This is a genomic window from Paraburkholderia largidicola, from assembly GCF_013426895.1.
Lineage (GTDB): Bacteria > Pseudomonadota > Gammaproteobacteria > Burkholderiales > Burkholderiaceae > Paraburkholderia > Paraburkholderia largidicola.
The window spans coordinates 859,031-1,088,679 of the sequence record NZ_AP023175.1 but is presented as its reverse complement, the minus strand read 5'-3'; the positions used below and the strand labels follow the sequence as shown (position 1 = coordinate 1,088,679).

Annotated in this window: 203 protein-coding genes and 2 pseudogenes (2 of these 205 running past the window's edge); 114 read left to right on the top strand and 91 right to left on the bottom strand. The window is 62.8% G+C overall.

Annotated features, from left to right (window positions below):
* The 3 genes from PPGU16_RS21460 to PPGU16_RS21450 form a co-directional block, all read left to right on the top strand.
* On the top strand, positions 1-1,272 hold the 3' portion of the coding sequence (locus PPGU16_RS21460; RefSeq protein WP_180724764.1) for an FAD-dependent oxidoreductase. It extends 21 nt beyond the left edge of the window; the window shows 1,272 of its 1,293 coding nt (coding positions 22-1,293); its start codon lies beyond the left edge, outside the window; the stop codon is at positions 1,270-1,272.
* Positions 1,273-1,430: 158 nt separating this feature from the next.
* Complete coding sequence (locus PPGU16_RS21455) at positions 1,431-2,216, top strand: AraC family transcriptional regulator (RefSeq protein ID WP_180724763.1); 786 nt, start codon at positions 1,431-1,433, stop codon at positions 2,214-2,216.
* A 106-nt stretch (positions 2,217-2,322) separates the two neighbouring features.
* Positions 2,323-2,658: a hypothetical protein gene (locus tag PPGU16_RS21450; RefSeq protein ID WP_007587508.1), complete on the top strand. Its 336-nt coding sequence runs from the start codon at positions 2,323-2,325 to the stop codon at positions 2,656-2,658.
* Positions 2,659-2,699: 41 nt separating this feature from the next.
* Here the strand turns inward: PPGU16_RS21450 and PPGU16_RS21445 are convergent, their stop codons facing one another.
* The 4 genes from PPGU16_RS21445 to PPGU16_RS21430 form a co-directional block, all read right to left on the bottom strand.
* The gene (locus tag PPGU16_RS21445) at positions 2,700-3,017 is read right to left on the bottom strand and encodes a hypothetical protein (protein WP_224028108.1); all 318 of its coding nucleotides are present in this window, start codon (positions 3,015-3,017) and stop codon (positions 2,700-2,702) included.
* Between the two features lie 138 nt (positions 3,018-3,155).
* The gene (locus PPGU16_RS21440) at positions 3,156-3,494 is read right to left on the bottom strand and encodes a hypothetical protein (protein ID WP_180724762.1); all 339 of its coding nucleotides are present in this window, start codon (positions 3,492-3,494) and stop codon (positions 3,156-3,158) included.
* A gap of 1,085 nt (positions 3,495-4,579) precedes the next feature.
* A complete protein-coding gene (locus tag PPGU16_RS21435; protein ID WP_180724761.1) occupies positions 4,580-5,263 on the bottom strand; it encodes a TetR/AcrR family transcriptional regulator in 684 nt (227 codons plus the stop codon).
* Positions 5,264-5,380: 117 nt separating this feature from the next.
* Positions 5,381-6,658 carry an NAD(P)/FAD-dependent oxidoreductase gene (locus PPGU16_RS21430; protein ID WP_180724760.1) on the bottom strand — a complete coding sequence of 426 codons (1,278 nt, stop codon included), beginning with the start codon at positions 6,656-6,658 and terminating at the stop codon, positions 5,381-5,383.
* Between the two features lie 367 nt (positions 6,659-7,025).
* Between PPGU16_RS21430 and PPGU16_RS21425 the strand changes: the two genes are divergently transcribed.
* The gene (locus PPGU16_RS21425; RefSeq protein WP_180724759.1) at positions 7,026-10,103 is read left to right on the top strand and encodes a transglycosylase domain-containing protein; all 3,078 of its coding nucleotides are present in this window, start codon (positions 7,026-7,028) and stop codon (positions 10,101-10,103) included.
* On the opposite strand, the gene PPGU16_RS21420 is transcribed toward PPGU16_RS21425, so the two are convergent.
* From PPGU16_RS21420 to PPGU16_RS21405, 4 genes are all read right to left on the bottom strand, one after another.
* Positions 10,097-11,320 carry an ROK family transcriptional regulator gene (locus tag PPGU16_RS21420; protein WP_180724758.1) on the bottom strand — a complete coding sequence of 408 codons (1,224 nt, stop codon included), beginning with the start codon at positions 11,318-11,320 and terminating at the stop codon, positions 10,097-10,099. The two genes, PPGU16_RS21425 and PPGU16_RS21420, sit on opposite strands and share 7 nt — an antisense overlap.
* A gap of 30 nt (positions 11,321-11,350) precedes the next feature.
* On the bottom strand, positions 11,351-12,151 hold the full coding sequence (locus PPGU16_RS21415) for an ATP-binding cassette domain-containing protein (protein ID WP_180724757.1): 801 nt from the start codon (positions 12,149-12,151) through the stop codon (positions 11,351-11,353).
* A 22-nt stretch (positions 12,152-12,173) separates the two neighbouring features.
* Complete coding sequence (locus tag PPGU16_RS21410; protein ID WP_180724756.1) at positions 12,174-13,163, bottom strand: ABC transporter permease; 990 nt, start codon at positions 13,161-13,163, stop codon at positions 12,174-12,176.
* A gap of 133 nt (positions 13,164-13,296) precedes the next feature.
* Positions 13,297-14,325 (bottom strand): sugar ABC transporter substrate-binding protein, encoded by a 1,029-nt coding sequence (locus PPGU16_RS21405; RefSeq protein WP_238271085.1) that lies wholly within the window; start codon positions 14,323-14,325, stop codon positions 13,297-13,299.
* 440 nt (positions 14,326-14,765) lie between these two features.
* On the opposite strand from PPGU16_RS21405, the gene PPGU16_RS21400 reads away from it, so the two are divergent.
* The 7 genes from PPGU16_RS21400 (at position 14,766) to PPGU16_RS21370 (ending at position 21,648) form a co-directional block, all read left to right on the top strand.
* The gene (locus tag PPGU16_RS21400; RefSeq protein WP_180724755.1) at positions 14,766-15,668 is read left to right on the top strand and encodes a YihY/virulence factor BrkB family protein; all 903 of its coding nucleotides are present in this window, start codon (positions 14,766-14,768) and stop codon (positions 15,666-15,668) included.
* Between the two features lie 245 nt (positions 15,669-15,913).
* Positions 15,914-18,304 carry an ATP-binding protein gene (locus PPGU16_RS21395; RefSeq protein ID WP_180724754.1) on the top strand — a complete coding sequence of 797 codons (2,391 nt, stop codon included), beginning with the start codon at positions 15,914-15,916 and terminating at the stop codon, positions 18,302-18,304.
* A 17-nt stretch (positions 18,305-18,321) separates the two neighbouring features.
* A complete protein-coding gene (locus PPGU16_RS21390; RefSeq protein ID WP_180724753.1) occupies positions 18,322-19,062 on the top strand; it encodes a methyl-accepting chemotaxis protein in 741 nt (246 codons plus the stop codon).
* The gene (locus tag PPGU16_RS21385) at positions 19,059-19,598 is read left to right on the top strand and encodes a hypothetical protein (RefSeq protein WP_180724752.1); all 540 of its coding nucleotides are present in this window, start codon (positions 19,059-19,061) and stop codon (positions 19,596-19,598) included. The genes PPGU16_RS21390 and PPGU16_RS21385 overlap by 4 nt, the downstream gene beginning before the upstream one ends.
* Before the next feature lie 72 nt (positions 19,599-19,670).
* Positions 19,671-20,036 (top strand): response regulator, encoded by a 366-nt coding sequence (locus PPGU16_RS21380; RefSeq protein WP_180724751.1) that lies wholly within the window; start codon positions 19,671-19,673, stop codon positions 20,034-20,036.
* A 199-nt stretch (positions 20,037-20,235) separates the two neighbouring features.
* The gene (locus tag PPGU16_RS21375; RefSeq protein WP_180724750.1) at positions 20,236-20,544 is read left to right on the top strand and encodes a DUF4148 domain-containing protein; all 309 of its coding nucleotides are present in this window, start codon (positions 20,236-20,238) and stop codon (positions 20,542-20,544) included.
* Between the two features lie 528 nt (positions 20,545-21,072).
* Positions 21,073-21,648 carry an H-NS family nucleoid-associated regulatory protein gene (locus PPGU16_RS21370; protein ID WP_180724749.1) on the top strand — a complete coding sequence of 192 codons (576 nt, stop codon included), beginning with the start codon at positions 21,073-21,075 and terminating at the stop codon, positions 21,646-21,648.
* A gap of 250 nt (positions 21,649-21,898) precedes the next feature.
* Here the strand turns inward: PPGU16_RS21370 and PPGU16_RS21365 are convergent, their stop codons facing one another.
* Both PPGU16_RS21365 and PPGU16_RS21360 read right to left on the bottom strand, forming a co-directional pair.
* Entirely contained in the window at positions 21,899-22,159 is a 261-nt protein-coding gene (locus PPGU16_RS21365; protein ID WP_180724748.1) for a DUF1488 family protein, read from the bottom strand.
* A 229-nt stretch (positions 22,160-22,388) separates the two neighbouring features.
* Positions 22,389-23,267 carry a LysR substrate-binding domain-containing protein gene (locus PPGU16_RS21360; protein WP_180724747.1) on the bottom strand — a complete coding sequence of 293 codons (879 nt, stop codon included), beginning with the start codon at positions 23,265-23,267 and terminating at the stop codon, positions 22,389-22,391.
* A gap of 124 nt (positions 23,268-23,391) precedes the next feature.
* Here PPGU16_RS21360 and PPGU16_RS21355 point away from each other — a divergent pair, with 124 nt between their 5' ends.
* The gene (locus PPGU16_RS21355) at positions 23,392-24,912 is read left to right on the top strand and encodes an MFS transporter (RefSeq protein ID WP_180724746.1); all 1,521 of its coding nucleotides are present in this window, start codon (positions 23,392-23,394) and stop codon (positions 24,910-24,912) included.
* 76 nt (positions 24,913-24,988) lie between these two features.
* Positions 24,989-26,404, top strand: a complete 1,416-nt coding sequence (locus PPGU16_RS21350; RefSeq protein WP_180724745.1) for an aminotransferase-like domain-containing protein — start codon at positions 24,989-24,991, stop codon at positions 26,402-26,404.
* Between the two features lie 15 nt (positions 26,405-26,419).
* Here PPGU16_RS21350 and PPGU16_RS21345 read toward each other — a convergent pair whose 3' ends face one another.
* Positions 26,420-26,608, bottom strand: coding sequence for a DUF2970 domain-containing protein (locus PPGU16_RS21345; protein WP_180724744.1), 189 nt, complete (start codon positions 26,606-26,608; stop codon positions 26,420-26,422).
* A 248-nt stretch (positions 26,609-26,856) separates the two neighbouring features.
* Between PPGU16_RS21345 and PPGU16_RS21340 the strand changes: the two genes are divergently transcribed.
* Positions 26,857-27,324, top strand: a complete 468-nt coding sequence (locus PPGU16_RS21340; RefSeq protein ID WP_180724743.1) for a PRC-barrel domain-containing protein — start codon at positions 26,857-26,859, stop codon at positions 27,322-27,324.
* Positions 27,325-27,414: 90 nt separating this feature from the next.
* Here the strand turns inward: PPGU16_RS21340 and PPGU16_RS21335 are convergent, their stop codons facing one another.
* Both PPGU16_RS21335 and PPGU16_RS21330 read right to left on the bottom strand, forming a co-directional pair.
* Positions 27,415-28,311: a fructose bisphosphate aldolase gene (locus PPGU16_RS21335; protein WP_180724742.1), complete on the bottom strand. Its 897-nt coding sequence runs from the start codon at positions 28,309-28,311 to the stop codon at positions 27,415-27,417.
* 163 nt (positions 28,312-28,474) lie between these two features.
* Complete coding sequence (locus tag PPGU16_RS21330) at positions 28,475-28,882, bottom strand: PPC domain-containing DNA-binding protein (RefSeq protein WP_180724741.1); 408 nt, start codon at positions 28,880-28,882, stop codon at positions 28,475-28,477.
* A 176-nt stretch (positions 28,883-29,058) separates the two neighbouring features.
* On the opposite strand from PPGU16_RS21330, the gene PPGU16_RS21325 reads away from it, so the two are divergent.
* The gene (locus tag PPGU16_RS21325; RefSeq protein ID WP_180724740.1) at positions 29,059-29,604 is read left to right on the top strand and encodes an SRPBCC family protein; all 546 of its coding nucleotides are present in this window, start codon (positions 29,059-29,061) and stop codon (positions 29,602-29,604) included.
* Between the two features lie 9 nt (positions 29,605-29,613).
* Here the strand turns inward: PPGU16_RS21325 and PPGU16_RS21320 are convergent, their stop codons facing one another.
* Positions 29,614-30,507 (bottom strand): DMT family transporter, encoded by an 894-nt coding sequence (locus PPGU16_RS21320; RefSeq protein ID WP_180724739.1) that lies wholly within the window; start codon positions 30,505-30,507, stop codon positions 29,614-29,616.
* 474 nt (positions 30,508-30,981) lie between these two features.
* On the opposite strand from PPGU16_RS21320, the gene PPGU16_RS21315 reads away from it, so the two are divergent.
* The 3 genes from PPGU16_RS21315 (at position 30,982) to PPGU16_RS21305 (ending at position 34,590) form a co-directional block, all read left to right on the top strand.
* Positions 30,982-31,251 carry a DUF1488 family protein gene (locus PPGU16_RS21315; RefSeq protein ID WP_007745560.1) on the top strand — a complete coding sequence of 90 codons (270 nt, stop codon included), beginning with the start codon at positions 30,982-30,984 and terminating at the stop codon, positions 31,249-31,251.
* Between the two features lie 306 nt (positions 31,252-31,557).
* Positions 31,558-33,057 (top strand): SulP family inorganic anion transporter, encoded by a 1,500-nt coding sequence (locus tag PPGU16_RS21310; protein WP_180724738.1) that lies wholly within the window; start codon positions 31,558-31,560, stop codon positions 33,055-33,057.
* 84 nt (positions 33,058-33,141) lie between these two features.
* Positions 33,142-34,590, top strand: a complete 1,449-nt coding sequence (locus PPGU16_RS21305; RefSeq protein ID WP_180724737.1) for an MFS transporter — start codon at positions 33,142-33,144, stop codon at positions 34,588-34,590.
* 114 nt (positions 34,591-34,704) lie between these two features.
* Here the strand turns inward: PPGU16_RS21305 and PPGU16_RS21300 are convergent, their stop codons facing one another.
* From PPGU16_RS21300 to PPGU16_RS42700, 12 genes are all read right to left on the bottom strand, one after another.
* On the bottom strand, positions 34,705-35,715 hold the full coding sequence (locus tag PPGU16_RS21300; RefSeq protein ID WP_180724736.1) for a DUF2891 domain-containing protein: 1,011 nt from the start codon (positions 35,713-35,715) through the stop codon (positions 34,705-34,707).
* 130 nt (positions 35,716-35,845) lie between these two features.
* Positions 35,846-37,150 carry an NAD(P)/FAD-dependent oxidoreductase gene (locus tag PPGU16_RS21295; protein ID WP_180724735.1) on the bottom strand — a complete coding sequence of 435 codons (1,305 nt, stop codon included), beginning with the start codon at positions 37,148-37,150 and terminating at the stop codon, positions 35,846-35,848.
* On the bottom strand, positions 37,150-38,445 hold the full coding sequence (locus tag PPGU16_RS21290) for an NAD(P)/FAD-dependent oxidoreductase (RefSeq protein ID WP_180725168.1): 1,296 nt from the start codon (positions 38,443-38,445) through the stop codon (positions 37,150-37,152). Before PPGU16_RS21290 ends, PPGU16_RS21295 begins: the two co-directional genes overlap by 1 nt.
* 919 nt (positions 38,446-39,364) lie before the next feature.
* Entirely contained in the window at positions 39,365-40,936 is a 1,572-nt protein-coding gene (locus PPGU16_RS21285; protein ID WP_180724734.1) for a DUF3138 family protein, read from the bottom strand.
* A gap of 38 nt (positions 40,937-40,974) precedes the next feature.
* Positions 40,975-41,886 (bottom strand): ABC transporter permease subunit, encoded by a 912-nt coding sequence (locus PPGU16_RS21280; protein ID WP_060605626.1) that lies wholly within the window; start codon positions 41,884-41,886, stop codon positions 40,975-40,977.
* The gene (locus tag PPGU16_RS21275; protein ID WP_180724733.1) at positions 41,883-42,860 is read right to left on the bottom strand and encodes an ABC transporter permease subunit; all 978 of its coding nucleotides are present in this window, start codon (positions 42,858-42,860) and stop codon (positions 41,883-41,885) included. Before PPGU16_RS21275 ends, PPGU16_RS21280 begins: the two co-directional genes overlap by 4 nt.
* Positions 42,857-44,002, bottom strand: a complete 1,146-nt coding sequence (locus PPGU16_RS21270; protein WP_224030974.1) for an ABC transporter ATP-binding protein — start codon at positions 44,000-44,002, stop codon at positions 42,857-42,859. Before PPGU16_RS21270 ends, PPGU16_RS21275 begins: the two co-directional genes overlap by 4 nt.
* Positions 44,003-44,224: 222 nt before the next feature.
* Complete coding sequence (locus PPGU16_RS21265; RefSeq protein WP_180724731.1) at positions 44,225-45,346, bottom strand: polyamine ABC transporter substrate-binding protein; 1,122 nt, start codon at positions 45,344-45,346, stop codon at positions 44,225-44,227.
* 89 nt (positions 45,347-45,435) lie between these two features.
* Complete coding sequence (locus tag PPGU16_RS21260) at positions 45,436-46,872, bottom strand: aspartate aminotransferase family protein (protein WP_180724730.1); 1,437 nt, start codon at positions 46,870-46,872, stop codon at positions 45,436-45,438.
* A gap of 34 nt (positions 46,873-46,906) precedes the next feature.
* Entirely contained in the window at positions 46,907-48,241 is a 1,335-nt protein-coding gene (locus PPGU16_RS21255; RefSeq protein WP_180724729.1) for a glutamine synthetase family protein, read from the bottom strand.
* A 35-nt stretch (positions 48,242-48,276) separates the two neighbouring features.
* Positions 48,277-49,065 carry a gamma-glutamyl-gamma-aminobutyrate hydrolase family protein gene (locus PPGU16_RS21250; protein ID WP_180724728.1) on the bottom strand — a complete coding sequence of 263 codons (789 nt, stop codon included), beginning with the start codon at positions 49,063-49,065 and terminating at the stop codon, positions 48,277-48,279.
* 306 nt (positions 49,066-49,371) lie between these two features.
* A complete protein-coding gene (locus tag PPGU16_RS42700) occupies positions 49,372-49,578 on the bottom strand; it encodes a hypothetical protein (protein ID WP_039901929.1) in 207 nt (68 codons plus the stop codon).
* Positions 49,579-50,037: 459 nt separating this feature from the next.
* On the opposite strand from PPGU16_RS42700, the gene PPGU16_RS21245 reads away from it, so the two are divergent.
* Entirely contained in the window at positions 50,038-50,589 is a 552-nt protein-coding gene (locus PPGU16_RS21245; protein ID WP_180724727.1) for a cupin domain-containing protein, read from the top strand.
* Between the two features lie 97 nt (positions 50,590-50,686).
* A complete protein-coding gene (locus PPGU16_RS21240; RefSeq protein ID WP_180724726.1) occupies positions 50,687-52,180 on the top strand; it encodes an aldehyde dehydrogenase in 1,494 nt (497 codons plus the stop codon).
* Positions 52,181-52,204: 24 nt separating this feature from the next.
* Here the strand turns inward: PPGU16_RS21240 and PPGU16_RS21235 are convergent, their stop codons facing one another.
* Positions 52,205-53,410: an MFS transporter gene (locus tag PPGU16_RS21235; protein WP_180724725.1), complete on the bottom strand. Its 1,206-nt coding sequence runs from the start codon at positions 53,408-53,410 to the stop codon at positions 52,205-52,207.
* Complete coding sequence (locus PPGU16_RS21230; RefSeq protein ID WP_180724724.1) at positions 53,407-53,940, bottom strand: MarR family winged helix-turn-helix transcriptional regulator; 534 nt, start codon at positions 53,938-53,940, stop codon at positions 53,407-53,409. The genes PPGU16_RS21235 and PPGU16_RS21230 overlap by 4 nt, the downstream gene beginning before the upstream one ends.
* Before the next feature lie 217 nt (positions 53,941-54,157).
* Here PPGU16_RS21230 and PPGU16_RS21225 point away from each other — a divergent pair, with 217 nt between their 5' ends.
* Positions 54,158-54,739 (top strand): glycine zipper family protein, encoded by a 582-nt coding sequence (locus PPGU16_RS21225; protein WP_180724723.1) that lies wholly within the window; start codon positions 54,158-54,160, stop codon positions 54,737-54,739.
* A 52-nt stretch (positions 54,740-54,791) separates the two neighbouring features.
* Here the strand turns inward: PPGU16_RS21225 and PPGU16_RS21220 are convergent, their stop codons facing one another.
* A complete protein-coding gene (locus PPGU16_RS21220) occupies positions 54,792-56,330 on the bottom strand; it encodes an MFS transporter (protein WP_180724722.1) in 1,539 nt (512 codons plus the stop codon).
* Positions 56,331-56,442: 112 nt separating this feature from the next.
* Between PPGU16_RS21220 and PPGU16_RS21215 the strand changes: the two genes are divergently transcribed.
* Positions 56,443-57,348: a LysR family transcriptional regulator gene (locus PPGU16_RS21215; protein WP_180724721.1), complete on the top strand. Its 906-nt coding sequence runs from the start codon at positions 56,443-56,445 to the stop codon at positions 57,346-57,348.
* 47 nt (positions 57,349-57,395) lie between these two features.
* Here the strand turns inward: PPGU16_RS21215 and PPGU16_RS21210 are convergent, their stop codons facing one another.
* From PPGU16_RS21210 to PPGU16_RS21200, 3 genes are all read right to left on the bottom strand, one after another.
* Positions 57,396-57,767 carry a PRC-barrel domain-containing protein gene (locus tag PPGU16_RS21210; protein WP_180725167.1) on the bottom strand — a complete coding sequence of 124 codons (372 nt, stop codon included), beginning with the start codon at positions 57,765-57,767 and terminating at the stop codon, positions 57,396-57,398.
* A gap of 80 nt (positions 57,768-57,847) precedes the next feature.
* Positions 57,848-58,003: a hypothetical protein gene (locus PPGU16_RS21205; RefSeq protein ID WP_180724720.1), complete on the bottom strand. Its 156-nt coding sequence runs from the start codon at positions 58,001-58,003 to the stop codon at positions 57,848-57,850.
* Positions 58,004-58,089: 86 nt separating this feature from the next.
* On the bottom strand, positions 58,090-58,884 hold the full coding sequence (locus PPGU16_RS21200) for a TetR/AcrR family transcriptional regulator (protein ID WP_180724719.1): 795 nt from the start codon (positions 58,882-58,884) through the stop codon (positions 58,090-58,092).
* Between the two features lie 310 nt (positions 58,885-59,194).
* Between PPGU16_RS21200 and PPGU16_RS21195 the strand changes: the two genes are divergently transcribed.
* The 4 genes from PPGU16_RS21195 to PPGU16_RS21180 are packed head-to-tail and all read left to right on the top strand — an operon-like array spanning position 59,195 to position 64,882.
* Positions 59,195-60,376 carry an isovaleryl-CoA dehydrogenase gene (locus tag PPGU16_RS21195; protein ID WP_180724718.1) on the top strand — a complete coding sequence of 394 codons (1,182 nt, stop codon included), beginning with the start codon at positions 59,195-59,197 and terminating at the stop codon, positions 60,374-60,376.
* Between the two features lie 18 nt (positions 60,377-60,394).
* On the top strand, positions 60,395-62,002 hold the full coding sequence (locus PPGU16_RS21190; protein WP_180724717.1) for a carboxyl transferase domain-containing protein: 1,608 nt from the start codon (positions 60,395-60,397) through the stop codon (positions 62,000-62,002).
* A gap of 28 nt (positions 62,003-62,030) precedes the next feature.
* Positions 62,031-62,816, top strand: coding sequence for an enoyl-CoA hydratase/isomerase family protein (locus PPGU16_RS21185; RefSeq protein ID WP_180724716.1), 786 nt, complete (start codon positions 62,031-62,033; stop codon positions 62,814-62,816).
* A 53-nt stretch (positions 62,817-62,869) separates the two neighbouring features.
* Positions 62,870-64,882: an acetyl/propionyl/methylcrotonyl-CoA carboxylase subunit alpha gene (locus PPGU16_RS21180; protein ID WP_180724715.1), complete on the top strand. Its 2,013-nt coding sequence runs from the start codon at positions 62,870-62,872 to the stop codon at positions 64,880-64,882.
* A gap of 21 nt (positions 64,883-64,903) precedes the next feature.
* Here PPGU16_RS21180 and PPGU16_RS21175 read toward each other — a convergent pair whose 3' ends face one another.
* The 9 genes from PPGU16_RS21175 to PPGU16_RS21135 form a co-directional block, all read right to left on the bottom strand.
* The gene (locus PPGU16_RS21175) at positions 64,904-65,692 is read right to left on the bottom strand and encodes a phosphate/phosphite/phosphonate ABC transporter substrate-binding protein (protein WP_180724714.1); all 789 of its coding nucleotides are present in this window, start codon (positions 65,690-65,692) and stop codon (positions 64,904-64,906) included.
* Between the two features lie 123 nt (positions 65,693-65,815).
* Positions 65,816-66,997 (bottom strand): glycosyltransferase family 9 protein, encoded by a 1,182-nt coding sequence (locus PPGU16_RS21170; RefSeq protein WP_180724713.1) that lies wholly within the window; start codon positions 66,995-66,997, stop codon positions 65,816-65,818.
* 884 nt (positions 66,998-67,881) lie between these two features.
* On the bottom strand, positions 67,882-68,946 hold the full coding sequence (locus PPGU16_RS21165; RefSeq protein WP_180724712.1) for a fatty acid desaturase: 1,065 nt from the start codon (positions 68,944-68,946) through the stop codon (positions 67,882-67,884).
* 138 nt (positions 68,947-69,084) lie between these two features.
* Positions 69,085-69,834, bottom strand: a complete 750-nt coding sequence (locus PPGU16_RS21160) for a CDP-diacylglycerol diphosphatase (protein WP_180724711.1) — start codon at positions 69,832-69,834, stop codon at positions 69,085-69,087.
* A 6-nt stretch (positions 69,835-69,840) separates the two neighbouring features.
* Entirely contained in the window at positions 69,841-71,295 is a 1,455-nt protein-coding gene (iaaH, locus tag PPGU16_RS21155) for an indoleacetamide hydrolase (protein ID WP_180724710.1), read from the bottom strand.
* Positions 71,296-71,385: 90 nt separating this feature from the next.
* A complete protein-coding gene (locus tag PPGU16_RS21150) occupies positions 71,386-72,291 on the bottom strand; it encodes a ferritin-like domain-containing protein (RefSeq protein ID WP_180724709.1) in 906 nt (301 codons plus the stop codon).
* 136 nt (positions 72,292-72,427) lie between these two features.
* Complete coding sequence (locus PPGU16_RS21145; protein ID WP_180725166.1) at positions 72,428-72,646, bottom strand: transcriptional regulator; 219 nt, start codon at positions 72,644-72,646, stop codon at positions 72,428-72,430.
* A 395-nt stretch (positions 72,647-73,041) separates the two neighbouring features.
* Positions 73,042-73,716 carry an NADPH-dependent FMN reductase gene (locus tag PPGU16_RS21140; protein WP_180725165.1) on the bottom strand — a complete coding sequence of 225 codons (675 nt, stop codon included), beginning with the start codon at positions 73,714-73,716 and terminating at the stop codon, positions 73,042-73,044.
* Between the two features lie 333 nt (positions 73,717-74,049).
* Entirely contained in the window at positions 74,050-75,084 is a 1,035-nt protein-coding gene (locus tag PPGU16_RS21135; protein ID WP_180724708.1) for a toll/interleukin-1 receptor domain-containing protein, read from the bottom strand.
* An 866-nt stretch (positions 75,085-75,950) separates the two neighbouring features.
* On the opposite strand from PPGU16_RS21135, the gene PPGU16_RS21130 reads away from it, so the two are divergent.
* The 5 genes from PPGU16_RS21130 (at position 75,951) to lra1 (ending at position 81,727) form a co-directional block, all read left to right on the top strand.
* Positions 75,951-77,090, top strand: a complete 1,140-nt coding sequence (locus PPGU16_RS21130; protein WP_180720102.1) for an IS481 family transposase — start codon at positions 75,951-75,953, stop codon at positions 77,088-77,090.
* 429 nt (positions 77,091-77,519) lie between these two features.
* Positions 77,520-78,272 (top strand): SDR family NAD(P)-dependent oxidoreductase, encoded by a 753-nt coding sequence (locus tag PPGU16_RS21125; protein ID WP_180724707.1) that lies wholly within the window; start codon positions 77,520-77,522, stop codon positions 78,270-78,272.
* A gap of 100 nt (positions 78,273-78,372) precedes the next feature.
* Positions 78,373-79,713 (top strand): MFS transporter, encoded by a 1,341-nt coding sequence (locus tag PPGU16_RS21120; protein ID WP_180724706.1) that lies wholly within the window; start codon positions 78,373-78,375, stop codon positions 79,711-79,713.
* A gap of 40 nt (positions 79,714-79,753) precedes the next feature.
* The gene (rhmD, locus tag PPGU16_RS21115) at positions 79,754-80,932 is read left to right on the top strand and encodes an L-rhamnonate dehydratase (RefSeq protein ID WP_180724705.1); all 1,179 of its coding nucleotides are present in this window, start codon (positions 79,754-79,756) and stop codon (positions 80,930-80,932) included.
* Positions 80,933-80,944: 12 nt separating this feature from the next.
* Entirely contained in the window at positions 80,945-81,727 is a 783-nt protein-coding gene (gene lra1 / locus PPGU16_RS21110; RefSeq protein WP_180724704.1) for an L-rhamnose 1-dehydrogenase Lra1, read from the top strand.
* A gap of 739 nt (positions 81,728-82,466) precedes the next feature.
* On the opposite strand, the gene PPGU16_RS21105 is transcribed toward lra1, so the two are convergent.
* Positions 82,467-83,435, bottom strand: a complete 969-nt coding sequence (locus PPGU16_RS21105) for a LysR family transcriptional regulator (RefSeq protein WP_180724703.1) — start codon at positions 83,433-83,435, stop codon at positions 82,467-82,469.
* Between the two features lie 149 nt (positions 83,436-83,584).
* Between PPGU16_RS21105 and PPGU16_RS21100 the strand changes: the two genes are divergently transcribed.
* The 6 genes from PPGU16_RS21100 to rhaS all read left to right on the top strand — a co-directional run bounded on the left by PPGU16_RS21100 (position 83,585) and on the right by rhaS (position 89,588).
* The gene (locus tag PPGU16_RS21100; RefSeq protein ID WP_180724702.1) at positions 83,585-83,911 is read left to right on the top strand and encodes an L-rhamnose mutarotase; all 327 of its coding nucleotides are present in this window, start codon (positions 83,585-83,587) and stop codon (positions 83,909-83,911) included.
* A 46-nt stretch (positions 83,912-83,957) separates the two neighbouring features.
* On the top strand, positions 83,958-84,851 hold the full coding sequence (locus PPGU16_RS21095) for an amidohydrolase family protein (protein WP_180724701.1): 894 nt from the start codon (positions 83,958-83,960) through the stop codon (positions 84,849-84,851).
* 41 nt (positions 84,852-84,892) lie between these two features.
* On the top strand, positions 84,893-86,422 hold the full coding sequence (locus PPGU16_RS21090) for a sugar ABC transporter ATP-binding protein (RefSeq protein ID WP_180724700.1): 1,530 nt from the start codon (positions 84,893-84,895) through the stop codon (positions 86,420-86,422).
* Positions 86,419-87,480, top strand: coding sequence for an ABC transporter permease (locus PPGU16_RS21085; protein WP_180724699.1), 1,062 nt, complete (start codon positions 86,419-86,421; stop codon positions 87,478-87,480). Before PPGU16_RS21090 ends, PPGU16_RS21085 begins: the two co-directional genes overlap by 4 nt.
* Positions 87,473-88,501 carry an ABC transporter permease gene (locus PPGU16_RS21080; RefSeq protein ID WP_114222464.1) on the top strand — a complete coding sequence of 343 codons (1,029 nt, stop codon included), beginning with the start codon at positions 87,473-87,475 and terminating at the stop codon, positions 88,499-88,501. Before PPGU16_RS21085 ends, PPGU16_RS21080 begins: the two co-directional genes overlap by 8 nt.
* A gap of 79 nt (positions 88,502-88,580) precedes the next feature.
* Positions 88,581-89,588 (top strand): rhamnose ABC transporter substrate-binding protein, encoded by a 1,008-nt coding sequence (rhaS, locus tag PPGU16_RS21075; protein ID WP_007749456.1) that lies wholly within the window; start codon positions 88,581-88,583, stop codon positions 89,586-89,588.
* A 102-nt stretch (positions 89,589-89,690) separates the two neighbouring features.
* Here rhaS and PPGU16_RS21070 read toward each other — a convergent pair whose 3' ends face one another.
* A complete protein-coding gene (locus PPGU16_RS21070) occupies positions 89,691-90,350 on the bottom strand; it encodes a response regulator transcription factor (protein WP_180724698.1) in 660 nt (219 codons plus the stop codon).
* A 242-nt stretch (positions 90,351-90,592) separates the two neighbouring features.
* Between PPGU16_RS21070 and PPGU16_RS21065 the strand changes: the two genes are divergently transcribed.
* From PPGU16_RS21065 to PPGU16_RS21035, 8 genes are all read left to right on the top strand, one after another.
* Positions 90,593-91,201: a hypothetical protein gene (locus PPGU16_RS21065; RefSeq protein ID WP_180724697.1), complete on the top strand. Its 609-nt coding sequence runs from the start codon at positions 90,593-90,595 to the stop codon at positions 91,199-91,201.
* A gap of 96 nt (positions 91,202-91,297) precedes the next feature.
* Positions 91,298-91,474: a hypothetical protein gene (locus PPGU16_RS21060; RefSeq protein WP_180724696.1), complete on the top strand. Its 177-nt coding sequence runs from the start codon at positions 91,298-91,300 to the stop codon at positions 91,472-91,474.
* A 134-nt stretch (positions 91,475-91,608) separates the two neighbouring features.
* Entirely contained in the window at positions 91,609-91,740 is a 132-nt protein-coding gene (locus PPGU16_RS43095; RefSeq protein ID WP_274599990.1) for a hypothetical protein, read from the top strand.
* A gap of 209 nt (positions 91,741-91,949) precedes the next feature.
* Positions 91,950-92,912, top strand: coding sequence for a lysophospholipid acyltransferase family protein (locus tag PPGU16_RS21055; RefSeq protein WP_243460651.1), 963 nt, complete (start codon positions 91,950-91,952; stop codon positions 92,910-92,912).
* Between the two features lie 51 nt (positions 92,913-92,963).
* Complete coding sequence (locus PPGU16_RS21050) at positions 92,964-94,166, top strand: HlyD family secretion protein (protein WP_180724695.1); 1,203 nt, start codon at positions 92,964-92,966, stop codon at positions 94,164-94,166.
* A gap of 5 nt (positions 94,167-94,171) precedes the next feature.
* The gene (locus tag PPGU16_RS21045) at positions 94,172-96,292 is read left to right on the top strand and encodes a peptidase domain-containing ABC transporter (protein ID WP_180724694.1); all 2,121 of its coding nucleotides are present in this window, start codon (positions 94,172-94,174) and stop codon (positions 96,290-96,292) included.
* Complete coding sequence (locus PPGU16_RS21040) at positions 96,285-97,583, top strand: TolC family outer membrane protein (RefSeq protein WP_180724693.1); 1,299 nt, start codon at positions 96,285-96,287, stop codon at positions 97,581-97,583. The genes PPGU16_RS21045 and PPGU16_RS21040 overlap by 8 nt, the downstream gene beginning before the upstream one ends.
* A 177-nt stretch (positions 97,584-97,760) precedes the next feature.
* Entirely contained in the window at positions 97,761-97,979 is a 219-nt protein-coding gene (locus PPGU16_RS21035; RefSeq protein WP_180724692.1) for a hypothetical protein, read from the top strand.
* A 67-nt stretch (positions 97,980-98,046) separates the two neighbouring features.
* On the opposite strand, the gene PPGU16_RS21030 is transcribed toward PPGU16_RS21035, so the two are convergent.
* Both PPGU16_RS21030 and PPGU16_RS21025 read right to left on the bottom strand, forming a co-directional pair.
* Positions 98,047-98,976, bottom strand: a complete 930-nt coding sequence (locus PPGU16_RS21030; RefSeq protein ID WP_243460650.1) for a dihydrodipicolinate synthase family protein — start codon at positions 98,974-98,976, stop codon at positions 98,047-98,049.
* A gap of 2 nt (positions 98,977-98,978) precedes the next feature.
* Positions 98,979-100,691 carry an IlvD/Edd family dehydratase gene (locus PPGU16_RS21025; protein ID WP_180724691.1) on the bottom strand — a complete coding sequence of 571 codons (1,713 nt, stop codon included), beginning with the start codon at positions 100,689-100,691 and terminating at the stop codon, positions 98,979-98,981.
* 331 nt (positions 100,692-101,022) lie between these two features.
* Here PPGU16_RS21025 and PPGU16_RS21020 point away from each other — a divergent pair.
* From PPGU16_RS21020 to PPGU16_RS21005, 4 genes and pseudogenes are all read left to right on the top strand, one after another.
* Positions 101,023-102,312 (top strand): annotated as a pseudogene (locus PPGU16_RS21020) (quaternary amine ABC transporter ATP-binding protein); the annotation flags it as partial.
* Complete coding sequence (choW, locus tag PPGU16_RS21015; protein ID WP_180724689.1) at positions 102,305-103,210, top strand: choline ABC transporter permease subunit; 906 nt, start codon at positions 102,305-102,307, stop codon at positions 103,208-103,210. The pseudogene PPGU16_RS21020 and the gene choW, both read left to right, overlap by 8 nt.
* A 133-nt stretch (positions 103,211-103,343) precedes the next feature.
* Positions 103,344-104,321: a GlxA family transcriptional regulator gene (locus tag PPGU16_RS21010; protein ID WP_238270705.1), complete on the top strand. Its 978-nt coding sequence runs from the start codon at positions 103,344-103,346 to the stop codon at positions 104,319-104,321.
* A gap of 40 nt (positions 104,322-104,361) precedes the next feature.
* The gene (locus PPGU16_RS21005) at positions 104,362-105,303 is read left to right on the top strand and encodes a choline ABC transporter substrate-binding protein (RefSeq protein ID WP_180724687.1); all 942 of its coding nucleotides are present in this window, start codon (positions 104,362-104,364) and stop codon (positions 105,301-105,303) included.
* Between the two features lie 779 nt (positions 105,304-106,082).
* Here the strand turns inward: PPGU16_RS21005 and PPGU16_RS21000 are convergent.
* From PPGU16_RS21000 to PPGU16_RS20990, 3 genes are all read right to left on the bottom strand, one after another.
* Positions 106,083-107,225, bottom strand: coding sequence for a CmpA/NrtA family ABC transporter substrate-binding protein (locus tag PPGU16_RS21000; RefSeq protein WP_180724686.1), 1,143 nt, complete (start codon positions 107,223-107,225; stop codon positions 106,083-106,085).
* Between the two features lie 10 nt (positions 107,226-107,235).
* Complete coding sequence (locus tag PPGU16_RS20995) at positions 107,236-107,811, bottom strand: ANTAR domain-containing response regulator (protein ID WP_180724685.1); 576 nt, start codon at positions 107,809-107,811, stop codon at positions 107,236-107,238.
* A 312-nt stretch (positions 107,812-108,123) separates the two neighbouring features.
* On the bottom strand, positions 108,124-109,383 hold the full coding sequence (locus PPGU16_RS20990) for a cyanate transporter (RefSeq protein WP_180724684.1): 1,260 nt from the start codon (positions 109,381-109,383) through the stop codon (positions 108,124-108,126).
* A 177-nt stretch (positions 109,384-109,560) separates the two neighbouring features.
* On the opposite strand from PPGU16_RS20990, the gene PPGU16_RS20985 reads away from it, so the two are divergent.
* Positions 109,561-110,268: a GntR family transcriptional regulator gene (locus tag PPGU16_RS20985; RefSeq protein WP_180724683.1), complete on the top strand. Its 708-nt coding sequence runs from the start codon at positions 109,561-109,563 to the stop codon at positions 110,266-110,268.
* 123 nt (positions 110,269-110,391) lie between these two features.
* Here the strand turns inward: PPGU16_RS20985 and infA are convergent, their stop codons facing one another.
* The 3 genes from infA to PPGU16_RS20970 all read right to left on the bottom strand — a co-directional run bounded on the left by infA (position 110,392) and on the right by PPGU16_RS20970 (position 111,803).
* Positions 110,392-110,655, bottom strand: a complete 264-nt coding sequence (gene infA / locus PPGU16_RS20980) for a translation initiation factor IF-1 (protein ID WP_007743365.1) — start codon at positions 110,653-110,655, stop codon at positions 110,392-110,394.
* Between the two features lie 127 nt (positions 110,656-110,782).
* Positions 110,783-111,070: a hypothetical protein gene (locus PPGU16_RS20975; protein ID WP_180724682.1), complete on the bottom strand. Its 288-nt coding sequence runs from the start codon at positions 111,068-111,070 to the stop codon at positions 110,783-110,785.
* A 514-nt stretch (positions 111,071-111,584) separates the two neighbouring features.
* The gene (locus tag PPGU16_RS20970) at positions 111,585-111,803 is read right to left on the bottom strand and encodes a hypothetical protein (protein ID WP_007743363.1); all 219 of its coding nucleotides are present in this window, start codon (positions 111,801-111,803) and stop codon (positions 111,585-111,587) included.
* Positions 111,804-112,007: 204 nt separating this feature from the next.
* Here PPGU16_RS20970 and PPGU16_RS20965 point away from each other — a divergent pair, with 204 nt between their 5' ends.
* Positions 112,008-112,418, top strand: a complete 411-nt coding sequence (locus PPGU16_RS20965; RefSeq protein ID WP_180724681.1) for a hypothetical protein — start codon at positions 112,008-112,010, stop codon at positions 112,416-112,418.
* Between the two features lie 25 nt (positions 112,419-112,443).
* Here PPGU16_RS20965 and PPGU16_RS20960 read toward each other — a convergent pair whose 3' ends face one another.
* Entirely contained in the window at positions 112,444-113,019 is a 576-nt protein-coding gene (locus PPGU16_RS20960; RefSeq protein ID WP_180724680.1) for a histidine phosphatase family protein, read from the bottom strand.
* A 235-nt stretch (positions 113,020-113,254) separates the two neighbouring features.
* Between PPGU16_RS20960 and PPGU16_RS20955 the strand changes: the two genes are divergently transcribed.
* Positions 113,255-113,479: a CbtB domain-containing protein gene (locus PPGU16_RS20955; protein ID WP_180724679.1), complete on the top strand. Its 225-nt coding sequence runs from the start codon at positions 113,255-113,257 to the stop codon at positions 113,477-113,479.
* A gap of 21 nt (positions 113,480-113,500) precedes the next feature.
* Complete coding sequence (locus tag PPGU16_RS20950; protein ID WP_180724678.1) at positions 113,501-114,271, top strand: CbtA family protein; 771 nt, start codon at positions 113,501-113,503, stop codon at positions 114,269-114,271.
* On the opposite strand, the gene PPGU16_RS20945 is transcribed toward PPGU16_RS20950, so the two are convergent.
* Positions 114,262-115,212: a LysR family transcriptional regulator gene (locus tag PPGU16_RS20945; protein WP_180724677.1), complete on the bottom strand. Its 951-nt coding sequence runs from the start codon at positions 115,210-115,212 to the stop codon at positions 114,262-114,264. The two genes, PPGU16_RS20950 and PPGU16_RS20945, sit on opposite strands and share 10 nt — an antisense overlap.
* A gap of 107 nt (positions 115,213-115,319) precedes the next feature.
* On the opposite strand from PPGU16_RS20945, the gene PPGU16_RS20940 reads away from it, so the two are divergent.
* Positions 115,320-116,270, top strand: coding sequence for an AEC family transporter (locus PPGU16_RS20940; protein WP_180724676.1), 951 nt, complete (start codon positions 115,320-115,322; stop codon positions 116,268-116,270).
* Positions 116,271-116,452: 182 nt separating this feature from the next.
* Positions 116,453-118,012 (top strand): methyl-accepting chemotaxis protein, encoded by a 1,560-nt coding sequence (locus PPGU16_RS20935; RefSeq protein WP_180724675.1) that lies wholly within the window; start codon positions 116,453-116,455, stop codon positions 118,010-118,012.
* 774 nt (positions 118,013-118,786) lie between these two features.
* Here the strand turns inward: PPGU16_RS20935 and PPGU16_RS20930 are convergent.
* Together PPGU16_RS20930 and PPGU16_RS20925 are read right to left on the bottom strand one after the other, a co-directional pair.
* Complete coding sequence (locus PPGU16_RS20930; protein WP_180724674.1) at positions 118,787-120,031, bottom strand: NAD(P)/FAD-dependent oxidoreductase; 1,245 nt, start codon at positions 120,029-120,031, stop codon at positions 118,787-118,789.
* A gap of 134 nt (positions 120,032-120,165) precedes the next feature.
* The gene (locus PPGU16_RS20925) at positions 120,166-120,945 is read right to left on the bottom strand and encodes an ABC transporter substrate-binding protein (protein ID WP_180724673.1); all 780 of its coding nucleotides are present in this window, start codon (positions 120,943-120,945) and stop codon (positions 120,166-120,168) included.
* A gap of 333 nt (positions 120,946-121,278) precedes the next feature.
* On the opposite strand from PPGU16_RS20925, the gene PPGU16_RS20920 reads away from it, so the two are divergent.
* The 3 genes from PPGU16_RS20920 to PPGU16_RS20910 all read left to right on the top strand — a co-directional run bounded on the left by PPGU16_RS20920 (position 121,279) and on the right by PPGU16_RS20910 (position 123,240).
* A complete protein-coding gene (locus PPGU16_RS20920) occupies positions 121,279-122,244 on the top strand; it encodes an ornithine cyclodeaminase family protein (RefSeq protein WP_180724672.1) in 966 nt (321 codons plus the stop codon).
* A 90-nt stretch (positions 122,245-122,334) separates the two neighbouring features.
* Positions 122,335-122,979 carry a helix-turn-helix transcriptional regulator gene (locus PPGU16_RS20915; RefSeq protein ID WP_180724671.1) on the top strand — a complete coding sequence of 215 codons (645 nt, stop codon included), beginning with the start codon at positions 122,335-122,337 and terminating at the stop codon, positions 122,977-122,979.
* 63 nt (positions 122,980-123,042) lie between these two features.
* Entirely contained in the window at positions 123,043-123,240 is a 198-nt protein-coding gene (locus PPGU16_RS20910; RefSeq protein WP_180724670.1) for a DUF1653 domain-containing protein, read from the top strand.
* Between the two features lie 9 nt (positions 123,241-123,249).
* Here the strand turns inward: PPGU16_RS20910 and PPGU16_RS20905 are convergent, their stop codons facing one another.
* The 3 genes from PPGU16_RS20905 to PPGU16_RS20895 all read right to left on the bottom strand — a co-directional run bounded on the left by PPGU16_RS20905 (position 123,250) and on the right by PPGU16_RS20895 (position 126,810).
* Entirely contained in the window at positions 123,250-123,624 is a 375-nt protein-coding gene (locus tag PPGU16_RS20905) for a 2Fe-2S iron-sulfur cluster-binding protein (protein ID WP_180724669.1), read from the bottom strand.
* Positions 123,625-123,629: 5 nt separating this feature from the next.
* Entirely contained in the window at positions 123,630-124,766 is a 1,137-nt protein-coding gene (locus PPGU16_RS20900) for a VIT1/CCC1 transporter family protein (protein ID WP_180724668.1), read from the bottom strand.
* A 97-nt stretch (positions 124,767-124,863) separates the two neighbouring features.
* A complete protein-coding gene (locus PPGU16_RS20895) occupies positions 124,864-126,810 on the bottom strand; it encodes a sigma-54-dependent Fis family transcriptional regulator (protein ID WP_180724667.1) in 1,947 nt (648 codons plus the stop codon).
* A 216-nt stretch (positions 126,811-127,026) separates the two neighbouring features.
* Between PPGU16_RS20895 and PPGU16_RS20890 the strand changes: the two genes are divergently transcribed.
* Both PPGU16_RS20890 and PPGU16_RS20885 read left to right on the top strand, forming a co-directional pair.
* Positions 127,027-127,383 (top strand): DUF2964 domain-containing protein, encoded by a 357-nt coding sequence (locus tag PPGU16_RS20890; RefSeq protein WP_243460649.1) that lies wholly within the window; start codon positions 127,027-127,029, stop codon positions 127,381-127,383.
* 308 nt (positions 127,384-127,691) lie between these two features.
* Positions 127,692-127,982, top strand: a complete 291-nt coding sequence (locus tag PPGU16_RS20885; protein WP_180724666.1) for a DUF1488 family protein — start codon at positions 127,692-127,694, stop codon at positions 127,980-127,982.
* Between the two features lie 890 nt (positions 127,983-128,872).
* Here the strand turns inward: PPGU16_RS20885 and PPGU16_RS20880 are convergent.
* The 5 genes from PPGU16_RS20880 to PPGU16_RS20860 form a co-directional block, all read right to left on the bottom strand.
* Entirely contained in the window at positions 128,873-130,174 is a 1,302-nt protein-coding gene (locus tag PPGU16_RS20880) for an NCS2 family permease (RefSeq protein WP_180724665.1), read from the bottom strand.
* Between the two features lie 466 nt (positions 130,175-130,640).
* The gene (locus tag PPGU16_RS20875) at positions 130,641-130,889 is read right to left on the bottom strand and encodes a DUF4148 domain-containing protein (RefSeq protein WP_180724664.1); all 249 of its coding nucleotides are present in this window, start codon (positions 130,887-130,889) and stop codon (positions 130,641-130,643) included.
* Positions 130,890-131,077: 188 nt separating this feature from the next.
* Entirely contained in the window at positions 131,078-131,857 is a 780-nt protein-coding gene (locus PPGU16_RS20870; protein WP_180724663.1) for a slipin family protein, read from the bottom strand.
* On the bottom strand, positions 131,854-133,509 hold the full coding sequence (locus PPGU16_RS20865) for an NfeD family protein (RefSeq protein ID WP_180725161.1): 1,656 nt from the start codon (positions 133,507-133,509) through the stop codon (positions 131,854-131,856). The genes PPGU16_RS20870 and PPGU16_RS20865 overlap by 4 nt, the downstream gene beginning before the upstream one ends.
* An 85-nt stretch (positions 133,510-133,594) precedes the next feature.
* Positions 133,595-134,671, bottom strand: a complete 1,077-nt coding sequence (locus PPGU16_RS20860) for an AraC family transcriptional regulator (protein ID WP_180724662.1) — start codon at positions 134,669-134,671, stop codon at positions 133,595-133,597.
* A 265-nt stretch (positions 134,672-134,936) separates the two neighbouring features.
* Between PPGU16_RS20860 and PPGU16_RS20855 the strand changes: the two genes are divergently transcribed.
* From PPGU16_RS20855 to PPGU16_RS20830, 6 genes are all read left to right on the top strand, one after another.
* Positions 134,937-136,070: an acyl-CoA dehydrogenase gene (locus tag PPGU16_RS20855; protein WP_180724661.1), complete on the top strand. Its 1,134-nt coding sequence runs from the start codon at positions 134,937-134,939 to the stop codon at positions 136,068-136,070.
* A 68-nt stretch (positions 136,071-136,138) separates the two neighbouring features.
* On the top strand, positions 136,139-137,845 hold the full coding sequence (locus PPGU16_RS20850; protein WP_180724660.1) for an AMP-binding protein: 1,707 nt from the start codon (positions 136,139-136,141) through the stop codon (positions 137,843-137,845).
* A gap of 54 nt (positions 137,846-137,899) precedes the next feature.
* Entirely contained in the window at positions 137,900-139,429 is a 1,530-nt protein-coding gene (locus tag PPGU16_RS20845) for a CoA-acylating methylmalonate-semialdehyde dehydrogenase (RefSeq protein ID WP_180724659.1), read from the top strand.
* A gap of 762 nt (positions 139,430-140,191) precedes the next feature.
* The gene (gene mmsB, locus PPGU16_RS20840) at positions 140,192-141,085 is read left to right on the top strand and encodes a 3-hydroxyisobutyrate dehydrogenase (RefSeq protein ID WP_180724658.1); all 894 of its coding nucleotides are present in this window, start codon (positions 140,192-140,194) and stop codon (positions 141,083-141,085) included.
* The gene (locus PPGU16_RS20835; protein WP_180724657.1) at positions 141,085-141,882 is read left to right on the top strand and encodes an enoyl-CoA hydratase; all 798 of its coding nucleotides are present in this window, start codon (positions 141,085-141,087) and stop codon (positions 141,880-141,882) included. Before mmsB ends, PPGU16_RS20835 begins: the two co-directional genes overlap by 1 nt.
* On the top strand, positions 141,879-143,033 hold the full coding sequence (locus PPGU16_RS20830; RefSeq protein ID WP_180724656.1) for an enoyl-CoA hydratase/isomerase family protein: 1,155 nt from the start codon (positions 141,879-141,881) through the stop codon (positions 143,031-143,033). The genes PPGU16_RS20835 and PPGU16_RS20830 overlap by 4 nt, the downstream gene beginning before the upstream one ends.
* Before the next feature lie 13 nt (positions 143,034-143,046).
* Here PPGU16_RS20830 and PPGU16_RS20825 read toward each other — a convergent pair whose 3' ends face one another.
* Complete coding sequence (locus PPGU16_RS20825; RefSeq protein WP_180725160.1) at positions 143,047-144,042, bottom strand: hypothetical protein; 996 nt, start codon at positions 144,040-144,042, stop codon at positions 143,047-143,049.
* Positions 144,043-144,424: 382 nt separating this feature from the next.
* Here PPGU16_RS20825 and PPGU16_RS20820 point away from each other — a divergent pair, with 382 nt between their 5' ends.
* The 3 genes and pseudogenes from PPGU16_RS20820 (at position 144,425) to PPGU16_RS20810 (ending at position 148,244) form a co-directional block, all read left to right on the top strand.
* Positions 144,425-144,976: a (2Fe-2S)-binding protein gene (locus PPGU16_RS20820; protein ID WP_180724655.1), complete on the top strand. Its 552-nt coding sequence runs from the start codon at positions 144,425-144,427 to the stop codon at positions 144,974-144,976.
* 9 nt (positions 144,977-144,985) lie between these two features.
* Positions 144,986-145,987 carry an FAD binding domain-containing protein gene (locus PPGU16_RS20815; RefSeq protein ID WP_274599989.1) on the top strand — a complete coding sequence of 334 codons (1,002 nt, stop codon included), beginning with the start codon at positions 144,986-144,988 and terminating at the stop codon, positions 145,985-145,987.
* A gap of 23 nt (positions 145,988-146,010) precedes the next feature.
* Positions 146,011-148,244, top strand: a pseudogene (locus PPGU16_RS20810) (xanthine dehydrogenase family protein molybdopterin-binding subunit).
* A gap of 207 nt (positions 148,245-148,451) precedes the next feature.
* On the opposite strand, the gene PPGU16_RS20805 reads toward PPGU16_RS20810, so the two are convergent.
* The 3 genes from PPGU16_RS20805 to PPGU16_RS20795 are packed head-to-tail and all read right to left on the bottom strand — an operon-like array spanning position 148,452 to position 151,382.
* Positions 148,452-149,717: an MFS transporter gene (locus tag PPGU16_RS20805; protein WP_180724654.1), complete on the bottom strand. Its 1,266-nt coding sequence runs from the start codon at positions 149,715-149,717 to the stop codon at positions 148,452-148,454.
* A 25-nt stretch (positions 149,718-149,742) separates the two neighbouring features.
* Complete coding sequence (locus tag PPGU16_RS20800) at positions 149,743-150,561, bottom strand: siderophore-interacting protein (RefSeq protein ID WP_180724653.1); 819 nt, start codon at positions 150,559-150,561, stop codon at positions 149,743-149,745.
* 35 nt (positions 150,562-150,596) lie between these two features.
* Entirely contained in the window at positions 150,597-151,382 is a 786-nt protein-coding gene (locus tag PPGU16_RS20795) for a PadR family transcriptional regulator (RefSeq protein ID WP_180724652.1), read from the bottom strand.
* 227 nt (positions 151,383-151,609) lie between these two features.
* Here PPGU16_RS20795 and PPGU16_RS20790 point away from each other — a divergent pair, with 227 nt between their 5' ends.
* Both PPGU16_RS20790 and PPGU16_RS20785 read left to right on the top strand, forming a co-directional pair.
* Entirely contained in the window at positions 151,610-151,894 is a 285-nt protein-coding gene (locus tag PPGU16_RS20790; protein ID WP_180724651.1) for a hypothetical protein, read from the top strand.
* A 393-nt stretch (positions 151,895-152,287) separates the two neighbouring features.
* Positions 152,288-153,043: an AraC family transcriptional regulator gene (locus PPGU16_RS20785; RefSeq protein ID WP_180724650.1), complete on the top strand. Its 756-nt coding sequence runs from the start codon at positions 152,288-152,290 to the stop codon at positions 153,041-153,043.
* Between the two features lie 44 nt (positions 153,044-153,087).
* Here the strand turns inward: PPGU16_RS20785 and PPGU16_RS20780 are convergent, their stop codons facing one another.
* Positions 153,088-154,692 carry a DHA2 family efflux MFS transporter permease subunit gene (locus PPGU16_RS20780; RefSeq protein ID WP_180724649.1) on the bottom strand — a complete coding sequence of 535 codons (1,605 nt, stop codon included), beginning with the start codon at positions 154,690-154,692 and terminating at the stop codon, positions 153,088-153,090.
* Between the two features lie 318 nt (positions 154,693-155,010).
* Here PPGU16_RS20780 and PPGU16_RS20775 point away from each other — a divergent pair, with 318 nt between their 5' ends.
* From PPGU16_RS20775 to PPGU16_RS20765, 3 genes are all read left to right on the top strand, one after another.
* Entirely contained in the window at positions 155,011-155,670 is a 660-nt protein-coding gene (locus PPGU16_RS20775) for an alpha/beta hydrolase (protein ID WP_180724648.1), read from the top strand.
* 224 nt (positions 155,671-155,894) lie between these two features.
* Positions 155,895-156,947: a rod shape-determining protein gene (locus tag PPGU16_RS20770; protein ID WP_180724647.1), complete on the top strand. Its 1,053-nt coding sequence runs from the start codon at positions 155,895-155,897 to the stop codon at positions 156,945-156,947.
* A 184-nt stretch (positions 156,948-157,131) separates the two neighbouring features.
* Complete coding sequence (locus PPGU16_RS20765) at positions 157,132-157,914, top strand: alpha/beta fold hydrolase (RefSeq protein WP_180725158.1); 783 nt, start codon at positions 157,132-157,134, stop codon at positions 157,912-157,914.
* A 15-nt stretch (positions 157,915-157,929) separates the two neighbouring features.
* Here PPGU16_RS20765 and PPGU16_RS20760 read toward each other — a convergent pair whose 3' ends face one another.
* The gene (locus PPGU16_RS20760; protein WP_180724646.1) at positions 157,930-158,331 is read right to left on the bottom strand and encodes a hypothetical protein; all 402 of its coding nucleotides are present in this window, start codon (positions 158,329-158,331) and stop codon (positions 157,930-157,932) included.
* Positions 158,332-158,753: 422 nt separating this feature from the next.
* Here PPGU16_RS20760 and gltA point away from each other — a divergent pair, with 422 nt between their 5' ends.
* The 6 genes from gltA (at position 158,754) to PPGU16_RS20730 (ending at position 167,722) form a co-directional block, all read left to right on the top strand.
* Positions 158,754-160,055, top strand: a complete 1,302-nt coding sequence (gene gltA, locus PPGU16_RS20755; protein WP_180724645.1) for a citrate synthase — start codon at positions 158,754-158,756, stop codon at positions 160,053-160,055.
* A gap of 1,090 nt (positions 160,056-161,145) precedes the next feature.
* Positions 161,146-163,425: an amylo-alpha-1,6-glucosidase gene (locus PPGU16_RS20750; protein WP_180724644.1), complete on the top strand. Its 2,280-nt coding sequence runs from the start codon at positions 161,146-161,148 to the stop codon at positions 163,423-163,425.
* Between the two features lie 37 nt (positions 163,426-163,462).
* Positions 163,463-164,206 carry a DUF2278 family protein gene (locus PPGU16_RS20745; protein ID WP_180724643.1) on the top strand — a complete coding sequence of 248 codons (744 nt, stop codon included), beginning with the start codon at positions 163,463-163,465 and terminating at the stop codon, positions 164,204-164,206.
* Between the two features lie 244 nt (positions 164,207-164,450).
* On the top strand, positions 164,451-166,034 hold the full coding sequence (locus PPGU16_RS20740) for a class I adenylate-forming enzyme family protein (protein ID WP_180724642.1): 1,584 nt from the start codon (positions 164,451-164,453) through the stop codon (positions 166,032-166,034).
* Between the two features lie 318 nt (positions 166,035-166,352).
* Positions 166,353-166,886 carry a TetR/AcrR family transcriptional regulator gene (locus tag PPGU16_RS20735; protein ID WP_238269359.1) on the top strand — a complete coding sequence of 178 codons (534 nt, stop codon included), beginning with the start codon at positions 166,353-166,355 and terminating at the stop codon, positions 166,884-166,886.
* 107 nt (positions 166,887-166,993) lie between these two features.
* Positions 166,994-167,722, top strand: a complete 729-nt coding sequence (locus tag PPGU16_RS20730) for a cysteine hydrolase family protein (RefSeq protein ID WP_180724640.1) — start codon at positions 166,994-166,996, stop codon at positions 167,720-167,722.
* 80 nt (positions 167,723-167,802) lie between these two features.
* Here PPGU16_RS20730 and PPGU16_RS20725 read toward each other — a convergent pair whose 3' ends face one another.
* Positions 167,803-168,597 (bottom strand): MetQ/NlpA family ABC transporter substrate-binding protein, encoded by a 795-nt coding sequence (locus PPGU16_RS20725; protein ID WP_434064432.1) that lies wholly within the window; start codon positions 168,595-168,597, stop codon positions 167,803-167,805.
* Between the two features lie 341 nt (positions 168,598-168,938).
* On the opposite strand from PPGU16_RS20725, the gene PPGU16_RS20720 reads away from it, so the two are divergent.
* From PPGU16_RS20720 to PPGU16_RS20705, 4 genes are all read left to right on the top strand, one after another.
* Entirely contained in the window at positions 168,939-170,162 is a 1,224-nt protein-coding gene (locus tag PPGU16_RS20720) for an acyl-CoA dehydrogenase family protein (RefSeq protein WP_180724638.1), read from the top strand.
* Positions 170,163-170,313: 151 nt separating this feature from the next.
* Positions 170,314-171,663, top strand: coding sequence for an LLM class flavin-dependent oxidoreductase (locus PPGU16_RS20715; RefSeq protein WP_180724637.1), 1,350 nt, complete (start codon positions 170,314-170,316; stop codon positions 171,661-171,663).
* A 33-nt stretch (positions 171,664-171,696) separates the two neighbouring features.
* Positions 171,697-173,055 carry an LLM class flavin-dependent oxidoreductase gene (locus PPGU16_RS20710; protein WP_180724636.1) on the top strand — a complete coding sequence of 453 codons (1,359 nt, stop codon included), beginning with the start codon at positions 171,697-171,699 and terminating at the stop codon, positions 173,053-173,055.
* Positions 173,056-173,076: 21 nt separating this feature from the next.
* Positions 173,077-174,522, top strand: coding sequence for an NAD(P)-binding domain-containing protein (locus PPGU16_RS20705; RefSeq protein WP_180724635.1), 1,446 nt, complete (start codon positions 173,077-173,079; stop codon positions 174,520-174,522).
* Between the two features lie 50 nt (positions 174,523-174,572).
* Here the strand turns inward: PPGU16_RS20705 and PPGU16_RS20700 are convergent, their stop codons facing one another.
* Positions 174,573-175,763: a porin gene (locus PPGU16_RS20700; RefSeq protein WP_180724634.1), complete on the bottom strand. Its 1,191-nt coding sequence runs from the start codon at positions 175,761-175,763 to the stop codon at positions 174,573-174,575.
* Between the two features lie 223 nt (positions 175,764-175,986).
* Between PPGU16_RS20700 and PPGU16_RS20695 the strand changes: the two genes are divergently transcribed.
* The 4 genes from PPGU16_RS20695 to PPGU16_RS20680 all read left to right on the top strand — a co-directional run bounded on the left by PPGU16_RS20695 (position 175,987) and on the right by PPGU16_RS20680 (position 178,268).
* On the top strand, positions 175,987-176,604 hold the full coding sequence (locus PPGU16_RS20695) for a LysE family translocator (protein WP_180724633.1): 618 nt from the start codon (positions 175,987-175,989) through the stop codon (positions 176,602-176,604).
* Between the two features lie 207 nt (positions 176,605-176,811).
* Positions 176,812-177,156 (top strand): hypothetical protein, encoded by a 345-nt coding sequence (locus PPGU16_RS20690; protein WP_054935140.1) that lies wholly within the window; start codon positions 176,812-176,814, stop codon positions 177,154-177,156.
* Positions 177,157-177,387: 231 nt separating this feature from the next.
* On the top strand, positions 177,388-177,687 hold the full coding sequence (locus tag PPGU16_RS20685; RefSeq protein WP_243460648.1) for a hypothetical protein: 300 nt from the start codon (positions 177,388-177,390) through the stop codon (positions 177,685-177,687).
* A gap of 200 nt (positions 177,688-177,887) precedes the next feature.
* Positions 177,888-178,268 carry a hypothetical protein gene (locus PPGU16_RS20680; RefSeq protein ID WP_180724631.1) on the top strand — a complete coding sequence of 127 codons (381 nt, stop codon included), beginning with the start codon at positions 177,888-177,890 and terminating at the stop codon, positions 178,266-178,268.
* 33 nt (positions 178,269-178,301) lie between these two features.
* Here PPGU16_RS20680 and PPGU16_RS20675 read toward each other — a convergent pair whose 3' ends face one another.
* Entirely contained in the window at positions 178,302-179,180 is an 879-nt protein-coding gene (locus PPGU16_RS20675) for a LysR family transcriptional regulator (RefSeq protein WP_180724630.1), read from the bottom strand.
* Positions 179,181-179,406: 226 nt separating this feature from the next.
* Here PPGU16_RS20675 and PPGU16_RS20670 point away from each other — a divergent pair, with 226 nt between their 5' ends.
* Both PPGU16_RS20670 and PPGU16_RS20665 read left to right on the top strand, forming a co-directional pair.
* The gene (locus tag PPGU16_RS20670) at positions 179,407-179,805 is read left to right on the top strand and encodes a tautomerase family protein (protein WP_180724629.1); all 399 of its coding nucleotides are present in this window, start codon (positions 179,407-179,409) and stop codon (positions 179,803-179,805) included.
* 48 nt (positions 179,806-179,853) lie between these two features.
* Positions 179,854-180,666, top strand: a complete 813-nt coding sequence (locus tag PPGU16_RS20665) for an acetoacetate decarboxylase family protein (RefSeq protein ID WP_180724628.1) — start codon at positions 179,854-179,856, stop codon at positions 180,664-180,666.
* A gap of 105 nt (positions 180,667-180,771) precedes the next feature.
* Here the strand turns inward: PPGU16_RS20665 and PPGU16_RS20660 are convergent, their stop codons facing one another.
* The gene (locus PPGU16_RS20660; protein ID WP_180724627.1) at positions 180,772-181,413 is read right to left on the bottom strand and encodes a glutathione S-transferase family protein; all 642 of its coding nucleotides are present in this window, start codon (positions 181,411-181,413) and stop codon (positions 180,772-180,774) included.
* Positions 181,414-181,727: 314 nt separating this feature from the next.
* Between PPGU16_RS20660 and PPGU16_RS20655 the strand changes: the two genes are divergently transcribed.
* Positions 181,728-183,302: an MFS transporter gene (locus PPGU16_RS20655; protein WP_180724626.1), complete on the top strand. Its 1,575-nt coding sequence runs from the start codon at positions 181,728-181,730 to the stop codon at positions 183,300-183,302.
* A gap of 87 nt (positions 183,303-183,389) precedes the next feature.
* Positions 183,390-184,301, top strand: coding sequence for a LysR family transcriptional regulator (locus PPGU16_RS20650; protein ID WP_180724625.1), 912 nt, complete (start codon positions 183,390-183,392; stop codon positions 184,299-184,301).
* Positions 184,302-184,826: 525 nt separating this feature from the next.
* Here the strand turns inward: PPGU16_RS20650 and PPGU16_RS20645 are convergent.
* From PPGU16_RS20645 to PPGU16_RS20620, 6 genes are all read right to left on the bottom strand, one after another.
* Positions 184,827-186,371, bottom strand: a complete 1,545-nt coding sequence (locus PPGU16_RS20645; protein ID WP_180724624.1) for an efflux transporter outer membrane subunit — start codon at positions 186,369-186,371, stop codon at positions 184,827-184,829.
* Between the two features lie 11 nt (positions 186,372-186,382).
* Complete coding sequence (locus PPGU16_RS20640; protein WP_180724623.1) at positions 186,383-189,640, bottom strand: efflux RND transporter permease subunit; 3,258 nt, start codon at positions 189,638-189,640, stop codon at positions 186,383-186,385.
* Positions 189,641-189,658: 18 nt separating this feature from the next.
* Positions 189,659-190,834, bottom strand: coding sequence for an efflux RND transporter periplasmic adaptor subunit (locus PPGU16_RS20635; RefSeq protein ID WP_180724622.1), 1,176 nt, complete (start codon positions 190,832-190,834; stop codon positions 189,659-189,661).
* A 195-nt stretch (positions 190,835-191,029) separates the two neighbouring features.
* On the bottom strand, positions 191,030-192,007 hold the full coding sequence (locus tag PPGU16_RS20630; RefSeq protein WP_180724621.1) for a LysR family transcriptional regulator: 978 nt from the start codon (positions 192,005-192,007) through the stop codon (positions 191,030-191,032).
* A 28-nt stretch (positions 192,008-192,035) separates the two neighbouring features.
* A complete protein-coding gene (locus tag PPGU16_RS20625; protein WP_180724620.1) occupies positions 192,036-192,728 on the bottom strand; it encodes a gamma-glutamylcyclotransferase in 693 nt (230 codons plus the stop codon).
* 182 nt (positions 192,729-192,910) lie between these two features.
* Positions 192,911-193,702 (bottom strand): phytanoyl-CoA dioxygenase family protein, encoded by a 792-nt coding sequence (locus PPGU16_RS20620; RefSeq protein WP_180724619.1) that lies wholly within the window; start codon positions 193,700-193,702, stop codon positions 192,911-192,913.
* Between the two features lie 123 nt (positions 193,703-193,825).
* Here PPGU16_RS20620 and PPGU16_RS20615 point away from each other — a divergent pair, with 123 nt between their 5' ends.
* The gene (locus PPGU16_RS20615) at positions 193,826-194,194 is read left to right on the top strand and encodes a hypothetical protein (protein ID WP_243460647.1); all 369 of its coding nucleotides are present in this window, start codon (positions 193,826-193,828) and stop codon (positions 194,192-194,194) included.
* A gap of 88 nt (positions 194,195-194,282) precedes the next feature.
* Here PPGU16_RS20615 and PPGU16_RS20610 read toward each other — a convergent pair whose 3' ends face one another.
* The 3 genes from PPGU16_RS20610 to PPGU16_RS20600 all read right to left on the bottom strand — a co-directional run bounded on the left by PPGU16_RS20610 (position 194,283) and on the right by PPGU16_RS20600 (position 197,324).
* Positions 194,283-194,519, bottom strand: a complete 237-nt coding sequence (locus PPGU16_RS20610; RefSeq protein ID WP_180724617.1) for a hypothetical protein — start codon at positions 194,517-194,519, stop codon at positions 194,283-194,285.
* Between the two features lie 421 nt (positions 194,520-194,940).
* Positions 194,941-196,737 carry an acyl-CoA synthetase gene (locus tag PPGU16_RS20605; protein ID WP_197986850.1) on the bottom strand — a complete coding sequence of 599 codons (1,797 nt, stop codon included), beginning with the start codon at positions 196,735-196,737 and terminating at the stop codon, positions 194,941-194,943.
* 53 nt (positions 196,738-196,790) lie between these two features.
* A complete protein-coding gene (locus PPGU16_RS20600) occupies positions 196,791-197,324 on the bottom strand; it encodes a hypothetical protein (protein WP_180724616.1) in 534 nt (177 codons plus the stop codon).
* A 234-nt stretch (positions 197,325-197,558) separates the two neighbouring features.
* Between PPGU16_RS20600 and PPGU16_RS20595 the strand changes: the two genes are divergently transcribed.
* From PPGU16_RS20595 to PPGU16_RS20580, 4 genes are all read left to right on the top strand, one after another.
* Positions 197,559-198,419: a MurR/RpiR family transcriptional regulator gene (locus PPGU16_RS20595; RefSeq protein WP_054935105.1), complete on the top strand. Its 861-nt coding sequence runs from the start codon at positions 197,559-197,561 to the stop codon at positions 198,417-198,419.
* 126 nt (positions 198,420-198,545) lie between these two features.
* Positions 198,546-199,586: a C45 family autoproteolytic acyltransferase/hydrolase gene (locus PPGU16_RS20590; protein ID WP_180724615.1), complete on the top strand. Its 1,041-nt coding sequence runs from the start codon at positions 198,546-198,548 to the stop codon at positions 199,584-199,586.
* 34 nt (positions 199,587-199,620) lie between these two features.
* The gene (locus PPGU16_RS20585; RefSeq protein WP_180724614.1) at positions 199,621-200,958 is read left to right on the top strand and encodes an aspartate aminotransferase family protein; all 1,338 of its coding nucleotides are present in this window, start codon (positions 199,621-199,623) and stop codon (positions 200,956-200,958) included.
* 32 nt (positions 200,959-200,990) lie between these two features.
* On the top strand, positions 200,991-201,545 hold the full coding sequence (locus tag PPGU16_RS20580; RefSeq protein WP_180724613.1) for a carboxymuconolactone decarboxylase family protein: 555 nt from the start codon (positions 200,991-200,993) through the stop codon (positions 201,543-201,545).
* A gap of 149 nt (positions 201,546-201,694) precedes the next feature.
* On the opposite strand, the gene PPGU16_RS20575 is transcribed toward PPGU16_RS20580, so the two are convergent.
* Positions 201,695-201,988, bottom strand: a complete 294-nt coding sequence (locus PPGU16_RS20575; protein ID WP_180724612.1) for a DUF4148 domain-containing protein — start codon at positions 201,986-201,988, stop codon at positions 201,695-201,697.
* A gap of 326 nt (positions 201,989-202,314) precedes the next feature.
* Here PPGU16_RS20575 and PPGU16_RS20570 point away from each other — a divergent pair, with 326 nt between their 5' ends.
* Complete coding sequence (locus PPGU16_RS20570; RefSeq protein WP_180724611.1) at positions 202,315-202,740, top strand: OsmC family protein; 426 nt, start codon at positions 202,315-202,317, stop codon at positions 202,738-202,740.
* A 123-nt stretch (positions 202,741-202,863) separates the two neighbouring features.
* Entirely contained in the window at positions 202,864-203,703 is an 840-nt protein-coding gene (locus PPGU16_RS20565; protein ID WP_180724610.1) for an isocitrate lyase/PEP mutase family protein, read from the top strand.
* A gap of 16 nt (positions 203,704-203,719) precedes the next feature.
* On the opposite strand, the gene PPGU16_RS20560 is transcribed toward PPGU16_RS20565, so the two are convergent.
* A complete protein-coding gene (locus PPGU16_RS20560) occupies positions 203,720-205,222 on the bottom strand; it encodes an HdeD family acid-resistance protein (RefSeq protein ID WP_180724609.1) in 1,503 nt (500 codons plus the stop codon).
* A gap of 228 nt (positions 205,223-205,450) precedes the next feature.
* On the opposite strand from PPGU16_RS20560, the gene PPGU16_RS20555 reads away from it, so the two are divergent.
* The 5 genes from PPGU16_RS20555 to PPGU16_RS20535 all read left to right on the top strand — a co-directional run bounded on the left by PPGU16_RS20555 (position 205,451) and on the right by PPGU16_RS20535 (position 208,844).
* Entirely contained in the window at positions 205,451-206,038 is a 588-nt protein-coding gene (locus PPGU16_RS20555) for an RNA polymerase sigma factor (RefSeq protein WP_180725157.1), read from the top strand.
* 15 nt (positions 206,039-206,053) lie between these two features.
* On the top strand, positions 206,054-206,368 hold the full coding sequence (locus PPGU16_RS20550; protein ID WP_180724608.1) for a hypothetical protein: 315 nt from the start codon (positions 206,054-206,056) through the stop codon (positions 206,366-206,368).
* Positions 206,365-206,661, top strand: coding sequence for a 4Fe-4S dicluster domain-containing protein (locus PPGU16_RS20545; protein ID WP_180724607.1), 297 nt, complete (start codon positions 206,365-206,367; stop codon positions 206,659-206,661). Before PPGU16_RS20550 ends, PPGU16_RS20545 begins: the two co-directional genes overlap by 4 nt.
* Before the next feature lie 32 nt (positions 206,662-206,693).
* Positions 206,694-206,939: a hypothetical protein gene (locus PPGU16_RS20540; protein ID WP_180724606.1), complete on the top strand. Its 246-nt coding sequence runs from the start codon at positions 206,694-206,696 to the stop codon at positions 206,937-206,939.
* Positions 206,940-207,032: 93 nt separating this feature from the next.
* Positions 207,033-208,844 carry an ABC transporter transmembrane domain-containing protein gene (locus tag PPGU16_RS20535; protein ID WP_180724605.1) on the top strand — a complete coding sequence of 604 codons (1,812 nt, stop codon included), beginning with the start codon at positions 207,033-207,035 and terminating at the stop codon, positions 208,842-208,844.
* 24 nt (positions 208,845-208,868) lie between these two features.
* On the opposite strand, the gene phaC is transcribed toward PPGU16_RS20535, so the two are convergent.
* The 3 genes from phaC to PPGU16_RS20520 form a co-directional block, all read right to left on the bottom strand.
* Positions 208,869-210,611, bottom strand: coding sequence for a class I poly(R)-hydroxyalkanoic acid synthase (phaC, locus tag PPGU16_RS20530; protein ID WP_180724604.1), 1,743 nt, complete (start codon positions 210,609-210,611; stop codon positions 208,869-208,871).
* A 15-nt stretch (positions 210,612-210,626) separates the two neighbouring features.
* The gene (locus PPGU16_RS20525; protein ID WP_180724603.1) at positions 210,627-211,097 is read right to left on the bottom strand and encodes a MaoC family dehydratase; all 471 of its coding nucleotides are present in this window, start codon (positions 211,095-211,097) and stop codon (positions 210,627-210,629) included.
* Positions 211,098-211,375: 278 nt separating this feature from the next.
* Positions 211,376-212,377 (bottom strand): AraC family transcriptional regulator, encoded by a 1,002-nt coding sequence (locus PPGU16_RS20520; RefSeq protein WP_180724602.1) that lies wholly within the window; start codon positions 212,375-212,377, stop codon positions 211,376-211,378.
* Positions 212,378-212,584: 207 nt separating this feature from the next.
* Between PPGU16_RS20520 and PPGU16_RS20515 the strand changes: the two genes are divergently transcribed.
* From PPGU16_RS20515 to PPGU16_RS20475, 9 genes are all read left to right on the top strand, one after another.
* The gene (locus tag PPGU16_RS20515) at positions 212,585-213,640 is read left to right on the top strand and encodes a beta-keto acid cleavage family enzyme (RefSeq protein WP_042308908.1); all 1,056 of its coding nucleotides are present in this window, start codon (positions 212,585-212,587) and stop codon (positions 213,638-213,640) included.
* Positions 213,641-213,790: 150 nt separating this feature from the next.
* Positions 213,791-215,113 carry an MFS transporter gene (locus PPGU16_RS20510; protein ID WP_180724601.1) on the top strand — a complete coding sequence of 441 codons (1,323 nt, stop codon included), beginning with the start codon at positions 213,791-213,793 and terminating at the stop codon, positions 215,111-215,113.
* A gap of 77 nt (positions 215,114-215,190) precedes the next feature.
* Complete coding sequence (locus PPGU16_RS20505) at positions 215,191-216,171, top strand: quinone oxidoreductase family protein (RefSeq protein WP_180724600.1); 981 nt, start codon at positions 215,191-215,193, stop codon at positions 216,169-216,171.
* Positions 216,172-216,181: 10 nt separating this feature from the next.
* Positions 216,182-217,030, top strand: a complete 849-nt coding sequence (locus PPGU16_RS20500; protein WP_180724599.1) for a TauD/TfdA dioxygenase family protein — start codon at positions 216,182-216,184, stop codon at positions 217,028-217,030.
* A gap of 19 nt (positions 217,031-217,049) precedes the next feature.
* The gene (locus PPGU16_RS20495) at positions 217,050-217,610 is read left to right on the top strand and encodes an RBBP9/YdeN family alpha/beta hydrolase (RefSeq protein WP_180724598.1); all 561 of its coding nucleotides are present in this window, start codon (positions 217,050-217,052) and stop codon (positions 217,608-217,610) included.
* A 39-nt stretch (positions 217,611-217,649) separates the two neighbouring features.
* Complete coding sequence (locus tag PPGU16_RS20490) at positions 217,650-218,045, top strand: Rieske (2Fe-2S) protein (protein WP_180724597.1); 396 nt, start codon at positions 217,650-217,652, stop codon at positions 218,043-218,045.
* Between the two features lie 2 nt (positions 218,046-218,047).
* Positions 218,048-219,676: a 3-(methylthio)propionyl-CoA ligase gene (locus PPGU16_RS20485; RefSeq protein ID WP_180724596.1), complete on the top strand. Its 1,629-nt coding sequence runs from the start codon at positions 218,048-218,050 to the stop codon at positions 219,674-219,676.
* Positions 219,677-219,764: 88 nt separating this feature from the next.
* Positions 219,765-220,910, top strand: a complete 1,146-nt coding sequence (locus PPGU16_RS20480; RefSeq protein WP_180724595.1) for a porin — start codon at positions 219,765-219,767, stop codon at positions 220,908-220,910.
* Between the two features lie 30 nt (positions 220,911-220,940).
* A complete protein-coding gene (locus PPGU16_RS20475) occupies positions 220,941-221,330 on the top strand; it encodes a BON domain-containing protein (RefSeq protein ID WP_180724594.1) in 390 nt (129 codons plus the stop codon).
* 141 nt (positions 221,331-221,471) lie between these two features.
* Here PPGU16_RS20475 and PPGU16_RS20470 read toward each other — a convergent pair whose 3' ends face one another.
* The gene (locus PPGU16_RS20470) at positions 221,472-223,322 is read right to left on the bottom strand and encodes a sensor domain-containing diguanylate cyclase (protein WP_180724593.1); all 1,851 of its coding nucleotides are present in this window, start codon (positions 223,320-223,322) and stop codon (positions 221,472-221,474) included.
* 36 nt (positions 223,323-223,358) lie between these two features.
* Positions 223,359-225,101 carry an EAL domain-containing protein gene (locus PPGU16_RS20465; RefSeq protein ID WP_243460661.1) on the bottom strand — a complete coding sequence of 581 codons (1,743 nt, stop codon included), beginning with the start codon at positions 225,099-225,101 and terminating at the stop codon, positions 223,359-223,361.
* Between the two features lie 153 nt (positions 225,102-225,254).
* Between PPGU16_RS20465 and PPGU16_RS20460 the strand changes: the two genes are divergently transcribed.
* Positions 225,255-225,668 (top strand): YajG family lipoprotein, encoded by a 414-nt coding sequence (locus tag PPGU16_RS20460; RefSeq protein ID WP_224032628.1) that lies wholly within the window; start codon positions 225,255-225,257, stop codon positions 225,666-225,668.
* A 51-nt stretch (positions 225,669-225,719) separates the two neighbouring features.
* On the opposite strand, the gene PPGU16_RS20455 is transcribed toward PPGU16_RS20460, so the two are convergent.
* On the bottom strand, positions 225,720-228,035 hold the full coding sequence (locus PPGU16_RS20455; protein WP_180724592.1) for an Orn/Lys/Arg family decarboxylase: 2,316 nt from the start codon (positions 228,033-228,035) through the stop codon (positions 225,720-225,722).
* A gap of 31 nt (positions 228,036-228,066) precedes the next feature.
* On the bottom strand, positions 228,067-229,649 hold the 3' portion of the coding sequence (potE, locus tag PPGU16_RS20450; protein WP_180724591.1) for a putrescine-ornithine antiporter. The gene runs 667 nt beyond the window's last position; the window shows 1,583 of its 2,250 coding nt (coding positions 668-2,250); the start codon falls outside the window, past its right edge — the gene reads right to left on this strand; the stop codon is at positions 228,067-228,069.

Here is a 229,649-nt window from a genome sequence, read left to right as displayed (position 1 = left end):
GTCGTCGTCGTCGGGGCGGGACCGGCGGGCCTCGCGGCCGCTTGCGAGGCGGCGAAAGGGGACGCTCGCGTCGCCATGCTCGACGACAATCCTCGTGCGGGCGGTCAGGTATGGCGCAATGGCCCCGCGCATCCGCCATCGGATGACTTGGCTGCGCTTCTGCATGAGATCCAGACGAAGGGCAACGTGACGCTCACGTCTGCGACACGCGTTATTGCGCCGCTCGACAAAGGGCGTCTGCTGGTCGAGTCAGCGGAACCGGGCGGCGCGTGCATTGGCTACGACCGCCTGATTCTCGCCACGGGCGCGCGTGAGCTGCTGTTGCCGTTCGACGGCTGGACGTTGCCCGGTGTAACGGGCGCGGGCGGCTTGCAGGCGTTGATCAAGGGCGGCGTGCCTGTGCGCGGCGAGCGCATCGTGATCGCGGGCAGCGGTCCGTTGCTGCTCGCGTCGCTCGCGACCGCGCGCGCCGCGGGCGCGCGGGTCGTGGCCGTGGTCGAGCAGGCGTCGTTGGCGTCGGTGGCGCGCTTCGGCGTGTCGCTTGCGGCAACGCCCGCGAAGCTCGCGCAGGCGTTTCAATTGACGCACGGCTTTGCAGGACTCCGTTATCTGACATCGAGCGTAGTGCGCGCGGCACAGGGTAGTGGACGCGTCGAGCGCGCGATCGTCGAACGCGCGGGTGGACGCAGGGAGACGATCGATTGCGACCGCATCGCTTGTGGCTACGGCCTCGTACCGAATACGACACTCGCGCGCGCGTTGGGCTGCGCAACGCGCGCCGACGGTGCAATCGCTATCGACGAAGCGCAGCGCACGTCCGTCGCTAACGTCTTCGCAGCGGGCGAGTGTGTGGGCGTCGGCGGGATGGAGCTTGCGCGGGTAGAGGGGCGGATTGCGGGCCTTGCCGCCGTGGGCGTCGAGCAGGGCGACTGCGTCGTGCAACTGCAACGGGAACGCGCGCGCTGGCAGCGTTTCGCGGCGCGCGTCGAGTCGGCATTCGCGTTGCGCGACCACGCGCGCCAACTGCCCGCCGACGATACCTTGCTCTGCCGTTGCGAAGACGTATCGGTCGGCGAGGTCCGCGCGCATGCAAGCTGGCGCGACGCGAAGCTGCATACGCGTTGTGGAATGGGCGCGTGCCAGGGGCGCATCTGCGGCGGTGCGGTGGAGGCGTTGTTTGGCTGGGATGTGACGCAGATGCGGCCGCCTGTCCACCCGGCTCAAATCGCCACGCTGATGCTTGCAGCCGATGAGGATACGGCCGCGCGTTGACCCGCCGGTCCGCGAGAAAGATAACAGGACCCGCGCATCTGACGCACTCACGCAGTTTTATTTCACCCGCCACGCGCCGCCCTATAATCGATCAGCCCCGCGAAACGCGCGCCGCGGCAATCTTCACGTCCTCGCAGCCCATGCACGGAATCCTCACGATGAATACGTTCGCTTCTACGCTCGATGCCCTCGACGCGCTCGATTCGGGTGAGGCGTCGCTGGCCGGGATGCTTTCGCATTTCGCGCTGCTCGAGCCCGTCTTCGATGCGATGCCCGATATCGTGTTCTTCGTGAAGGACGCGCAGGCGCGCTACGCGCTCGTCAATCGGACGCTGGTGTCGCGCTGCGGATTCAAGGAGAAGGAAAAGCTGCTTGGCAAGACGGCGGAAGACGTGTTTCCGAGCCGCTTCGGCCGCATCTACACCGCGCAGGACAAGGCGGTGATTCACGTCGGCAATCAGATGGTCGATCAGCTCGAACTGCATCTGTATCCGGGCCGGCAGCCCGGCTGGTGCCTGACCTGCAAGCAGCCGTTGCGCGACGCAGCGGGGCGCGTGGTCGGGCTGGCGGGCATTTCTCGCGATCTGCGCGCCGATGAAAGCAGCCACCCGGCTTATAGTCGGCTCGCGACGGTCGTGCAGTATCTGCAAGAGAACTATGTGCAGCCGCTCAACCTCAAGCAGCTTGCCGCGATGGCCGACATGTCGGTTGCGCAGCTCGAACGGTATTTTCACAAGGTGTTTCATCTGACGCCGCGCCAGGTGTTGCTGAAGACCCGGCTCGATGCGGCCACGGCACTACTCGTATCGCACGACAAGGTCACCGATGTCGCCGCGCTGTGCGGCTATACGGATCACAGCGCGTTCACGCGGCAGTTCAAGGCCACCGTTGGCGTGACGCCGACCGAATACCGGATGCTGTTGCACGGTACCTCGCGCAACTAACTGTCAATCCCGCCCCGCGACATTGAGTAAAAGCAAAACCTGCGATTAGCCGCGCCTGCGGTCAGAAGCTAGTCGAAAACAATCAAACATCAGCAGCCAGAGAACGATGCCCGCCCGCCGCGCAAAGCTTCGCTATTACGTGTACGTGGTCGCGCTCGACGATACGGTCTGGAACGAGGCACGCTTTCGACGCGCGAATCCCGACTACCGGTTCGAACGGCCGTGCGTGTATGTGGGTATGACCGGGCTGGATCCGGACTTGCGTTTCGACCGGCACAAAGCGGGCATACAGTCGAATCGCTATGTGCGCGACTATGGTTTGCGGCTGATGCCGGAACTATACGAAGTCTTCAATCCGCTGCCGTATGACGGCGCACGCGACATGGAAGTCGAACTGGCGATCGGCTTGCGGGAAGCGGGGTATGGCGTGTGGCAGGCGTAATGTCGAGCGCGAGGTGCGACAAAGCGCGCGAAGTGTTCGGCTTATTTGCTGACGCCGAGTCCGCGCAGAATCGCGTTGCCTTCGGGCGTCAGGCGAATGTGGGATTCGCCTGCATCCGAGCCGATGGTTTCGACGAGCCCGGCTTCCTGCAGTGTCGGAATCTCCGGCTTGGCGAACGCAGCCATGGGCGCGTGCAGCAACAGCAGCAGCGTCGCGAGTTCATGCGGGCTCAGGAGCCGGCGGAGAATGGTCGTCTTTTTAGGCGGCGCTGCTTTCGCGGCGGCGGCTTGCGCGGGTGCGGCCGGAGTATCGGTCGCGATGCGCTTCGTCGGGTCGTTGCGGTCTTTGTAGTAATCCATCCTGGCACCTGGGTGGAACGCGGGTCAGTGTGAAGGACGAATACTGGCAGCGCAGACTTAAACGATTCTTAAACCATCCGCCTTCGAGGGGCGGATAAGTTGTTACATCCAGTTACGCCGCCGCGCTCGCGAGCGGCCTCAAGGCGCGCATTCTTTGCTCGCGCTTTCGATCCACAGGTTCGACGTATTGCGCTTTCCCGCGTAGTAGCGGAACGTCGTGGCGCCGTTGTCGGCGCGGATCTTGACGATGTTGGACTCGCCGAAATCGAGCATCTGGCCTTGCGGGATGGGGGTGGTCTTGACGGGCGTGTCGTGCTTTGCCGCGGCCTGGGTCATGCACTGGATGACGTCGTTGACGGGGCGATTCGTCATGTTGTCTTTCATCGGATCGCCGGCATCCGGGTTGTGAGAGGCCTGATATTGCGCGCAGGCGGCAAGCAGGAACGGGATGGACAGGGTGACGGCTAGCTTCTTCATGAGTCTCCTTCTGGTTGGCGGTGGGCGCCGCGCGAGGCGTCGGATGATGGACGTGCTCGTCGATGCGGAACCGCAAAACGTTCGGGAAATTATATCGGTGCAAGCGGTGTGCCTGATTTTTTGCAGGCAGTCGATGGGGGTTCTTTTGCCGCCGGCGGTTTGGGTGGGTATTTTTTTAATATCCGAATAGTACTAACTGGATGGTATGAATGTAGTTAAACGCCAAAGACCAGGATTGTGGTGAGGTGGGTGTTGGGCAAGCGGTTTGGTTTTTTGGCTTTTGCGCTGCATCCGCGGTTTGCTTCTGGTTCGCAAGTGTTGCCCCTGTGCGGGGCGGCACCTACTTGTGGGTTGTCTGCGACGCTGGTGGGTTTGCTTTGGTTTGCGGTGGCATCCGCGATTTGTTAGCTTGCTTCGAGCGTTGCCCCTGTGCGGGGCGGCACCTACTTTTCTTTGCCGCCGCAAAGAAAAGTAGGCAAAAGAAAGCGGCTAACACCGCCAGCACTTGTTTCTATCCACGGGCCCCCAACGTCCCCACGCTTCACTCGGCAGTGCCCTGGTTGGTGCTCGTTGCCAACGCTTCGAATAAACGCTTCACCCACTTCGAATACCCGTGCTCAGGCCAGCGTCAGCGAATGGTATATGCCGCCCAGGTGGCAAACTGTGTGCAGGTTGTCGCACCGCATAGGTTAGTGCTCTTACCAGAAACACCAATCTTGCTACCCAGTCCGGAGTGATGCGCGTATGGCGCGAAAGCCTACACACAGTTTGCCACTGGGCGGCGGAGGACTATCTGGCACGGCGTGCTGTAACGCGGGAACAGGAAGCGGGTGAGGCGTACAGAGAGAACGTTGGCAACGGACGCGAACTGGCGCGTTGCCGTGTGAAGCGTAAGAACCTTTGGGGGCCCTCAGGCAGGAACAAGGATTGGCGGTGTGAGCCGCTTTCTTTTGCCTACTTTTCTTTGCGGCGGCAAAGAAAAGTAGGTGCTGCCCCGCACAGGGGCAACGCTTGCGAACCAATAACATCACGCGGATGCCACCGCAAAGCACAAGCAAACCCAAACCGGGCCGCAGGCAAGAACGCTACCGCTTAACAAACCTCAACGTAGCATCAACAATCATCGCGCGATGCCGCGCCCTGAGCCTTGAATGAGAAGGGTCCCGCCCAAACGCATTCCCAAACGTATGCCGATTGGCAATCCGATGAAAGCACAACGAACTGATCAACAGATGCAGATCAATCGGATCGATATCGTCACGAAAATCCCCTGAAGCAACGCCTCTCGCAAGCAGATCTTCAATCGTGTGAATGACAGTCGCATTACGATTCTTAAAGGTCTTGACCTGCTCGATATATTTAGCGCCGTGAATATTCTCGATCGTCACGAGTCGCACGAAATCGCGATGTTTATCATGATAGTCAAACGTAAACTCAACGAGACTACGCAGCCCGTCAACAGGGCTCATATCGCTGACCTTCAGATCCTGCTCGAGCGCGCGAATATCGCCATACACTTTCTCGAGCACGGCCTCGTACAACCCTTCCTTGCTGCCGAAGTAGTAGTACAGCATGCGCTTCGTGGTGTTGGTGCGCTCCGCAATCGCGTCGACCCGCGCACCCGTGAGTCCCATCGACGAAAACTCCTGCGTGGCCACCTCGAGGATGTTGCGCTTCGTCTCTTCGGGATCGTATTTGCGCCGTGGTTCGGAGGATTCTTTCGGGGTCTCGTTATGCTCGGGCGCGATAGCTCGGCTTCCCTTTTTCATTGTGTATTCCGGCGGCGATGACGTTTCATTCTAGCATGCCGAAATCACCAGCCGGCGTGGCCTGGCGGCATGTCCAGCATCCCTGCGCGCCCCTTGCGCACGCGCTGCCGGAAGCACTCAGCCTGCGCGCCGCGGACGGTCCGCGAGCGCATCGCGCGTCTGCATCGCCGTGTAGGTCAGTTGCGCCGCAGCGAGGCCCAGCGCGCCGAAGGTGTGCGTGAGACCGAAGGCCGCGAACGCTTCGGGCACGGGTCGCTCGCCCGCGATCGCCGCCGCAAGCAATTCGCCCGATACCGTCGTCGGCGCCATCCCATGTCCGCCGAAACCTACCGCGTACCAGACGCCGTCCGGGCTCTGGCCGATCTGCGGCATCTTGTGCCGCGCGTAGCTCATCAGGCCGCCCCACGCATGATCGATGCGCACGTCGCGCAACTGCGGATACACCTTCAGCAGATCGCGGCGCAGCAACCGCGCAATCGCCTCGGGCTCCCGCTCCAGGATCGAGATGCGTCCGCCCCATAAAATGCGCGAGTCGGGCAACGGCCGGTAGTAGTCGAACGCGAAGCGCGTGTCGTAGACGGCGCAACGGCAGTCGATCGCGTCGGCGAGCCGCGCGCCGAGCGGCTCGGTCGCCATGACGTAGGTCGCGATCGGCAGGACGGCGCGCTCGACGCGCCGGTACACGTTGCGCGCATAGCCGCCGCCCGCCATCACGACATGCCGGGCGTCGATCGATCCTTGAGCCGTCCCGACCACATACCCGGCGCCTTGCCTGCGCAGCGACGCGACAGGCGACTGCTCGACGATCCGCACGCCGGCCGCCTCCGCCGCGCGCGCGACTCCGAGCACGTACTTCAGCGGATGAAAGTGAAACGCATTGCGCTCGAACAGGCCGCCGTGATAACGCGTGGTCTTCAGCCGCGCACCGAGTTCGGCGGCGTCGAGCGGCTCCCATTCGACGCCGAACGTGTCCTTCATCAGACGGCGCTGGCCGTCGAGGCGTGATGGGTCGTCGAACCAGTTTGCGAGGATCGCGCCCGCGTCCGTCGCGTCGCAGGCGATCGCGTAGCGCTGGATGCGCGCGCGCATCAGGTCGACGGCGTCGATCGTCAGCGCGTACAGTTCGCGCGCCCGCGCCGGGCCGAGAATCTTCAGCAGGTCCGCGCAGTCGAGACTGTAGCCGCCGAACACGAATCCGCCGTTGCGACCCGACGCGCCATAGCCGACCTGGTTCGCTTCGACCACGACGACGTCGCGCACCCCGCGCTCGGCCAGTCCGAGCGCCGTCGACAGGCCCGCCAGCCCGCCGCCGACGATGCAGACGTTCGCGCTCAGGTTGCCAGCCGGTGCGGGGCGCACGGGCCGTTCGACAGTCGCTTCGTAGTAGCTTTGCATAGGTTCAGGAGGCTGGGTCGTCGCCCGGAATCCAGCGGGCGCGGAATGCTCGAAAAGTGCGCGGCTATGTTACTCAACTTCGCCCGGTCGTCGTATTCGGTATTCCAGGGAGGCCGCGCTCGCGCAAGCGCCGCGCGTAGGTTGCATCGGCATCGAAAAAGCGGCTGTCGTTCATTTCATCTGGCCGGAAAACGCTGCGCCATGCGGCAAAAGATGCCGTCTTGCCGTGCGCGCCTGACGGTTGTGTTGCGTGCCGTACTCACCCGATCAAGTCGTTGCGTCACCTGGCCCTCACAACGGGCGGTTACGCGTTAGACTGACATCAGTCGAGGTTAATGTGGTCAGGCATCTGCAAGGAGACGCCGCCATGAATCGGCCACTACGGTTTCCGCTACGCGCAATCGGCACCACATCCGCCTGGAAGTGGTTCAAGTGGCTCCTTTTCGCCTCGTTTCTCGTAGCCGTCGCGCTCGGCGTGCGCTTTGTCCAGATCGAAATGGACACGTCGCGGTTCCAGGCGCGCTACCTGTCCGAACTCACGCGTGACGTCGGGTTTACCGTATCCGAAGGCCCGAGCGACAGCATCCGCTTTCCAACCGACGGCCCGTACGACATCCGCCTCGGCTACGCGCTGCTCCCCGCATTCGAACGCCGTTTGAAAGAGCGCGGTTTCTCGGTCGCGTCGCAGGCGCGCGATTCGGAACGCATGGCGTCGCTTTCCGACGACGGCCTGTTCATTCCCTACGAAGAAAAGGACCAGGCGGGACTGATGCTGTATGACTCGACGGGCACGCGCCTGTTCGGCTCGCAGTATCCCGCGCGCGTATATGACGATTTCGAGTCAGTGCCGCCGCTAGTGGTGTCGGCGCTGCTGTTCATCGAAGACCGCCATCTGCTCGACCCCGACCAGCCGAACCGCAATCCCGCCATCGACTGGGGGCGCTTCAGCCGCGCGCTGATGGATCAGGGCTTGCGGGTCTTCAACCACAACCAGGCGCAGCCCGGCGGCAGCACGCTCGCCACGCAGATCGAGAAATTCCGCCATTCGCCCGGCGGCCGCACGGCGACGCCGAAGGAAAAGCTGCGGCAGATCGCGTCGGCGTCGGTGCGCGCGTATCTCGACGGCCCGCGCACGATGCCCGCGCGCGAGCAGATCGTCGTGCGCTATCTGAACTCGGTGCCGCTTGCCGCGCAACCCGGCATCGGCGAGATCAACGGTATCGGCGACGGGCTCGCGGCGTGGTACGGCCGCGATTTCGCCGAAGTCAACCGCGTGCTGAAAGCGCCGGCTACGCCCGACGATCTCGCCGAACAGGGGCTCGCGTTCCGCCAGGTGCTGTCGCTGATGATCGCGCAGCGCGGGCCGTCGCATTTCCTGCTGCGCAAGAACGACGATCTCAATGCTCTGACGGAAAGCTATCTGCGCCTGTTTGCCGCGAATGGCGTGATCACGCCGCAACTGCGCGACGCCGCGCTCTCGCAGCAACTCGTGCTGACGCGCGCGAAGCTCACGCCGCCAGAAGGCTCGTTCATCGAACGCAAGGCGGTGACGTCGCTGCGCACGCATCTGCTGTCGTCGCTGGGCGTGTCGACGCTGTACGACCTCGACCGGCTCGACTTGCGCGTCACGTCGACGATGAACAACAAGGTCCAGCAGGACATCAGCGACCGGCTCGCCGCCGCAACCACGAAAGATGGCGCGCAGGCGGCCGGCCTCTACGGCTTCAACATGCTGCAACCGAAGGACGATCCGTCGAAAATCGCCTTCAGCTTCACGCTGTTCGAAAAGCGCGACGGCGCGAATCTGCTGCGCGTGCAGACGGACAGCGTGAACCGTCCGTTCGATATCAACTCCGGCGCGCGCCTGAATCTCGGCTCGACCGCGAAGCTGCGCACGATCATCACGTATCTGCAGATCATGCAGGACCTGCATGCGCGCTATGGGCAAATGAGCGTGGAAGAACTGCGCGCCGTGAAGCCCGAGCGCGAAGACGCATTGACACGCTGGGCTGTCGATTACTTCATGCACACGAAGGACCCTTCGCTCAGCGCGATGCTCGATGCGTCGGTGGAGCGCAAGTATTCGGCCAATGCGGGTGAAACTTTCTACACGGGCGGCGGCGCGCAAACCTTCACGAACTTCGAGGCCGACGAGAACTCGCGCATTCTCACCGTGCATCAGGCTTTCCAGCACTCGGTGAATCTCGTGTTCGTGCGGATGATGCGCGACATCGTTCACTATGAAACGATCAGGACGTCCGGCCCGTCATCGCAATGGCTCGACGATCCCGCCACGCGCAACATGTATCTGACGCGCTTCGCCGATCAGGAAAGCCGCGTGTACATGAACCGCTTCTACACGAAGTATCACGGCAAGACGCAGGACGAGATGCTCGCGATCCTGCTGCGCACCGTGCGCAAGTCGCCGCCGAAAGTCGCGACCGTGTTGCGCAGCGTGCGGCCCGATGCATCGCAAGCCTGGTTCAACGACCAGATGCGCGCCGCGCTGAAGAACACGCCGAAAGCCAATCCACCCGACGACGCGCTCGCGAACCTCTACGAGAAGTACGGCATCGACAAGTTCAATCTGAACGACCGCGCGTACATTTCGAGCGTGCATCCGCTGGAACTGTGGCTCGTCGACTATCTGCGCGAACATCCTGATGCGACCGCGAATCAGGTCATGGACGCGAGCCGCGACGTGCGCGCGGATTCGTACAAGTGGCTCTTCAAGACGCGCTACCACGCAACGCAGGACCGCCGCATTCGCCGCATGGTCGAGCAGCATGCCTACGATGCGATCGGCAAGTCGTGGCAGGCGCTCGGCTATCCGTTCTCGCATCTGACGCCGTCGTATGCGGCCGCGATCGGCGCGTCGGGCGACCGGCCGGCGGCGCTCGCGCAGCTGATCGGCGTGATCGCGAACAAGGGCAATCAGGCACCGACCCAAAGCCTCTCCGAACTCGAGTTCGCCAAGGGCACGCCGTATGAAACGCGCTTCGTCCGCGCGACGCCGCAGCCCACGGAAGCCATCTCGCCGGAGATCGCTCGGGTCGCGCAGACCCTGTTGCGAGACGTCGTTGCGGGCGGCACGGCGAGGCGTCTCGCGGGCGGCATCACGTTCCCGAACGGCAAGACGCTGGAGGTCTACGGCAAGACGGGGACGGGCGATCAGCGGCTGAATATCTACGCGAAAGGGCGCAGGCTGATCGAGTCGCGCAAGGTGAATCGCACGGCGACCTTCGTATTCGCGATCGGCGACCGCTTCTTCGGCACGCTGACGGCTGTCGTGCATGAACCGTACGCGAAGCGCTACGACTTTACGAGCGCGCTGGCCGTGCAGTTGCTGAAATCGATGGCGCCCGAGTTGCAGGCGCTGCTCGACGAACCTGCCTCGAAAGACACGCCGAAAGTGGCTGCCAGCACGGAGCCGAAGGTTCAGTAGCCGACTTCGGTTGCAGGCTTCAGGAAGAGTTCATGCATCGGCGCGAAGTGCGCGTAGAGGGGCAGAATCGCGCCGCCCATCGCGCGCGCGTCGGAGCCGATCGTGCCTTCCAGCAATTGCGGGCGCACGATGCCTTCCCACTCGAATTTATCGAGCACGCGCTCCGTGCGGCGAATGATCTCGCGCACCAGTTGCCGGTCCACTTCGCCGTCTATCACCACCGCTTCGAGATCGAGCAGCGCCGCCGCGTTCGTCAATGCGCCCGCAATCGCGGGGCACGCGGTGTCGAGCCATTGCTCCGTGAGCCGCCACAGGTCCGGTGACAACGCGCGATGGTCGTGCGCCGCAGTGGCAGGCGCGCCCGCGTCGACGAACAGCTTTTCGAGCACGAAGCCCGATGCCGCGTGCAGCAGCTGTTGCGCAGGCTGACGCGCGTTACCGCTCATGATGGGTATCGAGCCGACCGCGCCTGCGTTGTCGTGCGGCCCGCCATGCAGACGGCCGTCGATCACCAGCCCGCCGCCAATGAACGTGCCGACGAACAGATACAAGAAATTATGGATGCCGCGCCCCTGGCCCATCACCAGTTCGGCAGCACACGCGGCCGTCGTGTCTTTGGCGAACTCGACGGGCAGGCCCGTCATCGACGCGATGCGCGCGCGGATGTCGATGTCGTTCCAGGCATCGAGCGCTTCACGCGGCGCGCCGAGAAAATCGCGCCAGCCGCCGAGCCACAGCGGCGCCGCCACACCGACCCCAACCACTTTCTCACGCCGCGCGCCGAGCGCCTCGTTGATGCGCGCGAGCTTGCTCTCGAGCGCGGGGAACAGCGTGCGCGGATCGGGGTACGCATACTCCTGCACTTCGCGGCAGCATACGCGCCCGAGAAAATCCATGGCGAGCACATCGAGGCTGCGCCGCCCGACCTTCACGCCGATCGTATAGGCGCCTTCCGCGCGCAACGCGATGGGTACGGAAGGCTGTCCGATGCGCCCGCGCACGCGCGCCTGTTTTTCGAGCAGACCATCGTCGATCAATCGCTCGACGATCATCGACACGGTCTGCATCGACAGACGCGTGAGCCGTCCCACGTCGGCTTTCGGCAGCGCCCCATGCAAACGGATCGCCTGCAGCACGATGCGTTCGTTGAACTGCCGCATGCCGACCTGGTTCGAGCCAACGGTGCGTTTGAGCGGTGAGCGGGTGCCCGTATCCATCGGCGGTGTCCGGTTACTTGAGTCGGTTCGTCACGCGATGGCCCGCACATCGGCCTGTTTCGCGCCCGTCATGATCGCGACAGCATCCGACATGTGGATGTCGTTCTTGTTGACGAGCGCCGCACGCCGTCCGAGCCGCTGAATGTGGATGCGGTCAGCGATCTCGAACACATGCGGCATGTTGTGACTGATCAGGATCACGGGAAGGCCCCGATCGCGCACGCGCCGGATCAGTTCCAGCACCATGTTGCCTTCCTTCACGCCGAGCGCCGCCGTCGGTTCGTCGAGAATCACCACGTGCCGCGCGAAGGCCGCGCTGCGGGCCACCGCGACGCCCTGGCGCTGGCCGCCCGAGAGCGTCTCGACGGCCTGGCGCATCGAGCGGATGCCGATCTGCAGGTCTTTCATCGCGTTGGTCGCTTCCTCGAGCATGCGGCGTTTGTCGATGATCTTGAAGATCTTGCCGCGCCAGCCCGGCTTCACCAGCTCACGCGCGAGAAACAGGTTCTCCGCGATGCTCATGGCGGGCGCCACGGCGAGATCCTGATAGACCGTTTCGATGCCTTGCTGGCGCGCGTCGAGCGGACTGCGGAACTTGACGGACTTGCCGTCGAGCAGCAGGTCGCCTTCGTCGGGCACGAGCGCGCCCGAGAGCGCCTTGATGAGCGATGACTTGCCGGCGCCGTTATCGCCGATCACGGCCATGATTTCGCCGGGCATCACTTCGAAGTCGCAGCCGTCGAGCGCGGTGACCTGGCCGTAGCGCTTGATGAGACCGCGCGCTTGCAGAACGGGCGTCGTGCCGTTGGTGGAAGAGGGGGTTGTCGACATCACAGGCTCCTTCGAATAACGATCAACGTGCGCCGCGGCGCGACAGCTTGTCGGCGGCCACTGCGAGAATCACGAGAATGCCGGTGATCAACACCTGGTACACCGACGACACACCCATCAAGGTCAAGCCATTGCGGAACACGCCGACAATCAATGCGCCCAGCAGCGTGCCCGCAATCGAGCCGCGTCCGCCGAACAGACTCGTGCCACCCAGCACGACGGCCGTGATGCTGTCGAGGTTCTCGGTTTGTCCCGCTTGCGGATCGCCGACGCCCGTGCGCGACACGGAGAGCAGCGCAGCGATGCCGTAGAGCGCGCCCGCCAGGGTGTACACGGTGATCAGGATGCGTTGCGCGGAAAGGCCCATCAGGCGCGCGGCTTCCGGGTTGTTGCCGAGCGCGTAGAGGTGACGGCCGGGCACCGTGTCGCGCAATACGAACCACGTGCCGAGATACATCAGCAGTGTGAGCACGGTGCCGTAGGTGACGGCGGCCGGCCCGAGATTGAACGTGTTGCCGAAGAACATCATCGCGTCGGGCAGATTCGACACGCTCTCCGCGTTCGAATAGAGCTGCGTGGCCGCGAAGGCGATATTCAAGGTGCCGAGCGTGACGATGAACGCGGGCAGCTTGATGCGTGTGATCAGCACGCCGTTGAGCAGGCCGAACAGCATGCTCGCGGCGACGCCGCAAGCGATCGCGATGACGGGCGGCACGCCCATCACGACGGCGAATTTCGTCATCACGATCGAGCCGAACGCCATCAACATCCCGCACGACAGATCGATGCCACCCGTTAGCACGATCAGGGTTTGACCGATGGCGATGACGGCGACCACCATCGTCTGCTGCATGATCAGCGACAGGTTCTGGAACGACAGAAAGCGGTCGCTCTGCGAGATGAAAAAGATGCACGCGAGCAGGAGCGCGACGAGCGGGCCCGCTTCGGCAAGCGTTGGCAGATGATCCGCAAACCGGCGATGGTTGTGAGCGGGGGCGGTAGGAGTCGACATGATGTGTTTCCTTCGAAGCAATGCGTGGCCTGCGCGCGGTACACGTACGCCACGCTCACGCTGGAGAACTTGCGGAAGACGCGCGTCGTGCGCGTCCCCGTGACTGCTCAGTTAGTGCTCGGTTACTGCGTGATTACTTATTGCCCCAACAGTTGTCGAGGCCGAACTTCGTGTCCTTGCTATCGACACCACCTTGCGGCTTGTCGGTAATCAGCGTGACACCCGTGTCGTGATAGCCGGAGACCTTCTTGCCCGTCTTCGCGTACTCGACGCCTGCCTGCACGCCGAGCTCGGCCATCTTCAGCGGGTACTGTTGCGACGTGGCAGCGATCGCGCCCGCCTTCACGTTGCGCACGCCTTCACAGCCGCCGTCGATCGACACGATCATCACGCTTTTGTCCTTGCCGGCAGCCTTCAGCGCGCGATACGCACCCGCTGCGGCCGGTTCGTTGATCGTGTAGACGACGTTGATATCGGGTGACTTCTGCAGGCAGTTTTCCATTGCCGTCTGGCCCTTCGACTGGTCGCCGCGCGTGTCCTGGCTGCAGACGATCGACGGGTCGCCTTCCTTCACGCCGAAGCCCTGCAAAAAGCCGTTGTGTCGCAACACGCCGACGGACACGCCGGGGGCGAGATCGAGCGTCGCGATCTTCGCGGGCTTGCCACCGAGCGCGGCCTTCGCGTACTGGCCGATCAGCACGCCTGCCTTGAAGTTGTCGGTGGCGAAGAGGGCGTCGGTCGCGTCCTGCGGGTCGGTCGGCGTATCGAGCGCGATCACGAGCGCGCCAGCCGCACGCGCCTTCTTGATGCTCGGCACGATGGCCTTCGTGTCGCTCGGCGTGATGAGGATCGCCTTTGCGCCCGCCGTGATCATGTTCTCGATGGCCGTGACCTGCGCTGCGTTGTCGCCGTCGAACTTGCCGGCAGCCGTCAGCAGCTTCGCGCCGTCTTTCTGCGCGGCGGATTCCGCGCCTTGTTTCATCTTGACGAAGAACGGGTTGGTGTCGGTCTTCGTGATCAGGCCGACGACGGGCTGATCGGCGGCGAGACTGGCGCTCGCGCACCACAGCGCAGACGCGGCGACGCACGCAGCGGCGATGCCCTTGACGACGGGTTGCGTACGGGACGCGCGGCGCAGTTGCCTGCGGGAAATCGGGTTCATGGGGACGCTCCTCCGGATGATTGACAACGACGTTGTGATCAGCGGTCGATTCAGCGGTTGGCTGTGCGCTGATCGCGCCTTCTTGTGCGTTCGCCGGACTTTGGATTTGCCGGTGACGCGGCCTTACTAAATCAAGTTGTTTTAGTTAGTACAGCAGTGACCGTCCGGAAAATCAAGGAAGGGTTTTGCTGCGGCGCGGCTTGGGGAAGCTGGCTCAGTACCCGGAAAGCCTTATGTGGAAAGGCTTACGGCGAATTGAGGGGGCGTGCGGCGGGGGAGCGGGATTGGGGTAAATCAGGAGTGAGCATACCCGTCGATTAAGTTCTTTTGTTCACTCGATGGGCATATGCTCGAAAGATGTGGATTTAGTTGCGTTCCAGGACCGCCACTTGCTCCGTTGATGCCATGGACCGGCCGCAACAACGCGAGCGGAGGTGGAAGTGAACAGGACGCACAATCGCGCACTGCATTTCGTCGCGACGCATCCCGCGCGCTTCGCGTTGCAGGTGGTCAAGGCGTTCCGCAAGAACCAGGGGCTGCTGCTCGCGGGTGCCATCGCCTATTACGCGCTGCTGTCCATCGTGCCTCTGCTGATTCTGGTCGCCATCGCGTTCAGTCATTTTGTCGGCGAAAAGCTGCTGCTCGATACGCTCGCGCGCTTGCTGGAATGGCTGGTGCCGGGACAGTCGCGCGCGATCGTCCGGGAGCTTGCCAACTTTCTCGCGCACCGCACGGTGATCGGCTGGTTTCTGGTCGTCACGATGATCTTCTTCAGTTCGCTTGCTTTCACCGTGCTCGAAAATGCGTTGTCGATTATCTTCGTCCATCGCGTGGCGATCCGGCGCAGGCATTTTCTGCTGTCGGCGATCTTGCCTTATCTGTTCAGTCTTTCGCTGGGTATCGGCGTGCTGCTCGTGACCTTGGTGTCGAGCAGTCTTCAGGCGGTTGCGAGCGATAGCGTCATGCTGTTCGGTCACGCCATATCGCTGACGGGCGCCACGCGCATCGTGCTGTATCTGGCCGGTCTTGCCGGCGAGATTTTCGTGCTGACGGCAATCTATCTGGTGATACCCGCGGGACGCACGACGCTTTGGCACGCGCTATTCGGCGCGGTCGCGGCCGCGGTGCTGTGGGAAGTCACGCGGCGCGTGCTGGTGTGGTACTTCGCGACGCTATCGCAGGTGAGCGTCGTCTATGGATCGCTGACGACGGCCATCATCGTGCTGTTCAGCCTCGAAGCGCTGGCGACGCTGATGCTGTTCGGCGCGCAACTGATCGCCGAATACGAGCGACTCAATGCCGGTCCGATAGAGCCTGTCGCGCAGCCATTCGTCACGAGCTAAAGATGAAGTCGGGAAGCAGGTTGCGGCTGCATCGAAATCGGAGTGACGCGGTTAACGGCAGCCAATGCGAGAACTTTAGAATCATTTGACTCCATGTTCTATTGCGTCTTTTAATCCCCAGAAGAATGCGCGGCGGTCACAGCTTCGTCACGACCCGCCGACGATAATCCCGTCGCCCGTCAAATTGACAAATTCAGAGCGGGCAGCACTGCCACCTAGCAGTGACAGACCACGGGGAATACCACATGACCATCCGTCACCGCATCACTTTACTGGTGGTGTTGATGCTGGTCGCCTTATCGGCGATCGGCGGATACGCTGTCTATCAGACTCGCGGCAGTGCCGCCGACGTCCGGCAGGTGACGCAGGGCGTCGTGCCGAGCGCGCTGGCTTCCGCCGATCTTGTCTCTCAAGTCAAGGACGTGCAACTCGCGACGATGACACTCGTCTATTCGCCCGACGCGAATATGGTCGAGCAGGCGCAAAAAGAACTCGCGGCGAAAGAGAAATCGCTGCGCGAAGCACTCGACGTGCAGGCGAAAGCCGCGGCGAGCCACGCGCAGGAAGGGCTCGTCACGCAGGCGCGCGACAGTCTCGCCAATTACTTCGCGGCGATCAACGACACCGCGAAAATGAAGGCCGAAGGCAAGAACGACCTCGCCCAGGCCTATCTGTTTGCGAACGTCGCGCAGTACCGCGACGAACTCGAAGGCATCGTCGAAACGCTGCGCATCGAAAAGAACCGCCAGAAAGACGACGCCATCGACGCACTGAATACAGGACTCGCGACGACCACGACGGCAATTGGCAGCGCATCGGGCGCGGCGATTCTGGTGCTGATCGCGATTGGCCTGCTGCTATACCGGCAGATTACGCGACCGCTTTCGCGCATGCAGGAGATGATGAGCGAGATCGCATCGAGCCAGGACTTCACGCGCCGCGTGCCCGTTGGCCGGATGGATGAAATCGGTCATTCGATCGTCGCGTTCAACGGCATGATCGAGAAGATCCAGCAAAGCTCCGCGCAACTGAAACAGAAGACCGCCGATATTCAGGCGATGTTGCAGAACATGCAGCAGGGCATTCTGACGGTTGTCGAAGGCGCGATGATTCACTCGGAGTACTCGGCCTATCTGGAAGCAATCTTCGAAACGAAGGATATCGCCGGGCGTGCGCTGATGGACCTCGTCTTCGCCGACAGCGACCTGGGTTCGGATACCGTGTCGCAAGTCGAAGCAGCCGTGCTGGCGTGTATCGGCGAAGACAGCATCAACTTCGAGTTCAACCAGCATCTGCTCGTCAACGAACTGACGCGCAAGATGCCCGACGGTCGCGTGAAGACGCTCGATCTGAGCTGGTCCGCAATCACTGACGAAAGCGACACGGTCATGCGCCTGATGCTGTGCGTGCGTGACGTGACCGAATTGCGCCAGCTTGCCGCCGAAGCGGGCGAGCAGAAGCGCCGCCTCGAAATGATCGGCGAAATTCTCTCGGTGAGCGAGGAGAAGTTCCACCATTTCGTCGAGAGTGCCACGGGCTTCATCAACGAGAACGAGCGCATCATCCGTCAGCATGCACAGGTCAGCGAGCCGGCTGTCGCCGAACTGTTCCGCAATATGCATACGATCAAGGGCAATGCGCGGACCTATAGCCTCCAGCATCTGACCAGCATCGTGCACGAAACCGAGCAGCGTTACGACGCGCTGCGCCAACCGGAGGCGGCGCACGAATGGGATCAGGAACAACTCATTGCCGAACTGGCGCGCGTCAAGGAAGCGTTGCAGCACTACGCGACGATCAACGAAGTGAGCCTCGGCCGACGCAAGGCGGGCCGTGTCGGCAGCGCTGAACGTTATCTGATGGTGGATCGCGAGCATATTCAGGAAAGCCTGCGTCTGCTCGATGCGGCAAATCCGGCTGACATGCTCGATCTGCTGGCAGCGCGCGATTCGGTACGCAGAACATTGCGCCTGCTCGGTACGGAGAAAGTGGAAGAAGCGCTGGCCGGCGTGCTGCACTCGTTGCCTTCGCTGGCCGCCGAGCTTGGCAAGGCCGTGCCCGCCGTGCGGATCGACGACAACGGTTATCGCGTTCGCACGCAGGCGGGCAGCATGCTCAAGAACGTGTTCATGCATCTGCTGCGCAATTCCGTCGATCACGGCATCGAGCCTGCCGCACAGCGAGTTGCGCTCGGCAAGCCGGAAGCGGGCGTCATCGATATCGAAGTGGGTGTCGCCGAAGGCGCATTGCAGATCACGTTGAGCGACGATGGACGCGGTCTTGCGTTGTCGCGTATTCGCGGCATCGCCGCCGATCGCGGCTGGCTTCAGCCTGATTCGCAATTGAGCGACGAAGCCGTGGCGGAGTTCATTTTCCGTGCGGGATTCTCGACTGCGCAGAACGTGACGGAAGTGTCGGGCCGCGGCGTCGGCATGGATGCGGTGCGCGACTTCATTCGTCGCGAAGGCGGACGCATCGAATTGCGCTTCACGGACGATCAGGTGGGCGCCGACTTCCGCCAGTTTCAGACGATCGTCTATCTGCCGGAGAACTGCGCTGTCGATAGCGTCGGCACGTCGATGCATGATGCCGCGCAAACAGTGAGTTCGATTCAGGCGAATGCACATTTCGAATAGCACGACGGGGACAGGCTGTGGTTGATCAGTATGTGATTGCGGCGGCCTTGGCGGGCGTCGCGTGGGGCGCGCTGGCAGGTTTGTTCGCGCATCGGTGGTGGTACAGGAAGCGGGCCGCTACGCAAACGCAGTCGGCGCTCGCGTCGCAGAACACTGCACTCGCGCAGGCCGAGGCGCGCCACACTGCCGAGGTCCGGCAGCATGAGCAGCAGGCGCACGAACTGCACGCGCTCGTCGATACGCTACGTGACGATCTCGCGCAGCAGTCGGTGTCGGCGGACGACGCACGCGAGGCGTTGAATGCGCTGCATCTGCAAAAGGACGAGTGGCTGCAGCAGGCGACGCGCCTTTCAACGGAAGCAGGGCGTCTGCGGCATCTGTCCGCCACGTTCGAGCGCTGGCATGAGCAGATGATCTCGCTGATGGCGCAGAACCACGACATGCACGCGAAGAACAATGAACTTTCGTCGATCGTGCGTCACGTGCTGATCGTGTCGTTGAATGCATCAATTGAAGCGGCGCGCGCGGGCGCGGCGGGCCGCGGCTTCTCGATCGTCGCAAGCGAAGTGCGCGCGCTGGCGGCACGCTCGCAGGAACTGTCGAAGAGCTATCACGACAGCCTGAACCGCAATGACCTGATCACGACGGCCACGTTTCAGGACATTCAGGCGGGCGGCAAGATGATTGCTGCGTCGCTGGCGAGCGTCGAGGCGCTTGCCGGTCAGATTCAATCCCGGTTAGAGCAGGCGACGACGTGATCAGTCAGCAAGCGAAAGACAGTATCGAGCGGATCTTTTTGCATTCCGCGCGCACGCGTTTGCCTGTCGATTCCAGCGACGCATGTGAAATCACGGCGCTCGACTCGCAGCAGGCCAATACCGCGCTTGCGAGCCATATCGTGGTTCTGACCATTTCATCGATCGCATTCCGTTTTCTGCTCGTGCTGCATTTCAACGATGACAAGGCAACCCGCGACTACTTTCTGCGCGACTCGGAAGAGCGCTCGTTGGCGGAAGCATTGATGGAAGTCGGCAATCTGTGTTGTGGCGCGATCAATCAGCAATTGGTCGAGTTCTTCCCGGATCTCGGGATGTCGACGCCATATCAGCTGAACGGCGCGTGCGTGCCTTATCTGACGGAGTTGAAGCCCGGCTATCTCGCGGCTTTTCGCGTGAGCATCGGCGCAAACGTACAACTGGGCGCGACGCTGTGCATGTGCGCGAGTTCGCCCGTTGATTTCGTCGCGCATGTGAACGAGGCCGAGGAGAGCACGGGCGAGCTCGAACTCTTCTAAATGCTTCTGCGCGTCACGCAGAGAGCACATTTTCAATCAATGCGCCGTATGAAAGGCGCGACGGGGTGAGCAATGGCGAAGGTTCTGGTAGTGGACGATTCGAGCACGGTGCGCGATGAAGTCGCGGGTTTTCTGAGGAAGAACGGTCTCGATGTCGATACGGCAGTGGACGGCAAGGATGGTCTCGCGAAGCTGAAGGCATCGCCGGGCATCCGTCTGGTGGTCAGCGACGTGAACATGCCGAATATGGACGGTCTGACGATGGCCGAAAAGATTCGCGGCGAACTCGCCAATGCGAGCGTCAACATCATCATGCTGACGACGGAAAGCAGTCCCGCAATGAAGGAGCGCGGCAAGGCGGCAGGCGTGAAGGGCTGGATCGTGAAGCCGTTCAAGGGCGACGCGGTGCTCGAAACGTTCCGTAAGCTGGCCGGCTGACGGCTTTGCGCGGCATGACGGGCCGTCGCGTCGGGGGGCGCGGCGGCCCAATCATGATGTGCGGATTGTAGCAATTCCCTGAAAGATCTATTCGAGCCTCACGTATTTATCGGCGGCGGCCACGCCTCTACACTCGGTTCAACGGTTGCAGAACATCCGTTCTCGCGCAACCCGACAGACAGATCCGGAGGTAGTTGCCATGAAATCGCTCGGTCAATTCGTTATCGTCGCCGCTCTCGTCAGCGCGCCTCTCTCTGCATTCGCGCAGAGCAATCAACCTGTGACGCGAGCTCAGGTGCGCGAAGAACTCGTGCAATTGCATAACACCGGTTACAGCCCGCTCGACGATCGCAATAGTTATCCCACGCATATTCAGGCTGCCGAAGCGCGTCTGGCCGCGCAACAGGCGGCGTCGACGCAGCAAAGCGGAGTCGGCGGCGCAGCGAATGGCGTGTCGCAAGCTGGCGTGCGTGCCGATGCGAATGGCATCACGTTCTCGCATCATTAATCGTTGTATTCGGGGCGGCGCATGCCGATTCGCTGACTGCAGTCAGTTCTGAGTTGAACCAAAAGGCCGGAGCCTGTGATGACAGGCTCCGGCCTTTTTGCATTCGCGCATCGTGCATAGCATTGAGGCAAATTAGGAAAAAGAAGTAGTAAACGTGAATTTATTGCGTACGCAATTGGATGTAGTTATCGCGGTGACGGCAGTTTGCACAGAGAGTCACGCTCTCGAGGGCCGATTTTGTCAGTAGAAGGACAACGCGCTTATTCCGATTGGTGTGTCAGCGCTTTCGGACGTGGAATTTTAAAAGTCTTATGGATAGCATGAGTAATTGGACAGTCAACATCGAGCAAGCCAATTGACATTTGTCGTACACCAGATAAATCCTGGCAATTGGGGCTTCGTTTGAGCAATGGGAGTCACTCACGCAGTACAACGGCGCGCGCGTGTCTTTTCATGTAATAGATGAACTCTAGCCATATATGACCGGTCCATGGCATAGTGCCGATATCTTCAATCAGGAGTTTCAATATGGCTACACTCGAGGCACTTCAGGCAAAGATAAAAAAGCTTCAGGCCCAGGCGGAAGCCATTGCGTCGAAAAAGTCGACGGCTGCGCTCGAAGGCATTCGCGCACTGATGGCAAAGCACAATCTGACTACGGCTGATATCGATGCGCATCTCGGCCGCAAAAAGCGTGGCCGTCCTTCGCTGAAGTCGGCAGGCGTGCAAACCAAGGGCGTAGCCAAATACTCCGATCCTAAAACGGGTGCAACATGGACGGGGCATGGCCGTGCGCCTGCATGGATCGCCGCGGTCAAAGACCGTTCGAAGTACCTGGTGGCGGGCGCGTCCGCTCCGGCTGCCACGCGTGTCGCCGTGAAGCACGGCACGGGCAATGGCCAACCGAAGGGACCGCAACCGGCGAAGTATCGCCACCCCGAAACGGGTGCGACGTGGAGTGGCCGTGGTCCTGCACCCGCATGGCTGGCAGGCGAAAAAGACCGTAGCAAGTTCCTGGTCGCCGGAGCAAAAGCCGCGGGCATGAATGGCGTTGCGAGAAAGAAGATTGGAGCAAAAAAGGCAGGAAGAAAGCCGCGCGCGTAAGAATGGCGAAAAGAATCGGGAAGGGGTGAGACTGCGTTCTCGCCTCTTTCCGGCCAAAAGCATCTTTGCCTGGTGGCGAAGCCAGCACGCTTTTGCCGAACATCTTGGGCAATGCGTCAGGCCGCGGTGACCGTGTTTTTATGCGTGAGTCATTTCGCCTTTATGGCTCTTTGCGATGCGTGCCGCCCAATTTCGGCGGCACTGCACGCGCCGTCCTTGCTTTCCGGCGCGTGCTCTCCTTCAAATTGGCCTAGTGAAAGTCGAGCGTTTCCAGCTCAACCGACTGTCCCCCATTTCGCTGCAGCACGCGGCGCGCTGCATCCTCGATCGTCTTGCGATTACCCTCGAACGTCGTGATCAGATCATGCGACGACGTCCCTGTATTGCCGAAATGGTTATTCAGGGCGTCGATTGATACGCTGCACCATACCTCTTTTCCTTCGACGGTCGCTTCAAATGCGACTCGCGATGCGGCCACGACGTGCCGGCGGCTGGTGAATTCGATGGTCATTTGATTTCTCCGTGAGTGCCAGATGAAATTCACGAACGCTCGCTGGCGCCGGCTTCCGGGCGATGTCTTCGCGGTCCAGGGCCAGGCGGCGCGGTGTAGGGCGCTCGCTTCGTTGCTGCGCAGCAAGGAACGATCCAGTCCAACTTGTGCGAAACCGTGGAGGCGAGGGACGCCGGGTATCGGGATCGTTCTCCCATGATAGGTCGCGAACGGCGCAAAAGCCGGGAAACTACTGATCCGGCGCGCCTGTCATCTGGGCGATGAGCTTTTTCGTCGCGGGCGAATGCTCGAACTTGCGGAAGACAGCCGCGACTTCCGATGCGATCGGCTCGCCTGCCAGCGTCTTGAAGACGACATTGGGCAGATTGACGACCCGCGTCAGCACATTGGGCACGATGGCGACGCCCACGCCGACGGAAACCTGAGTCAACACGGCCAGCAGCGTGCCGGGCGCGCTGACGATGCGCGGGTTGAACCGGCCGCGCCGCGCAATCTCCCGGGTGCCCAGTTCCTGTTCGGGCACGACGAAGCTTTCGCCCGCCAGCGCGCGCGCCTTGATCGGCCCGGTGGCCGCCGCCAGCGGATGCTCGGCAGGCAGCGCCGCGCAGAATGCGTCGCGCGCCAGCACGTGTGCGCGCAGCGACGGCGGCAAGTCTACGGGCATACGCACGAACGCGACGTCGATGCGGCCTTCCTCCAATAGCGCGGGCAGCTCGCCCATCGGGTGCTCGGTGACCTGCACGAGCACGTGCGGCCGCGCCTTACGGAACGCGCGCAACTGTTTCTGCAAGATGCCGGAAAACGCCGCCGAGCCGACATACCCGATATGAATACGCCCCAGCTCGCCGCGCCCGGCGCGCTGGCCGACGTGCAACGTCCGCTCGAACTGCGCGATGGTCTCGCGCGCTTCGGCGAGAAACGCTTCGCCGGCGGGCGTCAGCGCAACCGAACGCCGCGTGCGGCGAAACAGCTGTGTCTGCAGCGCGCGCTCCATCTCCTGGATCTGCACCGTGAGCGTAGGCGGCGCAATGCCGAGCGCTTCCGCAGCCTGCGCGAAATGCAGCCGCTCGGCGACGGCGATGAAGTAACGCAGATGCCTCAGCTCCATGACGCGACCATTCCGGCTATTAGGTAGAAACTAATTATATTGAACATAACCGGCAATGAACGGAATAGAGAAAACTGGTGAAATACAGGCTTCCTTTCCGCAGGTTTCCCGCCGGGTCCGTCCGATGAGTTCGATTACCGCTTCCCGCTCCGTTTCTCGCGGCACGCCGCTGCTACTCATCGCCTCGATGGGTTGCGCGATGACGGTGCTCGACACCAACGTGGTCGGCATCGTCCTGCCCACCATCGCGCGCGATCTCAACGCGTCTTTCGCCGATATCGAATGGGTGATCAGCGCCTATGTGTTGTGCTTCGCCGCGCTGCTGTTGCCCGCTGGCTCGCTTGCCGACCGCTATGGGCGCAAGCGCGTGTTTCTGACGGGCATTGCGTTGTTCGCGGCCGCTTCCTTTTTATGCGGCGTTGCGCCGACGGCCGAGCTGCTTTACGTCGCGCGCGCTGCGCAAGGCGTCGGCGCGGCCTTCCTGCTTGCGCCGGCATTGGCCATCATCGGCCACGCGTTTCATGATGAGCGCGAACGCGCGCGAGCCTGGGCGGTGTGGGGCGGCATTATGGGGCTGACGATGGTCCTCTCGCCGCTGATAGGCGGCGTCATCAATGCGTGGCTCGGCTGGCGCTGGGCGTTTGCGATCAACGTGCCGATCTGCGCGCTGCTGGCAACGGGCGTCGTGCGAATCGTCGACGAATCGCGCGATCCGACGCCGCGCTCGCTCGATCTGCCCGGTATTGCACTTTTCGCCTCTGCGATGTTCTCGCTGACGTGGGCGCTGATTCTTGGACCCGACCGAGGATGGCTGAGCACGCAGGCGCTGTCCCGCGCATGCGCCGGCGTGATCCTTTTCGCCCTGTTCGTGTGGGTGGAAAGCCGGCGCGCGCATCCGATGCTCGATCTTGCGCTGTTCCGCTCGCTACCTTTCGTCGGCGCGATCGTGGCGATGTTTGCTTATGCGTCGTCGGCGCAGGTGATGGCCTCGTTGTTGCCGTTGTTTTTACAAAACGCGCGTGGCGAAAGCGCGCTTGTCGCGGGCGCGGGCATGTTGCCTTTCGCGCTGGCCATGCTGATCTTGCCGCAGCTAGGACGCAAGCTCGCAGCGTATATGGACTCGCGGCAGATTCTCACGCTCGGTCTCGCGGTGGTCGCATGCGGCAATCTCGCGATGATGGTCGCCGCGCGCAGCACGAGTCAGGCGTGGCTGATCGTCGCCATGGCGCTGCTCGGCAGCGGCGGCGGCCTGCTGAACGGCGAGACGCAGAAGGCGATCATGAGCACGGTGCCGCGCGAACGCGCGGGCATGGCATCGGGCATCAGCACGACCTCGCGATTCACGGGCATTCTGCTCGGTTTCTCCGGGCTGGGCGCCGTGCTGGCTGAAGGCGTGCGCTCCGCGCTGACGGCACAGATGACGCAGACACATCTCCCCGTCGTGCAAGGCTTTGCCGAGCGTGTGATGGCGGGAGATTTTATGCGTGCGTTCGCGCTGTACCCGCCGGCATCGCTGGATGCACTCGTTCATATCGCGCGGTCGAGTTACGGCGAAGGCTTTGCGCGTGCATTCGCGGGCGCGTCGATTGTGGCGGCCGTGTCCGCGTCGATCGTATTTCTGTCGATGCGGCACAAGAAGCGTTGATGTCAGTTGATTGCGCAGGCGTGTACCGATTAGTATAAAAAGCTCTGTGTCATGAGCGTCCCGCCACGCGCAATCAATGAACCGATATGAAGCACTCGCCAATACGATGGCGGCCGAAATACGCTCGGGCAGTCTTGCCGTCGGCGCGCGCATGCCTTCGCTGCGGCAGGTCATTGCGCAACATGGCGTGAGTCAATCGACTGCGTTTCGTGCGTACTATCTGCTGGAAGAGTGGGGCCTCATTCGGGCGCAGGAGCGCTCCGGCTATTACGTCGCGCCGGGCGCAGCCGTCCGCGACACGCGGGAAGCGACCGCGAAGCGTGCGCTCACGGAGTCCGCAAAGGTCGATATCAGCGAACTCGTCTTCAGCGTGCTCGAGGCGGCAAAGCATACGAGTGTCGTGCCGTTAGGCTCGGCCTTTCCTTCACCGATGCTATTTCCGCTGCAACGTCTTTCCAGATCGCTCGCACAAACATCGCGGACCATGAACCCGTGGAGTACCGTCGTCGATTTGCCGCCGGGCAACGAGGCTTTGCGTCAGCAGATTGCGCTGCGCTATCTCGGCATGGGCCTGTCGCAACCGCTCGATGAAATCGTCGTCACGAACGGCGCGCTCGAAGCACTGAATCTTTGCCTGATGGCCGTGACGCGTCCCGGCGACGTCGTGGCCGTCGAATCGCCTGGCTTTTATGCGGCGCTGCAGGCTATTGAAAGACTCGATCTACGCGCAGTCGAAATACCCGTCGATCCGCAAACGGGCCTCGACCTCGAAGCGCTTGCGCAAGCGCTGGAGAAAGAGCCTATTCGCGCGTGCTGGTTCATGACGAATTACCAGAACCCGACGGGCGCGACGATGCCGCTCGAAAAGAAAAAAGCGCTCGTCGAACTGCTCGCGCGTTATGAAGTGCCGCTAATCGAAGACGACGTCTATGGCGAACTGCATTTTCAGGCGGATTACCCATTGCCGGCTATCGCCTTTGACCGGAAAGGACTCGTCATGCATTGCAGTTCTTTCTCGAAGACGCTTGCGCCGGGATACCGGATTGGCTGGACCGCTGCGGGAAAGTTTGCGGAGAAAGTACAGCGCGCCAAACTGATGACGACGCTATCGGCGAGCATTCCCGTGCAGGCGGGCATTGCTGATTATCTTCAACATGGCGGATACGACAGGCATCTGCGAAAACTGCGTGCCGCGTTGCGCGCGCAACTCGATGCCATGAATCTCGCGCTGCGCCGTGCGATGCCGAAAGGCGTGAGGTGGACGTGTCCTTCAGGCGGCTATTTCGTCTGGCTCGAATTGCCCGAGCACGTCGATGCATTGACGTTGCATAGACAGGCGATCGAACAGGGCGTGAGCCTGGCGCCTGGACCTATCTTTTCCGCGTCGCGCAACTTTCGCCATTGCGTGCGGCTGAACTTCGGGCATCCGTGGAATGCCGATATCGAACGCGCCGTGCAGGTGCTCGGTCAACTGATCACGCAGGCGACCTGAGCGTACAGCCAGGCGTCAATGCGCAACCGTAACGGCGATTCTGGCGAATGCAAAGAGAAGGCCGCCGAAGCACAGCGCGAGCACGACAGCCATGACAGGCAGCAACGGCAGATTGACGCTCGCGAGATCGGCTTCGTGCGCAGCGCCACGCCGCACGCCGAAGAAACTCCACAACACCATCCGCATCATATTGAGCAAAGCCATTTCAGTTCTCCCGCCGGTTGCGTAAGTCACGCGTTTTGATGCGTCAATCGTAGGCGGCCGAGCGGGGCGGCGTAAGAAGCAGTTGACTGCATTTTCAGCGCAGCAGTGGTGCGGCAGGCTGTCGCACCGGGAGACTGCTTTCGGGAAATATGACGCATCGCTTGCTGAAAGAGGTAAAGCTTTCAGTCGAATTGCAGCAGGAACGGCCATTGCGCGCCTTCATGCGCTCACTTTCATAGGAGGCAAACATGGGCTCAATCAATCCGCAATCGCGCAGAACGGGTGGTGCCGGGATTGTCGGCGGCGGCGTCGGTGAAGGTCCGGGGCCGGAGGTGATGGCGGCGGCGACGCTCGATGGAACGAAGGTGTATTCGTCCGATGCAGAACATGTCGGCAAGATTTCCGACATCATGCTCGACGTGCGCAGCGGACGCATCGCGTATGCCGTCCTGTCCGAGGGCGGTTTTCTCGGTATGGGCGCCACGTTGCACGCCATTCCGTGGAGCGCACTCACGCTCGATACCGACCAGAAGTGCTTCCACGTCGATATCACCGCGCAGCTTCTGAAAGACGAACCGGGCTTCGACAAGGACCACTGGCCGAGCATGGCCGATTCCAAATGGGGCGAATCGCTGCATACGTATTACAACCGCGATCCCTACTGGGTTTCGCGCAGCGACTATGTCGACCCCGACGTCCCACCGACCGCGCATTGACGTGACGCGCGCTAATCACGATAAGGCAAGGTAAAGCAAAGCCGCGCATGCCCGGATGCGCGGCTTCATCAGAAACACCGCAAATATCGCTCAGACCTTGACGGCGGAAGCTTCGTAAATCTCGTCGATGGCTTCGGCCAACTTCGCGTCGAACTCACTGTCGCTCATCTGCTTTTTCAGGTCATTGATGAGTGCCCGCGAAAAGCTCGCGATCATGCCGTGATTCTTTTCAAGCAGTTTGCATGCTTCAGTCCGCGTATAACCGCCCGATAGCGCCACGACACGCAACACCCGCGGATGATCGATCAGCGGCTGGTAGAAATCGGCGACGTCGGGAATGGTCAGCTTGAGCATGACCTGCTTGTCGGCGGGCAGCGCGTCGAGGCCTTTGATGATCTCGTCGCGCAGCGTCTTCTCGGCGCCGGCCTTGTCGGGTGTCTTGATCGACACTTCGGGTTCGAGGATCGGCATGAGGCCGCCCGCATCGATTTGCGCGCCGTACTCGAACTGCTGCTTGACGACGGCCGCAATGCCCGCAGGCGAATTCTGCTCGATGACCGAGCGCATCTTGGTGCCGAAGATGCCCAGCTTGCCCGCGCACGCGATCAATGCGTCGAGTCCGGGGATCGGCTTCATCAGACGCACGCCGTCTTTCTCCGCTTCGAGCCCCTTGTCGACCTTGAGGAACGGCACGACGCCGCGGTCCTCCCAGAGAAACGAAGGTACTGGCTTGCCTTGCGCCTGCCCGTCCATCGTGGCTTCGAAGAGAATCGCCGCGATGACCTTGTCGCCCGTGAATGCGGGGGCGGTGATGATGCGCACGCGCATGTCGTGGATCAGTTTGAACATTTCGGCATCGCCGTTATAGGCGTTCTCTTCGATGCCGTACTGCCGCAATGCGCCAGGCGTTGAGCCGCCGCTCTGGTCGAGCGCGGCGATGAAGCCCGCCTTATCAGAAATCTGCGCCAACATTTTTTCATTTGCCACGGACGTTTCCCTCCTTGAACAACTGATTAGTGACCATGTGTTTCCGACCCGACAAGTGTAAGGCATTGCGGCGCACGCTCCTACACTGTGGGGACGGTGACCCATCGAACAGACAAGCGAAGAACGTTCCAGGCGTGCTGGCGGGCCCGTGTGGCTCTCGCCGCTACCCGCCGCGCGGCCGGTCACGGATGAACAACTCCATGAAACCCGTCTGCGGGTCGGTTTCGCGCGAGAACGCATGATCGGGAAGCAGCGCGAGCAAAATTTCAACGGTCGTTCGTACGATGCAGCCACGCGCCACATGTCCGCCGAACACGCGGCCCTCGGCGTCGGAGACCGACATGTGCAGATGCGCGCCGTCGGGGGCGACGGAACCGGCCAGCGTCAGGATTTCCAGGTCGGCGCGCAGTTCGTTCGGCTGGTCGATGCCGGCGAAGCGCAACTGCGCGACGCTCAGGCTGCCGATGCCCTGAACGACGAACGCAGCCGTCGCGCCGAGCTGACGCACCGTGTTTTCCAGCGTGTCGCGCAGGTCCTGGCCGGGCACAAGGCGGAGAGGATGGGCTTGCATCGGTCGTATCCATTTGACGTTGCGACAGGTCGAGGGCGCGCGTCGATCCTCATTGGCGCGGCCACGCCGCTAACATACAGTACCAGTAAGAACGGCAGCGAAGCCGCAATCCCGTACGCGGCTGCGAAGGAAACCACCTCATCATTCGGACGAGCGCCCGCAAGGCGCGAACTGCAATGAAAGCGCTACTGCGAGCAATCGTCATGGTGGCCTGCTTGGCGGCCGCGATCGGCGTGCTGTTCATTCCGCTGCCGCGCGCATTCGATCTGTCGACGCGCATCGTCACCGTGATGCCTATCGAGCGGGACAACACGGCTGTTTTCGACTACGTGACCACGCCGGCGCATTGGCCCGCATGGCATCCGTCGTCGCTGTCCGTGTCGGGCGCGACCGATCATTCGCTGGGTATCGGCGAGCAGACCACGGAAGAATTTCGCGTCGCCGGGCGGCGTGGCGAGGTCGTGTGGACGGTCGTCGAACGCAAACGCCCCGAGAAATGGACGATCGACGGCACGATAGCAGGCCGCCCAGCCGGCACGGTCAGCTACGCGCTGACTTCCAATACGAACGGCAAGGACGGCACGCAGTTCGAGCGCACCTTCACGTACCGTTCGCCAACGCTCTGGTTCGCCTTGCTGAACGCGGCGCTGCTGCGCGCGAAGATCCAGGCCGAGTCGGACGAAGCTGTCGAGCGGCTCAAGGACGTTCTCGAAAAGCCATAGCGTCAGTCGTCATTCGGGTTCTGTCAGCGGCGCCTTGCGCCGCAGCGCCAGCGCGACGCCGCTCAACGTGAGCGCCATCGCCAGGGCTTCTTTCCAGCCAAGCGGCTCGCCGAGCGCGAGCGCCGCCGCGACGATGCCCATGATCGGCACCAGCAGCATGCCGATCGACGCGATCTGCGGCGGCAGATGTCGCAAGGTCGCGAACCACGCGAGATAGCACACGCCCATCGGCACGAGCGTCATATAGATCAGCACGGCCCAGCCGTCCGCGTGCAGCGACGCGAGTTGCGGGCGCTCGATCAGCAGCCCCGCGACGATCATCGGCACGCAGCCGAGTCCGACCTGCCACGCGACGAGGCTGATGGGCGGGACGGGAATCGGCGTGCGGGCAATCACGGTGCCGAGCGCGAATAGCACGGCCGCCAGCAGCGCGAACGCGATGCCCGCAATCTTGCCCGCGTCGAACGCAACGCCGCGCCCGCCGAGCAACACGACGACGCCCGCGAGCCCGAGCAGCAGCGCGAGAAATTCCACGCTCGACGGCCTGCGCGACAGGACCGGCCACGCGAGCAGCATGGCCCAGATGGGCATCGTGTAGACGAGCAGCGCGCCTTCGCTGACGCTCAGCCATTTCATCGACAGTGTGGAAAAGCCCATCCACGCGAACACATTCGTGCCCGCCGCGAGCAGCAGGCGCGGCACGTACTCGCGCGGCACGCGTGGCCGCTCTCCCACACACACGGCGACTACGGCGAGCAGAACCGACGCCGTCACGCCAGCGACACCGCGCGAAAACAGCGGCGGCCACTCGCGCAGCAGAACTTTCATGGCGGGCCAGTTGAGCGCCCATCCCGTTGCCGTGACCAGCAGATAGACAAGTCCCGTCCAGCGCGGATGCTTCATCGACTATTCGTATGAGTTCTTTTGAGAGCCTCGATCATACGAGTTTCTGCGATCGCATGGATTGCTCTATTAGATGCAACGTGACATATGGCGCAAACGATTGCGATGTATGCTTGACGAAGCGGGCACGCGTTGCGCCGATTCGTTCGCGCGCAAAGTTTTCGTCAGACGGAAACGCTGCGATACGCGTCGTGAAGTTCGCACGAAACTGCTTGCGAAAGCGGCTGTCTGACAGCAGGGGTCAACTGCACGATGGCCTTCAAAATGCGAACATGTCGCACGTTTTTTAATGGTTGCGTGTTGCGAACGCCACGCGCGCCGGCCGCACAAACGTTTGCCTTGGGATGCTTCGAGGGTTCGCCCGAACTGATCGATGCCGAACGGAATGAGATAGTTTGAGTGCGGGAATATTGTCGCCTGGTTCATGAAAGCAACACGAAACACAGGTATATCGCAGTTCACGAGAGGCTGAACATGGAACAGTCCTTAAGCAACTTTGCGCTTTCGACTAACGGCCAGGCCGTGACTTTCGATATCGTCGTGCAAAAGCGTGCGATAGGGTGCGCGATTACGCGCGATGCGCTCGAGCAGCATTTCTGGCTGGAACGCGGGGCAGACGAATCGCATCTGACGAAAGCGTTCGGCAACGGCCTGCGCCGTATCGCCGCCGTCGCCGAGCGCAAGGCGCTCGCGAAGGGCGCGACGCACGTGCTGATTACCGCAGACGATTTCGAATACCGCTAAACGGCCGGCCACCTTCGCCGCGTGCCACTGCGTGTGAGCCGCTGACCATGTAAAATCGCGTGCGCTGCGCGAGAGCCGCGCACATCAGGTGTCCGGCGCGGCCTTGCCGCCACGAGCCTGTCGCCTTTCCATCCCGTCCAACTTTGTGCCCATCCGCACGCCATCTGGCTTGCGGACCGGTCGACGACGCGGCGTCCGTGTACGCCATGTCCGTCATGCACAAGCAGGGTGCATCGCAATCCGTTCACCTGTGCTCCCGCAATTAATCGTTGCGCGAGCGCGCACCCGATTCATTCATACAACAAGATGCAAGATCGCAGTTTCAACGTTTCCCGTCTTTCCTCGCTTCGCGGCGACGTGCTCGCCGGCCTGACTTCATCGTTTGCGCTCGTGCCCGAATGCATCGCGTTCGCGCTCGTCGCGCACCTCAATCCGCTGATGGGCCTGTATGGCGCGTTCTTCATCTGCACGATCACCGCGCTGTTCGGCGGCCGCCCGGGCATGATCTCGGGCGCGGCGGGGTCGATGGCCGTGGTGATCGTCGCGCTCGTCGTGCAGCATGGTCCACAGTATCTGTTTGCGACCGTCGTGCTGGGCGGACTGCTGATGATGCTGTTCGGCGCGCTGCGTCTGGGCAAGCTGATCCGGATGGTGCCGCATCCCGTGATGCTCGGCTTCGTCAATGGCCTCGCGATCATCATTGCAATGGCGCAGTTCGAGCACTTCAGGCAGGCCTCGCCGCAAGGCAACGTATGGCTGCACGGTCAAGCGCTGTGGTTGATGGCCGGACTCGTCGCATTGACGATGGCAATCGTGTACGGCTTGCCGCGCCTGACGAGAGCGGTGCCGCCTGCGCTTGCGGCGATTGTCGGTGTGGGTGTACTGAGCCAGTTGCTGCATCTGCCGACGCGCACGCTCGGTGACATGGCGCACATTGCAGGCGGCTTGCCCGAATTCAGCATGCCAGGCGTGCCGCTCGATCTCGACACGCTGCGCATCATCTTTCCGTACGCCGCGCTGATGTCGATGGTCGGCTTGCTCGAAACGCTGCTCACGCTCAATCTCACCGACGAACTCACGGAATCTCGCGGCCAGCCGAATCGCGAATGCATTGCGCTCGGCGCCGCAAATATCGTGTCGGGCCTGTTCGGTGCGATGGGCGGCTGCGCGATGATCGGCCAGACCGTCATCAACCTCGGCTCAGGCGGGCGCTCGCGGGTGTCGGGCGTGACGAGCGGCGTGATGATCCTGCTCTTCATCCTGTTTCTCTCGCCGCTGATCGAACGCATTCCGCTCGCGGCGCTGGTCGGCGTGATGTTCGTCGTCGCGCAGCAGACGTTCTCGTGGAGCTCGTTGCGCGCGCTGAAGAAGGTGCCGCGCAGCGACGCGCTCGTGATCGTCGCCGTGACGGTCATCACGGTGTTCACCGATCTCGCGACGGCCGTGTTGTGCGGCATCGTCATTTCGGCGCTGAACTTCGCGTGGCAGCACGCGAGCGAGATTCGCAGCGAAACGCTCGACGACGCATCGGGCGAAACGACCCACGCGCCACGCGGCACGCTGTTCTTCGCATCGACCGCGCATTTTCATGCACTGTTCGAGCCGCATAACGATCCTGCCAACGTGACGCTCGATTGCCGCCATCTGCATTGTGCGGATCATTCCGCGATTGCGGCACTGGAAGCCCTGCACGCGCGCTACGCGAAGCTTGGCAAGCGCCTGCGCCTGACCAATCTCTCGGTACGCAGCCGGCGTCTGTTGCAGCGGGCCGGTGCAGGCGTGGTGATGCTGCAGGAAGGCAACTAAGGCCTGCCAGCCGATGCGCGGCTACAATGCGAGCCTGGCCTGCATCCGGAATCGCGGCGGGCCATCGACACAGGAGACAGAACAATGACAACGCAAGACCAGGCGGGCATCCCGCAGCCTGGGACCACGCAGGCAAATGCGCCCGCAGCGTCACACGCCGCCATCGACGCCGGCACCATCAGCGCGCGGCTCGACCGCTTGCCCGCGACGCGCTCGGTATGGAAGCTCGTCGTGATGCTGAGCCTCGGCTTTTTCTTCGAGCTTTACGATCTGCTCTATACGGGTTACGTTGCGCCCGGCATCGTCAAGAGCGGCATTCTCACGTCGACCACGCAGGGGCTGTTCGGCACGACGGGCATCGCGAGCTTCATCGCGACGCTGTTTCTCGGGCTGTTCATCGGCACGATCGCATGTGGCTTTCTCGCGGACCGTTTCGGCCGCCGCGCGATCTTCACGTATTCGCTGCTGTGGTACACGGTCGCCAATGTCATCATGGCGTTTCAGGAAACAGCCACGGGGCTAAACTTCTGGCGCTTCATGGCGGGCCTTGGCATAGGCGTCGAGCTGGTGACGATCGGCACATACATCTCGGAGCTGGTCCCGAAGCATATTCGCGGCCGTGCATTCGCATGCGAACAGGCGGTGGGCTTCATGGCCGTGCCCGTCGTCGCGTTTCTTGCCTGGATGCTGGTGCCGCGCGCGCCGCTCGGGCTCGATGGCTGGCGCTGGGTCGTGCTGATCGGCGCGCACGGCGCGCTGTTCGTCTGGTGGATCCGGCGCAATCTGCCCGAAAGCCCGCGCTGGCTCGCGCAACAAGGGCGCGTCGACGAAGCGGACCGCGTGATGCGGGCACTCGAAGCGAAGGTCGAGGCCGAGTACGGCAGGCCGCTGCCGCCCGCTGCGCCGCCCGTTCCCGTGCCTCCGAGCGGACGCTTCAGCGACATGTGGGTGCCGCCCTATCGCAGCCGCACGCTGATGCTGAGCATCTTCAACATCTTCCAGACAGTCGGCTTCTATGGCTTCGCGAACTGGGTGCCGACGCTGCTGATCAAGCAGGGCATTACGGTGACGACGAGCCTTGCCTATTCGAGCGTCATCGCGCTCGCGGCGCCCGTGGGTCCTATCATCGGGCTCTTCATCGCGGACAAGTACGAGCGCAAGAGCGTGATCGTCGCGATGGCGGCGCTCATCATCGTGTGCGGACTGTGGTTCAGCCAGACGACGGCGGCCGCGATGCTGATCTGTCTCGGCGTCGGGCTGACGCTGGGCAGCAATATCATGTCGTATAGCTATCACGCCTATCAGGCAGAGCTGTTTCCGACCAGCATCCGTGCGCGTGCAGTGGGCTTCGTCTATTCATGGAGCCGCTTCTCGGCGATTTTCACCGCGTTCTTTATTGCGTCGGTACTCAAGTACTTCGGCTCGACGGGCGTGTTCGTGTTCATTGCGGGCGCGATGGCGATCGTGATGCTGGTGATCGGCGTGATGGGGCCGCGCACGCGCGGTGTTGCGCTCGAAGAGATCTCCCGCTGATCGGCAACGCGCTTGTTTTACGGGTTAAAAAACGGAATGGCCAGTGTCTTTGCAGACACTGGCCATTTTTCATTGCGCGGCGGGTTGGTAGCGAACGCCAGGTTCGTATGTTCGCTACGCTTCGAGCGCGAGCGTTGCGAACGTGGCGAGCCAGTGCTCGCCCATGTAATCGCCCGCGACATGTTGCAACGCGCTTTCCAGATGAATGTCGGCGGCTTCGAACAGTGTGGCGCGGCGCGGATCGTCATTCGACAGCGCGCGCGCCAGCGAGCGCTGGCACCACGCGCGGCTCAGGTTCAGCCCGTCGAGATGTGCGATCTTGCCGTCGCTGCGATCCGTGACCGTGGCGGGGACGAACAGCGTTGCGGGTTGACGTTGCGCGAGATCGGGCAGGAAGCGCTCGAACCATCCCGCAAATTCGGCAGGCGGCAGCACGCGGCGCATCAACTCCGCTTCCATCAGCGACGGCGAAAGAAACTCGTCGCCCGACGGCTCCCACGCCTGGCATCCGGCATCGTTCAGATACCAGCGCTTCGCCGTATCGACAACGAGGCGCGCAAGCGAATCGCGTTGTGTGCGATGCGCGAAGTCGAGCGTGAGCGCCAGCGCGAAGGCCGTGTTGAAATGCGTGCCGACACGCAGCGGATACGTCGCCTTCGGCAAAAACTCTTCGAAGCGTTCGACGAAAGCCGACGTCAGCGGCTCGATGGTCTGCGTCCAGCGATTGGCTTGCGGCAGCTTCAGTGAGGCGACCTGACCCGACAGCGCAAGCAGCCACGCCCAGCCATACGGGCGCTCGAACCCGCGGTTATGCGGCAGGTCGAGATAGGCGCGCTCACCTGCGACGTTCTGTGCGGTGAAGTGCTCGTCGACGACGGCGACGATGCGCGGCGCTTCGGGCAGATCGGGAAAGCGCTCGATCAGATGCAACAGCAACCAGTAGCCGTGCACGCACGAGTGCCAGTCATAGCTGCCGTAGAAGATGGGGTGAAGCTCGCGCGGATCTTGCACGTCCTGCGGCCCGGCGAGCGAATGCGTGAGCTTGTTCGGATACTCGCGCGTGAGGTGAGCCAGCGCGAGGCCCGCGAATTTCGATGCGATTTCAGAAGTGAGTACGGCAGTCATCGACGCCTCGTCGTAACGGGTTGTGGGTTACGGTAAGCCTTCAATGCGGGTGTGCCGCATCGAGGGTGAGGTGCACATTCTGCCTTTAGTGAACCCGGTCTGTCATGTGCAAGCCGTGCTGCAATGCGATTCAGAACAGCTCGCGAATCCGGTGATAGAGCATCCCCAGTTCCAGCGCCGGCCCGCGCAGCGCCGGGCCGCCCGGAAAGCGCGCGTGCCGGATGCGCGAGAACAGGTCGAACGCCGCCATGTCGCCTGACATGGCCATTGCAATGACGCGCCCCGCAATGCCCGTCAGCGCCACGCCGTGACCCGAAAAACCTTGCACATAGAAGTAGTTCGGATCGATCGCGCCAAAATCGGGCGCGCGATTACGGGTGATATCGACGAAGCCGCCCCACGCAAATTCGATCTTCGTATCCGCGAGTTGCGGAAAAACGGCGAGCATGCGCTTGCGGATATCGCCTGTCAGTTGCGAAGGCGATGCGCCCGTCGAGCTTGCGCGTCCGCCGAACAGCACGCGGTGATCCGCCGACACGCGAAAGTAGTCGAGAAAAAAGTTGTTGTCGCAGATCGCGGGGCGGTTCTTGATCAGGGCATCGGCGCGCGCTTTGCCGAGCGATTCCGTCGCGACGATATACGATGCAATGGGCGCGATGCGCGCGGCGATTGCAGCGGGCAACACATTGCCGAGCGTCGCGTTGCCGCACGCCGAGACGAAGCGGCAGCGCACTTCGCCCGTCGCGGTGCGCACCACGGGCCGTGCGCCGCGCACGACTTCGAGCACGGGTGAGTGCGCGAAGAGTTGCGCGCCTTCGCGGCGCGCCGCATCGGCGAGACCGAGGCAATACTTGAGTGGATGCAGATGGCCGGATAACGCATCGTAGACGCCTGCCAGATAACGTTCCGACGCGATGCGCTCGCGCATTTCACTGGCATCCACCCACGACAGATGCGCATGACCCCAGCGGTTCGTCGCGGCATCCATCCACGCGCGCAGATCGGGGACGCGCTTCGCTTTGGTCGCGACCGTCATGAAGCCCGGCGTGAAATCGCATTCGATTCCATAGCGCCCGATCCTATCGTGCACCAGCTTGACGGCATCGATCGACAACGCCCACGCAGCGCGCGCGCCTTCGAGTCCGAGTTGCTTTTCGATGATCTCGTCTTTTGCAAAACCGGCGAGCATCTGTCCTCCGTTGCGTCCCGAGGCGCCCCAGCCGGGGCGATGCGCATCGAGCACGACGACGGAAAGCCCGCGTGCGCGGCATTCGAGTGCCACCGACAATCCGGAGAAGCCCGCGCCGATCACGCAGACGTCGACGTCGAGCGAGCCTTCCAGCATCGGGTCGTCCGCGAGCGGGCGCGACACGGTGGCTTCATAGTACGAGTTGCGGATCAGCGCGTCCGCGCGGCGGTCGAGTGTTTCCGTCATCAGAGCCAGTCCTTCATTCGATACCAGGCCATTGCAAGTACGAGTGCGGGGGTGCGCAGCATTGCGCCGCCGGGAAAGTCGCGATGGCGGATTTTACCGAACAGATCGAATCGCGACGCCTGGCCATGAATGGCTTCTGCGATCAGCTTGCCGGCGAGCCCGGTTGTGTTGACGCCATGTCCCGAGAAGCCTTGCGCAAAGTAGACGGTCGGCGCGAGGCGGCCGAAATGCGGTGCGCGGTTCATCGTGATGTCGACGAAGCCGCCCCATGCGTAGTCCACTTTGACATCGGCGAGTTGCGGGAAGGTCTTTAGCATGTCGCGGCGCATGGCTTCGCCGAGATTGCGTGGCTCGAAAGTCGAATAGCTGACCTTGCCGCCCCACAGCAGACGGTTGTCGGGAGCGGGGCGGAAATAGTCGAGCACGAAACGGCTGTCGCAGACGGCGGCGCGCGCGGGCATCAACGCGGCAGCGCGGGCGGGGTCGAGCGGTTCCGTGGCGATGACATAGGTGCCGACGGGCATGATCTTACGGGACACTTGTGGTGCGAGCGCGCCGAGCCATGTATTGCAGGCTAGCACGACGTATTTGGCGCGCACTGTTCCTTGTGCTGTTTCTATTACGTGGGTGCCGTTTTCTGTGCGTATTGTCGTGACGCAACTGTTTTCGTAGATGCGGGCGCCGTTTTCGACGGCTGCGCGGGCGAGGCCTAATGTGTAGTTGAGGGGATGCAGGTGGCCACTGTCCGGGTCGAAAAGGCCGCCGAGATAGCGGGACGATTGCACGTACTGGTCCATGTGCGCGCGTTCGATATACCGATAGCGGTCGTGGTTGAAGCGTGTTTTTGCGTCATCGCGGAAGGTGCGTAGGGCGTCTACGTGTTTGGGTTTGTTGGCGGCCGTGAGGTAGCCCATCGTCAGATCGCAGTCGATGTGGTGCTTCGCTACGCGGTCTTTCACTATGTCTAGCGTTTCCTGGCCCATTTCCCATATGCGGTGGACGTCGGCGTCGGGCATGTACTTCGCGAATGTGTCGATGTCGCAGGCGAAACCGCCGATCAGTTGGCCGCCGTTGCGGCCGCTTGCTGCCCAGCCTACTTTTGATGCTTCCAGCACCGCTACGTTGTGGCCGCGTTCGGCGAGGTTCAATGCGGTGGATATGCCGGTCAGGCCGGCGCCTATTATGCAGACGTCGACGGTCAGGTTTTCATCCAGACGTGGATGGTGCGTTTGGTCGTTGGTCGTTGCTGCGTACCAGGATGCGGTGTGAGGTTGGTTTGTGAGTTTTTCTGGCATTTGGTTTTTTTTGCTGCGCATATGGGTTGGTTTTTATGGCTTTGCGTTGGCATCCGTGGTTTGCTCTTTTACGGGCATCCGCGATTTGCCTACGTGCTTCAAGCGTTGCCCCTGTGCGGGGCGGCACCTACTTTTCTTTGCCGCCGCAAAGAAAAGTAGGCAAAAGAAAGCGGCTCACACCGCCAGCCCGTGTTCCTGCCTGAGGGCCCCCACAGGTTCTTACACTTCACACGGCAACGCGCCTATTCAAGTTTGTTGCCAACGTTCTCTCTATACACCTCACCCGCTTCACGCGCCCGCATTACAGCATGCCGTACCAGTTAGCCCACCGCCGCCCAGGTGGCAAACTGTGTGTAGGCCAAAGTACTCCAAACGCCTCACTTCGGACCGCTAGCGCATGAGCTCCACCCTGTAAGAGCGCTAACTTATACGACGCGACAACCTACACACAGTTTGCCACCTTGGCGGCACAATCCATTCGCTGCCGCTCGCCCGTATGCGGGTGTCTGAAGCGGGTGAGGCTTCCATTCAAAGCGTTGGCAACGAGCGCGAACAGAAGCGTCGCCGTACGAAGCATAAGACCGGTTGGGGGCCCTCAGGCAGGAACACGAACTGGCGGTGTGAGCCGCTTTCTTTTGCCTACTTTTCTTTGCGGCGGCAAAGAAAAGTAGGTGCCGCCCCGCACAGGGGCGACGCCTGAAGCACGCTAACAAAACGCGGATGCCATCGAAAAGCCCCAAAAAACCAAACCAACCAAACCAAACCAACCAAACCAAACCAAACCAAACCAACCGTCGCAGACAAAGCACATACGGCCCCGCACAGGGGCAACGCTCGCGAACCAATAACATCACGCGGATGCCCGCAACGCTCCCTGCGGACCAAGAACAAAAAAGCGTCGCAGACATCAAAAGCACCCTCAGAAAGAGTAAATAAACTGCGTCGCCAGCAAATCATTCGACTTGCTATACGACCCATCATTCCTCAAGAACACCTTCTGATTCGCCCAGTCATGGCGATATTCCACCTTGACGGTGATCTGCTGCGTCGGGAAGAACAACAGATCGAGCGCGACATCCTGACGGTTAGCCCCCTTGCACTCAAACCCAAGCCCACCATTGGCCTGCGAATTGGCCAGGCAGTCAGCGCCGATACCAAAGCCATTATTCACATCCATACCATTGGAATTCAAAGCAATCCCACCACCGCCGCCACCATTCTTGCTATTGACGAGCAAGTCATACCGCACAGTCGCACCCATCCGACCCACCACCGGCAAATTGAACTTGCGATGCGCGAGCAGCGACAGACCATACCACTGCGCCTGGCCGCCGTTATATGCCGCATTCTGCTGCTGGCCATAGTCGAGCTCGGCGTTGTACTGCACGTCCGCAAGCGTATAAGTCGCATCGACTTCGCCAAAGAAGAACGTCCCGCCCGAGCTAGGCGCCTGGCCGCCCACGCCGTAAGTCACGTTGCCCGTCGTCGGATCCACGGCACTCGGTAGCGTCTGACGGCCAATGTTGAACGAGCCGCCAATATCGAGCGCACTCGACCACGTATAGTCGGCGCGTGCGGTAAACGTCGGAATCTTGTTGCTCGTCGTGATCGGGTCGCCCAACGCATTCGTGCCCGTCTGCGTGACGGCACCGTACGTGCGGTACTGCTCGTTGCCGACAAAGAATTTCCACGCCCAGTTGCCCGCCGTATAGTTCGCGCCGACGCCGACGTAGCTGCCCGGATCGGAGAAGTCATACAGCAGGTTGTGCGTGAGCGTAAGCATCTGGTTCGACTGCTGCACTTCATAACCGCCAAAGCTCGGAATCAAACCCGCGACGAAGGTCGTCGAGCCCGTCAGCGGCACATTGACGACAGCCGTGTTCAGGATGTTGTTGCCAATGTCGCCATGCGAGTTCTGCAGCAGCGTGATGCCGTTGCCGCGGTTCGGCATCAACGTGATTTCCGCCGACGGCGCCATCGGCCCGACGCCGAACGTCTTCTTGATGTCGAGATACAGATCGCCGAACGTGCTGTTGTAGTAGTTGTACGCGCTCTCGTGGTTCGCGAACAGGAACGACGACGAACTCTGCGCGCGGTTATAGATGTATGTCGGGTCGATATAGCCCGTCACCGAAAGACCTGCGATCGGCCCCGTCTGCGCCGCGTCTTCCAGCGAGTCGACCTTCAACTGCTGATTCGCGATCTGCTGCTTGATCGTGGTCAGGTCGTCGTTGCTGATATTCGCGGGCGCCCGGCCGTAATCGGGCGACGTGATATCGACAGGGGCGGCGGCCAGTGCGGGCGCCGTGGCCGTGCCCACAGCAGGCTTCGCCGCGGGCGTCGAGGCCACTTGCGCGCGCAGTTCCTTCACTTCCTTTTGCAACGCGTTGAGTTGTTGCTGAAGCGCCTTGATCTGTGCGCTGGTCGAGTCCGCAAACGCGGCACCCGGCAGAGCCCCCGCTACCAGCAGACAGATAAGTTTCTTTCTCATGCAATTTTCTCCTTGTTTGTCGTATTGCGAAGAACTTCTTATGCGTTGGCCGTATCGAGCGTGTTGGTCGCCACGGCAGGGCGTGTGGTTGTCGAAGGGGCATCGGCGGCATCGGCTATCGCGAAGGCCATCTGCATGTCGCGCGTGCGCTTGCGGTCGCGCATCAGCATCCATTGATTGACGACGATCACGCCGATCGTCACCGCCGTGATGAAGAGCGTGGCGAGTGCATTCATTTCCGGGTTCAGGCCGAGGCGCACGCGCGAGAACACGACAAGCGGCAGCGTCGTCGAGCCTGGACCGGACAGGAATGCGGAAAGCACGAGATCGTCGATGGAAAGCGTGAACGACAGCAGCCAGCCGGACAGCAAGGCTTGTGAGATCAGCGGCAGCGTGATGACGAAGAACACCTTGAACGGCGTCGCGCCGAGATCGAGTGCCGCTTCTTCGAGAGACCTGTTCAGTTCCTTGATGCGTGACTGCACGATGATCGCGACATACGAAACACACAGCATCACGTGGCCGATCCACATCGTCAGCACGCCGCGTCCCTTGGGCCAGCCGATCATCTGCTCCAGCGCAACGAAGAGCAGCAGCAGCGAAATGCCCTGGATCACTTCGGGAATCACCAGCGGTGCGTTGATCATGCCCGCGAAGAACGTGAAGCCGCGAAAGCGCCCGAAGCGCGCGAGTACGAAACCCGCCCACGTGCCGATCACGACGGACGCGCACGCCGTCATCAAACCGATCTTCAACGACAGCCACGCGGCCGTGAGCAGTTCGTCGTCATGCAGCAGCGCGCCATACCATTTCAGCGAAAAGCCGGACCAGACAGTGACGAGCTTCGACTCATTGAACGAGAACACGACGAGGCTGATGATCGGGATATACAGGAAGAGAAATCCGAGCGTCAGCACCGTGGCGGACAAAGGCTTGTTCGGCTTGATCATTTCGCACCCTCCAGTTCCTTGACCTGGTAGTACTGGAATACGGCCATCGGCACGAGCAACAGCAGCACCATCGCCACCGTCACCGCGGATGCCATCGGCCAGTCCATATCGTTGAAGAATTCATCCCACATCACGCGGCCGATCATCAGCGTGTCTGCACCGCCGAGCAGTTCCGGTATCACGTACTCGCCGACCGCCGGAATGAACACGAGCAGCGACCCCGCGATAATCCCGTTCTTCGACAGCGGCAACGTGATGCGCGTGAACGCCGTCCACGGTTTCGCGCCGAGGTCATAGGCGGCTTCGAGCAGCGTCAGGTCCATCTTCACGAGATGCGCATAGAGCGGCATCACCATGAACGGCAAGTACGAATAGACCATGCCGATATAGACGCCGATATCCGTGTGATAGAGGCGAAAGGGCGTGTGAATCACGCCGAGCGCGATCAGCGTGTGATTGAGCAAACCGTCGTCTTTCAGAATGCCGATCCACGCGTACACGCGAATCAGGAACGACGTCCAGAAGGGCAACATCACGCCCATCATCAGCAGATTGCGCGTGGCGGGGGCCGAACGGGCGATGTAGTACGCAATCGGATAGCCGATCAGCAGGCAGCAGACGGTCGAAACCGCGGCCATCTTCAGCGAGCTGAGATAGGTTGCGACGTACAGGCTGTCCTGCAACAGGAACGCGTAGTGGCTCAATTGCAGCGCGAAATGCACGACGCCATCTTTGACGCTGACGAGTTCCGTATAAGGCGGAATGCCAAGACGCAAATCGGCGAAGCTGATCTTCAGCACCAGCACGAACGGCAAGGCGAAGAACACCGCGAGCCAGATGAACGGAATGCCGATCACGGTGCTGCGGCCCGAAGGCAGGAGCTTCGCGAGGCTCTGTTTGAACGATGCGAGCGCAGGGCTTGCATTCGAGGCGGCGCCCAGCTGCGCCGCGGAGGTTTGGGCGGGATTTCTCATTGCGTCAGCACCACGCCGCTCGCAGGCGACCAGGAGACGAACACGTCGTCGTTGTAGACGGGCGCACCTTCGCTCATCAGGTGCGAACTGGAGAGATTCGACATGACGGTCTTGCCGCTCGGCAGCCGCACGTGGTACAGCGAATAGCTGCCCATGTATGCGACATCCGTCACGACACCGCGCGCCCAGTTGTGCGCCGCGCCGGGTTTCTCGCGCGTCACGCGCACGCGCTCGGGGCGCACCGAAATGCCGACAGGCATGCCGAGCGGTCCCGTTACGCCGTGACTCACGTACATGCGTGCTTCCAGGTCTTCGCTTTCGACGAAGATGTGATCGGGTTCGTCTTCGACGACCACGCCTTCGAACAGATTGGTCGAGCCGATGAACTCGGCGGAAAAGCGGCTATTCGGGAACTCGTAGACCTGCGAAGGCGAGCCGATCTGCACGATGCGGCCTTCGCTCATGACGGCGAGGCGGCTCGCCATCGTCATCGCTTCTTCCTGATCGTGCGTGACCATCACACAGGTGACATCGACTTTCTCGATGATGTTCACGAGTTCGAGTTGAGTCTTCTGCCGGATCTTCTTGTCGAGCGCGGACATCGGCTCGTCGAGCAGCAAAAGCTTCGGGCGTTTGACGAGCGAGCGCGCCAGTGCGACACGCTGCTGCTGGCCGCCCGACAACTGATGCGGCTTGCGCCTGGCGTACTTCGTCATCTGCACGAGATTCAACGCATCGGCGACGCGCTCCCTGATCTCGTTCTTCGGCGTGCCTTCCTGCCTGAGGCCGAACGCGACATTCGATTCGACCGTCATATGCGGGAAGAGCGCATACGACTGGAACATCATGTTCACGGGGCGTCGATAGGGCGGCAAGGTCGCGAGATCTTCTCCGTCGACAAAGATCTTGCCGGACGTGGCCGTCTCCAGGCCCGCCAGCATGCGCAACAGCGTGGACTTGCCGCAGCCCGAACTGCCGAGCAGCGCGAACAGCTCGTTCTTCGCGATGCTCAGGTTGACGTTGTCGACAGCCGTGCTGTCGCCGAACTTCTTCACGACGTTCTCGATGCGGACGAACTCGTCCGTTTTCGTCTTCGTCGTTGCGGGCTGCGTGGCCGCTTTCGCTGCTTGCGTGGTGTGCATCGTATTCATATCTGACCGTTCTTTGCGGATCGCAGGCACGAACGGGCCCTGGCGAGGCGCGCGAAGCGCTCGCAGAGGTCGTGCTGCAATCGGGGAAACATGGGGCTGCGCGCAAGACGCAGACTGACTGCGCTACTGCTCTACGAAGAGGGATCGAGCGATCCCTCTTCGCTTCATTCAGTTCCCTTTCATGTCCCTGAAAACCGGCGTTGGCTCACACGTTCAATGACCGGTTTTCAGTTGTGCCCACAGGCGGTTTTCGAGCCGCAGAATTTCCGTCGGCATCGGTTTCATCAGCGTCATCTTTGCGATCACGTCGTCGGCCGGATAGACCGTCTGATCCTGCGCGACAGCCGGGGTGACGAACTGGCGCGCGGCGCGATTGGCGGTGGGGTAGAACACTTCGTTGGTAATGGCTGCATTGTTCTTCGCGTCCGAAATGAAGTTGATCCACTTCATCGCGGCTTCGGGATGCGGCGCATCCTTCGGCACGACCATCACGTCGAACCACAGCAGGCCGCCTTCCTTCACGTTCGAGAACTTGACTTCATACGAGCGCTTCGCTTCCTGCGTGCGGCGTCGGGCGATGCCGACGTCGCCCGACCAGCCGACCACCACGCACACATCGTTGTTCGCGAGGTCGTTGATGTAGCCCGACGAATTGAACTGCGTGATGTACGGGCGGACTTTCTTCAGCACTTCAAAGGCGGCCTGATAGTCGCCGGGATTCGTGCTGTTCGGGTCCTTGTGCATGTATTGCAGCGTCGCGGCGAATACGTCGACGGCCTGATCGAGGAACGACACACCGCAACTCTTGAGCTTCGACATGTTGGCGGGATCGAACACGAGCGCCCAGCTGTCGACGGGCGCATTCGCGCCGAGTACCTTCTGCACGGCCTGCACGTTGTAGCCAATGCCGTCCGTGCCGTACGCCCACGGCACGCCGTACTGGTTGCCCGGGTCGGCGTCGGAAATCATCTTCATCAGCGTCGGATCGAGATTCTTCAGATTCGGCATCTGCGATTTGTCGAGCTTCTGATAGACGCCGGCCTGAATCTGCTTGGCCATATAGTTCGACGTCGGCACGACGATGTCGTAGCCCGAGCTGCCTGCGAGCAGTTTGGCCTGCAACGTGTCGTCGCTGTCGTAGTTGTCGTACTTGACCTTGATGCCCGTCTGTTTCTCGAAGTTCGGAATCGTGTCCTTCGCGATGTAGTCGGACCAGTTATAGACGTTCAGTTCGGTATCGGCCGCCTGCGCTGCCGTTCCCGACAGCGCGGCAATGCCCGTCACGACTACCAGCGCGGCCCCCGCGACCGCATGACGAAGATGACAAACGCTCATGTTGATTTCCCTTGAAGGTAAAAGTCCGGCATGAGCGTGTGTCGCGTTGTCGATGCGTCACGGCGCCCGCGCCGGTGGTCTGACTGCCGTTACGAAAGCCCTAGCTGTTGTGCAGTTGCGTCGATGGCTTTTTTCGCCTTCGCGACGATCTCGTCGATTTCGTTCTTCGTGACGACGAGAGGCGGCGAGAGCAGCATGCGGTCGCCCGTGGCGCGCATGATCAGGTTGCCGTTGAAGCAGAAGTCGCGGCAAATCGTGCCGACGTCGCCGCCATTCTCGAAGCGCTTTCTGGTCTTCGGGTTCTGCGCGAGCTGAATGCCCGCAACGAGACCCGCGCCCGCGATTTCACCGACGATGGGATGATTCGCGAATGTCTCGCGCAGCGACTGCTGGAAATACGGGCCCGTTTCATTCTTCACGCGCTCGACGATCTTCTCGTCGCGCAACAGCCGCAGATTCGCGACGGCGACAACGGCGGCCACGGGATGGCCGGAATAGGTGAGCCCGTGATTGAACTCGCCGTTCTCGATGATCGCTTTGGCGATTCGGTCATGCAGGCCGACGGCGCCCATCGGGATATAACCGCTCGTCAGGCCCTTCGCCATCGTGATGAGGTCCGGTTCGAAGCCGAAATGCTGATGCGCGAACCATTCGCCCGTGCGGCCGAAGCCGCCGATCACTTCATCGGCGACGAGCAGCACGTCGTACTTGCGGCAGATGCGCTGGATTTCCGGCCAGTAGGTGGAAGGCGGGAAGATCACGCCGCCCGCTCCCTGGAAAGGCTCACCGATAAACGCAGCGACATTCTCCGGTCCAAGTTCGAGAATTTCCGTTTCGAGCTGGCGCGCGCGCTCGAGGCCGAATGCTTCCGGCGTCATGTCGCCGCCTTCACCGAACCAGTACGGCTGGTCGATATGTACGATGTGCTCGACCTGCGAAGGCATCTGCTCGTGCATATAGCCCATGCCGCCCAGCGTGCCGCCCGCGATCGTCGAACCGTGATAGCCGTTCTTGCGCGAAATGACGAACTTCTTCAGCTTCTGTCCTTGCGTCGCCCAGTACTGGTGAACGATACGCAGCACCGTGTCGTTGCCTTCCGATCCGCTATTGCAATAGAAGAAGTGGTTGAACGGCGCAGGCGTCAATTCGGCGAGCAAAGCCGACAGTTCGATCACGGGCGGATGCGTGGTCTTGAAGAACGTGTTGTAGAAGGGCAGTTCCTGCAACTGCCTGTACGCTGCGTCCGCGAGTTCTTTGCGACCATAGCCGACGTTTACGCACCACAGTCCCGCCATGCCGTCGATGATCTTGTTGCCATCGGAGTCCCACAGATAGACGCCTTCCGCCTTGACGATCACGCGGCTGCCGGCGCGATTGAGCGCGCCCATATCGGAGAACGGATGGATATGATGCGCGGCGTCGAGCGCGCGGTATTCGGCCGTGCTGCGCTGCTGTTGTGAAGTACTTGCCTTCGCGGCCGGTTGCGCGGGCTGCACGTAAGCGATTTCTTCTGTTCTGAAACTCATGTTGCCTCCAGTTGTTCTGCAGATGACGCCGGACTCAGACGTGCAGCAGCAAATGCTTGCGTTCCCACGAACTGATCACGCGGAAAAACGCTTGGTATTCGGTTTCCTTCAGCGCGAGATACGCCTTGATGAACTGTTCGCCCATGATTTCTGACAGCGGCTCGCACGCGCCCATCAACGTGAGTCCTTCTTCGAGATTGCGCGGCAACTGGTATGGCAATTCATAACCGTCGCTGGTGAGGGGCTCCGTCGGCGTGAGTCGCTGGGTCATGCCGAGATAGCCGGCCGCGAGCGTGCCCGCAATCGCGAGATACGGATTGCAGTCCACACCCGGAATGCGGTTTTCGATGCGCCGCGCCTGCGGGCCCGAATGCGGAATGCGGAAGCCGACCGTACGATTGTCGTAACCCCATTGCACGTTGATCGGCGCGGCCATGAAGCGCGACAGCCGCCGATACGAATTGATGTAAGGCGCGAAGATCGGCATCAGCGCGGGCGTGTACTTCTGCAGGCCGGCGATGTACTGATTGAAGAGATCCGTCGGCTTGCCGTCGCTGCCCGTGAACAGGTTCTGGCCCGTCTCTTCATCGACGAGGCTTTGGTGCACGTGCATCGCGGAACCGGGTTCGTTCTCCATCGGCTTCGCCATGAACGTCGCGTACATGTGGTGGCGCAACGCCGCTTCGCGCACCGTGCGCTTGAAGAGAAACACCTGGTCAGCGAGCTTGAGCGGATCGCCGTGCAGGAAGTTGATCTCCATCTGCGCGGCGCCGACTTCGTGAATCAGCGTGTCGACTTCGAGTTCCTGGATGTCGCAGTACTCGTAGATATCTTCGAAGAGCGGATCGAATTCGTTCACGGCTTCGATCGAATACGCCTGGCGTCCTGTTTCGGGACGGCCCGTGCGGCCGACGGGCGGTTGCAAGGGCAGGTCCGGGTCCTTGTTCATGTCGACCAGATAGAACTCCAGCTCCGGCGCGATGACGGGCTTCCAGCCCTTGGCCTTGTACAGATCGAGCACGTGACGCAGCACGCGGCGCGGCGAGATCGCGACGGGCGTGCCGTCGAAATGCACGCAGTCGTGAATCACCTGCGCGGTGGGATCGACGGCCCAAGGAATGATGCGGATCGTCGACGGATCGGGTACGCACACCATATCGGGGTCGGTGACGCCCGTGAGCGAGCCGTCTTCGGGATATTCGCCCGTCACCGTCTGGATCATCACGGCTTGCGGCAGGCGCATGGATTCGCCGGATTCGAACTTGCTGCGCGGAATGATCTTGCCGCGCGCAATCCCCGCCATATCGGGAATGATCGCTTCGATTTCGGTGATGTGATGCTTCTTCAGAAACTCGTCAATGTCTTGCATGATCGTTCTCTCTGTTTTTTTGCGCAGAACGGGGATCAGACATGTGCGCTTGCAGCCGCTGCCGAACCCGTCCTCATGCGCATTCGATCGCGGCACGCCGCGCCGAACGCATGGAAGATCGCTGTCGATAGCGCGTCGCTCGCGTGCTTCCATTCCGGGTGCCATTGCACACCCAGCATGAAGGCGCGCGCATTCGTCACGCTGATCGCTTCGATCAAACCGTCCGGCGCGTGGGCTTCGACCGTGAGGCCGTCGCCGAGCCGCTCGACGCCCTGGCCGTGCAGTGAGTTCACGCGCACTTCGCTTGCGCCGCCGGCGAGCTTCTGCAACAGCCCGCCTTGCAGTAGATGCAGCGCATGCGAAGGCCCGTACTGCACGTCGAGGGCGTCTTCCTTGTTCTCACGGTGGTCGTCGTAACCTTCCACCGTTTGAACGCTTTGATGCAGCGTTCCACCGAATACGACATTCATTTCCTGAAAGCCACGGCAAATAGCAAGCACCGGGATGCCTGCGTCGATGGCGGCGCGCATCAGCGGCAGCGTCGTCGCGTCGCGTGCGGCGTCGTGCAGCGTGCCGGGTGCGCTCGCGTGACCGCCATAACGATGCGGCTCGACATTCGAATAGCTGCCCGTAAACAACAGGCCATCGATATGCGCGAACAGATCTTCCGGCGCCTGTCTGTCGCCTAACGCGGGCAGCAGCATCGCAAGCGCTTGCGCGCCGTCGACAATGGCCGCGATGTACTTCTCGCCGGCCACATGCGAAGGATGCAGACCCATCATCGTTCTGTCGGCCGTGACGCCGACTAAAGGTTTCGTTTGCATGACTAACTGGTATTCGTCGTTGACTGCGGGAACGCGGCAAATCGTGGTGTGCGTACGCGCGGCACGATGCCGCAGCCATGCGCAGAGCGCAAAGCTACTGGAAGCGTGCTTGCGTGGCAGCGTCGTCAGCGGATCGCGCCGCGCGTAGCAAACAGATACGCTGTCTGGTTCGCTCCGCTGCGTCCAATCGCAGGCGTGCAACGGCGCGTGTCCAGCTTAGGGACGAGCGCGACCGAACACGCGGCGCGATAACGCGCGCGAAGCATCGACCCGCAAGCGGGCCAGACAGCGGCAGATGGAAAGGCGCTAGGGCAAGAGCGATGCGACTTCATCGGTATGAACCGCGATGAAGGCACGCGCTGAAATGGAGTTGTGACGACGGACGGAACGGCGCGACAGGATCGTGAAGACGGACAGAAAGCGGCGAAACGCAAGCCTGCCGTTGCTGCCGTCGGCGATGGCGTTGTCAGCGCGAAGACACCTCGCGAACTGACTACGATCCCACCTAACCAAAGGGCCTCGGACTCTCACGATTACACTCGACTGGCACGTTGAAAGTATTGAACGCCTTGTTCAAAAAAACGCAGGAGGCGTTTAAAGAAACGGGACGTCAGGTTGTTATTCGAATCGCATCGAAACGGGATTCTTCACTCGCCACATCCGGTTGAATCGAACGATTGCAGCGAGAAATCTATCCAATGCGAATCAGGAAACATCAACCTGTAGTTCAGGATATACGAGTCAAAAAGGCCGTCAAAGTCTTTTTACGAATCTTTGATGAGGGCTTACCCTGAGCTATCTATGCGCAATAAAGTCAACTTTGAAGCCCATAGATGCGTAAAAATTTCGTTTCGCTTTCAGGGTTTTCCCCAGAAGCGGTCAATTTAAAGTGATTAGAATATTCAACACACGCGCGTGCTATTCGTATGCGGCTCTTTTCGTGAAGTGCTACCCGTTTCCATGAGTGAATCGATGTCAATTGAAGTGGCAACCCGTCTGCAGTACATCCGTAAAAAGCACGGTCTCTCGCAGCGGGAACTGGCGAAACGGGCGGGCGTGACGAACGGCACGATTTCGCTGATCGAGCAGAACCGCGTCAGTCCTTCTGTCGGCTCGCTGAAGAAGTTGCTCGAATGCATACCAATGAGTCTCGCTGAATTCTTCACATTTGAAATCGAGGCCGACCGCACCGTGGTGTCGCGGCGCGCGGAGATGCCGAACCTCGGCAACGAGCAGATCGAGTTCTATCTGGCGGGCGCGAGTGTGAAGGATCGCAACATGGGCATCATGCGCGAGGTGTATCAACCACTCGCGGATACGGGCCCGGAAATGCTGCAGCACGCAGGGCACGAGGGCGGCGTCGTGGTCAGCGGTCAACTCGAATTGACCGTCGACAACACGACGTGGCTGCTCGACCCCGGCGACAGCTATTACTTCGAAAGCCGTTTACCACATCGTTTTCGCAATCCCAGCGCGCAGCAGGTGTGCGAAGTCGTGTCGGCCAACTCGCCGCCCACTTTCTGATTTTTTCGCACGCCGCTTCGCGTCAACGCGTTTCGCGCAGCATCGCATCGCGCATGCCGGATGCGCTGCGCTGGACGCATAACATTGAGGCATCCTGATGGACAAGACGACATTGGCTTACTGGCAGGAAAAGGCAGCGACGCTCGCAATCGAAGGGCGCGCGTTTATCGACGGCGAGTATCGGACGGCGGAAAGCGGGCGCACGTTCGATTGCGTGAGTCCTATCGACGGCAAGGTACTGGTGAAAGTCGCCGATTGCGGCGAGGCCGACGTGAATGCAGCCGTACGCGCCGCGCGGCATGCATTCGACAAAGGCGTATGGTCCGGCCTCAATCCGCGTCAGCGTAAAGCGAAGCTGCTCAAATGGGCGGCGCTGATGCGTGAGCATCTCGACGAACTCGCGCTGCTCGAAACACTCGACGCGGGCAAGCCGATCGGCGATACGACGAGCGTTGACGTACCGGGCGCGGCGTATTGCGTCGAATGGTTTGCGGAAGCGATCGACAAGGTGGGCGGCGAAGTCGTTCCCGCCGATCATCACCTGGTCGGTCTTGTGACGCGCGAGCCGCTCGGCGTCGTCGCTGCCGTGGTGCCGTGGAATTTTCCGATCCTGATGGCATCGTGGAAATTCGGCCCCGCGCTCGCGGCGGGCAATAGCGTCGTGCTCAAGCCTTCGGAGAAGTCGCCGCTGACGGCGATACGCGTTGCGCAACTCGCACATGAAGCGGGCATTCCTGCAGGCGTGTTCAATGTGGTGCCGGGCGGCGGCGAGCCGGGCAAGCTGCTCGCACTGCATCATGATGTGGACTGTCTCGCGTTCACGGGTTCGACGAATGTCGGCAAGCTCATCATGCAATACGCGGGGCAATCGAACCTGAAGCGCGTGTGGCTGGAACTGGGCGGCAAATCGCCGAACATCGTGCTGCCTGATTGCCCGGACCTGGATCGCGCGGCAAAGACGGCAGCGGGGGCGATCTTCTACAACATGGGCGAGATGTGCACGGCGGGTTCGCGTCTGCTCGTGCATCGCGACATCAAGGACGTGTTTCTCGACAAGCTGGTCGCGGCGGCGCGCAGCTATGCACCGGGAAATCCGCTCGACCCGAAGACGTCGATGGGCGCGATCGTCGATCAGGTGCAACTCGATCGCGTGCTCGGTTATATCGAAGCAGGGCGCGCCGAAGCGAAGCTCGTGCACGGCGGCACGCGCGTACAGCAGGAAAGCGGCGGCTTCTATATCGAACCGACGGTTTTCGATGTGTCGACGCCCGATGCAAAGATCGCGCGTGAAGAGATCTTCGGGCCGGTGCTGTCGGTGATCACCTTCGATACGATCGACGAAGCCGTGAAGATCGCCAACGACAGCGATTACGGTCTCGCCGCCGCCGTGTGGACAGCCAACCTGACCACCGCGCATGAAGTGTCGCGGCGTCTGCGCGCGGGCACCGTGTGGGTCAACTGCTATGACGAAGGCGGCGACATGAACTTCCCGTTCGGCGGCTACAAGCAGTCGGGCAATGGACGCGACAAGTCGCTGCATGCGCTCGAAAAGTATACGGAGCTGAAGTCGACGCTGGTGCGCTTGCGCTGAGCGGAATGCGGCGCGCGTCGCCGGTTACGAGGATGAGGCCGAAGGCGCGCGCTGTCGCGCCTGCCGGTGCCCTTCACGCATGCCGAGCGTGTAGATCATGAGCGCGCCGCTCATGATGGCGAGTTGCCACATCAACAGGTCGTTGCCGAGGGCTTTCATGGCCGCCCCTGCAAACAGCGGCCCGGCAATCGAGCATGCGGTGAACGCGAGCGACAGCACGCGCATATTGCGGGTGATGGCCTGCTTGTCGCTGCACGCGGCCGCATACATGCCGAGCGTGATGTACGCGCTGTTCATGCCGCCGAGCAGCAGCGCGGCTCCAACATAAACAGGTGAACCAGACGGCGCGAGAGAAAACGCGACGATCGCCGCCGTGCTCACCAGCGCGCAGACGATCACCGTTGCCGCGAGACCGGCGCGATCCGCGAGCCATCCAACGGGGAACTGCAGCACCATGCCGCCGATACCGAAGCACGCGAGCATCGTCGCGGTTTGCGCGGCCGTGAGCCCGCGGCTGTCGGCGAAGAGCGGGAACAGTCCGTAGAGCGCACCGTCACCGATGCCGCCGACGGCAATCGTGGCGAGTCCGAGGCAAACAATTGGCCCCAGTTCGAGGCGCTTGCGATGCGTGACTCGCGGCTCCTCGATGACGGGTTGCGGCGAGGACGAACGCGTGAGCCACAACGGAACAGCGGCAGCAAGCGTCAGCAGCGAACCCGACACGAACACCAATGTCCCGCTCACGCCGCCATAGACCGCGAGCGCCGGCGCAAGCACGCCCGCTGATGCAATCAAGGTTTCGTGCACGCCCACCACTTTGCCGCTCTTGTCGGCGGGCACGAGACTGTAGAGCCAGGTTTCATTGGCGATCCAGCGCAGGCCGATGCCGAGTCCCGTCAGCATGCCGGGCAACATCCACGCAGGCCACGCCAGGGCACCGAACGATGCATACGCGACCAGCGACGCGGCGAGCCCCAGCGACACCGTCAGCTTCGATCCGATGCGTTCGATCAGACGCGGCGCAAACAGCAGTCCGATGAACATGCCCGTCCATTGCGCTGCGGCGAAGAGTCCGGCGCGCGGCGCGTCGAGTCCCTGATGCGCGAGCCACACGGGCAGGACCATAAAGCCGATGCCGAACTGGCCGATCTGCGAGAGCGTCGAGACAGCCGTCAGCGCGGCCACTGCGCGCCAGCGCACGGGCGGGGCGTTGATATCGGCGGCGTTCACGATGCGCTCCGCTCCGGCATCGGCAGTCCCTGCTCGCGGCATTCGACGGGGCAGCCCGCTTTCAGGCATGGCTTGTCGTCGCAGAAACGGCACAACTGCATCGCGTGGGGCGAGTCGCGGGTTTCGTTCCAGAGAATCTTGATGAGCAGACTTTCGAACACGTCGCGCTCGCTTTCATCGAGCCTCGCGACGATGCGTTCGAGCATGCGCCCACGCGCGGCGCGCAACCGGTTCGCTTCGCGGCGCCCGGTAGTCGTGAGGGCCAGCGCGACCGAGCGCTTGTCGCTGCCCGCCTTCTTTTCGACGAGGCCCGCGTCGACGAGTCCCGCGACCGCGCGCACGGCGGCAGGGTGCGAGAGGTCCACGGCTTCGCGCAGCAGTTCGATCGACGAGTCGGGGTACTGGCCGATCGCGTTGAGCATCGCGCGCGCAGTCGAACCGGCCAGCGCGGGAATGCTGGGTTGTGCGTTCAGTTCGTCCGTCACCAGAAGGGCGAGCACGCCAAGCAGGTTTTCCATGCGCCGTGTCATCGCGTCACCTCGATGTGTGCACTATGCATATGTGCATGATGCACATATCAGGCTATGATTTCAAGGTGAATTCCGCTGACCCTTTTTTACTTTTTGCGCGTTGCGCCAGGTCAAAGTGCAGAAATATCCAGTAACGCATTCGTAACTCACGCCTAAGTCTGTTGGACTATTGTTCTTCTATTGGACATTGGCATTTTTCATTGGCAGGTCGACGAACATGAACAAGACTCAGGTCACAAGAAAGGTCGCAATGCCGACGATCCTCGTCGGGGTGTTGCTCGCAATGGGCGGCTGTGCCGTCATCCCGCCGAGCGGTCCGAGCGTGGTGGCGCTGCCGCGCAAGGGCGAGCCGCTCGAGCAGTTCCAGCAGGACGACTACGCGTGTCGTGACTATGCGTACCGCAGCACGGACGCGAATGGTGCATCGCAGGCGGCCACCAACAACGCCGTCGGCAGTGCGGCTGTGGGCACGCTGGGCGGCGCGGCCGTCGGCGCGCTGATCGGTGCGGCAGCGGGCAATCCGGGCGCCGGCGCGGCGATCGGTGCGGGGAGCGGTTTGCTGGTCGGCGGCGCGACGGGCGCGAACGGCGCGTCGTACTCGGCTTATGGCCTGCAGGCTCGCTACGACGCGGCTTACGCGCAGTGCATGACGTCGAAGGGCAACACGATCTCGCAACCGCCCGCGCCCGTGTACGCGACACCGCCTGCATACTATGCGCCGGGACCTGTCTATTACGCGCCGCGTCCTTACTACTATGCCCCGCCGGGCGCCGTTTACGCGCCGTATCCTTATTACTGATCTGCACGCCAGGAAAGCGTGAGCGCGTCATCCGCGCTCACGCTTTTTTGTATCAATCCGTGCGTTGCGCAGATGTCGTCGCGCGTGCCTCTAGCAGCTTCGAACGGGTCGGGTTCGTCACGCCGAACGTCACGAAGCTCGCCGCCGCAAGCAGCCACGCGCCGACGCCGCCATACAGCATCACCCAGCCGAAGCCGTGCACGAGCGCATCGTGCGCGATCCTGCCGTCGAGCGCGACGACGTGGCCCGCCGCAATCGCAGCGCCAGCCGCGTGAATCTGCGCGGCGTCCTGCGCGGCTGGCCACACGCGCCACAGAGACGCTTCGACGCCCGCCACCAGCACGAACCCCATCAACGCGATGTTGATCGCGAGCGCGATCATCCGCGCGCTCATGTCGATGCCCGAGGCCATGCCCGCGCGTGCCGTCGATACGGCGCCCGTCGTCGTATTCGTCACGGTCGTGTTGGTCAGGCCGAGTCCGACGCCGGCAATCACGCAGCCGGGCAGCATCGTGAGCCAGCTGGCGTGCTCCGCACCGCTGCCGATGCGCATCAGCATGAAGCCGAGGCCGATCGTGAACAGCCCGCCGGGAATCACGAAGCCCGGCTGATAACGATGCGCGAGACGTTCCGCGACGGGCGGCACGACCAGCGTCGGCAGCGTATAGGCGAGCAGCGCGAGCCCCGCATGCAGATCGTCATAGCCGAGCGCGTTATGAAAGTACACGGGCAGATAGATCATGAAAGGCCAGAAGCTGAAATTCATCGCCGCCGATCCGATCAGCGCGCCCGAGAACTTGCGGATGTGAAACACGGAGAAGTCGAACATCGGATGCGCGTTCATGTTTTCGGCGACGAAGAACGCGACCAGGCACAGCGCGCTGGCGGCGAGGATGCCTAGCGCGGGCAGGCTCGCGAAGCCGAGGTCCGCGCCCTGCGTGATGTAGAAAGCGACGCCGAACACGGCGAGCGACAAGGTCACGACGCCCGCGATATCGAGCGTCTGCGCATGCGGATCACGCGATTCGCTCACGCCGCTGACAGCGAGCGCGATCGTCGCGAGCGCGAGCGGCGCGTGCACGAGAAACACCCATTGCCAGCCGGTCAACGCGACCGTCGCGCTGCCGATGATCGGCCCGAACCCCAGCCCGATCCCGAAAATGATGCCCCACGCGGCGAACGCCTTGACGCGCTCGTGTCCCTGCTGGAACTGGTGCGACAGCACGGCGACCTGGCAGATCAGCATGGCGCCGCCGCTCGCGCCTTGCAGGAAGCGTCCCGCGATCAGCACGGCCATGTTCGACGCCAGCCCGCACAGCAGCGACGTGATGCCGAACAGCGCAATGCTGACGACGAACACGCGCTTGCGGCCGAAGCGGTCGGCGAGCGTGCCCGTCGCCATCAGGACGGTCGTGCAAGCAATCGTGTACGCGTTCATGACCCACTGCATGTCCTTGAAGTCGCCGCGCAGCAGATGTTCGAGCGTCGGCAGGATGGCGGGGACGCTGGAAATCTCGAGACCGAACATCAACGATGAAAGGCAGGCGGCGAGCAGCGCAAGCGTGTTCCTGCGCGGATGAAGAGGCTGCATGACGGGAACCCCGTTGCTATGAATGAACGGCTAATATATCGGGAACATTGGTCCCGATTGACGAGGTGAATTCCCATGAATGTGGCCATAGAGGAACCAATCGGGCGGCGCGATGACTGACCGGCTGGATGGCGTGGCGACTTTCGTGCAGGTCGTCGAGGCAGGCAGTTTTGCGCTGGCGGCCGAACGGCTGAACCTGACGCGGTCGGCCGTCGGCAAGGTGATTGCGCGCCTGGAGACGCGGCTCGGCGTGCGTCTGATCCATCGGACGACGCGCAGTCAAAGCCTCACGGAAGACGGCCAGGCGTACTACGAGCGGTGCGTGCGCGCGCTCGGCGAACTGGAAGCCGCCGAGGCGGAACTCGAAGGCGGACGGCGCGCGCCGCGCGGCCGGCTGCGCGTGAGCTTGCCGCTCGCGTTCGGCCAGTTGTGCGTCGCGCCCGTGCTGATGAATCTGGCGCGCCGGCATCCGAAGCTGCAGATCGACATGTCGTTCAGCGACCGCATGGTCGATCTCGTCGAAGAAGGCTTCGATCTCGCCGTGCGGATCGGCGAGTTGCGCGACAGCACGAGTCTCGCCGCACGGCGCCTCGGCGTGCAGTACATCTGCGTCGGCGCGGCGCCGTCGTATCTTGCGCGGCACGGCATGCCCGCATCGCTCGATGCTATGCACGGGCGCGACGGCATCGTGTATGCGCGGGGCGGGGCGCTTGCACCATGGGATTTCCAGGACGACGAAGGCCGGCCAAAGCGCGTCAACATCAACCCGTATCTGAGCATGGACGATGTGCAGGCGATCGCCGCGGCCGCGATCGCGGGCTATGGACTTGCGCGCCTGCCGTCATGGCTGCTCGCGCGCTATGTGAAGTCGGGCGAACTCGCGCTGGTCAAAGGGCGTTGCAGTTTGCCGCCGCTGGAGATCAACGTCGTGTGGCCGCAAACGCGCTATATGGCGTCGAAGGTGCGTTGCGCAATCGATGCGCTCGTCGCCGAGATTCCCGCGCTGATCGACGAATGAAGGCGGCCGCTTCACATCGGCATGCGAAGCGGCCAAAGGTTGCTATGTCAGTCCGGCGCGTACTTGAACTCGGGCAGCGCTTCGAGCGACGTCTTGGTCGCCTCCGGCATCGTCACCTGCTTGGCGGTGATCTGCAGATCGCTGAACGGCACGGCGACGTAGTGCTTGCCCATGCCGAGAAAGCCGCCCACCGACAGAATCGCGAACGCGCTGTGATCGGACGGCGAGAGGATCAGATCGTCGATGGTGCCGATCTTGTCCTTGTCGCGGTTATACACGCTGGTTCCCGCGAGCTTCGATGCGCGAAAGCCGCTGCCCGTCTGCAAGACTTCCGTGCGGCGCTCGGTGACGGATTGCGGCGCGCCTTGCGCGAGCGCTGAAGTCGAGATGAGCGCGACGAGCAGGCTCGCGACGCCCATCTGGCATGTTCTGTTGAATAGGTGTTGCACGATGATCCTCCCTCCCTGGCATTCGATGTTGTCGACGAACGGCACCTGTTCTAGGGCTTGTCGTCCTCGTAATCGGGATTGACGTCGGGATCGAGCGGCGGTGCGTCCGGATCCTGCGACGGACCGATGTCGGGCAGATCCGTCTGCACGACATCGGACTGATCGGGGCGGATCGGATTGTCGCCTTCGTTGGGCGTGGTTGACATGGCCGGGCCTCCTTGGGCTTCGTTGCTGGCATCGATATCGTCAGCAAGTTGCGCACCCGGCCGGGCGCTTGATGCGACGCGCGGGCTTACGCGTCTTCGCCCGAATTGATACGCCCGATGCGCTCGCCGCGTTCGGGCGACGCCTGCTTCGCATTCTGCTGATGCGCGGCTTCCGCCTCGGCCAGGCGGCGCGCCGCTTCGCCCACTTCCTGGCGGAACTGCACGAGCGCGCTGAGCGACGCGTCGGGCGGCTGCAACGCGGACCACAGCACGTCGATCAGGCGGTCCGCCGTGGCGTCGATATCGGTGCGGCGATTGCCGAGCGTCGCATCCCACAGCACGTGTTCCATCGGGCCGAACACGAGCGAGCGCAGCAGGCGCAGCGGCACGTCCGAACGGATCTGGCCCGTCTGCTGTCCCTGCGACAGCACGCGCATCAGCGGCGCGGTATAGCGCCGTTGCAGCCCGGTCAGTTCTTCGCTGAGTTCGTGCTGACGCGTGCGACCTTCCGACAGCACGAGCGCGCACAGCCCCGTGCCGTTGACCAGCATCAGCCGCAAATGCGTGCGCACGATGAACGCGAACTGCTGGCGGATGCTGCCGTCGCGCGGCAGACCCGACTCGATGGCTTCGATGATCTCGTCGTACCAGTCGCCGATCACGCGCGCGCACAGCTCGCGCTTGCCGCGAAAGTAGCTGAACACCGTGGCTTCGGAAATGCCGAGCCGTTGCGCGATTTCGGCGGTGGTCGCGCGTTCGTAGCCCTTTTCGGAGAAGACGTCGCGGCCCGCCTGAAGAATCTCCTTCACGCGTTGCTGCGACTTGCGCCCCGCCGGCTGGCGGCGCGATCCCGATACCTCGGCCCTTGCTACGCCCATCATATGAGTCCAGTTCAGATTTTGGAGCGGAAAGGCTCCGTTGCGGCCGATACTATCACGCTGGCAGGCCATTCAGCGTGTACTTCACGATTTTTGAGTGATACTCAAAAATATCAATTGACGCTTACGTAAATCTGGAGTGAAATGCGCTCTGTGCTGCCGCGCAGCCGCACATGTCGAATGAATGACGATCTACGCAGGCTGCGCGGCCGACCAGCCGGCTGAGTCCGGCTCAGAAAAATTGCCTGATGCGAGGCGGCGCTGCGCGGCACGACACGCGTGACCCGCCTGCCACGAACTCCTGGAGACACACATGAGCAACTTGCCCGGTTTGCAGTTCCCGCTTGGTGAAGAGATCGAGATGCTGCGCGACAGCCTCGCGTCGTTTGCGGCGAAGGAGATCGCGCCGCGTGCGGGCGAGATCGACCACACCGACCAGTTCCCGATGGACCTGTGGAAGAAGTTTGGCGATCTGGGCGTGCTCGGCATGACGGTGTCCGAGGAGTACGGCGGCGCGAACATGGGTTACACCGCGCACATGGTCGCAATGGAAGAGATTTCGCGTGCGTCGGCATCGGTGGGTCTCTCATACGGCGCGCACTCGAACCTGTGCGTGAACCAGATCCATCGCAACGGCACCGCGGCGCAAAAAGAGAAGTACCTGCCGAAGCTGGTGTCGGGCGACCACATCGGCGCGCTGGCGATGAGCGAGCCGAACGCGGGTTCCGACGTGGTCAGCATGAAGCTGCGCGCCGAGAAGAAGGGCGACCGCTACGTGCTGAACGGCACGAAGATGTGGATCACGAACGGCCCGGACTGCGACACGCTCGTCGTCTACGCGAAGACGGATATCGAAGCCGGCCCGCGCGGCATCACGGCGTTCATCGTCGAGAAGGGCATGAAGGGCTTTTCCGTCGCGCAGAAGCTCGACAAGCTCGGCATGCGCGGCTCGCACACGGGCGAACTGGTGTTCGAGAACGTCGAAGTGCCCGAAGAGAACATCCTCGGTGAACTGAACGGCGGCGTGAAGGTGCTGATGAGTGGCCTCGACTACGAACGCGCTGTGCTCGCGGGCGGCCCGACGGGCATCATGATGGCGGTGATGGATGCCGTCGTGCCGTATATCCACGACCGCAAGCAGTTCGGCCAGTCGATCGGCGAATTCCAGCTGATCCAAGGCAAGGTCGCCGATCTGTACACGACGCTGCAGGCGTGCCGCGCGTATCTGTACGCGGTGGGTCGTCAGCTCGACACGATCGGTACGGCGCACGTGCGCCAGGTGCGCAAAGACTGCGCGGGCGTGATTCTCTACACGGCGGAAAAGGCGACGTGGATGGCAGGCGAGGCGATCCAGATTCTCGGCGGCAATGGTTATATCAACGAGTATCCCGTGGGACGTCTGTGGCGCGACGCGAAGCTCTATGAAATCGGCGCGGGCACGAGCGAAATCCGCCGCATGCTGATCGGCCGCGAACTGTTCGCGGAAACGATGTAATTCTCTTCGAGATATCACATGCCGATCATCGAATCAAAGTTGAACCCGCGTTCCGACGAATTCCGCACCAACGCGGCCGCGCTCGAAGCGCTCGTCGAAGACCTGAAGACGAAGATCAGCAAGCTCGCGCTGGGCGGCGGTCCCGCCGCGCGCGACAAGCACGTGTCGCGCGGCAAGCTGCTGCCGCGCGACCGCATCGCGCAACTGCTCGATCCGGGCACGCCGTTTCTCGAACTGTCGCAACTCGCGGCATTCGGCATGTATCACGACGACGCGCCGGGCGCGGGCGTGATTACGGGCATCGGGCGCATTGCGGGCCAGGAGTGCGTGATCGTCTGCAACGACGCAACGGTGAAGGGCGGCACGTACTACCCTGTGACCGTGAAGAAGCACGTGCGCGCACAGGAAATCGCCGAAGAAAACCGCTTGCCGTGCGTGTATCTCGTCGATTCGGGCGGCGCGAACCTGCCGAACCAGGACGAAGTGTTTCCCGATCGCGATCACTTCGGCCGCATCTTCTACAACCAGGCGAACCTGTCGGCGCAAGGCATTCCGCAGATCGCCGTCGTGATGGGCTCATGCACGGCGGGCGGCGCGTATGTGCCCGCAATGAGCGATGAGTCGATCATCGTCAAGAATCAAGGCACGATCTTTCTGGGCGGCCCGCCTCTCGTCAAGGCGGCGACGGGCGAAGAGGTCAGCGCGGAAGATCTGGGCGGCGGCGATGTGCACACGCGTCTGTCGGGCGTCGTCGATCATCTCGCGCAAAACGATGCGCATGCGTTGTCGATTGCGCGCAGCATCGTCGGCAATCTGAACCGGCGCAAGGACGTGCCCGTCACGATGCAGGAACCGAAGCCGCCGCGCTACGACGTGAAGAGCATCTACGGCGTGATTCCCGTCGATACGCGCAAGCCCTTCGATATCCGCGAAGTGATCGCGCGCATCGTCGACGATTCCGCATTTGATGAGTTCAAGGCGCGCTACGGCACGACGCTCGTATGCGGCTTCGCGCATATCTGGGGGCATCCCGTCGGCATCGTCGCGAACAACGGCATTCTGTTTTCCGAGTCGGCGTTGAAGGGCGCGCACTTCATCGAACTGTGCGCGCAGCGCAAGATTCCGCTCGTGTTCCTGCAGAACATCACGGGCTTCATGGTGGGCCGCAAGTACGAGAACGAAGGCATCGCGCGCAACGGCGCGAAGATGGTGACGGCCGTTGCTACTGCGAAGGTGCCGAAGTTCACGGTGATCATCGGCGGCTCGTTTGGTGCGGGCAATTACGGCATGTGCGGGCGCGCGTATTCGCCGCGCTTCCTGTGGATGTGGCCGAACGCACGCATCTCGGTGATGGGCGGCGAGCAGGCGGCTTCCGTGCTCGCCACTGTCAAGCGCGACGGCATCGAAGGAAAGGGCGGCACGTGGACGGCCGAACAGGAAGAAGCCTTCAAGCAGCCGATTCGCGAGCAATACGAGCATCAGGGCCATCCGTATTACGCCAGCGCGCGCTTGTGGGACGACGGCGTGATCGATCCCGCACAGACGCGCGACGTGCTGGGCCTCGGCTTGTCGGCGGCGATGAACGCGCCGATCGAAGACACGCGCTTCGGCGTGTTCCGCATGTAACGACGGCGCAGCGAAAGGAGCTTCGGCCATGCAATACGACAACCTGACCGTCACGTTTGACCAGCAGGTCGCCACCGTCACGCTCAATCGCCCGGACGTGCGCAACGCGTTCAACGAAGCGATGATCGCGGAACTCACGTCGGCGTTTCGCACGCTCGATGAACGCGACGACGTGCGCGCCGTCGTGCTCGCGGCGAACGGCAAGGCGTTCTGCGCGGGCGCAGACCTGAACTGGATGAAGAAGATGGCCGGTTACTCGGACGACGAGAACCGTGCCGACGCCATGCGTCTCGCCGACATGCTCGCGTCGATCTATCGCTGCAACAAGCCGGTGATCGCGCGCGTGAACGGCGACGCGTACGCGGGCGGCATGGGCCTGATCTCGGCGTGCGATATCGTCGTCGCCGTCGACAGCGCGAAGTTCTGCCTGTCCGAAGCACGCCTCGGCCTGATCCCCGCGACGATCGCGCCGTACGTGATCCGCGCGCTCGGCGAGCAGGCATCGCGCCGTTACTTCATGACAGCGGAAGCCTTTGATTGCGCGACGGCACAACGTCTCGGCTTCGTCGCCGAATGCGTGAGCGCGGACAAGCTCGACGAAACCGTGCAGCAACTCGCAGCTACGTTGTGCGCAAATGGCCCGCAAGCCGTGAAGGCGTGCAAGCAGCTCGTGCACGATATCGCGGGCCGCGAAATCAGCGCGGCGTTGATCGAAGACACGGCCGCGCGTATTGCGAAGACGCGCGCGGGCGCGGAAGGGCGCGAAGGCGTCGCGTCGTTTCTCGAGAAGCGCTCGCCTTCGTGGCGGGTTTGAAAGAGGCGCCTGACCGCTGCCACCGCACAGAACAACATCCATCGAGACACCTCATGTTCAACAAGATCCTGATTGCGAACCGGGGCGAAATTGCCTGCCGCGTCGCCGCGACCTGCAAGCGGCTCGGCATTACGAGCGTCGCGGTCTACTCCGACGCCGACGCGAACGCCAAGCACGTCGCCGCGTGCGACGAAGCCGTGCATATCGGCGGATCGACGGCGGCCGAAAGCTATCTGCGCGTCGAACGCATCATCGAGGCCGCGATCGCGACGGGCGCACAAGCCGTGCACCCCGGCTACGGCTTTTTGTCGGAGAACGAGGATTTCGCGCACGCTTGCGAGAAGGCGGGCATTGCGTTCATCGGGCCGCCCGTCGAAGCGATTGCCGCGATGGGCTCGAAGGCTGCGGCAAAGGCGCTGATGCACTCGGCTGCCGTGCCGCTCGTGCCGGGTTATCACGGCGACGATCAGAACGCCGACCTGCTGCATCGCCAGGCCGATGAGATCGGCTACCCCGTGCTGCTGAAGGCGAGCGCGGGCGGCGGCGGCAAGGGCATGCGCGTGGTGACGCGCACCGAGGAGTTCGACGCCGCGCTGGCATCATGCAAGCGCGAGGCCGCGAGCAGCTTCGGCAACGACCGTGTGCTGATCGAAAAGTATCTGACGCGTCCGCGTCACGTCGAAGTGCAGGTGTTCGCGGACAAGCATGGCGGAGCCGTTTATCTGTTCGACCGCGACTGCTCGGTGCAGCGCCGCCATCAGAAAGTACTCGAAGAAGCGCCCGCGCCCGGTCTTCAACCGCACGTGCGGCGTGCGATGGGCGAGGCCGCTGTCGCGGCGGCGCGCGCGGTGAATTACGTCGGCGCGGGCACGGTCGAATTCATCATGACGGAAGGTGGCGAGTTCTACTTCATGGAGATGAACACGCGTCTGCAGGTCGAGCACCCCGTCACGGAGATGGTGACGGGACTCGATCTCGTCGAATGGCAGTTGCGCGTGGCCGCAAACGAGCCGCTGCCGCTCGCGCAGGATCAACTGAAGATCGAAGGTCATGCGATCGAGGCGCGCATCTATGCCGAGCATCCGGCGCGCGGCTTCCTGCCGTCGACGGGTACGTTGAAGCATCTGCGCATGCCGGAAGGCGTGGAGTTTTCGATCGGCGTGGGCGGCGAGCGTGCACCCGTGCGTATCGACAGCGGCGTGCGCGAGGGCGATACGATCACGCCGTTCTACGATCCGATGATCGCGAAGCTGATCGTGCATGGCGCGAGCCGTGAAGAAGCGTTGAAGCGCATGAGCCAGGCGTTGCGTGGCTGCGAAGTGGTCGGCCCGCATACGAACGTCGAGTTCCTGCAGCGTATCGTCGCGAGCGTGCCGTTTTCGACGGGCGATCTCGATACGGGGTTGATCGAGCGTCATCACGATGCGTTGTTTGCGCCCGTCGAAAAGCCGTTCATCGAAGCGCTGGCGCTCGCTTGTGGTGCGCTGCTGACGCGAGAAGGCGGTGTTGAGCACGGCGCGTCGCCGTGGGATGCACTGTCCCACTGGCGCCTGAACGGTGGCTATACGCAGGCGCTCAACTGGCGCGACGTCGAGAAAGAGGCTGCGTTTACGGTGGTTTTCTCGCGCGACGGTGAGACGCGGACGCTCACGCACGATGGCCGCACCGAGCCGTTCAAGTGGTGGACGGGCGCGGGCAAGCACGAATATGGCGCGACGATCGGCGACGCGCATGTGACGGGCCGCGTGTTTGTCGATGGCGATACGTTCCATGTGTTCTGCCGGGGCGAGGCGCTTGCGTTCGAATGGCAGAACCTGCTTGCGCATGCAGCCGATGCCGAGCATGGCGAAGGCCGTCTCACTGCGCCGATGCCGGGCAAGGTGATCGCCGTGCTGGTCGAGCAGGGCGCAGTGGTGGAGAAAGGGCAGCCGCTGATCGTGATGGAAGCGATGAAAATGGAGCACACGATCGGTGCGCCCACAGCGGGCAAGGTGGCGGAGGTGCTGTATGCAGTCGGCGATCAGGTCGCCGACGGCGCGCAGCTGTTGGTGCTGGACGTCGAATAAGGCGCTGGTTGTCGAAAGGCGTCATGCGAGGCGCGCGTAGTTCGCTACGCGCGCCTCGTTTTCCATTTGGCGAATGCTTTCGTATGCTTCGGGCGGCAGGCGCGAAAAGCCTTTGAGCTTCAGTCGCCGCGCGCGTTCGGGTTGCGTTGCGACCGCTTCGTCGAGCGCGTCGCGCAGTGCGTCGGCCTGTTCAGGCGCGACATGCGTCGACGCAATCAACGGCAATCCCGGCGATGAGCGCGTGTAGCCGATTTCTCGCAGGCGGCCCGTCAGTTCGGGATACGCGTCGCGCACGAAGGCCATCGTGATGCAATCGATCGCGGCCACGTCCGCGCGATTCTCGGCAATCGCGCGCAGCGAGCCGAGATGCGATCCCGTCTCCAGTGATGCGCCGAAGAACCGGCCGTTTTTCGCATGCGGCGCAATGGTGTGCCGCAATGCGTTGTAGCCGCTGTTCGAATCGGTGGAATTGAAGGCGGCGCGCGTGCCTCGAAACGCTTCGATCGAATCGAACGGCGCGTCGCTACGCGTGACGAGCACGCTCGAATAGTTCGCGCCTTCGCAGCCGGGCGCATCGAATCGCGGCGTCGCGATCAGTTGCACGTCGTCGTGCAGCCCAAGCACGTAGGGATAACCGCAGGTCTGCGACAGCAGCAAATCGGGGCGCCGCCAGAATGCGTGCAGATCGTCCGGTTCGACGATCGTGGCGCGAGGCTCGACATTGCGCAGTACGTCTGTGAGCAGCGCGTGCCAGTCGGCGGCGAGCGCGGGCGAGACGTTGTACATCGGCAGGGCGGCGATCTTGTTCATGCAGACGATTCTAAACGCGGATCGGTCCGCGGGCCGCGTGGTTCAGCAAGCGATCACCGTGTCACGGTCGCCGTGACGGTACGCACGCTGAACAACGTCGTCGATGAAATAGCGCGCGCGGTCTCAGGCCGCTGCATCGAGGCTCGTGCGCGGCTCGTCCACCGTTGCGACGGACTGCAAGACCGCTTGCACCACACGTCCGACGTCCGGCCAATCCTGCAACCGCTGTCCGTCCGCGGACTTCTCCGGCGTGACGCTCAGATAGGGCGGCGGATAACCCCATATCGCGTCGTGAACTTCCGGTCTCGTGATGCTGCCGCCGAGCACGGCCACCGTTGGACGACGGAATGCCGCTGCGACGTGCATCAGCATCGTCGAGTTCGTCAGCACGACGTCCGCCTGCTCGACGAGTGCGAACATGACGCGCATCGGCGCCTCGCCCGCAACGGAGCGGACGGACACGCCCGGACCGGCTGCGGCGATGGCCTCGGTCGCGCGTGCCTGATCCGCCGCGCTGCCGACGATCACGACTTCGCATGCGTGGCCTTGCTGTTCCAGCGCTTGCGCGATCTGCGCGAGTGCCGCGCCCACCTCCCGCGCGGGCCATGCCTTGGTCGGTACGCCGGCACCGACGCCGGCGACGAGGCGCACCGTGCGCCGGCCCTGCGCGGCATTCGCCGTCCAGAGTTGTGCCGCGCGGGCGCGCTCGTCGCCCGTCAGAAAGAGTTGGGGGCGCACTTCCGGCAGCGCCGTCGCGCCGAGCAGTTCGCCTTGCGCGAGCGCCGCGCGTCCGGCCTGCCGTCTCGCGTAGACGACGTGCGCCTGGCAGCCGCTCCAGCCGCCGCGATAGCCGCGCACGCCGATGCGGTAGCGCGCGCCGAGCCGCATCATCAGCAGGGCGCCCATGTAACTGCCGAGCACATCGATCGCGACATCGAAACCGCCACGCGCGCGCAGCGCGTCGATCTGCGGGGATTTCCACAGGAAGCGCAGGACGTTCTTGTGCGAGCGATCCGCGACGATCTTGTTGTTCCAGGGCGCGTCGAGTTCGACGATTTCGTCGATATAGGGGTTGTTTTCGAGGATCGGGCGGCCCCAGCTGCCGATGCCGGCGATCAGGCGCGTCGTCGGAAACTGCTTGCGCAGCGATTCGAAGAGCGGGGTGGTGGAGAGTAGCTCGCCGAAATCGTTGGGGCGCAGCACGAGGATTTCGCGTGGCGTGTCGCGGCGCGGGTTGAAACGCGATGGATGGAAGCGGGCCATCAGCCAGACGGGCGTTTCGATTAGCAGGTTTTTCCAGTCCATGAGTTGTTCCTTTTATCGCGTGTGACGCCGCCCAATATGCGTTCGATTGTGCCGGGTTGCGGCTGTGCGGAAGCGCCGAGGTTCCGGTGTTTTCGGTCAGATCGGGGTGGTTTTTTGCTTTTTGCTTTTTGCTTTTGGCGCCTGGGCGGCGCGGGCGGTTTGGTTTGGTTGTTCTGGCCTTTGCGCTGGCATCCGCGTGATGTTATTGGTTCGCAAGCGTCGCCCCTGTGCGGGGCGGCACCTACTTTTCTTTGCCGTCGCAAAGAAAAGTAGGCAAAAGAAAGCGGCTCACACCGCCAATCCTTGACGTTAGCTTGCGGGCCCCCAACGGCCCCGTCCTTCACGCGGCACCTTGCTGCCGTGTGCCCGTTGCCAACGCTTCGAACGGATGCCTCACCCGCTTCAGACACCCGCACAAGGGTGAGTGACAGCGAGCGGTTCATGCCGCCCAGGTGGCAAACTGTGTGTAGGCATTCGCGCCATAGGCGCATTACTCCGGACTGTGTAGCAGGATTGGTGTTTCTGGTAAGCGCGCTAACCTGTACCGTGCGACAACCTACACACAGTTTGCCACCTGGGCGGCGGCGGGCTATCTGGCACGGGGTGCTGTGATGCGGGTGCGTGAAGTGGGTGAGGCGTACGGAGGGAACGTTGGCAACGAACGCGAACCAGGGTGTTGCCGTTTGAAGCGTAAGACCCGTTGGGGGCCCTCAGGCAAATACAAGAACTGGCGGTGTGAGCCGCTTTCTTTTGCCTACTTTTCTTTGCGGCGGCAAAGAAAAGTAGGGGCCGCCCCGCACAGGGGCAACGCTTGCGAACCAATAACATCACGCGGATGCCAGCACAAAGGCCAGAACAACCAAAACCGACCGCGCCACCGGGAATCAAAACCTCCCGCCCCTCGAAGCCCCGCGCTCGGCCCCAACGGACACACGAACCTCCCGCGCCTGCAGCCCGCCTGCAAACGTCTTACCCGCAGCACCAGGCCGACCCAACCGCGTACCGCGAAACAACTCCCCATGCACGGGCCGCACGGCCACACCAAACGCGTACTGCCTGGCCCACTCGCCATACCCCTTAACCAGAAACCCGCCCGACCGCTCGACATATTGCCCGCGGGACGCGACATAAACCTTGCGCAAAGCAAACCACGGCACATGCGGTAAATCATGATGCACAAGATGAAAATTATTATTCAAAAATAGCAACCGCCAATACCAGGCAGCCTCATTGATCACCGACCGCTGCTCATGCAATTCCGCATCGCGATGCTCCTGAAACGACCGCACCGAACTCAACGCCAGCGCCGGATACCCGACCCCTGCAATAAACAGCCAAGGCGCGATCCCACACTGACGATCAAGCCAGAACACCAACCCGGCAAGCGCCACACAATGCGCGATCCACGCAGGCACATCAGCCCAATCGCCACGCGCAACCTTCCGCAACGCCTGAGTCGAAGTCGCAGCAATCGAAAACGCCGGCCCGAGCAGCAGCCGCCCAACAAAAGTATTCCGCGCGATCAGCAGCGCGCGCGTCAGCATTCCAGCCTGCCGCCACGCCTCACGGCTGACGAAATAACTCTCAGGATCGACTTCGGGATGCGTGAGATGCGGATCATCGTGATGCTGCAAATGCAGATCGCGATAGACTCGATACGGAAACCACACCGCGAGCGGCGCAAAGCCGATGAGCCCGTTGACGAACGCCGAGCGCGTCGGATGCCCGTGCAGCAGTTCATGCTGAAGCGACATATACCAGGCGCTGAACACGGCGAGGAGCGGAATTGCCACGCCCAGCCCGAACCCACGCGCATGACTCGCGATAAAAAACCATCCGCCGTAGATCGCGCCGATCAGCAGCCACGTCGGCCATTCGGTACGCCATGTGAAGCTGTTGCGGCGCTGCGTGAGCGCGTGGCGTTGTGCGTCGTCGAGATAGAAAGACATCGGCGGATCGGTCGTATTGCAGTTCACCGATCCTAAAGGCGCGTCCGCCGCCGCCGAACCAATTTGTTCGGCAAAGCTTCTGAGTAAAGCGGATTTGGCGCCGGTTATACGTGCGAATTGAACAAATGCTCGGCGCTTTTACTGATGCATGCCGATTCTGCACGCGTGATCGAGCATGCCTTCCGCCGTGCCGCTGCCGTCGTCGAGTTCCAGCCCACTGTTGACGACGAGCCAGCCGTCGCTGTCTTTCGGCCCCGCGCCCGTCACGAGAATGGTCTGCTGCGCCATCAAGTCGCTACCCTGGCGGTCGCGCGCGACGATCCGGAACGGGTCGTTGTCGCCCGTCAGCGACAGCACGCGCATCACGCGGTACGCGCTGCCGTCGAGCTTCGTCCAGTGCCATTGGCCCGGCTCGACGGTGCGATAGCGCGCGAGGTCCTTGATGATGTCCTCCTGCATGCAGTCCATATGGATATGCAGCTGATTCTGCGTGCGGCGGAACTGCGAGTTGATCTCGAGACCTAGCTGATTGGGCGGGAACGTCAGGCCGATGCGCGAGCCGACGTACTGCCGCGCGGCCCACGCGTCGGCCCAGTAGTCGGGCGTATCGGCGGCGAGCACGCCCGGGCTTTCGATACCCGCCACACGATCGGTCGGAATCAGCAGATATTGCGTGTTGCCGTTGATGTCCTTGAGGATCGCGTAGTGTCCGGGCAGATTGACGGCCGTGCAGAAGCCCGCGCCGCCCGACGCGCGCGCGGCGGGCACGCACTGATGGTCGACGATATTCCAGAGCGCGTTGGGATCGGCGGCGGCGATGAGCGCACAGCCGGACGTGCACAGCGCGACGGCAAGCGTCGCGAGGCGCCTGATGCGTGGTCGGATCATGAGGTGTCAGATAGTCGGAGCGGGGACCGTGCCGAGCAGCGCTTCGAATGCAATGCCGATGGCGAGCAGCCGGCGGTCGCTGCCAAGCGGTCCATCCAGTTCGATGCCCACGGGCAAGCCATCCTGCGTCAGGCCCGCGGGCAGCGAGAGGCCCGGAATGCCGGCGTTGCTGGCGGGATCGGTATTGCGCAGATAGGCGGTCATTTCGTCGATAGCGGGCGCGCCGTCGATCGACACGACGGACGAGCCGTTCACTTCGTCGATCGGCACGGCGACGAGGCGCGTGGTCGGAAAAAGCAGGGCGTCGAGACGCCCTGCCGCGAACGTGTCGGCATAGTGCTGCTGCAATTGCGGACGCCAGATATTCATCGCGTCCGAATAGTGCTGGGCCAGCGCGCCTGCCAGCACGACGTCGTAGATATTGCGCACGTCCGGGCTGGCGATGCGCGCGGCGAGCTCGCCGACCGTCCGGACGGGCGCATCGTTCGCGACGAGGTAGTCGCGCACGTCGTCGAGCGCTTCGTGGATCGCGATCGGGCCGCCCGTCTGCTCGTTCAACTGCAGCAGTTCGGGCATTGCGACGGGCACGAACGTGACGCCCGCCGCTTCGAGCGTCGTCAGCGCGGCGCGAGCAACATCTTCCGTCGCGCGTTCCAGGTCGGCCCACAGCGGCTCGGGCAAGCCGATGCGCAGCGTCGACAGCGGCACGTCGGGCAGCGCGGCGTCGCCGGTAATCACGCCGTCTAGCAACGCAACGTCCGCGGCCGTTCGCGCCATCGGCCCGACGGTATCGCGCGTGTGGCTGATCGGGACGACGGCCTGCGGGTCGTGATAGCGGCGCTCGGCGCCGCCGTTGCCCACCGACGGGCGGAAGCCCGCAATCCCCGTGAGCGCGGCGGGAATGCGCGTCGAGCCGCCCGTGTCGCTCCCCAGGCCGGCGGGCGCCACGCGTGCGGCGACGGCGACGGCCGTGCCGCCCGACGAGCCGCCCGCGATCAGCGACGGGTCATAAGGATTGCGCACGACGCCCGCATGCGGGGACAGATTCGCGCTCGTGATGCCGAACGCGAGTTCGTGCATGTTGGTCTTGCCGAGCACGATCGCGCCCGCGTCGATCAGTTTGCGCACGGAGGGCGCGTCCGTCTTCGGCTTGAAGCCGTCGAGCGCGGGCGTGCCCGCCGAGGTCAGCAGACCCGCCGTATTGATGTTGTCCTTGATGACGACGGGCAGGCCCGCGAGCGGAAGCCGGGCTTTTTCGTCGGGTGGGAGCGCGTCGATGCGTTTCGCGGCGGCGAGCGCACCTTCCATGTCGATCGCGGTGAATGCGTTGAGGCTGTCGAGCGCGGCGGCGCGCGCGAGCAGGGTCGCGACATAGTCGCGCGCGTCGAGCCGCCCGGACTGGATGGCGGCGACGGCCTGCGATGCGGTCAGCGCGAGTTGCTCATCGACGGTCCATTGCATGTGGTCTGTCTCCCTCGATTGGTACGTGTCGCGAAAGCGCCTGCGAGCGCAGGCGCGCGGCACGTGAATGGGCGTGCGTGTGTGCGCGGACTACTTGCGCATCAGGCGCAGTGCGAGCCGCGCGAGCGCAGGAACGAGCGCCGGACGGACGAGCCGTTTGTCGTATCCGGCCATCCGTTGGTCGTTTTCCTGGAGACAGAGTTCGATCAGTTGACGCGTCGAGAGTGCCTGGCCGATCGTCGCGCTGTTGGCGGGCAGGAAGTTCGAGTCGTGCGCGACACCGTTCGAGTCGATGCCCTTCGCAATCGCGACGCGGTCCCAGATCAGCTTGACCCAGATCGCGCCGACGCGCAGCGAATGCCACGGACGGCGCCACCACGGCATCGTGCGGCGATACCACGCGACCCAGTTGACGAAAAAGAGAATGTGGCGCGCTTCTTCCTGGATCACAGGCTCGAACGTTTCGACGAGTTCTTCCGGGAAATAGCCCGACAGCTGCGCGGAGCGGAACAGCCCGAACGAGAAGAAACTGTCGATGCACTCGCTGTAGCCGGTGAACATCCACGCCCATTCGGCGTCGCGGGGCGCGGGATACTCGGGCTCGGGCGCAAGCTCGATGCCGTAGGCGGCGACCAGGCGCGACAAAACGTGCTTGTGACGCGCTTCTTCTGCTGCGTCCATTTCGATCGCTTCGCGCACCAGCGGGTCTGGTACCTGCGCGGCGTAGGTGGCGACGCGAATCGACGCACGGCCTTCCGTCTGCACGGCGATGTCCCAGATAGGTAGGGACGTGATGCGCTTCAACGCATCGGGCGGCAACTGCGGCCAGTCGATAACGGCCGGTTTGTAAGGGTTATGCGTTTCGAGAAGCATCCGGCAGAACATCTGTTTGTGTTCGTCGGAGCCGACCCGCATGCGTGCGTGGCCATCGAAGGTCCAGTTGCGCAGTGCATGATCGTGAGCGGCCTCTGCTTCTGTTACCAGGGTGTCAGACATGTCAGGCGGAAACTTGGCTAGTTATTCCGCCTATTCTGTCATAACCCGTCAATTTGTGGCGTCGAGCGGGCATGCGCCGTGCTGCCGCACGCATTTTGCGCTGCGGGGCGCAAAAAATTGCAAAGAGCCGGACTGTTTACTGATGGCTGTCGACCCACAGGCGGCCCCAACGGAACGCATACGCAAGGGCGTGTTCTTCGTCGAAGAAATAGTCGAGCGCGTCGAACGAATAGGCGTGTCCGCCGCTGGCGGCCGTGGCTTTTTCGATGGTGAGGTTCGCGGCGAAGAGCCCGTTGGGCAGGCGCTGTGCAGCGGGGGCCACCTCATAGCCTTTGTAGCGGATATGTCTGTTCATCTGTTTCATGTTCGATCGCCTCCCCGCGACGGATTGCGCGCAGCACGGCGATCAGTTAATCGAAGCGGGCAGGGACTAGCGTAGGCTGGGCCGTGGAGCGCGTGAACCAATCATTCGTCGCAAGCAAATCACGGGCGGCCAGGGAACGGTCTGCGGGGATCTGGATGAGGCGTTATCGCGTGCGTTGTCGCGATGATGCGGCGGCGAAGGCTGCCGGGTCTGTTGTTTGGACCACGATCGCGGCGTCGTGCATGTTGGCCAGCGCACGCAGCGAGGCGATGCGGCAGTTGATGCCGTTGTGGGAACGGTGAAGGCGTATTAGCGCAAACGCGCAATGCCACGCGCCGCTTCGATGCGGTGCATGGCAGTGCGCCAAGGGAAGAGGAAGCGGCGAATCAGTTCGCCAGTGCGAGAACGCGCCTGGGGCGCGTGTCGTCGGCGTCACTCGCCGGAACTGCGGATGCCGCGGATGCGCCGTCCGCCTGATGCGAGCGGAACGCGAGCGCGAATTGCGAGGCCTGCTGGCCGACTATCGACAGTTGTTCGACTACCTTCGGATCGGAGCAGGTATCCGCGGATTCGAAACGTGTTTCGAGCGTGTTGATGCCTGCGCCGAACGGCGTCGGCCAGCCGCGCAACGCGTGCACGATCGAGCGCAGCGAGGTCAGCACGGAGCCCGCCGCCTGCCATCCATACGCAGTGACGATGCAGCCGACCGCGCGGCCGTCGAGATAGGGGCGTTCGTCGGCACGCAGTTCTTCGAGCGTGTCGAGCGCATTTTTCACGAGGCCCGACACGCCGCCGTGATAACCGGGTGTGGCGATGATGAGGGCATCCGCGTGACGGACGGCCTCGATCAATTCGATCTGTTCGTCGGTGCGTTGGGTGCTTTCAGGCGCGTAGTGCGGCAGGCTGTGCAGGAACGTGCCGCCAAACAGACGCGTGCGTGCGCCGGCCTGTTCGGCGCCGCGCAGCGCAAAGCCGAGCGCGCGTTCAGTGGACGATGCAGCGCGCGTGGTGCCGCCGATGCCGATCACGAGCGGGCGGCGGTTCTGGTCGAAACGGGTCAACTTCATGCTCCTTGCTGCAGTGGCGGCCGGCCGGATGCATGTTCGACGCCTGCGGCGCGTCCCATGCGATTGGGCCTCTGGACCTGAACCGCCATGTTAGTGACCGATCGTACCAGCGGGAAACGACTTTTTGTTCTAACGATATAACGGCGAAAGGGTTATCGGCTGCGCGCGGCGGCGTGGATTGCTTGTGCAAAAGGCTTCGTTGGAGCGGGGACGGGCGGGCGCTAAGATGAAATCGTCTCCTCCATGAGAACTCCTTGACATGGGATTGGCCCCGGATTCGCAAGAATCCGGGGCTTTTTTTGCGCTTGAGGAAACGGGACTTGGGTGTTACTGCGGCGGCAGCGGCACGATTCGCCGTGCGCCGAGCGCATTGTCGTCGGCCGTCAACTGACGGGCTTCGGGCGTCACGCAGACGGTGTCGCCTTCGAAGGCTTCGCGCCAGACGAAGCCGTTCTTGCAGGTGTTCGGTCCATACGCACCGCCGTTCGGCGAGCGGTTGTCGGAGGCGGCCTGGTTTTCGGCGATGATGCGCAGTTGCGTTTCGGGCGTGACGCACACTTTGTCGCGAGGTTGCGCCTGGCGCCAGACGAATGGCCTGACGCATGCGCCGCGATCGTGCGCGGCCCGCTGCAAAGCTTTCTTCGACACCATCTGATCGCCTTTGCCTGGCTGATTTCCAGGCGCGCTCGCCAGAGTCGGAACGGGTTCCGATGCAACGATGGTCGTGTCCGCTTTGGCCTCGTGTCCGGCCCCCGACATCTTCATGACGACCGCGCCCATCAGCGCGACGGCCGCGACCGCGCCGCCAATCGTCCACATTCGCGTGTGTTTTTTGCCGCCGTTCGCGTTCGAAGTGAGTCTGTCGTGCGGCGTGTCGGCGGGCGCGCTATCGCCCGATTCGTCGCCTGCGTGCGTGCGCAGCGCCTTGATCAGCAGTTGCACGTCGCTGTCCCAGCGGGCGTGCGTCAACTCGAATGCATTGCGGTACGCGAGGTCCTTGATATCGGTGGGCAGATCGGCTTCCTGCGGCATCGTCGCGCCTTGCACCAGCACGGGTATCACGGTCACGTCGCGCTTGAGGGCCGATGACGTTTCGAGCCGCACGAAGTCGCTCGGATTGTCGATGCGCCGTTTGCCTTCGCGATCCGTGACGGTGAGCCAGGTCCGTCCGATCAGCGCGAGCAGCACCGCGCATTTGTCGATGTTCGTCTCGATCGCGCGGCGAAAGTCGGCGCCGGGCTCGATCGTGGCGACGTCCATGAAGACCGTGTGTTCGCCGAACACTTCGCGCAGCGATTCGAACAGGCGACCTGCCTGGCCTTCCGTATCTTCGCGCCGGTAACTGATGAAAATGGGCCGCATCGAACGATTCCTCCCTCATCGGGTTGAACGGCGAGCCGATCCTGGAATTCAAACGCTCTTTTATTAAAGCAGAGCGGGCAATGGTCGGTTAGGCCTGCGTGGCAGGTGGATGTGTTTGAATGTGTGGAGGCCAACTGACTGGCGGTGCTGTTCGGGGTTCGGGGTTCGGTGTTCGGGGTTTTGGGTTTTGGGCTTTTCGCTGGCATCCGCGTTATGTTTTCGGTTCGCATGCGTTGCCCCTGTGCGGGGCGGCACCTACTTTTCTTTGCCGCCGCAAAGAAAAGTAGGCAAAAGAAAGCGGCTCACACCGCCAGTTCTAGTATTTGCCTGAGGGCCCCCAAAGGTTCTTACACTTCACACGGCAACCACGTGACCCACGTTCGTTGCCAGCGCTCTTGCGGTGCGCCTCACCCGCTTCACGCTCCCGCGTTACAGCATGCCGTGCCAGATAATCCGCCGCCGCCCAGGTGGCAAACTGTGTGTAGGCCACAGTACCTCACACGCCTCACTCCGGACCGATAGCGCAAGCGTCCCACCCTGTAAGAGCGCCAGGCTATACGACGCGACAACCTGCACACAGTTTGCCACCTGGGCGGCACGTACCATCCGGCGCCGCTTGCCTTGGTGCGGGTGCCTGAAGCGGGTGAGGCTTCTATTCAAAGCGTTGGCAACGAGCGTGAACAGAAATGCTGCCATGTGAAGTGTGGGGACGTTGGGGGCCCGTGGATAGGCACACGTGCTGGCGGTGTTAGCCGCTTTCTTTTGCCTACTTTTCTTTGCGGCGGTGTACAGACTGGAGACATCGCTGACAGGTGTACAGGGACATGACTGACACTTTCGGGTAATCAAACGCCCGGATTCCAACCATGCCCTGGGATGTAAAAGACACCATGAATCGTCGCGAAGACTTCGTCTGCGAGGCCGCCACACAGGCGCTCCCGTTCAGCGAGCTATGCCGTAAATTCAAGATCACCCGCCAGACCGGCTACAAGTGGCTCGCCCGCCACAAGTCTGAGGGTAGCAAGGGGCTGGCCGACCGCTCCCGGCGCCCGCATCACAGCCCCACACGCTCACCGGAGCACATCGAGGCACTGGTGCTGGACCTGCGCCGCGAGCATGGCTGGGGCGGACGCAAGATCGCACGGCGCCTGCGCGATCTGGGCCAGATTGAGGTTCCCGCGCCCGCCACCATCACCGAGATCCTGCGACGCCACGGGCTCATTGACGAGCAGGCGTCCCGCCAGCGCCAGCACTGGCAACGCTTCGAGCACGAGCATCCGAACTCGTTGTGGCAGATGGACTTCAAGGGCGACTTCCCGACGCTGGAGAGCGGGCGCTGCGCGCCGCTGACGGTCATCGATGACCACTCGCGCTACAACATCGTGCTGAGCGCCTGCGCGCGCACCACCACCGGGATCGTGCAGGCAGAGCTTGAGCGGGCGTTTCGCTGCTACGGGCTGCCATCGCGCATCAACACCGACAACGGCGCGCCGTGGGGCTCGCCCAGTGCGCCGGGGCAGCTCACCGAGCTCGCGGTCTGGCTGATCCGGCTGGGCATCCAGGTGAGCTATAGCCGCCCGTATCACCCGCAGACCAATGGCAAGGATGAACGGTTTCACCGCTCGCTGAAGGCCGAAGTGCTGGAGCGGCACACGTTCACCACGCACGCGCACGTGCAGCAGGTACTGGATCGCTGGCGGCAGGTGTACAACACCGAGCGTCCGCATGAGGCACTGGACATGGCGGTGCCGGTCACCCGCTACGCGTGCAGCCTGCGCAGGATGCCGGAGCGGCTGCCCGAGCCCGAATACGGTTGCGGCGATGAAGTGCTACAGGTCAATGCAAGCGGCGTGGTGCGCGTGCGAGGCGAGAAAGTGAAGCTCTCGATTGCGCTCAAGGGGCTGCAGGTGGCAGCCCGCCCGAGCGAAAACGAAGACGGAGTGATCGAGCTCTGGTTTGCCCATCAGCGAGTCGCAAAACTTGACCTGAAGACAGTAAAACCCTGACCATCATGTGTCAGCGATGTCCCTGTACATGTGTCAACCATGTCTCCAGTCTGTACACGGCGGCAAAGAAAAGTAGGTGCCGCCCCGCACAGGGGCGACGCTTGAAGCACGTAGGCAAAACGCGGATGCCAGCGCTAAGCAAACCGCCAACGCAAAGGCAAACCGCCAACGCAAAGGCAAACCGCAGATGCCCGCGCAAAGCCAAGAGCAAGAAAACCCCAACCCCATCCGCGCCGCCCAGGCGCCCCTCGATTCACTTTTGTTATCACCCCATCCAACAGTCGGATTGTTCCCGTATCGGCCGCCGCTTTATATTGCGTACACGGGCGGCCCATAACCCAACCCCAACCGCAACCCCAAACCCGGCCCCCAACAACGACAAATGCGCGAGCACCATCCCGCATCAGGAGCAAAACAAGGAGCGCAGCAATGAATCAGATCGATCTGGAGGGCCGTGTCGTCGTCGTTACAGGCGGCGCGCGGGGAATCGGCTACGCGGTCGCGCAGCGCGCGCTGCGCTCGGGCGCGGCCGTGGCGCTCTGGGACGTCGACAGCGAGCGGCTCGAGCGCAGTGCGAAAGAGCTCAGCGAACTCGGCAAGGTCGCAGCCGTCACCGTCGATCAAACCAAAGAAGCCGAGATCGACGCCGCCGTCAGCAAGACACTCGCCGCCCACGGCGCGATCGACGTGCTGATCAACTGCGCCGGCATCACAGGCGGCAACGGCACGACATGGGAACTCGAACCGGACATGTGGCGCCGCGTCATCGATGTGAATCTGATCGGCCCATATCTCGCATGCCGCGCAGTCGTGCCGCAGATGCTGAAGCAGGGCTACGGGCGCATCGTCAATATTGCTTCCGTGGCGGGCAAGGAAGGCAATCCGAACGCATCGCACTACAGCGCCTCGAAAGCCGGACTGATCGGCCTGACCAAATCGCTCGGCAAGGAACTCGCGACGAAGAACATCCTCGTCAATGCCGTCACGCCCGCTGCCGCGAAAACCGAAATCTTCGATTCGATGAAGCAGGAGCACATCGACTACATGCTGTCGAAGATTCCGATGAACCGCTTCCTGCTGCCGGACGAAGCGGCATCGCTGATCCTGTGGCTCGCGTCGGAAGACTGCGCGTTCAGCACGGGCGCCGTGTTCGATCTGTCGGGCGGCCGCGCGACGTATTAGACCCGTCGCACCCGACGCGATAGCAAACATAAGCGAAAGCGACGCACGAAAGCGGCACACGCATGCCGCTCGCGCCTTCGCACGAAGGCGACACGGAGACATGATGAACGGGACCTCGTCCGAAACGCGCGACACCCTCGACGGCATCGTCAGCCAGGTCATGCGGCGGTTGTTGCCGTTCCTGCTGCTGATGTACGTGCTCGCGTTCCTCGACCGCGCGAACATTGGTTTTGCACAAAAGGCTTTGCAGCACGACACGGGCATTTCGAACGCCGCGTTCGCATTCGGCGCGGGCGTGTTCTTCGTCGGCTATGCGCTGTTCGAAGTGCCGAGCAATCTGCTGCTGCATCGCGTCGGCGCCCGGCTTTGGATGTGCCGGATCATGGTCACGTGGGGCATCGTGTCGGCGGCAATGAGTCTTGCGCACACGGCCACGACCTTTTATGCGCTGCGCTTTCTGCTCGGCGTCGCTGAAGCAGGCTTCTTTCCGGGCGTCATCTATTACCTGACGCGCTGGTTTCCGCAATCGGCGCGTGCGCGTGCGGTCGGCGTGTTCTATTTCGGCGCGCCGCTTGCCTTCATGTTCGGCAGTCCGCTGTCGGGCTTTCTGCTCGATCTGCACGGCGCGATGAATCTCGCGGGCTGGCAGTGGCTGTTTCTGATCGAAGGCGGGCTGGCGTCGGTGGTCGGCGTGTGGGCGTTCTTCTATCTCGACGATCGGCCCGACGACGCGCGCTGGCTCACGCCGCAAGCGCGCAAGACCTTGAGCGCGGCACTCGACGACGATGCGCGCGCCGCGTCCGCGCACGGCCCGCGCAACCTGCTGGCGGCGCTCGTCGATAAACGCGTGCTGCTGTTCTCCGCGATCTATCTGCTGATCCAGATGAGCGTGTACGGCGTGATCTTCTATCTGCCGCAGCAGGTCGCGGCGCTGATGGGCGAGTCGGTCGGCTTGCGCGTCGGCATGGTGGCGGCCGTGCCGTGGATCTGCGCGCTCGCGCTGACGTGGTTCGTGCCGCGCCGCGCCGACGCGACGGGCACGCACCGGCGCTGGGCGGTCGCGCTGCTGGTGCTTGCCGGATGCGGGATCGGCATATCGGGCGCGACGCACAGTCCGCTCGTGGCAATGATCGCGCTGTGCTGCGCGGCAAGCGGCTTCATCGCCGCACAGCCGCTCTTCTGGACCTTTCCGACGCGCTACCTGACGGGCGCGGCGGCCGCAGGTGGCATCGCGTTGATCAACTCGCTCGGCAGCCTTGGCGGGTTCATCGCACCGACGCTGCGCACGAGCGCCGAGCATGCGTTCCAGTCGACCTCGGCGGGCTTGCTGCTGCTCGGCGCAGCGAGTTTGCTGGCCGCGCTGCTGATCGGCACGCTGGTGCGCCGCGACACGGCGCGCGACGCACCCGCTTTCCCGCAACCCATTCATCGCGCCCGCTGACACGCGAGGCGCTCCCAACCCACGAACGGAGCTCTAGAACATGGCGATGCCCACTATCCGGCACGTGCGTGCCTTCGTCGTCCGCGGCGGCGGCGCGGACTATCACGATCAGGCCGACGGACACTGGATCGACGATCACATCTCGACGCCGATGGCGCGTTATCCGCAGTACCGGCAAAGCCGGCGGTCGTTCGGCATCAACGTGCTGGGGACGCTGGTCGTCGAAATCGAGGCGAGCGACGGCACGGTCGGCTTCGCGGTGACGACGGGCGGCGAGATCGGCGCGTTCATCGTCGAGAAGCATCTGGCGCGCTTCCTCGAAGGACAACTGGTGACGGACATCGAGAAGATGTGGGATCAGATGTACTTCTCGACGCTCTATTACGGACGCAAGGGCGTCGTGCTCAACACGATTTCGGGCGTCGATCTCGCGCTGTGGGATCTGCTCGCGAAAGTGCGCAAGGAGCCGGTGTACCAGCTATTGGGCGGCCCGGTGCGCGACGAGTTGCAGTTCTACGCGACGGGTGCGCGGCCCGACCTTGCGAAGGAAATGGGCTTTATCGGCGGCAAGCTGCCTTTGCAGCACAATCCGGCAGAAGGTGAGGAGGGGCTCAGAAAGAACATCGACAAGCTCGCGGAAATGCGCAGCCGCGTTGGCGACGACTTCTGGCTGATGTACGACTGCTGGATGAGCCTCGACGTCCCGTATGCGACGAAGCTCGCGAAAGCCGCGCACGAATATGGCCTGAAGTGGATCGAAGAAGCGCTGTCGCCTGACGACTACTGGGGTTACGCCGAACTGCGCCGCAACGTGCCGCGCGGCATGATGGTATCGACGGGCGAGCACGAGGCGACGCGCTGGGGCTTCAGGATGCTGCTCGAAATGAACTGCTGCGATCTGATCCAGCCGGACGTGGGCTGGTGCGGCGGCATTACCGAACTGATCAAGATTTCCGCACTCGCCGACGCGCACAACGTGATGGTCGTGCCGCATGGGTCGTCGGTGTACAGCTATCACTTCGTCGTCACGCGTCACAACTCGCCGTTCGCCGAGTTTCTGATGATGGCGCCGAAGGCCGACCAGGTGGTGCCGATGTTCACGCCGTTGCTGCTCGACGAGCCGGTCCCTGTCAACGGCCGCATGAAGGTACCGGACACGCCGGGCTTCGGCGTGCGGCTGAATCCCGAGTGCACGCTCGAGCGGCCTTACCAACATTGAACGGAGAAGCATGTGCTGCTGAAAGACAAGGCGGTGATCGTTACGGGTGGCTCGCGCGGTATTGGGCGGGCGATTGCCGTGGCGTGTGCGAAAGAGGGCGCCGATGTTGCGATCAACTACTGGGGCGATAACGATGCATCGTATAACCGGCGCTCCGCGGTCGAAGAGGTGGTCGGCGAGATCGAGTCGCTGGGGCGGCGGGTGATTGCCGTCGAGGGCAATGTCGCGTTGAAGGAGACGGGGGCTGAGCTTGTGCGGCGCACGGTCGTGGCATTTGGCAAGGTCGATGTGCTGGCCAGCAATGCGGGCATCTGTCCGTTTCATGCGTTTCTCGACATGCCTGCCGATGTGCTGGAGACGACCGTTGCCGTCAATCTCAACGGCGCGTTCTTTGTCACGCAGGCTGCTGCGCAGCAGATGAAGGCGCAGGGCACGGGCGGTGCGATTGTCGCGACGAGTTCGATCAGTGCGCTCGTTGGTGGGGGGATGCAGACGCATTACACGCCGACTAAAGCGGGTGTGCATTCGCTGATGCAGTCTTGCGCGATTGCGCTTGGGCCTTATGGGATACGGTGTAATTCTGTTATGCCTGGCACGATTGCCACGGATCTGAATGCCGAGGATCTCGGCGATGAGGCGAAGAAGGCTTACTTCGAGAAGCGGATTCCGCTTGGGCGGCTGGGGCAGCCGGAGGATGTGGCGGATTGTGTGGTGTTTCTTGCTTCTGATCGGGCCAGGTATGTTACTGGCGCTGCTTTGTTGGTCGACGGTGGGTTGTTCGTGAATTTGCAGTAGGGGTTTTTTTGGTGTCTGCGACGCTGGGTGGTTTGCTTGTGTTAGCGCTGGCATCCGCGATTTGTTAGCGTGCTTCAAGCGTCGCCCCTGTGCGGGGCGGCACCTACTTTTCTTTGCCGCCGCAAAGAAAAGTAGGCAAAAGAAAGCGGCTCACACCGCCAGCCCGTGTTCCTATCCACGGGCCCCCAACGTCCCCATCCTTCACACGGCAGTGCCCTCGCCGGTGCTCGTTGCCAACGCTTCGAATGAACGCCTCACCCGCTTCAAATACCCGTACTCGTGCAAACGGCAACGAATGGTATGTGCCGCCCAGGTGGCAAACTGTGTGTAGGTTGTCGTGTCGTATGGCGTGGCGCTCCTACAGGTGGGACGCGTGCGCTATCGGTTCGGAGTGAGGCGTGCGGAGCACCAGGGGCCTACACACAGTTTGCCACCTGGGCGGCCGTGGACTGTCTGGCACAGCGGGTTGTAGTGCAGGTGCGTGAAGTGGGTGAGGCGTACAGAGAGAACGTTGGCAACGGACCCGAACCAGGGCGTTGCCGTGTGAAGCGTAAGACCCTTCGGGGGCCCTCAGGCAGGAACAAGGATTGGCGGTGTGAGCCGCTTTCTTTTGCCTACTTTTCTTTGCGGCGGCAAAGAAAAGTAGGTGCCGCCCCGCACAGGGGCGACGCTAGCGGACCAATAACATCACGCGGATGCCAGCGCAAAAGCCCCAAAAAACCCGAACAACGAAAAACCCTCAAACCCCAACCGCCAGGTTATCCACCCCCGCAAGGCGCTGCGAATGCACCCGAAGCAAATCAACAAACCGCTGCGCCGGCTCAGCCAGAGCCTCCTCTTTACGAGTAAGAATCCCAAACCCCGCAAGGCTCTTGCCAATCTCCACAGGCAACGCAACGAGCAACTTGCCGCGCACATGATCGCGCACCACGGACTCCGGCAACATCGCCACCGCATCATAGTTCTCGAGCAACTGCAGCGTGGCGAATATGGAAGCGCACTCGGTGAGATTGGCAGGCGTCCCAAGCCCCGCCCGGGCAAGTTCTTCTTCGAACAGAATACGGGCCGGACTCGTAACTGGCTGCGCCACCCACGGCCACTCCATCAACTCGCGCAGCGAAACAGCACCCCGCCCGGCAACGGGATGCACGGCCCGCACGACGAGCACCAACGTCTCCCGCGCCAGCGGCTCGAAACTGAAATCGTTATGCTGCAACGGATTCGTCAAGCGCCCCAGCGCGAGATCGACCTCGCGGCGATGCAGCAATTGCACCACCTGATCGCTGGTTTCTCCGAGAATGCACACATGCAACAACGGCCGTTCGGTTTTCAGCGCGGCGACGGCCATCGCCAGCAGATCGGGCGCGGCGCCCATGATCGCGCCAACCGTCAATTGCCCATGCCCGCCCTTGCGCTTCGCGTCCAGGTCCTCGGCAAAACGCGTGAGATCCGCCAGCGCGCGACGCGCATAGGCAAGCGTGACGACGCCGAGCGGCGTAGGCTGCATACCCCGTGCGTTGCGCTCGAACAGCAAAAAGCCGAGCGCCTCTTCGATGTCGCCCAGCATGCGGCTCGCGCTCGGCTGCGCGACGTTGATGGCATCGGCGGCCTGATGGACGTTGCGTGCGTCGTCGAGCGCGACGAGCAGCGCAAGATGCTTGAACTTGAGCCGGTTGACGAGGGGAATGCTGGCAGCGTTCTGGCTCATGGAGGATCAGCGGTGCGATTCGGTTTGAGTATCGCCCAATCCCAACAACGGATTGAGATGCTATCGACGCCCGAATTATAGTCGCATCAAGACGCTACCTTAGAGAGCGGCAAGAACAAGTGATCAAAGACACTGGAGACAAGCCCGGCATGGAGACAATCGCTTTCCGGATGGTGCTGAACCCCGGCATGCGCGACGAGTACGAGCGCCGGCATCGGGCAATCTGGCCGGAACTCGTCGACGCACTGCACAACGCAGGCGTGCGCGATTACCGGATCTTTCTCGACGAAGACACGCACCATCTGTTCGCGATACTGACGCGCGACGCCGATCATTCGATGGAGCGTCTGCCCGAACTCGCCGTGATGCGCAAATGGTGGGATTACATGGCCGACATCATGCAGACGGCGCCCGACCATACACCGCTCCAGCAAGTGCTGGTTCCAGTATTTGAACTGCAGCACCCCTTCCACTGATTCGCGACGCTCGCGGCGCACGCGCGCCGGCGACGAAGGACGCGCCATGAAAGTTGTCGACCCGCACATTCACCTGTGGGATCTGGAGACGCATCATTACCCGTGGCTCGCCAATCCCGGCGTGTCGTTCGTGGGCGATGCGCGCGTGCTCAAGCATGACTACCTGATCGCCGATCTGCTGAAAGACGCGGGCGACATCGAATTGCTCAAGTGCGTGCACGTCGAGGCGAATCACGATCCGAAAGATCCCGTCGAAGAGACGCGCTGGCTGCAATCGGTGGCGGATGCTGCGGGCTCCCGCTCGATGCCGAATGGAATCGTCGCCGCAGTCGATCTCGCTGCCGATAACGCCGCCGAAGTGCTCGAAGCGCATGCAGCATTCGCCAACACGCGCGGCGTGCGGCAAATCCTCAACGTGCATCACGACAAGCTGTATGACTACGTCGGCCGCCACTTCATGCGCGAGGCGGCGTGGCGCGAGAACGTCCGCTTGTTGCGCAGGCACGGCATGTCGTTCGACATGCAGCTCTATCCGTCGCAGATGGAAGACGCCGCCGAACTCGCGAACGCACATCGCGATACACAGTTCATCGTCAATCACACGGGCATGTTCGTCGATCGCAACAGCGTCGCAGGATATCGCGCGTGGCGCGAAGGAATGAAGACGCTCGCGCAATGTCCGAACGTCGCCGTGAAGATCAGCGGTCTGGCGATGTTCGATCACAAGTGGACAACCGAAAGCCTGCGGCCTTACGTGCTCGAAACGATCGACACATTCGGCGTCGATCGCGCGATGTTCGCCTCGAACTTTCCGGTGGACAGGCAGTTCGGCTCGTATGGCGATTTGTGGCGCGCCTATGCGTCGATCGTCGGCGACGCGAGCGATGCGGAGAAAGACGCGCTCTTCGCGCGCAATGCCGAACGGCTGTATCGCATTTGAAGCATCAGATAACACGCAGTCGCAGCATCAAGGAGGAGAGCGTGCAACAACATACTCAGGATGTGCCGCGGCTGGAACTGCGGCATGCCAGCAAAACGTTCGGGCGCGTGCGCGCGCTACTGGACGGCGAACTGATGCTCTGGCCCGGCGAAGTGCATGCGCTGCTCGGCGAGAATGGCGCGGGCAAATCGACGCTCGTGAAGATACTTGCAGGCGTGCATCAGCCCGATACGGGCGAGCTTCGCATCGACGGCGTCGAGCGCCGTTTCGCGACACCCGCCGAAGCGCGCGACGCGGGTCTTGCCGTCATCTATCAGGAACCGACGCTGTTCTTCGATCTGTCGATTGCCGAGAACATCTTCATGGGACGGCAGCCCGTCGATCGCTTCGGCCGCATTCAGCATGACGCGATGCGCCGCGAAGTCGATGGGCTGCTGGCGTCGCTCGGCGTCGATCTGCGCGCGGATCGTCTCGTGCGGGGTCTGTCGATCGCCGATCAGCAGGTGATCGAGATTGCCAAGGCGCTGTCGCTGAACGCGAACGTGCTCATCATGGACGAGCCGACGGCGGCGCTGTCGCTGCCGGAAGTCGAGCGGCTGTTCACGATCGTGCGCAAGCTGCGCGAGCGTGACGTTGCGATCCTGTTCATCACACACCGGCTCGACGAAGTGTTTGCGTTGACGCAGCACGTCACGATCATGCGCGACGGCGCGAAGGTGTTCGATGCGCCGACCTCGGAGATGACGACGGAATCCGTGGTCGCGAAGATGGTCGGGCGCGATCTGGAAACGTTCTATCCGAAAGCCGATGTGAAGCCTGGCGACGTGCGTCTGTCGGTGCGCAACCTGACGCGGGTCGGCGTGTTCAAGGACGTGTCGTTCGACGTGCGCGCAGGCGAAATCGTCGCGCTCGCGGGTCTGGTCGGCGCGGGCCGCAGCGAAGTGGCGCGCGCGATTTTCGGCATCGATCCGATCGATTCGGGCGAAGTGCAGATCGCGGGCAAGCGTCTAAAGACGGGCAGTCCCGCCGCAGCCGTGCGTGCAGGCCTCGCGCTCGTGCCCGAAGATCGTCGCCAGCAAGGTCTGGCGCTGGAGTTGAGCATCGCGCGCAATGCGTCGATGACGGTGCTCGGACGCCTCGTGCGCCACGGCCTGATCTCGACGCGCAGCGAGACGCAACTCGCGACGCGTTGGGGTACGCGCCTCCGCCTGAAGGCCAGCGATCCCTCAGCGCCCGTCGGCACACTGTCGGGCGGCAACCAGCAGAAGGTAGTGCTCGGCAAATGGCTCGCGACAGGCCCGAAAGTCCTGATCATCGACGAGCCGACGCGCGGCATCGACGTCGGCGCGAAAGCCGAAGTGTACGGCGCGCTCTCCGAACTCGTGCAGGAAGGCATGGCCGTGCTGATGATTTCGAGCGAACTGCCCGAAGTGCTCGGCATGGCCGACCGCGTGCTCGTGATGCACGAAGGCCGCATCAGTGCAGAGATTTCACGCGCCGATGCGAGCGAAGAGCGCATCATGAGCGCGGCACTCGGGCAATCGGCGGCATTACTGGGGCGCGCAGCATGATCCGGCATTCGACTCATTCACACGCGGCGTCGATCGAACACACGCCGATGCAACGCACGCGCTCGGGACCCGGCGGTATCGTCGGGACGATCGCGAAGAGCCGCGAGACCACGCTCTTCGTCGTGCTGATTCTGCTGATACTCGGTACGTCGCTCGCGCGGCCGCAGTTTCTGAATCTGCAGAATCTGCGCGACGTGCTGCTCAACGTGTCGATCGTCAGCTTGCTGACGGCGGGCATGACGGTCGTCATCCTGATGCGGCACATCGATCTGTCGATTGGCTCGACGGTCGGCATCAGCGCGTATGCCGTCGGCAGTCTGTATGTGGCGTTTCCGCATATGCCCGTGCTGGTCGCGCTGGTGGCGGGCGTCGCGATCGGGCTCGTCGCGGGCGGCATCAATGCGCTGCTGATCGCGGTAGGGCGCGTACCGTCGCTGGTGGCGACACTATCGACGCTCTACATTTTCCGAGGTGCCGATTACGCGTGGGTCCACGGCGGCCAGATCAACGCGACGAGCCTGCCCGAAGCGTACTCGCGTCTAGCGACGGGCACCGTGCTCGGCATTCCGACGCTCGCGCTGATCGCCGCCGCCGTGCTGCTCGCGCTGTCGTTCTATCTGAAGCATTTCCGCGCGGGCCGCGAGCATTACGCGATCGGCTCGAACCCGGAAGCGGCGCGTCTTGCTGGCGTCAACGTCGAACGGCGCGTGATGTCGGGCTTCCTGCTGTCAGGCGCGATAGCGGGCTTTGCGGGCGCGTTGTGGCTGGCGCGCTTCGGCACCGTCGACGCGAGCACCGCGAAAGGCATCGAACTGCAGGTGGTGGCGGCGGCCGTGGTCGGCAGTGTCGCGATCACGGGCGGTGTCGGCACGATACTCGGCGCGACGCTCGGCGCGCTCGTGCTCGGCGTCATCAGCATCGCGCTCGTCGTGCTGCACGTGTCGCCGTTCTGGGAGCAGGCTATCGAAGGCGCGCTGATCGTCGCGGCGATTGCCGCCGATACGCTGCTGGCCCGCTCCGTCGCCAAACGCATGATGAGGAAACGCGATCATGGCTAAACCCGATTCCGCGCTGCTCACGCGCAAGCGCGAAACGCCGCTGCGCTGGGAAACCTTGCTGGTCGTCGTACTGATACTTTCGCTCGGGTTGGGGCGCGTGCTGTCGCCCGTGTTCCTGACGGGCGCGAATCTCAGCAACGTACTCGCCGACCTCACCGAGATCGCGTTGATGGCGTTGCCGATGACGCTGATCATCGTCGCGGCGGAAATCGACCTCTCCGTAGCGTCGGTGCTCGGCGCGTCGAGCGCGCTGATGGGTGTTCTGTGGCACATGGGTTTGCCGATGCCCGTCGTGATCGTGCTCGTGTTGCTGTTCGGCGTGATCGCGGGGCTGTTCAACGGGCTCGTGATCGTGAAGCTGAATCTGCCATCGCTCGCCGTCACGATCGGCACGCTCGCGCTGTTTCGCGGGCTGTCCTACGTGCTGCTCGGCGATCAGGCCGTCGCGGATTTTCCGGCGGGCTACACGGCGTTCGGCATGGACACGCTGTTCGGCACGTTCATTCCGCTGCCGTTCGTGATCGTCATCGTTTGCGCGGTGTTGTTCACCGTGCTGTTGCAGGCGACGGCGTTCGGCCGCAGCCTCTATGCGATCGGCGCGAACTCGACGGCAGCCGCGTTCTCCGGCATCGAGGTCGCGAAAGTGCGGATGCGTCTCTTCATGCTGTCGGGCTTCATGAGCGCGCTGGCGGGCATCGTCTACACGCTGCGCTTCACGAGCGCGCGTGGCGACAATGGCGAAGGCTTCGAGCTGTCGGTGATCGCGGCTGTGCTGTTCGGCGGTGTGAGCATTTTCGGCGGACGCGGGTCGATGGTCGGCGTGCTGCTGTCGCTGCTCATCATCGGCGTGCTGAAGAATGCGCTCACGCTCGACGATGTTTCGAGCGAGACGCTGACCATCGTGACGGGCGCGCTGCTGCTCGCATCGGTGCTGATTCCGAATCTGGTCGCGCGCTGGCGTGCGATGCGCGACCGCAAGCTGATCGCCGCTCAGACGTTGACAAAGCCGAGTGCTTCGTAAGTCGTCAACACCTGCCGTACGTGATGCCGTTTAATTCAACCGGACACCAAAAGTCCGATCCACCACCAGGAGACAACAGATGAACAAACCACTGCGTCACGCGGGAGCGATGATGCTCTGCGCGGCCATGCTGGGCGTGAGCGTTGCCGCGTCGGCGGCCGGCATCAAGCCGGACCTGAAGATCGCGTTCGTGCCCAAGCAGATCAACAACCCATACGAGGTCATCGCCGACGACGGCGGCATGGCCGCGATCAAGGAGTTCAAGGGGCAGGGCAAGGTGGTGGGTCCGTCGGATGCGGGCGCATCGTCGCAGGTGTCGTACATCAACACGCTGACGACGCAGCGTCAGGATGCCATTGTCATCGCGGCGAACGACGCGAATGCGCTCGTGCCGTATCTGAAGAAAGCGATGTCGCAAGGCATCAAGGTCGTGACGTTCGACTCCGACACGGCGCCCGATGGCCGTCAGCTGTTCGTGAATCAGGCCAACGCGGAGAGTATCGGGCGCGGGCAGATCCAGCTCGTGTCGAAGCTGATGGGCGGCGAGGGCGAGTTCGCGATCCTGTCGGCCACCCCGAACGCGACGAACCAGAACACGTGGATCAAGTGGATGCAGGAAGAGCTGAAGAAGCCCGAGTATTCGAAGTTGAAGCTCGTGAAGATCGCGTACGGCAACGACGATGACCAGAAGTCGTTCGTCGAGACGCAAGGGCTTTTGCAGGCGTATCCGAACCTGAAGGCGATCGTGGCACCCACTTCGGTTGGCATTGCGGCGGCGGCGCGCTATATCTCGACCTCGTCGAGCAAGGGCAAGGTCGCAGTGACGGGTCTCGGCACGCCTAACCAGATGCGCGCGTTCGTGAAGAACGGCACCGTGAAAGCGTTCCAGTTGTGGGACCCGGGTCAGTTGGGCTATCTCGCGGCGTATGCGGCAGCAAGTCTTGCGTCGGGCGCGATCACGGGCAAGGAAGGCGAATCGTTCGACGCGGGCAAACTCGGCAAGCGCACGATCGGCGCGCAAGGCGAAATCATTCTTGGACCGCCGACGACTTTCGACGCGAGCAATATCGATAACTTCAACTTCTGACACATCCTGCATCTGCTGAGAAAACAGGGCCGCGCGCATCATGCGGGCGGCCCTTTCTTTTTTTCATTACACGCGGTTCTCCTGCGCACGGCGATGTTGGCCTCAGATCAGCCCGTTCTCCTGCGCATATTTGACCAGGTCGGCGTTCGTCTGGAGACCGAGCTTTTTCATGGCAGCGCTCTTTTGGGTCGCAACGGTCGAGATGGACCGGTTGACCCGTTGTGCGATCTGCGTCAACGCTACGCCCGCAGCGAAGTACCGTATCACGTCCAGTTCTTTCTTCGTCAGCGTGTGTGCGCCGCCTTGCGAGACGGCATGGCTGCAACGTAGCCGCAGGCGAGAACGGATTCTTTCCGAAAAGAATGGTCGCTGATGATTTACCACTTGCAGAATCGCCGATTGAAACTCCGCGATCCCTTCACACTTGTCCACAATGCCGGCGACGCCCGACCGGGATAGCCTCAGCAGCACGTCGTCATTGTTGAGCATCGTGAACACGATGACCGGCACGGATGGATGCCTTTTACACAAACTCGCGACCAGATTGAGCCCGTCGGTTTCGCTGCGCGTGCTCTGCATCGACAGGTCCGTGACAATCAGATCCCAGCTTCCCTCGGTGAGTCGGTCGAGCAGTTCCTGGCCGGAGTGTGCATTCGCGCCCACAGCGAAACCCGGCAGGTTTTCGATCGCGTTGACGACTGCTTGTCGAATGACGGGATGGTCGTCGGCGATGGCAACCCTGAACTCGCGATTGTTGTTCATGTTCTGAAGCAAAGCGGTCTCGGATACAAAGCGGCTGCGATGAAGAGGCGTGGGGCGAGGAGCCGCAATTGTCGAAGTGAGTAGCCTCTCAGGTCGGACGATTCTATCCTGCGATTCGGCTACGGATCAAATCTTCTAAGAGAATGAAATGTGAGCAAGTTGCAAATTGGAACGATTCTTCAATGTATTCGCGTAGTCCTACGAAATATCGAAGAAATCTGATTACCGAATTGAGGATCGGTATGGATAATCTGGTCCTCGTATCGGGTATCAACCAGTGTCCTGGAAAGAAAGTCGAAATCGAAAATGGCAGTGCCGACCAGATTAACTTTGTGCTTTGCGATGCTCGGTCTGGCCGTGGGTATGACGAGTACAAACGTGAGCGCGAGAGCGAATCGGCTTGCTGCCACATGTTCGTCATCCAGAGAGGTTCGGGATATCAGAGTGAAGACCGCATGCAGATCCGCTGCATTTCATTGCCAGCATTGCCTGCGCAGTTGCAGCAGATATCGGTGGCGCCATTCGGTGATGCATGTCGTGCGAACAAAACATCACGCGCATCGCGCTTCGGCCACCCGGATCCGGCCGGCGGTCAGTGCAGTGACGCAAATCGTCGAACCTGCGAGCGGCGTCGCGTCATTCGAGTACTTTCGAGCAATAAACCCGGACAGTTGGTCCGCGACGGATGGTGCACCGGTCGTCGTGAGAGCGAGAGCATATTCGGTCGAACAGAACATTGCATCGAACGTCGCGATTGCGGACCAGACAGATGGCGCGGCCAGGCTGATGTTAATGAGCGCGGCAGCACCGCCGCCGGTGTCGATAACCGGATGGTATGCATCGCCGCGTGAAAGTGAAGACGTTGCAATCGTGAAGTACTGACAGAGTGTTCCGGGCGGTTTTGTAGGAATGCGTTGACTTTGTCTCATCTTTGGAAGGAGGTGGCGGTGCAGAAAATCGAGCGTAATGAATTGGCGCAGGTGAAACTGGCTGGCGGTTACAGCGTTTCCAGCAGTTCGAGCAGCTTCAGTTCGAGTTCCAGCTCGAACACGATCACAGTCGTGATCGTTTCGGGCAATCGTTCATCTGGTGGAGGCGGAAACGGCCGCCCTCCGGTGCCGTGAACTGGCGTCGCCGTTAGCGATGCCGGATGCCGGAGTGAAATACCGAGGCGTGATGCAAGCTTGAAGTGGTGACGGGATCGACCCGTCAGTTGTGCAGTAAGGCAGTTCCTTTATAACCCTACGAGGAAAATGAAATGCAGAAAGTAGAGCGCAGTGTTCTGGAAAAGGCGACGTTGGCTGGCGGCTGCTGCAAGTCGAGCGCTACGAGCACCAGCACGAGCACCAGTTCGAGCACCAACACGATCACGGTCGTCGTCAAGCGCTGATCGCGGCCAGTGTTCGCCGACGGGACGCTGTGGTGAGCTGGCGTTGCGGTGGCGGATAGTAGCGGCGTGATGTCAGACGAACCCCACGCGCCAGCGTGGGGTTTTGCGCTTCGCGACGCAAGTGGTCGTCTATCTGCATGTCCGTGTGCATTCGAGTGCGCCTGCGCCAAAGGCAGTAACGAACTGCCGAAACTCAAAACAATAAAGCTATGAATCTGGTGTCGTGGCGGCAGGAATGGTCGCGTGCGCGAGGTGTGCTTGGCCGCGCAGTGCGGCGCGCGCGGCTTGCCGCGCTGCGTGTCGTGGCGTCTCGTGTTCCCCTTGCCGCGCTGGAGCCGATTGCCGTTGGATCCGCATTGCTGGGAGCGTCGGTCGACGTGAACCGCCGCGCACTTGCGCGCGAACGGGCCGATTTCGCACGCGAAGTAATGAACATCGCCCCACCGCGCTGCAGCCGCCTGCTCGCCGCGGGCGCGCTGGAGAAATTGATCGACCAGCGCTTGCACTTCGGACGCCAACGCCGGTTCGATGAGGCCTGGCCCGATCTTCAGCGTATTGCCGGCGAGCTTGCGCAAACCATCGCGCAGCTCAGGCGCGAGTCGCCGGGCAGTCCGTTCATCGTGTCGCCGTTTCACTTCGTATCGCAGTACGCAAACATCTATGTGATCGACGATTTACGCGCGAAGCTTGGACTCGCGAGGATCGGCGTGGTCTCTGGCGTGCCGCGCGACATCTACGGCAGTGACGATGCGATGATTCCCAGCCTCGATGTGCTGTACACCTACGATCAGGACAACCGCTCCGGCCTCGGCTTGCAGGTGGCGCGCTCGCTCAGGCGCAACGGCGTGGTCGTCATCTTCGCCGACGTGCCGCCGTTCACGCTGCATCGCTATCCAATGGAAACGGTCGGCGTGTCGATGTTCGGCCGCGCTGCGCGGATTCACAACGGCGTGTTTCGCATGGGCGGGCCGCTGGGTGCGATCCTCCTGCCGTTCTATCTGCGCTTCGAGCACGGCCGGTTCGCTGGCACTTTGCTCGAGCCCATACGGCTCGGCGAGCCCGATGCGTCGCTGCGCGTTGCGCGCGAAATCGAGCAGGCGCTCATAGGCAACTTCGAGCGCTCGCTCGTCGCAGGTCATCCCTCGCTGTATGCGTTTGCGCCCGCCAAATAAGAACGCAGCGCGCCATCTCCGGCGCGAGCATGACTCATAGGGCAGATCAAAATGGAACCAACCAGCCTTCCGCAGTTCAAGGATGTGCCGTGGCGATGGATCGCGTACGGCGCCTCTGGCATCGTCGTGGTGGCCGTTGCCTTCGGTTTCCTGCATGAGGTCGAGTTGAAGCAGGACGTGCAGTGCGAGATTGTTTCGCCGTCCGATGTCAAGGTGCAGGGACTGAGCGGACTCGTGTCGTCCGTCTATGTGCATGCCGGCGAACGCGTCACGCCGGGCATGCCGCTTTTTCGCGTGCAGCGTGACCTGTCGCTGGCAAGCGATGGCCGTCAGCGCGCAGCGTTCGACGAGCAGATGCGTGATGAGCAGATCCGTGCCACTGACGCGCAGTATCAGCAGCGCAAGGCGCAACTCGAGGCGCAACTCGGCGCATCGAACGCGACGATCGGCAACCGCCGCGCTGAAGTCGTGGCGCTCGACGAACAGATCGCGCAAAGCCGGCAACTCGTCGGCGAGGCCGAGCACAAACTGAACCGGCTGCAATCCGTATCCGATTACGTGACGGCCGACCGGATAGAACAGGCGAGCGCCGATACGCATCAGATGAAAATTTCGGTCGCGCAAGGCGTCGCGCGGCGGCAGCAACTCAATGGCGAGATTGCGACGCTGCACAGCACGCAAGGCAATCTGACGGCGCAATTGAAGGAAAACGACGCGCGTCATGCTCGGGACATTCAGGACATCCGGATGCGCTTTGAGCAGTCGCGTCAGGATTCGACGATTTCCGCGCCGAAGCCGGGCGTCGTCATGTTTTCGAGCCTTGTGCCGGGCCGCTCGCTCGAGCCCGCCGATGTCGCGCTCGTGATCTCCACCGAAGACAAAAGCGCGTTACGTGCCGCGCTGCGTATTCCATCGCGCCGGCGTGGCTTTGTGCAGATGGGGCAGATCGTACGTCTTAAGTTCGACGCGTTTCCGTACGTGAAATTCGGCACATATGAAGCGCGTATCGATGCGATCTCGCAAACGACGGTGCAATCGCCCATGTCGCTGCCACCCGTGACGCCGACCTCGCCAAAGGACACAGGCGATGGCGACTTCATGGCATGGGCCACATTGCGCGGTCGGACATTCGATTACGGTAATCAGCACTTCGACATCCTGCCCGGCATGCGCGCGACGGCGAGCATCGTGGTCGAACGCCGGACGATTGCCGAGTGGGTGCTCGAACCGCTGTTTCGCACGATAAGAGGCTGATCCCGATGCGCGTCATCTACCAGAACGAGGTCGCGGAATGCGGCTATGCCTGCCTTGCCATGGTGCTCACGCATCTGGGCCGCGCAACCGGGGTACGGGAGTTGTCCACCTATCGGCCTATCTCCGCGAACGGTCTTTCCGTGATGGACCTGTACGACATGGCCACCGAGTTTGGATTGGCGGTGCAGGCCTATCGCTTCGGAATCGAAGACGTACCGACTATCCGGCACGGCTCGATCCTGCATTTCGGCGGCGCGCATTTCGTGGTGTTCGAAAAATGCGGGCGCGGCTACGTGCAGATTCTCGATCCCGCAACCGGGCGGCGGCGCATTTCGATGGACACCTTCGCGTCAGCGGTATCGGGCTTTCTTCTGGAGTGCTCGCCGACACCCGGGATGCCGCGCATTCGCGCAAAGTTCCAGGTGCCGAAAGCGCTCGCACGCGTGCGGGCGCTGAACGCGGACTTGCGGCGTCATCTCGCCAAAGTCATGTTCGTCATGGTCGGCAGTCAGTTCGCGATTCTCGCTGCGCCTTACCTCGGCAATCTGACGCTCGACTACGTCGTCGCAGCGGACAACGTCAATCTGCTGAACGTGCTCGTGTTGACGTTCACGGGCATTTTCGCAGTCGGCGCGCTGAGCCAGTATGTCGAGGCGCGGCTCCTCGAATTGCTGCACCAGCGCGTGAGGGTGACCGCGACGGAAGGGCTGCTGGGGCATTTGCTGCGCAATCCCATTTCATGGTTCGAGAAGCGGCATGTCGGCGATGTGTTTGCGCGCGTCAAGGCGCATGACGAAATCAGCCTGCAGGCGACGCGCACATTCACGCAGATGTGTGTCGATACGACGGTCGGTTTGCTGGCGCTCGCGCTCATGTTGATCCAGAGCCGGATGCTCACGGCCGTGGCTCTCGGGATGTTCGCCATCTATCTGTCGATTGCGGTCGGCATGTTCGCGAGCATGCGCGACAACCACGCGCTCGTGCTGGAGACCTCGGCGCGTTGCGACGACGCCCTGATAGAAACCATTCGCGCTGCTTCGCTGATCAAGCTCGCGCAGGGCGAAACGCGGCGCACGGCAATCTTCCTGACGAAATATCGCGAGTACGTGGCGGCGTTGCTGATGGGCAACCGTCTGACGAGCGCGCGCGATGCCTTCCTGAAGGCCGTGCAATATGCGGACACTATCGCGGTCACGTGGGTGGCGGCGCGGCTGATGCTCGGCGGAAAGATTTCGGTTGGCGTGTTTTATTCGTTTCTGATCTACAAGTCGCTGATGTCGGACCGTTTCGCACATACCGTCAACGGCGTGTTCTCATATTTCATGCTGAGCGTGCCTGTTGCTCGCGTGGATGACATCGTCGAATGCGAGGGCGAACGCTATACGCCTGCTGCCGACACCCAGCGCGCGACGGAAGTCCGTACGTTCGAGCGTATCGACATTCGCGACGTCACGTTCAGCTACGGCGTGTCGGATCAGCCGGTGCTGAACAATGCCAGCATTGCCATTCGCGCAGGCGACAAGATTGCGATCACGGGCCCATCGGGAGCGGGCAAATCGACGCTTTTCAAGTTGATTTCGGCAGCCGAGCCGCTTCAGCATGGACACATGTCGCTGAACGGCATCGCATGGCCGAACCTCACCGTCGACGAGATCCGTCGACATGCCGCGCATATGCGGCAAGGCGATCTGATCCTGCATGGTTCGATCGCGGACAACGTGTCGCTGTTTTCGGCAAGCGTCGATGAAACCCGCCTGCAAGCGGTGCTCGAAGACGTGGGTCTATGGAACGATGTGATGCATCTGCCGATGCGCACCCGCACGATCATCAGCGACACCATCGCCAACATCTCGGCAGGCCAGCGGCAGCGTTTATTGCTTGCCCGTGCGCTTTATCAGGGCCGTAGCCTGCTGTTGCTCGACGAGCCCACGTCGAATCTCGATCCCGTTTCCGTCAGGCGCATCGGCGAACTGCTGCAACGACTCAATTGCACGGTCGTCGTCATCACGCATGACATGTCGCTCGCGTCGACGTTCGAGCATCGTTACCGGCTCGTCGATGGCGCGCTGGTGCGCGAGTCGTACAGTCCCGATCACTCCGCTGCAGCCGAGCCGTCACATGCGTAGATTCAGAGCTTGTCTCGTTTCGGCGGCGCTAGGCGTGACGAGCATCGGCGCGCATGCTGCCGATCTCGTGACCGTCGTTCAGCAATCGCTCGGCTACGACGCCGATCTTGCGCAGGCGCGCGCCGCGTATGAAGCGGCGAAAGAGGCCGTGCCACAGGCGCGCGCGGGATTGTTGCCGCAAGTGTCGGGCGGCTGGGGGCGTAGCTACAACAGCATCGCGACGCAAGGCTTCCCGAGGACGTCGTACTGGCAGAACGGCTGGACGGTCTCGCTGACACAGCCGTTGTTCGACTGGACTAAATTGTCGGCCTACCGTCAGGCGGACTTCGTTGAAGCGCGCGGCGCCGTCGATGTCGACCTTGCTCAGCAAAGCGTGCTATTGCGCGGGGTGCGCGCGTATTTCGACGAGCTCGCGGCGGAGGACGAGATCAGGCGGGCGGCCGGCTACGCTGCCGCTGTCGATGCGCATATGCAGATCCTGCAGCGCAATCGCGCGGCGGGCGAGGCGACCATCGTCGATCTGCGCGAGGCCATGACGACCCGTGAGCAAGTCGCGCTGCAACAGACCGACGCGCAAAGCGCGTTGCAGGCGAAGCGCCGCGCGCTCGAACAGATGACAGGCGTGCCGTTCGACGCGCTTGCTGGACTTCCCGACGCGCTCGCGTTGCCGCGCCTCGTGCCGGAAGATAGCGACGCCTGGGCGACACAGGCGAAGGAGACTGGCTACGCTGTGCAGCAACGAAAACTCGATTGGGAGATTGCGAAGCTCGACGTCAGCAAGGCCGAAGGCGCGCACTATCCCACTGTTTATGCGACGGGCAGTTACACGCCTGCGGGCGCCGCATCCGGCTACGCGCGGCCGACCACGACCGCGACGGGCATGCTCTCCATCTCGATTCCGCTGTTTGCGGGTGGCGCGATGCAGTCGAAGGTGCGTGAAACGCAGGCGCTGCAGGACAAGGCCCGCGATGCGCTAGCGGCGGCAGCGCGTGCCGCTTATGCGTCGGCGCGCGACAACTACGCGCGCTATCAACAGGGGCGAGCGCGGGTGGAAATGCTGACGCATCTGCTCGTGTCGTGTCGCGAGACGCTGGCGGCAACGCGCGTGGGTTACAAGGTCGGCACGCGTACGAGCACCGACGTGTTGCGCGCCATCGACATGCTCTACGCCACGCAACGCGACCTGTCGGCCGCGCGATACGACGCTCTCGTCGCGTTGATCCAGCTGAAGGCGGACGCGTCGATGCTGAGCCTCTCGGATGTCGTGCAAATCAACGCGGTACTGCATTGAAAAATGCACGGATTTGAAGCGCAATGAGCGGCTCTCGTAAAGAACTGTCAAGAATGCAGAAGGCAGCAGAAAGCGCGTCAACGCTTCATCGGCCTGCGCGTTTAGAGCGATGACCACTATCCGGTCAGACGGCCACCGAGCCGTCAGTCAACAACCCAAGGTTTGAGGATTCAAGCAATGAACAAGCACATCATCGCCGCCGCTCTGGCAGGTCTGTTCTCGATCGCCGCATTCGCGCAGGCATCGGCTCCCGCAGCAACGGAAGAAGCGCCCGCAGCAGCATCGGCACCCGCTGCCAAGCATCATGCCAGGAAGCATCACGCGAAGAAGCACGCGCACAAGAAGGCAGCGCCCGCCAAGGCAGCCAGCGATGAAGCAGCATCGGCAGCACAGTAAGGCTTAGCGCTCCGCGCTGATGTCGAAGGAGGAAGCGCGGTTGTGAACCGCCTTCCTCTTTTTTGCTTCAACGGGCCGTGTTGCGCTGATCGGCAAACGGACCCAGCGCCGCGGCAAAACGGCGTGCGCATGACAGACCAAATGCAGTCGGACGCATGCCCCGGTCGTGCGCGACATCGAAACCCATGCGCCACGCCGCGATCCGTTTGCCGTAGCAGGTCAACGCATCGAGCGATTGCATCACGAAGACGATGGACGGCAGAATACGTTCGTAAAGCGCTTGCGCGTTGGTCTGATCGCCGGCTATGAAAGCGCTGTGAATCGCGGCTTGCCAGTCGAACGAATCAGGCGCGACGATCAGCCCCGCGCAACCGGCGCGCAGATTGTCGATCAGTTCCTGGCCTCCGCGCCCATTGAACACAGGGAACGGACTACCACGCTCGCGCAGCCGTTCGATCGTCGAATGAATGATCGTGGCCGGCCCTTCGCCCTTGAGCCACTGAAACTGCCCGCATTGCGCGGCGAGCGTGACAAGCGATTCAACCGACAACCCGACGCCCAGATATTCGGGCGCATTCTGGATGCCGACCGGCACGCGCACGCGCTGCATGACTTCGGCGAAAAAATCGAAGTAGAACGATTCGGGCTTGTCGCGAACGGATGGCGGTTGCAGGATCAGCGACGACGCGCCGTGGTCCGCTGCGTAATCCGCCAATGCGAGTTGCGCATCGGCAGTGTCGCCCGTGATCGTGACGGCGAACGGCACGCGTCCGGCGATGTGCGCGCCCGTCCATTCGATAAAGCGCTGCTTCTCGTCGAGCGTCAAACGGTTCACTTCCGTCGCAAGACCGAGAATCACGATGCCGCTTGCGCCCGCATCGATCGTCGCGTCGATCTGTGTGTCGATCGCTCGCCGGTCGAGCACATTGTTCGCGTCGAAGTAGGCGTAGAGCACGGGCCACATGCCGCGTGGCGAGAACGGGGCGGGGCGCGTCATGATCAATGCGAATCGCGCGGCACGTGGGCGCCGCTCGCGCCCACCAGGAAGTCGAGATCGGCGCCCTGATCGGCCTGCAACACATGCTCGACATAGAGCCGGTAATAGCCGCGCGCCGGCAGTTCTGGCGCACGCCATGCGGCGCGGCGCCGTTCCAGTTCTTCGTCGGATACGTCCAGATGCAGGCGCCGCGCGGCGACGTCGAGTTCGATCATGTCGCCCGTCTGCACGAGCGCGAGCGGGCCGCCTGCCGCCGCTTCGGGCGAGACGTGCAGCACGACGGCGCCATAGGCCGTGCCGCTCATGCGGCCATCGGAGATGCGCACCATGTCGGTAATGCCTTTTTGCAGGACCTTTTTCGGCAGCGGCATGTTGCCGACCTCGGCGAAACCGGGATAGCCCTTTGGCCCCGCGCCCTTGAGCACCATCACGCAATGCTCGTCGATATCGAGCGATTCGTCGTCGACCTTCGCGTGCAGTTCTTCGACGTTCTCGAACACGACGGCACGCCCGCGATGCTTCAACAGCGAAGCCGTCGCCGCCGAGGGCTTGATGACGGCGCCATTCGGCGCGAGATTGCCGCGCAGCACGGCGATGCCCGCGTGCGGCTTGAACGGCTCGGCGAAAGTCGTGATCACCTTCTGATCGTAGTTGGGCGCATCGCAGACGTTGTCCCAGATGGTTTTGCCGTTGACGGTCAGCGCATCGCGATGCAGCAGCCCCTGCTCGCCGAGTTGCTTCAACACGGCAGGCAGGCCGCCTGCGTAGTAGAAATCTTCCATCAGGTACTCGCCCGATGGCTGCAGGTTGACGAGGCACGGCACATCCGAGCCGAGTTCCCAGTCGTCGAGCGCGAGATCGACGCCGATGCGCCGCGCGAGCGCGATCAGATGCACGACGGCATTCGTCGATCCGCCGATCGCGGCGTTCGTGCGGATCGCGTTTTCGAAGGCCTGGCGCGTGAGGATCTTGTCCATCGTCACATCGTCGCGGACCATCTCGACGATGCGCCGGCCAGCGAGATGCGCAAGCACCTGGCGGCGCGCATCGACAGCGGGAATCGCCGCGTTGTGCGGCAGACCGATGCCGAGCGATTCGACCATCGACGCCATCGTCGATGCCGTACCCATCGTCATGCAATGACCGCGCGAGCGGTTCATGCACGATTCGGCATCGATGAACTCCTGCTGGCTCATCGTGCCCGCGCGCACTTCCTCGGACATCTGCCATACGCCCGTACCCGAACCGATCGTGCGGCCGCGGAAGCGGCCATTGAGCATCGGGCCGCCCGACACGGCGAGCGCGGGCAGATTGCATGACGCCGCGCCCATCAGGAGCGCCGGCGTAGTCTTGTCGCAGCCGACGAGCAGGATCACGCCGTCGAGCGGATTGCCGCGTATCGACTCCTCGACATCCATCGAAGCCAGATTGCGAAACAGCATCGCCGTGGGCCGCAGGTTCGATTCGCCGAGCGACATCACGGGGAATTCGAGCGGCAGGCCACCCGCTTCACGCACGCCGCGTTTCACGTACTCGGCGAGTTCGCGAAAGTGAGCGTTGCAGGGCGTCAGCTCCGACCACGTATTGCAAATGCCGACGACAGGACGGCCGTCGAATTCATCGTGCGGAATGCCCTGGTTTTTCATCCACGAACGATGGATGAAGCCGTCCTTGTCGTTGCGGCCGAACCAGCTTTGCGAGCGGAGTTTGCGCATGGGGTCTCCTGTTTTGGCTTCGTTCTTCGTGCGTCCGTTGTCGATCAGCTTAGCCCATTCGTCGCATGAGATGGCGTTCGTTGCAAGGGCTGCGAAGGGCGCGACGCATTGCGGTTGCAGCGCAACAGAAGCGATGAAAGGCAGCGTTTGCGCCGCAGGGCAGGGAGAACCCTTGACGGGGCATGTCGCTACGCGCCGCAAATGCGTCATTCCGCGGACGCCGACCTTCCAATAAGCGACACGCGCGACCACTCATCACGCATTGCAACATCCTCGCGAATCCTTGCTGCACAAGGGTTACACGCATCCGCTAACGTCCGTTCGTTTTTCATCGTGTCGCATTTCCGCAAGCGTCTGTCGCAATTAGTCGGCTAGTCGGGGTTTTTTCTGGCAACTATGTAGTCACACATGTGCAGGCCGGCGCCTGCACCACGAGGAGATGGACTCAATGAAATCCCCAAAGGTCGTGGTCGAAGGATTATGTAAGGTATTCGGGCCTAACCCGAAGTTGGCGCAGGACATGCTCTCGCGAGGCGCGTCGAAGGACGAAGTATTCGCCAAGACGGGGCACGTGGTCGGCGTCCACAACGTCTCCTTCGACGTGCAGGAAGGCGAGATTTTCGTGCTGATGGGCCTGTCGGGTTCCGGCAAGTCCACGCTGATCCGTCTCATCAATCGGCTGGTCGAACCGACGGCCGGGAAGGTGATCATCGATGGCCGCGATGTTGCCGCCATCAAGCGCTCGGAGCTGACCTCGCTGCGTCGCACCGACATGAGCATGGTGTTCCAGTCGTTCGCGCTGATGCCGCAACGCACGGTGCTGTCGAATGCGGCGTTCGGCCTCGAAGTCGGCGGCATGGGACGCAAGCAACGTGAGAAGCGCGCGCTCGAAGTGCTCGAACAGGTGGGCCTCGCGACCTTCGCCGGCAAGCTGCCGTCGGAATTGTCGGGCGGCATGCAGCAGCGCGTCGGTCTCGCGCGTGCGCTGGCGGTGAACCCCTCGCTGATGATCATGGATGAAGCGTTCTCCGCGCTCGACCCGCTCAAGCGCAAGGAAATGCAGAACGTGCTGCTGGAATTGCAGAAGAACCAGCAGCGCACGATCCTGTTCGTGTCCCACGATCTGGAAGAGGCGCTGCGCATCGGCACGCGCATCGCGATCATGGAAGGGGGGCGAGTCGTGCAGATCGGCACGCCGCAGGACATCATCGCGAACCCGGCGGACGACTACGTGCGCGCGTTCTTCGAAGGCGTCGATACGAGCCGCTATCTGACGGCGGGTGATCTGATGCAGGCGAACGGCGTGCCGCTGGTGCGCAATCTGGATCAGTCCAGCGTTGCCGAGTCGCTCAACGGCAGCGCGGAATACGCGTTCGTGCTGGATGCCGAGCGCCGTATCCGCGGCTTCGTCACACGCGATGCGATCGGCAATGCGTCGCCGTCGCTGAACAAGGTCGAATGCATTTCGCGCGGCGCGCCGCTCGAACATGTCGTGTCGCGCGTGTGCGCGAGCACGACGGCTCTGCCCGTGGTCGACGACGAAGACCGCTATTGCGGTTCCGTCGATCAGGCCGCGGTCCTCAAGGTGATTACGCGCAACAGAGGTGGTGCCCATGTCTGAGATGATTCCACTCGGCCGTTGGGTCGACCAGTCCGTTCACTATCTGCTCGATCACGACGCGAGCACCTTCGATTCGATCGGCAAGGCAATCGAGAGCTTCGCCGCGCTGATCGAGCATGGCTTGCAGGCCATTCCGATGTGGGCGCTGATGGCGTTCTTCATCGGCATCGGCCTGTGGCGCGTGGGCTGGCGTTTTGCAATTTTCGCCACGGCTTCGCTACTGCTGATTTACGCAACCGGCTTCTGGGACCAGACGGTCATCACGCTGGGCCTCACGCTGTCGTCGACGTTGATCAGTCTCGTGTTCGGCATTCCGCTCGGCATCTGGACCGCGAAGAACAAGCATGTGCAGATGATCGTGCGCCCGATTCTCGACCTGATGCAGACGATGCCCGCATTCGTCTACCTGATTCCCGCGGCGATGCTGTTCGGTCTTGGCCGCGTGCCGGGGATTCTCTCTACCGTGATCTTCGCGATGCCGCCTGCCGTGCGTCTGACGAGTCTCGGCATCAGGCATGTGAACCGCGAGATCGTCGAAGCGGGGCAGGCATTCGGTTGCACGCCGTGGCAGTTGCTGTACAAGGTGCAATTCCCGAACGCCTTGCCGTCGATTATGCAGGGCGTGAACCAGACCATCATGATGGCGCTGTCGATGGTGATCATCGCGTCGATGGTGGGCGCGGGCGGTCTCGGCAACGATGTGCTCGCGAGTATTCAGCGGCTCGATATCGGGCTGGGTTTCGAAAGCGGTCTTTCCGTCGTGTTGCTGGCGATCATTCTGGACCGTATCACCGAGAGCTTTGGCCGCTCGCCTGGCTCGGCCACTGCGCCGCGCTTCGCAGGCCTGCGCAACGTGATGCGCGTGCGCCGCGAACAGCCGGCCGTCGCGCAAAGCTAAGTCTTTGTCGTATTCGATCAAGCGCTGACTTTCTGGCGCGTCTGCAATAGAACCAATAGTGGTCGTCCCGCGAGAGCCTTCGGGCTTTCGCGGTGGCCAAACACATTCTTCTTTGTGCATCACGGAGCGCGACGTGACGTCTATCAGGGCTGAAACGCCGTTGTCGAATCTTGCGCATGTGGGCTTTCTGACTTTGCCCAGTTTTTCGATGATCGCGTTCACGAGCGCGGTCGAAGTGCTGCGCATGGCGAATTACGTTTCGCGCGCGCAGCACTATCGCTGGTCTGTGATTACGACCGACGGCGTGCCCGTGCGGGCGAGCAATGGCCTGACGGTCAAGCCGACGCGCACGCTCGAAGAGGCGGGCATGCCGGATGTGCTGATCGTGTGCGGCGGCACGCAGATACGCAATGCCGTCGATACCAACGTGAAGACACTGCTCGCGGATGCCGCATCGCAGGGCGTGCCGTTGGGCGGCGTTTGCACGGGCGCTTATGCGTTGATGGCGGCGGGGCTGCTCGACGGTTATCGCTGTTCGGTGCATTGGGAAGACCTGTCGGCGCTGCACAAGGAATATCCGCATGTGCAATTCGCCGACGAGCTGTTCGTGATCGATCGCGATCGCCTGACCTGCACGGGCGGCACGGCGCCGCTCGATCTGATGCTCGATCTGGTCAGTTCCCGCTTCGGGCAGACCCTTGCGGCGCAAGTGTCCGAGCAGTTCATTCTCGAGCGCATCCGCAGCGCGAGCGATCCGCAGCCGATTCCCGTCGATGCGCGCGTCGGTTTCTCGCGTGCCGAACTGATCGAAGTGGTGCGGCTGATGGAAGCGAATATCGAAGAGCCTTTGTCGCTCGAAGAACTCGCGCGGCTCGTGCAATTGTCGCAACGCCATTTACAGCGCATGTTCAAGGTTTATCTGAGTGTGTCGCCGACGCATTACTACCTGTCGCTGCGTTTGCGGCGCGCGCGCGATCTGCTGCGCACGACGGACGCATCGATTGCGCGCGTGACGACCGTGTGCGGATTTCATTCACCGTGTCATTTCAGCAAGGCTTATCGCGCGCAGTTCGGTCATGCGCCGAGCGTCGAGCGCCGCCACGCGAGCTAGGCCGTCGAGCGGCAAGCAAAATTATTCCGAGGAGAATCTGATGAAACGCAAGCTGATGATGGCGGCCGCGCTGTGCGCGACGGCTGCCGGGACCGCGCACGCCGCCGATCCCGCCGTGTGCCGCAACGTCCGTTTCGCCGATGTCGGCTGGACCGATATTGCCGCGACGACGGGCCTCGCATCGACGATCTTCCAGGGGCTCGGCTACAACCCGACGAAGACGATTGCTTCAGTGCCGATTACGTTCGCAGGCATCAAGAGCAAGCAGATCGACGTGTTTCTCGGCTATTGGGCACCGACGATGGACCCGATCATCCAGCCGTTCGTGAAGGCCGGCACGATCAAGGTGCTGGCGACGCCGAACCTGACGGGCGCGAAATATACGCTTGCTGTGCCGGATTATGTGTACAACGGCGGGCTGAAGAACTTCAGCGATATTGCAAAGTATGCGGACAAGCTTGATGGGAAGGTTTATGGCATCGAGCCCGGTAATGACGGCAACGCGTTGATCAAGAAGATGATCGACGGCAATCAGTTCGGGCTTGGCAAGTTCAAGCTGGTGGAGTCGAGCGAGGCGGGGATGCTGGTCGAGGTGAACCGTGCGGTTCGTGACAAGAAGTGGATCGTGTTTCTGGGCTGGGAGCCGCATCCCATGAATGTGCAGATGAAGATCGATTATCTGTCTGGTGGGGATGATGTGTTCGGGCCTAACTATGGCGAGGCGAAGGTGTTTACGGCGACGCCGCCCGATTACGCTGCGCGTTGCCCGAATGCGGCGAAGTTTGTTTCTAATCTGCAGTTCACGACGGCTATCGAGAATCATGTGATGGTGCCTATCATGAACAAGGAAGATGCAAATAAGGCTGCGCTGGCCTGGTTGAAGGCTAATCCTCAGGCTTTGGATAAGTGGCTGGCGGGAGTGCAGACGATTGATGGTAAAGATGGTCTGCCGGCTGTTAAGGCTTATATTGCGGCGCATTGAGGGCGGGTTTTTTTGTTTGCGAGGCTGTTCGGGTTTTTTGGGGGGCTTTGCGCTGGCATCCGCGTGATGTTATTGGTTCGCAAGCGTTGCCCCTGTGCGGGGCGGCACCTACTTTTCTTTGCCGCCGCAAAGAAAAGTAGGCAAAAGAAAGCGGCTCACACCGCCAGCCCGTGTCCCTATCCACGGGCCCCCAACGTCCCCGCGCTTCACACGGCAACGTCCTTGTTTGCGAGCGTTGCCAGCGCTTCGAACAGATGCCTCACCCGCTCCAGACACCTGCACAAGGGCCAGCGGCAGCGAATTATATGCGCCGCCCAGGTGGCAAACTGTGTGTAGGTTTTCGCGTCGCATAACCTGGCGCTCCTACAGGGTGGAACGCATGCGCTATCGGTCCGAAGTGAGGCGGGTGGAGTACTTCGGCCTACACACTGTTTACCACCTGGGCGGCGGTGGACTATCTTGTGCGGCATGCGGTAATTCGGGCGCGCGAAGCGGGTGAGGCGTACAGAGAGAACGTTGGCAACGCACGCGAACACGCGCGTTGCCGTGTGAAGCGTAAGACCCTTTTGGGGCCCTCAGGCGAACACAAGAACTGGCGGTGTGAGCCGCTTTCTTTTGCCTACTTTTCTTTGCGGCGGCAAAGAAAAGTAGGTGCCGCCCCGCACAGGGGCAACGCTTGAAGCACGTAGGCATAGCGCGGATGCCAGTGAAAACAAAAAAAACACCAAACGGCAACGCCTGAGCAAAAGCCAACCACCGTCGCAGACAAAAAACGCCCGTCAGGCCCGGATCGAAAACCCCTGCATATAAGCCAGATCAGCCTTCCCATCCCAAACCCGCCCATCAACGAGCACCGCCGACGGCGAATCGGCACACACGCTCACACCAACATTAGCAGCAGCCTCGCAATAGAGCTCAACCTGATTAACCTCACTCGCAATGCGTGCAAAATCATCCCGCCACTCAGCCATCCCCCACCGCGCGTACTGCGCAAAAAACCAAACCCCCTCCGCGGGATGCGGATAATTCACGACACCGTCTGCAAAAAACTTCACAGCCCGTCGCTTCTCATCAGAACCCGCAGCAATCAACCGTGGCGCAATCAACCCGGCGGGCACGCCAACAAACTCATCCGCAGCGAGCCGACGCGAAATCTCCACCCGATGCACATCATCATCGAGCCATCGACACGCCTCAAGCATCGTCTGCACGAGCGCCCGCGCAGTATTCGGATACCGCGTCACAAAATCGCGCCGACTCGCCAGCACCTTCTCGGGATGATCGGGCCACACCTCGCTCGAATACGCAATCGTTCTGCCAACACCGCGCTCCTGCGCAACAGCATTCCACGGCTCTCCAACACACAGCCCATCGAGCCGGTCCTGCGCGAGCGCATCGACCATCTGCGGCGGGGGAATCACCACGCCCTCGATATCGCGCAAAGGATGCACACCCTGCGAAGCGAGCCAGTAATACAGCCACATCGCATGCGTGCCCGTCGGGAAAGTCTGCGCGAACACGGGCTTGCGGCCGAGCGTCGCGAGCGCGGCGGGCAGCGTCTTGTGCTCGTCGAGCGCAGCGGCGAGACGGTTCGACACGGTGATCGCCTGGCCATTGCGGTTCAGCACCATCAGCACGGCCATATCCGTTTGCGGACCGCCGATGCCGAGCTGCACGCCATACACGAGGCCGTAAAGCGAATGCGCGGCGTCGAGATCGCCCGACAACAGCTTGTCGCGTATCGCAGCCCACGATGGCTGCTTCAGCAGTTCGATCGTCAGTCCGTGCGCATGGCCGAATTCGAGCAGCTTCGCGGCCACCAGCGGCGCGGCATCGCTGAGTGCGACGAACCCGAGGCGCAAGTGCGTCTTCTCGAGCTTGCCGGATGGGTCGGAGGATGAGGTGTAGGCAGGTGAGTTCATGAGCGGCGCATCAATCTGGCAAGTCGGCTGCGGCGACGATCTGGCGCGCGACTTCGGCGAGCTTCACGCCCTGGTTCATCGCGCGCTTGCGCATCGTCGCGTAGGCGGCATGTTCGGTCATCTTTTGCGAATCCATCAGCATGCGCTTCGCGCGGTCGATCAGCTTGCGCTCGGCCAGTTCGTTCTCGGCCTGCGCGAGCCGCTCGCGCAGTTGCGATTCCTGCGCGAAGCGCGCCAGCGCCACTTCGAGAATCGGCGCGAGGCGTTCCGTCGCCAGACCTTCGACGAGATACGCCGTCACGCCCGCGCCGACGGCATCGCGTATCAGTTGCTGGTTCGCGTCGTTGCTGAACATCAGCACCGGGCGCGGCGCGGTCGCGTTCATCACGGCGAGCTGTTCGAGCGTATCGCGCGAAGGCGATTCCGTGTCGACGATGATCACGTCGGGCCGTTCGCTTTCGACAGCTTTGTGCAGCGCTTGCGGCGAGGCCGTGGCGGCGAGCATGTAGTAGCCGAGCCGCGCAAGCGTATCGCGCAACTCGCCGATGGGCTTGTCGGTATCGGTTACGAGCAAAACACGCAGCATGGATTGCCCGGTATGGAGTAGGGGGAGTTACGCAGCTTCATTCGTTGGATTGCGGGTTCTGCATGACGCTTCGCGCCGGGTGACGGCAGCAGTCGCGTTCTGCCGTGACCCGCGCGGAGGCGTGCAGTATTACTGCAACTTGTGTGCCATCGAATGGGAATCGCCCTGACGTTTGCTGCGCACAGCTTCGAGCCCTCAAGGCGGCATGCCGCCGGTGCACCGCGACAGTGCGTGCCCGAATATGCTGCACCTGTTTGGCGCGAAGAAGTGACTGCAGCGCCGGCAGTGAACGGTCGGCTTGCGCGAAGCGTTTTACCGCGTGCCGGGCCAGCGCGCGTAACTGCGCGGCGAGAAAGCGAAGGTCAACGCGATCATCGCGGCGATGCAAGCCGCGAGCATGATCCACGCGGCCGTGAAGCTGCCCGTCAGATCGCGCAAACGTCCCGCGACGATGGGCGAAATCGCCGCCACGATGAAACCGACGCCCTGCACGAATGCAACGAGCCTTCCAGCGAGGCGATGATCGTCGGCATGATCGAGTGCCGTGACGAGCGTCAGCGAAAATGTCCCGCCGAGTCCCGCGCCTGCAATCCCGACCCACGCGAGCGGCAGCGCATCCGGCAACGCGAGCAGTCCGACGATCCCGATGAGTTGCGCGGACAGCCCTGCGACGAGCCATGGCCGGCGGTCGCGGAACGACGCTGCCGCGAGCGGCAGCAGCAACGCCGAAGCCGCCTGGAAGACGGTCATCGCCGCGAGCAGCGAGCCGCTGTGCGCGACGCTCGCGCCGCGCTGCTGGTAATACGCGGGCAGCCACGCAACCAGCGTCGTGTAGCCGCCATTGACGAGACCGAAGTGCAGACCCAACGCCCACGCGCGCCGCTTCTTCCAGATCGCCACATGCGGGTGCGCCGGGCTCGCGGCAACGTGCGCTGCGGCTCTTCCATCGAAAGCCGATGCGCGGCGTTGCAGCGCGAGCCAGCACACACACGCGAGCGCCGCAGGCACGGCCCACATCGCGAGGCCCGCGTGCCACGAACCGGATGCTTTCGCGACATAGGGGCTAAGGCTCGCGCCGAGCCCGCCGCCGCCCATGATCGACGCGGAGAACAGGCCCATCGCAAGCGGCACGCGTGCATGAAAGCGCTGCTTCATCACACCCGGCAGCAGCGCCTGAATGACGGCCACGCCGATGCCCGCCACGAGCGCCGTCGTCAGCAACGCCGTGCCGCTCGACGCGGCCAGACGCGCGCTGCACGCAACGGCTATCGCCAGCAGCCCCAGCGCGACGCCGCGCGTTTCGCCGACCGCGCGTGTCAGCAAGCCCGCGCCGAACGCGCCGATTCCCATCGCGACGACGGGCAAGCTCGTCAGCAGCGAAGCGCCCGAGAAACTGAGGCCCGTGGCCGCGCGGATCGTCGCCATCAATGGGCTCACGGACGTCAGCAGCGGCCGCAGATTGATGCCGATCGCGACGATGACTGAGAGCCAGAGCCCGTCCTGCCATGACAGGGCCGAGGTCGTCGTGCGACGCGAAATGCGCGGGGTATCGATGCCGGGAGTCTGGTTCACGGGGTATCCTGCGGATGAGTCGAATGCGTTTGGTTAACCATAATATCGTAAAATGGTTAACCATTCGGTGCCGATCCGCTATCGCCGGTATTTGGCGGATAGTGTCGACGCTTCATGCGTGCAAGGCCGCGCGCCGCTAAAATACGGCCGCCGCCGCAACCTTCCCAATCGCACAACATGGCCACACGCCCGAACACACCGCCGCCTGCCGCGGATGAAGACAACGTCGAGGACCGCATCTACGCATCGATCACCACGGCGCTGCTCGAAGGCCGACTGCGGCCGGGCGCGCAACTCGTCGAGCGCGATCTCGCGGCCGCGTTCAACTGCACGCGCGGCGCGCTGCGCAAGGTGCTGGCGCGGCTCGGCTTCGAAGGCAAGCTGGTGCTGGAAGCGAATCGCGGCGCGTTCGTGCCGGCGCCGTCGGAAGAGGATGTGCGGCAGGTCTACCGCGCGCGGCAGATCGTCGAGGCGGGGATCGTCACCGCGCTATGCGGCGCGCTGTCGTCACAGGACCGGCGGGTGCTGAAGGCGCATATCGCCGGCGAAAAAAAGGCGCTGAAGGAAGGGCGTGTCGATGAGCAGGTGCGGCTCGCGGGGCACTTTCATGTGCTGCTGACGCAGATTGCGGGGAGCGCGGAATTGCAGGGTTTCGTCGCGCAACTCGTCGCGAAGACGGAACTGTACAAGGCGCTTTACGATCCGTCGAAGGGCACGACATGCTCCGCCGACGAACACGCGCAACTCATCGAGGCTCTGTATGGGGGAGACTTGAACGCGGCGCTCGGAGCGATGCGCGCGCATCTCGCGGAACTGGAAGAACGCGTCGTGACGCGTATGCAGTCCAGTGCGAGTGACGATCCGCGTACGGTCTTTCGCGGATGAGTCGATCGGCATGCATTGCACATGCCGCATCTTTTGCTGTGATCGACGACTGCCCGGTACGTCGATTCACGATTGCGTCGCGCCGGTTTCGAGCGCGGGACGCTTCAGTGGTTTGCCGCTACGTTAGCGGCGGCGCATCGGTGCGCTACGCGGGCCGCTGCTGCGTTCGTCCTTGTGACGGAAGTTGATGCGGCCTTTGGTCAGGTCATAGACCGACAGTTCCAGCGTGACGCGGTCGCCCGCGAGGATACGGATGTGATTCTTGCGCATGCGTCCCGACGCGTACGCGCCCACGACCACGCCGTTATCCAGCGTGACGCGGTAGCGGCTATCGGGCAGCACTTCGTCGACGATGCCGTCCAGTTCAAGCAGTTCTTCTTTCGCCATGCATTACTCCTGGTCGATGAGGGAAGGGTGCCGCGCGCGGCGCGCAGCTTAACTTGCGCGGCAGCACGAAGGCTGCCGCGGCGATGCGGTGAGACAGTGATACGCGCCTTTTGCGGCGCGCGTGTGATCAGAGATCGGAAACGGTCTGTCCGTCGATCCGGCCATCGATCACTTGTGCTGCATGTTCCATGCAGGCCATGCGTGCCTTGCCCGCGCCTTCGAACGGCCGGAAATACGACAGGCGGAACACGCGGCCGTCGGCAGCGGCGTTCGCGCCGACACGGCAGATGCGAACCGACGCGTCGTAGCCGCTGTCGATCGAATTGCGGTGCGCCACGCCGTTCGCCGTGCGGCGCGGATAGATCAGCGGATGAATCTCGTAGCCCTTGTAGGTCTTGATGCTTTGAGTCGTCATATACAAAGTCCTGTGATACGGCTGCCGGCGCGCGTCACTGCAACGTGCAGGCGCGGCGAATAGGCAGCGGGCGGCGCAGCGCCATCGGGCGCGCCGCAATGGAAAAAGTCTCGCGCGAGCCGTATGCGCTGGCTCGAACGCAACCGCGATCAACGCGGAACGGATGGAGAAAAATACGCTGATGCCGCGCGGGCAACGAACGTAGCGAATGTCACCCCGTCGGGTTCAGGCGTGCAGCGCGTGGCCGGAGTGACGGATACCGCCGGGTTGCCGCTGCATGATGTTGCGCGATAACGGGACGGCTGGGATGCAATGCAATCAGTGCAACGCGGCGAAGACGAGAAGACGTTGACGCGTTACGGTGAAGAAGTTGACGGGTGATGCGGGCAGAGCGCTGCGTTAAATATATTATGCCCTAAAAACAGGGCTTTGGGTAGCAGAAACTTTCCCTTGACCGCTTTCGTGGAGCATGCCCGTCTGGCGCGCGGCGGCTGCGCGCGCCCGCTCCGCTTGCTCAGTCCGTGGTCTGCGTCAGGCGTTTTTGCAGTTCGCGGCTGGCCGCGAGCGGTATGCGCGCGTCGTCCCACTTCGCGAGCCATTCGACTTCCTTCGACGTGAAAACCTGGCCGTGATTGCGCAGCGCGTACTGCAGCGAATCGATGATGTGATTGCGGATGATCTCGGGCGTGCGTGCATCGTCGAGCACGGTACGAAACGCTTCGAGCGTAGCCATCGGTTGCCTCTTTTCGGTGAACGCTAGTGAAAGATCTGACTCTTGAGTCTTACCTTTTATCGCACATCAAAAAGCGCGGTGCCATGCGGTCAAAATTCACGTCGCTTCCTATCCGTGTGCCGTGCTGGGTATGCGCTTTGCGACGCGCAGAAGGCTTGACGTGGCTCGCCATTCCAGACGATTCCAGACGACACGAGGTTCTCCATGACACTCAGAACGATCGCGCCGCTCGCGCTATGGACCGTCGCCCAGCTGGCGATCGCAGCATCGGCCGATGCATCCTGCGGCGTACTGTCTGGCGCAGGTGGCGGCGCGGAGGCGTCGGGCGCATCGAGCGTGTCGGCGGCAAGCGGCTTCGCGTTGCGCGACGGCGAGCCCGTCGATTTCATCGCGGGCGGCAAGACGGTGCGCGGCACGCTCCATGTGCTGAAGGATGGCGGCGTCTATCGCGCGTACTGGCAGCCGCAAGGCCGCCCCGAGCGCTACGTGCTCGCGAATGCGGGTACGGATGCCGTGCGCCTGATCGCGACGCCGGCCCAAGGCACGCCCGCCACCGACGGCATGCCGGGCACGACCCTCAATCCGCAGCAGGTGCTGTCGTGTCCGACGCTGTGAGCGCCCGTGGGCGTCGGCGGGTGTCTCAGGCGCGATGCTCGGGCGCAGGCCACCACGCCCAGCCGCGCTCGTTGCGTTGCAGTTCGACGACGGAAAGGGGCGGAACCTCGATGCGCGCGAATGTCGCGGACGGCGCTTGCAGCACATGCATGAGCGCCGCGCGGATCACGCTCGCATGCGTGACGGCGATGACCGTGCCGTGATGCTGGAACGCGTCGAGCCAGCCGCCGACGCGCAAGTTCAGCGCATCGAACGATTCGCCCCCATGCGGCGCGGATGACGGATCGCGCGTCCACGTATCGAGCGCGTCTGTTTCCTCATTGGCCACGTCGAGCAGACGGCGGCCACGCCAGCGGCCGAAATCGGCATCGGCGAGATCCGGCACGGTCTTCGCCACGAGCCCGAGCGCCTGCGCCGTTTCCCGCGCGCACGCAGCGGGGCTGCTGAGCGCCACATCGGCGTTCAACAATCCGGCGTGCGATGCGCGAAACGCCGTGGCTTCTTCGACCGCGCGCGCATCGAGGGGGTCGTCTGCGGGAAACGTGCCCTTGCGCTGCGCGGCTGTCGCCGGGTGGCTGATCAACAACAGGCGTGTTTGCATCGACGGCCCTGGGTTGGGGAAATGGGAAGAAAGAGGAGAGCGTTCCGCAGTTTAGCCGTAGAATAGTTGCCACTCGAAGCGCGGAAGCCGGTGCAAGCCCGGCGCGGTCGCGCCACTGTAATCGGCAGTCAATGCGTACACAAACATGCTGTACACAAGCCGGAAGCCAGACCCAAGCTTCGACTTCCCTCATCATTCGACTATCGGGGCGCGTATCCCCCAGGAGATGTCCGTCATGAACGACGCCGTTATCGACCACGCCCGTCAGGCCGATCAACCCGCCATCACCCCCATTCCGCTGCGCGAACTGCTGCCGTGGGTCGTCTTCGGCGGCCTGCTGATGCTGCTTGCGCTGTATTTCGTCGGCGCCGAACAGGGCGCGACATCGCTGTTTTCCGGCATGTACGTGCATGAGTTCGTGCACGACGGCCGCCACCTGCTCGGCTTTCCTTGCCACTGATCGCGTAAGGGAGTCATCACCATGGTTGGCAAGTTGTTGATGCGAGGGATGCTCGCAGGCATCGTCGCGGGTCTGCTCACGTTCGCGTTCGCGCGGGTCGCAGGCGAGCCGCTCGTCGATACGGCGATCTCGTTCGAAGAAAAGATGCAAGCCGCGCACGATCACGGCGACGCGAGCGGCGGTCACGATCACGAAGAAGAACTCGTGAGCCGCGGCACGCAGGCGGGCCTCGGACTGCTGACGGGCGTCGTCGCGTATGGGATGGCGTTCGGCGGGCTGTTCTCGCTGACCTTCGCGTATCTGCACGGACGCGTCGGCCGGCTCAGCGCGCGCGCGTTGTCCGCGTGGCTCGCCGTGGGCGCCTACGTCGCCGTCGTGCTGGTGCCGACCATCAAGTACCCGGCGAATCCGCCTTCCGTCGGCGACCCGGATACGATCGGCATGCGCACCGGGCTGTTCTTTCTGATGATCGTCACGTCGCTCGTCGTGTCGGTGTTCGCGATGAAAGTCCGCAAGCATCTGGTGCCGCGCCTCGGGCTGTGGAACGCGTCGATCGTGGGCGGGATCGTGTTCGTCGCGATCATCGCCGCGATCCAGATCGCGCTGCCGACGGTCAACGAAGTGCCTGATGCGTTCCCGGCCGTCGTGCTGTGGAAGTTCCGCTTCACTGCGCTCGGCATGCAGGCAATCATGTGGGCGACGATCGGCCTGCTGTTCGGCGCGCTGGTCGAGCGCAGCGAACGCATCGCGCGCGCGTCGGCTGCGGCGGCGCGCAACTCGGCTTATCTGTAACGCTGCTTTCCCGCGCCTGCACCCGAATGGGCAGGCGCGCGGCTCGCTTCTTCATCTCGTGCGGTTCGCCGCTTCCCGGCAATGTCCAGAAACCGCGCCAGGCACGGATTGCGGTTCGACGGCGACCAGACGAGCATCTGCGAAATCGTCGGCGCGCCGGCGAGCGGCCTGAACACGACGCCCGCCAGTTGCGCCTTGCGCATCGACTCCGGCACCAGCGCGATTCCCACGCCTTCGTTCACGAGACTCAACACCGTCTGCTGCAACTGCACTTCGAACCGTACATCGGGCGCGAAGCCGCCTTGCGCGCAATGATCGACGATGGTCGCGCGCAGGCTCGGCGACACGGCTTCCGACGCCATCACGAACGGCTCGTGCGCGAGCTGGGCGATCGACAGTTGACGCGCATCGGCGAGCGGATGCGCGCGCGACAGCGCGACGCATAGCGGCTCGGTGAAGATCGCGCGGGTGTCGAGGTCCTTGCTTTGCGCGCCCGGAAACATGATCGCAGCGTCGATCTGCCCGCTCAGCACCTGCGAGGCCAGATCGTTCGATACGACCTCGCGCAGGTTCAGCGTCACGTCGGGCCAGGCGTCGCCGTACGCGCGCGCATAGGCGGGCAGCACGCTGTAAGCGGCGCACATCGTGAAGCCGATGGTCAAGTGGCCGCTGTCGCCGACGGATGCCGCGCGCGCATTTTTCGCCGCCTGCTCGATCGACGCGAGAATCGCCTTCGCATCCTCATAGAAACGTTCGCCCGCTGCCGTGAGCGCGACGCTGCGCGGACTGCGCTCGATCAGCGTGACGCCGAGCGATGCTTCGAGCGCGGCCAGTTGCCGGCTCAGTGGCGGCTGCGACAGGTTCAGCCGCGCGGCCGCGCGCCCGAAATGGCGCGTTTCGGCGAGCGCGACGAAATAGCGAAGCGGCTTGACGTCGAGCATGATGCGAAAAAGGTATCGTCACAGGTTTGATTCGGCATTGGATTGTATAGGTGTAAACGCTTACCCTTGCGCGTTTCTGTCCTCCTTCTCTTCGTTGCCGCAACTTCATGCTGTCTACGCTCGAAATCCTGCTGCCTGTCTTTGCGCTGATCTTCGCGGGCTTTTTCTGCCGCCGGCGCAATCTGCTCGGCCCCACGGCCGCTTCCGAACTGAACCGCTTCGTCGTGTGGCTCGCGCTGCCCGCGCTGCTGTTCGACACGATGGCCCATTCGACCTGGCGTCAGCTCGATCAGCCAGCCTTTATCGCGACGTTTTCGATTGCCTGCGCGGGGGTGTTTCTGGTCGTGCTGCTGGCTCGCCTCGCGAGCGGCCGGCATCTCGCCGATGCCAGCGTCGACGCGATTGCGGCGTCGTATCCGAACACGGGCTATATCGGCTTTCCGCTCGGGCTGCTCGCGTTCGGCAAGGCGAGTCTCACGCCGACCACCATCGCGACGATCATCGTCGCCTGCGTGCTGTTCGCGCTGGCGATCGTGCTCATCGAGATCGGCTTGCAGACCGAACGCACGCCGCACAAGCTCGGCGCGAAAGTGGTGTGGCGACTGCTGAGAAATCCGTTGATCGCGTCGCCGATCCTCGGTGTGCTGGCAGCGAGCGCCGACGTCACGCTGCCGCACAGCGTCGAAACGTTCCTGAAGCTGCTGAGTGGCGCGGCTAGCCCGTGCGCACTGGTGAGTCTGGGGCTCTTTCTCGCGGAAAAGCGCACGCCTGCCGAGGAAGCGGCCGAACCGGTCACGTCGTTCGTGCTGACGGCGATCAAGCTGATCGCACAGCCTGCGCTCGCATGGTGGATCGCCGCGCGCGTGTTCGCGCTGCCCGCGCCGATGGTCGATATGGCCGTGCTGCTCGCCGCGCTGCCGACGGGCACAGGCCCTTACATGCTCGCCGAGTTCTATGAACGCGAGGCGCACATCACGTCGCAGACCATTCTGCTGTCGACGCTGGGGTCGCTGGTTTCGCTGTCGCTGCTGCTGTTCTATATGCACGCGCCGGGGTGATCGCGTGCGGTTGATCCGTTGTCGCGGCCTCGCAACGCGCGTCGAATGAGCAGTGGTCTGCTCATTTTTTTCGCCTTACACTCGGCATAAGTTCCATATAAGGACACATGTTTTATATATGGAACAAAAAGACGACCGATTTATCTCGGCGAAAACAGGCAGACAGCGAGAGACCAGACAATATGAAGAGCTTGACCATCAACGCCCGGATCGCGACGACGATCGCTTTCCTTGGCGTGCTGCTGATCGCGACGGGCGCGCTCGGCATCTTCGGCATGGCGAAGAGCAACCGGGCGCAGCGGGAGGCATACGAGGTCAACTTTGCATCGGTGGTCGCGCTTGGGCGCTCGGGGACGGCGATGTCGCGGGCGCGCTTCGGCCTCGACTGGGCGATGAGCAATCCGCATTCGCCGCAGCTCGGCGAGCAGTTGAACCGGGCGAAGCGTCTGCTCGGCGACGCCGACAAGGCATGGAGCGACTTCCGCGCGCTGCCGAAGACGCCCGAACTGCAACGCCTCACCGACGATCTCGATGTCAAACGCACGGCTGTCCTGCGCGACGGCATCGACCAGTTGATCCAGGCGATCGGCAGCGGCGACACCAGCTGGATGGACGAGAGCCGTGCGAATCATCTGATCGGACTGTATTCGGCGATGAACGCGAGCCAGGGCGCGCTGGAAAAGTATCTCGACGACGCTGCGCAGGCCGCCGCCGAGCATTCGTCCGCGACGTTCAAAACACTGCTGACGGCGTGCATCGCGAGCATCGCCGTCGGGCTGGGCGTCGCGTTTCTCAGCTGGCGGGCGCTGCGCCGCGCGATCATGTCGCCGATGCGCGATGCGCTTGGGCAGTTCGACGCGATTGCATCGGGCGAACTGCGCACGCGCGTCGAGATCCGTTCCGAGGACGAAATGGGCACGCTGCTCCACGGCCTCGCGACGATGCAGGACAAGCTCGGCGCGACGATCACGACGGTGCGCAAGGGTTCCGATTCGATTGCAGCCGCGACGCAGCAGATCGCGGCGGGCAACCTCGATTTGTCGCAGCGCACGGAGGAGCAGGCCGCGTCGCTCGAACAGACGGCTGCCGCGATGGACGAACTGACGTCGACCGTGCAGTTGAACGCCGAGAACGCGCAGCACGCGAGCAAGCTCGCCGAAGATGCATCGTCGATGACGGCGCACGGGCGCGAAGCCGTCGGCAGCCTGGTCGAGACGATGCATGCCATCGACGCCGGCTCGTCGAAGATGACGGGCATCATCACGGCAATCGAAGGGATTGCGTTTCAGACGAATATTCTGGCGCTGAACGCGGCCGTCGAGGCGGCGCGCGCGGGCGAGGAAGGGCGCGGCTTTGCCGTCGTCGCGGGTGAGGTGCGCAGTCTTGCGCAACGTTCGGCTGCGGCGGCGAAGGAGATCGGCGTGCTGATCGCGGATTCGACGTCGCGGGTCGCGCAGGGCGCGCAGATTGCGACGGGTGCGGGCGATACGATTCGCGATATCGAGAGTGCTATTTCGCGTGTCGCGAAGATTGTGGGTGAGATTGCGACCGCGTCGCGGCAGCAAAGCGACGGCATCAAGGAAGTGAGCCTCGCCGTCACGCAGATGGATGAGGTGACGCAGCAGAACGCGGCGCTGGTCGAGGAGAATGCGGCGACGGCGGCCGCGCTGGCCGATGAGGCTAAACGGTTGAGTGAGTTGACGGCGGCGTTCAGGGTGGGGGTGGAAGGTTTGGGTGTATAGGTGGTTTGCTGGTGCTTTTCGCTGGCATCCGCGTGATGTTATTGGTTCGCAAGCGTTGCCCCTGTGCGGGGCGGCACCTACTTTTCTTTGCCGCCGCAAAGAAAAGTAGGCAAAAGAAAGCGGCTCACACCGCCAGCTCTTGTGTCTGCCTGAGGGCCCCCAACGGGTCTTATGCTTCACACGGCAACGTCTCTGCTGGCGCTCGTTGCCAACGCTTCGAACAGATGCCTCACCCGCTTCGAATACCCGTACTCGGGCCAGCGGCAGCGAACGGCTTGTGCCGCCCAGGTGGCAAACTGTGTGCAGGTTGTCGCGTCGTATAGCCTGGCGCTCTTACAGGGTGGAACGCGTGCGCTATCGGTCCGGAGTGAGGCGTGCGGCGCACCAGGGGCCTACACACAGTTTGCCACCTGGGCGGCCGTGGACTGTCTGGCACAGCGGGCTGTAGTGCAGGTGCGTGAAGTGGGTGAGGCGTACAGAGAGAACGTTGGCAACGGACCCGAACCAGGGCGTTGCCGTGTGAAGCGTAAGACCCTGTGAGGGCCCTCAGGCAAACACAAGGATTGGCGGTGTGAGCCGCTTTCTTTTGCCTACTTTTCTTTGCGGCGGCAAAGAAAAGTAGGTGCCGCCCCGCACAGGGGCAACGCTAGCGGACCAATAAAATCACGCGGATGCCAGCGAAAAGACCAAAACACCGAACGGCAACGCCTGAGGCACGAAGGCAAAACGCGGATGCCAGCGCAAAGCCGAAACACCCCTAACGAACAACACCGTTCACCCAAACCTCTCCACCCGAAACGGCCTCGAATCGGCAAACGGCGTCTCCCCCGTCATCATCTCCGCAAGCAGCCGCCCGGTAACGGGCCCAAGCGTGAGCCCGTGATGGTTATGCCCAAACGCGAACCACAACCCGCGATGCCGCGGCGCCGGCCCGATCACGGGCCGCATGTCCGGCGTGCAGGGCCGCATGCCGAGCCACGGCTTCTCATCGACGCGCTCGCCGAGACCAAAAGTCACACGCGCGAGCGGCTCGACGCGCTCTAGCTGAATGCCCGTCGGCGGCGCGCCGCGCTCCGCGATCTCGACGCCCGTCGTCAGCCGCAGGCGATTGCCTTCCATCGGCGCAATCACATACCCGCGTTCCGTATCGACGATCGGCACGGACAACATCTGCCGCCCCGGCCGATAGTGCATGTGATAACCGCGCTTCGCGCGCAACGGAATCCGATAGCCGAGCGGCCCGAACACGGTATCGGACCAGGGCCCGAGCGCGAGCACGACTTCTTTCGCGCTCAGCGTGCCTTGTTGTGTTTCTACCGTCCACACATCGCCCGATGAACGCAAGGTCGTCGCATCGCCAGTGACGAACGTGCCCCCGTTCGCTTCGAACAGCCGCGCATAGCCTTTCACCAGCGCGCCTGGATTGAGCACGCTCATCGGGTCCTTCCAGTGAATCGCGCCGCAGATGCCTTCGCCCACCGACGCTTCCTGCGCACGCAGCGCTGCTGCATCGAGCACGCTCACATGCAACCCATGCTCGCGGATCGCGTCTTCCGATGCTTTCGCTTCGCGCTCGAAAGCCTCACGCGTGCGAAACGCCTCGATCCAGCCGCCGTCGTGCACGAGCTGGCCGACGCCCGCGCGCGCGATCAGCTTGTCGTGCTCGTCGACGCATGCGGCGATCAACGGCATCAGGTCGCGCGCCGCGGCCGCGAGCCGCTGCGGCGATGATTCCCACCAGAAGCGCGCGAGCCACCCCGCGTACGCGGGCAGCGCCTTGTAGTCCCAGTAGAGATCGGTCGACTGGTTGCGCGCGTAGCGCAGCAGCGTGCCGAGCTTGCGCGGAAAGCCGTACGGCACGAGCGACGAGCGCTCGATCAGCCCCGCGTTGCCGAAGCTCGTCTCCTCGCCGGGTGCTCGCCGGTCGACCAGCGCGACGCGCCGCCCGCGATCCTGCAGATGCAGCGCCGACGACACGCCGACGATGCCCGCGCCCAGCACGATGACGTCGAAATCCATAACGATCGAAAGTGTGTTTGTTGATGCTTTAAAAGCGCAACGAGCGCGTGTCGCCACGCGCTCGCGTATCGAACCGACGGGGCCGTCTTCGACCAGGCCGTCTTCGCTGCTGCCGGCTCCGGCTCAGCAGCGTATCACTTCGCGATGATGTCGCGCTTGAAGTACTTCTGCGACAGCGCCGTCAGCGTGCCATCCTTCTTCAGTTCGGCGAGCGCGGCATCGACTTTCGCCTGCAGCGCCTTGTCGCCCTTGCGCAGACCGAAGCCCGTGCCTTCGCCGAGCGTGGCCGGGTCTTTCAGCGGCTCGCCGACCATGTCGAAGCCCGCGCCCGCCGGCTTGCTCAGGAAACCATCGTGCGCGGTCTGCGCTTCCTGCACGGCGGCGTCCAGACGTCCCGCGGCGAGGTCCGCGTAGACCTGATCCTGGTCCTGATACGAGACGATCTGCACGCCCGCATTCGCCCAGTGCTTCTTCAGGAAGTCTTCCTGCGACGACCCCTGCAACACGCCGACACGCTTGCCTTGCAGCGTCTTCACATCCGGCAGCAGATTGGAGCCGCGCTTCGCGATCATCACGATGGGCACCACATAGATGGGCGGCGTGAATGCGATGCTTTCCTTGCGCTTGACCGTGATGTTCATCGCCGAGTTGATCACGTCGAACTTGCGCGCCTGCAGCGCGGGAATCAGACCGTCGAACGCGTTCTCGACCCACACGCACTTCACCTTCATTTTCGCGCAGACCGCGTTGCCGACGTCCACGTCGAAGCCTTCGAGCTGGCCCGACGCGGTCTTGCTTTCGAACGGAGGATAGGCGGCTTCGATGCCGAAGCGCAACGTATCGGACGATTGCGCGCAGGCGGCGCCCGCCGTCATGGCAAAGACGGCGGCGGCGAAGGAGAGCTTCAGGTTCATGACGGTTCCTGTCGTTGATGATCGGGCCACGCGCGACGGCGGCGGCGCAGTTGAAATATAGACTGAAAGTCCAGTATGGACTATAGGGAATACGATAGTCCAGTGATCAAAAATGCCGCGCGGTTTCCTTCGAAGTCTTTTAAAGAAAGGGCGAGAGGCGCGAAAAGCCTGTCTGTCCGGATCTTCTTGCGCACGATGCACACGCCCAAAACGAGACTTTTTTGTCCAAATCTGCAAAGTCTCAAGTAGACTACAAGTCTACGCTTCGGTCGGATCGTCGATCGGAAAGGAATTGCAATTGACGCGTCACGCGTCGCTCAGGAGATGATTTCGATGATGACCGCCTTGCCACTCGCCGTTGACGAACAGGCTGTCCGCGCCGCGCTGCCCGCGCTCGATGTGCGCCGCGCGCTGAGCGCGATGTTTCGCGCGCTCGCTTCTGCCGGGGCGGTGCAGCCGCCGCAATCGCTGACGCTGTTCCCGAACGGCGCGGGCGACTTCATTACCTATCTCGGTGTGCTCGCCGACGCGAAGGTGTTCGGCGCGAAGCTGTCGCCGTATATCGTGACGGGCGCGAAGCCGGTGATTACCGCGTGGACGGCGCTGATGTCGATGGAAACGGGTCAGCCGCTGATGTGGTGCGACGCCGCTCTGCTCACCACCGAGCGCACGGCAGGCACCACGGCGCTCGCCGTCGACCAGCTCGCGCCCGCCGATGCGAAGCGGCTTTCGATCATCGGCGCGGGCGCTGTCGGCCTCGCGCATCTGCGGCATGTCGCGCCGCTGCGCGCGTGGGAATCGATTCGCGTGTATTCGCCCGATCTCACCGCCAGCGACGCAAAGCGCGCCGCCGTCCAGGCCGCCGACGCGCGCGCCGAAACGAGCGCAAGCATCGAGGCGTGCGTGAAGGACGCGGACGTGGTGATGCTGTGCACGTCGTCGGGCACGCCCGTGCTGCCGCGCGACGCGCTGACGAAACCCGCGCTCATCACGTCGATCAGCACGAATGCCGTGAACGCGCACGAAATCGATCCGGCGTGGCTGCCGGAGATGGATGTCTACTGCGACTACCGCGCGACCACGCCCGCGAGCGCCGGCGAGATGAAGCTCGCCGCGCAGCACGGCTGGTCGCCGCAGAAAGTGAAGGGCGATCTGCCGTCGCTGCTGGCGGGCACGTGCGAGAAGCCAGCGTACGAGCGGCACGCGTTCTTCCGCTCGATCGGCCTGGGCCTCGAAGACGTCGCGATCGCGAGCGAGCTGTACCGGCATCTGACGGATCGTAGAGGCCAGGCACAATAGCTACAATGGCGGTCAGCCGCCGCTGCGGGGCGAGCGTAACGACCGCAGCGGCATCACGAACACACCCGCGAACACAGCCACTGCCCGCCGATGCGCAAGAAGAATGCTTCCCCCGTCAAGGATCTGCTGCTGACCCGCTATGCGCCCATCGCGGACGGCATCGCTGCACTGTTCTTCCCCTATGCAGAGGTCGTGATTCACGACCTGCATGATCAGACCGTGCTGTATCTGGCGAACAATCTGTCGAAGCGGGAAATCGGCGATGATTCCGCGCTGGAAGAGACTGAGCATTCGGCGCGGGAGCGCGTGATCGGCCCGTACGAGAAGCTCAACTGGGACGGCCGCCGGATGCGCTGCGTCAGCAACGTGCTGTTCGACGACAACGGCCAGCCGGCGGGCATGCTGTGCATCAATTTCAACATCGCCGTGTTCGACGACGTGCGCTCGACGCTCGATCTGTTCATCAAGGGCGCGGGCGTCGTCGCGCAGCCGGAAGAGCTGTTCCGCGACGACTGGCAGGAGCGCATCAACACGTTCCTGCACGGCTGGCTGCGCGAACGGCAGATCGGTCTGAACGGACTCACGCGCGAGCATCGGCGCGAACTGGTCGAGGCGCTCTACGCGGAAGGCGCGTTTCGCGGCAAGAGTTCGGCGAACTATGTCGCGAACGTACTTGGCATGGGGCGTGCAACAGTCTATAAGCACCTGAAGCAGATGAAAGAGGGCGCAAGCTGACGCGTGCGGCTGCGTGCCGCTCGCGCTGCTTTTGTCCAATCATGCATCTGTGAGGAAACGACTGTGACCGTACGCTATCGACACTACAAAGGCGGCATTTACGAATTCATCTGCGAGGCGACGCTCGAATCGGACCCGGGCGTCACGATGATCGTCTATCGCGCCGACAACGGCACCATCTGGACGCGGCCGTCGTCGGTCTTCTTCGAGATGATCGAGCACGATGGTCAGACCGTGCCGCGATTTGCTCCCATCAACTAGCCCCTTGCGCTAGAACCGCCTGACGGGCGGCGTAGTCGGCGCAGGTGGCAACTCGGCGGCGTCGGGCGCGTCGAGCACGAGATCGCTCTGCGCGACGGCCACGCACGGCAGAATGTAGCCCTGTGCCTTTTCTTCGGCGCTGACGCCCGGCCATTCGATCGTGTAGCGCACGCTGCCCGATTCCAGCCTGCACAGGCAGGTCCGGCATGTGCCGTTGCGGCACATGCGCGGCAGATGCAGGTTCGCGAAACCCGCGGCTTCGAGAACGGTGAGCGATTCGGGCGCGTCGAAGGTGCGGCCGAGCGGCTCGACGCGCACCGTGAAGGTTCGCTCTTCATTCGATTCAGGCAGCGGCACGCTGCGGGACGGTTCTTCGCTGGACATGGCGCTCACGAAATGGATACGCCCAGAATCCGCCCGACGCCGAACGTGAAGGCGGCCGCGATCAACCCGATCACGATCTGACGGGAGGCCGAGAACGCGGCGCCGCGTCCGTTGAAGAGCGACGTGAAGACGCCGACGGCCGCCAGCCCGAACGCGCTCAACGCGACGCACTGCACGATTGCCGCCGTGCCGTGCGTCCACAGAAAGGGCATCGCCGGAAAAATCGCGCCCAGCGAGAACAGGCAGAACGACACGCCCGCCGCCGTCCACGGATTGCCGCCCAGTTCCGAAGGATCGAGACCGAGTTCTTCGCGCGTCAGCGTGTCGAGGGCTTTCTGCTTGTCACGCATCAGCTGTTCGGCGACGCGCTTCGCCTCGTCGGCATCGATGCCTTTCGACTGGAAGATCAGCGCCAGTTCATGCTGTTCGGCTTCGGGCGTGTGTTCGATTTCGTCGGCTTCTTTCGCGATCTGGGTGCGCGCCAGTTCGCGCGCATTCGTCACCGACAGCCACTCGCCGAGCGCCATCGAGCACGCGCCCGCAATCAGCCCGGCCAGCGCCGTCAGCAGGATCGCCTTGTTTCCTGTGCCCGCACCCGCGACGCCCATGATCAGGCAGAAGTTCGACACCAGACCGTCGTTCGCGCCGAGCACGGCCGCGCGCAGATCGTTGCCCGACGTCACGTTGCGATGCCACGACTCGGCGGCTGCGATCTGCGCGCCTTTCGAGGGCGATGTCTGCGGCCCTTTGACATCGGCGACGATCTGCTGCATCAGGGCGGCGTGATGCTGCTCGTCCTTCGACAGCTGCGCGGCGTCGGGCTGGTTCGCGTACTTGTCGCGGTCTGCATATTCGGCGGCGGCCAGCGACGGCAGCACGAACTTCGGCCCGAGCGTATGAATCAGGCCGCGCATCAGATGTGTCTTGAGGCTGTAGCGGTGCGGCGGCACGCGCGCGCCGTTCGCGTGCAGCTTGTTGGCCCAGAGGTTCGCGTGCACGCGCTCCGCGCTCGCGAGCTGCGTGAACAGCGTGCGGCGCTGCGGATCTTTTTCGACGCGCGACAGCGTTTCGTACAGCGCGGCGCTGTCGAGTTCGTCGGCGAGGTTCGTGCGATAGCGTTTGAGTTCGTGCCGGGAGGCCATCCGTCGATGCGCGACCAGAGTCGATATTCGTGGGGTCAGGACGAAGCTTAACGCAGCGCGGGGCGGCGCGCTGCGGGCAGAAGAGCGGAATGGGCGTTCAGTGGGTCGTGCGGATGCGCATGTAGCGGTAGACCGTGTTGCGCGCGAGTCCAAGCTCACGCGCTGCCGCCGAGATATTGCCGTTGTTGCGCGCGAGCGTCTGCTCGATCAGCGTCGCTTGCAACTCTTCCATGCGCGCGGGCCGCGACGGCGCGGAGGATTCGACGGCTGACAGCGCGTGCAGCGGCTCGTCGCGTGCGGGCTCGCAGTCGTGCAGGAAATCGTCGGGCAAATGTTCGACGTCGATTTCGGCGGCGCCTTCGGCCATGATGCTCGCCGTGCGCAGCACGTTTGCCAGCTGGCGCAGATTGCCCGGCCAGCGGCAGCGCGCGAAAAATTCGAGCACGTCCGCCGATACGCGCGTGGGCATGCGTTCGTTGTCGGGCTCGTCGTTACGCAGCCGCGACAGAATCCGCTCGACGAGCACGGGCAGATCCGTACGTTCGGCGAGCGCGGGCAGCGTGACGACGAGGCCGTTGATCCGGTAATACAGGTCTTCGCGGAACGTGCCTTCTTCGATCATTGCGCGCAGGTTGCGGTGCGTCGCGCAGACGATCCGCACGTCGACGGGCACCGCGCGCGTGCCGCCGAGCGGCACGACGCAGCGTTCCTGCAGCACGCGCATCAGACGCACCTGCTGCGCGAGCGGCATATCGCCGATTTCGTCGAGAAACAGCGTGCCGCCGTCGGCCTGCACGATCTTGCCGACGTTGCCGCGTTTTTTCGCGCCTGTGAAGGCGCCGTCCTCATAGCCGAACAGTTCCGCTTCGATCAGCGTATCGGGCAGCGAGGCGCAATTGACGGCGACGAACGGCGCGTCGCGGCGCGGTGATTCTTCGTGCATGGCGCGTGCGAGCCATTCCTTGCCGGTGCCCGTCTTGCCGAGCACGAGCAGCGCAATGTCGCGGCCTCGCACCTTCTCGACGCGATCGAGGACGGCCGCCATCCGCGCGTCGCCCGTGTCGAGCGTGGCGAAGGTGATGGCGGCGGTGCGCGGCCTGGCCGTGGCCGGCGCGACAGCTGACGGCGTCGCGGTGCGTGGGCCGCTCGAATCGGCGGAAAACGCGGGGCGCGCGGCGTATTCCGCGCGTGCGAGCACGCGCACGCCGCTTGGCAGCATCAGCGTCAGACATTCGCCTGGTGTGCGCAACGCCTGCTGGAGCGCGGCCGGAAATGCCGTGCCGAACAGCATTTCGAAGGGTTGGCCGAACAGCGTGTCGAGTGGGCGGCCGAACTGGAACAGCGCGCTGCGGTTCGCGGCGAGCAGCGCGCCGTCCGCGCCGAATGCGGCGAGCCCTTCGAACAGCGTGCCGATGAACTCGCTGCGCGCATGAAAGCGCACCCGCACGGCATCGCCGAACTGGTTCGCGAACAGCTGGTTTTCGATGATCTGCGCCGACATGCGCACGAGCGCCAGCGTGTGCTTGTGAAAGCCGCGCGGGTCGCCGCTCACGTCGAGCGCGCCGATGGTGCGGCCATAGGGATCGGCGATCGGCGCGCACGAGCAGGTCAGGATGCGATTGGCCTGCAGAAAATGTTCGCCGCCGTGCACGACGGTCGGCTGGCCTTCGGCGAGCGCGGTGCCGACGGCATTCGTGCCGCGATGCGCTTCGGACCACGACACGCCCGGACACAGCGCGACGCGTTCGGCTTTCTCGACGAAATCGCTATCGCCGAGACTGTGCAGGATCACGCCGTTGCTGTCGGTGAGCAGCACCATGCTGTCGGTATCGACGATCTGCGCATGCAGTGTTTCCATCACGGGCAAGGCGTGCGCGTACAGGGAGCGGTTGCAGTCGACGAGATCGCGCAGCGCGAGCGGCCGCAGCGGATGGAAGTCGGGCGCCTCGGACGCGCGCAGGCCGAACTGGCGCGAGCGCGCATGCGCCTGCGCGAGCACATCGGCGCGGCCCGTGACGGACGGCGTGACGGAACGTTGGGTCACTGCATGTCTCCGATGTTGTGCATTCTGCGTGCTGCTTTCCGCAGAGAAAGGGAGCGAGCATGTCGCTCTTGCAGTGCAGCACCGCTTGCCTGATGAAAGCTGCGCAGTCGGGCTGCGCCAGCCGGGAAGGCCACCGGTCTGTGCCGGCTCATGCCGGTCCATCTTACAGGAGGACGCGCGGCGCGTGTTCCGCTTGCCTTCTGGCACAGAAGTGCAATGATCGTAGACAGGCATGCGTTCGCGCCGCGTGCCGACGCTGGGACGATGTTCACGAGTCCCGGACAGCGCCATTTCGAGGAGAACGTCATGGTGAGCATGGAATTGAGAGTCGTCCTCGCCACGCTTGCGATCTTCATCGCACTGGGCGGCATTGGACTGTCGATCCACGGTTCGCTGAACTACCTGGACAACGAGATCTGGACGGGCGTGATCGCGATTGTGATCGGCATCGTGGGGTGCGTGACGATGCTGACGCTGTGGCCGCGGGACCTTCCTGACAAGACGCCACCCGAGCATCCCGCCGACGATATCGGCCCGCACGAACATCATCCGCATCTGCCGACCCAGTTTTAGGTTTTGGGCGCGTCGTTTCGCTGCGCTGCCGCATTTTGAGGGGCTGTTGCGCGGGCGATGGTTCGGGGTTGGTGACGCCTTTTTGTCCGGGTTTGGTGCCGTTTCGCAGTGCATGGCGGCACCATGCTGGCGTGTGGCGAAACAAAACTTGCGGCGCGCCGGAAGTCGTCTACAGTGTTGAAATCAACTGTGGGCGCGCGCGATAGCGGCGCGTGTTCGCGGTTGACAGCCCGCGCTGCGATCCATAACGGAGGCTTGAACAGGGGCACGCGCGGTCCTCGGCGGTGTCGTTCGACCAAGGTGTTCCCATGCAGATCAATTTCCCGAAAGAAGTCCCTGAGTACTCGGGGCGCGAGCTGACTCTGGCGTTTCCGGCTATGGTCGATGGGCAAAGGGTGGAATGCATGATCACCGCCGAGGCTCTGGAGGATCACTTTGGGGCGGCGTCTCCGCGCCTGGAAGACATGATGGGTGCGTTTTCGACGCATCGCGAAAGGATTGAGGCCGCTACAAGGCGTCTGCTGTCTGAGACGCGGGCTCAGTGCGTTGTTTTGCGTAGCGGGTATGTGCGGTTTTATGAGGCTAATTGGCGGAATTAGGGCGCCTTGGCGGCGCGGTGCTTTGGTTTGGTTTTGGTTGTTCTGGGCTTTGCGCGCGTATCCGCAGTTTGCCTTTTCGCTGGCATCCGCGGTTTGTTAGCGTGCTTCACGCGTTGCCCCTGTGCGGGGCGGCACCTACTTTTCTTTGCCGCCGCAAAGAAAAGTAGGCAAAAGAAAGCGGCTCACACCGCCAGTTCCAGTGTTTGCCTGAGGGCCCCCACAGGTTCTTACGCTTCACACGGCAACCACGTGACCCACGCTCGTTGCCAGCGCTCTTGTCGCGCGCCTCACCCGCTTCACGCACCCGAGTTACATCACTCCCCACCAGACATTCCACCGCCGCCCAGGTGGCAAACTGTGTGTAGGCCGAAGTACTCCACCCGCCTCACTTCGGACCGATAGCGCATGCGCCCCAAGCTGTAAGAGCGCCAGGCTATCCGGCGCGACAACCTACACACAGTTTGCCACCTGGGCGGCACATACCATTCGCTGCCGCTGGCCCAGGCACGGGTGTTCGAAGTGGGTGAGGCGGTCATTCGAAGCGTGGGCAACGCACGCCAACAGAAATGCTGCCGAGTGAAGGATGGGGACGTTGGGGGCCCGTGGATAAGAAGATGGGCTGGCGGTGTGAGCCGCTTTCTTTTGCCTACTTTTCTTTGCGGCGGCAAAGAAAAGTAGGTGCCGCCCCGCACAGGGGCAACGCTTGCGAACCAATAACATCACGCGGATGCCAGCGCAAAGGCAAACACACCGAACACCAACGCCTAAAGCAAGAAGTCAAGCCGCGGATGCCAGCGCAAAGGCCAGAACATCAAACAACGACGCGTGAAGTACAAACCGCAAACCGCGGAAGCCGCGCAAGTCTCCCCCAGCGTCGCAGACAAAAAAACTCACTCCGATCCAAGATAAAAAAACCGGAACAAAAACACAGCAGCAATAACCCACACAACGAGCTTCACCTGCCGCGCACGCCCAGTCAGCAACTTCAGCCCAGCATAAGAAATAAACCCAAACGCCACCCCATTAGCAATGGAATAGGTGAAAGGCATCATCAGAGCAGTCAGCGCCGCAGGCACGACTTCAGTCGCATCATCCCATGGCAGATCAGCCATCTCCCGCAGCATGAGACACGACACATACAGCAAAGCCGGCGCCGTGGCATAACCCGGCACGACCCCCGCCAGCGGCGCAAAGAACAGCGCCAGCAAGAACAGCACAGCAACCGTAATCGCGGTGACACCCGTGCGTCCACCCGCCTGCACACCCGAAGCGCTCTCGATATAAGCCGTCGTCGACGACGTACCCAGCACCGACCCTGCAAGGATCGCCGTACTATCCGCCAGCAGTGCGCGGTTCAAACGATGCATCTTGCCATGCACCAGCAACCCCGCGCGATTCGCGACACCCATCAGCGTGCCCGTCGCATCGAACAGTTCGACGAGGAAGAACACCAGAATCACATTCAGCACGCCCGTCGACAACGCAGCCTTCACGTCGAGCTGGAACAGCGTCGGCGAGATCGACGGCGGCACCGACACGATGCCGTGAAACTGGTTGCCGCCAAAGAAGAAGCTCAAGATCGTCACGCCGACGATACCGATCAGTATCGCCCCGCGCACGCGCAGAACGTCCAGCGTGACGATCGCGAAGAAGCCAATGATGGCCAGCACCACGTGCGGGTCGTGCAGGTTGCCGAGCGTGACGAGCGTCGCCGGATTGCCCGTCACGATGCCCGCCGTCTTCAACGAGATGATCGCGAGAAAGAGACCGATGCCGCCGGTGATCGCGACGCGTATCGAATGCGGAATGCCGTTGACGATCACCTCGCGCACGCGGAACAGCGTCACGATCAGGAACAGGCAGCCGGAGATGAACACCGCGCCGAGCGCGGCCTGCCATGTGAAGCCCATCCCCTTGACGACCGTGTACGCGAAGTACGCATTCAGGCCCATGCCCGGCGCGCAGGCAATCGGGTAGTTCGCATAGAAGCCCATGATGAGCGACGCGAGCGCTGCGACCAGGCAGGTCGCGACGAACACCGAGTCTTTCGGCATGCCGGCATCGCCGAGAATCGCCGGATTGACGAAGATGATGTAGGCCATCGTGAGGAAGGTGGTCACACCTGCCAGCACTTCCACGCGCAGGGTCGTGCCCGCTTCGTCAAAGCCGAAATACCGTTTTACGGAGTCCATGAGCCGAGTCTCTCGTCGTTTGAAATGTCGTTGGTCACTGCTTGTCGTGTTGCCGTCTCTGCCGCGCTCAATCTGCCACGCGGTGACGCCCCGTCCCGCATGGCGACGCACGCGGGCTCGCCGCTGCATCGACCATCATGACGCCACGGGCGGATTTAATCACGATTGGTCAGTAAATACCGCATTTGCCGCGTGCGCGTGGAGCCCATGCAACAGTCTGGACGTGCGCGCGAGCGCGCCGCGGCAACGGGCGGCGCCCGGGTGCGTTTTGCTGGCGAGGGGCGTGATGATACCTGACGCGGCGCATCAGGTTGGATTGCGAGGGGAGCGGAAAGGAAGGAAGCGCGGCGAAAGCGGCCTTGCGCAATGTCATGACGAACACCGCGCGCAAAGCCGTGTTGAACGTCTCAACGGGCAATGCAATGCGAGGCGCGCGTTGAATGAGCGCGTCTCGCATCCATCGGTATTACTGTTGCGTGCCTTGGGCCTGCGCGCGGCGTTGCGCGACGACGCGGCCGGCGGCGATGGCGTTGGCCGGGTAGTTGATCCAGTCGAGCGGATCGTAGCCCGCCTTGCGCCATTCGACGAGATCCGCCTTCACTTCGGCGCGGGTCTTGGGGGTGTTCTGATCATAGACGCGCGTCTGCGCAAATGCGGACGATACGGCTGCGACGCCGATAAGCGCGCCCAGAACCATACGAGGAATCAGCTTCATGGCAAGGGCCTGAAAAGTTAGGATGACCCTTTTATTCTAGGTTCTGTATTTGCAATGAGTAAGGTTCGGAACTGAAATGAACCGTTGCTCAGTTTGCATCTATCGCCGCGCTGGAGGCGTGGTTCATGCATGCTTCAGGCGCGTTCGTGTTCGAACGTTTGAGCGAGATTCGCACGGACAGGCGCGGCCTAGCCCATATGCTGAGAAGGCTTGGTCATCCGGTCGATCACGGCCGTCAACAGATCGACGGGTAACGGAAACACGATGGTCGAATTCTTGTCGGCGGCAATGGTTGTCAGTGTCTGCAAATACCGCAACGTCATTGCCTGCGGTTGTTGCGCGAGCATCTGTGCCGCCTGCAGCAATTTCTCGGACGCCTGCAACTCGCCCTCGGCATGAATGATCTTGGCGCGGCGCTCGCGCTCGGCTTCGGCCTGACGCGCAATCGCGCGGATCATCGTCTCGTTGATGTCGACATGCTTGATTTCCACATTCGATACCTTGATGCCCCACGCATCCGTTTGCGCATCGAGCACGCGCTGGATATCGGTATTGAGCTGCTCGCGCTCGGACAGCAGTTCGTCGAGTTCATGCTTGCCGAGCACCGCGCGCAGCGTGGTCTGCGACAGCTGGCTGGTCGCTTCGAAGTAGCGCGCGACCTGAATCACCGCGCGCTCCGGATCGACGACGCGAAAGTACACGACGGCATTGACCTTGACGGACACGTTGTCGCGCGTGATCACGTCCTGCGGCGGCACGTCGAACACGACGGTGCGCAGATCCATCCGCACCGCCTGCTGCACGATGGGAATGATCAGCACGAGACCCGGCCCCTTGACTTTCCAGAAGCGGCCGAGCATGAACACCACGCCGCGCTCGTACTCGCGAAACACGCGCACCGACGACGCGACCAGCACGATCGCCAGAACAATCAGGATGCTGCCGAAGCCGAAAGTGAAACCGATCATGTGTGTTCTCCCTCTTGTGATGAATTGCTTGCGGGAACCACGGTCAGCATCAGGCCGCGCCGCCCAGTCACGCGTACGGCGTGGCCCGCCGCGAGCGGCGCCGTGCTGCGCACCCGCCAGCGCTCGCCATGCACGCGCGCCCAGCCGATGCGGTCAGGCTCGCCGTGCAACAGGCTGTCGAGCGGGCTGTCCTGCGGACCATCGGCGCGGGCTTGCGGGGTATCCGCGACGAGGCCGTCGTCCAGCACCACGCCGACGCTGCCGATCATCGCCTCGGCGCCCGTCACCACGGGCCGCCGCCGCGAGCGCAGCACCATGCCCGACACGCCGAAGATGAACAGCACGCTGAACACGATGACGGCGGCGATCATCGGCAGCGGAACGCCGTAGCCGGGCACATCGGTATCGATCAGCATCAGCGCGCCGATCGCGAACGCAACGATGCCGCCGAAGCCCAGCGTGCCGAAGGTCGGCAGAAAGGCTTCGGCAATCAGAAACGCGAGGCCGAGGAAGATCAGACCGAGACCCACGTAATTGACGGGCAGCAATTGCAGCGCGAACAAACCCAGCAGCAGGCTGATCGCGCCCGCCACGCCGGGCAGCACGAAGCCGGGATTCGCGAACTCGAAGAACAGGCCATACATGCCGATCATCAGCAAGATCAAGGCCACGTTCGGATCGGTGATGACGGCGAGGAAGTGGCTGCGCCAGTCCGCTTCGAGCGTGACGACGGGCGCGTGTGCCGTCGTCAGATGCTTCGCGCCCGCGGCCGTATCGTAGGTGCGGCCGTCGAGTTGCCGCAGCAGGTCGGGAATATCGCGCGCAATCAGGTCGACGACCTTCTGTTCGAGCGCGTCGCGTGCCGACAGGCTCACGGCTTCGCGCACCGCGCGCTCGGCCCAGTCGACGTTGCGACCGCGCAGTTGCGCGAGACCGCGGATATACGCCTGCGCGTCGTGAAGCTGCTTGCGCAACTCCGTCGATTGACTGTCGAGCGGGAGCGCGCCGGATGCAGCGTTGTCCTTCTGGGCCGGTCCGGACGCAGGCGTCGCGCCCGGCAATGCGGGCGGCTGGCCGGGTTTCGGCGCATCCTGCCCGCCGATGCCCAGTTGCACGGGCGACGCCGCGCCCAGATTGGTGCCCGGCGCCATTGCCGCGATGTGGCTTGCATACGTGATATAGGTGCCCGCGCTCGCCGCGCGCGCGCCGCCTGGCGCGATATACGTCGCGACGGGGATGGGCGACGCCAGAATCGCCTTGATGATTTGCCGCATCGACGTGTCCAGCCCGCCCGGCGTGTCGAGTTGCAGGATGGCGAGCTGGGCGTGATCGTCGGCGGCGCGGGCGAGGCCGCGCACGATGAAATCGGCGGTGGCGGGGCCGATGGCGCCTGCGACGGGAATCACCACGACGCTGCCTGGCGCCACCCTGGATTGCGCGGCGTAGGCGGAAGGGACGAACCCGGCCACAGCGCAGAACGCCAGTGCGAGCAGCAACGCACGCTGCAACAGCCTTCCCGCCGCGCCGCAGACGGCGCGCGGAGCGCGAGCCGATGCGGCACGGGCAGCGGCGGCCATGAAAGCGCCACGCGCGCGGCGCAGCGTGCGTCGCGAACCCGCTTGCCGGATCGGGAGAAGCCGGTACGTTCCCATCGTCGACGGCCGGCGCGCCGCGCTGCGACGGATCACGTTCGCATGGCGGCGCGCCAGGCCTGAAAAGAGCTGGCCTGTCTTAAGCTTAGTCGGATTCCGCGCGTTCCGCCCGGCGGGAGATACCCGTGTTCGCCGTGGGCGCGCCCGCCATGTGCGCGTTCACCGCCCGGTAATCTGCCGGCCGCATCCCCGTCCATTTGCGAAACGCCCGATGAAACGCGCTTGGCTCCGCGAAGCCGAGCGCCGCCGCGATGTCGGCGACCGACTGGCCGCCGCGCTGCAACTGCGAAATCGCGATGTCGCGCCGCAAGTCGTCCTTGATCGACTGGTACGTATAGCCTTCCTGCTTCAGATGACGCCGCATCGTCGCCTCGGCGACGTGCAGGCGCTGCGCCATCTCGTCGGAGCCGGGCCAGGCGGACATCGGCAGCGCGCGCAGCGTCTTGCGCACCCGCGCCGCGAGCGAGCCGGGATTGCGGTACTTGATGATGAAGCTTGCAGGCGCGTCGCGCAGGAAGGGCTTGACGGATTTCGTGGTCTGCACGACGGGCAGTTCCAGAAAATCCGGCGCGAGATCGACATACGACTCGCTCTGTTCGAACGAAAGGTCGTCGCAGAACATCAGCCGGTACTCGTGCGCGGCGGGCGGCTCGGCGCATTGGAAGCGCGCCTCGATCAGCGGGATGCGCCGCCCGACCAGCCAGCATACGAGTCCATAGACGAGGATGAAGTACGTTGCATAAGCAAACATGGCCGGCTGGGGCGCGCCGTCGCGATGCGTGAATACGAGCCGCACGCAGTCGTCGCGCATGACGATCTGCGCGCGCATGTCGTCGAGTACGAGGCGCATGAAGTTGACGGCGCGTGTCAGCGCCTGGCCGCCGTTGCGAGCCGTCAGCGCCATCTGCGTCATCGCGATGAAGCTGCCGCTCTTCATTGCGTGGGCATCCTGACCGAAGAATTCGTCGTCGAGCGTTCTTGCGATGTTGGCCCACAGCGCGCCGTACTGCGCTGGTGTCACGCGGCTCTTCGGGCTCGCGAGCACCTGCGGCGCGATGCCTGCCGCCTCGATGATCGGCGTCACGTCGACGCCGCGCGCGCGGGCGAGCGCCAGCGTCTCTTCGACGAGACTCACGGAGATCGTGCCTCTTTCGCTTTTCATCCGGTCGTGGTTTCTCGAGTAGCCCGGAAGTGGGCGTTTCATGAATTCTGGCAAATGCGCTCACATAATTTGCCGGGAGCGCCTGCTGGAACCGCCATTCTGCCGCATTGGCGCCGGACGCGAAATCCAGTTATGGCAAATGCGCTCATGCAAATTGATCGGACGCGGCATCGAATCCCGCTTTCGCGCCGCCTACACTGGGTTCCAGCAGACGCGCCGCATGTGCAGTGCAGCAGGCGTGCAGAGGACAAACGGAGCGAGACACATGGACGAGTTCTACACCGACGAGCAGCGGATGATCCGCGACGCGGCACGCGACTTCTCGGTCGAACGCCTTGCGCCGAACGCGGCGCAATGGGACCGCGAAGGTCAGTTGCCTGCCGAAGTCGTCGGGCAGATGGGCGAGTTGGGCTTTCTCGGCATGATCGTGCCGCCCGAGTGGGGCGGCTCGTACACCGACTACATCGCTTATGCGCTCGCCCTCGAAGAGATCGCGGCTGGCTGCGCCGCCTGCGCGACGCTGATGAGCGTGCACAACTCAGTCGGCTGCGGGCCGATCCTCAACTTCGGCACTGACGCTCAAAAGGACCGTTATCTCGCCGATCTTGCGATGGGCAAGCGCATCGGCGCGTTCTGCCTGACCGAGCCGCATGCGGGCAGCGAGGCGAACAACATCCGCACGCGCGCCGTGCTGCGCGACGGCGAGTGGATCATCAACGGCAGCAAGCAGTTCGTGACGAACGGCGCGCGCGCCAGCATCGCGATCGTGTTCGCCGTCACCGATCCCGATGCGGGCAAACGCGGCATCTCGGCCTTCATCGTGCCGACGGATACGCCGGGCTTCAATGTCGGGCGACCGGAAAGCAAGCTCGGCATTCGGGCTTCCGATACCTGCCCGATTTCGCTCGACGATTGCGCCGTGCCCGAAGCGAATCTGCTCGGTGCGCCGGGCGAGGGCTTGCGCATCGCGCTGTCGAACCTCGAGGGCGGGCGCATCGGCATCGCGGCGCAGGCGATCGGCATCGCGCGTGCGGCTTTCGATGCAGCCCGTCTGTATGCGAACGAGCGCGTCCAGTTCGGCAAGGCACTCAAGGAGCATCAGACCATCGCCAATATGCTCGCCGACATGGCGACGCGCCTGAACGCCGCGCGGCTGCTCGTGCATCACGCGGCGCGCCTGCGCAGCGCGGGCAAGCCTTGCCTGTCGGAGGCGTCGCAGGCGAAGCTGTATGCGTCGGAGGTGGCCGAAGAGATCTGCTCGAAGGCGATTCAGATTCACGGCGGTTATGGGTATCTGGAGGACTACGCCGTCGAGCGGCATTATCGCGATGCACGCATTACGCAGATCTACGAAGGCACCAGCGAAGTACAAAGAATGGTTATCGCGCGGCACGTTTGAGCGCAGAATAATCCGCCAATAGAGCGCGTTCCGCGCCGGGCGCAAACGCGCCAACAATGGAGACGACGATGACGGCAGCCCAGAGCTTTTTCGACGCGCGCGACCTGTTGTTGCGCCATCGCACCGACTATGAGCGCGCGTACAGCGAGTTCAGATGGCCGGAACTCGCGGAGTTCAACTGGGCGCTCGATTATTTCGACGTTGTCGCGAGAGGGAACGACAACCCGGCGCTGTGGATCGTCGATGATCCGGCGCTAGAAGGGCTGAAGCTCTCGTATGCGCAGATGTCGGAGCGCTCGTCGCGGATGGCGAATTTTCTGCGCGGGCTGGGCGTAGGGCGCGGCGACCGGCTGCTGCTGATGCTGCCGAACCGCGTTGAACTGTGGGACGTGATGCTCGCGGCGATGAAACTCGGCGCGATCGTGCTGCCCGCCACGACGCAACTGTCGCCCGACGATGTGCGCGACCGCGTGCAGATCGGCGGCGCGAATTTCGTGGTGGTCGATAGCGCGGAGACGGGCAAGTTCGACGCGCTCGATACACCGTTGAAGCGCATCTCGGTTGGCGCCCCGCGCGAAGGCTGGACGGATATCGCAGCCGCGTATGAATCGTCGCCGACCTTCGTGCCTGAGGGCGCCACACGCGCCAGCGATCCCATGCTGCTTTACTTCACGTCGGGCACGACGTCGAAGCCGAAACTGGTCGAGCATACGCACGAGAGCTACCCCGTCGGCCATCTGTCGACGATGTACTGGATCGGTCTGCAACCTGGCGACATCCACTGGAACATCAGCTCACCCGGCTGGGCGAAGCATGCGTGGAGCTGCTTCTTCGCGCCGTGGAATGCGCAGGGATGCGTGTTCGTCTACAACTTCGCGCGCTTCGTCCCGAAAGAAACGCTCGACGTGCTGGTGCGCTACAACGTCACGACGCTGTGCGCGCCGCCCACCGTGTGGCGCATGCTCGTGCAGGAGCCGCTCGCGTCGTATCCCGTGAAACTGCGCGAGATCGTCGGCGCGGGCGAGCCGTTGAACCCGGAGATCATCGAGCGCGTGCGGCATGCGTGGAACATCGTGATCCGCGACGGTTATGGGCAGACGGAAACCACGTGCCAGATCGGCAACCCGCCTGGGCAGCCTGTCGTGCCGGGATCGATGGGACGTCCGTTGCCGGGCTACCGCGTCGAACTCGTCGATGCCGACGATCATCCCGTGACGGAGGGCGAAATCGCGCTGCCGCTTGATTCGCGTCCGCTGGGCCTGATGACGGGCTACGCGAACAACGCGAAGGCCACCGAATACGCGATGCGCAACGGCTACTACCACACGTCGGATGTCGCGATGCGGCGTGACGATGGTTATCTCGTGTACGTCGGCCGCTCGGATGACGTGTTCAAGTCGTCCGATTACCGGCTGAGTCCATTCGAACTCGAGAGCGTGCTGATCGAACATGAAGCGATTGCCGAAGCGGCCGTGGTGCCGAGCAACGATCCGCTGCGACTGTCGGTGCCGAAGGCCTTCGTGACCGTGCGGTATGGATTCGAAGCGGGCCCCGAACTCGCGCGCGACGTGTTCCGCTTTTCGCGCGAGAAGCTCGCGCCATACAAGCGCATTCGCCGCCTGCAATTCAGCGAGTTACCGAAGACGATTTCCGGCAAGATTCGCCGCGTCGAGCTGAGGCGGCGCGAACTGGAGCGCACGGCAGAGCCTGCGCGCCTACAGGACGAATACTGGGAAGAGGATTTCCCCGAGCTTCGCAACGGAAACGGAAACTGAGCGGCAACTGAGCGGCAAGCGAGCCACCGATATCTACTTCAGGAGACATGCAGAATGAGCGCAATTCCTTCGACTCTGGCTGACCGCAAGGTCGACACAGTCAAGCTGTTGATCAACGGCGAATTTGTCGAGTCGAACGCGACCGACTGGCGCGACATTGTGAATCCGGCGACGCAGGAAGTGCTGGCGCGCGTGCCGTTCGCGACGAAAGCGGAAGTGGACGCGGCGATCCGCTCGGCGCACGCCGCGTTTGCGACGTGGAAGAACACACCGATTGGCGCGCGCATGCGCATCATGTTGAAGTACCAGGCGCTGGTTCGCGAGCACATGCCGCGCATTGCGAAGACCTTGACGGCCGAGCAGGGCAAGACTTTGCCCGACGCCGAGGGCGACATTTTCCGGGGCCTCGAAGTGGTCGAGCATGCGTGTTCGATCGGCACGTTGCAGCTGGGCGAGTTCGCGGAGAACGTGGCGGGCAGCGTCGACACCTATACACTGCGTCAACCGATCGGCGTATGCGCGGGCATCACACCGTTCAACTTCCCCGCGATGATTCCGCTGTGGATGTTCCCGATGGCGATCGTATGCGGCAACACATTCGTCCTCAAGCCGTCGGAGCAGGACCCGTTATCGACGATGCAACTGGTCGAGCTGGCCATCGAAGCGGGCGTGCCGAAGGGCGTGCTGAACGTGGTGCATGGCGGCAAGGAAGTTGTCGATGGATTGTGCACGCATGAACTGGTGAAGGCGATTTCGTTTGTTGGATCGACGGCGGTCGGGACGCATGTGTACAACCTGGGTAGCCAGCACGGCAAGCGTGTGCAATCGATGATGGGCGCGAAGAATCATGCTGTCGTGTTGCCGGATGCGAACCGCGAGCAGACGCTGAATGCGCTGGTGGGTGCCGGCTTTGGCGCGGCGGGGCAGCGGTGTATGGCGACTTCCGTTGTGGTGCTGGTGGGATCGTCGAAGGAATGGTTGCCCGAGCTTGTTGCGAAGGCGAAGACCTTGAAGGTGAATGCCGGGCATGAGGCTGGCACGGATATCGGGCCGGTGGTTTCGCGTGCCGCGAAAGAGCGGATTTTGAGCCTCATCGAGGCGGGTGTTAAGGAGGGGGCGACGCTTGCACTCGACGGACGTGGCGTTGGTGTACCTGGCTACGAGGCTGGCAATTTTATCGGTCCGACGGTTTTTAGTGATGTTGCCGTTGAGATGGATGTCTATAAGACGGAGATTTTTGGTCCTGTGTTGTGTGTGATGACTGTCCCGACGCTGGACGATGCCATTGCGCTGGTGAATAGCAATCCGATGGGGAATGGTGTCGGACTTTTCACGCAGAGCGGTGCGGCGGCTCGCAAGTTTCAGAGTGAGATCGATGTTGGGCAGGTGGGGATCAACATTCCTATTCCCGTGCCGGTGCCGTTTTTTAGTTTTACAGGTTCTCGGGGGTCCAAGCTTGGGGATCTTGGGCCTTATGGCAAGCAGGTTGTGCAGTTTTATACGCAGACCAAGACTGTTACTGCTCGGTGGTTTGATGATGCGACTGTTAGTGATGGTGTGAATACGACTATTAGCCTTCGGTAGGGGTTTTTTGTTTGTCTGCGACGCTGGGGTGGTTTTGCTTTGGCTTTGCGGTGGCATCCGCGTTTTGCCTACGTGCTTCAAGCGTTGCCCCTGTGCGGGGCGGCACCTACTTTTCTTTGCCGCCGCAAAGAAAAGTAGGCAAAAGAAAGCGGCTCACACCGCCAGTTCTTGTGTTTGCCTGAGGGCCCCCAAAGGTTCTTACGCTTCACACGGCAGTGCCCTGGCCGGTTCTCGTTGCTAACGCTTCAAATGAATGCCTCACCCGCTCCGAATACCCGTACCTGGGCCAGCGGCAACGAATGGTAAGTGCCGCCCAGGTGGCAAACTGTGTGTAGGTTGTCACGTCGTATAGCGTGGCGCTCTTACATGGCGGTATGCGCGTGCTATCGGTCCGAAGTGAGATGTGTGAGGCCCTCCGGCCTACACACAGTTTGCCACCTGGGCGGCCGTGGACTATCTGGCACGGCGTGCTGTAGTGCGGGCGCGTGAAGTGGGTGAGGCGTACTGAGAGAACGTTGGCAACGAACGCGAACCAGGGCGTTGCCGTGTGAAGTGTAAGACCCGTTGGGGGCCCTCAGGCAGGCACAAGGATTGGCGGTGTGAGCCGCTTTCTTTTGCCTACTTTTCTTTGCGGCGGCAAAGAAAAGTAGGTGCCGCCCCGCACAGGGGCGACGCTTGAAGCACGCAGGCATCACGCGGATGCCAGCAAACCAAACCAGCATACCGAACAGCGTCGCAGACAAAAAACCAAAAGGAGCAAACATGAAAATCGGCTTCATAGGACTAGGCAACATGGGTGCGCCGATGGCGCTGAACCTGCTGAAAGCGGGCCACGCATTGAACGTCTTCGACCTGAACGCGCAAGCAGTAGAAACACTGAAACAAGCAGGCGCAAGACCGGCAAAAACTCCCAAAGAAGCATCGACGGACGTCGAATACGTCATCACGATGCTCCCGGCTTCAGCCCATGTAAAAACAGTGCTAACCGGCGAAGAAGGCATCCTCGCGGGCATCGCGAAGCACACCCCGATCATCGACTCGAGCACGATCGACCCAGCCAGCGTAAAAGCCTTCGCCGAACTGGCAACACAAAACGGCAACACCTTCGTCGACGCACCCGTCTCAGGCGGCACTGGCGGCGCAACAGCCGGCACACTGACCTTCATGGTCGGCAGCACCACACACCTATATGAACAGATAAAACCGGTCCTCTCGGCAATGGGCAAAAACATAGTCCATTGCGGCGAAACCTCGACCGGCCAGGTCGCCAAGATCTGCAACAACCTGGTGCTAGGCATCACGATGGCAGGCGTCTCCGAGGCCATGGCACTCGGCGAAAAGCTCGGCATCGACCCCCAGGTACTGGGCAAGATCATCAACACATCGACGGGCCGTTGCTGGAGCTCGGACACCTATAACCCGTTCCCCGGCGTCATCGACACCGCGCCGTCGACGCGCGGCTACACCGGCGGCTTCGGCACCGATCTCATGCTCAAGGACCTGGGCCTCGCCACGGACGCAGCAAAACTCGCCCGCCAACCCGTCTACCTCGGCGCACTCGCGCAACAGCTCTATCAGACGATGAGCGCGAACGGTGCCGGCAAGCTCGACTTTTCAGCCGTGATCAAGCTGTATCGCAAGGATGGAGACGCGTGATGATCGAACTCGACTACGCGCATGACGGCAGCGTCGCCGTGCTGACGCTGAAGCGCCCGCCCGCGAACGCATTCACGCCGGAAGGGCTATTGCAGCTGCAACACACCATCGAACGACTGAACGGCGACGCGCAAGTGCGTGCCATCGTGATCACGGGCGACGGCCCGAAATTCTTCAGCGCTGGCGCCGATCTCAACACCTTCGCCGACGGCAACAAGGAAATCGCGCGACAAGCGGCATCGCGCTTCGGCGCGGCGTTCGAGACGCTGCAAAACGCGCGGCCCGTCGTGATTGCGGCAATCAACGGCTATGCGATGGGCGGCGGGCTCGAATGCGCGCTCGCGTGCGATATCCGCATTGCCGAGCAGCACGCGGTGATGGCCTTGCCGGAAACGGCCGTCGGGCTGCTGCCGTGCGGCTGCGGCACGCAGACGCTGCCGTGGCTCGTCGGCGAAGGCTGGGCGAAGCGCATCGTGCTGACGGGCGAGCGCGTCGATGCGGCAACGGCGCTGCGCATCGGGCTCGTCGAGGAAGTGGTCGAGAAAGGCGCGGCGCGCGACTTCGCGCTGCAGATGGCGGCGCGCGTCGCGGGCCTGAGTCCGCAGGCCGTCACGTTCAGCAAGGAACTGATCCAGCAGGCGCGCAACGGCGTACCGCGCAAGGCGGCACTGGCCGTGGAGCGCGAGCGCTTCGTCGATCTGTTCGACGGCGCCGATCAGCGCGAGGGCGTCAACGCGTTCCTCGAAAAGCGCCCGCCGAAGTGGCAGGGCGCGCAATCGAAGGAGTCGCAGCGATGAGCGCAGTTCTCAAGGAGCAAAGCGTGCACGAAGCCGACGTGCTGTTTCGCGTCGTCAATCGCGTCGCCATCGTCACGCTGAACCGTCCGGCCGCGCTGAACGCGTTGTCGCACGAGATGGTGCGCGAACTGGCCGTGCTGATCGAGCGCTGCCGCACCGATAGCGAGATCGTCGCTGTCGTCCTGCGCGGCGCGGGCGCGAAAGGTTTCTGCGCGGGCGGCGATGTGCGCGCGCTGTTCGGCATGCGGCAGCGCAACGAAAAAAGCTGGCAGCAGTTCTTCATCGACGAATACCGGCTCGACTACGCGCTGCATACCTTTCCGAAGCCCGTTGTCGCGCTGCTCGACGGCATCACGATGGGCGGCGGCATGGGGCTCGGCCAGGCGGCGCGGCTGCGCATCGTCACCGAGCGTACGAAGATCGCGATGCCGGAGACGCGCATCGGCTTTCTGCCCGACGTCGGCGCGACGCGTTTTCTGAGCGTGATGCCCGCGGAGATCGAACTGTATGTGGGGCTGACGGGCGTGACGCTGTCTGGCGCGGAAGCCTTGCGCTTCCAGTTGGCGGATCTATGCGTGCCGTCCGAATGGCTCGATACGTTCGAAGAGCGTCTGTTGCGCATTACCACTGCCGACGTCGCCAACGACGAACTGCTGCGCGCCTTGCGCACCGTCTTCGAGCCGCCGTGCAATATCGTCCCGCACGCGGGGCTCGGCGCATTCACGCAGCTGATCTTGCGTCACTTCGACCGGCGCTCGAGCGTCGAACGGATTGTCGCGACACTGCGTCAGGATCTGGAGCGCGAGCACGCGCGTGAGGTCCGTCAGTGGCTGCAAGCAACGTACGAAGCGTTGACCTCGCATTCGCCGACCATGCTGTACGTCACGCGCGACGCGTTGTTGCGCGGCCGTCAGATGACGCTCGCCGAATGTTTCCGGATGGAACTGGGCATCGTCACGCGCGCGATCGAAGAGGGCGATTTCAGCGAAGGCGTGCGCGCGCATCTGGTCGACAAGGACCGCAAGCCGCGCTGGGCACCCGCGACGCTGGCTGAAGTGCGGCCCGAGCGCGTGCGGCATTTCCTGTCGTCGCCATGGCGCGCGCAGGCGCATCCTCTGGCTGACCTCGGCGTCGAGCAAGCGCTCGCATGAACGCGCGCCGCGCCTAGAACCGATAACCGATACCGCCCATCAGCACATCCGTATCGCGGCTGTAGCGCGTGACGACGCGATTCCACGTCACGCGCGCCGCCCAGTGCTGCGTGAAGCGATACGACGCCGACGCCGATACGATGCCTGACAGCACGCCATCGCCCGTCGAGCGTTCGTCTGGGTCTTCGCCATGATGAATCGCGGCATACGCGCCCGCACCGAAACCGAGCGTCAAATGATCGTCGAGAAACGCGCGCGTCAGCCATAACTGCGCCGTGAGCCCGTCGCGGCGCGCTTTCAGGCCGCCGCCTTCGTGCAGATAGCCGAGCGTGCCGTCGAGCCAATGCGTGAGCCCGCGCCGGTATTCAATCGACTCGGCCACGGACGTCTGCGATTCCAGGCTGTTGAGAATGGTCTGGCCGACCATCACCGTGACTTCGTTGTTCGTCACGTCATGTGTGCGCGGCAGCGCCCAGGCGCGCGGGCCCGGCTCGTCGGGCGCGTCGAGCTGATAGCCGACGCCGAGCAGTACGGCCGTCGTCGAAGGTCCGCGCGACACCTGGATACGGTTGAGTTGCAGGCTGGTCGTCCAGCGGCGCGTCGTGTACCAGGTGGCCCGCGCGCTGAACAGGCCGCCCCAGCCGTGCGTGTTCGAATAGCCCTGGCCCTGTTCGGCCGCCTCCGTATCGAAGTATCGATACGGCCCGACGCCGAGCGCAAACACGAAACGGTTCTGCGCAAGCGGCAGACGCCCCCATATCTGCACCGCCTGGCCGTCGCGGTGATGGTCCGGCATATGCCCTTCGTTCAGCCATGTGATGCTGCCCGCGACGTATCTTCCAAAGCCTTCCGTATAGTCGATCGCCCACGAGTAGGTGTTCGTGCTGGCGCCTCCGAGCCAGCCGCCGTACAGCGCGATTTCCTGCGCCTGCGCGCTGCGGGCCGACAGCGCGCAGGCCATACCCACCAGCAGCAACGGTTTCCAACGGTGGCGCGGTTTCTTCTTCATCGTGTTCACGGATATGCTCTTTGAATCGAAATCATTCTGAATCAGTAGAGCGATTTGTGCGCTGCAAGGGGCAGATGTAACGGTTACCGTTTTTTGCAGCGGGGCACGCGAGGCCGGGTATCGCGCTTGCTTCGTCTGATGAGTCTGTCGATCGATCTGACCTATCAGACGGCTGGATAGTCAGAGGCGCGGATCGCGTTTGTGGTGCGGAGGTTGGCGGCACGCCACCGGCGCGTCCGCGAATCGACGCCTATACTTTTCGCTTGTCCATCGGTGCTCCACGTCACGGCGACGGTGTCGCGCGGTCGTGTCGAGCGCCATCTGGCATTCGACAGTCTTCCTTCCGATCGTCCCCTTCCGATTGCTGCATGGAGATTTCCCGATGCCCCATACCATCGCCCGACCCGAAGTCACTCCGCAGGACGCCAATCCGCCGGGCAGTACGCCACACACGCAATCGTCGTCGAGCGTCACGATTCCCGTCGAACTGAACGTGAACGGCACGACTTACGCGCTGTCGCTCGATCCGCGCACGACCCTGCTCGATGCGTTGCGCGAGCATCTGCATCTGACCGGCACGAAAAAAGGCTGCGACCACGGCCAGTGCGGCGCGTGCACCGTGCACGTGAACGGCCGCCGCCAGAACGCCTGTCTGTCGTTCGCGGCCACGCACGAAGGCGACACGATTACGACGATCGAAGGCATCGGCGAGCCCGACGCGCTGCACCCGATGCAGGCCGCGTTCGTCGAGTGCGACGGCTATCAGTGCGGCTACTGCACGTCCGGTCAGATCATGTCGGCCGTCGCGCTGCTCGACGAAGCGATCGGCCCCGACGACGCCGACGTGCGCGAAGCGATGAGCGGCAACCTGTGCCGCTGCGGCGCCTACCAGAACATCGTGACGGCCATCCAGACCGTGCGCGGCAAGCGCTAGGAGGCCACGATGGAACTGTTCCAGCTTTCGCGCGCCGACGACATGCGCGACGCGATCGTCGCGGGCGCTGCGTCGCAGACGGCGCAACAGGGCGCGCAGGTGCGCTTTCTCGCGGGCGGCACGACGCTGCTCGATCTGATGAAACTCGATGTGGAGAAGCCGGCGCGCGTGGTCGATATCAGCCGCTTGCCACTCGACCGCGTCGAAACGACCGACGAGGGCGGCGTGCGAATCGGCGCAATGGTGCGCAACGCCGACCTCGCGATGAACCCGCTGATTCACGAGCCCTACGCTGTGCTGTCGCAGGCGCTGCTGGCGGGCGCATCCGCGCAGTTGCGCAACATGGCGACGACGGGCGGCAATCTGCTGCAGCGCACGCGCTGCGTCTACTTCCGCGATACGGCGATGCCGTGCAACAAGCGCGTGCCCGGTTCCGGCTGTTCTGCCATCACCGGCTTCAACCGGACGATGGCGATACTCGGTACGAGCGACGCATGTATTGCGACCAATCCGTCGGATATGAACGTCGCGCTCGCGGCGCTCGGCGCGACGGTGCAGATTCAGGGGACGAAGGGCGCGCGCAGCGTTCCGATCGACGATTTCTACCTGCTGCCGGGCGACACGCCGGAGCGCGAAACCGTGCTCGAACCTGGCGATCTCGTCACACATGTCACGTTGCCTCCGATTCCGGGCAGCCGCTCGCTGTATCTGAAGCTGCGCGACCGCGCGTCGTATGAGTTCGCGCTGGCGTCGGCGGCCGTCGTCGTCAATGTGGCCGACGGGCGCATCACGCGCGCCCATGTCGCGCTCGGCGGTGTCGGTACGAAGCCGTGGCACGCGCGCGAAGCCGAAGCCGAACTCGCGGGGGCCGTGCCCGACGCAGCGAGCTTCGCGCGCGCCGCCGACGCCGCGCTCGCGAATGCGAAAGCGCAGAGCCAGAACGGCTTCAAGATCGAACTATCGAGGCGCTGCCTGATACATGCATTGACGCAGGTCATGCAGTCCGTCTGAAACCTTTTCGAGGACTTCTTTCCATGTCAGCTGTGTCCGATTCAATGCTGTCCATCATCGGGCAGCCGCAGTCGCGCATCGACGGTCCGCTGAAAGTGACCGGGCGCGCGCAGTACACCTCCGATATCGACTTGCCCGACATGTTGTACGCGGTGCCCGTGTGCGCGACGATCGCGAGCGGCCGCGTCACGTCGCTGGAATTTGCTGCCGCAGAGGCGATGCCCGGCGTGCGCGCGGTTCTGCATCGCGGCAACATTGGCCGCTTCTATCGCATTTCTGGCAACTCGATGGAGACGGGCTTCGTCGATGAAGCGCGCCCGCCGTTCGAGGACGATGTCATCCGCTATTACGGACAGTACGTGGCCGCCGTCGTCGCCGAGACCTTCGAGGCGGCAAGCAACGCCGCGGCGGCCGTGAAGGTCGGCTATGAAAAGACGGCGCATGACGTCAGCGACAAACTCGAAGCGAAGGACGAGTTGCACGTCCAGAGCGAGCGCGGCGATTCGGCATCCGCATTCGACACCAGCGAAACGACGCTTGACGAGACCTATGTCACGCCAGTCGAAACGCACAACCCGATCGAGCTGCACGCGACTGTCGCGCAGTGGGACGGCGAGGGCTACACGTTCTACGAGACCACGCAGGCGGTGTCGAACCATCAGGGCACGTTGATGCAGATGCTCGGCCTGCCCAAAGAGAAAGTGCGCGTGATCTCGCGCTATCTCGGCTCGGGCTTCGGCGGCAAGCTGTGGATGTGGCCGCACTCGCTGCTCGCGGCGGCTGCGACGCGTCACACGGGGCAACCGGTGAAGCTGGTCGTGAGCCGCAAGATGATGTTCCAGAACGTCGGCCATCGACCGACGACGCAGCAGCGCATGCGTCTTTCCGCCGATCGCAGCGGCAAGCTCACGTCGATTCGCCACGACTACCTGAACCACACCGCGATCGCCGATGACTACGAAGAAAGCTGCGGCGAGATCACGCCGTTCTTGTACAGCGTGCCGAATCTGCGCGTGAGTTCAGGTCTCGTGCGACGCAACGTCGGCTCGCCGACGGCGATGCGCGGACCGGGCGCGGTGCCGGGTTTGTATGCGCTCGAATCGGCGATGAACGAACTCGCTCGCAAGCTCGATATCGACCCCGTCGAATTCCGTTTGAGAAACGAGCCGAAGGTGGATGAATCGACGGGCTTGCCGTTTTCGTCGCGGCATCTCGTCGAGTGTCTGACGACAGGCGCGGAAAAGTTCGGCTGGGCGCAGCGCACGCCGGAAGTCGGGTCGATGACGCGCGACGGGCTGACGCTCGGCTGGGGCGTCGGCGCATGCGGCTGGCCGGGGCTGCGTTTTTCGGCGGAGGCAACGGTCGATCTGCACGCGGACGGCACGGCGCGCGTCGTGTGCGGCACGCAGGACATCGGCACGGGCACGTACACGATTCTGGCGCAACTGGTCGCGGGGCACACGGGCATTCCGCTCGACAAGATCGAAGTCGTGCTCGGCGACACGATGCTGCCGGTCGGACCGATATCGGGCGGCTCGGCGGCGACGGCTTCCGTGATTCCCGCGGTGCTGCAGGCGGCGCGCGCGGCAACGGACATGGTGCTGGCGCGGGCCGTCGCTATCGACGAGTCGCCATTTAAGGGGCGGACAAGGACGCGCTCGCGTTCGGCGCGGGACGTGTGTTTCGCAAGACGGATGCGGCGGAGAAGGGCGTGCCGTTCGCTGAGATCCTGCAGGCCGCGAAGATGCACGCGGCGTCAGGCAAGGGCAGCGCGCAGGGCGGCTTCGACGATCCGTTGAAGAAGCATTATTCGATTTACTCGTATGGCGCGCATTTCGCCGAAGTGACGTGGCAGCCGGAGACGGCGCGGCTACGTGTGAGCCGCATCGTGACGGTGATCGACGCGGGGCGGATTCTGAATCCGCGCGCCGGGCGCAATCAGATCGAAGGAGCGGTAGTGATGGGTGTCGGTATGGCGCTCTTCGAGCATACGATGTATGACGCGCAGAACGGTGCGCCTATCAATAGCAATTTTGCTGATTACATCATTGCTTCGCATGCGGATACGCCCGCGCTCGATGTGACGTTTCTGGATTATCCCGATCCGGTGTTCAACGAGCTTGGCGCGCGGGGGATTGCTGAGATCGGGCTGGCCGGGGTCGCGGCGGCGATTACGGATGCCGTGCATCATGCGACGGGTGTCAGAGTGCGGAGGTTGCCGGTGATGATTGAGGATGTGATTGCCGGGGAGGCATAGGGCTTGGGGTTTTTGCTGGTGTATTCGCTGGCATCCGCGATTTGCTTCTGGTTCGCAAGCGTTGCCCCGCACAGGGGCAACGCTTGCGAACCAATAACATCACGCGGATGCCACCGCAAAGCCAAACGCACCGAACGGCAAAACCTGAAGCAAAAAACCAAACCGCGGACGCCCGAGAAAAGCCCGACAAACCGCGAAAACGAAGCCTCACACCTCCCCAACCACCTCAGCCCCAGCCGCAGGCTTCACCGCGCCACCGGCGGTGGCATCACCCGCACCACTCACGCGCCCAATCCACACACACGCGAGCACCCCGGCAGCCGCCGCCAGCCATCCAACAGTCCCATAACCCGCTATCTGCCCCTGCGCAGTCGTCGACAGCAACAGACCGCCGAACCACGCCCCGCAACCGGTGCCCATCGCCTGCACCGCGCTGTTAGCGCTAAGAAACGCACCCCGGGTCTGCGGCGCCGGCACCGTCGTGAGCAGTGCCTGCATCGGCACCATGCGCGACGACATCGCAACCATGAACACGGGAAAGAACAGCACCATCACATAAAACGGCACATCGGGCAGATGCGTGACGAACAGCACAGGCAACACCGACAGCAACGCAGCGATACGGAACACGCGCTTCTTGCCGTAGCGATCGGCAAGTTCCCCAACCCGGCGCGACGTGAAGAAGGTTGCCGCACCGCCGGCCATATACAGCCACGACAGATTGGCGGGCGCGATGCCGTGATTCGCGACGAGCGTCGGCGCGATGAACGGAATCACCAGCATGTGCCCAATCATCACGACGAAGGTCAGCGCAAACGCATTCAGATGCCGCGGATTCGCGAAGAGACTCCACAGATCCGGCAACACCTGCGCGAGCGGCACGCGTTGTCTCTGCAGATGCTCGGTCAGCGACGGCACCATGCGCAGCCCGCCCATCCAGATCACGCAGGACAATATGACCAGCAACACGAACGGCGATGCCCAGCCGAAATGCGCGCCGAGCATCACGCCCGCCGGCACGCCCGCGATCGCCGCCAGCGAGAAGGCCGTCATGATCGTGCCCGTCGCCGCACCGCGCCGCGCGACGGGAATCACGTCGCCGACGATCGCCATCACCACCGAAGCCAGCACGCCACCCGTAATGCCCGCGAACGCGCGCGCCACCAGCAGCAGCGGAAAGTTCGGCGCGAGCGCACAGCCGAGGTTCGACAGCGCGAACAGCGCGTAAATGGCAAGCAGCAGACGCCGCCGGTCGAAACGGTCGATATACGTGGCGGCCAGCAGGCCCGATAGCCCGGAGCACCACGAATACGCCGAAACGGCCGTCGCGAACCGCGCGGGCGAGATCTGGAACGCGTGCATGATCTGCGGGCCGAGCGGCATCATCACCATGAAATCCATGATGATCGTGAATTGCGTGAGCGCGAGCAGCCACAACAGGCGCCGCTCGTGTGATTCGTTCAATGAGAGCAATGCATGGCTCCGTTCGATTGAGGCGTCAGTCGTTGAGATTCTCGTGGACGGCCTGCTCGCCCTGTTTCCAGTACGCGGACGCGCGGATGCGCGATTTGTCGATGCCGCGTTCGTTGACGAGGAACGCGCGCACCGCGCGCATCGTGGCCGCTTCGCCCGCTGCCCACACGTAGCCTTCGCCGTCCGGCAAGAACGTCTCGCGCACCGCTTTCAGCAACTCTGCGCCTCGATACGCGTCTTCGCTGCGATAGCGCCATTCGATATACAGGTCGGTCTGCGTCTCGAACTCGATGCGCGCGGATCGATCGGCGACTTCGATCACGGCCGCGACGCGCGCGCCTTGCGGCAATTCCGCGAGACGCCGGCCGATGGCGGGCAGGGCGGTATCGTCGCCGATCAGCAGATGCCAGTCGAAGCCCGTCGGCACCACGAACGAGCCACGCGGCCCACCGATGCCGAGATACTGCCCGGCCTTCGCCTGCGCCGCCCATTCGGCGGCGGGACCAGCTTCGTGCATCGCGAACTCCAGGTCGAGTTCGCGCGCGTCGCGGTCGAAGCGCTTCGGCGTGAAATCGCGCGCGACGGGGCGCGGACGGTCGGCGGGAAATACGGGGCCGTCGGGGCCAGCCGTCGGCACGGTCGGTTTGTCTTCGCCGGGCGCGGGGAAGAACACTTTGATGTGATCGTCGAAGGACGCGGACACGAAGTCGTGCAGGTCGTCGCCCGTCAGCGTCACGCGGATCAGATGCGGCGTGACGGCCTCGACGTGTTTCACCTGCAAGAGGCGGAATTTCAGCGGATGACGCACGCGCGTCACGGTCAGATCGGTTCGGGTTGCTTGCATAGGATGTTCTCTCAATGTCGTTGGGGTCGGCTGCTTCAAGCAGGTTCGCCCGACGTCTTGCCGCCGTTTTCGCGCGGTTTGCTTTCGATGTCGGCCGTGGCGCGTGCGAGGATCGCCGCGATGCGCCGCTGCTCGTCTGGCGATGCGTTGTCGCGCAGCAGCAGCGCATGTTTCAGCGCGCGGCGCGCCTGCACGAATTCGGGCAGCCAGCCGCCGTATTCGCTCGCGTCGTCGCCTGCTTCACCCGGTTGGCCTTCGCCCGCGAACGCGCGGCGCACGGAGTCCATCTTGCGGGCGATATGCGAGAGCTTGGCGAGCATCAGGTCTGCGCGCTCGCGGTTGCCGGCGAGGTATTCGCGGCCCGCGTCGGCGAGCGAGTAGCGCTTGCGGTTGCCTTCGAGTTGCACGGTCACATAGCCGAGCTCTTCCAGATAGGTGAGCGCCGGGTAGACCATGCCGGGACTCGGCGTGTAGAAGCCGTTCGAGCGTGCTTCGAGCGCCTTGATCAGCTCGTAGCCGTGACGCGGCTGTTCGTCGATCAGCGCGAGCAGCAGCAGTTGCAGATCGTCGGACGTGAACTTGCGGCCGCGCGGGAAGCCGTCGCCCTCGCCGCCGAATCCTCCGCCGAAGCCGCCTCCGAACGGACCACCCGCACCGCCGCCGAACGGGCCGCCATGCCGGCCGCCGCCGCCGCGTGGGTGGCGGCCGATTGCGTCTCTGAACATCTGGAAGCGTTCGTAAAAGCCGAAGAACGAAGGGTCGCGGGCAAAGTCGGCGCCGCGGGCGAAGTCACGGGAAAAGCGGTGGTGGTGATGACGCATGTTGGCATCTCCGAGTGTCTTAAGATGTATCGTAAGATATATATCTAAAGATAGTTCGTCAAGACAAATCTCGATCAAATCTTCATTGCGACTTAGGGTTTGTACCTATTCCAACAACATTCAATTGTTCTGCAACGGCTTAATTGCGCAAGTCGTCCGGCCTACACTGCAAGCACTGAAACGCAAACGGGTGTTTGCGGAGATATCAAAGCCTGGAGGTAGGAATCATGAAACTCGTTCAATCGCTTGTTGTTGCTGCTGCCCTCGCAATTCCGGCTGTGTCGTCGTTCGCCCAATCCAGCGAGGAAGCTGCGCCTGCCAATGCTCAGATCGTGCAGACGAACGCTGCCGCGGCCGACGCGGGTGGCGTTGCCGATGGCAGCACGGCGTCGGGCACCCGTCACGAATTGCGTTCGTTCCGCAACGCGGTTGCCCGCGTTGGGCACAAGATCGAAGGCTCGATCCGCCCGGACGCGAATGATGGAATGAAGCCGGTGTATTTCGGCTCGTAACTTGCCGCGATGATGACATTGGGCTATGCCGACGAGCCGGTGGACGGCAGGATCGATTGTTGACGGCCTGGCCTGGAGGCGCGCGCTACGGCACGCGCGTCTGATTCCACACTTTGCTGCCGGAGCAGCCGCGTTTCTGAGTCGGTTCGTCTTTGCGCAGCTGGAATCGATGCAGTCTCAGAGATCGGAGTTGCTGCTGCGAACCTTAACCCTGTCTCATGCATGAGCCTTCAACAGGGATAGCGGCCTTCCGTTCAATTTCCCCCCGCAGACTTTGACGTTTCTCCCTATTTGCCCGGGAACGTCGCGTTGCACTGCGATGAAGCATGCACGCCCGCCGCATGCTAGCCTTGATGGGTTCCGGTCCCCAAACAGGGCTAAACGGACACATCAATGAATGCCGGTCCCCTCGATCCCGATTCTGTCGCGCGTTCGGCTTTCGTGCTGGCTGTGCGTCACGACGCGCTCGATCAGCCATGGCGCAGCATGCGCCGCGCGCAGTTCGTGCAAGTGACGGAAGGCGTGCTGGCCGTGCATACGGAGAACGGGCTGTGGGTCGCGCCCTCGCATCACGCTGTCTGGATGCTGCCGGGCGTGTTGCACAGGATGTCGTCGGCGGCGCCTGTCGTGCTGCGCATCCTGTACGCCGACGAAGACGCGTTGTCCATGCCCGCGCGCTGTTGCGTCATGGCCGTGAACGGTCTGATGGACGAGTTGCTCGGCGCGGCGTCCCAATTCGACGCGAGCGCGCCCGCCGATGCCGAGCAGTTGCGCCTGCTGGCCGTGATCGCCGACCGCGTGCCGCGGCTGACGGAGGTGGCGCTGTCGCTGATTTATCCGCGCGATCTGCGCGCGCGGCATATCGCCGATGCGCTCGCTGCCGACCCGGCGCGCGCCGGCGTGCTCGACGATTTCGCTGAGCAGGCGTCGATCACCGCCCGCACGGCGGCGCGACTTTTCTCGAAGGAAACAGAGCTGACGTTCGGCCAATGGCGCCAGCAACTACGCCTGTTGACGGCGCTGATGCGCCTCGGCTCAGGCGCGAGCGTCACGCAGGTGGCGCTCGAGGTCGGCTATAGCGACGTGTCGTCGTTTATCGCGGTGTTCAAGGACGCGCTGGGCGAGACGCCCGCGCGCTTTTTCCGCTAGCGTCAGGGCTCACGCAACACGGTCGTTGTCGGCTGACATCGGCCTCAATGCGCGCCCGACGCATCCGCGCCACCGCCGCCGCGCGCGGGGCGCGTGATCCAGATGAGCGGAATGATCAGCACGAAGATGATCGCCGACGCATAGAAGATGTCGTTCAGCCCCATCATTGCGGCCTGCGTGTTCACGGTGAAATCGAACAGTGCATTCGACGTCGATGGGCTGACGTGCAGCAGCGTCTGCGTGTTGTCGATCTGCTGCGCGAAGACGGGATTGTTCGCGTTGGCCTGCTCGGTCAGGCGCTCGTGATGCAGGATCGTGCGGCTGTTCCACGCGGTGCCCGCGATCGACGTGCCGACTGCGCCGCAAAACACGCGCACGAAGTTCGACAGACCCGCCGCCGCCGGCACCTTCGGCCCAGGTTGCCCGGACAGAATGATGGCCGTCAGCGGCACGAAGAACATCGCCATCGGAATGCCTTGCAGCAAGGTGGGCAGCACCAGATGCCACGTGTCGATCTCGACGACGTAGTTCGAGCGCATGAAGAACACGATCGCGAAGCCGACGAAGGCGAGCGTCGCGATGATGCGCGCGTCCGAGCGCGGCAGCACGCGGCCCATCACGGGCGCGAGGATCACCGCGAAGATGCCGAGCGGCGCGGTGACGAGACCCGCGTCGACGGAACGGTAGTTCAGGTATTCCTGCATCCATTGCGGCAACAGCACGAGGTTGCCGAAGAACACGCCATACGCGACCGAAATCGCGATCGTCCCGCCGAGGAAGTTGCGCTGCGTGAAGAGCCGCAAATCGACGATCGGGTTCGGCTCCGTCAGTTCCCAGACCAGGAAAAACGCGAAGCTGATGACGGCCGTGACCGCGAGCGCGACGATCACGGGCGAGCCGAACCAGTCAAGATCCTTGCCCTTGTCGAGCATGATCTGCAGCGACGCGACCCACGTGATGAGCAGGCCGAGGCCGACAATGTCGATGGGCAGCTTGCGGGTCGGCGTTTCGCGCGTGCGGTAGATCATCCACGTGACGCCCGCCGCGAAAATGCCGACGGGAATGTTGATGTAGAAGATCCACGACCACGAGTAACTATCCGTGATCCAGCCGCCGAGCGCGGGGCCCGCGATCGGGCCGACGGTCGCCGTCATCGCCCATAACGCGAGCGCCGTCGACGATTTCGCCTTCGGCCATGAGCTGAGCAGAATGGCTTGCGACAGCGGAATCAGCGGACCCGCGACCACGCCCTGCAATACGCGCGCAAACAGCAGAATGGGCAGCGACGGCGCGACGCCGCACAGCCACGATGCGATCACAAAGCCGAGAATCGCGCCGACGAACAGCTTGATCTGCCCGAAGCGCTGCGTGAACCAGCCCGTCAGCGGAATCGACACGGCGTTCGACGCAGCGAACACGGTGATGACCCACGTGCCTTCATCGACGGAGACGCCGAGGTTGCCCGAGATGGTTGGAATCGCAACGTTGGCGATCGAGGTGTCCAGCACGTTCATGAAGGTCGCAAGCGCGACGGCGAAGGTCGCGAGCGCCAGCTGCCCGCCCTGCAGCGGCGGCTGTGCGGGCGGGCCCGGCGGCCCGGCGGGCTTCGAAGGGGCGGACGACGCGTCGGGTTGGTTCGGTTCGCTCAAGCAGGCTCCGTCGGTGAAGAGGTGTCGCGCGACATGCGTTGCGTGGCATGCTCGCGCGGCGCAACATGCCGATGATAGTCGCAAGCGCCGAACGGCATCGGCCACGTGCACAGACGCAGGCGGAGAGCGAATCAGAAATGTGTTGTCCAGTGCCGCGTCGCGCGCCGATATCAGGTGTTGGGCGCCACCGACGTTTTGCGTGAAATCCACGCAAGATTGCGGGACGCGTCGTATGCTCCCGCCTGCGCGTGACATGCGTGACACGGCAGCGGTGCAGTGCCCGCGGTGTGCGCCGCGCAATATGAAAGGATGAAGGCGATGGCCTGGGAACAATTCGACAACGGCTGGCGGCTCGCACCCGCCGAAGGACCGGCGACCTCGCTGGTCGTGCTGCTGCATGGCGTCGGCAGCAATGCTCAGGACCTCGTGCCGCTCGCGGACATCTGGCGCGAAGCGCTGCCGCAGGCGGCCTTCACGTCGCTCGACGGCAGCGAGCCGTTCGACGGCGGCTTCGGCGGGCGTCAGTGGTTCAGCCTGCGCAATGTCGATGAGCAGAACCGCACGGGACGCGTCACGGCCGCCTGGCCCGCGCTACACAAGATGCTCGACGCGGAGCTTGCGCATCAGGGCCTCGGCTACGGGCAACTGGCGCTGGTCGGTTTCTCGCAAGGCTCGATGATGTCGCTGCATCACGTGGCGACGAATCCACAGGGCGCAGCCGTCGTGGTCGCGTTCTCGGGGCGGCTCGCGTCGCCGGTTACCGCGACGAGCGCCACGCCTGTGACGCTGATCCATGGCGAAGACGACGCCGTCATCTCCGTCGATGAAACCGAGCGTGCCGCGATCGCGCTGCACGACGCGGGCTTCGACGTCGAAGCGTTCGCACTGCCGGGCGTCGGCCACACGATTTCCGGCGAAGGCGTCGCACTGGGCCGCGAGGCCCTCGTGCGCGCGCTTGCGCCGCTCGCCCGCCGCTAAGTCCTTCGCATTCCAATCCTCTGCGTGATACGTCGAAACGGCCGCCTGTAAGCGGCCGTAAGACGTTTTCGAGTTCATTCTCCTAAAGTTCGCCGGGCATCTGCCGATATGCGATCAATACCCGGAAAAAGTTTCCGAGGAACGCACGCGCAGCATGGCTGCGCTGTACGTTTGACATTTCCGCTGCAGCATACGCAGCTCACTTCTTTCAAAAGAGCCTGAACATGGCCAGATCGAATGCGCAGTCATCGCTGTTTGGACGCCTTTTCCGCTCGTCCGTGGCGGTCGATCTCGGCACTGCCAATACGCTGATCTATACCGACGACGGCGGCATTGTGCTCAACGAACCCTCCGTGGTCTGCTTCGACAAGCACGAGACGCCGGGACGCAAGCGCGTCGCGCTGGTCGGGAGCGAGGCCAAGCAGATGCTCGGTCGCGTGCCCGTCAACCTCGAAGCGGTGCGGCCGATGCGCCACGGCGTGATCGCCAATTTCCCCGCCGCCGAGCACATGATCCGGCAGTTCGTCGATATGGCGCGTCCGCGTCCGTTCTTCGCGCGCCGCGCCGCGTTCACGATCTGCGTGCCGTCCGGCGCGACCCAGGTGGAGCGCCGCGCGATCCGCGAGGCGGCTGCTGCGGCAGGCGCATGGAAGGTCAACCTGATCGACGAGTCGCTCGCGTCGGCCGTTGGTGCGGGTTTGCCGGTGTCGTCGGCAACGGGCTCGATGGTGGTCGATATCGGCGGGGGCACGACGGAAATCGGCGTGATCGCGCTGGGGGGCACGGCGTACAACGGCTCGATTCGCATCGGCGGCGACCAGTTCGATGCCGCCATCATCAAGCACGTGCGCAACAACTTCGGCGTGCTGCTCGGCGAGCAGACGGCCGAGCACGTGAAGAAGACCATCGGCTCGGCGCTCGCCGTCGTGCCGCCGGATACGATGCGCGCAACGGGGCGCGGCGTCGACGACGGCCTGCCGCGCACGGTCGAACTGTCGACGCAGGATGTGGTCGACGCCATCGCCGCGCCGCTGCGCCAGGTGCTGATCGCCGTGAAGGCCGCGCTCGAAAACGCGCCGCCCGAACTCGTCACCGATATCGCGGACGCAGGCATCGTGCTGACGGGCGGCGGCGCGCTGCTCGGCAATCTCGCGCGCTATTTCAGCAACGAGCTGGGTCTCGAGGTGCGCGTCGCCGACGAGCCGCTCACGTGCGCCGTGCGCGGTGCCGGTGCGGCGGCGAGTGCAGGGCTGCTCGATATGGGCGCGTACGACTGACGCAATCGTTTGACATTGCTTACAGCGCGCTTTCCGTGGCGCGCGTTTGTGCCGGCGTCATGTGACAATGAGGCTTTTACGGCGCGCATATCGTGCATAATGCGCGCCTTTTCATTTGCCTCTTTCAGTGAATCAGACTTCCGCTTCATCCGCACTTTCCATCGAACTGCCCAACGGCTTGCGCATGCCGTACGTCGAACAGGGCGAAGGCGAACTGCTGCTTTTCGTGCATGGCTCGCTGTGCGATTACCGCTACTGGGAGCCGCAACTCGCGGGTTTGTCGAAGCGTTTTCGATGCGTGGCCGTGAGCCTCACGCATTACTGGCCGGCTGTCGATACGCCTGCCACGATCCCGTTCAGCTGGAGCAATCATGCGGATGAAGTCGCGCAATTCATCGAGCGCTTTGGCGCGGGACCTGCGCATGTCGTGGGTCATTCGCGCGGCGGCTGTGTCGCGTATCACTTCGCGCGGCGTCATGGCCAGCATGTGAAGACACTGACGCTCGCCGATCCCGGCGGGCCGTTGCAGATTGCGGGGCGCGCACCCGCGAGCTTGCCGGAGACGGTCAACGCGTTGCGCGCGCGTGCCGCGCTACTGATCGAAGAGGGCGAGGTCGACGCGGGCCTGCAACTGTTCGTCGATTCCGTGAGCCGCCCGGGTTTCTGGGCGAAGAGCACGCCGGGCTTCCGGCGCATGGCGACGGATAACGCGCATACGCTCGCGCGCCAGTTCCGCGATCCGCTGCCGGCTTATACACCCGACAGCGCGAATGATGTGAAGTGCCCGGTGCTGCTGATCGACGGCGAGAAGAGTCCGCTGATGTTCCGGCGTGCGGCCGAAACGCTCGCGTCATGGTTGCCCGATGCGCGGCGCGAAACGGTGATGGGCGCATCGCATGGCATGAACCTCGCGCATCCCGCCGCCTTCAACCGTTTCGTCGACGCGTTCATTCAAGGCACGCGTTGAGCCTCTTGTAAAGCGTCAGTCCTTGGCGTGCGCGTCGATGTCGAGCGCGCGCTCGGCGCCTTCACCGATCAGGCCGCAGTAGTACAGATGCACGCCGATCGCGAGCGAGTCGTGGCGGATTTCATTGAATGCCTTCCACGCCTTGGCCGGTTCCTTGAACACGAGATAGTGCGCTTCCTGCGAAACGAGCCGCGCGACCTGATGCAGGCCATGTCCATGCAGACGGTCGACCAGTTCATCGAGGCTGCGGTGCGTGCGCGCGTCCGTGCGCGGATACAGCATGTGCAGCACGGCGACTTTTTCCGAGGCGAGTGCGGCCGACATCGCCAGCACGATGTCCTGGTGGTTCAGCGCCGTGACAACGATGTCGTCGGCTTCTTCGGTCGCGGGAAAGAGCGTGTCGATGTTCATGTTCATTTTGGTTATTCCTGTGTCTGACTTTAAAAAAGACCCGCCGTTTTGATGGCGGGTCCAAGACAGCATTGTGTTTGCAGGGGAAGCTAAACACGAAATCAGTATCTCAGACGCAAATGCATTTGGCGCCCCATGTAGAAGCAAAACATTGTTGCTGCCGGTGCGCTTACTTTCATTTGTCTGTCGGTGAAAAGCCTTGTCGCCACGTCGAGTATTGCTTGGTGCGAGATGGATTGTTGCGCGCCAGGAGTGCAATCAAATGCCGTGCGCGCCGTAGAATGCTCGGGGCTGCCGGGTGCGGCAAAAGGTGCTCTGGCCAGCGCGCAAGAAATCTGTTCAACGCGCAGTTGTTCGCCAGGCGCTCTAGGCGCCGCGCATCCCGGCCTCGCATGTCATATGTATTGCAATGTCGAAAGGAATCCCTGATGAACGTATCAACGACTAAAGCCACGCTGTCGTTTTCCGATAGCGACGAAAAAATCGAACTGCCGGTTTATAAAGGATCGTTGGGTCCGGATGTGATCGACATTCGCAAGCTGTACGGTCAGACCGGCAAGTTCACGTACGATCCGGGCTTCATGTCGACGGCGTCGTGCAATTCGGCGATCACGTATATCGACGGCGACAAGGGCGAGCTGCTGTATCGCGGCTATCCGATCGATAACCTCGCGCAGAATGCGGACTTTCTCGAAACGTGCTATCTGCTGCTGAAAGGCGAATTGCCCACGTTGCAGCAGAAGAAGGAATTCGAAGACACGGTCACGAAGCACACGATGGTGCATGAGCAGATGCACTTCTTCTTCCGTGGCTTCCGCCGCGACGCGCACCCGATGGCGATTCTCGTCGCTGCAGTCGGCGCGCTGTCGGCGTTCTATCACGACTCGCTCGATATCTCCGACCCGACGCACCGCGACGTGTCCGCGATCCGCATGATCGCCAAGCTGCCGACGCTGGTCGCGATGGCGTACAAGTACTCGGTCGGCCAGCCGTTCGTGTATCCGCGCAATGATCTGTCGTACAGCGCGAACTTCATGCACATGATGTTCTCGACGCCGGCCGAAGAGTACAAGGTCAACGAAGTGCTGGTGCGTGCGCTGGACCGTATCCTGATTCTGCATGCGGACCACGAGCAGAATGCGTCGACGTCGACGGTGCGTCTGGCGGGTTCGTCGGGTGCGAATCCGTTTGCGTGTATCGCGGCGGGGATCGCGTGTCTGTGGGGCCCGGCGCACGGCGGCGCGAACGAAGCGGCGCTGAACATGCTGGAAGAGATCGGCTCGGTCGACAACATTCCGAAGTTCATCGAGCAGGTGAAGGACAAGAACTCGGGCGTGAAGCTGATGGGCTTCGGTCACCGGGTGTACAAGAACTACGATCCGCGTGCGAAGCTGATGCGCGAAACCTGCCACGAAGTGCTGAACGAACTGGGGCTGCACGACGACCCGCTGTTCAAGCTCGCGATGGCGCTGGAAAAGATCGCGCTCGAGGATGAGTATTTCGTGTCGCGCAAGCTGTATCCGAATGTCGATTTTTACTCGGGGATCGTGCAGCGTGCGCTGGGCATTCCTACCGCGATGTTTACCTGTATTTTCTCGCTGGCGCGGACTGTGGGCTGGATCGCGCAGTGGAATGAGATGATCGCCGATCCTGAACAGAAGATTGGGCGTCCGCGGCAGTTGTTTGTTGGCGAGACGTCACGGGTGGCGGGGCCGATCGCACAGCGGTAAGGTTTATTCGTTATTCTTGCCGCTATTCGCGGTGTTCGGTGAAGGTGAAGGCGCTGCTTCTGGAAGAGGGGTGGCGCCTTTTTTTTTGTCTGCGACGGGTTTGGTTTGGTTTGGTTGTTCTGGACTTTGCGCTGGCATCCGCGTTATGCCTACGTGCTTCACGCGTTGCCCCTGTGCGGGGCGGCACCTACTTTTCTTTGCCGCCGCAAAGAAAAGTAGGCAAAAGAAAGCGGCTCACACCGCCAGCCCGTGTGTTTGCCTGAGGGCTCCCAAAGGTTCTTACGCTTCACACGGCAACCACGTGACCGACGTCCGTTGCCAACGTTCTCTCCGTACGCCTCACCCCCTTCATGCCCCCGCGTCACTGCACGCGGCGCCAGATAGTCCACGGCCGCCCAGGTGGCAAACTGTGTGTAGGGCGTAGTACCTCGCACGCCTTACTTCGGACCGATAGCACACGCGTTCCACACTGTAAGAGCGCCAGGCTATACGGCGCGACAACCTACACACAGTTTGCCACCTGGGCGGCATATACCATTCGCTGCCGCTGGCTCAAGCAGGGGTATTCGAAGCGGGTGAGGCGTGCATTCGAAGCGTTGGCAACGGGAATCAGCCAGGGGACTGCCGTGTGAAGCGTGGGGACGTTGGGGGCCCGTGGATAGGAACACGTACTGGCGGTGTGAGCCGCTTTCTTTTGCCTACTTTTCTTTGCGGCGGCAAAGAAAAGTAGGTGCCGCCCCGCACAGGGGCGACGCCTGAAGCACGCTAACAAATCGCGGATGCCAGCGAAAAAAAAACGGAAACCGCGGATGCACTTCAACAGGATGTCGAATCAATTTACCCAATATTCGAGTCACCGTAGGCGATGCTCAGACGCACAACTGACAAAGCTGAAACATTAGAAAAAAGTCAACAGCAAACCCAACCGCACGACCCGTGCCATCCCCCCTCTGTGACATTTCAAAGAAAAAAATCTCAAAGATTCGTGGCACCTCCGGCACTATCCCCTGTCGTAACCCCACGAACCTTCTACAATCACCGAAACGAAGCCACTAGAAGCCACTAGCACCACTAGCACAGGAGCAAGCTGATGCAGGATCCAGAAGCACTCGGCGGGTTGTCCCATCAGGGCGGCGTGGACTATCGCGGCGAGGAGAACGACGGCGCGTTCATCGCGCCTGAAAACCTGAACGTCGCGAGCGCAACCCAGCACGTGCTGAAGTCGGGCGGCACGTTTATCGTCAACGATCCCCTCGGTGACGTCACAGGCCACGACGACGGCCTGTTCGTCAACGATACCCGCGTGCTGTCGCAACTGCGTCTGACCTTCGGCGGACGCGCGCCCTCGCTGCTGTCGGGCAGCGTCAGCAGCGACAACACGTCATTCACCGCGCATCTGACCAACCGTCCGCTGCCGCCGCTCGGCGGCGACAGCACGCCGGAAGGCGTGATTCACGTCGAGCGCGTGCGCGTGCTGTCCGGCACGGTGATGAACGAAGCAATCGAACTCACCAACTACGGCACGACGGACGCGATCGTCCCGTTGTCCATCTCGTTTGCCAGCGACTTCCGCGACATGTTCGAAGTGCGCGGCCTGAAACGCGCGAAGCAGGGCAAGGTCGAAGCGCCACGCGTGCACAAGAACGAAGTGCTGCTCGGCTATATCGGTCTCGACGACGTAGCGCGGCACGTGCGCGTCGCGTTTTCGCCGATGCCCGACAAACTGCTCGCCGACCGCGCCGATTATTCGGTGAAGCTGCCTGCTCAGGCGTGTGTGTCGATTTATCTGTCGGTGGCCGTGCAGGTCGCGGCGCATAAGGGCGAGCCGGATGTCCACGTCGCGCAATCGACCCATACCGTCACCGAGCTGCACGTCTCGCAGGTCGACGCGGCGCGGCCGCGCGTGGGCCGCACGGCTGTGCGCGCGGCGCTCGTCGATGCCCACCTGGTGATGCGCGAGCGGCGCCGTGCGTCGGCGCGCGTGCGCTCGAGCAATCCGCTGTTCAATGCGTGGATCGACCGCTCGCAGGCGGACCTCAACCTGCTCACGACGGATCTCGCCAGCGGGCCGTATCCGTATGCAGGCATTCCGTGGTTCTCGACGCCGTTCGGGCGCGACGCCGTCATCACGTCGCTGCAGATGTTGTGGCTCCAGCCGGGCCTCGCGCGCGGCGTGTTGCGTTTTCTCGCCGAGCACCAGGCGATGGAAGATTCCGCGTTCCGCGACGCCGCTGTCGGCAAGATCATGCACGAAATGCGCCGCAGCGAAATGGCGGCGACGGGCGAGGTACCGTTCGCGCTCTATTACGGCGGTGTCGATACGACGCCGCTCTTCATCGTGCTCGCGGGCGCTTACGTGGCGCGCACGGGGGACACGCAACTCGTCGACGAGCTGTGGCCGGCGCTCGACCGCGCGGCGAAATGGGTATCGGGCGTATGCGATCGCAATATTTACGGGCTGCTCGATTATCAGCGCGCGTCGGACGGCGGTCTTGCGAACCAGGGCTGGAAGGACAGTCACGACTCCGTGTTTCACGCGGACGGCCGTTTCCCTGAAGGGCCGATCTCGCTCGTCGAAGTGCAGGCGTACGCGAGCGCCGCATTCGACACGATGGCGCAGTTCTCGATGTTGCGCGGCCTGCCCGACGACGCGGTGCGCTACACACAGCGCGCCACCGCGATCCGCGCCTGCGTCGAAGACAAGTACTGGATGGACGATTCGAACTTCTACGGCATCGCGCTCGACGGCAAGGGCGACCTGTGCCGCGTGATGGCATCGAATGCGGGTCATCTGCTGGCGTTCGGCTTGCCGTCGCGTGAACGCGGTGAAGCCGTCGCGCGCGCGCTCGAATCGACGCTCTTCCACACCGGCTGGGGCGTGCGCACGCTGGCGGCAGGCCAGCCGCGCTTCAATCCGATGGCGTATCACAATGGCTCGGTCTGGCCGCACGACAACGCGCTCTGCGCGCGCGGTCTTGCGCGCTACGGCGCGAAGGCGGCGGCCGTGCGTCTGTTGCAGGCGCTCTTCCAGGCGGCCGTCAACTTCGACATGCGTCTGCCCGAGCTGTTCTGCGGCTTCCCGCGCCGTCGCGGCGAACCGCCCACGGCGTACCCCGTCGCGTGTCTGCCGCAGGCGTGGGCGGCCGGCTCGCCGTTCATGATGCTCGAAGCGTGCCTGGGCATGACGATCGACGCGCAAAAACGCGAAGTGCTGATCGAGCAGCCGATGCTGCCGGAGGGCATCGACTGGATCGAGATCGGCGATCTGCGCGTCGGCGACGCGTCGGTGTCGATCACGTTCCGGCGTGTGGCGGGCAAGGTCGTGGCGTCGGCGGAGCAGGGCGACGTGCGGGTAATCGCGCTGCTGTAAGTCGACAACTGCACCCGGTCTTCGACGGAACTGCGAGATGCCGCAACAGAACGTCTATGTCGTGTTCAAGGGCGCGCTGAAACTCGGCGTGCCTTTTCTCGACGGCTACAAGGGCGATCCGCACTATGTGATCGTCGTCGACGATCCGGCAGGCGGTGAATTCAGGATCGTCACGAATGTGAAGTCGGACAGTTCGCTGACGGGGCCGGCTGGCTATCACGTGCTGTATTCGTGGAGCCAGTACTTCGATCATCCGATGGTGGCCGATCTCGCCAAGCTGCCGCCCGGTCTGACACAGACCGGGTTTCCGAAGCTCGACTACGTGCATGATCCGCGTCTCGTCGATCTGTCGACGATGCGGCCCATCACGCTCGACACGGCAAGCGCGCACAACGACATCAACGCGCTCGTCAACGACATGCTGCAACTGGATATGTCGGCGGCGCCCGTCGACTATCTGTATCCGGGCAAGAGCGGCAACGATATGCGGCGCGGCTGGAAGCCGACGAAGAACGTCACTGTGTACGGCTTCGGTTTTCTGTTCGAGCCCCAGCACGATGGCCTGCACGAAACGCATATGAACCAGGGCAACCCGAAGCCGCAGCCGGGCAGCCGTGTGAGGGATCATTCGTCGGAGAACGGCACGTTTCAGGACGGCGCGGTGATGGTCGAAGTGGACGGGCGCTTCCAGGCGCTGTTCGTCGCGTTTCAGACCCAACTGGTGCCGACCGACAACCGGGGCTGGCCGATTCCCGGCACGTCTCATCCAATTCTGGGCTGAGGACTGACGCCATGCGGCAGTGAGCTTCCGCTGGTTTCAGTCGGCTGCCATCAATTCTCGGGTCCTTGAAGAAGATCGAGTGGCCTGGTTTCAGGTCGGCTGTTGTTCTTGGCGTCGAGTGTGAACGGAAGATTATCGGCCGCGTCACATTCGTCTTTCCAGTTCTCTAATTCCCGTCTCATTCTGCGAAGGCATGATCTCCTCGACCGAGCCCGGATGCGGGACGCCACAGCAGGAGAACAGCATGGAAACCAACGCAGAAACGAACTATCGCCCGTATGTCGATGCATTACTGAGGGAACTGAAAACACGCGCCTGTGAACCCGCCATCCGCTATCAGGGAAGGGACGTCACGAGAGGCGAGTTGCGCAGCGCGATTTACCGTTATGCGCGTGCGCTCGGCGCACTCGGCATAGGCCGGGGCGCGGTGGTCGCGCTCCATGCGCCGAATCGCCCCGAAGCGCTCGCCGTTCGCTATGCGGCGAACCTGCTCGGCGCGGCCACCATGTTCCTGCCTGCGCTGGCGAGTGCCGAAAGCCGCGCGACCTTGCTCGCCCGGATCAGGCCGACGCTTCTGGTCGTGTTTCCGGAGACCGCTCATCTGGTACGCGATGCAGTCGATCAGCGCATCGTTTCTGTCGGCTACGAGAGCACATGGGTGCATCTCGACAGGTTCGCCAGCGTGCAGTCGGACCAGCCGCTCGAAAGCCGTGCCATGCCGGACGAACTCGCAGTGATCGTCTCCTCAGGCGGCACGACGGGCGTGCCGAAAGCGAGCCGCCGCTCGTTCGCGGCCTATTCCGCGATGGTGGTGTCGGCGCGCAACGCGAAGCGGCGTCAATTGATCAATGGTCCGCTCGCGTACCTGTCGCAAGTGCTGGTCGATACGACGTTGATCGGCGGCGGAAGTGTCGTGCTCGAACGGGCGTACAGTGCGCGGACGACGCTTGCAGTGATCGAGTCCGAACGCATCACGGATGTTTTTCTGGTCGAGCCTCAACTCTTCGAGATGATGGATCACCCGGACGTGGGCCGACGCGATCTGTCGTCGCTGCGTTGCATCGCGCATGTCGGCGGCTCGGCACCCGCGGCGTTGCGGCAACGCGCCGTCAGGCGTCTCGGCCCGGTGCTCGCGCATATGTACGGCGCAAGCGAAGCGGGACTCGTCAGCGTGCTGCCGCCGCCCGACTATGCGACAAATCCAGCGCGCCTGGATAGCGCGGGGCGCATCCGGCCTGGCGTCGAGGTGCGTTTGCGCTGCGTCGATGGCACGCTCGCGGCGAATGGGTACCCCGGCAGCATCGAGGTCCGGTCCGCTGCCGTGGCGCATGGATACCGCAATCAGCCCGTCGAAGGCGCGCAGAAATTCAGGGACGGCTGGTGCCTGACGGGCGATATCGGCCTGATCGACGATGGCGGTTATCTGCATGTGATCGGCCGTTCATCCGACGTCGCGGAAATCGATCAGCGCATCATCGGTCCCGTGCATATCGAAGATGTACTCTGCCGCCTGCCCGACGTGCGCTATGCCGTGGCATTCGCGTCGAACACGCAGGATGGCGAGCATGCATGGAATGCAGTCGTCGAGCCCTGGGCCGGACAGCATGTGGATCGCGCGCGCTGCGCGCGTGCACTGAACGCGGCGTTCGGCGATCTGGTGGCAAACGCGGTCAACCTATCGGAGGCGGGCGCGATACCGCTGACGGAGCAGGGCAAGGTGGATCGGGTCGCGATCGAAAGGACGCTGTTGGTTCAGCCGCGCGCGATCACTGAAAAGCCGACGTTCCGTGCGCATCGGCCGATGAGCGAGCGCCTCAGTGCCAGTTGATGCAATCAGGCCATGCCATTCGTTTCAGGAGATGAACATGCCCACTCGTGCACGCGGTCGTTGCGCGTACACGATCGGGACTGGCTTCGGTCATGCTGCACCGAGATCAGGGGAAGCGTGCTAGCGCGGCCACTGGTTTCTGCTTGCCAGCCCAGATAATGTGCGCGTCTCGTCGCTGGCTGCCTCACGTCCGCGACGAGGTTGACAATAAATAGATGACCAGTTATCTTGTTATCCATCAGCTCAACGGAGATCACGAAGTTGCCACGTCCTGCCAATCCTCAAGTACGTTCGCGTCTGCTCTCAGTGGGGCGTGATGTGGTTCACGACCGCGGTTTCAATGGCTGTGGCGTGCAGGACATCACGACGGCCGCCGGCGTGCCGAAGGGCTCGTTCTACAACTACTTCGAAAGCAAGGAAATGTTTGCGGCCGAAATTCTCGAAGACTACTGGCAGTCCATCGAAGACCGCCACGGTCCGATCCTGTACGACGCGCGAATCAGGCCGCTCGCGCGCGTTGCGAAATTCTTCCGTGCATTGACGGACGATCACAGCAAGAGCGATTTTGCGCTGGGTTGTCTGATTGGCAACCTGTCACTCGAACTGTCGAATGCCAGCGACGAGGCACGCTCGAAGCTTCTGGCATTGCTCGCGCGGTGGCAAGAGGCACTGGCCGCCTGCTTGCGCGAGGCGCAGGAGCGCAATGAACTGGACCGCAAGCAGAACGTGGACGAACTCGCGGCGATCCTGATCGAGGCTTACGAAGGCGCAGCCATGCGCGGCAAGATCGAGCAGAGCGGCAACGCGTACGAGCGTTTCGAGAAGGTCGTAATGCCCCGGCTGCTTCGCTAAGTTTTTTTTGTTTCTTTTATAAAGCGACCGGTCATCTATATTTAAAGTATGCCAACACTTTGCGCGGTTGCTGTCGTCCGATGTACTGACTTTTATATGGAGGTTTTATGAGTAACGCGAACCAGGCAGAGCAAGCGAACGCAAACCCATACGCGGATCCTGTCGATCCGGCTTTGCCGCAGACAGGCTTCAAACTGGACCCATCGAAGGCGGCACTGGTGGTCATTGATCCGCAGAATGATTTCCTGAGTCCGTCAGGGGCGAGCTGGTCGGTATTCGGGCCGAGCATTACCGAGAACAATACGGTCGCGAATCTGGGGCAACTGTTCAAGACGGCGAAGCAGGTGGGACTCACCGTGGCCGTTTCGCCGCACTATTACTACCCGTGCGATCACGAGTGGCACTTTGGCGGTCCGCTGGAAAAGGTGATGCACAACATCTGCATGTTCGATCGCAAAGGGCCGAACACGCTCGAGGACTTCGAGGGATCGGGCGCGGATTTTCTCGACGAGTACAAGCCGTACATTCTCGACGGCAAAACCATCATTGCGTCTCCGCATAAGGTCTATGGACCGGAGACGAACGATCTCGCCTTGCAACTTCGCAAGAAGGGCGTGTCGCAGATCATTCTCGCCGGCATGGCGGCGAACCTTTGCATCGAATCGCACTTGCGCGAGCTGATCGAACAAGGCTTCGAAGTGGCCGTGGTGCGTGACGCTACGGCAGGCCCGCGATTGCCGGACGGCGACGGCTATCTGGCCGCGATCATCAACTTCCGTTATCTCGCGCACGCGCTGTGGACGACGGAGCAGACGGTTCGGGCACTCGCGTCCTGATCGTTGAGGGTTGGGGGTTCACGAACGGATGGAAGCCCGTCGATGCAAGGCGGGCTTCGCCGAGCGGCTCGATCACCCACTCACCGATGAAAATAATCCGGCAAACGGAACCCGTCATAAACCCGGTTGCCCAGAATCGCATGACGAAACTCGTCCGATTGATAAGCCGCAACGATATCGGCTGTCGCCCGTGAATTGCGGTTCGCCGCTTTGACGACCACCTGATTCACATAAGGCGAGGTCATCTGTTCGAGCGCGAGCGCATCGGCGAGACGGTGTCCGCTCGCAATCGCGAAGTTGCCCTGAATCGCGGCATAGTCCACGTCTTCGAGCGCGCGCGGCGCCTGGGCGGATTCGAGCGGCACGATGCGAATGCCTGCGGGATTCGCGATCACATCGCGCTCGGTGACATCGACGGGATTCGGATTCGCGCGAATACGTATCCAGCCGATGTTCTGCAGGATCTTCAGCGCGCGCTCCAGGTTGACGGGATCGTTGGGTACGGCGACCGTCGTGCCGCGCTTCACTTCCGTGAGCGAGCGGTGCTTCGTCGAGTACAGGCCCATCGGCGGCGTCGGTACCTGCACGACAGGGACGAGATCGGTGCCGTTGCGATCGTTGTACGACTTCAGATAGACACTATGCTGCATCACGTCGGCCGTGATTTCACCGCTATAGACAGCGTGATTCGCTTCGAGGCCGGTGCTGAACTCGACGTATCGCACGGTATAGCCTTTGCGCACGAGTTGCGGCTCGACGCCTTGACGGAATTCATCCGCATAGGGACCCGGCACGAAACCGATGCGCAGCGTTTGCTGCGCTTTCGCTGCTGGATCGTCGGCGGCGTGCGCTGCGTTGACGGAAAACATGAGCATCGAGCAGGCGGCAGCCGTGGCGAAGCGCGCAAGTATGACGAGTCTGCGCATGAACGGGTTCCTGTTTGAAGTGAGATGGGGGAGCCGATTATGTCGATGCGCAAATACAGAGGTCAAAGAACGAATCGAGCGATCGTTAAGCGTCGCTATGTGATTTGCTTCGGTGCGTATCGAACGAAGACGCGCGTCGTTTCTTCATTGCACTCACGCGAATAACGTAAGCGAAAATTGGTCGTTAACCGGGCAAGAACGCGTCCCTATACTGGCACGCTTATTCGTCGACAAAAGCTCGACGCCCGGCATGTTCATGCCGGATCGCATGCCAGAACAAGGAACCACGAATGCCCGCTCAAGACCTCACGGATCGTGCCGCACGTGCACGCCTTCAGACGACGCTGGCCGGCTTGCCCGCGCTCGCAAAAGCCATCGGCGAAGGCGCCGCGTCGCGCGAGGCGCGGCGCGAGTTGCCGTACGACGGCTTTGCGCTGTTCCGGCAATCGGGACTCGGGCGCTTGCGCCTGCCCGTCGAATGGGGCGGTCTGGGTGGATCGCTCGAAGACGTGTTCGAGGTGATCGCCACACTCGCTGCCGGGGACAGCAATGTCGCGCACGCGCTGCGCATTCATTTCGATCAGACCGAGGCGTTGCTACTATCGCCGCGCACGCCGTTCAACGCGTTGCAGATCGAGCGCGTGGCCGAGGGCGCGATTTTCGGCGGTGCTTCGACGGAACTCGGCACGTCCCGTCCCGGCGAGATCACGACGCAACTGCGCCGCGACGGCGAGCACTACCGCTTGAGCGGCCGCAAATACTACGCGACGGGCACCGCATTCTCCGACTTCGCGCGCCTGAACCTGCAGGACGAGAACGGCAATTCCGTGGTCGCGATCGTGCCCGTCAACCGCGAAGGCTTTCGCGTGCTCGATGACTGGGACGGAATGGGCCAGCGGATGACGGCGAGCGGCAGCCTCGAATTCGACAATCTGCTGGTGCTCGCGGACGAAGTCACACCGCGCGTGCTGACGACCCTGGCCGGCCGTCATGGCGGCGCGCTGCGGCAGCTGCATCTGGTCGCGGTGGGCGCGGGCATCGTGCGCAACGTCGTCGCCGATGCCACGCGCTACGTGCTGCGCCATGGCCGTCCCGCGTTGCATAGCCCCGCGCCGTCGGCGCGTGAAGACGCGTTCATCCAGCAGGTAATCGGCGATCTGACCGCACACAGCCATACCATCGACGTGCTCGTGCGCGACAACGCGCGCGTGCTGGAACGCTCTTCGCAGGCCATCCGCAATGGCGAACCCGACGCGGAAGCGCGCGTGCTCGAAGGCGCGCTTGCGACGGCGCGCACGCAGCTGATCGTCAGCAAGCTCGCGTTGTATGCGGCCGAGCGCATGTTCGAAGCGGGCGGCGCGTCGGCGACATCGCGTGCACATAACTTCGACCGTCACTGGCGCAATCTGCGCACGATCTTCAGCCACAACCCGCTATTGCACAAAGCGCGCGTGATCGGCGATTACGAATTGAACGGCGTGACGACGCATCTGACGGAAGGCCGCGTTTTCTAGCGTGCTGCGCACGATTCATAGCGTGCAACAGCATATCGATGTGTCGATTTCTTCGTGGCGGTGCGCAAGTGCCGCATTCGACAATACCGACGTCACTTTCCAATCCGGTGATTCACGCGATGAACCGTGATCTTCACAGCGGAGAATTTCGATGAGCCGTATCACGGCACACGCGGCGCCGCGCCGCCTGCATCTGAACGTCAACATCCTGCATTCAGGTTTTGTGCCTTCCGCGTGGCGGCTGGCCGACGCGGACCCGCGCGCATTCGTCGACGTGAATCATTATGTGCGCGTCGCGCAGATCGCCGAGGCGGCGAAGCTCGATGCCGTCTTTCTCGCGGACAACGCCGCGATCGTCGACCAGATCGATTTCCGTCCCATCACCGCGCTGGAGCCGACCGTGCTGCTCGCCAGCATCGCCGCCGCGACGACACATATCGGCGTGATCGGCACGGCATCGACGAGCTATAACGAGCCGTACAACATCGCGCGGCGCTTCGCGACGCTCGACCATGTGAGCCACGGACGCGCGGGATGGAACGTCGTGACGACGGCCGACCTGCCGTCCGCGCGAAACTTCGGCCGCGATGCCGTGCCGGACCACGCGCAGCGTTATGAACGCGCCGCCGAATTCACCGCGCTCGTGAAGGCGCTGTGGGACAGCTGGGAAGACGATGCGTTCGTCGGCGACAAGGCGGGCGGCCGTTTCGTCGATGTCGCGAAGGTGCATCCCGTCACGCATCGCGGGCGGCACTTCGACGTGCAGGGTCCGCTGAACCTGCCGCGCTCGCCGCAAGGTCATCCCGTGGTGGTGCAGGCGGGCGGTTCGCCCGATGGCCGCGATCTCGCCGCGCGCCACGCAGAGGCGGTATTTTCGGCGTCGCAGTCGTTCGCGGAATCAGCAGCATATCGGCGCGACCTCAACACGCGCGCAGCGGCATACGGGCGTCCCGGCGTGAAGGTGCTCGCCGGTCTCACGACCATCATCGGCGCGACCGAGGCCGACGCGCTGCGCCGGCGCGACGAACTGGTCGATCAGATTCCATGGCGCTACAGCCTGAACCGTCTGGCAGGCACGCTGGGCATCGACGCCGAGCGCCTGAAGCTCGACCAGCCGTTGCCCGACGATCTCGTGCTGCCCGGCGGCGGCAACGGCAACCATACCTTTTTTCACGCGACCATCGCGCAGGGCCGCCGTCACGGCTATACGGTGCGCGAACTGATCCGCGCGCTGGCGGGCGGAACGGGGCATCGCGTGATCGTGGGCACGCCCGGGCAGATCGCCGACGATATCGAGCGCTGGTTCACGGGCGGCGCCGCGGACGGTTTCAATCTGATGCCCGACGCGCTGCCGGGCGGTCTGCAGGACTTCGTGGACGGCGTCGTACCGATCCTGCAGCAACGCGGCATCTTTCGCACCGACTATGAAGGTACGACGCTGCGCGAGCACCTGGGGCTCGCGCGTCCCGACAACGCGCAGCTATGGCGCAAAAGTGCCTAGGCACACGCACACACAATTCTGTTCTCGACAACCATGAGTTCACGCAAGGGTCATCTGCGCCTCGGCGCTTTTCTCTATCCGACGGGACATCACATCGCCGCATGGCGGCATCCTGATTCGCGGGTCGACGCGGGGCGCAATTTCCGGCACTACGTCCAGCTTGCGCAGGCCGCCGAGGCCGCGAAGTTCGATCTGATCTTTCTCGCGGACGGCGCGGGCACGCGCGGCGACAACGTCGACTTTCTGAGCCGCACGGCACACAGCTATGTCGCGCAGTTCGAGCCGCTCACGTTGCTGTCGGCGCTCGCTGCCGTCACGGAACGGATCGGTCTGGTCGGCACGGCATCGACGACATTCAACGAGCCGTATCACATCGCGCGCAAGTTCGCGTCGCTCGATCACATCAGTGGCGGCCGCGCGGGGTGGAATCTCGTCACGTCGTCGAGCGCGCATGAGGCGAAAAACTTCAACTTCGACGAGCATCTCGCGCATGCGCGGCGCTATGAGCGCGCGGTCGAATTCGCCGAGGTCGTCGAAGGCTTGTGGGATAGCTGGGACGACGAGGCGTTCGTGCGCGACAAGGCGTCGGGCCGTTACTTCGATCCGTCGAAGCGCCATGTGCTCGATCACCGCGGCGAGTTCTTCAATGTGCGCGGTCCGTTGAACGTCGAGCGTTCGCCGCAGGGCAGGCCCGTCGTCGTGCAGGCGGGCTCGTCGGAGGCGGGCAAGGCGCTGGCCGCGCGCACGGCGGAAGTGATCTTCACGGCCCAGCAGACGCTCGACGATGCCGTCGCGTTCTATGCGGACGTCAAAGGGCGGATGGCGGCATATGGCCGCGAACCGGACGATCTCAAGATCATGCCGGGTGTGATGCCGATCGTCGGCGCCACCGAAAGCGAGGCACGCGAGAAGTTCGACGCGCTTCAGGCGCTGATCGATCCCGCCGTGGGACTCGCGCTGGTACAGACGGTGACGGGCGGCTTCGACCTGTCCGGTTATCCGCTCGACGGGCCGATTCCCGAACTGCCCGAAACCAACGCAAGCAAGAGCCGCCAGTTGCTCGCGCTCGAACTCGCGCGGCGCGAAAACCTGACGATCCGCGAGCTCTATCTGCGCATTGCGGGCGCGCGCGGACACTGGCAACTGGTCGGCACGCCGGAGCAGATCGTCGACGCGCTCGAAGCGCGTTTCGTCAACCACGGCGCGGATGGCTATAACGTGATGCCGGCGCTGCTGCCCAACAGTCTCGACGATTTCATCCGGCTCGTGTTGCCGGAACTGCGGCGACGCGGATTGTTCCGCAGCGAATACGAAGGGCGCACGCTGCGCGAGAACCTTGGATTGAAGCAGCCTGTTTCGCGCTATGCGCTCGAATCAGTGACGTCTTCGTAATCCTCTTCAGGGGACGACTTCATGACTCAAACGACGAACCCGGATCAGGGCGCGCTCGATACGCTGCGGCTCATCGGTCCCGACCCGGACAACTGGGTGGCGGACAGGCCGGACATCGACCATAACGTGTTGATCGTCGGCGGCGGTCAGAGCGGTGCGGCATTCGCATTCGCGCTGCGGCGCGCGGGCATCGGCAAGGTGAGCGTGATCGACGGCGCGCCTGACGAGTCTCGCGCGGGCGTATGGCTCACGCGCGCGAGGATGACGCGATTGCGCACGCCGAAAGTGTTGCCTGGCCCCGAGGCGGGTTTGCCCGCGCTGAGCTTTCAGGCGTGGTACGAGGCGCGCCATGGCGCCGAGGCGTATGCGAAGATCGAGCGGATTCCGCGCGAGCAGTGGGCCGCGTATCTCGCGTGGTATCGGCATTTTCTGTCGATCCCGATTCGCTACGGAGTGACCCTGACGCGTATCGAGCCAGCCGATGGACATTTCCGTCTGCACCTGTCGATCCACGATGGCACGCGCATGTGGCATGTCGTCGAGACGACGCGCAAGATCATTCTGGCCAATGGCGTCGCCGGCAACGGCAAGCCGTTCATCCCCGACGTGCTGGCTGCGTTGCCGTCCGCGCAACTTTCCCATACGTCGCACGACATCGACTTCGCGGCGTTGCGCGGCAAGTCGGTGGCCGTCGTCGGCGGCGCGGCGTCGGCCTTCGATGCCGCCGCCACCGCGCTCGAAGCGGGTGCAGCCGACGTGCATCTGTTCGTGAGGCGCGCGTCGATACCTTCGGTGCCCGTCACCCGTTCGCGTGCGTATCCCGGCGCTTACGACAACTATTCCGCGTTGCCCGATGCGGTGCGCTGGAAGCAGGCGTTGCGGTTCAGGCGCTCGGGTTCGACGCCGCCACCCGACGCGATCGGGCGCGTGACGCGGCATGACAACTTTCATCTGCATCCCGGAGCGCAATGGCAGCACGCGCGCGTCGCGGATCAACGCGTCGAGGTTGTTGCCGCAGGCCATCCATTCGCGTTCGATCATGTGATCGCAGGCACGGGCTACGCAATCGATCTGCACGCACGCGCCGAACTCACCGACATCGCAGATCACGTGCTGTTGTGGCGAGACCGGTATGAGCCCGCGCCGCATGAACGCGACGATGCGCTCGGCGCGCATCCGTATCTCGGCGAAGCGCTCGAATACCTGGAGAAGACGCCCGGCGCGGCGCCCTGGTTGAAGCACATCCACATCTACAATCCGGCGGCGTTCGTCAGCTTCGGCTTGCCCGTCGGCGACGTGCCGAGCATGAAGCGCGATATTCCCGCCATCGTGAGGCGCATCAGCCGCGATCTGTTCATCGACGATCTCGACGCGCACGAAGCCCGCATCGATGCCGATGTCGCGCCGGAGTTCGATGAGTCGCATTACGCGCATCGAGTCTGGCGCGCCGATACCGTCGAGCATTGAATCGACGAGTGCTTGCGTCACCCGTAACGGGTGACGCCTTTGAACCCCTATCAGAACTTCACGCGCACGCCTGAAAACACGGCGACCTGACGATTCGTCGATGACGCCGTGCCGGCGTCGGCAATCGCCGCAATCTTCTGATACCCCGTGCCGACGCGCGTCGATGCATCGCCCGCCGCGAGTTGATAAGCCGCCGACAGATAAAGATCGGTGCGCTTGGACAGCGCGTAATCGACGCCGAGCGTGAACTGATGCCAGCGCGGCTTGAGGTTCGCGCCATTGGTGCCGGGCAGATTGGTCGCGCGTCCATCCGTGTACGTGTACACGCCGATCAGCGTCAGCGCGGGCGTGAACAGATAGCGCGCGTTCAGATCGTAGTTGTTGAACTTGCGCGACGAGCCATCGCTGTAGTCGAGCTGCGTATGGCTCCATGCGAAGCCGAATGTCGCCGCGCCGATCGCGTAGCTGGTGCCTGCCGCCGCGATCTGCTGACGCACGACGCCGCCATTCAATCCATAGAAGAATGCGCCGCTGTAGTCGTCGCCGGATGTCGTCGACGCGCCGCCAATCGCGCCGCCTGTGTTCGATGCCGTATTCGGATGATTCAGTACGTTATAGCCGCCGCCGATCGAGAACGGACCGTTGGTGTAGTTCGCCGCTATGCCCCATGCGCGGTTGTTGCTGAAGCCCGTGCCGTTGTTGCCGTTCGCCTGGTTGCTGAATGCATAGAGGCCGTCGACGGTGAAGCCCGCAATCGGGTCGCTGCGGAACTTGACTGCGTTGTTCACGCGGAAGGTCTGATTCAGATTGTCGTTATCGCCGATGTGCGTCGATGGCGACCAGAAGCCCGGGCCTGCATACTGCGAGACGAGATCGGTCACGGGCTCGTACTGCCGGCCGACGGTCACCGTGCCGATGCCCGTCTTCTGCACGCCCACGAACGCCTGGCGGCCGAACAGGCGTCCGCCTTGCGCTGCTGTGCCGTCGTTCGGACGGAAGCCGCTTTCCAGCGTGAAGACGGTCTTCAGTCCATCACCGAGATCCTCGACGCCGCGCAAACCCCAGCGGCTGCCGTTGAGCTTGCCGCTCGTCTGCTGGATGTTGCTCGCGCCTTTCTGGTTGTTGGTATAGGTGATGCCCGCGTCGACGAGTCCATACAACGTGACGGCACTCTGCGCATGCACGAGCGCGGGCGATGCAGCGACAAGACTTGCGGCGCTGGCCAGAACAACACGCTTCATTGGATTCCCTTTTTATTGATGTCACATGGTTAATAAGGAACCCGATGCTATTAGGGAGAACACTCAACACGAAGCAACTATTTCTAATTTGTTATCCGCATGCAATGCGATTTACAACGGACTTTCGCAGTGGAATGCAGATCAGCCGCATAGCGGAATACGTTGTGGCATAGTGGCCCTCTCTCCGGACTCGCAACTTCAAGTCGATATTCATCGAGGCGCTATGATCGATTTTTCCGCCGTCACGGCCGTGTTCTCTGTTTATATCGTCGGTGTCGTGATACCGGGCCCGAACTTCGTCGCCGTCGCGCACAAGTCGGTGTCGGCAACACGTCGCGATGCATTTGCGCTCGTCGCGGGAATCGTGGTGGTCAATCTCTTCTGGGCCACCTGTGCGATTCTCGGTGTGGGCGTCGTGTTCGCGATCTTTCCGTGGGTCGCCATTGCCGTGAAGCTCGCCGGCGCGGGTTATCTCATCTGGTTCGGCTTGCGCCTCATCAGGTCGGCGGGCACGCGTCCGATGGCGGTGCAAAACGTGTCGGCGTCGTCGGGCTTCGGTTCTGCGTTCATGCAAGGTGTCGCGACCAATATTGCCAATCCGAAATCGATCGCGTTCTACGCGGCGGTTTTTTCAACGGCGGCGCCTGCGCACGTACGCGCGCCGACCTTCCTCGCGATGCTCGCGACCGTGGGCGTGGTGGCGTCGTGCTGGTATGGCGGCGTCGCGCTGTTTCTGTCGCATGAGGCCGTTTCGGGCGCGTATCGCCGCGCGCAGAAATGGATCGACCGTGCATGTGGCGCGGTGATCGTCGCGCTCGGACTACGGCAGGCTCTGCGCTGACCGTACGGTCTGTTTATGTTCGTGGAAGTGGTGCGCGCGTAAATCGGCGGGGCCGCAAAAAGGGGTAGACTTTCGGCTACGCACGCTGAACCGGGTGCGACGGGGCGCTCTTTCGAGTCGCCCCGTCTGCCATGTGCGCAGGTTGTTTTCAGTGCTACAGCACATACGTATTGAAGACAGGCCGAACAGAATTGAGGTCCACAACCCATGCTCAAACCCGAATTCAATGACGCGGGCAGCGCGCGTCCCGAACTGCTGTGCTACCTCGTGGCCATCGCGGCGGCGTCGTACGCGCTGACACAGGAGTGGCGCGTCGATCACGTCGTCGAATGCTGCCGCCGCTGGCTCGCGAAAAACGATGTGAAGATGGACTGGCTCGACCGCGTCAGGATCGGCCAGTTCGCGTTGAAGATCGCAAGCAAGGATCTGCTGGATGCCGGTATCGCCGTGCGTCTGTCCAGCGTCAATGCGCTCTTTACGAGCGAGATGGAACTGAACGAAGCGAGCACGATGGTGCAACGGATGATGTCGTTGTGTCAGGAAGCGCTTTGATCGCGCGTTGCGCAAATGCCAAGCCTGAGCGGCAAAGCGTGCGCCGGGTGAACACTGTGTTGCAACTTCGATAGCTGATCGCGAGACGGGGCCAATTCATACTTTGCGACTATCGCGCACCGCATCGTGCAGGTGCGAGCGTTCAGCTTAGAGGTTGTCGTGAATACATCTGGAGTCGATCGGGCGCTGTCAGGTCTGACTAATCTGATCAGTCGACGCGTGACAGTCGCAATGCGAAGACGGGCCGTGGGCACGGCCATTCTCGCGCTCGTGCCGCTGCTGATGCAGGCGTGTGCGAGTTCCAGCCCCGTCGTCGAGACGGGCGATGCAGGGCGATATACGCTACATGCATCGGCGGCGGGCGGCAGCGTCGCGTGGGCGAGGTCTCACAAGGCCGTCATGCAGAGCGCAAGCAACTTTTGCGCGCAGCGTGGCGAAGTGCCGAGCGTCGTGTCGGAGTCGTCCAGCGGCGTGCGCTCGCTCGAAACCCATGAGGCGCAACTCACGTTCGAATGCCACCCGCGCTTCTGACGGATGAGCCGACGGGCACGCCGGATAAAGCAGAAAGCCAAAAGTGCAGCCGATGTAAGCAATCGTTAAGGATGCGCGGCTATAACTTTTGATGCAAATGCGATCTGCGTGGCGCTGCCAGTCAACGATCAGAAAAGGGCGACCCGGACTCGCTGATTCAACCGACGACAGCGTCGACGTCCATTCAGAGGCCGCCCGTCATGCCGATCTACTCTCGCTCCATTGGACGTGTCTTCGCGCTGGCTCACGTGGTTGCGCCCGCGGCCATCGCGTTGCTGCTTGCCACGCCAGTCCACGCCGAGTCCACCTGTCCCGACTTCGTGATACTGCCGTCGGGCAGCGTCTTCAACATCGCGAAGCTGATCGCGGACACGGGTTCTCCGGAGGCCGCGCTCAAAAAGGCCAAGGGCGCACTCGATGAGATCGCCGCCAACGGCGGATGCCCGAAATCCGTGCGGCGGGCGGTGTGTGACGAAACGACGGCGGTCGCGAGGAAAGCCGTCGTTGCGCTCGAAGCGTGCGCCGCGCATGGTCCTCAGGCTGACGGCGTGGAGAAGGGCGGGCGCACGGCGTCGAAGTAGGCAGGCCACTGAGCCGATCACGACGCAGCCGCTTCAGGCCGACGCGTTCGTGGTGCGCAGCGCAGCGCCCAGGCTGCGGATCGTTTCTCTCATGGCGGCGTCCCGCACGCGTGTGTAGACGGCGATTTCGATTGGCGCGAGCGGCGGCAAGCCGAGCCGGCTGCCGACATCGACGGCTCGCGGCGGGCATCCCCGCCGCGTCATGGGCGCGACCGCGAGACCCGCCATCACGGCTGCGCCCACCGTGCCGATGCCGCCGCCGACGAACACCCCCGTCCACTTGATGCCGGCTTCATCGAGCGCTTTCAGCGCGTTCGCGCGCACGCCGCACGGCGCGGACAGCGATGCGATCCGCAGCGGCTCGCCGGGGCTGTGCATCCATTGCGGCGAAGCAAACCATCCACAGTGCTCGACGAACAGTTTCTCCGCGTCCCTGCGCGTGGCGTCGCGTCGCGCGAAGACGGCATCGAGTTCGCCGGAGTCGTAGCCGGCGAGCATTTCGCTCGATGCGCCGATCTTCACCTCCACGCGCAATGTAGGGTCCTGCGCCGAAATGCGCGCAATCAACGGTATGAGCCCGTCCGCGGCGGTGTGGTCGATGATGCCCAGACGCAGGCTGCGCTGCACCTGCACCGTCGGGTTTAGCGCGCGGTCGTGCGCGCTCAGCAATTCGCGGGCGGCGGCGAGGAATGCCGCGCCTTCGGGCAGGAGTTGCACGCGCCGCGGCGTGCGTTCGAGAAGGCGGCGCCCGAGCCGTTCTTCGAGGCGCTTCATCTTCAGGCTGATCGACGATTGCGTGATGTCGAGCACCTCGGCGGCGCGCGTGAAACTGCTGAGGTCGGCGACCAGCACGAATGCCTGAACGTCGTCGAGGTCGAGGCGACGCGTCGGCGATTGATAATCGGTGCTCATCCTGGCGGCTCCAGTCATTGGTTCTTCAAATCATAGACGAGTGCCCTGGTTCCCGCTGTGGCGATGCGCGTCTGCGCCCAGTTCATTAACTGACGAGGAAAATACAAAGAAAATCGACGTTTTAATCATTGGTGAAAATCATCGCAGAAATGCTTTGCGATGAATTGTTGTTATCGAAGTGCAGCCATAAGATTTGTCTCAAGCAAACGCACTTCAGGAGCTTCAAATGCCAATGACCCACGTATCGATGCGCAGCGGCAAGCCCGCCGCGTACCGCACCGCCGTACTCGAAGGTATCCACGAAACGCTTCACACGTCGCTCGGCGTGCATACCGACGCGTTCTTCATGACCGTCCGCGAACACGAGGACGCGAACTTTCACGTCAACATGTCCTTTCCGTTCGCGCGTTCGTCCGACGTGCTGCTCGTCCAGATCACGCTGACAACGGGCCGTTCAGCCGACGATAAACAGCGCTTCTATCAGGACCTCGTGGCGCGGCTCGCCAGGAACCCTGGCGTCAATCCCGCCGATGTGTTCATCAATCTCATCGAGGTGGCGGCCGACAACTGGTCGCCAGGAAACGGACTCGCGGGACAGAACCCGACGTCGGCAGCCGCCGCCTGAAACACGGCAATCCACCTCATTCAACTACTTTCGATTCTGGAGAAAATCATGTCGAAGCAATACGCCGTTCCTCTTTCGCCCCGTGGTCTGTCGAGCATCGCACCGCCGCCGCCGTGGCACTATTCGGGCGACTTTCTGATCGTCGAGTTCTGGGCCGATCCCGCCGCTGTGGCAGCGACGTTGCCAGCGGGTCTGAGCGTCGATCCGTCGTCGCCGGGGCATGCGACGGCGCTGTTCGTCGACTGGCAGTTCACGGGCGAAAACGATGAACTGCTGGACCCGGCGCGCTATCAGTACCGCGAGTTTTTCCTGCTCGTCGATGCGTTGTATGAAGGCCAGCCCGTCGCATACTGCCCGTACATTTTCGTGGACAACGACCCGGCGATGATGCGCGGCCTGATTCAAGGCTTTCCGAAGCGCCTCGGCGCCGTGCACCAGACGCGCACGTTCGCGGCGCCCAGCCTCGCTGCTGCACAGGTCGCGCCGGGTGCTCGCTTTGCGGCGACGGCATCGACGGCGGGCCAGCGCATTGCGCGTGCAGAGGTCAAGCTGACGGGCAAGGTGGACGATCCGTCGAGGCTCAGTCTCGCCGGACGTCCAATCGTGAATCTGCGTCACTTCCCGAGACTGGCTGCCGGGCAGCATGAGACGCCCGCCGTCCACGAACTCGTGATGTCGATCATGGACGATCCGCGCATGGCCGACGTGTGGGCAGGCGAAGGGCAGTTGAGCTTGCCGGTTGCCGAGGGCGAAGAAATATCCGACCTTGCACCTGTGCGTGTCGGCGCGGGCTATCGGCTGTCGATGTCGTACACGGTGACGGACCTGAAGACGCTGGTCGACGGTACGCAGGCTGCGTGAGATTGACGATTACGCCGCTATTGAAGTGAAACCACGCGGCTCAGGAAGCCATGCTTCCGGGCCGCGTGGCTTTTGCGCAGTTGAAGGCGTGCTGCTTAACGGCTGTTAAGCCGCGAGCCGTTCTTCATGACGCGCAACGACGGCCGCTTCGTCGCCCAGTGCCTTCTGCGCAGACGGGCGAGCTTCGACGCGCGCCACGTAGGCCATCAGGTTCTTCAGATGGTCGAGTTTCACACCCGAACGCTCATGCCACATCGTTGCCCACACGTAGGCATCGGCGACGGTGAACTGCTCGCCCGTCAGATACGGGCGTCCATCGGCGAGACGCTGGTCGAGCGCGGCGTAGGCCGACAGCAGCTTGTTCGTATGGAACTCGATGCCCTCCGGCGTCATCAGTTTGCGCATCAGCGGAATGTGCTTTTGCGCGATCTCCGTTGCGACGAACGTCAGCAGTTGATCCATGCGCACGCGCTCGATCGTCCCGCGTTGCGGAATCAGATCGGAGGCGGGATGCTGGTCCGCCAGATACGACGCGATCACGACCGTTTCCGTCAGGACGTCCTTGCTTTCATTGTCGAGTTCGAGCGCGGGCACATAGAGCAACGCGTTGACGTCGGCGAACGTCGAACCGTTCGACGTGGACTTGCCGAACACGTCGAAGTGCACGAGTTCCGGCGCGAGGCCGAGTTCGTTGGCGACGAGCTGGACGGCGAGCGAGCAGGTTGCTTTGGCGATGTAGAGCTTCATGGTCGTCATTCCTTGTAGGGCGGACCGGTCAGGGTCGGGTTCGTTGGGGCGCCGTTGCCGGCACCGTTGCAGCGAAGTATGGGCAGTTTCGGCGATGCGATAAACGGGGGAAGGAGCGTCGCTGAGTCGCTTCGCAAGCGACAATCGGGCAGGGGCATATGCGTACTTCGATTGTCGCGTCATGGGAGACGCACTGAATACCGCGCGGTTGTTTATCGGGTGAGTATCGGGCTGCATAATCGGGCCCCTGTCTTTCAGCCGCGATGCAGCTTTGCATCGGCGGCTCCTCTCCTGTCACTGCCTCTCTCCCGATCATGCACACGCCATCGTCCAACGGCGCGGAGGGCAACAAGCTGCTGATTCTGTCAGCCGTCTGCCTCGCCGCGTTAGTCTTGCCATTGTCTTTTTCCGGGGGCGCTGTCGCGACGCCCGCCATCGGTCGCGATCTCGGCGGAACGGCCACATCGCTGACCTGGATCACGAATGCGTTCATGTTGACGTTCGGCAGCCTGCTGATGGCGGCGGGCGCGCTGGCCGACCAGTTCGGCCGGAAGAAGCTGTTTGCGTTCGGACTCGGCGGCTTCGTGCTGACGTCGGCGGCGATGAGCTTCGCGCCATCGGTGTTGTGGCTCGACGTGCTGCGCGGAGCACAAGGTGTGGTCGCGGCCGCGTCGCTGTCGAGCGGCGCGGCTTCCCTTGCTCAGGAGTTCGATGGACATGCACGCACGCGCGCGTTCAGCCTGCTTGGCACGAGCTTCGGTATCGGCCTCGCGTTCGGGCCGTTGATGGCGGGTGTGTTGATCGAGCACTTCGGCTGGCGTTCCATTTTCATGGTCATCGCGGCGATCGGCACGCTTGCGTTCATGTTCGGCGTGCCGCGGATGCGCGAGACGCGCGACCCAGGCGCGACGGGCCTCGACTATCCCGGCACGATCACTTTCACGGCGACGCTCGTTCTGTTTACGTCCGGCGTGATTCAGGCTCCGGCGAGCGGCTGGGGCAGTGCGCCCGTCGTCATGCTGCTGATCGCTTCCGCCGCTTTCCTCGTCGCCTTCATCGTGATCGAGACCAGCGTGAAGCGGCCGATGCTGGAACTGAGTCTGTTTCGCTATCCGCGATTCGTCGGCGTGCAGATTCTGCCGGTGGGGACGTGCTACTGCTATATCGTGCTCGTCGTGATGTTGCCGCTGCGTTTCATCGGCGCGGAAGGGCTCAGTGAAATCGACGCGGGCGTGCTGATGATCGCGCTGTCGGCGCCGATGCTGGTGGTGCCGCTGCTCGTCGCGTCGTTCACGCGATGGGTATCCGCGGGCGTGCTGTCCGGCATCGGCTTTCTGATCGCCGCGGCGGGACTCTACTGGCTGAGCCTCATCGATTTCAGTGGAGCGAAGGCCGCGCTGGTGATGCCGATGCTCGTGATCGGCATCGGCGCGGGCATGCCGTGGGGGCTGATGGATGGCCTGTCCGTCAGCGTCGTTCCCAAAGAGCGTGCAGGCATGGCAGCCGGCATTTTCAGCACGACGCGCGTGGCAGGCGAAGGCATTGCACTCGCGATCGCGACGGCGATTCTTGCGGCGTTGGCGCACACGAGCCTGATGCACGTCGTACCGGATACGGACGCTGGAGTCGGCGCACGAATCGCGGAAGCGGCCCAACGCGTCGTTGCCGGCGACATGATCCATGCGGCGGCGATTCTTCCGGAAGCCAGCCGTCACGCACTCTCGATGAGTTACGCGGATGCATTCACGCGCCTTTTGCATGTGCTGATCGTCATCACGCTGCTATCCGCCGTGGCGACGTTTGCGTTCCTCCGTCGCACGCCCGGCCAGGATGACGAACCCGACGCGCAGGCGCGGGCAAAGCAGATGAAAGCCACCGTGGACGCATAGCGTGAACCACGCGGCTGTCTGACGCGCAAACGCAAGGGAACTGCTAAAGTGGCCGAACCCCTCGATTCCACGCCAATCGATCGTCAAATGAACGAACGCGCAGATGCACCGATCAATGAGATCGCGGTCTTCGTTGCGGTCGCGCAGAGTGGCAGTTTCACCCGCGCGGCCGAAGAGATAGGCAGCAGCAAGTCGAATGTCGGGAAGGCGGTGCAGCGCCTCGAAGCGCGGCTCGGCACGAAGCTGTTCCAGCGTACGACGCGCGCAGTCCGCCTCACCGAAGATGGCGAGACCTATCTACAGGCCGCGCAACAGGCGCTCGATGGTCTGCGCGAAGCGGAACAGCAACTCGCGTCGCGACGCTCGGAACCGGCGGGGCGCGTCAAGATCGATCTGCCTGCGGGGTTCGGCCGGCTGCTGCTTCCCAGCTTCATTCAACTGCGCGACAAGCATCCAAAGATCACGCTCGAAGTGGCGCTCACCGACCGGATGTCGGACCCTATCGGAGAAGGCTGGGATGTCGTCGTGCGTATCGGTGCGTTGCCCGACGATAGCGAGTTGACGGTGCGCAAGCTGTGCGATCTGCGGCTCGGGCTTTATGCCTCGCCTGAGTATCTTGCGCGTCGCGGCGAGATTCACGATGTAGGCGCGCTTGCTGCTCACGATGCGATCGTGTTTCGGGGGCCTTCGGGACGTTTGCGTGCGTGGACGGTGCAGGATGGTGAGGCTGTGCGCGAGTATTCGCCGCAGCCGGTGCTGGTGCTTGCAGACGGACAGGCGCTCGTCGAAGCAGCTGTTGCTGGTTTCGGCATCGCGCAGATTCTTGATCGCGTGGCGCTTCCGTATGTTGAGGCGGGGCGGCTCGTTCATCTGCTGCCGGGTGCCGATGTGGATGGGCCTCCTGTGCACGCGATTATCTCGCTCGGGCAGAAGATGGCGGCGAAAACGCGCGCCGTCGTTAATCATCTTGCGGAGACGTTGCAGCGGGAGGGGCGTTAGGGGGGGTTGTTTGCTCTTCAACTAGAGGGTTTGTTGAGGATTTGAGGGGCGCGTGGCGGCCGGGGCGGTTGAGTTTTGTCCTGCGCGGACGCCGTTAGTCTTTCGCTTTTGTTTTTGCTGTTGCTGTTGCTTTTGCTGGCATCCGCGTTTTGTTAGCGTGCTTCACGCGTTGCCCCTGTGCGGGGCGGCACCTACTTTTCTTTGCCGCCGCAAAGAAAAGTAGGCAAAAGAAAGCGGCTCACACCGCCAGCCCGTGTTCCTATCCACGGGCCCCCAACGTCCCCACGCTTCACACGGCAGCGCCCTGGTTGATGCTCGTTGCCAACGCTTCGAATCAACGCCTCACCCACTTCAAATACTCGTACATGGGCTCGCGGCAGCGAATCGCTGCTGCCGCCCAGGTGGCAAACTGTGTGTAGGCCGTCGCGTCACACGGGTCTGCACCGTTACGACACCGACCTTGCTTTTCCGTCCGGATTGATGCGTGCGGCGCGAAAGCCTATTCACCGTTGTCATCGTGGAGCGTTACTTTTGTGCGACCTTCGTTTGCGTCGCGGTTGGAGACCCAGCTTCACCCAGCACGGCCGGCTGCGGTATGACATTCCCCCAACCCCCGCCGAGCGCGCGGATCAGATTCACCGTCGACGCGGCCTGCACACCCTGCAACTGCACGGACGCGCGTCTCGCTTGCAAAACGGTCCGCTCGGCGTCGATCACATCGAGATAGTTCACCGCGCCTTCCACATACTGCTTGCGGGAAAGATCGGCGGCGCGCTGCGAGGCGTTGACGGCCTCGGCCCTCGTCCGCGTCTGGGTTTCGAGGATGCGCATGTCGGAGAGGTTGTCTTCGACTTCCTGAAACGCAACCAGAACCTGCTGACGATACTTCGCCACATCCTCTTCATAGACAGCGCGCGCATTCGCCAGGTTGCCCTTGCGTCGGCCGCCGTCGAAAATCGGCACGTTCAGGGCCGTGCCTGCAAGCGGACCCAGCAGAAAGGCGCGGCTGCTCCATTTGAAGAGATCGCCCAGCGTCGCCGATTCGAAGCCTCCCGTGCCCGTCAACGTCAGCGACGGAAAGAAGGCCGCCTTCGCAATGCCGATGCGCGCATTGGCAGCCGCCATGCCGCGCTCGGCGGCGGCGATATCCGGACGACGCTCCAGTAGCGACGAAGGCAGGCCGGGCGGAATCCGCAAATTGACGGGTTCGAGCGGATTGACCGCCATCGAAAATTCGGCGGGTGCGTGGCCGAGCAGAACCGCGAGGCTGTGCTCGGAAGAGGCGCGAAGGCGCTGGACCGTCATCGCGTCGGACTTCGCCGACGCAAGCTCGGCTTGCGCGCGTTGCAGATCGAGTTCCGTGACGTCGCCCTCCGCATAGCGACGCTGCACGAGTTTCAACGCCTGTTCGCGCAGCGACACCGCCTGCGCGAACACCTGCGCTTCCGCATCCAGCTCGCGCAACGCAAAGTAGTGTTGCGCGACATCCGCCTGGAGCGTCAGCAGCACGGAACGATAGAGCGCTTCGCTTTGTTTCGCATCGGCCCTGGCAGCATCGACGCTCGACGCGACGCGGCCAAACAGATCGACCTCGTACGATGCGCTTACCTGCGCGCGCCAGAGGGTTTGCTGCGGCACATTCGTGCCGTCGGGCTCGAACACCGATGCCGCCGACACCTGTTGCCGCGTCGGGCCAAAGCCCGCATCGAGCGTCGGGAACAGGCCCGCGCGTGCCGCCTGGTTCAGTGCGCGCGCTTCCTTCACGCGTGCGGCAGCCGCCTTCAGATTCTGATTGGCATCGTGCGCCTGCTGTTCGAGTTCATCGAGCTTCGCGTCGCCGAATACTTTCCACCACTCGCCTCGGGCCATGTTTTCGGCGGGCTGCGCGGTCTTCCAGGCGCCCAGTGCTTCGCCCGCAAGCGATTCCTGCGGCGCTTCCTTGAAGGCGCCGCTGACGCCGGGCGTCGCGGGCACGTCGTAGGTCGGCGCCAGCGAGCAGCCGGCGACAACCAGCAGCGCGCCGAGCAGCAGCGAACCCGTAAAACCCCGTTTCCAGAATGTGCTTCTCATGATGATGCTCCTTAATCCTGCAAGGCCGGTTCGCGGACCTTCGTCTCCGCTGCAGCCGGCGTGCGGCTTGCGCCATGTTCAGCGCTGTCGTGCTCGTCCGGGCCATGAATGTGCGGACGGCGGCCGTGCTTGTCCCTGAGCCGCTTGCCGCCCGAGAGCTTGCGCAGCAGCACGTAGAACACGGGCGTCAGCAGCAGACCGAAGAAGGTGACGCCCAGCATCCCGAAGAACACGGCAATGCCCATCGCGCGACGCATCTCCGAGCCGGCGCCCGTCGAGATGACGAGCGGCACCACGCCCATGATGAAAGCGATCGACGTCATCAGAATCGGACGCAGGCGCAGACGACATGCTTCGATAGCCGCCTGTACGATGGAACGGCCCTGAATTTCCAGCTCTCGCGCGAACTCGACGATCAGAATCGCGTTCTTCGCCGACAACCCGACCAGCACCATCAGGCCGATCTGCGTGAAGATGTTGTTGTCGCCGCGCGTGAGCCACACGCCGAACAGCGCGGACAGAATGCTCATCGGCACGATCAGCAGGATCGCGAGCGGCAGGGTCAGGCTTTCGTACATCGCGGCCAGCACGAGAAACACCAGCAGCACGCTGATCGGAAAGACCCAGAACGCTGTATTGCCCGTCAGGATCTGCTGATACGTGAGATCGGTCCATTCGAAACGGATGCCGCGCGGCAAGGTCTGCGCCGCGATGCGCTCGACGGCTGCCATCGCCTGGCCCGACGAGTAGCCCGGCGCGGGACCGCCGTTGATGTCGGCGGCGAGATAGCCGTTGTAGCGCACCACCATTTCCGGACCGTAAGTCGGCGTCACTTTGACGAGCGACGACAGCGGCACCATCTCGCCCTTGTCGTTGCGCGTCTTCAGTTGCAGGATGCTGTCCGCCGTCGCGCGGAACGGCGCGTCGGCCTGCGCCCGAACCTGATACACACGGCCGAACTTGTTGAAGTCGTTCACGTACAGCGAGCCGAGATAGATCTGCATCGTGTCGAACACATCCGTCACGGAGACACCGAGTTGCTTTGCCTTCTCGCGGTCCAGTTCGACGTTTAGCTGCGGCACGTTGATCTGATAGCTCGAGAACGACGGGCCGAGTTCGGGCGCTTTCGCAGCCGCGGCGAGGAACGCTTGCGTGGCCTTGTTCAAGGCTTCGTAGCCCAGCGCGCCGCGGTCTTCGATCTGCAGCTTGAATCCGCCGATCGTGCCGAGACCCTGAACGGGCGGCGGCGGGAACGTGGCGATGGCCGCGTCCTTGATGCCCGCATATTTCGTGTTCAGTCCGCCGACGATGTCGGCTGCCTTTTCGCCTTTGCCGCGCTCCTTCGACGGATTGGTCACGGAGAACACCAGGCCGCTGCTCGACGAATTCATCAGGCCCGTCACCGACAGTCCCGGGAATTCCGTCGTGTGTTTGACGCCCGGCTGCTGTCGCGCGATATCGCCCATTTCGTTCACGACTTTCTCGGTGCGATCGAGCGATGCGCCTGCGGGCAGTTGCAGGATGCTGACGAAATAGTCCTTGTCCTGCGCGGGGACGAAGCCGCCCGGCACGATCTTGCCCAACAGCAACGTGCCGCCCAGCAGCACGGCATACACGGCCATCATCGCGAGCTTGCGGTTGATGATGCCGCCGACACCCTTGCCGTACGCATCGGAACCGCGATTGAACAGCTTGTTGAAGAGGTTGAAAAACGGTCCGAAGAGGCGGTCCATGGCGCGCGTGAGCCAGTCCTTCGGCGCGTGATGATCCTTCAGCAGCAACGCCGACAGTGCAGGCGACAGCGTGAGCGAGTTGAACGCCGAGATGACGGTGGAAATCGCGATCGTCATCGCGAACTGTTTGTAGAACTGGCCCGTGAGCCCCGACATGAACGCGAGCGGAACGAACACGGCGACCAGCGTGAGCGCGATCGCGATGATCGGGCCGCTCACCTCGCGCATCGCCTCATACGATGCTTCGAGCGGCGTGAGGCCCGCCGCGATATTGCGCTCGACGTTCTCGACCACGACGATCGCGTCGTCGACCACGATACCGATGGCCAGCACCATGCCGAACAGTGAGAGCGCGTTGATCGTGAAGCCGAACGCGAGCATCAGCGAGAACGTGCCGACAATCGACACGGGCACCGCGAGCAGCGGTATCAGCGAAGCGCGCCAGGTCTGCAGAAACACGATGACCACGACCACCACGAGGAAAATGGCCTCGAACAGCGTGTGCACCACGGCATCGATACTTTCGCGCACGAACTGCGTCGGGTCGTAGACGATCTCGGCTTTGACGCCTTCGGGCATGTCCTTCTGCATTTCGGCGGTGAGACGCCGGATATCGTCCGAAATCTGCAGCGAGTTCGCATTGGGCTGCTGGAAGAGGATGATCTGAACGGCCTTCTTTCCGTCGATACCCGCGCGCAGCGCGTAATCGGATGCGCCCATCTCCACGCGGGCCACGTCGCCCAGATGCGTGACCGCGCCATCGGGCGACGTCTTCAGGATGATCCTGCGGAACTCGTCTTCCGTTTTCAGGCGGCCTTGCGCGTTGACGCTCAGTTGCAGCGGAATGTTGGTCGACATCGGCGCGCCGCCGACAATGCCCGCCGCCACCTGCACGTTCTGCTCGCGTATCGCCTTCACGACGTCGGTGGCCGTCAGGTTCTGGCGGGCGACCTTGGTCGGGTCGAGCCACACGCGCATCGAATAGTCGCCCGAACCCCACAGCACGACTTCGCCGACGCCCGGCACCTGCGCGAAGCGGTCCTTGATATTGATGAGCGCGTAGTTGCGCAGATACGTCAGGTCGTAACGGTCGTTCGGCGAGACGAGATTGACGCCCATGGTGAGCGTGGGGGACGACTTGACGGTCGTCACGCCAAGCCGCTGGACGTCCTCGGGCAAGCGGGGCATCGCCTGCGATACCCGGTTCTGCACGAGTTGCTGCGCCTTGTCCGGGTCGGTGCCGAGCTTGAACGTAACCGTCGTCGTCATGTTGCCGTCGCTGTTGGCCTGCGACTGCATGTACAGCATATTCTCGACGCCGTTGATCTGTTCCTCGATGGGCGACGCGACAGTTTCCGCGATCACTTTCGGGTTCGCGCCCGGATACTGCGCGCGGACCACGACGGAAGGCGGCACGACTTCGGGATATTCCGCCGTCGGCAATTTCGTCAGCGCGATCACGCCTGCGAGAAGAATCACCACCGACAGCACGGCCGCAAAAATCGGCCTGTCGATGAAAAACTTTGAGATGTTCATGATGAGTCTCTCGCGTCGTTACGCCGGCTGGCGCGCTGCGTTGACCATGTCGACGGCGTGAGGCTGCACGGTGTCGTTCGGACGCGCGCGCATCATGCCGTTGACGACGATGCGTTCGCCTGCCTTGAGACCGGCATCGACGACGCGCAGGTTGTCATGCAGTGCGCCGACCCTGACCTCGCGGTAATGGACCTTGTTCGAGCCGTCGACGACGAGCACGTATTTTTTGGCCTGATCGGTGCCGACGGCGGCATCGTCGACGAGGATCGCGGGGTGCGCTTCGCCGCCGCCCACTTTCACGCGCGCATAAAGGCCGGGGACGAGAGCGCCGTCGCTGTTGTCGATGGTGGCGCGCACGCGAACGGTCGCCGACGACGTGTCGAGCCGGTTGTCGACCGAACTGATCGCGCCATTGAGCGAGTAGCCTTCTTCGTTCGCAAGACCGATCGCGACGGGCACCTTTGCGTTGCGGTCGCGGCCCAGGTACTGCAGATAGGTCTGTTCGTCGACTTCGAATGACGCGTAAATGGGGGACACGGAAACGAGGGTCGTCAACAGCGGAGCATTGGCGCCCGCCGAGACGACGTTGCCGACCGTCAGTTCGGCGCGCGACACGCGGCCCGTCACGGGCGCTGTGACGTTCGTGTAGCCGAGATTCACCTGTGCCGATTCGAGCGAGGCTTCAGCCGCCTTGACGGCCGCCGACGCCTCGCGGTCCGCGTTGTGTTTTTCGTCGTAGTCGCGCTTTGCGATCGCGTTGTCCGCGAGCAGGCGGTCAGCCCGCGCCGCGTCCGTCGATGCATACGAAGCACGCGCTTTCGCCGCCGCGACTTGCGCCGCCGCGCGATCGACTTCCGCCTGATACGGACGTGGGTCGATCGTGAACAACGGCTCGCCTTTTTTTACCAGCGCGCCGTCCTTGAAGTGCACGGCGACGATGGTGCCGGGCACGAGCGGGCGCACGTCCACGCGGTCGATGGCTTCGAGCCGTCCCGAATAGCTTTGCCAGTCCGTGATGGTCTGGGACACGACCGTCGCCACATCGACTTCGACGGCGGGCGGCGGCGCATCGGCTGCATGGGCGCTATCGACGGGGCCGGCGTGCGGGCCGCGAAGATAGCCAAGCCCGGCGACAGCGCCAACGAAGGCGACGGCGCCGAGCGCGACGGTCACCCGTTTTCGGTTGAGATACATATGTAGATATCCTTATCAATGTAAATGGATCATTGAAGAGACGGTCGAATTGCGTTCCTGCGCGAGCCCGCTGGATTCGCGGGCTGTCAGCGTTGGCGGGAGTATGGACTGGCCGAACTGGCGGATAAAGCGGGCGGGAGTGGTTTCTTTGTATCTCGTGGAGCGACAATATCTGCGTCGCCGTGACCGGTCCGGCTATGAATGCACGAGGTCCGTTACCAGAGGTCGTACGCTGTCGTGACGGACGTGGTCCATCGCTTCGGATGCGTTTTTACGAAGCAGATGACAGCCTTCGAATCGCTCGGACACCCACTCGACAAACGCTCTGACCTGCGGCGACAAATGCCGGTTATGCGGGTACACGGCCCACACAGGCAAGGGCGCGCGGCGCCACTGGCCGAGCACTTCGACGAGGCACCCCGTCTGCAGATGGCGCGCGGCGAAGAAATGCGGCACCTGGATCAGCCCAAGCCCTTGCAGTCCGCATTGAAGGTAGGCGTCTCCATCATTGGCGGCGAGCTTCGAGCGCATGCGGACTTCGATCGGCTCGCCGTCGACGATGAAGTTCATCTCCATGATTCGTCCGTTGCGGCGCGAGAAATAGTTGACTGCCACGTGAGCATCGAGCTGAGGCAGTGACTTCGGCTCGCCGAACCGCGACAGATAGTCCGGACTGGCGGCAGTGACGAACTCCGATGTGCCGATACGCCGCGCGACGAGCGTCGAGTCGGGCAGATTTCCCATGCGTATCGCGCAATCGACGCCTTCCTGAACGAGGTCGACGGGCTTGTCGCTGACGCCGAGCATCAGATCGATGTCGGGATAGCGTGCATGAAAATCGTCGAGCGAGGGCACGACGATGAGTCGGCTGATCGAGCCGGGCATGTCGACTTTCAGTTTTCCGCGCGGCAGGGCTGCCGTCGACAGCGAGGTTTCGGAGTCTTCCACCGCCGCAAGAATGCGCGCGCATCGTTCGTAGTAGGCCGCGCCGTCGGGCGTGAGGCTGATGCGTCGCGTGGTGCGGTTCAGCAGACGCACCTTGAGATACGCCTCGAGATTCTGGATGATCGTCGTCACCGACGAACGTGTCATGTGCAGCGCGTCGGCCGCGCCGGAAAAGCTGTTGCAGTCCACGACCCGCGTGAAGACCTGCATTGCCTGAAGTTTGTCCATGATGGCGTGTTTCGTGTCGAGGCGTCTTTCAACGCTCGCCACGGCAAACGGGCATGGCTTGCGGGTCGTGCGGCAATGGACGTTCGATCGCGTGGACGATCGCGTCGACATAAGGATCGTTCACGCCGCATTCCGCCAGCGCCGCGTGCAGCTTGAACAGATACTCGGCATTGGTGCCGAACGTGCCCGTCGCGCATCCGATCAGCGGGGCGACCGTCGGCACGGACGAATCGTGCTGGAACTGCTCGCGGGATTCGTCGGCGACGAAGGCGATCGCGTGCGTTTGCTGGCCGTCTTCGAGCGTGACGGGCGCCCAGGTGGGACGGTACGACCCGAGCACCATCTCCCGTATCCAGATGCGCCGCAGTTCGTCGTTCGATGTTGCGTCGCGTAGCCGAAACGCGATGCCTCGCGTGTGCCCGCCGGGACGCAGCGCGAGCATCCTGCCCGGGTTGTCCGGGCTTGCGCGGCCCGCTGTCATCTGCAGGCAGAAGCTGCGTTGCCAGCCGTGCAGCGTCGCCACCATTCGCCTGTCGAACTCGATCATCGGATTCCAGATGAGCGAGCCATAGGCGAATATCCATATCGATGCGGCGTCCGCCGGCTTGTCCCGCAGCGTTGCTTCGAGCGATGCGGCGATCTGTTCGAGCGTCCACAGGTCCGGCAGCGACTCGAAATGTTGCAGGTATGCGCCTGAATCAATGATCTGTCTGGTCACCATCTTCGTCGCCCATGGAGATTGCGTCACATCGGGACGTGACGCCGTGACCGGCGACATGTCCCGAGAATGGGCACGAGTATGACGACGGCAGCGCGCCGGATAAACCGTCGCTGCGGAAACGCTTTGGCGACTCAGGCGCGACAATTGGGCTTCTACGTGAGCTACGCCGCGCGTGGAGCCGATCAATAAGCGAACTTCGTATAGCTTTCGCCCGTTGCGACGGCTTCGACGTTGTCCACACGCGGCATATACCGCAGAAGCCGCTTGCCTCTGGCGCGGAGGCTTTGAAAGACGTTTTCCGGCACATCGATTTTTACTTCCGGCCGGAAATACCAGCTGCGGCTATAGCCGATCACGACCATGGGGCGGGGCGCTTGCGTCAGATTTGGCGTTCCCCGATGCAGCGCGCGCACGTCCCTGATCATCACGTCGCCCAGTTCCATCGTGATCGTGTGCAACGGTGCGCGGCCTGTTTCATACGCTTCCAGCGCTTCCTTGTCACGCATGCGATGCGTGCCGAGCGTCGTCTCGAACGGTCCGTTCTCGCGCGTCACATCGCATAGCGGGAAATTGACGGCCAGCTGGAACGACGGCGTTTCCGGAAAACCGTCGAAGAGTGCCGGCGTGTCGCGGTGCACGTCCTGATAGTCGGAGCCATGAAGCGGCGTGTCGGAAGCCAGTTGGCACATGACGGGCTCGTCGCCCGCGACGCGCTCCACGATGGCGAGCACGTCGGGGTCGGCAAAAATAGCTTCGTCGGCGAAATCGCCCATAAAAGGCAGCGTGATGTAGTGCCGGTTCGGTCCGCGGACGGCCGTCGCGCTTTCCCGGAGACGCTGTTCGAGCAGCGCGTCGAACGCGTTGCGCCACTTCAGCAAGGTCTCTTTGGGGAAATGACGGCGGAGCACGACCATTCCGTCGGCGTCGAACTGCGTCGCGAGCGAGTCGAGTTCGGCTGTCGTATAGCGGCTCATCGGCGTCTCCGGAAGAATGGCGTCATGGTGGACTCCACTGTAATACGTCCCGCGACGTCAGGCCTGATTCATGCGGTGGGCTGTTTATCGATTCGTGGGGAGCGAGAGATGAGCAACGCACGCATGACTCAAGTCGCATTCAGCAGTGAAGTGGAAGCGCAGATCAAACTGCTTACGCTGATCGTCGCGCTGCATCTGCTCGTCTACGCCGAAACGAGATGGTGGCTGTCTCCGTCGCAGGCAGTCGACGCAATGCGGCGCTGGCATACGCCCGATTCGAGCGCGGTCGATGTCACGCACCGCGTCATGCTGTCGAGCCGGGCGCTGCCGCTCGCGATGCGTCTCGCCGAGTGCCACGCATGCCTTGTCGATCCGGCCGGCATGCAGGCTACCTTCACCGATCATATTCATATCGACAAACGCGCGAACCGCTACCGGCTGATCCGCGGCGCATGCGAAGCAGCGCTGTTGCGCCAGCAAGCCGGGATGTGATGTTCGGTGGAAGGGTGAGCGCGTGCTTCGCCGGATGACGGGCGCGAAGCACGCGTTACGCGCAACGGACGTGCGCGGTGGGTCCGTGTCAGCCTTGCGGCAGCGGTTGTTCGGCCGCTTGCCAGTGCTCGGTGACGGCCTTGTCGGTGATGCGCACCTTCGCGATAAGCGGCAGATAGCCGCGCAACTTGATCTCGCCGACAGCGAGCGTTTCTGAACGGTAGATCTCCGGGGTCACTTTGGTGCCGTCCTGGAACTCGACGGTGTATCCGTCGATCGGCCCCCATCGGCCCTTTGGTACGGGTTCGACATAAACGTGCAACATTTGATTTTCTCCAGCGGTATGAAAAAAGCACTGGGCGGGTCGCACCGGCTCGCCAATCGATCGGCTGGTCGTCGTCGAGCATCCACCTCTTGTATAAGAGAGTACCGAAGAAGGAGATAGCCGCGAGCGGGGAGTGTGGCGCGCCGAACGAATAAAAATGCGTTTTAAATCAATTGGTTGTGGATGGCGTTTCACGAGGCGAAAAGGGTTTTTCCGATGCGCAGTGCTTTCACGCTGCCATGCAGCAAGCAGTTTTGTGACACGGGCGATGATTTCGCAATGCGGGATTCCGGCCGCTCACATCGAGCGGCGCGTGTGTTCACAGCCATTCGACCTGGAATGCGTAACGGCTGAGCAGGTGCCCGAATTCCTGCTGTCGTCCTTTGGCGGCGACGCGTGCCACGACACCCCGGCGCCTGTCCTAAACGACTTCGACCGAAACGTCTGAGATGCCCGCCGCTTGCGCTTCTGCCAGAATCGTCCGTTTGATTTCCCGCTGAACCAGCGCGGGCTTGTAGATCTTGCCAACGGCCGTGACAGGCAGGCTTTCGACGATTTCGATGCGTTTGGGCACGGCGGCCCGTTCATGAATCGTCTGCGAGGCGAAAGACAGCAGCTCGCTTTCCGTCGCGTGATGTCCGGCGCGGAGCTGGACATAGGCGACGGGCACTTCGCCCGCGTACGCATCGGGCGCGCCGACGGCCGCCACCATCGCGACGGCGGGGTGCGCCTGGAGCGGCTCCTCGATCAGCTTCGGCTCGATGTTGTGCCCGCCGCGGATGATCAGTTCCTTGTTGCGCCCCGTCAGCCAGAAGTAGCCGCGCTCGTCCTGCCGACCGAGATCGCCGGTGATCAACCAGCGCAGTCCGTCGATGGTCAGCCAGATGCCTGCGTTGTGGTGATCTTCGAGGTAGCCCTTGAACAGATTCGGGCCGGGGATGATGATGCTGCCCACTTCGTCGACATTTGCGTCGCGCAGGTAGCGGCCTTTGTCGTCGAGTATGGCGACGCGCATGCCCTGATAGCACAGCCTGATACCAATCGATCCAGGCAGCCGGTCGCCGTCCGGCGGATTGCAGGAAGTCACACAGGTGCCTTCGGTGAGCCCGTAGCCTTCGAGAATACGGATGTGCGTGCGCCGCTCGAATTCGCGGAACAGTTCGACGGGCATCGGCGCTGCGCCGCAAATCGCGAACTCCAGGGACGAGAGATCGCGCGAATCGTCGGGATACTGCAGCAGCGCCGCGTACACGGTCGGCACGCCGGTGAAGAAATTGATGCGGTAGTGCTCTGCGATCGCCCAGAAGCTCGGGAGCACGCCTGCGCCGCGATAGCCCTGAGGCGTTCCGAGAACGACGTGATGTGCGTTCATCCATGCCATCAGTCCCGTCACCATCTGGCCGTTCGCATGGAATAGCGGCAACCCGCAGAAGTTGGTCTTGCGGGTATCGCCGAACTCCATATGTGCCGACGTCGACCAGGCATCGAACACCTCGGCGCCGTGCGTGCGCACGGCGATCTTCGGCAGGCCCGTCGTTCCGCCAGTGCATAGATATGAAGCGGTGTCATCACTGGCGAACTGGCGTTCGCTCGTCAGGCGGTCTGCGGGTTGCCGGTGCATCAGCGACCGCAGATCGTGAATCCGCCGGCCCTGGTGGCGCATTTTTTCCGCCGCGGCAATCAGACGGAGTGTGAGTCCTTTACCTGTGCTGACGTATGGCGCGAGATTGACCCAGACGATATCGCGCAAGGTCGGCAACTGCGCCAGATGCGGCATGAGCTTGGGCCAGAGATCGGTGCCGGGAGTCGGCGCCAGCGTGACCAGCACTTGGGCTCGCGCAGTGTCGATGAGTGCTGCGATCTGCTCGCCATCCAGTAACGGATTGATGGCCATCACGATGCCCGCCGCTTCACCGCCCCAGATCGTGAAGTGTGTTTCGGGCAAGTTCGGCAAAACGAACACGATCACGTCGTCGCGTCCGACGCCGAGTGCATGAAAGGCATTGGCCGCGCGGGTGATGTCCGCGAAGAACTGCGCGTAGTTCCAGTGGTGCGTCTGCTTGAAGTGCTGCGCGTCGAAGAAGAAACTCAATGCTGGCGAATCGGGATGCGCCTGCGCGCTGCGTCGAATGGTTTCGTACGTGCTGGTGGCGAGCCCGCGCGCTTCGAGCGGGACCGACTCGGCTTGCTGGACGTCGAGCAGAGATCTGAAGGCCATGGGGCTCGAAGCTCGCTGATCAGTCGATGTGACCGGCTATGGTGCCGCACGCACTACGCGTCGTCTTCTTCGCGGTAGACGCGAGGCATATGCAGGCACGGCGTCGTCAGAAATACCTGACCTGTTTTGCTCACGACGATCGACCCTCTCGTGTCGAGAATCGAAACGTTCAGGATGAACACCAGATTGGTGATGTCCCGCTTGTTGTCGGGCGTTTGCCACCACCAGAGTTCGGGCATTTTCAAATAGAGCGAGTACATCCCCAACGTGCTGATTCCCGCCTCCGATGTTGGCCCCTTCTTGGTATGCATCGGATCACACGTCAAGACCTTGATTTTCTCCAGTTCTCCAGCGCCCCAGAAGGCGGCTGAAAAATCTCGTGCGGTCAGCCCTTCGAGCGGTACACCGTCTGCGCTACGGACCCGAACGAGCGTGGGAATCCTGATTGCCGACTGGTCGTCGGAAGGATCAAACATCGGACCGGCGGGTGTCGACGTAAAGCCGATTGCTCCGTCGATGAGGATGTCTTCGTGTGCAAAGCGGGCCGGGATATCCACGGGTGCTTTGACGATAGGGCCAGTAACCATGGTTCACTCCTTGTTATGGGCGCAATGGCGACACGGGATGGTCTACCTGCTTTCGAATCGTTGACGAGTGCTACTGCATTACGTTAGGTCAATCGGGGTGATTTCGTGTTTTCAAGTGTTGGCGAGCGAACAGAACGCGTAGGTTCTTCCGCCGCATCACCCGCTCATCCCTCATTGGCCCCGCTCGATACCGGGTGATAACATTTGTTGTCATCCTCATCCCCGGTACACCGTATGCCCGACACCTTCGACCAGCTCGCCGCCCTGATCCGTGGACGCTTCTCCGAACTCAGTCCGCAGTTCCAGATGGGCGCGGCGTTTCTGCTCGATCATCCCGATGAGGTCGCCGTGTCGTCGATGCGCAAGGTCGCCGAGCGCGCCCAGGTGCAACCCGCGTCACTCGTGCGGCTATCGCAGCAACTGGGCTTTCCGGGCTGGAACGAATTGCGCGACCTGTTCGTCGCGCGCGTGCGCACGCGCCCCGAGCCGCTGACCAGCCGCGCCCGCTCGCTCGTCAAGGGGCACGCGAAAGACGCGCTCGCGCACGATCTGCTCGTCGCGCAACAGCACAATCTCGAAGTGACGGCGGCGCACAACACCCGCGTGACCGTCGAAGCGGCCAAGCTGTTGCGGCGCGCGCCGCACGTGCATGTCGCGGGTTTTCGTTCGTGCTTTCCCGTCGCGTTCGGTTTCGTCTATGGATACCGGCTGTTTCGCTCGTCCGTTTCGCTGCTGACAGGCGAAGCGGGCACGCTCGAAATGCAGTTGCGCGGTATCGAACGCGACAGCGCGACGGTCGTCGTCAGCTTCGCGCCGTATTCCGTCGAGGCGGCGCGCGTGGCCGAAGCCGCGCTGGAAAAGGGCAGCAAGCTGATCGCCATCACCGACAGCGCCGTGTCGCCCATCGCGCTGAACGCCGACAAGGTGCTGATCTTCTCGCACGAAAGTCCGTCGTTCTTCCCGTCGCTGGTGGCGGCGACAGCGATTGCGGAGTCGCTGGTCGCGCATCTGCTCGCGCTCGAAGGCACGGACGCCGTCCAGCAGCTCGAACTCGCCGAGCAGTCGCTGCACGCGAAGGGCGCCTACGTGCCCTGATCGGGCGCCCGCGAGCTTCAAGTCCACGTAAAAGCAACCGACGGGCGCATTGCATCGTTATTGACAACATATGTTGTAATGAACTATAAATGCGCATCGCGTGTTGATTGATGTTCGAGGTGTCGTGTGTCGAAGCAGAGTTGGGAATTGCATCGGATAGCGGGCGAGCCGTTTGACATTGGCCGTCAGCTCGGCGAACTGGCGCGGCCCGTGTTCGATGCGTACATGCAGCAGAGCGCGGCATGGCGCGACGTGCAGGCGTGGCGCGGGCACGCGTTTGTGCAGCAGTTGCGTGACGCGGCGCACGCGCATTGTCCGGATCAGCTCGCCGAACTGGACGGCATGGCGGCGGGTCTCGGCTGGCGCCCGGACGACATATTCCTGTGGAACTGCCGTGGCGAACTGGTGCACAACACGCCCGACGGCTGCACGACTTTCGCCGCCGTGCGAAGCGGCGACACGCTGATCGCGCACAACGAAGACGGCGATCCGTTCCTGCTCGGCAAGGGTTGGCTCGTCGACGTCCAGCCAAAGGGCAAACCCGGCTTCGTCAGCTTCTATTACCCCGGCTCGCTGCCTGGCCACACGTTCGCGGCGAACCGCGCGTGTCTCGCGCAGGCGATCAACAATCTGCGTATTCGTCGGCCGGTGACGGGCGTGCCGCGCATGATCCTGGCGCGTGCGGTGCTCGATCAATCGACGCTCGACGAGGCCGTGCAGCTTCTGCGTGATACCCCGCGCGCGAGCGGCTTTCATCACACGCTGGGCGCCGCGGGCGATCTCCGCGTGTTCAGCGTCGAGGCGACGGCAAGGCGCTGTTCGGTCGAACGCGTCGAGTGGATGTCCGGCCACGCCAATCACATGATTCATCCCGGCTGCGAAGACGAGGCGCAGATCGTCACCGATTCGTCATGCGATCGTCAGGCGCGCGTCGGCGTACTGCGCGATCAGCGCGGCGCGCAGATCGACGGCGACGTGCTCGTCGACATGCTGCATGACAAGACTCCGACCGGCTTACCCATTTACCGCGACGATCCACACGATCCCGACGGCGAAAACACGCTCGCGACGGCGCTGTTCCAACTTCGCGACGACGGTGTCGCGCTGCGCGTTCACGCGCAACGCGCCGTCGTGTTCGACACTTTCATTGCACGCACGGCGGCCTGAACGTCGCTGGCTTCCGCTCACTCAAGGAGAGCGCATGACTACCGTATTCCACCGCATGCCGAAGCAGACCTTGCCCGTCGCCGTCAAAGGCGAGGGCATCGAGATCGTCGATTCGACGGGCAAGCGTTATATCGACGCATCGGGCGGCGCGGCCGTCTCGTGCCTCGGCCACAGCAACCAGCGCGTGATCGATGCGATCAAGCGTCAGGCGCAGGCGCTGCCGTACGCCCATACGTCGTTCTTCACGACGCAGCCCGCCGAAGAACTCGCCAGCTATCTCGTCGAACGCGCGCCGCAAGGTCTCGCGCATGTGTATTTCGTGTCGGGCGGATCGGAGGCGATCGAGGCGGCGCTGAAGCTCGCGCGTCAATATTTCGTCGAAGTGGGGCAGCCGCAGCGGCGGCATATCATCGCGCGTCGGCAGAGCTATCACGGCAACACGCTGGGCGCGCTGGCGATCGGCGGCAATGCATGGCGGCGCGAGCCGTTCCTGCCGCTATTGATCGACGCGCATCACGTGAGCCCGTGCTACGCGTATCGCGAGCAGCGCGCGGACGAAACGGAAGAGCAGTTCGCGCAGCGTCTGGCCGACGAACTCGAGCAGAAGATTCTCGAACTCGGTTCCGACACGGTCGCCGCGTTCGTCGCGGAGACGGTGGTCGGCGCGACAGCGGGCGCGGTGCCGCCCGTGCGCGAGTATTTCCGCAAGATTCGCGCAGTGTGCGACCGCTACGGCGTGTTGCTGATTCTCGATGAAATCATGTCGGGCATGGGCCGCACGGGCCACCTGTTCGCGTGCGAAGAGGACGGCGTCACGCCTGATCTGCTGACCATCGCAAAGGGCCTCGGCGCGGGTTATCAGCCGATCGGCGCGACGCTCGTGAGCGACCGGATCTATCAGGCGATCACAGGCGGCTCCGGCTTTTTCCAGCATGGCCACACCTATATCGGCCACGCGACAGCCTGCGCCGCCGCGCTCGAAGTGCAGCGCGTGATTGCCGACGAGCATCTGCTCGACAACGTGAAGGCGCGCGGCGAGCAGTTGCGTTCGCTGCTGCGCGAGCACTATGCGCAGCATCCGTTTATCGGCGACGTGCGCGGACGCGGGCTCTTCGTCGGCGTGGAACTGGTGCAGGACCGCGCGACGAAAACGCCATTCGATGCCAAACTGAAGCTGCACGCCGCGATCAAGCGCGAAGCGTTCCAGCGCGGCCTGATGGTGTACCCGATGGGCGGCACCGTCGACGGCAAGATCGGCGATCATGTGCTGCTCGCGCCGCCGTTCATCTGCACGCCGCGCGATATCGAACAGATCGTCAGTCGCCTGGCCGATGCGATCGAAGGCGCGCTGGCGGCATCGGGCGCGGCCTGATCGACCCACCAACCCTGCACGAAGAGCTATTGATGACCAACCGCCTGCCTCCGTTCGACGCCAGCCGCGCGACACCCGACCAGAAAGCCGTGCTCGACGAAATCCTGTCGGGACCGCGCGGCAATCTGAACGGGCCGTTTCTCGGCTGGATTCATAGTCCCGAACTCGCGCAGCATGCGCAGCGTCTGGGCGCATTCTGCCGCTACAAGACGGGCTTGTCGCTGCGCCTGTCGGAACTGGCGATTCTCGTCACGGCCTCGCGCTGGCAGGCGCAGGCCGAGTGGTTCATCCACTATCCGATCGCCATCGACGCAGGCGTGCGCGCCGAAGATGCCGAGGCGATCCGCCTGGGCCAGGCGCCTTCGTTCGCCGATGCCGACGATGCGCTCATCTACGCATTCGCGACCGAACTGTACGACACGAAGCGCGTGTCCGACGCGACGTACGCGAAGACGGTCGAACGCTTCGGTCACGAGGTCGCCATCAATCTGGTCGGGCTGCTCGGCTATTACGCGCTGGTCGCGATGACGCTGAATGTGTTCGGCATGCGCGCGCAAGGGCAGGACTCGCTGCCGTTCGCCGAGTAAGCGGGCTCGGCGCAAATCCGGCGCAATCCGGCGCAGCAAAAGCAAAGGCCCCGGCTGACATCATGCGTCAGCCGGGGCCTTCGTTGTTTGGACAGCGGCGCGTGACTGTCTGATCACACGCGCCGCGTCACGTCACGGGCAGCAAATGCTTAGTTGCCGCGGAACGTCGAGAAAATGCGTTGTTCGACGCTCGGGCGCTTGCCCGATTGCGACGTGCCAGCCGATACGCCGCCGACTTCCGTCGATCCCGACGTTGCGCCGTATTGCGGCTTGGCGGGCGGATACGCCACGTCGTTCTGGTCGAGCGAGCCGTTTTGCTGGGCGGCGACCAGTTCGGCCTGGACTTGCGCGCGCGTCACGGGGCCATTGGCTTGCTGCGCGAACGCGGCAGCGGGAACGATCAGAGCGGATGCGACGACCACTGCGGAAAGAAGCGATTTCATGATGACCTCCGAGAACATTTGTTGATCGGTTCGGTTTGAACACCGATGTCCGAACCGTTGACCAGAGTGTATTTCCGCAGGGGTGATGAAAAAAGCGGCAGATTGGATAAAGATTCTTGCGGTGGATGAAATAATGGTCATTTACGCCGCTTCACGGCAGTGCCACCGATATCCGCCTATGATGAAGCTTCGGTCCACGCCCACGGCCTACGGGTTTGGCGCAGCACGCGTGACCGATGCCGGCGCCGCGTGATTTCGGGCGGGACCGTCGCGGCCGGCATCGTAGTGGGGAACGCGGCAGCACGAACCCGACACAGGAGCGACTAATGAAGCGCAAAGCATCAGCAATCTGGCAGGGCGGTCTGCAAGACGGCAAGGGCTCGATCTCCACCGATAGCGGCGTGCTCAAGGACACGCAGTATTCGTTCGCGACGCGCTTCGAAAACGGCATCGGCACGAACCCCGAAGAACTGATCGCGGCGGCGCATGCGGGATGCTTTTCGATGGCGTTGTCCGCCGAACTCGGCAAGGCCAACATCAAACCGGAGCGCATCTCGACCACGGCCACGGTCACGCTCGACAAGGACGGCGGCGGTTTCTCGGTAACCGCCTCGCACCTGGACGTCGTGGTGAAGATTCCGGGCGGCGATAAAGCCGCATTCGACAAGGCCGCGGCGGACGCCAAGGCCGGTTGCCCGATCTCGAAGGTGTTGAACGCGACGATCACGATGGACGCGAAGCTCGAAACCTGAGCAAGCGGCGCATAGTGCGCATTGTCTGTTTTTGCCCGGTCACGCGAGACAGGTCCGGGCAAAATTTCCCATTCAGCACTTTCCAAACATTCCGCATCCCTTTGCGCGATTGATGGAGCCGCCATGACAACGACACAAGCAGACAAGGCGCGGGCGTTTCGCGCGCTTCACGAGGCCAGCGTGCCGTTCATCATTCCCAATCCGTGGGACATCGGCTCGGCGCGCCTGCTCGAAGCGCTCGGCTTCAAGGCGCTGGCGACCACGAGCGCCGGCTATGCATTCACGCTGGGCTTGCCGGACAACGCTGTCGGTCGCGAGCAGATGATCCGGCATCTAGGCGAACTCGCGCCGTCGACGGATCTGCCCGTCAGCGCGGACCTCGAAAACGGCTTCGGCGACGCGCCGGAAGACGCGGCCGAAACGATTCGCCAGGCGGCTGCGGCGGGCGTCGTCGGCGGCTCGATCGAGGACGCGACGGGTCGCGCCGACGATCCCATCTACGCACACGAACTCGCCGTCGAGCGCGTGCGCGCCGCCGTCGAAGCCGCCCGTTCGCTGCCGTTTCCATTCACGCTGACGGCGCGCGCGGAGAACTATCTGAACGGCCGCGCAGATCTCGCCGATACGATCCGCCGCCTGCAGGGTTTCCAGGAAGCGGGCGCCGACGTGCTGTACGCGCCGGGCCTGAAAACGCGCGAGGATATCGCCGCCGTCGTCAGTTCCGTCGACCGGCCCGTCAACGTGCTGATGGGCATGGCGGGCATGCCGTTTTCCGTCGACGATCTCGCGCAGATGGGTGTGAAGCGGATCAGCGTCGGCGGGGCGCTTGCGCGCGCGGCGCTGGGCGCGTTGCTGCGCGCCGGCAACGAAATGCTCGGGCGCGGCACCTTCACGTACACGAATGAAGCGGCGACGATGAAAGACATCACCGATCTGTTCGCGGCCGTGCGCAGGACCGGTTAACGCAACTGGCTCCGCGTTACGAAGCGTCCGGGCGTTTTGCCGTGTAATGCGGGTCGCCTGCCTGCTGCCAGAGCGGCTCCAATCCGCCTTCAGAACCCGAGTCACGGTCCACGGCGTCCATATCATCGATATTCGACGCGGCTGCTTTTTCCGCGCGCCAGCGCTGGCGCGAGGCATACATCGTCTGCAACGCGAGGCGTGCCATCTTCACCCATCCGGATGGACGCGGGTCGGCCAGCATGCTGAGCGCGCGTGCGTAGTCGAGGGTGAGCCCCGGCGTCCATGCCATCGTCGCCGAGCGCTTTCTGACCTGAGCCGCGACCCAGAGTTCGGGCGTGGTCGCCACGCGAAAGAACGGCTTCCAGCCGCTTCGCTTTCCCGAGGCGCGCACCGACGCGCCTTCGATTGCCGCCTCCAGCGCTTTTGCGACCGTGCTCGAACAATTGCGGTATGTAAGGTTATAGGTCGTATCGCGCCGATACTCGGCCCAGAACCGTTCGAGCCGCTCCGGATCGTAATTGCGGATGCGGATCTGCCGCGTCGACGGACACCATGCCGCCGATTCCGTCGCGTAGTCAGGCTGGAACACACCGGGCACATCGTTGTCGCGTGTCGCGCGCAGGATCCGCGAGAATTCTTCCGGCGACCTTTCGATTTCGACCGCCGGGTACAGGCTGATATAGATGCCTTCGGCCGTTTCGAGTGCAGCGTGCCCCGTCGAGATCGAGCCGTTTCTGTCGACGGCGGCGATATAACGGTCGAGTATCGGTTGCCGCCGCGCTTCGCCTTTGACCGTCCCAACGGGCGTCCACACGTGAACCGTCAGCACATGCTCGTGCGGTTCGGGCGGACCGTCGAATGAGTCCGGTAACGGGCGCTTCCGTTCGGCGGACGTGTCCGTCGTGGCGGCCGTTGCCGATGCCGTTGCGCGTCCCGCGCGTTTTTCATCGGCGACGGCGGGGTTGATCGACATGCGCCGTACGCGCATCGCGAGCAGGATCATGTTCCAGCCGCCGAACAGCAGGCCGAACGCCACGCAATACGCAACGGTGCCCGCATAGTGATCGGGGTAGGGCTGATAGAAGAAGATTGCGATGGCAACCTCCAGCACGCCGCCTGCGGCTGCGATTTTCCACTTCCGGTAGCGGACCACTCTCGCCGCGATGATTTGCAGGGCACCGTCCACGAGAAACAGCGTGCCGAAGATCATCGACAGAATGAAGTTGCCGTGTTCCCCGCCGACCAGCACGAGCGCCGCGGACAGAATGAACGTGATCCCTTTCACGTAGCGCAGCGTGCGCTGGCCGCCCATGCCCGTCCATGCGACGCACACCGTCGCGACGCCCTCGATCATCAGCAGGGCGGCAAACGGGATGATCGGGAACCACAGCGCGCCGTCGAGCGCATCGCAGAAGATCGTCACGCCGAGCACGACACTCAGGCAGCCGACTAGCAGCAGTTCGCGCCAGCGGACGCGGAGATAGTCGACACCAAGAAGAATCATCGCGAGACGGACCATGATGTCATCCTTGCTGCATTTCCCGATTGATACACCGGGAGACCAGTTGGACTGCGCTTGCCGCGGGCGTTTCGGGCTAGGCCGCGGGACGGGCGACACAACGCATCATAGTGCGATTCTGGCGAGGACGAGAACCGTTGGCAGGATGCAGGGCACCTGCTGCACGGCCTGTTTTGTGTGACGATACTCGCGCCACAATATTCTTCTTCGCGGATCGTCATCACGGGTATGGAACCGCCAAACGCCCCGAGCACGATGACCGAGCAGGACCGCGAAATCGCCGCTGCGGTCGCCCGCGAGCGTCCGAGGCTGCGCAATTTCATCCGCCGCCGCGTCATCGATCAGGACGAAGCCGAGGACATCCTTCAGGACGTTTTCGAAGAGCTCGTCGAGGCCTGGCGGCTGCCGGACCCGGTTGAGCAGGTAGGCGCGTGGCTGTTCCGCGTCGCGAGAAACCGGATCATCGATCGCTTCCGCAAGAAGAAGGAAGCGCCACTGCCCGATGCCGCCCACGCCGCCGATGTCGAAGACGCTGACGGCGAATACCGCCTCGACCTGACACTGCCCTCCGCCGATGCCGGACCCGAGGCCGCTTACGCACGCGCGGTACTGCTCGACACACTGCGCGCCGCGCTCGACGAGTTGCCCGCGAACCAGCGCGAGGTCTTCATCGCTCACGAGCTGGACGGACGCAGCTTCAAGGAGATGGCGGCTGCGACGGGCGTCGGCGTCAACACGCTGCTCGCGCGCAAGCGCTACGCGGTACTGCATCTGCGCGAGCGCCTGCGGTCGTCCTACGACGACTTCGAGATATGAACCAAGGAGAATGCAATGAACTTCCGCCGCAAAATTTTCGCCAAGGCGCTGTTGATCGTGCTGATCATTGCGCTGATGGGCTGGATCGTCATGAGGTTATGGAACTGGATCATCCCGACCCTCGTGATCGATGCGCATGCGATCGACTATCCGCGCGCAATAGGTCTGCTCGTGCTCTGCCGGATTCTTTTCGGTGGATTCCGGGGACATGGCGGTTGCTACAAAGCGAGGCAATGGCGTCACTGGCAACAGATGACGCAGCAGGAGCGGGAGCGGCTGCGCAACGACCCAGCGTCGGCTGGCCGCCAGAACGAAGGAGCAGGCACATGACACGCAATGCCACTTCGGCCTGCAAACAGCCGCCCGGCGTGATCGTCCCCAAGGTCGATTTCACCCGTTGCGAAGGCAAGGCAGATTGCGCAGTTGTCTGCCCTGAAAACGTCTTCGATATCCGCCGTATCGATGCGGCCGATTACCAGACGCTCCGTCCATTACAACGTTTCAAGCTGCGCGTGCATGGCATGAAGGTCGCCTACGCGACGCGTGCAGACGCGTGCCGCGCATGCGGGCATTGTGTGTCGGCGTGTCCCGAGCACGCCATCACGCTCGTCAAGATGCGCTGAACGGGCGTCTACATCAAAGTGAGGCAACGACCATGCTCAGTCCACACGAACTGGCCACGCTGATGCTCGTGCGCAGCGCACCCGATCAGATCGACACGGCGCGTGTCGAACTCGATACCTTGCTGGATTACCGGCTGATCTCGCTCGAGCCACGCGTTGGCGGATGGCGTCGTCCGATGCTGACGCCTGCCGGCGTTCATCTGCTGGACGCCGCCGCGCGACTCGAACGACAACATGCCCGTGACGCACTGACGAGGGAAGACGACAATCTTCTCTAGCGACAAACATCAACCGACGGCGAACCGTCACGCGGACGTTCCCGTTCACGGGCTGACATAATCCCCCTGTCGCCCATCCACCCAGACATCTCCATGCCCGATACCGCCGCGCGCACGTTACGTGTCGCTCCGCTTTTTGCCCTGCTGCCGTTCCTGCGTCCTTATGCGAAGCGCTGGGCGCTCGCGTTCCTGGCGCTCCTGACGTCGGCGGGCGCGACGCTGGCGTTACCGGTGGCGTTCAAGTACCTGATCGACCGTGGCTTTGCGAGCGGCGACCGCACGCATATCGATCGCTACTTCATCGCGCTCTTCGTGGTCTCGCTGATCCTCGCCGCTGCGACGGCGCTACGCTTCTATTGGGTGTCGTGGCTCGGCGAACGCGTCACGGCTGATTTGCGGCGTGCCGTCTACGACCACGTGATGCGGATGAGCCCGCAATACTTCGAGACCACGCAGACGGGCGAGGTGCTGTCGCGGCTCACCACCGACACCACACTGATCCAGACCGTGGTCGGCACGAGCCTGTCGCTTGGACTGCGCAATGTCCTGCTGGCCGTCGGCGGCATCGCGATGCTGATCACGACGAGCCCGGTGCTGTCCGGCTACATCATTGCGACGCTGGTCGTGGTGGTCGCGCCCATCGTGATCTTCGGACGGCGCGTGCGGCGGCTTTCGCGCGCGAGCCAGGACAAGATCGCGAACGCCAGCGCGCTGGCGGGTGAAGTGCTCAACGCGATGCCGACGGTGCAGTCGTACACGCAGGAGGCCTACGAGGCGAAGCGCTTCGGTGGCGCGGTAGAACTGGCCTTCGATACGGCACTCACACGCATTCGCGCTCGCGCGTCGCTGACGGCCGTGGTGATCGTGTTCGTCTTCGCCGCCGTGGTGTTCGTGCTGTGGCTGGGCGCGCAGGCGGTACTCGCTGGACACATGACTGCGGGCCAGTTGTCCCAGTTCATCCTGTATGCGGTGTTCACGGCGGGTGCCGTGGGAGCCGTCGCGGAAGTGTGGGGTGATCTGCAGCGGGCTGCCGGCGCAACGGAACGGCTACTGCAGCTGCTGGCCGCGCGTTCGCCGGTGGAAGAGGCCAAGACGACGGTGCCGCTGCCGGCACAGGGAGACGGCATCCGTTTCCAGGATGTCAGCTTCTCCTATCCGTCGCGTCCCGGCATCGCTGCGCTGTCGGGCTTCTCGCTCGATGTGCGACCGGGCGAGCATGTCGCGCTGGTCGGGCCGTCGGGCGCGGGCAAGACAACACTGTTTCAACTGCTTTTGCGCTTTTACGAACCGCAGTCCGGCGACATCCTGATCAACGGTGTGCCGACGAATCAGGTGTCGCTGGCTTCGTTGCGCAAGGCGATCGGCGTCGTGCTGCAGGAATCGGTGATCTTTTCGGGGAGCGTGCTCGACAACATCCGCTACGGGATGCCCGACGCAACGCTCACTCAGGTGCAGCGCGCCGCTGAGATGGCGGCAGCCGCCGGTTTTATCGAGGAACTGCCGCAAGGTTATGACACGTTCCTGGGGGAGCGCGGAGTGCGGCTGTCGGGCGGTCAGCGTCAGCGCCTTGCGATCGCGCGCGCCATTCTCAAGAACCCGCCCATCCTGCTGCTCGATGAGGCGACCAGCGCGCTCGATGCCGCGAGCGAACGGCTCGTGCAAACCGCGCTGGACAACGCCGCGCTGAACCGTACGACGCTCGTGATCGCGCATCGGCTCGCTACCGTGCAGCAAGCGGATCGTATCGTTGTGCTGGATCAGGGGCGCATCGTCGCGCAAGGGCGTCACGCAGAGCTTCTGCAGAGTTCGCCGCTGTATGCGCAGCTTGCGGCACTGCAGTTTGGCGAGCTGCACGGCAAGCCTGTGGAGCGCGACATCTTGCGTGCTCACGTCGACTCTCAGTGAGGCAGTGAGGCAGTGAGGCGAACGTTAGTCCGCCCGCACCTTCACATACCGGCCAGGCGCCGGTTCGATCGGCCGGTGTTTCGTGCTGCCCAGCCGCGTGCGCGCTTTCACCTGTTCGCCCGCATGCTGCTTCAGCCAGACGATCCAATGGTTCCACCAGCTACCCGGCTGTTCTTCGGCGGACGCCAGCCATGCATCGGCGTCGCTGACAGACTCGCCGCTCGTCCAGTAGCTGCGCTTGTTCTTCGAAGCGGGATTGATGACGCCAGCGATATGGCCGCTAGCCCCCAGCACGAATTCGACCTGACCGCCCAGCAATTGTGTCGAGCGCCACGCGGATTGCCATGGAACGATGTGATCCTCCTGCGTCGCAAGCAGATAGCTGGGCATGTCGATGCGCTGGAGATCGACGGCCGTGCCGCACATCGTGAGCTTGCCTGGCACGCGCAGATTGTTCTCGAGGTACATGTTGCGCAGATACCAGCTATACATCGGCCCGGGCAGATTCGTCGTGTCCGCGTTCCAGTACAGCAGATCGAACGCGGCCGGTGTCTTGCCTTTCAGATAGTTGTTCACGACGTACGGCCAGATCAGATCGTTCGCGCGTAGCGTCTGGAAGGTGAAGCCGAGTTCGCGCCCCGGATACAGTCCACCGCGGCCGATCGACTGCTCGCGCATCGCGACACCCGCTTCGTCGATGAATACGCCGAGGTCGCCCGGTTCGCTGAAGTCGAGCAACGACGTCAACAAGGTCACACTGGATACCGACTCGTCGCCATTGGCGCGCATCACCGCGAGGGCGGACGACAGCATCGTACCGCCGACGCACCAGCCCAACGCATTGACCTGATCGGCGCGACTGATGGTGCGCGCGACGTCGATCGCCTTCATCACGCCATGTTCGAGATAGTCGTCCCAGCTGGTTTGAGCCGTCTGCGCGTCTGCATTGCGCCATGACACCATGAACACGGTGTGTCCCTGCTCAGTGGCAAAGCGCACAAAGGAGTTCTGAGGCTGCAGGTCGAGAATGTAGAACTTGTTGATGCAAGGCGGGACGATCACCAGCGGGCGCGCCGCGACCGTTGGCGTGAGCGGTGCGTACTGGATCAGCTGAAACAGATCGTTCTCGAATACCACCGACCCTTCGGACACGGCGACGCTGCGTCCCACTTCGAACGCGCTTTGATCAGTGATCGAAATGGTGCCTTGCTTCATATCCTCCAGCAGATGCGTGAAGCCCGCCAGCAGACTGCTGCCGCTGGTTTCGAGCGCACGCCGGATTACTTCGGGATTCGTTGCAGCAAAATTCGCAGGACTCGCGAGGTCGATAAACTGCCGCATGTAAAAGCGGAGCTTGTGCTTTTCCTTCTCGTTCAACGCGCTCGCCTCGGTCATGTCTTCGAGCATCTGGGCGTTGATCAGATAGTTTTCCTTCAAAAAACCAAACCAGCCATTTCCGGACCATTCTTCGCCATGAAAGCGCCGGTCGCCACGCGCAGGCTCCACAACCGGATTCGTGCCCGGCTGTGCGCCGAGCGCGCGGGTCAAGACGCTGCTCCAAAGCCCTGTCTGCTGTTGCCAGTATCGGGTCTGGGCACGCATCATGATGCTCGGCGCGCCGGACTCGACGGGATGAATCTCGTTACCTTCGGCGTCCGTTACGGTCATGTCGGGACGGTTGGTAAGCGGCAGTCCTCGCCAGAAATTGAAGCTGGACGCGAGCAAGCCTGTAGCGAACTCGTCTGGCATGCTAAATAACATCTTCATATCGAATCCCGGCCATTACCTTTTATTCACGGAAAGATCCGTGGGTGTCTTGCCCACGCTGTCGCGCGAAGTCGGCATGACGAGCGCGTCGCCATCGATCACGACTTTGCCGTCGACCGTGCAGACCGTCGACATCACCACGCGGCGTTTCTCCGGGATCAGTTCCTTGATGGTCACTTCTGCATGCACCGTGTCGCCTGGGCGAACGGGGGCTTTGAATCGGAGGTTCTGCCCGAGATACACGGTGCCCGGACCCGGCAGCCGGCCGGCGATGGTCGCCGAGATGATGCTCGCGGTGAGCATGCCGTGCGCGATGCGCCCCTTGAACGGCGTCGTCTGCGCAAATTGCTCGTTGATATGAACCGCGTTCATGTCCCCCGACGCACCAGCGAACAACAGAATGTCGGCCTCGGTGATGGTCTTGGCAAAGCTGGCGCGCATGCCAGGTTGCAGGTCTTCGTAGTCGAAACCGTTCAGTTCGTTCATGCGTTTTTCCAGTTGCCGGCGTGCATACCCCACCTTCATCGTGTCTTGCCACGTCATGGAGTTGCATCGGCCAGTGAGTCCGAGCGGTATGTCGTGCCTGACATCGTACTGTCAGGGTCGGTCGATGCCGGTGTCCAAATCTGCCGTTGCAGTGACAAAGCAGGCCATGCCGGCCATCGCGGCAAAGCGGGAGCTTCGCGCGCTGGCGTGCGCCAGTGCGTCGAAATCGATGCTTCAGGGGAAAAGCGGCGTGGGGGATGACCGCGCCAGCCGAATCGTCATTTCGACCGGCTGTTGCGCCAGTCGCGCGGCGTCATACGAAACTGCGAAGTGAACCACTTCGTGAACGATCCCTGTTGCGAGTAGCCCAGCAACACCGCGACCCGGCCGACGGGATAACGCGGATTGCTCATATAGCGCACGGCCAGTTCGCGCCGGACCTCCTCGACCAGCGTCGAGAAGCTGGTGTCCGCCGATTCGAGCTGGCGCTGCATGGTACGTACGCTCAGATGCAGATGCCGCGCAACCAGCTCGACCGTGGCCTGTTCGAGCGGCAGCAGCAGGTAGATCGCCTTGCGCGCTTCGAGTGCAGTGGAGTCGGTACTCGCGGCATTCAGTGGCGTGGCGAGGCTTTCGGCGTATCGCACCAGTTCGGGATCGGCGGCAGGATTCGGGTAGTCGAGATCGGCCGCCGCGCAGACGAAGCCGTTGAAGTCGCTCCCAAACTGCAGCGAGCAGCCGAAGAACCGTCGATGAAACGTCAGGTCAGCGGGCGCGGCGTGAGCAAAGTGGACGGTGCGCGGTTTCCAGTGGTCGCCGAGCAGGGCGCTGGCGTGGCGCGCGAGGACGCCGACGGCCAGTTCGATCGACTGTCGGGTCGGGGTGCCCGGTTCGACGACGAGTTCCTCCCGGATGGTGACCGTGTCGCCCGCGTTTTCGACGTAGACCGCCAGCGCTTCGTTGAGCAGATGACGGTATTCGGCTGCGGCGAGCAACACCTCGCGCAATGTGCGTTTGTGGGCGAGCAGAACATTGACCACGCCCGTCCCGAACTTCTGGCGGGTTTCCGCCATTTGCAGCGCGAAGGTCGGACATGACGCCTTTTCGGCCGTCAGTTCGACAAGCCGGCAGCAGGCGGCGGCGGGAACGCGATCTTCCGGATTGGCCAGCGCTGCCGCATCGATCCCGACCTGCTGCACGAGCTCGAACGGGTTCAGTCCGAGCCGCCGCGTCACATCGAAATAGCCGCCCATCGCCACTGATCGCAGCATCGTTTCCATTGCTATCCCCGCATAGAACGTGTCGGCCGCCAGTTCACGCTTCCCCGGTGCTCAGTGTTTTCACGGAGTGGCATGAAACGCTAAAACATTGGCGCCCAATCACAAAAGTGTATCGCGTGATTCCCTTACTGTGCGGATATCGGTTCTGGTGTTTTCGCTGATACGACGCGCCACCGGAACACCCTCACCCCACACCGGAGACACAAGATGCAGTTTCTCGACGATTCGCTCCACCCGGAGAACCAGGACAAGGTCGTCATCACCACGGCCCCGTACGGTCCGGAATGGATGCCGGCTGACTTCCCCGAAGACATTCCGGTGACGATGGATCAACAGATCCAGAAGGCCGTCGATTGCTACAACGCCGGCGCCACGGTGCTGCACCTGCACGTGCGTGAACTGGACGGCAAGGGCTCGAAGCGCCTGTCGAAGTTCAACGAACTGATCGCAGGTGTGCGTGCCGCCGTGCCCGACATGATCATCCAGGTGGGCGGCTCGATTTCGTTCGCACCGGAAAACGACGGACAGGCCGCGAAGTGGTTGTCCGACGATACGCGTCACATGCTGGCCGATCTCGACCCGAAGCCGGATCAGGTGACGGTCGCGATCAACACGACGCAGATGAACATCATGGAGTTGCTCTATCCGGAGTACCTGGCAGGCACCTCGCTGTCCAATCCGGCGTTCATGGCTGCGTACAGCGAGATGACCGTGCCTGCGGGCCCGGCATGGGTCGAAGAGCATCTGCGCCGTCTGCAGGCATCGGGCATTCAGCCGCACTTCCAGCTCACGGGCATTCACGCACTCGAAACGCTCGAGCGCCTCGTGCGCAAGGGCGTCTACAAAGGCCCGCTGAACCTGACGTGGATCGGCATCGGCGGCGGCTTCGACGGCCCGAATCCGTTCAACTTCTTCAATTTCGTGCATCGCGCGCCGGATGGCTGCACCCTGACTGCCGAGTCGTTGCTCAAGAACGTGTTGCCGTTCAACATGATGGCAATGTCGATGGGCCTGCATCCTCGCTGCGGTATCGAAGACACCATCATCGACCAGCACGGCAATCGCTTCACGTCCGTGCAGCAGATCGAGCAGTGCGTGCGCGTCGCGCGCGAACTCGGCCGTGAGATTGCCACGGGCAAGGAAGCGCGCGAGATCTACCGCATCGGCGTGCAGTACGAGACGGCCGATGAAACGCTCGCAGCCAACGGCATGGCGCCGAACCGCGAAACGGGCGTCAGGAATCTGCCGCTGCGCGCGGCGTGATGGACAGGTGTCGAGCCGGGGCCTGATGGTCGTCGGCTTCGAAGGCAGGACGCCCCGGCTCGCGCCGGGGTGCGAGAGACGATATCCATAGCCGGTCGCTGTGCCCTGCGGGCAAAGACGGCCGCTAGAGCGGGACGAAGGAGACACATCATGCTCATGCAGCATGCCGAACCCACGGCGGGCAATGTACCCGCCACACAAGCAGACGTGCGCGGCTATGCGTGGATCGTCTTTGCGCTGACGGTCGGGCTGCTGCTCTCCGACTACATGTCGCGGCAGGTGTTGAATGCCGTGTTTCCGCTGCTCAAAGCCACATGGAGCCTGTCCGATACCCGGCTGGGTTCGCTGAGCAGTGTGGTCGCGCTGATGGTCGGCGTGCTCACCTTTCCGCTGTCGGTGCTCGCCGACCGCTGGGGGCGCGTGAAGAGCATCGTCCTGATGGCGGCGATGTGGAGTCTCGCGACGCTGGGCTGCGCGATTTCGACGAACTACGGCGAAATGCTGCTCGCCCGGGCCTTCGTCGGAATCGGCGAGGCGGCGTACGGGAGTGTCGGGATCGCCGTGGTCCTGAGCATTTTCCCCGCGCGGCTGCGCTCCACGCTGACGGGCGCATTCATGGCGGGCGGGGCGTTCGGCTCGGTGCTGGGCATGGCGCTGGGCGGCGCGGTCGCGGCCCAGATGGGCTGGCGCATGGCGTTCGGCGCGATGGCGGCGCTGGGGATCGTATTGGTGATCGTCTACATGCTGGTCGTGACCGAAAAGCGTCTCGCGCAGTTGCAGCCGGCAAGCCTGAAACAGAAGTCGGAAGGGCTCGGTGTGCGGATGAGTCTGCGCGCACTGATGAAGGGGCTGTTCTCGACGAAGTCGGTGGTGTGCGCCTATGTCGGCAGCGGTATCCATCTGCTGGTTCCCGCCGCTGTCTGGGCATGGATGCCGAGCTTCCTGAATCGCTACTACGGCATGCCTACCGGCAAGGCTGCGACGAGCGCGGCGGTGTTCGTGCTGGTGACGGGTCTTGGCATGGTGGTGTGCGGCAGTCTCGCCGACCGGCTCAGCAAGAACGGGCGGGAACAGAAGTGGAGCGCGGCGATCGGCTTCTGCCTCGCATGCTTCACGTTGCTCGCGATCGGTTTTCGCATGCCTGCGGGGCCGTTTCAACTGATCGTGATCGGCGTCGGCATGTTCTTCTGCGCCGGGGCGAGCGGCCCGTCGGGTGCGATGGTGGCCAACCTCACGCCGCCGTCGATCCACGCATCGGCGTTCGCGACCCTGACGCTCGCGAACAACCTGCTGGGTCTGGCGCCCGCCGCCGTGCTCACGGGCATCATTGCCGACCGGCTGGGGCTGCTCGGCGCATTGCAGATCGTGCCGTTTGCGCCGCTCATCGCAGCGATCGCGTTTTTTATCGGCAAGCGGAACTACGCGAGCGACCTCGAGCGTCTGGATACGCTCCGTGAAGAGGCCGCACGGTGACTGAACAATGGCAGCGCGTGCTTTACGCCGCAGGCCAAAGACAACTTGCAGTTCAAGTAATGGATAGGAGATTCAACATGGCAAAGGCAGTGCGCTTCCATGAAACGGGCGGTCCCGAAGTCTTGCGCTACGAGGACGTTGAAGTGGGCGATCCCGGCCCCGGGCAGGTCCGTCTGCGTCACGAGGCAGTGGGGCTGAATTTTGCCGACACCTACTTCCGCAGTGGCCTTTATCCCGTCCCACTGCCTGCCGGGATGGGCGTCGAGGCGGCGGGCGTGGTCGAATCGATTGGTCCGGATGTGACGAACGTCGCGGTGGGCGATCGCGTGACCTACACGGGCTTCGTCAATACGCTCGGCGCCTATAGCACCGAACGTCTGGTGCCTGCGGCTCCCCTCATCAAGCTGCCCGATGCGATCTCCAGCGAAACGGCTGCTGGCATGACCATGCGCGGCCTGACGGCGTCGTATCTGATGCGACGTATCCACGACTTCAAGGCGGGCGACGTCATCCTGCTGCACGCGGCTGCGGGCGGCGTCGGGCTGATCGTGTCGCAATGGGCGAAGCTGCTGGGCCTGACCGTGATCGGCACGGTATCGACAGAAGCCAAGGGCGAGATTGCCCGCGCGCATGGCTGCGATCACATCGTCTACTACGGCCGCGAGGACGTCGCGAAGCGCGTGCGCGAACTGACGGGCGGCGTGGGCGTGAACGTGGTATTCGACAGCGTCGGCAAGGACACCTTCGAGGCGTCACTCGATTCGCTCAAGCGTCGCGGTCTGATGGTCTGCGTCGGCACGGCGTCGGGTCCGATCCCGCCGTTCAATCCGCAGATGCTGGCAGTGAAAGGCTCGCTGTATATGACGCGCCCGGCGCTGGCCGACTATATCGCCGACCCTGCCGAAAAGAACGAACTTGCCGGCGAAATCTTCGGGCATATCGCGGCGGGCCGCATCAAGATCGAACTCAACCAGCGCTACGCGCTCGAGGATGCGGCGCAAGCGCACCGCGACCTCGAATCGCGCAAGACGACTGGCTCGTCGGTCTTCGTCATCTGAGGGGCATGCCATGCGAGTCGAACCCTTGACGTATACGATCGGCGCCGAACTGACAGGCGTGCATCTGGCCGATGCGATCCACGATGACGGCCTGTTCGCGGAAATCCGCGCGGCGCTGCTGAAACACCGGGTGGTCTTCCTGCGCGACCAGGACATCACGCGCACCGAGCATGTGGCGTTCGCGCGCCGCTTCGGCGAACTGGAAGATCATCCCGTCGCCGGCAGCGATCCGGATCATCCGGGCCTCGTGCGCATCTACAAGAATCCGGACCAGCCCAACGATCGCTACGAGAACGCGTGGCACGCCGACGCCACCTGGCGGGAAGCGCCGCAGTTCGGCGCGGTGCTGCGCTGCGTGGAGTGCCCGCCCGTGGGCGGCGACACAATGTGGGCGAACATGGTCCTCGCCTACGAGAACCTGCCGGAGCACATCAAGACGCAGATCGCGGACTTGCGTGCCCGCCACAGCATCGAGGCGAGTTTCGGCGCCGTCATGCCCGTCGAGAAACGCCACGCGTTGAAGGCGCAATTCCCGGATGCGGAGCATCCGGTGGTGCGCACGCATCCTGAAACAGACGAGAAGGTGTTGTTCGTGAACGCCTTCACCACGCATTTCACCAACTATCACACGCCGGCACGGGTGCGCTTCGGCCAGGACGCGAATCCGGGCGCGGGCGACCTGCTGCGCTATCTGGTCAGCCAGGCTTATGTACCCGAGTACCAGGTGCGCTGGCGCTGGAAGCCGAACAGCATCGCGATATGGGACAACCGCAGCACGCAACACTACGCGGTGATGGACTACCCGCCGTGCCATCGCAAGATGGAGCGCGCCGGGATCATCGGCGACAAGCCGTATTGACTGGAAAGGCAACGTCGTCATGACTCTCGCTATCACACCGACCATTCTGATCGTGCCTGGCTTGCGCGACCACGTCGCCGGGCATTGGCAAACGCTGCTGGAACAGGCGTTGCCGAATGCGGCTTCCGTGCCGCCGCTCGAACACGACGGGCTCAGTTGCGCAGCGCGCGTCGCGGCACTCGATGCGGCGCTCGCGAAAATCGACGGCCCGGTCATTCTGGTTGCGCATAGCGCGGGCGTGATGATCACGGTGCACTGGGCGAGGCAGCACGACGGCAGGATTCACGGCGCGCTGCTCGCCACCCCTGCCGATCTCGAAACGCCGCTGCCGGCCGGTTATCCGACGCATGATGCGCTGGCAATGCATGGCTGGCATCCGATACCGCGCGAACGGCTGCCGTTTCCGAGCATCGTCGCTGCGAGCCGCAACGATCCGCTCGCCCAGTTCGAGCGTGTGGAAGGCATGGCGCATGACTGGGGCAGCCGTCTCGTCGATCTCGGCGAAGTCGGTCACCTCAATCCTGCTGCGGGTTTTGGCGAATGGCCGATGGCGACGACGCTGATCCGCGAACTGCTCTGATCTGACTGTCACTTCATTGAGCAAGGAAAGGAACCTGCGATGTCACGTCAGGTAGGGATGGGTGTTGCCGGCGAAATCGAGCCGGGCCAGCGCAAGCGGGTATTCGTCGACGGTCGCTGCGTCGTGATTTTCAACGTCGATGGCGAGATTTACGCGATCGACGATTCGTGTCCGCACAACGGTGCGTCGCTCGGGAACGGTGAGCTGGAAGGGTGCGTACTGCGCTGTCCCGCACACGGCCTGCGCTTCGATCTGCGCACGGGGCGCACGCCCGGAACGGGCGGCTTGAGCCTCACCACGTTTGCTGTCGCGACGGTCGATTCGAAGCGCGTCCTGATTCTCGACGAGCACGACGCGGCGCCGGCGAACGGAACAGGCGGCAATGCAGCAGGGCAACCGGAAGCGCAGCACTGCGCGACCAGACAGGAGAAGTAACAATGCAAGGTTTGATGATGCAGCAGCCGCTGCTGGTCGCGTCGCTGCTCACGCATGCGGAACGTCATCACGGCGGGCGGGAAATCGTGTCGCGACGTGTAGAAGGCGATATTCACCGCTATACATACCGTGAACTCGCGCAACGCGCGCGACGCATGGCCAATGCGCTGGCGGCCCTCGGCATCGAGCAGGGCGAGCGGGTTGCGACGCTCGCATGGAATGGCTACCGTCACATGGAGCTTTACTTCGCCGTGTCGGGCTCCGGCGCTGTGTTGCATACGCTGAACCCGCGGCTGCACGTCGATCAGCTCGCGTACATCATCGAGCACGCGCAGGATCGCATCGTGTTCTTCGACCTCACGTTCCTGCCGTTGATCGAGAGTGTCGCGTCGCGTGTGAAAAGCCCGAAGATCTTCGTCGCGATGACCGATCGGGCGCACATGCCGCCCACGCACGGCCTGTCGTCGATGCTGATGTGCTACGAGGATCTCATCGATCTTCACCATGACGTATTCGACTGGCCGCTGCTCGACGAGAACAGCGCCTCGTCGCTGTGCTACACGTCGGGCACCACGGGCAATCCGAAAGGCGTGCTGTACAGCCATCGTTCTACCGTGCTGCACACCTTTGCGGCGGCCTTGCCCGATTCGCTCAACTGTTCGGCCCGCGATGCGATTCTCCCCGTCGTGCCGATGTTCCATGTGAATGCATGGGGATTGCCGTATATCGCCTGCATGGTCGGCGCCAAGCTGGTGTTTCCGGGACCGGCGCTCGACGGCAAATCGCTCTACGAACTGATCGAAGCGGAGCAGGTCACGTTGTCGGCGGGTGTGCCGACAGTCTGGCAGGGACTGCTCGCACATGTCGATGCGGTCAAGGGCGTGTTCTCGCACATGCGGCGCACGATCGTCGGCGGCGCGGCCTGTTCGACCGCGATGACGGCCGCCTTCAGGGAGTGCCATCGCGTCGAGGTCCTGCATGCCTGGGGCATGACCGAATTGAGCCCGGTCGGCACGGTCTGCAGTCTGAAGGCGCATCAGCTTTCGCTGCCTGTCAGCGAGCGTTACGCGGTCCAGGCGAAGCAGGGGCGCTCGGTGTTCGGCATCGACATGAAGATCGTCGGTCCGGATGGCAACGCCTTGCCGTGGGACGGCATCGCGTCGGGTGACCTGATGGTGCGCGGTCCGTGGGTCGCGCGGGCGTACTTCGGCAGCGAAGGCCCGTCGCCGCTGCGCGACGGCTGGTTTCCGACGGGCGACATCGCCAGGATCGACGCCGACGGTTTCATGCAGATCACCGATCGCAGCAAGGACGTCATCAAGTCGGGCGGCGAATGGATCAGTTCGACCGACATCGAAAACGTCGCTTGCCTGCACCCCGATGTCGCGATGGCCGTCTGCATTGCCGCGCGGCACGCGAAGTGGGACGAACGGCCGTTGCTGCTGATCGTGAAGAAGCCCGGAAGCGTGCTGGACGCGAATGGATTGCTCGCGTTCCTCGACGGACGCATTGCCCGATGGTGGAAGCCGGATGCGGTGGTGTTCGTCGATACCGTGCCTATCGGCGCAACCGGCAAGGTGCTCAAGAACCAGTTGCGAGATCAATTCGGCGACTATTACCTGACGGCCTGAAACGAGACGCGAACCTGAGAGAAACGCAGTCATTCAATCAATAAACGACCGGGAACATTCCGGCATCCATAGGACTAGAGGAGACACAATGAAACTGAAGTCATGCTGCGCTGCTACGCTGGCGATTTTCGCCACGGCGGCCCATGCGCAATCGTCGGTCACGCTGTATGGCGTGATCGATACCGGGATGCTGTATCAGAGCACGTCGGCGGCGACGTTTCAGCCGCATGCGCCGAACCTCGGCCACGTCTATCAGCTCAAGGACGGCGGTATCTACGCCAGCTTCTGGGGGATCAAGGGCAGCGAAGATATCGGCGGCGGCTACAAGGTCAACTTCAAGCTGCAAGGCGTATTCAACTCCACGAACGGCAAATTCGGTCTCGCCGATACACCGGGCACGACCGCGATCTTCAACCAGTTCGCGACGATCGGCGTATCCGGGCCTTTCGGGACATTCGACGCCGGGCGGCAGATCATCCCGATGATCTACGCGATGGCCGAAACCGACGTGCGTGGCGCGCAGTATTTCGGCAGTATCCTGACTGCATGGCTTGGCGTGAATCAGGCGGCCGGCTGGCCCGGCACCAGCACGAACGCCCCGATCGGCGCCCTGTATGACAGCAATGCGCTGGTCTACAACTCGCCGAAATTCTACGGTGCCTCGGTGGCGCTCGAATACGCGCCGGGCGGCGTCGCCGGTCAGTTCCAGGGCGGAACACGCGAGTCGGCCGTACTCAAATATTCGAATTACGGTCTGAATCTGTCTGCCGTGTACTACAACGGGCACGATACCAATCCGTTCCCGCTGACGTATCCGGCCGCTCCCGCCGTGCCAGCGACGGGTCTCGCCAACAACCGTTTTTACTATTTCGGCGCGATGTACACGATCAGCGGCTTTTCGATCTCCGCGTCTTATGGCATCGGCAAGAATCCCGCGAAAAGCAATACTGCCGACTTCGAAATGGCATCGGGCGGCCTCGGCTATCAGTTCAATCCGCGCTTCAAGATCACGTCCGGTTACTACTACCTGAAGGACCGGAACAATTCAGCAAACCATTCGAGCGAGTTCGCGATAGGCGCGGAATACAACCTGTCCCAACGGACCAAGGCTTACGCGCAGGTCGGCTATGTCGACAACCATGGGACCATGAACCAGACCATCATCTACGGCGCGCCGGTTGCGCCGGGAGAGTCCACCACCGCGGCAATGATCGGCATCCGCCATACGTTCTGAGTCCGCCACGGACATCAACGGGAGTATTCGATGAAAAACAATCACGTAGTTAAACTGGCGGTCGCGGCTTTATTCGTCGCAGCGTCGATGAATGCATGGTCCCAGTCGGGTCAACCAGCCAGTGCGGCGGCCAGCGTGCCGGGCACATCCGCGATGACGGCATCCAGCGCAGCCGCGCCGGCGACCGGAAGAAAAGCGGATCGCGCGCTGCGTCGGAAGGTGTATGCCGCCATTGGCAAGCAGAAGGACATCAGCGCCGGGAATATCAGCGTCACGGCGAAAGACGGCGCGATAACGTTGAATGGCTCGGTAACCGATGCGTCGCAGGTCGACAAGGTCGCGGAGATCGCAAAGGGCGTTCCGGGGGTGACTTCGGTGACCAACAAGCTGACCGTGAAGAAGCCGTTTGGCGGGATGTAGGAAAGCGCCGATGGCGATGCGCGGGTCGGGGTGGCGGGGCGGAATGGATCTTGATGTTCTCTTCGCCTCGAACCGTCTGAAACAGGCGGATAAAAGCCTTCTCCGATCGACGGTTCCTGTTTCCGCCCCGCTGCGCAAAAGCTACCCTTCATTCAAGGGCGAGGTCGTGTCAGGCGCCCAGACCTGAACACAGTTGCGCCCATTGTGCTTGGCTGCGTACAACGCTGCGTCGGCGCGCTCCTGTGTTGCATTGAGATCCTTTTCGTTCTCATCGTAGAGGGCAATGCCGATGCTGAGCGTTTGCGAAACCGTCGTCCCGGATTCGAGCGATATCGGCGTGTCCTGCATGGCAATGCGAATCCGTTCGGCGATCGCTCGCGCCTGTTCGAGATCGGTATCCAGCAGGATCGCGGCAAACTCTTCACCGCCCAGCCTGGCCGCCAGATCGTCTGCGCGAAGGGCGTCCTCGAACAATCGGGCGGTCGCCTGAAGCACGTGGTCGCCGGCTGCGTGTCCCCACGTGTCGTTGACGCGTTTGAAGAAGTCCAGGTCCAACGCCAGAACGGATAGCGGGCGGTGATGACGTCGTGCGTGCTCGATGGCCTTTTCAGCTGCCTGGGCGAAATACCGGCGATTGGCGAGTCCGGTCAGCGCATCGTAGTCGGCTTCTGTGCGCAACTGCTTGAGCAGCTGATGTTGATGGGTGATATCCACCAGCGTGACGAGCAGCGAATCCGGTTCATCATGTTGGTCGGCGGTTCGAAGCCGGGTGCAATGCACGAGCATGTGCCGGATTCCGTCGCGCGTGAGAAGAGGAACGGGCTCGTCCGTGACGACGTCCCGCACTCGCGTCCAGCTGGCGGCGTCGACGAAGAGCCGGGAGAACGGTTGACTCTTGCCGGCCACGGCACCGAACAGCGCAAGCAGCGCTTCATTGGCCAGCACGATATGCTCCGTTTCGATGTCGACGATCGCGACGGGTGTCGGCATGTTTTGCACGATGGTCAATACCGTGCCCGCAAATCTCTCGATCCGATCGTGCAGCCGTTGCTCACGATTGATGAGCAGCACGCCGCCAGCCAGCATCAGAAGGAGCAGGGTAGTCCCGGCGAGATTGATGTACATGCTGTTGCGCAGGCTGTCACGGTAGCTGCTGACCGCGTAGCCGACGTCGAGTGTCCAGTAACCTGCGGACGGCCCCAGCACGATCCGGCGCGTCGCAATGAGGCGCTCGGTCAGATCGAATCTCCAGCGCGCATAGTGAGTGCCCGGGATCGGCCCCTGATGAGCCGCGCCGTCTTCCACGAGCGCACGCCCGATTGCCAATCCGGAATAGTGGGGATAGCGCGCGATGACACGATAGTCGCTGTCGCTCAAGATGATCGCGGTGCCATTCGCCAGTTTCACGCCCTCGAGCAGGTGCTGTTCGAGGGGAATCAGATAGACAGCAATGGCATCGGATTTTCCAGCCCGGTTGCGATGTCCTTCTGCTACCACCAGCGCGCCGCTCTGCCTCCACACGACCGGTAGCCAGAGATGGGCGGCTGGGTCGGCGCGTACCGTGTCCAGGAGGGTGGCGAGGTTCGGGATTTCGTTGCGGATGCCGGGCTGAGAGGCCGCCACGAGGCGCGCACTCCCGTCGAACACCGCAATCGATGCATCTCCCAGCGACTCCTTCAGCGTGACGGTTACGCCATGGAGCGATGCATCGGTGAGGTTGTCTGCGTCGATCAGGGACCGCGTGACAGCCATCATTCCATTGAGATCCCGGAGCCGGTCTTCGACCAGCCGTTCAATGAGAGAGGTCTGTACATCCAGACGCTGGGCGGCCTGTTGATCGGTTGCCCGAAAATCGTGCAAGGACTGCAAGGTATTGACCACGATATTCGCGGCAACCAGCACGGCAAATACGGGCAACGCTTTCCGCAGCCACGACTTGCGCATGACGGGATGAAGCGACCGGCTAATCGCCGTGTTGAATGAACGCTGCATAGTTCGCCAAAGTCAGGGACCTGCCTTGATCGTATTTCAACTGTCGTCGCACTGTTTCATCGGCTCGAGCTGCGTTCTGGGTTCGCCGAGCCAGGCGATGAGTTCCTTGCTGCGCATCGCCTTTGCGAACAGCCAGCCCTGCCCGTACTGCACGCCGCGTTCTACCAGATAGTCGACCTGGGCATCGCGCTCCACGCCTTCCGCGAGAATCTCCACGCCTAGCTCGTGCGCCATCTTGATGATATGCGGCGCGACGATGCTCGATGCCGCGTCCTGTGCGATGGTGTCGATAAACGACTTGTCTATTTTGAGGACGTCGATGGTGAAGGTTTGCAGATACGACAGGCTGGAGTAGCCGGTTCCGAAGTCGTCGATATAGACGGGGTGGCCGGCCTTTCTGAAGGCCGCTATCGTTTGCCGCGTGGTGTCGGCGTTGATGAAGATGCGCTCCGTCAGTTCGATCCTGATCTGCGCGGGACGAATGCCCGTCCCTTCCAGTCGAGCGGTGAGAACATCCAGGAAGCGGCTCGTTTGCAAATCCTCGCTGCTCACGTTGATCGAAACGTAGAACGATGGACGCGAACGCAGGAACGTCGAGAGTTCGTCGATCGTCTTGTCCAGTACGAGATCGGTCAACGGCTGAATCAGGCCGTTTTGCTCGGCCACCGCGACGAAGATGTCGGGCGAGATGTCGAGCCCGTTCAGCTTCCATCGAACCAGCGCTTCTGCGCCCACGCATTCGCGGTCCGCGAGTGTGACGATCGGCTGAAAACACACGTCGATCCGCTTGCGTGCAATGGCCCATTCGAGCGTCGACGGGAAGGAGAGTTGTTGTGAGATTTTCCGGAAAGACAGCCAGCCGAACAGGCCCCCCACGACAACGCCGATCGACAGCCACATCCCAAGCAACCCTGTCCAGTTGCCGAGCAGACTGTTACGCGGGGATTTGACGACCACCGAGAGAGGCAGGGTTGCCGAATGGGCAGTCGCGTAGTGCCATTGGTCGCTGCTGACGTTTGCAGCCTGTTTCCAGGCATGGAGCATATCGGCCGCATCTGCATCCATCGACAAAGCCAGAAGCGCGTTGGTCTCGGTGCTGAACACGGCGATCGGCCTTCGGGCAGGATCGATGAGATCGACGTAGGACTGGGCGTCGATGGAAACGTAATTGCCGTTACGTCCCACCTGAATATCCTGGCGCGCGTCGCTGAGTGGGTTTTTATGCCTGTACCAGATCAGATAGCCGTCGTTGCTGCGCCGGTCGGGCTCAGACATCGTCAGATGCTGTTCACGCACGTCGCCCAAAAGCGGCGAGCACAAATACTGTCCGCCGCCGTAAGCGCCCGCGTCCTGCACGTACCGGTAGTTGAAGATCACGTGGGCAAGTTGCGCGAGGTGGGCCGGCGAGCAGGGCGGGCCGGGTGTCGCCGCCATGTCGGCAAGGGCGGCGACCGCCTGATAGGAAACGAGTTCTGCGCGCATGACGGCTTTCGTTGCGAATTCTCGCAGATCATCCCGTTCCCGGCGTTCTGCGTCTTCTTCCGCGATATAGATGCTGGTCAGTACTGGCGCAACGGAAGCAATGCAGCCGAGTGCAACGGAAGCCGAAACGATCGACGCTCGCTTGATCATCTGGCAAGTCCTGTTGTGAACGAGCGCGGGAGAGAAAGCGCATGACACACTGCCGTCCGATCGCGGTCGAACGCGCGGCATCATGATGTCAGCGTCAATCATAGTATCTGACGCTATTAATTCAATGCGTCGACATCGCGCAATCATCAAGAACCGTTTGCGAAAACAATCAATCCATGTCGGGAAAATGCAGAATGAGACTAAGCTTTAGTTGCGCGCAAGCGGTCTGAATGTGGATATCAACGGTATTCTCGTGAACACATGTGACGCTGATGCGCCGTACAGGCGGAGGGACTCGCGATGAGGCTATGGAGTAAACGGCAATTTCATGCTGTCCTGGGCGACGTCTTTCGGCCTGAACATGAAGCAGGCAAACGTGTCCTGCTCATTGCACTCTGCGCTTCCTTGTCGCTTCTGGCGGGGTGTCCATACTATGCGGTGCCTCCGGGAACCGTGGTCACGACGACACCGGCCAGCTTCGACCGGTCGTTTTCGGCGGCATCGGGGGCGATGCATGACGAGGGCCTGGTGATTACCGTGCAGGATCCGGGCACGGGCAACGTCGTCGGCACATCCGGAGGCAGTACGGTGACGGCGAGCGTGCGCCAGCAGGCCGATGGCAGCGTGGTCGTGCAGTTCAATTCAAAAGACGCGCGCGACCCGACACTGCTTGATCGCATCTCGCGCAGTTACGATCGGCGTATGGGACGCTGAGGGCGCGGCCCACGCTGGCACCGCGGGCCGATCGCGGACACTCGCACGCGTCTATCGTCTCCTGATGCACGCGATCCGATAGACACCGTCTTCGACTTCTACGCCGTGGGTATCATGAGTGAAGCCAGGGAAGCGCAAGTCGTACTGTTCGAGCGCTTTCAGGTAACCGAGCAGCGGACCATCGGCGGGGCCCGCATTTTCGCCTGGCATCAGCAGCGGAATGCCGGGCGGGTAGGGCACGACTGCATTTGCCACCGTGCGGCCCTCCATCTCCGACAGTTCCAAGGTTTCCACCTCGTTGTGCACCAGCAACTCGAAGGCTTCCTGCGGACTGTAGTCGGGATCGGGGAGCGTCGAGAAGCCACGCGACATCATTTCGGTCGTCTTCAGATCGCCCATTGCGTGGAACATGAGGTCGCACAGATTGCGTAGCCCGAGGCCGCTATACCGCTCGGGATAACGTGCAGTGAGATGTGGCAATGCCTGATCCAGCGGCAGATTGGCATCGTAGTCTTTCTTGAAGTCCAGTAGCGTATTGACGAGCGTCCCCCACTTTCCCTTCGTGATACCGATAGAGAACAGCAGCAGAATCGTGAAGTCGGTGGTCTTTTCGACGACGATACCGTGTCGAGCGAGGTATGCGGTCACGACGCACGCCGGAATGCCGACTGACGTCAGCCCGCCTTGCGGCGCGACACCCGGTGTCAGGATCGACACCTTGATCGGATCGAGCATGCAGTAGCCATCTTCGATTGCGCCGAAGCCGTGCCATGTATCGTTGGAATGCAGGACCCAGCAGGTTGGATCAGTGGCGAGCAGTTCTTCGTCGGCTTCATGGAAGGGCGTGCGTCGTCCGGTATTGCGATTGAGGACGACATCGGGCTGCCAGCCATTGAAGAACCAGTCGCTTCGCTCGTCGAACTGCGCATGCAGTCTGCCGAGCATCTGCCGGAATGAAATCGCCTCGCGGATTGCATCGCCTGTGAGCGCCTCGCCGCCAGGGCCGTCCATCATCGCGGCGCTGACATCGTTGGACGCGATGATCGCGTACTGCGGCGAGGTGGACGCATGCATCATGTACGCCTCGTTGAAGCGCGCATGTTCGATCGGGTTCCGCCCGTCGCGGATGTGAATGAACGACGCCTGCGACAACGCCGCGAGCAGTTTGTGAGTGGAGTGCGTGGCGAATACCGTCGGCTTCGAGGCGTCGTGGGCGGCGGGATCGCCGTGCATGGCGAAGCGATCCTTATACAGTGGATTGAAGCGCGCATAACCATACCAGGCTTCGTCGAAGTGCAGGCGATCGACGCTCTGCCCAAGTAATTCCTCCAGCCGCGTGACGTTGTAGCAGAGGCCGTCATACGTCGAATTCGTCACGAGCGCATGGACGGGCGTCGGTATCACACCCTCGCGATTCCTGACCAGCGGGTTCTGTTCGATCAGAAGACGGATGGCGGCCGCCGTGAGCCGCTCCGGCATGATCGGGCCGATGATCCCGTAGTGGTTGCGCGACGGCACGAGATACGTCGGTATCGCACCCGACATCGTCATCGCGTGCTCGGCGGACTTGTGGCAATTGCGGTCGCATAGCGCGATCTGGTTGCGCGTGACGCTCGCCATCAGAATGACGCGGTTCGACATCGACGAGCCGTTCGTCACGTGATAGGTGCGATGCGAGCCGAATACTCTGGCCGCGTAACGCTCGCTTTCGCCGATCGAACCGCTGTGGTCCAGCAGCGAGCCGAGTTCACCGACGGAGATCGACAGGTCCGAGCGAAACAACTGTTCGCCGAAGAACTCGAAGAACGCCTGTCCGACTGTCGACTTCATGAACGCCGTGCCGCCCGTATGTCCCGGCGTGTGCCATGAGTACTCGAATACTTTTGAGAAGCGCGCCAGCGCGGCGAACATCGGCGGCAGCACAGTTTCGCGATAGCGCTCGATCGACGCCACAATGCGCCCCGCAATGAACGCAGTGGTGTCTTCCAGCATCCAGATGAAGTCGTCCGCCTTCTGCATCGCGTCGACAGGCACCGTGGCAACGCTCGTGCGGCTCGCGAGCAGAAAGATCGGCACGGTCGCGCTGCGCACCCGCTGCGTATCGAGTACCCGCTGTGCGGGTTGATGAGTTTCGTCGTTTTCGAGTTCCCAACTGAGCAGCAGACATTGGATCAACGGATCGGACCGGATCACCGACACCGCGTCGTCAGCCGAATTCGCGATGACGATCCGCACATGCCGCTCTTCCAGTTCAGTTGCGAGCGACTGGGCGGCGCGGCCGCTGGCCGTGCGGGAATCCACCTCGTGGTGAACCAGCAGCACTTTCATGCCCAGACGGCGATAGACGGATTCAGACGAGGAAGACATGTGAATTTCCCTCTGGTTTGACCTCGGGCGCTCACTCGGGCAAGACGGCGAGGCGATAGAAATTCTTCGTCTCCTGGTCTGGTTCGCCGAACCACTTCACATAGAGTCCGCGATACTGACCCGACGCGAACATCTGGCTCAGCGTACGGTCGACGAAAAAGCGCATGTCTTCATCGTCACGCGCGACACCGAGCGAGATCGGCACATCGGTAAACCGCCGTTGAAGCACGATGAGGGCATCCGACGCGGGACTCCGTTTGACTGCGTCCTGCAGCACCTGGCGTTCCGCGAAAAAGACATTGGTTTTCCGGTCGAGCACCAGCCGGACGCCTTCTTCAAAGCTCGACACGTTGACGACGCGCGCCGTCAGTTCGAACTGGTTCATACGGTCGGCCAGCCACCGTTGGGTGGGCGTGTCCTTGACGGTCGAGAACGTCTGCGTATTCAGGAGTTGGGCGGGCGAAGCGCGCCAGATGGGCCGATGAGCCTGCGTATCGCCGCTCAGTATCTCCTTGAGGCCGGGCGACGCGTCGGCACGCATCAGCGCGCCGACGCCGCCTGGGTAGACGGGAAGGGAGTAGCTGATGAACCGGCGGCCTGTCAGCGTTTCGGGGTCGCCGCACAGGATGTCGATCCGGTGTTCGCGCAGCGCGCGATAGCGGTCGTCGGCGGAGACTTCGACCCAGTTCACCGTCAACGCGGGAAGGCCGAGTCCGCTTTTGACCTGGTCCGCTACGCTTTGACACAGCCCCGCCAGGTAACCCACGGCGTGGCCTTCGTTGTCACGGTACACAAACGGGCTGGCCGCGTTGAGATAGCCGATATTCATCGCGCCAGACTGCTTGATCCGTACGAGGGCACCCGACATGGCCGTACCCGCTTCGGCCGCGTGGACAGGGCGCGGAGCGGGCGCAACCAGAACCGCGAAGGCGATGACGCTGGCGGCCGCAATGATCGGTTTGTGCGCCTTCGTGCCAAGGAGTGCAAGCCGGGGCGCGATCAGGCCGTAGATGACATAGCCGATCGCCATGACCAGCATGCCGCCGAGCACGGCATCCTTGCCCGACGCATAGAGCGCATAGATCGAGTAGACCATCGCCAGCACGGCAACGACTGCGTTGCGCCTGTAGACCGCTGGCTCCGTTCCCGCATCGCGCATCATGACGAACAGCGCGGACAGCGACACGATGTACGGCACGACATTCGTGACCACGGCAAGATTGACGAGTGCCGCGAACTGTTCGGAGAGGTTAGGCGACATCGTCGAGAGCGCCATCAACGACTGGACGATACCCATGATGATCATGCCCGCGATCGGCGCGCCGCTGTGGCTGGCCTTGCTGAAGACCGAGGGGAACATGTTGCTGTCGGCAGCGTCCTTTGCGGTCTGGGCCAGCGTGAACTGCCAGCCGAGCAACGATCCCACACAGGCCATCGCGGCGAGCGCCATCACGATCGAACCGACCACCGGACTGAACATGTGCGCGAAGGCGAGACCGAATGGCCCCGTGGACTTTGCGAGGTCCGCGTTGGGTACGATGCCCTGGATCGCCGTGGTCGACAGAATGTAGATGGCGGCCGCGCCAAGCGTGCCGAACATGCACGCGAGCGGCA

Coding starts and splice junctions, on each gene's coding strand:
- PPGU16_RS20480 (WP_180724595.1), top strand. CDS start 219,765: ATGAAACTGAAGTCATGCTGCGCTGCTACGCTGGCGATTTTCGCCACG.
- PPGU16_RS20600 (WP_180724616.1), bottom strand. CDS start 197,324: ATGGTTACTGGCCCTATCGTCAAAGCACCCGTGGATATCCCGGCCCGC.
- PPGU16_RS21210 (WP_180725167.1), bottom strand. CDS start 57,767: ATGGGCGTCGCGAGCCTGCTCGTCGCGCTCATCTCGACTTCAGCGCTC.
- PPGU16_RS20500 (WP_180724599.1), top strand. CDS start 216,182: ATGCGAGTCGAACCCTTGACGTATACGATCGGCGCCGAACTGACAGGC.
- rhaS (WP_007749456.1), top strand. CDS start 88,581: ATGAACAAACCACTGCGTCACGCGGGAGCGATGATGCTCTGCGCGGCC.
- PPGU16_RS20690 (WP_054935140.1), top strand. CDS start 176,812: ATGCTCAAACCCGAATTCAATGACGCGGGCAGCGCGCGTCCCGAACTG.
- PPGU16_RS21065 (WP_180724697.1), top strand. CDS start 90,593: ATGGATAATCTGGTCCTCGTATCGGGTATCAACCAGTGTCCTGGAAAG.
- PPGU16_RS20655 (WP_180724626.1), top strand. CDS start 181,728: ATGCACACGCCATCGTCCAACGGCGCGGAGGGCAACAAGCTGCTGATT.
- PPGU16_RS20745 (WP_180724643.1), top strand. CDS start 163,463: ATGCCGCAACAGAACGTCTATGTCGTGTTCAAGGGCGCGCTGAAACTC.
- PPGU16_RS21440 (WP_180724762.1), bottom strand. CDS start 3,494: ATGAAGAAGCTAGCCGTCACCCTGTCCATCCCGTTCCTGCTTGCCGCC.
- PPGU16_RS20985 (WP_180724683.1), top strand. CDS start 109,561: ATGGCCACACGCCCGAACACACCGCCGCCTGCCGCGGATGAAGACAAC.
- PPGU16_RS20945 (WP_180724677.1), bottom strand. CDS start 115,212: ATGCTCGACGTCAAGCCGCTTCGCTATTTCGTCGCGCTCGCCGAAACG.
- PPGU16_RS21280 (WP_060605626.1), bottom strand. CDS start 41,886: ATGATCAAGCCGAACAAGCCTTTGTCCGCCACGGTGCTGACGCTCGGA.
- PPGU16_RS20510 (WP_180724601.1), top strand. CDS start 213,791: ATGCTCATGCAGCATGCCGAACCCACGGCGGGCAATGTACCCGCCACA.
- PPGU16_RS21300 (WP_180724736.1), bottom strand. CDS start 35,715: ATGACTGCCGTACTCACTTCTGAAATCGCATCGAAATTCGCGGGCCTC.
- PPGU16_RS20580 (WP_180724613.1), top strand. CDS start 200,991: ATGACCAACCGCCTGCCTCCGTTCGACGCCAGCCGCGCGACACCCGAC.
- PPGU16_RS21135 (WP_180724708.1), bottom strand. CDS start 75,084: ATGCGGCCCATTTTCATCAGTTACCGGCGCGAAGATACGGAAGGCCAG.
- mmsB (WP_180724658.1), top strand. CDS start 140,192: ATGAAAATCGGCTTCATAGGACTAGGCAACATGGGTGCGCCGATGGCG.
- PPGU16_RS20850 (WP_180724660.1), top strand. CDS start 136,139: ATGACGGCAGCCCAGAGCTTTTTCGACGCGCGCGACCTGTTGTTGCGC.
- PPGU16_RS20860 (WP_180724662.1), bottom strand. CDS start 134,671: ATGAAAAGCGAAAGAGGCACGATCTCCGTGAGTCTCGTCGAAGAGACG.
- PPGU16_RS20650 (WP_180724625.1), top strand. CDS start 183,390: ATGAACGAACGCGCAGATGCACCGATCAATGAGATCGCGGTCTTCGTT.
- PPGU16_RS20955 (WP_180724679.1), top strand. CDS start 113,255: ATGAACGACGCCGTTATCGACCACGCCCGTCAGGCCGATCAACCCGCC.
- PPGU16_RS21340 (WP_180724743.1), top strand. CDS start 26,857: ATGGGCTCAATCAATCCGCAATCGCGCAGAACGGGTGGTGCCGGGATT.
- PPGU16_RS20915 (WP_180724671.1), top strand. CDS start 122,335: ATGCGCAAGAAGAATGCTTCCCCCGTCAAGGATCTGCTGCTGACCCGC.
- PPGU16_RS20475 (WP_180724594.1), top strand. CDS start 220,941: ATGAAAAACAATCACGTAGTTAAACTGGCGGTCGCGGCTTTATTCGTC.
- PPGU16_RS20795 (WP_180724652.1), bottom strand. CDS start 151,382: ATGCGTCATCACCACCACCGCTTTTCCCGTGACTTCGCCCGCGGCGCC.
- PPGU16_RS21085 (WP_180724699.1), top strand. CDS start 86,419: ATGATCCGGCATTCGACTCATTCACACGCGGCGTCGATCGAACACACG.
- PPGU16_RS21030 (WP_243460650.1), bottom strand. CDS start 98,976: ATGACGCGCCCCGCCCCGTTCTCGCCACGCGGCATGTGGCCCGTGCTC.
- PPGU16_RS20605 (WP_197986850.1), bottom strand. CDS start 196,737: ATGGCCTTCAGATCTCTGCTCGACGTCCAGCAAGCCGAGTCGGTCCCG.
- PPGU16_RS20930 (WP_180724674.1), bottom strand. CDS start 120,031: ATGGATTTCGACGTCATCGTGCTGGGCGCGGGCATCGTCGGCGTGTCG.
- PPGU16_RS21435 (WP_180724761.1), bottom strand. CDS start 5,263: ATGAAAAAGGGAAGCCGAGCTATCGCGCCCGAGCATAACGAGACCCCG.
- PPGU16_RS20765 (WP_180725158.1), top strand. CDS start 157,132: ATGCCGTACGTCGAACAGGGCGAAGGCGAACTGCTGCTTTTCGTGCAT.
- PPGU16_RS20730 (WP_180724640.1), top strand. CDS start 166,994: ATGAGTAACGCGAACCAGGCAGAGCAAGCGAACGCAAACCCATACGCG.
- PPGU16_RS21095 (WP_180724701.1), top strand. CDS start 83,958: ATGAAAGTTGTCGACCCGCACATTCACCTGTGGGATCTGGAGACGCAT.
- PPGU16_RS20975 (WP_180724682.1), bottom strand. CDS start 111,070: ATGACGACTCAAAGCATCAAGACCTACAAGGGCTACGAGATTCATCCG.
- rhmD (WP_180724705.1), top strand. CDS start 79,754: ATGGCGATGCCCACTATCCGGCACGTGCGTGCCTTCGTCGTCCGCGGC.
- PPGU16_RS20595 (WP_054935105.1), top strand. CDS start 197,559: ATGCCCGACACCTTCGACCAGCTCGCCGCCCTGATCCGTGGACGCTTC.
- PPGU16_RS20455 (WP_180724592.1), bottom strand. CDS start 228,035: ATGTCTTCCTCGTCTGAATCCGTCTATCGCCGTCTGGGCATGAAAGTG.
- PPGU16_RS20715 (WP_180724637.1), top strand. CDS start 170,314: ATGAGCCGTATCACGGCACACGCGGCGCCGCGCCGCCTGCATCTGAAC.
- PPGU16_RS20675 (WP_180724630.1), bottom strand. CDS start 179,180: ATGAGCACCGATTATCAATCGCCGACGCGTCGCCTCGACCTCGACGAC.
- PPGU16_RS21270 (WP_224030974.1), bottom strand. CDS start 44,002: ATGCACACCACGCAAGCAGCGAAAGCGGCCACGCAGCCCGCAACGACG.
- PPGU16_RS20920 (WP_180724672.1), top strand. CDS start 121,279: ATGATGACCGCCTTGCCACTCGCCGTTGACGAACAGGCTGTCCGCGCC.
- PPGU16_RS20565 (WP_180724610.1), top strand. CDS start 202,864: ATGACAACGACACAAGCAGACAAGGCGCGGGCGTTTCGCGCGCTTCAC.
- PPGU16_RS21415 (WP_180724757.1), bottom strand. CDS start 12,151: ATGTCGACAACCCCCTCTTCCACCAACGGCACGACGCCCGTTCTGCAA.
- PPGU16_RS21205 (WP_180724720.1), bottom strand. CDS start 58,003: ATGTCAACCACGCCCAACGAAGGCGACAATCCGATCCGCCCCGATCAG.
- PPGU16_RS20940 (WP_180724676.1), top strand. CDS start 115,320: ATGCTGTCTACGCTCGAAATCCTGCTGCCTGTCTTTGCGCTGATCTTC.
- PPGU16_RS20695 (WP_180724633.1), top strand. CDS start 175,987: ATGATCGATTTTTCCGCCGTCACGGCCGTGTTCTCTGTTTATATCGTC.
- PPGU16_RS20645 (WP_180724624.1), bottom strand. CDS start 186,371: ATGAGAAGCACATTCTGGAAACGGGGTTTTACGGGTTCGCTGCTGCTC.
- PPGU16_RS21310 (WP_180724738.1), top strand. CDS start 31,558: ATGCAAGATCGCAGTTTCAACGTTTCCCGTCTTTCCTCGCTTCGCGGC.
- PPGU16_RS20660 (WP_180724627.1), bottom strand. CDS start 181,413: ATGAAGCTCTACATCGCCAAAGCAACCTGCTCGCTCGCCGTCCAGCTC.
- PPGU16_RS21150 (WP_180724709.1), bottom strand. CDS start 72,291: ATGTCTGACACCCTGGTAACAGAAGCAGAGGCCGCTCACGATCATGCA.
- PPGU16_RS20925 (WP_180724673.1), bottom strand. CDS start 120,945: ATGAACCTGAAGCTCTCCTTCGCCGCCGCCGTCTTTGCCATGACGGCG.
- PPGU16_RS20775 (WP_180724648.1), top strand. CDS start 155,011: ATGGCCTGGGAACAATTCGACAACGGCTGGCGGCTCGCACCCGCCGAA.
- PPGU16_RS21360 (WP_180724747.1), bottom strand. CDS start 23,267: ATGGAGCTGAGGCATCTGCGTTACTTCATCGCCGTCGCCGAGCGGCTG.
- PPGU16_RS20470 (WP_180724593.1), bottom strand. CDS start 223,322: ATGCAGCGTTCATTCAACACGGCGATTAGCCGGTCGCTTCATCCCGTC.
- PPGU16_RS20570 (WP_180724611.1), top strand. CDS start 202,315: ATGAAGCGCAAAGCATCAGCAATCTGGCAGGGCGGTCTGCAAGACGGC.
- PPGU16_RS20800 (WP_180724653.1), bottom strand. CDS start 150,561: ATGCAAGCAACCCGAACCGATCTGACCGTGACGCGCGTGCGTCATCCG.
- PPGU16_RS20490 (WP_180724597.1), top strand. CDS start 217,650: ATGTCACGTCAGGTAGGGATGGGTGTTGCCGGCGAAATCGAGCCGGGC.
- PPGU16_RS20770 (WP_180724647.1), top strand. CDS start 155,895: ATGGCCAGATCGAATGCGCAGTCATCGCTGTTTGGACGCCTTTTCCGC.
- PPGU16_RS21245 (WP_180724727.1), top strand. CDS start 50,038: ATGTCAATTGAAGTGGCAACCCGTCTGCAGTACATCCGTAAAAAGCAC.
- PPGU16_RS21395 (WP_180724754.1), top strand. CDS start 15,914: ATGACCATCCGTCACCGCATCACTTTACTGGTGGTGTTGATGCTGGTC.
- PPGU16_RS21420 (WP_180724758.1), bottom strand. CDS start 11,320: ATGGATACGGGCACCCGCTCACCGCTCAAACGCACCGTTGGCTCGAAC.
- PPGU16_RS20835 (WP_180724657.1), top strand. CDS start 141,085: ATGATCGAACTCGACTACGCGCATGACGGCAGCGTCGCCGTGCTGACG.
- PPGU16_RS21105 (WP_180724703.1), bottom strand. CDS start 83,435: ATGAGCCAGAACGCTGCCAGCATTCCCCTCGTCAACCGGCTCAAGTTC.
- PPGU16_RS20900 (WP_180724668.1), bottom strand. CDS start 124,766: ATGGCCTCCCGGCACGAACTCAAACGCTATCGCACGAACCTCGCCGAC.
- PPGU16_RS20790 (WP_180724651.1), top strand. CDS start 151,610: ATGAAACTCGTTCAATCGCTTGTTGTTGCTGCTGCCCTCGCAATTCCG.
- PPGU16_RS21260 (WP_180724730.1), bottom strand. CDS start 46,872: ATGAGTTTCAGAACAGAAGAAATCGCTTACGTGCAGCCCGCGCAACCG.
- PPGU16_RS20865 (WP_180725161.1), bottom strand. CDS start 133,509: ATGGGAACGTACCGGCTTCTCCCGATCCGGCAAGCGGGTTCGCGACGC.
- choW (WP_180724689.1), top strand. CDS start 102,305: ATGTCTGAGATGATTCCACTCGGCCGTTGGGTCGACCAGTCCGTTCAC.
- PPGU16_RS20540 (WP_180724606.1), top strand. CDS start 206,694: ATGCTCAGTCCACACGAACTGGCCACGCTGATGCTCGTGCGCAGCGCA.
- PPGU16_RS20665 (WP_180724628.1), top strand. CDS start 179,854: ATGTCGAAGCAATACGCCGTTCCTCTTTCGCCCCGTGGTCTGTCGAGC.
- PPGU16_RS21225 (WP_180724723.1), top strand. CDS start 54,158: ATGAACAAGACTCAGGTCACAAGAAAGGTCGCAATGCCGACGATCCTC.
- PPGU16_RS20680 (WP_180724631.1), top strand. CDS start 177,888: ATGCCGATCTACTCTCGCTCCATTGGACGTGTCTTCGCGCTGGCTCAC.
- PPGU16_RS21220 (WP_180724722.1), bottom strand. CDS start 56,330: ATGCAGCCTCTTCATCCGCGCAGGAACACGCTTGCGCTGCTCGCCGCC.
- phaC (WP_180724604.1), bottom strand. CDS start 210,611: ATGAAGATGTTATTTAGCATGCCAGACGAGTTCGCTACAGGCTTGCTC.
- PPGU16_RS20855 (WP_180724661.1), top strand. CDS start 134,937: ATGGACGAGTTCTACACCGACGAGCAGCGGATGATCCGCGACGCGGCA.
- PPGU16_RS21370 (WP_180724749.1), top strand. CDS start 21,073: ATGGCTACACTCGAGGCACTTCAGGCAAAGATAAAAAAGCTTCAGGCC.
- PPGU16_RS20995 (WP_180724685.1), bottom strand. CDS start 107,811: ATGCTGCGTGTTTTGCTCGTAACCGATACCGACAAGCCCATCGGCGAG.
- PPGU16_RS21375 (WP_180724750.1), top strand. CDS start 20,236: ATGAAATCGCTCGGTCAATTCGTTATCGTCGCCGCTCTCGTCAGCGCG.
- PPGU16_RS21040 (WP_180724693.1), top strand. CDS start 96,285: ATGCGTAGATTCAGAGCTTGTCTCGTTTCGGCGGCGCTAGGCGTGACG.
- PPGU16_RS20870 (WP_180724663.1), bottom strand. CDS start 131,857: ATGATCGGTTTCACTTTCGGCTTCGGCAGCATCCTGATTGTTCTGGCG.
- PPGU16_RS21070 (WP_180724698.1), bottom strand. CDS start 90,350: ATGAACAACAATCGCGAGTTCAGGGTTGCCATCGCCGACGACCATCCC.
- PPGU16_RS21190 (WP_180724717.1), top strand. CDS start 60,395: ATGCCGATCATCGAATCAAAGTTGAACCCGCGTTCCGACGAATTCCGC.
- PPGU16_RS20875 (WP_180724664.1), bottom strand. CDS start 130,889: ATGAAGCTGATTCCTCGTATGGTTCTGGGCGCGCTTATCGGCGTCGCA.
- PPGU16_RS21455 (WP_180724763.1), top strand. CDS start 1,431: ATGAATACGTTCGCTTCTACGCTCGATGCCCTCGACGCGCTCGATTCG.
- infA (WP_007743365.1), bottom strand. CDS start 110,655: ATGGCGAAAGAAGAACTGCTTGAACTGGACGGCATCGTCGACGAAGTG.
- PPGU16_RS20520 (WP_180724602.1), bottom strand. CDS start 212,377: ATGGAAACGATGCTGCGATCAGTGGCGATGGGCGGCTATTTCGATGTG.
- PPGU16_RS21130 (WP_180720102.1), top strand. CDS start 75,951: ATGCCCTGGGATGTAAAAGACACCATGAATCGTCGCGAAGACTTCGTC.
- PPGU16_RS20720 (WP_180724638.1), top strand. CDS start 168,939: ATGCCCGCTCAAGACCTCACGGATCGTGCCGCACGTGCACGCCTTCAG.
- PPGU16_RS20950 (WP_180724678.1), top strand. CDS start 113,501: ATGGTTGGCAAGTTGTTGATGCGAGGGATGCTCGCAGGCATCGTCGCG.
- gltA (WP_180724645.1), top strand. CDS start 158,754: ATGAACGTATCAACGACTAAAGCCACGCTGTCGTTTTCCGATAGCGAC.
- PPGU16_RS21165 (WP_180724712.1), bottom strand. CDS start 68,946: ATGTCTTTCTATCTCGACGACGCACAACGCCACGCGCTCACGCAGCGC.
- PPGU16_RS20635 (WP_180724622.1), bottom strand. CDS start 190,834: ATGTATCTCAACCGAAAACGGGTGACCGTCGCGCTCGGCGCCGTCGCC.
- PPGU16_RS21255 (WP_180724729.1), bottom strand. CDS start 48,241: ATGCAAGACATTGACGAGTTTCTGAAGAAGCATCACATCACCGAAATC.
- PPGU16_RS21325 (WP_180724740.1), top strand. CDS start 29,059: ATGAAAGCGCTACTGCGAGCAATCGTCATGGTGGCCTGCTTGGCGGCC.
- PPGU16_RS20495 (WP_180724598.1), top strand. CDS start 217,050: ATGACTCTCGCTATCACACCGACCATTCTGATCGTGCCTGGCTTGCGC.
- PPGU16_RS20545 (WP_180724607.1), top strand. CDS start 206,365: ATGACACGCAATGCCACTTCGGCCTGCAAACAGCCGCCCGGCGTGATC.
- PPGU16_RS43095 (WP_274599990.1), top strand. CDS start 91,609: ATGCAGAAAGTAGAGCGCAGTGTTCTGGAAAAGGCGACGTTGGCTGGC.
- PPGU16_RS21345 (WP_180724744.1), bottom strand. CDS start 26,608: ATGGCTTTGCTCAATATGATGCGGATGGTGTTGTGGAGTTTCTTCGGC.
- PPGU16_RS21000 (WP_180724686.1), bottom strand. CDS start 107,225: ATGAACTCACCTGCCTACACCTCATCCTCCGACCCATCCGGCAAGCTC.
- PPGU16_RS21285 (WP_180724734.1), bottom strand. CDS start 40,936: ATGAGAAAGAAACTTATCTGTCTGCTGGTAGCGGGGGCTCTGCCGGGT.
- PPGU16_RS20705 (WP_180724635.1), top strand. CDS start 173,077: ATGACTCAAACGACGAACCCGGATCAGGGCGCGCTCGATACGCTGCGG.
- PPGU16_RS21230 (WP_180724724.1), bottom strand. CDS start 53,940: ATGACACGGCGCATGGAAAACCTGCTTGGCGTGCTCGCCCTTCTGGTG.
- PPGU16_RS20785 (WP_180724650.1), top strand. CDS start 152,288: ATGAATGCCGGTCCCCTCGATCCCGATTCTGTCGCGCGTTCGGCTTTC.
- PPGU16_RS20525 (WP_180724603.1), bottom strand. CDS start 211,097: ATGAACGAACTGAACGGTTTCGACTACGAAGACCTGCAACCTGGCATG.
- PPGU16_RS21380 (WP_180724751.1), top strand. CDS start 19,671: ATGGCGAAGGTTCTGGTAGTGGACGATTCGAGCACGGTGCGCGATGAA.
- PPGU16_RS20630 (WP_180724621.1), bottom strand. CDS start 192,007: ATGGACAAACTTCAGGCAATGCAGGTCTTCACGCGGGTCGTGGACTGC.
- PPGU16_RS21005 (WP_180724687.1), top strand. CDS start 104,362: ATGAAACGCAAGCTGATGATGGCGGCCGCGCTGTGCGCGACGGCTGCC.
- PPGU16_RS20845 (WP_180724659.1), top strand. CDS start 137,900: ATGAGCGCAATTCCTTCGACTCTGGCTGACCGCAAGGTCGACACAGTC.
- PPGU16_RS20685 (WP_243460648.1), top strand. CDS start 177,388: ATGCGAAGACGGGCCGTGGGCACGGCCATTCTCGCGCTCGTGCCGCTG.
- PPGU16_RS21145 (WP_180725166.1), bottom strand. CDS start 72,646: ATGAACAGACATATCCGCTACAAAGGCTATGAGGTGGCCCCCGCTGCA.
- PPGU16_RS20880 (WP_180724665.1), bottom strand. CDS start 130,174: ATGGACTCCGTAAAACGGTATTTCGGCTTTGACGAAGCGGGCACGACC.
- PPGU16_RS21240 (WP_180724726.1), top strand. CDS start 50,687: ATGGACAAGACGACATTGGCTTACTGGCAGGAAAAGGCAGCGACGCTC.
- PPGU16_RS20965 (WP_180724681.1), top strand. CDS start 112,008: ATGACACTCAGAACGATCGCGCCGCTCGCGCTATGGACCGTCGCCCAG.
- PPGU16_RS21175 (WP_180724714.1), bottom strand. CDS start 65,692: ATGAACAAGATCGCCGCCCTGCCGATGTACAACGTCTCGCCCGCGCTC.
- PPGU16_RS20725 (WP_434064432.1), bottom strand. CDS start 168,597: ATGCTCATGTTTTCCGTCAACGCAGCGCACGCCGCCGACGATCCAGCA.
- PPGU16_RS21025 (WP_180724691.1), bottom strand. CDS start 100,691: ATGCGCAAACTCCGCTCGCAAAGCTGGTTCGGCCGCAACGACAAGGAC.
- PPGU16_RS21305 (WP_180724737.1), top strand. CDS start 33,142: ATGACAACGCAAGACCAGGCGGGCATCCCGCAGCCTGGGACCACGCAG.
- PPGU16_RS20935 (WP_180724675.1), top strand. CDS start 116,453: ATGAAGAGCTTGACCATCAACGCCCGGATCGCGACGACGATCGCTTTC.
- PPGU16_RS20615 (WP_243460647.1), top strand. CDS start 193,826: ATGACTCAAGTCGCATTCAGCAGTGAAGTGGAAGCGCAGATCAAACTG.
- PPGU16_RS21035 (WP_180724692.1), top strand. CDS start 97,761: ATGAACAAGCACATCATCGCCGCCGCTCTGGCAGGTCTGTTCTCGATC.
- PPGU16_RS20670 (WP_180724629.1), top strand. CDS start 179,407: ATGCCAATGACCCACGTATCGATGCGCAGCGGCAAGCCCGCCGCGTAC.
- PPGU16_RS20620 (WP_180724619.1), bottom strand. CDS start 193,702: ATGAGCCGCTATACGACAGCCGAACTCGACTCGCTCGCGACGCAGTTC.
- PPGU16_RS21405 (WP_238271085.1), bottom strand. CDS start 14,325: ATGAACCCGATTTCCCGCAGGCAACTGCGCCGCGCGTCCCGTACGCAA.
- PPGU16_RS21125 (WP_180724707.1), top strand. CDS start 77,520: ATGAATCAGATCGATCTGGAGGGCCGTGTCGTCGTCGTTACAGGCGGC.
- PPGU16_RS20560 (WP_180724609.1), bottom strand. CDS start 205,222: ATGGTCCGTCTCGCGATGATTCTTCTTGGTGTCGACTATCTCCGCGTC.
- PPGU16_RS20515 (WP_042308908.1), top strand. CDS start 212,585: ATGCAGTTTCTCGACGATTCGCTCCACCCGGAGAACCAGGACAAGGTC.
- PPGU16_RS21450 (WP_007587508.1), top strand. CDS start 2,323: ATGCCCGCCCGCCGCGCAAAGCTTCGCTATTACGTGTACGTGGTCGCG.
- PPGU16_RS20905 (WP_180724669.1), bottom strand. CDS start 123,624: ATGTCCAGCGAAGAACCGTCCCGCAGCGTGCCGCTGCCTGAATCGAAT.
- PPGU16_RS21100 (WP_180724702.1), top strand. CDS start 83,585: ATGGAGACAATCGCTTTCCGGATGGTGCTGAACCCCGGCATGCGCGAC.
- PPGU16_RS21315 (WP_007745560.1), top strand. CDS start 30,982: ATGGAACAGTCCTTAAGCAACTTTGCGCTTTCGACTAACGGCCAGGCC.
- PPGU16_RS20760 (WP_180724646.1), bottom strand. CDS start 158,331: ATGAACATGAACATCGACACGCTCTTTCCCGCGACCGAAGAAGCCGAC.
- PPGU16_RS20585 (WP_180724614.1), top strand. CDS start 199,621: ATGACTACCGTATTCCACCGCATGCCGAAGCAGACCTTGCCCGTCGCC.
- PPGU16_RS20825 (WP_180725160.1), bottom strand. CDS start 144,042: ATGAAGAAGAAACCGCGCCACCGTTGGAAACCGTTGCTGCTGGTGGGT.
- PPGU16_RS21195 (WP_180724718.1), top strand. CDS start 59,195: ATGAGCAACTTGCCCGGTTTGCAGTTCCCGCTTGGTGAAGAGATCGAG.
- PPGU16_RS21410 (WP_180724756.1), bottom strand. CDS start 13,163: ATGTCGACTCCTACCGCCCCCGCTCACAACCATCGCCGGTTTGCGGAT.
- PPGU16_RS21330 (WP_180724741.1), bottom strand. CDS start 28,882: ATGCAAGCCCATCCTCTCCGCCTTGTGCCCGGCCAGGACCTGCGCGAC.
- PPGU16_RS20750 (WP_180724644.1), top strand. CDS start 161,146: ATGCAGGATCCAGAAGCACTCGGCGGGTTGTCCCATCAGGGCGGCGTG.
- PPGU16_RS21250 (WP_180724728.1), bottom strand. CDS start 49,065: ATGCAAACGAAACCTTTAGTCGGCGTCACGGCCGACAGAACGATGATG.
- PPGU16_RS20460 (WP_224032628.1), top strand. CDS start 225,255: ATGAGGCTATGGAGTAAACGGCAATTTCATGCTGTCCTGGGCGACGTC.
- PPGU16_RS20465 (WP_243460661.1), bottom strand. CDS start 225,101: ATGATTGCGCGATGTCGACGCATTGAATTAATAGCGTCAGATACTATG.
- PPGU16_RS20575 (WP_180724612.1), bottom strand. CDS start 201,988: ATGAAATCGCTTCTTTCCGCAGTGGTCGTCGCATCCGCTCTGATCGTT.
- PPGU16_RS20815 (WP_274599989.1), top strand. CDS start 144,986: ATGGAACTGTTCCAGCTTTCGCGCGCCGACGACATGCGCGACGCGATC.
- PPGU16_RS21120 (WP_180724706.1), top strand. CDS start 78,373: ATGATGAACGGGACCTCGTCCGAAACGCGCGACACCCTCGACGGCATC.
- PPGU16_RS21445 (WP_224028108.1), bottom strand. CDS start 3,017: ATGGATTACTACAAAGACCGCAACGACCCGACGAAGCGCATCGCGACC.
- PPGU16_RS21045 (WP_180724694.1), top strand. CDS start 94,172: ATGCGCGTCATCTACCAGAACGAGGTCGCGGAATGCGGCTATGCCTGC.
- PPGU16_RS20740 (WP_180724642.1), top strand. CDS start 164,451: ATGGAAACCAACGCAGAAACGAACTATCGCCCGTATGTCGATGCATTA.
- PPGU16_RS20830 (WP_180724656.1), top strand. CDS start 141,879: ATGAGCGCAGTTCTCAAGGAGCAAAGCGTGCACGAAGCCGACGTGCTG.
- PPGU16_RS20505 (WP_180724600.1), top strand. CDS start 215,191: ATGGCAAAGGCAGTGCGCTTCCATGAAACGGGCGGTCCCGAAGTCTTG.
- PPGU16_RS21430 (WP_180724760.1), bottom strand. CDS start 6,658: ATGCAAAGCTACTACGAAGCGACTGTCGAACGGCCCGTGCGCCCCGCA.
- PPGU16_RS21355 (WP_180724746.1), top strand. CDS start 23,392: ATGAGTTCGATTACCGCTTCCCGCTCCGTTTCTCGCGGCACGCCGCTG.
- PPGU16_RS20640 (WP_180724623.1), bottom strand. CDS start 189,640: ATGAACATCTCAAAGTTTTTCATCGACAGGCCGATTTTTGCGGCCGTG.
- PPGU16_RS21080 (WP_114222464.1), top strand. CDS start 87,473: ATGGCTAAACCCGATTCCGCGCTGCTCACGCGCAAGCGCGAAACGCCG.
- PPGU16_RS21050 (WP_180724695.1), top strand. CDS start 92,964: ATGGAACCAACCAGCCTTCCGCAGTTCAAGGATGTGCCGTGGCGATGG.
- PPGU16_RS21200 (WP_180724719.1), bottom strand. CDS start 58,884: ATGATGGGCGTAGCAAGGGCCGAGGTATCGGGATCGCGCCGCCAGCCG.
- PPGU16_RS20710 (WP_180724636.1), top strand. CDS start 171,697: ATGAGTTCACGCAAGGGTCATCTGCGCCTCGGCGCTTTTCTCTATCCG.
- PPGU16_RS21425 (WP_180724759.1), top strand. CDS start 7,026: ATGAATCGGCCACTACGGTTTCCGCTACGCGCAATCGGCACCACATCC.
- PPGU16_RS21320 (WP_180724739.1), bottom strand. CDS start 30,507: ATGAAGCATCCGCGCTGGACGGGACTTGTCTATCTGCTGGTCACGGCA.
- PPGU16_RS20885 (WP_180724666.1), top strand. CDS start 127,692: ATGCAGATCAATTTCCCGAAAGAAGTCCCTGAGTACTCGGGGCGCGAG.
- PPGU16_RS20890 (WP_243460649.1), top strand. CDS start 127,027: ATGATCGTAGACAGGCATGCGTTCGCGCCGCGTGCCGACGCTGGGACG.
- PPGU16_RS21365 (WP_180724748.1), bottom strand. CDS start 22,159: ATGACCATCGAATTCACCAGCCGCCGGCACGTCGTGGCCGCATCGCGA.
- PPGU16_RS21215 (WP_180724721.1), top strand. CDS start 56,443: ATGACTGACCGGCTGGATGGCGTGGCGACTTTCGTGCAGGTCGTCGAG.
- PPGU16_RS20970 (WP_007743363.1), bottom strand. CDS start 111,803: ATGGCTACGCTCGAAGCGTTTCGTACCGTGCTCGACGATGCACGCACG.
- PPGU16_RS20625 (WP_180724620.1), bottom strand. CDS start 192,728: ATGGTGACCAGACAGATCATTGATTCAGGCGCATACCTGCAACATTTC.
- PPGU16_RS20485 (WP_180724596.1), top strand. CDS start 218,048: ATGCAAGGTTTGATGATGCAGCAGCCGCTGCTGGTCGCGTCGCTGCTC.
- PPGU16_RS21170 (WP_180724713.1), bottom strand. CDS start 66,997: ATGGACTGGAAAAACCTGCTAATCGAAACGCCCGTCTGGCTGATGGCC.
- iaaH (WP_180724710.1), bottom strand. CDS start 71,295: ATGCAATGGACCGTCGATGAGCAACTCGCGCTGACCGCATCGCAGGCC.
- PPGU16_RS20535 (WP_180724605.1), top strand. CDS start 207,033: ATGCCCGATACCGCCGCGCGCACGTTACGTGTCGCTCCGCTTTTTGCC.
- PPGU16_RS21055 (WP_243460651.1), top strand. CDS start 91,950: ATGAATCTGGTGTCGTGGCGGCAGGAATGGTCGCGTGCGCGAGGTGTG.
- PPGU16_RS20550 (WP_180724608.1), top strand. CDS start 206,054: ATGAACTTCCGCCGCAAAATTTTCGCCAAGGCGCTGTTGATCGTGCTG.
- PPGU16_RS21350 (WP_180724745.1), top strand. CDS start 24,989: ATGAACCGATATGAAGCACTCGCCAATACGATGGCGGCCGAAATACGC.
- PPGU16_RS21290 (WP_180725168.1), bottom strand. CDS start 38,445: ATGCCAGAAAAACTCACAAACCAACCTCACACCGCATCCTGGTACGCA.
- PPGU16_RS20700 (WP_180724634.1), bottom strand. CDS start 175,763: ATGAAGCGTGTTGTTCTGGCCAGCGCCGCAAGTCTTGTCGCTGCATCG.
- PPGU16_RS21160 (WP_180724711.1), bottom strand. CDS start 69,834: ATGATCCGACCACGCATCAGGCGCCTCGCGACGCTTGCCGTCGCGCTG.
- PPGU16_RS20610 (WP_180724617.1), bottom strand. CDS start 194,519: ATGTTGCACGTTTATGTCGAACCCGTACCAAAGGGCCGATGGGGGCCG.
- PPGU16_RS21295 (WP_180724735.1), bottom strand. CDS start 37,150: ATGACGGAAACACTCGACCGCCGCGCGGACGCGCTGATCCGCAACTCG.
- PPGU16_RS21265 (WP_180724731.1), bottom strand. CDS start 45,346: ATGAGCGTTTGTCATCTTCGTCATGCGGTCGCGGGGGCCGCGCTGGTA.
- PPGU16_RS20960 (WP_180724680.1), bottom strand. CDS start 113,019: ATGCAAACACGCCTGTTGTTGATCAGCCACCCGGCGACAGCCGCGCAG.
- PPGU16_RS20820 (WP_180724655.1), top strand. CDS start 144,425: ATGCCCCATACCATCGCCCGACCCGAAGTCACTCCGCAGGACGCCAAT.
- PPGU16_RS21185 (WP_180724716.1), top strand. CDS start 62,031: ATGCAATACGACAACCTGACCGTCACGTTTGACCAGCAGGTCGCCACC.
- PPGU16_RS21180 (WP_180724715.1), top strand. CDS start 62,870: ATGTTCAACAAGATCCTGATTGCGAACCGGGGCGAAATTGCCTGCCGC.
- PPGU16_RS20555 (WP_180725157.1), top strand. CDS start 205,451: ATGGAACCGCCAAACGCCCCGAGCACGATGACCGAGCAGGACCGCGAA.
- PPGU16_RS21275 (WP_180724733.1), bottom strand. CDS start 42,860: ATGAGAAATCCCGCCCAAACCTCCGCGGCGCAGCTGGGCGCCGCCTCG.